Annotated in this window: 135 protein-coding genes, 2 tRNA genes and 1 pseudogene (1 of these 138 running past the window's edge); 79 read left to right on the top strand and 59 right to left on the bottom strand. The window is 66.5% G+C overall.

The annotated features are described in order from the left end of the window. The 3 genes in view from lhpI to PKKP23_RS06255 are tightly spaced (at most 15 nt apart) and all read right to left on the bottom strand, a layout consistent with a single transcriptional unit that may run on beyond the window. On the bottom strand, positions 1–751 hold the 5' portion of the coding sequence (gene lhpI / locus PKKP23_RS06245) for a bifunctional Delta(1)-pyrroline-2-carboxylate/Delta(1)-piperideine-2-carboxylate reductase (protein ID WP_126876230.1). Its footprint begins 164 nt before the window's first position; only the first 751 of its 915 coding nucleotides appear in the window; it begins with the start codon at positions 749–751; the stop codon falls past the left edge of the window. A gap of 15 nt (positions 752–766) precedes the next feature. Next, positions 767–2,176 carry an NAD(P)/FAD-dependent oxidoreductase gene (locus PKKP23_RS06250; protein ID WP_240658777.1) on the bottom strand — a complete coding sequence of 470 codons (1,410 nt, stop codon included), beginning with the start codon at positions 2,174–2,176 and terminating at the stop codon, positions 767–769. Beyond that, complete coding sequence (locus tag PKKP23_RS06255; protein ID WP_126876231.1) at positions 2,127–3,044, bottom strand: LysR substrate-binding domain-containing protein; 918 nt, start codon at positions 3,042–3,044, stop codon at positions 2,127–2,129. Before PKKP23_RS06255 ends, PKKP23_RS06250 begins: the two co-directional genes overlap by 50 nt. Before the next feature lie 156 nt (positions 3,045–3,200). On the opposite strand from PKKP23_RS06255, the gene PKKP23_RS06260 reads away from it, so the two are divergent. The 9 genes from PKKP23_RS06260 (at position 3,201) to PKKP23_RS06300 (ending at position 15,931) form a co-directional block, all read left to right on the top strand. Continuing rightward, the gene (locus PKKP23_RS06260; protein ID WP_126876232.1) at positions 3,201–4,229 is read left to right on the top strand and encodes a DUF1338 domain-containing protein; all 1,029 of its coding nucleotides are present in this window, start codon (positions 3,201–3,203) and stop codon (positions 4,227–4,229) included. 10 nt (positions 4,230–4,239) lie between these two features. Next, entirely contained in the window at positions 4,240–7,218 is a 2,979-nt protein-coding gene (locus PKKP23_RS06265; RefSeq protein ID WP_126876233.1) for an FAD-binding and (Fe-S)-binding domain-containing protein, read from the top strand. Between the two features lie 334 nt (positions 7,219–7,552). Next, positions 7,553–8,704 carry a branched-chain amino acid ABC transporter substrate-binding protein gene (locus PKKP23_RS06270; RefSeq protein ID WP_017776509.1) on the top strand — a complete coding sequence of 384 codons (1,152 nt, stop codon included), beginning with the start codon at positions 7,553–7,555 and terminating at the stop codon, positions 8,702–8,704. Positions 8,705–8,824: 120 nt separating this feature from the next. After that, complete coding sequence (amaB, locus tag PKKP23_RS06275) at positions 8,825–10,324, top strand: L-piperidine-6-carboxylate dehydrogenase (RefSeq protein ID WP_126876234.1); 1,500 nt, start codon at positions 8,825–8,827, stop codon at positions 10,322–10,324. Between the two features lie 105 nt (positions 10,325–10,429). Continuing rightward, positions 10,430–11,602, top strand: coding sequence for an NAD(P)/FAD-dependent oxidoreductase (locus PKKP23_RS06280; RefSeq protein WP_126876235.1), 1,173 nt, complete (start codon positions 10,430–10,432; stop codon positions 11,600–11,602). Positions 11,603–11,647: 45 nt separating this feature from the next. Next, on the top strand, positions 11,648–12,865 hold the full coding sequence (locus PKKP23_RS06285) for an aminotransferase-like domain-containing protein (protein ID WP_126876236.1): 1,218 nt from the start codon (positions 11,648–11,650) through the stop codon (positions 12,863–12,865). A gap of 21 nt (positions 12,866–12,886) precedes the next feature. After that, a complete protein-coding gene (locus tag PKKP23_RS06290; protein WP_126876237.1) occupies positions 12,887–13,636 on the top strand; it encodes an electron transfer flavoprotein subunit beta/FixA family protein in 750 nt (249 codons plus the stop codon). Positions 13,637–13,645: 9 nt separating this feature from the next. Then, a complete protein-coding gene (locus PKKP23_RS06295; RefSeq protein ID WP_126876238.1) occupies positions 13,646–14,587 on the top strand; it encodes an electron transfer flavoprotein subunit alpha/FixB family protein in 942 nt (313 codons plus the stop codon). 198 nt (positions 14,588–14,785) lie between these two features. Further along, entirely contained in the window at positions 14,786–15,931 is a 1,146-nt protein-coding gene (locus PKKP23_RS06300) for a porin (protein ID WP_017776515.1), read from the top strand. Positions 15,932–16,019: 88 nt separating this feature from the next. Here the strand turns inward: PKKP23_RS06300 and crcB are convergent, their stop codons facing one another. Next, entirely contained in the window at positions 16,020–16,406 is a 387-nt protein-coding gene (gene crcB / locus PKKP23_RS06305; protein ID WP_017776516.1) for a fluoride efflux transporter CrcB, read from the bottom strand. Between the two features lie 239 nt (positions 16,407–16,645). On the opposite strand from crcB, the gene PKKP23_RS06310 reads away from it, so the two are divergent. Beyond that, entirely contained in the window at positions 16,646–16,984 is a 339-nt protein-coding gene (locus PKKP23_RS06310; protein ID WP_126876239.1) for a DUF190 domain-containing protein, read from the top strand. A 96-nt stretch (positions 16,985–17,080) separates the two neighbouring features. Here the strand turns inward: PKKP23_RS06310 and PKKP23_RS06315 are convergent, their stop codons facing one another. Continuing rightward, positions 17,081–18,283, bottom strand: a complete 1,203-nt coding sequence (locus PKKP23_RS06315; protein WP_017776518.1) for an ammonium transporter — start codon at positions 18,281–18,283, stop codon at positions 17,081–17,083. 463 nt (positions 18,284–18,746) lie between these two features. Here PKKP23_RS06315 and PKKP23_RS06320 point away from each other — a divergent pair, with 463 nt between their 5' ends. Next, positions 18,747–20,381, top strand: a complete 1,635-nt coding sequence (locus PKKP23_RS06320; RefSeq protein ID WP_126876240.1) for a sensor histidine kinase — start codon at positions 18,747–18,749, stop codon at positions 20,379–20,381. Between the two features lie 183 nt (positions 20,382–20,564). On the opposite strand, the gene PKKP23_RS06325 is transcribed toward PKKP23_RS06320, so the two are convergent. Continuing rightward, complete coding sequence (locus tag PKKP23_RS06325; protein ID WP_126876241.1) at positions 20,565–21,146, bottom strand: DJ-1/PfpI family protein; 582 nt, start codon at positions 21,144–21,146, stop codon at positions 20,565–20,567. A gap of 84 nt (positions 21,147–21,230) precedes the next feature. Between PKKP23_RS06325 and PKKP23_RS06330 the strand changes: the two genes are divergently transcribed. From PKKP23_RS06330 to PKKP23_RS06350, 5 genes are all read left to right on the top strand, one after another. After that, positions 21,231–21,746, top strand: coding sequence for a GNAT family N-acetyltransferase (locus tag PKKP23_RS06330; protein ID WP_126876242.1), 516 nt, complete (start codon positions 21,231–21,233; stop codon positions 21,744–21,746). Next, positions 21,743–22,318 (top strand): BCAL1086 family glycoprotein, encoded by a 576-nt coding sequence (locus PKKP23_RS06335; RefSeq protein WP_126876243.1) that lies wholly within the window; start codon positions 21,743–21,745, stop codon positions 22,316–22,318. Before PKKP23_RS06330 ends, PKKP23_RS06335 begins: the two co-directional genes overlap by 4 nt. A 72-nt stretch (positions 22,319–22,390) precedes the next feature. After that, the gene (locus PKKP23_RS06340) at positions 22,391–22,849 is read left to right on the top strand and encodes an Rrf2 family transcriptional regulator (protein WP_017776523.1); all 459 of its coding nucleotides are present in this window, start codon (positions 22,391–22,393) and stop codon (positions 22,847–22,849) included. Positions 22,850–23,003: 154 nt separating this feature from the next. Beyond that, a complete protein-coding gene (locus PKKP23_RS06345; protein WP_126876244.1) occupies positions 23,004–23,651 on the top strand; it encodes an NAD(P)-dependent oxidoreductase in 648 nt (215 codons plus the stop codon). A 143-nt stretch (positions 23,652–23,794) separates the two neighbouring features. After that, a complete protein-coding gene (locus tag PKKP23_RS06350) occupies positions 23,795–26,470 on the top strand; it encodes a mechanosensitive ion channel family protein (protein ID WP_240658779.1) in 2,676 nt (891 codons plus the stop codon). On the opposite strand, the gene PKKP23_RS06355 is transcribed toward PKKP23_RS06350, so the two are convergent. Then, entirely contained in the window at positions 26,467–27,168 is a 702-nt protein-coding gene (locus tag PKKP23_RS06355) for a cysteine dioxygenase family protein (protein ID WP_126876245.1), read from the bottom strand. The two genes, PKKP23_RS06350 and PKKP23_RS06355, sit on opposite strands and share 4 nt — an antisense overlap. A gap of 135 nt (positions 27,169–27,303) precedes the next feature. On the opposite strand from PKKP23_RS06355, the gene PKKP23_RS06360 reads away from it, so the two are divergent. After that, entirely contained in the window at positions 27,304–27,780 is a 477-nt protein-coding gene (locus PKKP23_RS06360) for an Lrp/AsnC family transcriptional regulator (protein WP_017776527.1), read from the top strand. Between the two features lie 132 nt (positions 27,781–27,912). Continuing rightward, positions 27,913–28,140: a hypothetical protein gene (locus PKKP23_RS06365; RefSeq protein WP_126876246.1), complete on the top strand. Its 228-nt coding sequence runs from the start codon at positions 27,913–27,915 to the stop codon at positions 28,138–28,140. Between the two features lie 200 nt (positions 28,141–28,340). On the opposite strand, the gene PKKP23_RS06370 is transcribed toward PKKP23_RS06365, so the two are convergent. Continuing rightward, the gene (locus PKKP23_RS06370; RefSeq protein WP_126876247.1) at positions 28,341–30,764 is read right to left on the bottom strand and encodes an FUSC family protein; all 2,424 of its coding nucleotides are present in this window, start codon (positions 30,762–30,764) and stop codon (positions 28,341–28,343) included. Positions 30,765–31,034: 270 nt separating this feature from the next. Here PKKP23_RS06370 and recC point away from each other — a divergent pair, with 270 nt between their 5' ends. Genes recC through arfB form a run of 4 tightly spaced genes read left to right on the top strand, consistent with a single transcriptional unit; the run spans position 31,035 to position 40,769 of the window. Continuing rightward, positions 31,035–34,472 carry an exodeoxyribonuclease V subunit gamma gene (gene recC, locus PKKP23_RS06375; RefSeq protein ID WP_126876248.1) on the top strand — a complete coding sequence of 1,146 codons (3,438 nt, stop codon included), beginning with the start codon at positions 31,035–31,037 and terminating at the stop codon, positions 34,470–34,472. Further along, the gene (gene recB, locus PKKP23_RS06380) at positions 34,469–38,227 is read left to right on the top strand and encodes an exodeoxyribonuclease V subunit beta (protein ID WP_126876249.1); all 3,759 of its coding nucleotides are present in this window, start codon (positions 34,469–34,471) and stop codon (positions 38,225–38,227) included. The genes recC and recB overlap by 4 nt, the downstream gene beginning before the upstream one ends. Before the next feature lie 41 nt (positions 38,228–38,268). Continuing rightward, positions 38,269–40,365, top strand: coding sequence for an AAA family ATPase (locus tag PKKP23_RS06385; protein ID WP_126876342.1), 2,097 nt, complete (start codon positions 38,269–38,271; stop codon positions 40,363–40,365). After that, positions 40,362–40,769, top strand: coding sequence for an alternative ribosome rescue aminoacyl-tRNA hydrolase ArfB (arfB, locus tag PKKP23_RS06390; protein ID WP_017776532.1), 408 nt, complete (start codon positions 40,362–40,364; stop codon positions 40,767–40,769). The genes PKKP23_RS06385 and arfB overlap by 4 nt, the downstream gene beginning before the upstream one ends. Before the next feature lie 18 nt (positions 40,770–40,787). On the opposite strand, the gene PKKP23_RS06395 is transcribed toward arfB, so the two are convergent. The 4 genes from PKKP23_RS06395 to PKKP23_RS06410 form a co-directional block, all read right to left on the bottom strand. Then, complete coding sequence (locus PKKP23_RS06395; protein ID WP_126876250.1) at positions 40,788–42,059, bottom strand: EAL domain-containing protein; 1,272 nt, start codon at positions 42,057–42,059, stop codon at positions 40,788–40,790. A gap of 542 nt (positions 42,060–42,601) precedes the next feature. Further along, positions 42,602–42,859 carry a hypothetical protein gene (locus tag PKKP23_RS06400; protein ID WP_017776534.1) on the bottom strand — a complete coding sequence of 86 codons (258 nt, stop codon included), beginning with the start codon at positions 42,857–42,859 and terminating at the stop codon, positions 42,602–42,604. 323 nt (positions 42,860–43,182) lie between these two features. Then, positions 43,183–43,434 (bottom strand): hypothetical protein, encoded by a 252-nt coding sequence (locus tag PKKP23_RS06405; RefSeq protein ID WP_126876251.1) that lies wholly within the window; start codon positions 43,432–43,434, stop codon positions 43,183–43,185. A 289-nt stretch (positions 43,435–43,723) separates the two neighbouring features. Next, a complete protein-coding gene (locus PKKP23_RS06410) occupies positions 43,724–44,428 on the bottom strand; it encodes a YdcF family protein (protein WP_126876343.1) in 705 nt (234 codons plus the stop codon). 357 nt (positions 44,429–44,785) lie between these two features. On the opposite strand from PKKP23_RS06410, the gene PKKP23_RS06415 reads away from it, so the two are divergent. Further along, positions 44,786–45,100 carry a hypothetical protein gene (locus PKKP23_RS06415; RefSeq protein ID WP_126876252.1) on the top strand — a complete coding sequence of 105 codons (315 nt, stop codon included), beginning with the start codon at positions 44,786–44,788 and terminating at the stop codon, positions 45,098–45,100. A gap of 197 nt (positions 45,101–45,297) precedes the next feature. On the opposite strand, the gene PKKP23_RS06420 is transcribed toward PKKP23_RS06415, so the two are convergent. Beyond that, entirely contained in the window at positions 45,298–45,570 is a 273-nt protein-coding gene (locus PKKP23_RS06420; RefSeq protein ID WP_017776538.1) for a hypothetical protein, read from the bottom strand. 353 nt (positions 45,571–45,923) lie between these two features. Then, a pseudogene (locus PKKP23_RS06425) lies at positions 45,924–46,319 on the bottom strand (transposase); the annotation flags it as partial. 450 nt (positions 46,320–46,769) lie between these two features. Between PKKP23_RS06425 and PKKP23_RS06430 the strand changes: the two are divergent. From PKKP23_RS06430 to truB, 9 genes are all read left to right on the top strand, one after another. After that, positions 46,770–47,672, top strand: a complete 903-nt coding sequence (locus PKKP23_RS06430; RefSeq protein ID WP_042299166.1) for a LysR family transcriptional regulator — start codon at positions 46,770–46,772, stop codon at positions 47,670–47,672. 174 nt (positions 47,673–47,846) lie between these two features. Beyond that, positions 47,847–49,097, top strand: coding sequence for a pyridoxal phosphate-dependent aminotransferase (locus PKKP23_RS06435; RefSeq protein WP_240658781.1), 1,251 nt, complete (start codon positions 47,847–47,849; stop codon positions 49,095–49,097). A 423-nt stretch (positions 49,098–49,520) separates the two neighbouring features. Continuing rightward, a complete protein-coding gene (scpB, locus tag PKKP23_RS06440) occupies positions 49,521–50,690 on the top strand; it encodes an SMC-Scp complex subunit ScpB (RefSeq protein ID WP_126876254.1) in 1,170 nt (389 codons plus the stop codon). Between the two features lie 63 nt (positions 50,691–50,753). Further along, positions 50,754–52,547: a 23S rRNA pseudouridine(2605) synthase RluB gene (gene rluB / locus PKKP23_RS06445; RefSeq protein ID WP_126876255.1), complete on the top strand. Its 1,794-nt coding sequence runs from the start codon at positions 50,754–50,756 to the stop codon at positions 52,545–52,547. Between the two features lie 326 nt (positions 52,548–52,873). After that, positions 52,874–53,329: a ribosome maturation factor RimP gene (rimP, locus tag PKKP23_RS06450; RefSeq protein WP_026121806.1), complete on the top strand. Its 456-nt coding sequence runs from the start codon at positions 52,874–52,876 to the stop codon at positions 53,327–53,329. Continuing rightward, the gene (gene nusA, locus PKKP23_RS06455) at positions 53,329–54,804 is read left to right on the top strand and encodes a transcription termination factor NusA (protein WP_017776545.1); all 1,476 of its coding nucleotides are present in this window, start codon (positions 53,329–53,331) and stop codon (positions 54,802–54,804) included. Before rimP ends, nusA begins: the two co-directional genes overlap by 1 nt. Positions 54,805–54,927: 123 nt before the next feature. Next, a complete protein-coding gene (gene infB / locus PKKP23_RS06460; RefSeq protein ID WP_017776546.1) occupies positions 54,928–57,822 on the top strand; it encodes a translation initiation factor IF-2 in 2,895 nt (964 codons plus the stop codon). Between the two features lie 129 nt (positions 57,823–57,951). Beyond that, positions 57,952–58,320, top strand: coding sequence for a 30S ribosome-binding factor RbfA (gene rbfA / locus PKKP23_RS06465; protein ID WP_017776547.1), 369 nt, complete (start codon positions 57,952–57,954; stop codon positions 58,318–58,320). Positions 58,321–58,331: 11 nt separating this feature from the next. Next, positions 58,332–59,285 (top strand): tRNA pseudouridine(55) synthase TruB, encoded by a 954-nt coding sequence (gene truB / locus PKKP23_RS06470; protein ID WP_126876256.1) that lies wholly within the window; start codon positions 58,332–58,334, stop codon positions 59,283–59,285. Between the two features lie 104 nt (positions 59,286–59,389). On the opposite strand, the gene PKKP23_RS06475 is transcribed toward truB, so the two are convergent. The 4 genes from PKKP23_RS06475 to PKKP23_RS06490 form a co-directional block, all read right to left on the bottom strand. Next, positions 59,390–60,949, bottom strand: coding sequence for a DHA2 family efflux MFS transporter permease subunit (locus tag PKKP23_RS06475; RefSeq protein ID WP_126876257.1), 1,560 nt, complete (start codon positions 60,947–60,949; stop codon positions 59,390–59,392). A 75-nt stretch (positions 60,950–61,024) separates the two neighbouring features. After that, on the bottom strand, positions 61,025–62,260 hold the full coding sequence (locus PKKP23_RS06480) for an EmrA/EmrK family multidrug efflux transporter periplasmic adaptor subunit (RefSeq protein WP_017776550.1): 1,236 nt from the start codon (positions 62,258–62,260) through the stop codon (positions 61,025–61,027). Positions 62,261–62,317: 57 nt separating this feature from the next. Beyond that, entirely contained in the window at positions 62,318–63,970 is a 1,653-nt protein-coding gene (locus PKKP23_RS06485) for an efflux transporter outer membrane subunit (RefSeq protein ID WP_126876258.1), read from the bottom strand. A gap of 98 nt (positions 63,971–64,068) precedes the next feature. Further along, positions 64,069–64,581, bottom strand: coding sequence for a MarR family winged helix-turn-helix transcriptional regulator (locus PKKP23_RS06490; RefSeq protein WP_017776552.1), 513 nt, complete (start codon positions 64,579–64,581; stop codon positions 64,069–64,071). Between the two features lie 408 nt (positions 64,582–64,989). On the opposite strand from PKKP23_RS06490, the gene typA reads away from it, so the two are divergent. The 5 genes from typA to zapE all read left to right on the top strand — a co-directional run bounded on the left by typA (position 64,990) and on the right by zapE (position 74,245). Further along, positions 64,990–66,816 carry a translational GTPase TypA gene (typA, locus tag PKKP23_RS06495; RefSeq protein WP_126876259.1) on the top strand — a complete coding sequence of 609 codons (1,827 nt, stop codon included), beginning with the start codon at positions 64,990–64,992 and terminating at the stop codon, positions 66,814–66,816. Positions 66,817–67,204: 388 nt separating this feature from the next. Then, positions 67,205–70,060 (top strand): 2-oxoglutarate dehydrogenase E1 component, encoded by a 2,856-nt coding sequence (locus PKKP23_RS06500; RefSeq protein WP_017776554.1) that lies wholly within the window; start codon positions 67,205–67,207, stop codon positions 70,058–70,060. A 117-nt stretch (positions 70,061–70,177) separates the two neighbouring features. Then, positions 70,178–71,461, top strand: coding sequence for a 2-oxoglutarate dehydrogenase complex dihydrolipoyllysine-residue succinyltransferase (gene odhB, locus PKKP23_RS06505; RefSeq protein ID WP_126876260.1), 1,284 nt, complete (start codon positions 70,178–70,180; stop codon positions 71,459–71,461). A 124-nt stretch (positions 71,462–71,585) separates the two neighbouring features. After that, a complete protein-coding gene (lpdA, locus tag PKKP23_RS06510; protein WP_017776556.1) occupies positions 71,586–73,016 on the top strand; it encodes a dihydrolipoyl dehydrogenase in 1,431 nt (476 codons plus the stop codon). Positions 73,017–73,147: 131 nt separating this feature from the next. Further along, positions 73,148–74,245, top strand: a complete 1,098-nt coding sequence (gene zapE, locus PKKP23_RS06515; RefSeq protein ID WP_126876261.1) for a cell division protein ZapE — start codon at positions 73,148–73,150, stop codon at positions 74,243–74,245. Positions 74,246–74,346: 101 nt separating this feature from the next. Here zapE and PKKP23_RS06520 read toward each other — a convergent pair whose 3' ends face one another. From PKKP23_RS06520 to PKKP23_RS06535, 4 genes are all read right to left on the bottom strand, one after another. Next, on the bottom strand, positions 74,347–74,832 hold the full coding sequence (locus tag PKKP23_RS06520; RefSeq protein ID WP_126876262.1) for a DUF2147 domain-containing protein: 486 nt from the start codon (positions 74,830–74,832) through the stop codon (positions 74,347–74,349). Positions 74,833–75,063: 231 nt separating this feature from the next. Then, positions 75,064–76,779 carry a ShlB/FhaC/HecB family hemolysin secretion/activation protein gene (locus PKKP23_RS06525; protein WP_240658783.1) on the bottom strand — a complete coding sequence of 572 codons (1,716 nt, stop codon included), beginning with the start codon at positions 76,777–76,779 and terminating at the stop codon, positions 75,064–75,066. A gap of 270 nt (positions 76,780–77,049) precedes the next feature. Next, the gene (locus PKKP23_RS06530; protein WP_126876263.1) at positions 77,050–78,444 is read right to left on the bottom strand and encodes a collagen-like triple helix repeat-containing protein; all 1,395 of its coding nucleotides are present in this window, start codon (positions 78,442–78,444) and stop codon (positions 77,050–77,052) included. Positions 78,445–78,610: 166 nt separating this feature from the next. Next, positions 78,611–80,179, bottom strand: a complete 1,569-nt coding sequence (locus PKKP23_RS06535; protein ID WP_126876264.1) for a collagen-like triple helix repeat-containing protein — start codon at positions 80,177–80,179, stop codon at positions 78,611–78,613. 804 nt (positions 80,180–80,983) lie between these two features. On the opposite strand from PKKP23_RS06535, the gene PKKP23_RS06540 reads away from it, so the two are divergent. From PKKP23_RS06540 to PKKP23_RS06605, 14 genes are all read left to right on the top strand, one after another. Then, on the top strand, positions 80,984–81,163 hold the full coding sequence (locus PKKP23_RS06540) for a Flp family type IVb pilin (RefSeq protein ID WP_126876265.1): 180 nt from the start codon (positions 80,984–80,986) through the stop codon (positions 81,161–81,163). Positions 81,164–81,258: 95 nt separating this feature from the next. Beyond that, positions 81,259–81,804 (top strand): A24 family peptidase, encoded by a 546-nt coding sequence (locus tag PKKP23_RS06545; protein WP_126876266.1) that lies wholly within the window; start codon positions 81,259–81,261, stop codon positions 81,802–81,804. Then, positions 81,801–82,376 carry a TadE/TadG family type IV pilus assembly protein gene (locus tag PKKP23_RS06550; protein ID WP_126876267.1) on the top strand — a complete coding sequence of 192 codons (576 nt, stop codon included), beginning with the start codon at positions 81,801–81,803 and terminating at the stop codon, positions 82,374–82,376. Before PKKP23_RS06545 ends, PKKP23_RS06550 begins: the two co-directional genes overlap by 4 nt. Positions 82,377–82,422: 46 nt before the next feature. Next, positions 82,423–83,379 (top strand): Flp pilus assembly protein CpaB, encoded by a 957-nt coding sequence (cpaB, locus tag PKKP23_RS06555; RefSeq protein WP_126876268.1) that lies wholly within the window; start codon positions 82,423–82,425, stop codon positions 83,377–83,379. Positions 83,380–83,500: 121 nt separating this feature from the next. Next, positions 83,501–84,862, top strand: a complete 1,362-nt coding sequence (locus PKKP23_RS06560) for a type II and III secretion system protein family protein (RefSeq protein WP_126876269.1) — start codon at positions 83,501–83,503, stop codon at positions 84,860–84,862. Positions 84,863–84,970: 108 nt separating this feature from the next. Continuing rightward, positions 84,971–86,233, top strand: a complete 1,263-nt coding sequence (locus tag PKKP23_RS06565; protein ID WP_126876270.1) for a fimbrial protein — start codon at positions 84,971–84,973, stop codon at positions 86,231–86,233. 3 nt (positions 86,234–86,236) lie between these two features. Continuing rightward, positions 86,237–87,664: a TadA family conjugal transfer-associated ATPase gene (locus PKKP23_RS06570; RefSeq protein ID WP_126876271.1), complete on the top strand. Its 1,428-nt coding sequence runs from the start codon at positions 86,237–86,239 to the stop codon at positions 87,662–87,664. Then, positions 87,609–88,751 carry a type II secretion system F family protein gene (locus PKKP23_RS06575; protein ID WP_126876272.1) on the top strand — a complete coding sequence of 381 codons (1,143 nt, stop codon included), beginning with the start codon at positions 87,609–87,611 and terminating at the stop codon, positions 88,749–88,751. Before PKKP23_RS06570 ends, PKKP23_RS06575 begins: the two co-directional genes overlap by 56 nt. A gap of 10 nt (positions 88,752–88,761) precedes the next feature. Continuing rightward, a complete protein-coding gene (locus PKKP23_RS06580; RefSeq protein WP_126876273.1) occupies positions 88,762–89,940 on the top strand; it encodes a type II secretion system F family protein in 1,179 nt (392 codons plus the stop codon). An 80-nt stretch (positions 89,941–90,020) separates the two neighbouring features. Beyond that, positions 90,021–90,923 carry a tetratricopeptide repeat protein gene (locus PKKP23_RS06585; protein ID WP_126876274.1) on the top strand — a complete coding sequence of 301 codons (903 nt, stop codon included), beginning with the start codon at positions 90,021–90,023 and terminating at the stop codon, positions 90,921–90,923. Between the two features lie 43 nt (positions 90,924–90,966). Beyond that, on the top strand, positions 90,967–91,368 hold the full coding sequence (locus PKKP23_RS06590; RefSeq protein ID WP_126876275.1) for a DUF3613 domain-containing protein: 402 nt from the start codon (positions 90,967–90,969) through the stop codon (positions 91,366–91,368). 1 nt (position 91,369) lies between these two features. After that, complete coding sequence (locus tag PKKP23_RS06595) at positions 91,370–93,187, top strand: TadG family pilus assembly protein (RefSeq protein WP_275094559.1); 1,818 nt, start codon at positions 91,370–91,372, stop codon at positions 93,185–93,187. A gap of 9 nt (positions 93,188–93,196) precedes the next feature. Continuing rightward, positions 93,197–94,588, top strand: coding sequence for a sigma 54-interacting transcriptional regulator (locus tag PKKP23_RS06600; RefSeq protein WP_126876277.1), 1,392 nt, complete (start codon positions 93,197–93,199; stop codon positions 94,586–94,588). A 48-nt stretch (positions 94,589–94,636) separates the two neighbouring features. Next, the gene (locus PKKP23_RS06605; protein ID WP_126876278.1) at positions 94,637–95,371 is read left to right on the top strand and encodes a DUF2968 domain-containing protein; all 735 of its coding nucleotides are present in this window, start codon (positions 94,637–94,639) and stop codon (positions 95,369–95,371) included. A 167-nt stretch (positions 95,372–95,538) separates the two neighbouring features. Here PKKP23_RS06605 and PKKP23_RS34020 read toward each other — a convergent pair whose 3' ends face one another. Continuing rightward, a complete protein-coding gene (locus PKKP23_RS34020) occupies positions 95,539–95,715 on the bottom strand; it encodes a hypothetical protein (protein ID WP_168724533.1) in 177 nt (58 codons plus the stop codon). 428 nt (positions 95,716–96,143) lie between these two features. Between PKKP23_RS34020 and PKKP23_RS06610 the strand changes: the two genes are divergently transcribed. Further along, positions 96,144–96,371: a hypothetical protein gene (locus tag PKKP23_RS06610; protein WP_168724534.1), complete on the top strand. Its 228-nt coding sequence runs from the start codon at positions 96,144–96,146 to the stop codon at positions 96,369–96,371. Between the two features lie 241 nt (positions 96,372–96,612). Here the strand turns inward: PKKP23_RS06610 and hfq are convergent, their stop codons facing one another. After that, complete coding sequence (gene hfq / locus PKKP23_RS06615) at positions 96,613–97,101, bottom strand: RNA chaperone Hfq (protein WP_017776577.1); 489 nt, start codon at positions 97,099–97,101, stop codon at positions 96,613–96,615. A gap of 450 nt (positions 97,102–97,551) precedes the next feature. On the opposite strand from hfq, the gene PKKP23_RS34025 reads away from it, so the two are divergent. The 6 genes from PKKP23_RS34025 to PKKP23_RS06640 all read left to right on the top strand — a co-directional run bounded on the left by PKKP23_RS34025 (position 97,552) and on the right by PKKP23_RS06640 (position 102,158). After that, positions 97,552–97,692, top strand: coding sequence for a hypothetical protein (locus tag PKKP23_RS34025; RefSeq protein ID WP_168724535.1), 141 nt, complete (start codon positions 97,552–97,554; stop codon positions 97,690–97,692). Between the two features lie 11 nt (positions 97,693–97,703). After that, a complete protein-coding gene (locus PKKP23_RS06620) occupies positions 97,704–98,243 on the top strand; it encodes an RNA polymerase sigma factor (RefSeq protein ID WP_126876279.1) in 540 nt (179 codons plus the stop codon). Further along, on the top strand, positions 98,240–99,094 hold the full coding sequence (locus PKKP23_RS06625) for an anti-sigma factor family protein (protein ID WP_240658787.1): 855 nt from the start codon (positions 98,240–98,242) through the stop codon (positions 99,092–99,094). Before PKKP23_RS06620 ends, PKKP23_RS06625 begins: the two co-directional genes overlap by 4 nt. A gap of 304 nt (positions 99,095–99,398) precedes the next feature. After that, positions 99,399–99,899 carry a hypothetical protein gene (locus PKKP23_RS06630; protein WP_126876280.1) on the top strand — a complete coding sequence of 167 codons (501 nt, stop codon included), beginning with the start codon at positions 99,399–99,401 and terminating at the stop codon, positions 99,897–99,899. 163 nt (positions 99,900–100,062) lie between these two features. After that, positions 100,063–101,643: an FAD-binding oxidoreductase gene (locus tag PKKP23_RS06635; RefSeq protein ID WP_126876281.1), complete on the top strand. Its 1,581-nt coding sequence runs from the start codon at positions 100,063–100,065 to the stop codon at positions 101,641–101,643. A 44-nt stretch (positions 101,644–101,687) separates the two neighbouring features. Next, positions 101,688–102,158, top strand: a complete 471-nt coding sequence (locus PKKP23_RS06640; RefSeq protein ID WP_126876282.1) for a hypothetical protein — start codon at positions 101,688–101,690, stop codon at positions 102,156–102,158. An 84-nt stretch (positions 102,159–102,242) separates the two neighbouring features. Here PKKP23_RS06640 and PKKP23_RS06645 read toward each other — a convergent pair whose 3' ends face one another. The 8 genes from PKKP23_RS06645 to PKKP23_RS06680 form a co-directional block, all read right to left on the bottom strand. Continuing rightward, positions 102,243–103,244 carry a DUF1571 domain-containing protein gene (locus tag PKKP23_RS06645; protein ID WP_240658789.1) on the bottom strand — a complete coding sequence of 334 codons (1,002 nt, stop codon included), beginning with the start codon at positions 103,242–103,244 and terminating at the stop codon, positions 102,243–102,245. Between the two features lie 289 nt (positions 103,245–103,533). Further along, complete coding sequence (locus PKKP23_RS06650) at positions 103,534–105,252, bottom strand: AMP-binding protein (protein WP_208458731.1); 1,719 nt, start codon at positions 105,250–105,252, stop codon at positions 103,534–103,536. 137 nt (positions 105,253–105,389) lie between these two features. Next, positions 105,390–106,691, bottom strand: a complete 1,302-nt coding sequence (locus tag PKKP23_RS06655; RefSeq protein ID WP_126876284.1) for an acetyl-CoA C-acetyltransferase — start codon at positions 106,689–106,691, stop codon at positions 105,390–105,392. A gap of 64 nt (positions 106,692–106,755) precedes the next feature. Then, entirely contained in the window at positions 106,756–107,709 is a 954-nt protein-coding gene (locus PKKP23_RS06660) for a MaoC/PaaZ C-terminal domain-containing protein (protein WP_240658790.1), read from the bottom strand. 2 nt (positions 107,710–107,711) lie between these two features. Then, positions 107,712–109,127, bottom strand: coding sequence for a 3-oxoacyl-ACP reductase (locus tag PKKP23_RS06665; protein ID WP_126876285.1), 1,416 nt, complete (start codon positions 109,125–109,127; stop codon positions 107,712–107,714). A 150-nt stretch (positions 109,128–109,277) separates the two neighbouring features. Next, positions 109,278–111,788, bottom strand: coding sequence for an acyl-CoA dehydrogenase (locus PKKP23_RS06670; RefSeq protein WP_126876286.1), 2,511 nt, complete (start codon positions 111,786–111,788; stop codon positions 109,278–109,280). Positions 111,789–112,133: 345 nt separating this feature from the next. Continuing rightward, complete coding sequence (locus PKKP23_RS06675; protein WP_126876287.1) at positions 112,134–113,060, bottom strand: TetR/AcrR family transcriptional regulator; 927 nt, start codon at positions 113,058–113,060, stop codon at positions 112,134–112,136. 395 nt (positions 113,061–113,455) lie between these two features. Beyond that, positions 113,456–114,676, bottom strand: a complete 1,221-nt coding sequence (locus tag PKKP23_RS06680; RefSeq protein ID WP_017776591.1) for an MFS transporter — start codon at positions 114,674–114,676, stop codon at positions 113,456–113,458. Positions 114,677–115,156: 480 nt separating this feature from the next. Here PKKP23_RS06680 and PKKP23_RS06685 point away from each other — a divergent pair, with 480 nt between their 5' ends. Beyond that, positions 115,157–115,588, top strand: a complete 432-nt coding sequence (locus PKKP23_RS06685; RefSeq protein ID WP_126876288.1) for a carboxypeptidase regulatory-like domain-containing protein — start codon at positions 115,157–115,159, stop codon at positions 115,586–115,588. Between the two features lie 155 nt (positions 115,589–115,743). On the opposite strand, the gene PKKP23_RS06690 is transcribed toward PKKP23_RS06685, so the two are convergent. The 12 genes from PKKP23_RS06690 to PKKP23_RS06745 form a co-directional block, all read right to left on the bottom strand. Beyond that, complete coding sequence (locus PKKP23_RS06690) at positions 115,744–116,076, bottom strand: hypothetical protein (protein WP_126876289.1); 333 nt, start codon at positions 116,074–116,076, stop codon at positions 115,744–115,746. A 388-nt stretch (positions 116,077–116,464) separates the two neighbouring features. Beyond that, the gene (gene opgC, locus PKKP23_RS06695) at positions 116,465–117,571 is read right to left on the bottom strand and encodes an OpgC domain-containing protein (protein ID WP_017776594.1); all 1,107 of its coding nucleotides are present in this window, start codon (positions 117,569–117,571) and stop codon (positions 116,465–116,467) included. A gap of 366 nt (positions 117,572–117,937) precedes the next feature. Continuing rightward, positions 117,938–118,022, bottom strand: a tRNA-Leu gene (locus PKKP23_RS06700). A 100-nt stretch (positions 118,023–118,122) separates the two neighbouring features. Then, a complete protein-coding gene (locus tag PKKP23_RS06705) occupies positions 118,123–118,821 on the bottom strand; it encodes an SDR family NAD(P)-dependent oxidoreductase (RefSeq protein WP_126876290.1) in 699 nt (232 codons plus the stop codon). Positions 118,822–118,867: 46 nt separating this feature from the next. Continuing rightward, entirely contained in the window at positions 118,868–119,650 is a 783-nt protein-coding gene (locus PKKP23_RS06710; protein ID WP_126876291.1) for a DeoR/GlpR family DNA-binding transcription regulator, read from the bottom strand. A gap of 165 nt (positions 119,651–119,815) precedes the next feature. Further along, positions 119,816–121,021 (bottom strand): sialidase family protein, encoded by a 1,206-nt coding sequence (locus tag PKKP23_RS06715; RefSeq protein ID WP_126876292.1) that lies wholly within the window; start codon positions 121,019–121,021, stop codon positions 119,816–119,818. A 62-nt stretch (positions 121,022–121,083) separates the two neighbouring features. Further along, a complete protein-coding gene (locus tag PKKP23_RS06720) occupies positions 121,084–122,505 on the bottom strand; it encodes a sodium:solute symporter family protein (RefSeq protein WP_126876293.1) in 1,422 nt (473 codons plus the stop codon). A gap of 93 nt (positions 122,506–122,598) precedes the next feature. Further along, complete coding sequence (pdxA, locus tag PKKP23_RS06725) at positions 122,599–125,025, bottom strand: 4-hydroxythreonine-4-phosphate dehydrogenase PdxA (protein ID WP_126876294.1); 2,427 nt, start codon at positions 125,023–125,025, stop codon at positions 122,599–122,601. Beyond that, entirely contained in the window at positions 125,022–126,191 is a 1,170-nt protein-coding gene (locus tag PKKP23_RS06730; protein WP_126876295.1) for an iron-containing alcohol dehydrogenase, read from the bottom strand. The genes pdxA and PKKP23_RS06730 overlap by 4 nt, the downstream gene beginning before the upstream one ends. Positions 126,192–126,298: 107 nt before the next feature. Continuing rightward, positions 126,299–127,186, bottom strand: coding sequence for a 4-hydroxy-tetrahydrodipicolinate synthase (dapA, locus tag PKKP23_RS06735; RefSeq protein ID WP_126876296.1), 888 nt, complete (start codon positions 127,184–127,186; stop codon positions 126,299–126,301). Between the two features lie 42 nt (positions 127,187–127,228). Continuing rightward, entirely contained in the window at positions 127,229–128,377 is a 1,149-nt protein-coding gene (locus PKKP23_RS06740) for a porin (RefSeq protein ID WP_026121817.1), read from the bottom strand. Between the two features lie 475 nt (positions 128,378–128,852). Then, positions 128,853–128,937 (bottom strand) — tRNA-Leu (locus PKKP23_RS06745). Between the two features lie 274 nt (positions 128,938–129,211). On the opposite strand from PKKP23_RS06745, the gene rnr reads away from it, so the two are divergent. The 3 genes from rnr (at position 129,212) to rpiA (ending at position 133,361) form a co-directional block, all read left to right on the top strand. Continuing rightward, the gene (gene rnr / locus PKKP23_RS06750; RefSeq protein WP_420873195.1) at positions 129,212–131,704 is read left to right on the top strand and encodes a ribonuclease R; all 2,493 of its coding nucleotides are present in this window, start codon (positions 129,212–129,214) and stop codon (positions 131,702–131,704) included. A 34-nt stretch (positions 131,705–131,738) separates the two neighbouring features. After that, positions 131,739–132,488, top strand: a complete 750-nt coding sequence (rlmB, locus tag PKKP23_RS06755) for a 23S rRNA (guanosine(2251)-2'-O)-methyltransferase RlmB (RefSeq protein WP_017776605.1) — start codon at positions 131,739–131,741, stop codon at positions 132,486–132,488. 177 nt (positions 132,489–132,665) lie between these two features. Next, positions 132,666–133,361 carry a ribose-5-phosphate isomerase RpiA gene (gene rpiA / locus PKKP23_RS06760; RefSeq protein WP_017776606.1) on the top strand — a complete coding sequence of 232 codons (696 nt, stop codon included), beginning with the start codon at positions 132,666–132,668 and terminating at the stop codon, positions 133,359–133,361. 69 nt (positions 133,362–133,430) lie between these two features. On the opposite strand, the gene PKKP23_RS06765 is transcribed toward rpiA, so the two are convergent. Further along, a complete protein-coding gene (locus PKKP23_RS06765; protein WP_051062064.1) occupies positions 133,431–134,711 on the bottom strand; it encodes a glycosyltransferase family 4 protein in 1,281 nt (426 codons plus the stop codon). Between the two features lie 163 nt (positions 134,712–134,874). Here PKKP23_RS06765 and PKKP23_RS06770 point away from each other — a divergent pair, with 163 nt between their 5' ends. Together PKKP23_RS06770 and PKKP23_RS06775 are read left to right on the top strand one after the other, a co-directional pair. Continuing rightward, positions 134,875–136,239: a glycosyltransferase family 4 protein gene (locus PKKP23_RS06770; protein ID WP_126876298.1), complete on the top strand. Its 1,365-nt coding sequence runs from the start codon at positions 134,875–134,877 to the stop codon at positions 136,237–136,239. Between the two features lie 73 nt (positions 136,240–136,312). Further along, entirely contained in the window at positions 136,313–136,735 is a 423-nt protein-coding gene (locus PKKP23_RS06775; protein ID WP_026121818.1) for a helix-turn-helix domain-containing protein, read from the top strand. Between the two features lie 246 nt (positions 136,736–136,981). On the opposite strand, the gene PKKP23_RS06780 is transcribed toward PKKP23_RS06775, so the two are convergent. The 10 genes from PKKP23_RS06780 to PKKP23_RS06825 all read right to left on the bottom strand — a co-directional run bounded on the left by PKKP23_RS06780 (position 136,982) and on the right by PKKP23_RS06825 (position 151,108). Beyond that, complete coding sequence (locus PKKP23_RS06780; protein WP_126876299.1) at positions 136,982–139,408, bottom strand: polysaccharide biosynthesis tyrosine autokinase; 2,427 nt, start codon at positions 139,406–139,408, stop codon at positions 136,982–136,984. Between the two features lie 20 nt (positions 139,409–139,428). After that, positions 139,429–140,709, bottom strand: coding sequence for a polysaccharide biosynthesis/export family protein (locus PKKP23_RS06785; RefSeq protein ID WP_126876300.1), 1,281 nt, complete (start codon positions 140,707–140,709; stop codon positions 139,429–139,431). 38 nt (positions 140,710–140,747) lie between these two features. Then, on the bottom strand, positions 140,748–141,680 hold the full coding sequence (locus PKKP23_RS06790) for a glycosyltransferase family 2 protein (RefSeq protein WP_126876301.1): 933 nt from the start codon (positions 141,678–141,680) through the stop codon (positions 140,748–140,750). 133 nt (positions 141,681–141,813) lie between these two features. Continuing rightward, on the bottom strand, positions 141,814–143,223 hold the full coding sequence (locus PKKP23_RS06795; protein WP_126876349.1) for an undecaprenyl-phosphate glucose phosphotransferase: 1,410 nt from the start codon (positions 143,221–143,223) through the stop codon (positions 141,814–141,816). A gap of 64 nt (positions 143,224–143,287) precedes the next feature. After that, positions 143,288–144,031 (bottom strand): Crp/Fnr family transcriptional regulator, encoded by a 744-nt coding sequence (locus PKKP23_RS06800; protein ID WP_026121820.1) that lies wholly within the window; start codon positions 144,029–144,031, stop codon positions 143,288–143,290. A gap of 635 nt (positions 144,032–144,666) precedes the next feature. Beyond that, positions 144,667–147,357 (bottom strand): glycosyl hydrolase 2 galactose-binding domain-containing protein, encoded by a 2,691-nt coding sequence (locus PKKP23_RS06805; protein WP_420873196.1) that lies wholly within the window; start codon positions 147,355–147,357, stop codon positions 144,667–144,669. Positions 147,358–147,446: 89 nt separating this feature from the next. After that, positions 147,447–148,487 (bottom strand): DUF1839 family protein, encoded by a 1,041-nt coding sequence (locus PKKP23_RS06810; RefSeq protein WP_420873197.1) that lies wholly within the window; start codon positions 148,485–148,487, stop codon positions 147,447–147,449. Further along, positions 148,484–149,545, bottom strand: coding sequence for an amino acid--[acyl-carrier-protein] ligase (locus PKKP23_RS06815; RefSeq protein ID WP_126876303.1), 1,062 nt, complete (start codon positions 149,543–149,545; stop codon positions 148,484–148,486). Before PKKP23_RS06815 ends, PKKP23_RS06810 begins: the two co-directional genes overlap by 4 nt. A gap of 1 nt (position 149,546) precedes the next feature. Next, positions 149,547–150,860 carry an acyl-CoA dehydrogenase family protein gene (locus PKKP23_RS06820; protein WP_126876304.1) on the bottom strand — a complete coding sequence of 438 codons (1,314 nt, stop codon included), beginning with the start codon at positions 150,858–150,860 and terminating at the stop codon, positions 149,547–149,549. Then, positions 150,857–151,108 (bottom strand): acyl carrier protein, encoded by a 252-nt coding sequence (locus PKKP23_RS06825; RefSeq protein ID WP_017776617.1) that lies wholly within the window; start codon positions 151,106–151,108, stop codon positions 150,857–150,859. Before PKKP23_RS06825 ends, PKKP23_RS06820 begins: the two co-directional genes overlap by 4 nt. A gap of 333 nt (positions 151,109–151,441) precedes the next feature. Between PKKP23_RS06825 and PKKP23_RS06830 the strand changes: the two genes are divergently transcribed. The 15 genes from PKKP23_RS06830 (at position 151,442) to PKKP23_RS06900 (ending at position 171,226) form a co-directional block, all read left to right on the top strand. Beyond that, entirely contained in the window at positions 151,442–151,972 is a 531-nt protein-coding gene (locus tag PKKP23_RS06830; protein WP_017776618.1) for a GNAT family N-acetyltransferase, read from the top strand. After that, positions 151,969–153,747: a hypothetical protein gene (locus PKKP23_RS06835; RefSeq protein ID WP_126876305.1), complete on the top strand. Its 1,779-nt coding sequence runs from the start codon at positions 151,969–151,971 to the stop codon at positions 153,745–153,747. Before PKKP23_RS06830 ends, PKKP23_RS06835 begins: the two co-directional genes overlap by 4 nt. Positions 153,748–153,758: 11 nt before the next feature. Beyond that, positions 153,759–155,033 carry a glycosyltransferase family 4 protein gene (locus PKKP23_RS06840; RefSeq protein ID WP_126876351.1) on the top strand — a complete coding sequence of 425 codons (1,275 nt, stop codon included), beginning with the start codon at positions 153,759–153,761 and terminating at the stop codon, positions 155,031–155,033. Next, positions 155,030–156,184: a glycosyltransferase family 4 protein gene (locus PKKP23_RS06845; RefSeq protein WP_126876306.1), complete on the top strand. Its 1,155-nt coding sequence runs from the start codon at positions 155,030–155,032 to the stop codon at positions 156,182–156,184. Before PKKP23_RS06840 ends, PKKP23_RS06845 begins: the two co-directional genes overlap by 4 nt. Before the next feature lie 12 nt (positions 156,185–156,196). Beyond that, positions 156,197–158,644 carry an NHL repeat-containing protein gene (locus PKKP23_RS06850; RefSeq protein WP_126876307.1) on the top strand — a complete coding sequence of 816 codons (2,448 nt, stop codon included), beginning with the start codon at positions 156,197–156,199 and terminating at the stop codon, positions 158,642–158,644. Next, positions 158,641–159,861, top strand: coding sequence for a glycosyltransferase family 4 protein (locus PKKP23_RS06855; protein ID WP_126876308.1), 1,221 nt, complete (start codon positions 158,641–158,643; stop codon positions 159,859–159,861). The genes PKKP23_RS06850 and PKKP23_RS06855 overlap by 4 nt, the downstream gene beginning before the upstream one ends. Further along, a complete protein-coding gene (locus tag PKKP23_RS06860; RefSeq protein ID WP_126876309.1) occupies positions 159,858–161,036 on the top strand; it encodes a glycosyltransferase family 2 protein in 1,179 nt (392 codons plus the stop codon). Before PKKP23_RS06855 ends, PKKP23_RS06860 begins: the two co-directional genes overlap by 4 nt. Positions 161,037–161,202: 166 nt before the next feature. After that, on the top strand, positions 161,203–162,393 hold the full coding sequence (locus tag PKKP23_RS06865; protein WP_126876310.1) for a glycosyltransferase family 4 protein: 1,191 nt from the start codon (positions 161,203–161,205) through the stop codon (positions 162,391–162,393). Positions 162,394–162,706: 313 nt separating this feature from the next. Continuing rightward, positions 162,707–164,197, top strand: a complete 1,491-nt coding sequence (locus tag PKKP23_RS06870) for a flippase (RefSeq protein ID WP_126876311.1) — start codon at positions 162,707–162,709, stop codon at positions 164,195–164,197. Beyond that, entirely contained in the window at positions 164,194–165,303 is a 1,110-nt protein-coding gene (locus PKKP23_RS06875) for a glycosyltransferase (RefSeq protein WP_161978079.1), read from the top strand. The genes PKKP23_RS06870 and PKKP23_RS06875 overlap by 4 nt, the downstream gene beginning before the upstream one ends. A 258-nt stretch (positions 165,304–165,561) precedes the next feature. Continuing rightward, a complete protein-coding gene (locus PKKP23_RS06880; protein WP_161978080.1) occupies positions 165,562–167,397 on the top strand; it encodes an alpha/beta hydrolase in 1,836 nt (611 codons plus the stop codon). Beyond that, on the top strand, positions 167,394–168,209 hold the full coding sequence (locus PKKP23_RS06885; RefSeq protein WP_126876314.1) for a class I SAM-dependent methyltransferase: 816 nt from the start codon (positions 167,394–167,396) through the stop codon (positions 168,207–168,209). Before PKKP23_RS06880 ends, PKKP23_RS06885 begins: the two co-directional genes overlap by 4 nt. Positions 168,210–168,440: 231 nt before the next feature. Next, positions 168,441–168,956 (top strand): flavin reductase family protein, encoded by a 516-nt coding sequence (locus tag PKKP23_RS06890; RefSeq protein ID WP_240658796.1) that lies wholly within the window; start codon positions 168,441–168,443, stop codon positions 168,954–168,956. Positions 168,957–169,374: 418 nt separating this feature from the next. Continuing rightward, a complete protein-coding gene (locus PKKP23_RS06895; RefSeq protein ID WP_017776634.1) occupies positions 169,375–170,094 on the top strand; it encodes a FadR/GntR family transcriptional regulator in 720 nt (239 codons plus the stop codon). A 154-nt stretch (positions 170,095–170,248) separates the two neighbouring features. Next, positions 170,249–171,226 (top strand): Gfo/Idh/MocA family protein, encoded by a 978-nt coding sequence (locus PKKP23_RS06900; RefSeq protein ID WP_126876315.1) that lies wholly within the window; start codon positions 170,249–170,251, stop codon positions 171,224–171,226. 162 nt (positions 171,227–171,388) lie between these two features. Here PKKP23_RS06900 and PKKP23_RS06905 read toward each other — a convergent pair whose 3' ends face one another. The 4 genes from PKKP23_RS06905 to PKKP23_RS06920 form a co-directional block, all read right to left on the bottom strand. After that, the gene (locus tag PKKP23_RS06905; protein WP_126876316.1) at positions 171,389–172,414 is read right to left on the bottom strand and encodes a quinone-dependent dihydroorotate dehydrogenase; all 1,026 of its coding nucleotides are present in this window, start codon (positions 172,412–172,414) and stop codon (positions 171,389–171,391) included. Positions 172,415–172,576: 162 nt separating this feature from the next. Continuing rightward, positions 172,577–173,389 carry an arginyltransferase gene (locus PKKP23_RS06910; RefSeq protein WP_126876317.1) on the bottom strand — a complete coding sequence of 271 codons (813 nt, stop codon included), beginning with the start codon at positions 173,387–173,389 and terminating at the stop codon, positions 172,577–172,579. A gap of 169 nt (positions 173,390–173,558) precedes the next feature. Beyond that, complete coding sequence (gene aat / locus PKKP23_RS06915) at positions 173,559–174,296, bottom strand: leucyl/phenylalanyl-tRNA--protein transferase (protein WP_161978081.1); 738 nt, start codon at positions 174,294–174,296, stop codon at positions 173,559–173,561. An 11-nt stretch (positions 174,297–174,307) separates the two neighbouring features. Continuing rightward, positions 174,308–174,853 (bottom strand): NUDIX hydrolase, encoded by a 546-nt coding sequence (locus tag PKKP23_RS06920; protein WP_017776639.1) that lies wholly within the window; start codon positions 174,851–174,853, stop codon positions 174,308–174,310. Between the last annotated feature and the right edge of the window lie 140 nt (positions 174,854–174,993).

A 174,993-nucleotide genomic window follows, 5' to 3' on the forward strand; every position in this document is an offset into this window, starting at 1 on the left:
CGCCGGCTTCCTCGCGCGTGGCGTTGAGGTCATCGACAAAGACGGTGCTTGCTTTGACGGTCTGCGGTGCGATCTCGGCAGCGTCGGGCGTGAATGCGCCCACGCCGATGACGAGCCGGCCCGCATTCGCTGCTTCGGTATAAACGGGGGTTTTGCTTGTGGTGACAGTGATCACCGTGTCGATATCATCCGGCTTTCCTTCGCACGCAGACATGACGGCCACACCTGACTGGTTCATCGTCGCGCAGAAGTCGCGCTCCGCTTCCATGTGCAGTCCGCGAACGTACAGGGATGCGTCGGGGTACAACTGGCCGATTGCGGCGGCATGGAACCGGGCCTGCTGACCGGTGCCGATTAGCAGGAACGACGAGGGCGTGTGGGGGTGAAGCAGACGAACGCCCAACATGGAGAGCGCGGCGGTTCTCCGCCCTGTGACCGTTGGGCCGTCCAGGATGAACTCGGGCTGTCCCGTCGCTCCGTCGCAAACTGTCACCGTGCCGAAGATGGTCGGCAGATTCTTCGCGACGTTTGCAGGGCTCACGCTGACGAGCTTATGGATGGCAATCTCCGCGGCGCTCGCAGGCATCGAGAGAAACACGCCGCCGTCCTCGAGCGGCACGCTCATCCGGACTGGTGCGTGGATGAGTCCTGCCGCATGCTCAAGCGTAGCTTGCTTCAACGCTTCCACCAGAGCGCTGAAGTCGAGAAGTCGTGCCGTCGCCCTGGCGTCGAAAACCTCGATTGTTTCCATACTTTCTTCTCCTTATTAAATGCGCCGATGCGAACGGTCTTTTCCTCGGGAGAAACGGTCTACGCGGAATGGAAGCAGATCGACTTCGGGCGTAGTGCGAGCCATCAACTGCGAGACGAGTTCACCCGTCAGGGGTCCGAGCGTCAGACCCAGGTGCTGATGTCCCGTTGCAACGAAGACATTTCGTGCGTGGGGCAACTCGCCGATCATGGGCAGATAGTCGGGAAGGGTAGGGCGGTCACCGTGCCATCGCGACGCGACTTCGGGTATTGCACCCTCCGGAAACAGTTCGCGAAAGTGAGCCGCGAGAATGTCGGCGCGTTTCCAGTCGGGTTCGCTGCCTGCGCCAAGCTCTACCGTGCCGGCAAGACGAATGCCATCCGCCATGGGATTGCAGGTGAAGCCTCGTTCCATGAAGCTCACCGGCACCTTCAGCAAGTCGGTCTTCGGTTGAGAAAGCTCGACGTGGTATCCCCGTTCCGGCGTGAGCGGAACGTTGCTGCCCAGCGCTTCCAGGAATTGGCGACTTCGCGCGCCTGCGGCAATCAGAACCTTATCGGCAAGGGTCCGTTCGCCGTTGATGAGCAACTCGATCTTGCCGCCCGACGAAGGCTTGATGCCATCGACGGATGCCAGTCTGAAGCGCGCGCCGGCGTTCAGCGCCGCATCGAACAGACCTTGCACGACCTGATGCGGATTCGCGACTGAAGCCATGCCCGGAAAGTAGCGCGCATGGCTGATATGCGGCGTCAACGTCGGGAGAAATTCGCGGCGAACTTCGTGTGCCGTCAGATTCCGATACTGCACGCCGTAGTGGTCCAGCAAGGAAAGCGCCCGGTGCTCCGCGTTGCGAGCAACCGGTTTCTCGAATACGTAGAGCGAACCGATATCCCGGAAGAGGTCGCGCGCAATGTGCTGGTCGAGCAGGCGATGCCATGCCGCCGCTGCACGCGTGATGATGCTGGCGAGTGCCGCCGTATTGCGTTCGAAATTCCGTTGCCGTGACTGACGTAGAAATTCGACCATCCACGGCGTCATGCGCGGCACGCTGCATGGGTGAAGGCGCAGCGGACTATCGGAGCGCAGGAGCACGCGCGGAACGCCCGACAGCGTGTCGGGACTGGCAAGCGGGGCGACGTGATCGATAGCTATCAGTCCGGCGTTGCCGAACGAGCAGCCCATTCCGGGCGGCGCGGAGTCGACAAGCGTCATTCGGAATCCTGACTTCGCCAGATTGAATGCCGCGGCGGTTCCCACTACGCCGGCGCCGATGACAACGACGTCCTCCACATGAGTCTCCTGCCGAATGGATCGTTCGGCAGATACTACCCTATCAATTTCTGATGTGAAATAAATTTCGTATCGGAAACCGGCGCTACCGGGCTGCCTGGCCCTTTGTCGCGCTGTACGAGCCGGCTTCTTCAAGGAGCCACGCGCGAAACATCTCCAGCGGTTTGCCGTGCGACAGCTCAGTGGGATACACGAGGTAATAGCCGGAATCGCCCTCTGTCGAGGCGTTGAACGGAACGATCAGACCGAGTTGCTCGAGACGGTCTTCAACGAAGAACTTCGGCACCAGCGCGATGCCGAGGCCGGTCGCCGCTGCCGCAATCAGCATGGTGTGCAGTTCGTAGCGCACGCCGTGCATGGTCGAATTGTCTTCGACACCCAGGTCCGAGAACCAGCGCGTCCATGCGTCGGGGCGCGTGGTGGAGTGCAGCAACGGATACCCCAGCAGCTCATGCGGTTTCTTCACCGCCCGGGCGAGCAGGCGAGGGGAGCAGACGGGAACGGTTTCTTCGCCGAACAGGTAGTCGGCGGCGGTGCCGGGCCACGTTGGTTTGCCGTAATGGATGGCCGCTTCGAAATGGGATTCCTCGAACGAGAACATGTCGGTGCGCACGCCCATGTTGACTCTCACGTCCGGCGCGCGGTCGTAGAAAGCCTTGATGCGCGGAATCAGCCACTGCGACGCGAACGTTGGCAGTACTGCGAGTTCCAGATATCCGCCGCCGCCGCCGTGGGCGATGATCGAAAGAGTGTCCCGGTCAAGATTTTCCAGCGCGCGGCGCACCTGTGTGCCGTACAGACGTCCCGCCCGGGTCAGCACGACGCGCTGTTTCGCGCGGACAAAGAGCCGTACGCCCAGTTGCGATTCGAGCGTCGCAATCTGACGGGAGACGGCGCTCTCCGTGAGGAACAGTTCTTTCGCGGCGTGCGTGAAGCTCTCGTGCCGCGCAGCCGCTTCGAACGCCGTCAGCGCGCCCATGTTTGGAATTTTGAATTTGCGCATCTTAATTCCGAAAACTCATCACGTGGCAATTTTATCTCGCTTTACGCAAGGCACAACGATTTCAATAATGCGCAGCATGCAGAGTTGGTGTGCGCGCAGTACGCCAACGCGAGCTTCCCCGCCGCGCTTGCGCGGACATGCCTGAGAGAACCAATCATGCGTAATTCGAACGTCGAACGTTTGCTGGAAAAACTGCTCGGACCGGAAAAGACCGGCCGGCTCTTTGCCACCCTCAATTTCCCCACCGTGCTCACGGACTGGGAGGACGGCAATGTGACCCGTGCCGAACTGGCGCAGGCCATGAACATGGCGCTGTTCGACGATCTTCTCGAGCGCTCGCCAAACGGGCGCGCCTACACCGAGGACGCGATCGCGAACGGTGGCTCCGTCTATTTCGACCACGGCGCGTTGCGCACGGTGCGTTGGGCAGACAATGGCGCGCTGCCGCCGGGAGAGGCCGCGTTCACGCGCATCCTTCGTCCGTTGGGTTTCAGGCTCAATGGCCGTTATCCGCTCGACAAGCTGGGCATGACGGGCCGCGCATACGTGCACGCCGACGCGCCGGACGAGATCGCGCAGTTCTTCGTCAGTGAACTGCACCCTGAGCGTTTTTCGAGCGAGTTCCAGCAGGCCGTCTCCAACGTGCTGCGTTCGTCGAAAGACCCGCTCACGCCGCTCGCGGTCTCCCAGCTTTCCGAGCTGGAGCGCGACGGCCACCTGCCGATCGAGGCGGCACATGAACTGCTGCCCGTCATCGTGAGTGCATTCGCGCGTCAGCACGACATGCCGCATCTCAAGGACTACGAGGCCATTCTTCTGGAGTCCGCAGAAATGGCGTGGATTTCGACGGAGGGCAACGCATTCAATCACGCGACGGATCGCGTGGCGAACGTGTTCCAGCTCTCGGACGACGAAAAGGCGAAGGGACGCCCCATCAAGCCCGATGTCGAGCGGTCGCGCTCCGGCCGCGTGTTTCAGACCGCTTATCGCGCGGACGTCGTGAAGCGCGAGTTTCGTAGCGCTGACGGCAGCATCGTGACGCGCGAAGTACCCGGCTCGTTCTATGAATTCATTACCCGCAAGCGCGAGTTCGACGAAGCCGCGCGCAACTGGAAGACGGACCTGCGTTTCGACGCCGGCAACGCGACGGGCATCTTCAAGATGACGGCCAACGCGGCAAGGTAGGGTAGAAGCCGTGAAAGCAGCCACGCCGTTTCAGGCAAGCAGGAGCCTGCTTCAGCAGGTGGAAAGCGAACTGCGTCGCGCCACGCGCGGCGAAGTTCGGTTCGACGCGGGCTCGAAAGCTTTGTATGCTTCCGACGCTTCGAACTACCGGCAGATTCCGCTCGGCGTGGTGTTGCCCGCAGACGTGGACGACCTCGTGGCGGCCCTCGACACGTGCCGCCGCATGGACGTGCCGTTCCTCACGCGAGGCGGCGGCACGTCGCAGAACGGGCAATGCGTCAATGTCGCGGTGGTGGCCGATACAAGCAAGTACGTCAATCGCGTGGTGAGCGTCGACCCGGTCGGCCGAACCGCGATCGTCGAACCGGGCGTGGTCTGCGACACGCTGCGCGAAGCGGCCGAGCGGCACGGCCTGACCTTCGCACCCGATCCGGCCACGCACAGCCGTTGCACGCTGGGCGGCATGATCGCGAACAACTCGTGCGGCGCGCATTCGGTGATGGCGGGCAAGACCGTCGAGAATATCGAAGCGCTCGAGATCGCCACTTACGACGGCGCACGCTTCTGGGTCGGTCCGACCGACGACGCCGAACTCGAAAGCATCATTGCCGGAGGCGGCCGCAAAGGCGAGATATACGCGAAGCTGCGCGATCTGCGCGACCGGTACGCAGAACAGATTCGCGCCGAATTTCCGCAAATCAAACGACGTGTGTCGGGATTCAACCTCGACCAGTTGCTGCCTGAAAACGGCTTCAACGTTGCCCGCGCGCTGGTGGGCACCGAAGGCACCTGTGCCGTCACGCTGCAGGCCAGGGTTCGCCTTGTCCACAGTCCTTCCTGCCGTGTGCTGCTCCTGCTCGGCTTCAAGGACATCTACACCGCGGCCGACGCAGTGCCGCACTTCAACCGCTTCTCGCCCATTGCCATCGAGGGCCTGGACCGCGCCATCATTCGCGGCCTTCAGGCGCGTGGGCTGAAGAAGGACGAAATCGCGCTGCTGCCGGACGGCGACGCATGGGTCGTGCTCGAATTCGGCGCCGACACGCATGCCGAAGCGGTGCAACAGGCGCAGGAGGCTCATGCGTATTTCAGGTCCGGCCAGGGTGGCGCCGACGTAACGGGCTTTGTGGTGGAAGCGAAGACGCAGCAGCAGAAGGTATGGTCGATCCGAGAAACGGGCGCATCGGCGGTGGCGCTTTCGGTTGACCCTTCAGCCCCGGATCCGATGGTGGGCTGGGAAGATGCTGCAGTGGACCCGATGCGGCTGGGTGACTATCTGCGCCAGTTCCAGGCACTGGTCGACCGCTACGGCTACGAGACGTGTCTCTACGGCCACTTCGGCGATGGTTGCGTCCACGCGCGCATTACCTTCGACGTCCGAACAGTAGAAGGCGTACAGAAATGGCGCGGGTTTCTGCGCGAGGCCGCGCAACTCGTGGTCGACTTCGGTGGCTCGCTTTCGGGCGAACATGGCGACGGCCAGGCGAAGGCCGAGTTTCTGCCCATCATGTACGGGCCCGAAATCATGCGCGCCATGGAGGAATTCAAGGCGATCTGGGACCCGGCCAATCGATTGAATCCGGGCAAGGTCGTGCACGCTTATCGTGCTGACGAGAACCTGCGCATGGGCCCGGCGTACAAGACCGTTACGCTGAATACGAAGCTGACGTTTGCGAGTCCGGAAGGCAACGGCATGCAGCGCGCGATCGAGCGCTGCATCGGGATGGGCAAATGCCGTTCGCTCGACGGCGGCACGATGTGTCCCAGCTATCGTGCGACTCGCGAAGAGCAGTTCTCGACGCGGGGGCGTGCCCACCTGTTCTGGGAAATGCTGCAGGGGGAGGTGATTGCGGACGGCTGGGACAGCGAACCCCTGAAAGACGCGCTGGATGCCTGTCTGGCCTGCAAGGGTTGCAAATCGGATTGCCCGACCCACACGGATATGGCGTCGTACAAGGCCGAGTTTCTGTCGCACTACTACGAGAAACATCGTCGGCCGCGGCAGGCGATGTTCATGGGGAGAATCGGGCAATGGGCACCGCTGGCGAGCCGCTTTCCGTGGCTTACGAATTTTATGACTTCCTCCCGTCCCTTGGCTCGTATCAGCAAGTGGGTGGCAGGCGTGGCACCGCAGCGCAATCTTCCCGTGTTCGCACCGAAGACGTACCGCGCATTGGCGCGTCGTCGCCAGCAAGCGAACGATGCGGCGAGGGCGGCCAGGTCCGGCAAGGTGATTCTCTGGGTTGACACCTTCAACGAGCACTTCTCGCCCGAGGTCGCGATGGCTGCAACCAACGTGCTGGCGCATCTGGGCTACGAAGTCGTTTTGCCGCGCAAGCGACTGTGCTGCGGCCGGCCACTTTACGACTATGGCCTGCTCGACGAGGCGCGTGCGCTGCTGCGACATGCAGTCGACGAGCTACGCGAAGACATCCGCGCTGGCGTACCGGTGGTCGGGCTTGAACCAGGCTGTCTTTCCGTATTCAAGGACGAATTGCTGAAGCAGTTGCCGGACGACGCCATGGCTAAAAGGCTCGCGGAGCAGACGTTTCTCTTCTCGGACTTTGTGGCGCGCGCGGACTTTCAGTGGCCACAACTCGACGCCGATGTAGTCGTGCACGGGCACTGTCATCAAAAGGCGGTGTTTGGAATGAAGGGCGAGGCCGCGCTGCTCGACAAGCTGGGTGTCCGCTGGTCGTTGCTCGATACCGGCTGCTGCGGCATGGCGGGTTCGTTCGGATTCAATGCGCAACATTACGACCTCTCGCTGAAAATCGGCGAAGACAAGTTGCTGCCGCTAGTGCGCGACGCAGCGCCCGAAACGATCGTCGTGACGAATGGCTTCAGTTGTCGCGAACAGATTCAACAGGGCGCCGGCAGGCACACCCTGCATATCGCTCAGCTTGCGCAAAGAGCAATCAAGCTGGCGCACCTTCCTCAAACCGGTCTGCCTCTTGAAGCGGTGAGCGAAGTCGTGTCGGTATCCTGAATAGATTGATTGGTTCTTGATGAGCAAGGGGACGCGCAGCGTCCCCTTTTTGCTATCGAATCGAAGCAATGAGGGAATGCCCTGTGCGCCTGCAACGGAATTCCGGCTGCGTCGAACACCTCGGAACTTTCGGGGTTGATGATCAGAACGCATCACGTCGTGCATAGATATCGTTTGATGCAGGTCTATTGGCTACTGACAATCGCTCCACATCATCACCGGACGTGTGTTAGCCGCCAGTGGTTGGCCGGGAGATGAGTGTGTTGCGCGCGGTCGTCGAGGCAATCGTGCCGTGCGCAGTGTGTCGATTACAAATATCAAAGGAACTCTCCCCATGCTCTCCCGTATTTGCGTGTCCCGTCGCCCTCTCGTTGTCGCTCTTTCCCTTTGCTTCGTCTCCGCGGCAGCTTGCGCCCAGGAAGCGGAAGTCAAGATCGGCATCGCCGGTCCGCTCACGGGCGGCGGCGCGGCCTACGGCAAAGACATCGAGAACGGTGTGCGAATGGCCATCGAAGAAGCCAATGCGAGTCATCCCACTATCGGCGGCAAGCCGGTCAAGTTCGTCATCGATTCGCAGGACGATCAGAGCGACCCGCGCGTGAGCGTGCAGGTCGCTCAACGGCTCGTGGACGACCAGGTGTCGGTGGTCATTGGCCATTTCAACTCGGGCACCACGCTGCCGTCGTCGAAGATCTACGCGAAGGCGGGCATTCCGATGATCACGCCCGCGGCAACGAATCCGACCATTACGCAAGCAGGGCTCTCCACCATTTACCGCGTTATAGCAACCGATGCGCAGAACGCAGGCAACGCGGGCACTTATGCGGCCACGGTGACGAAAGCGAAGCGTATTGCCATCATCGACGACAGAACGGCATTCGGGCAGGGCGAAGCAGACGAATTCGAGAAGGCCGTGAAGGCGAGCGGCGGCACCATCGTCGACCGACAGTTCACCAACGACAAGGCAGTGGATTTTTCCGCCCAACTGACGGCCATCAAGAGCACCAATCCCGACCTCGTGTTCTTCGGCGGACTTGATACCCAGGCAGCCATGATCGTCAAGCGGATGCGCCAGCTCGGCATGAAGGCGCAGTTTCTTGCCGGCGGTGGCGTGATGGACGCGAACTTCATCAAGATTGCGGGGGACGCCGCCAACGGTTCGTCCGTGTGGGAATACGGCCAGCCGCTGTCGACGCTGCCCAAGGGCAAGGATTTCGAGGCGAAGTTCAAGCAGAAGTACGGCGCCGACATGCTCGCCTATGCGCCGTTCGCGTACGACGCAACGTGGGTCGCCATCAAGGCGATGCAAAAGGCCAATTCCGTGAAGCCCGCGGACTTCAACACAGCGATGAAAGGCACCGACTATCAGGGCGTTACGGGCCGTATCGCATTCACGCAAACGGGCGATCTGAAGAATCCCAGTTCGACCATGTATCAAGTCAAGAACGTGGCCTGGACGCCGATCACGACGAAGACCGCCGACTAGGCATCTAAGCGTGCAGCGAAGGATGCGTGAGGCACTCGTCAGAGATCCCACGCATCTTTCGCACGCCGACGCGCGGCTTCGGCCCGGCACCTGGATTGGAAACACTGAAGAGGCTCTACTGTGAAAGCATCAACCATTCTCTCCGAACTCGGCATTTCGCACCTTGCAGAAGCGGGCGATATCGCGGTTCATTCGCCCATCAACGGCGAGCTTATTGGCCGCGTGGCGAGCCGGTCTGTGGCCGACGTGGATGCGGCGCTCGCGAAAGCTCACGAGGCATTCAAGAGCTGGCGCAACGTGCCGGCACCGCGCCGCGGGGAACTGGTTCGCCTGCTGGGCAACAAACTGCGCGAAAAGAAGCACGCACTCGGCAGCATCATCACGCTCGAAACCGGCAAGATTCTCCAGGAAGGTTTGGGCGAAGTGCAGGAGATGATCGACATCTGCGACTTCGCCGTGGGGCTCTCGCGTCAGCTGTATGGGCTGACGATCGCATCGGAGCGGCCGGGCCATCGGATGGCCGAGACGTGGCATCCGATGGGTGTTTGCGCGGTGATCTCGGCGTTCAATTTTCCGGCGGCCGTGTGGTCGTGGAACGCTGCGCTCGCACTCGTCTGCGGCAATGCCGTGCTCTGGAAACCGTCGGAGAAGACGCCGCTCACCGCGTTGGCCGTAAACAAGATTCTTCAGGATGCCTTGACGGAATTCGGCTCGGCACCTGAAGGCCTGACTGCGCTCGTCAATGGCGGCCGCGATGTAGGAGCGAAGCTCGTCGCCGATCCGCGCTCGAATATCGTGAGCGCCACGGGCAGCACCGAGATGGGCCGCGCGGTCGGCGTGGAAGTGGCGCGTCGATTCGGCCGGGCGATTCTCGAACTGGGCGGCAACAATGCCGGCATCGTGTCGGGTACGGCGGACATGGAACTCGCGTTGCGCGGCATCCTGTTTTCCGCGGTCGGCACGGCGGGGCAGCGTTGTACGTCACTGCGCCGCCTGTTCGTACATGAAAGCGTGTATGACAAGACCGTGGAGCGGTTGAAGACGCTCTATAGCAAGGTCACGATCGGCAACCCGCTGGAGCAAGGCACGCTCATGGGGCCGCTCATCGACGAGCCGTCGTTCAATCGTATGCAGGCGGCGCTCGAACAGGCGAAGCGTGAAGGCGGCAAGGTGTTCGGCGGCGAACGTCAGGGCATCGCGGGTAACGAGAAGGGCTTCTACGTTCGTCCTGCCATCGTGGAAATGCCGACGCAAACCGACGTCGTGCTCACGGAGACCTTCGCGCCAATTCTCTATGTGCTCAAGTATTCGCGCTTCGACGATGCGATCGAAGCCAACAACGCGGCGCATCACGGTCTGTCGTCGTGCGTGTTCACCACGGACATGCGCGAAAGCGAGCGTTTCCTGTCGGCGTCCGGCAGCGACTGCGGCATCGCGAACGTGAACATCGGACCAAGCGGCGCGGAGATCGGCGGGGCATTCGGCGGCGAGAAGGAGACCGGTGGCGGCCGCGAATCGGGTTCGGACGCGTGGAAGGGGTACATGCGTCGCGCAACCAACACCGTCAACTTCTCTTCAGCGCTGCCGCTCGCACAGGGCGTCGATTTCAACATCGAATAGCAACGCGCATGGGGCGTGGGAGACGTTTCGCGCGCAATGGAGCGGGCGATAAGGTGGACGAGATCTCACGCCGTGCATCGAACCATCTGCAATCTGGAGCATGTCGTGAGTTCTAAAGTCGTTATCGTTGGCGGCGGCGTCATCGGTAGTTCTATCGCTTACTTTCTGCGCGCTTCCGACCCGACGATTTCGGTGACGGTCATCGAACGCGATCCGAGCTATGCGAGGTCGTCGTCTGCGCTGTCGGCCGCCTCTATCCGGCAGCAGTTTTCTACGCCGTTGTCCATCCAGATGTCGTTGTACGGCATCGAATTTCTGCGCGATATCGGCGAACGTCTCGAAGTGGAGGGCCACCGGCCATCCATCGACCTGCACGAAGGCGGTTATCTCTTTCTGGCGACGGAAGCCGGGGAAGCCACGCTGCGTGAAAACCACGCCCTGCAAACGAGCCTGGGCGCCGATATCGCGCTGCTGTCTCCCGACGAACTGGCGCAGAAGTTCCCGTGGCTCAACGTCGACGACATCGTGGCCGGCGCATACGGTCTTTCGGGTGAAGGCTGGTTCGACGGCTACGGTCTCGTGCAGGCGCTGCGAAAGAAGGCTCAGTCGCTTGGCGCACGCTACGTGGCTGCGGATGTGACTGGCCTTGAGCGCGACGGACGCAAAGTGACCCACGTTCTGACCGGCGACGGCGAACGTTATGCATGCGACACGCTGGTGAATGCCGCTGGTGCGTGGGCGCGGCGCATTTCGGAACTGATGGGCGTGGATATTCCGGTCTACGCGCGCCGCCGCAGCATCTTCAACGTGTCGTCGCCAGCGCAACTTGCGAACAGCCCGCTGCTGATCGACCCCACTGGCGTGTACTTCAGACCGGAAGGCAAGACGTACATCACGGGTACGTCGCCGGGCGAAGACAACGATCCGAACGACCTGCCGCTCGACGAGGTGGATCACGACCTCTTCGACGAGGTGATCTGGCCGACGCTCGCCAATCGCGTGCCCGGCTTCGAAGCATTGCGTGTGGAGAACTGCTGGTCCGGCTATTACGAATACAACGTGTTCGACCACAACGCGATCATCGGCTATCACCCGGATGTCGAGAACTGCGTGTTCGCGAACGGCTACAGCGGCCACGGCCTGCAGCAGGGCCCGGCGACAGGACGCGGTGTGAGCGAACTCATCATCAATGGCCGGTACACGACGCTGGATCTGTCGTCGCTCAGTTGGGAACGCGTTCTGGAGAACCGGCCCATCGTCGAAAAGAACGTCGTATAGCGGGCCACTTCGTTTTTCATCGGCCGGCTTATCGCAAACGAAGACATGTACGAATTCACTGCACCTTTTCAGCAACCTGCCGGCTCGCCAATACGAGAGTTGTTCAAGTACCTCGGAGAGCCAGGCATGATTTCGTTCGCGGGTGGCTATCCCGCGAGCGACCTTTTCGACGTCGAAGGGCTCAATGCGGCTGCAACGCGTGCGTATCAGGCGCCTGCGCAATGCCTGCAATATGGGCCGACCGACGGGCTGCCGGCGCTCAAGGCACAACTCGTTCAATTGATGGGGAGGCGCGGCGTATTGTGCGCGACGGACGAGCTCGTCGTCACCACGGGCTCGCAGCAGGGCCTTGACCTGCTTCTGCGTGTGCTCGTCAGCCCCGGCGACGTCGTTCTCACGGAACAACCCGCGTATCCCGCCACGCTTCAGGCGTTGCGTTTGCAGCAAGCGCAGGTCGTCACGATTCCGGTGGATCGCGATGGCCTCGATGTAGAACACCTTGCGAAGCGGCTCGCATCGGGAGCGGTATCCCGGCCACGGCTCTTGTATACCGTTCCGACGTTCGCCAATCCGACTGGTGCAACGCTGACGCGCGAACGCCGTATTGCGCTGCTCAAACTCGCGGTGCAGTACCGGTTCCTGATCGTCGAAGACGATCCCTACGGCGACCTTCGATTCTCGGGCGAGCCTATCCCTTCGATGCTCGCGCTGACGAGCGAAGTGGAAGGCTCGCGCGACTGGGTCGTGCATTTCTCCAGTCTCTCGAAAATCGTGGCGCCGGGGTTGCGGGTGGGCTGGACCATTGCGCCCGCGGCAATCGCACGGCGCTGCGTCATTGCCAAGCAGACCGTCGACCTGTGCAGCGCGCCGTGGACGCAGGCCATCTCCGCGGAGTACCTCGCAGAGGGGGCGCTGGAGCGGCACGTGCCCAGGATCGTCGCGGCATATCGCGACAAGAATCACGCGCTGTGCCACGCGCTTCGCGTCGAGCTGGGTGATCGGATCGAATTTCACGCGCCTTTGGGCGGCATGTTCGTATGGGCGCGCATTCCAGGCCTCGACGCGGCAGCATTGCTTGCCCGCGCCATCGAGCACAAGGTGATCTTCGTGCCGGGCAACGCGTTTTTCGCGGATCACGCCGACACCTCCAGCTTGCGCCTTTCCTTCGCTGCGCCCGATATCGCCGCGATTGAGGAGGGCGTGCGCCGGCTCAAACGTGCATACGAAGCAGCGACCGGTACGTCGGTTCGGATGACGAAATGAACAATGAATAGAGGTCGATGAATGAAGATTGTAGTTGCCGTAAAACGCGTGGCGGATTTCAACGTGAAGATTCGCGTCAAGGCGGATCAGTCCGGCGTTGAACTCGCCAACGTGAAGATGTCGATGAATCCGTTCGACGAAATCGCTGTGGAGGCGGCCGTCCGGTTGAAAGAAAGCGGGCAGGCGAGCGAAGTGATCGTGGTGTCGGCCGGGCCGGTGCAGAGCCAGGAGACGCTGCGCACGGCGCTGGCCATGGGCGCAGACCGCGGCATCCATGTGAAGGTGGAGAGCGAACTGCAGCAACTCGGCGTGGCACGCATTCTCCGCGCGGTGGTGGAGCGTGAGCAGCCGGGCCTCGTGATGCTCGGCAAACAGGCCATTGACGACGACGCCAATCAAACCGGTCAGATGCTCGCCGCACTGGCAGGGTTGCCGCAAGCCACTTTCGCGTCCCATCTGCAAGTGGAGGACGGCGCAGCCAGCGTGACGCGCGAAATCGATGGTGGCTCGGAAACGGTGAATGTCCGTTTGCCGGCCGTGGTGACGACGGACTTGCGACTCAACGAGCCGCGTTACGTCACGTTGCCCAACATCATGAAGGCGAAGAAAAAACCGATCGATGTGATCGACGTGGCCGAACTCGGCCTCGACATCCAGCCACGCATCAGGACGCTGAAAGTCAGCGAGCCCCCGAAACGGGCTGCGGGCGAATGCGTGGCCGATGTCGACGCGCTTGTCCAGAAACTGAAGAACGATATGAAAGTGATGTGAGGTCAAGCCATGACGATTCTGGTGATTGCGGAACACGACGACACAACCCTGAAGGCTTCGACGTTGAATGCGCTCGCCGCGGCGAGGCAACTCGGTGCGGCGGTGCACGTGCTCGTGGCGGGGCACAACGTTCACGCGCTGGCGGCTGAAGCCGCCACATTCGAAGGCGTGCAGAAAGTGCTGCACGCCGATGCGAGTCATCTCGCGGGCGGTCTCGCGGAAAACATCGAACCGACCATCGTTGCCGTGGGCGATCGGTACACGCACATCGTGTTTCCGGCCACGGCATACGGCAAGAACATTGCGCCGCGTGTGGCGGCGAAGCTCGCAGTGGGACAGATCTCCGACGTGACCGCGGTACTCAGCGCGGACACCTTCGAGCGCCCCGTCTACGCGGGCAATGCGATCGCGACCGTTCAGTCGCTCGATCCGGTGAAGGTCATCACGGTGCGCCTCTCGGCGTTCGCGCCTGTCAGTGCGCGTGTGGCCGACCCTGCTCCGATCGAAACGCTCGAGCCCGCGCCGGATTCAGGGCTCGCGACGCTCGTCAGCCGCGAACTGACGAAGCTCGAGCGCCCCGAATTGACCGCTGCGAAGATCGTCGTGTCGGGCGGGCGGGGGCTGGGGTCGGCGCAACAATACAAGGCGGTTCTCGAGCCGCTCGCCGACAAACTGCAGGCGGCGTTGGGCGCTTCGCGCGCAGCCGTCGATGCCGGCTACGTGTCCAACGACTTCCAGGTCGGGCAGACCGGAAAGATCGTGGCGCCGGACGTTTACTTCGCGGTCGGCATTTCCGGTGCAATTCAGCATCTGGCCGGCATGAAGGACTCGAAGACCATCATCGCCATCAACAAGGACGCAGAGGCACCCATCTTCGGCGTTGCCGATCTCGGCCTGGTAGCGGACCTTTTTCAGGCCGTGCCGGAACTGACCGGCAAACTCGGTGCGTAATCTCGTGCGTGATCTGGTGCGTAATCTGGTGCGTCAGCCGTAACAGTACGGGCCGGCGCAGGCAGTTTGGTATTTCCGTGCGGGACGGGGTCACCCGCGAGGTGTTGAGTTGGTACGTCGTGCCCATTGCAGTTGCAGTAACGAGCAAGAAGTGAATTATTAACGGCCGTCCTGCGGCCCATAAAGTTTGGAGAACTTGTGAAAAAGACCATCATTGGCGCAGCGCTCGCTGCCGCCGCCTTGCCTGCCTTCGCGCAGAACACCGTGACGCTCTACGGTCTCATCGACGAGGGTTTCGATTTCACGAACAACGTGAACGGTTCGAAGGTGTACGAGTTGCAGAGCGGCTATGCGCAGGGCAGCCGCTGGGGCCTGAAGGGCACGGAAGACCTGGGCGGGGGCCTCAAAGCCGTTTTCCAGCTGGAAAACGGCTTCAACGTGAACAACGGGAAGTTGGGGCAGGGCGGCTTGATGTTCGGTCGCCAGGCGTACGTCGGCCTCGTCAGCGACCAGTACGGCAGCGTCACGTTCGGGCGCCAGTATGACTCGCTCGTGGACTTCCTCGCGCAAACCACCGCCAACGGCAACTGGGGCGGCTATCTGTTTTCGCACCCGTACGACAACGACAACACCGACAACTCGTTCCGCGTGAACAACACGGTGAAGTACACAAGCCCGACCTTTGCAGGGCTCCAGTTCGGCGGCACCTACAGCTTCAGCAACGACACGAATTTCGCGAACAATCGCCAGTACAGCGTCGGCATGCAGTACGCGACCGGTGGGCTGCTGCTCGCAGCGGCCTATCTCCAGGCGAACAATCCTTCGGCATCGGCGGGCGGCGCCATCAACAACGGCGGCGACGAGAACTTCGTCGCAAGCCGCCTGCGCGTGTTCGGCGCGGGTATCAACTACACGTTCGGCAGTGCAACGCTCGGGTTCGCGTACACGAATACCCTTGTTCAGCAGCCTTTGAGTTCGGGCTACGTGGGCGCCATCACGCCGACCGGCGGCGCAACGTTGTCGTCGCTCAGGTTCAATAACTTCGAGGTGAACGCGAAGTATCAGGTGACGCCGGCCTTCTTCGTCGGCGCGGCGTACACGTACACGCGCACGAGCTTCAATGCGACGAGTGGTCAGCTTCATCCGCAATACCACAGCGTGGGGTTGATGGCGGACTACAACCTGTCGAAGCGAACGGACGTCTACGTGCAGGGCGGCTACCAGCATGCGGGTGGCGACAAGACCGGTACGGTGCTCGATGTCGCCTATGTGCCGGGCGCGGATGCGGTCTCGTCCACGTCGAGCCAGTTCGTGCTTCGCGCAGCCATTCGCCACAAGTTCTGATGACGTAGCAAGGCATGACACGGTGAGGCCATACGCGTGTCCTCACCGTGCTCGTGCTGCTGTTGCGCGTCTTTCGCGGAACGTGCCGTTATGCCGGCCGCGCGAGCAGCGTGACCGTGAGGAGTCCGAGCACGGTCATCGCGAGCGAGATGCCCACGTGAATGGCGATCTCGCCCACCGCCCAGCCGAGCCGGCCTTCCTGAAGGTGCGAGACGACTTCCGCGGAAAAGGTCGAGAAGGTGGAGAGGCCGCCCATCAGGCCCGTGATGACGAAGAGCCGCCATTCGGGCGCGAGGCCCGGATAGCGCGCGAATACGCCGACCGCCACGCCGATGATGTAACCCGCCATCGTATTGGCCGCGAGCGTGCCGAGCGGCAGGGCCGGGAAGAGGCCGTTGAGCCGGATGCCGAGCAGCCAGCGCAGCAGCGAACCGAGCGCACCACCCATGGCGACGGCAAGAATCGACAGATACATAGCGGGAAAGAAATCTGTAGAGGAAAAGAAACCTGCGCCTGGCTACGGGCAAAGGTGGCTCGGATCGCGGCCGAAAGGTGGCCGAAAGATGGTCGAAGCGGGACCATTGCGCCTGCCGTTTTCAGCGCGAGAGTCTAGCATCGGGCGAATTTCGGTGCGCTTACGCCGCGCTGCCGTGGTCCATGCCGTGGCCTAAAATCGCAAGAGCGGCGGTTGCTGCGACTTCACGGGGACACGACATGAAAGGCTATCAACTCACGTTCTACACGGAGCAGAGCCGGCGCCACGAGCACCAGCCGGTTGTCGACTGGCTCATGGCCCGCGCAAAGCAGATGGGCGTGCAAGGCGCGACGGTCATTGCGGCGGCCGAAGGCATCGGCCATGCCGGGGCACGCCACGCCGCGCGGTTCTTCGAACTGGCGGACCAGCCGATGCAGGTCATCTTCGCCGTCACGGAGACGGAGTCCGAACTGCTGCTCGATGCCGTACGCCGCGCCAATGTGCACGTGTTCTACACGCGCTGTCCCATCGAGTTCGGCGTGCTGGGCCTGCCCGGCGGCGATCAGGTCGCACCGTGATCGCAGCGCAGGCGTGAGCCACGCCACGCCTGCGTTTCGCGGACGGCTTGGCTTCGCAGCGGCCGTCGCGCAAGCACGGCCGCACCCGCGCCGCGTTCAGCTCGCGGTTTCCCGCTCCGGCGTTGCGGAAATGCGGTGAATCGAGAGGTCCGCGCCGTTGTACTCCGCTTCCTGTTCGATGCGCAGCCCCACGGTGGCACGCAGCGCGCCGTACACCAGCGCACCCCCCAGCGTCGCAATGACGATGCCGCCAAGCGTGCCCACGATCTGCGCGCCGAGCGACACGCCGCCCAGTCCGCCCAGCGCCCGCAGGCCGAAGATGCCCGCCGCGATGCCGCCCCAGGCCCCGCAGATGCCGTGCAGCGGCCACACGCCGAGTACGTCGTCGATGCGCCAGCGGTTCTGCACCAGCGTGAACAGGTGCACGAACAGCACGCCGGCCACCGCGCCGGTGACGAGCGCGCCAAGCGGATGCATGACGTCCGAGCCCGCGCAGACCGCCACGAGCCCCGCGAGCGGACCGTTGTAGGTGAAGCCGGGGTCGTTGCGGCCCGCGAGCCACGCCGTGAGCGTGCCGCCCACCATCGCCATCAGCGAGTTCACGGCCACGAGGCCGCTGATCTTGTCGACGGTCTGCGCGCTCATCACGTTGAAGCCGAACCAGCCTACGGCCAGCACCCAGGCGCCGAGCGCGAGGAACGGAATGTTCGACGGCGGATGCGCGGCCACGCGTCCGTCGCGCTGGTAGCGTCCGTGGCGGGCGCCGAGCAGCAGCACGGCCGGCAGCGCGACCCAGCCGCCAAACGCGTGCACTACCACGGAACCCGCGAAGTCGTGGAACTGCGCGCCGAAGAACTGCTCGAGCGCGGCCTGCACGCCGAAGCGGCCGTTCCACACGATGCCCTCGAAGAACGGATAGACGAAGCCGACGATCACGAACGTCGCGAACAGCTGCGGGTTGAACTTCGAGCGTTCGGCGATGCCGCCCGAGACGATGGCCGGAATCGCGGCGGCGAAGGTAAGCAGGAAGAAAAAGCGCACGAGGCCGTAGCCGTTGTGGGCGGCGAGCACGTCGGCGGGATCGAAGAACTGCACGCCGTAGGCGATCGTATAGCCGATGAAGAAGTACGCGAGGGTCGATACCGAGAAGTCGACCAGGATCTTCACGAGCGCGTTGACCTGGTTCTTTTTCCGCACGGTGCCGAGTTCCAGAAACGCGAAGCCCGCGTGCATGGCCAGCACCATGGCGGCACCGAGCAACAGAAAGAGCGTGTCGGTGCCGGTTTTGAGGTTTTCCATCTGTCCGTCCTGCTATGCGCAAAAAACGGGCAGAGAAAGCAAGATGCGGGCCAAAATGGATCAAGATGGCCTCATGAAGGTGCAACGACGCACCGCCGTGGGCGGAGCGGGCGAATCGCTTCACAGGTTGGCGCCGAGATATCAGCAGCGCGCGTGCACTGCATTCAGGCAAATAGCACCGAATGTGTGCGTACGATCCGAGAGAGGGCCGTCGCACGCCAATTTGAGGCATTTTCTTAAAACTGCCTTACGTCCTCGCCGTCGCCATGCCGCGCGCATGGCGATGCGCGTGGTTGTCGGTGCCGGCTTTACGCGCCATGCCCCGCCCGGCAAGGCCCTCGCGCCGTCGCACCGCGGCCCGGGCGCGTGCGCCTTTGTCCCCGGGCTCAAAGGCGACATAATGAGACCCCCGCCATGAGTCTGACGTATGCCGCCCGGCGGACTCACGAACCTTCCTGCGCGCATGAGACTGACGACCAAAGGGCTGCTGCTGATCGCCATTCCGGCCGTGTTCGAGCTGACGCTTCTCTCGGGAATCGTCAAGGCACAGGCCGATGCGCTCGAAGCCGAGCGTGCCGCGCAGCACAGCCAGGACGTGCTTACCCAGACGTCGCGCATTCTCGAACCTGTCCTGCTCGAATCGGCGCGCCTGCGCGGCGCCGTAGCCGCGACCGACACGACCTACGCGACGCCCGTTTCGCTCTGGATGGACATCGACCGCCGCATCGACGGACTCGTCGAACTCGTGGCCGACAATCCCGGGCAGGTCGAGCGCGCCGCGCAGGTCCGCCAGGCGGTGCAGGCCTACCGCCAATGGTCGGACCGGGTGCAGGACCTGCTGCGCTCGGGCCGCCGCGCCGACGTGCTTGCGCGTTTTCGCGACCTCGGCGTGACCGATGTGCTGGACCGCGTGCGCGTGCAGGTGATCTCGTTCCAGGCGGAGGAAAAGCGTCTCGACGTGCTGCGCGCCACGGCGGCCGAAGCGGCGCGTGCGCGGCAGCAGACGCTCGTCGTCACGGCGGTGGTGGCGTCCATCGTATTTGTCGCGCTTGCGGTGTATCTGTTCACGCGCGGTCTGCGCGGGCGCCTCGCGCTGCTTTCGGACAACGCCGGGCGTCTGGCGGGCAACGAGCCGCTCGCCCCGCTCACGGGCGGCGACGACGAGATCTCGCGGCTCGACCTGGTGCTCCACGAGACGAGCCGGCGCCTGATCGAAGCCGAGCGTCTGCAGGTGCGCTTCCAGTCGGATCTCGGCCGCCGCGCCGCGGAACTCGCGAACATCAACGAAAGCCTGCGGCAGCAGACCCAGGAAAACGAGATGTTCATCTATAGCGTCTCGCACGATCTGCGCGCGCCGCTCGTCAACCTGCAAGGCTTTTCGAAAGAGCTCACGCACGCGTGCGAGGACCTGCGCCGCGTGGTGGCGCAGTCGTCGCTCTCGCCCGAGCAGCGCGCGCACATCGAGCAGCTCATCAACGACGACATCGCGGTCGCGCTGCGGTACCTGCAGTCGGCGGTCTTGCGCGCCTCGCACATCATCGACGCGTTGCTGCGGCTCTCGCGGGTAGGCCGCGTCGAGTACCGCCGTCAACCCGTGGACGTGGAGGACATCGTGCAACGCGTGATCGACGCCATGCGCGTCTCGATCCGCGCGCGGCACGCCGAAACCGTGGTGCATGAGTTGCCCGCGGTGTGGGGCGACCCGACCGCGCTCGAACAGGTGTTCGCCAACCTCATCGGCAATGCGGTCAACTATTTGAGCCCCGCACGCGAAGGCCGCATCGAAATCGGCACGACGGCCGCGCCGCCCGGCGTGCAGACGTTGCGCATTTTCTACGTGAAGGACAACGGCCTCGGTATTCCCGAGGTCGCGCTGCCGCGGCTCTTCAATGCGTTCCAGCGCATGCACGGCAACGTCGCCGCAGGCGAGGGCATCGGGCTTGCGCTCGTGCGGCGCGTGGTGGAGCGGCACGGCGGCCGCATCTGGGTGGAATCCACCGAAGGCGTGGGCACGACGTTCTATTTCTCGCTGCCTGAGGCGGCGGCGAAGGCGCAGTTGACGGCCGAGGCGGTGGGGTCGTCGGAGACGCAGGGGTAAGGGGGCGTTGCGGGCTCTCGCGTGCCGTTGTGCGGCCGCCCGATGTGGGCGCGCCGTGCCACGGGTCTTTGTGGCACGGCGCGGGTTTGAGAGGGTGAGGGCGGCTCTCTCGTCGCCCTGCGCGTTAGTGTGTCAGCACGTTGCGAGCACGCGAGACGGATGCGGCACGACGGCGGCCCACGCTCAAAGCTCGATGCGCGTGCCGAGCAGGATGAGGAACTGGCGCAGCCATTCGGGATGCGCGGGCCATGCGGGTGCCGTGACGAACGGTGCATCGGTGATGGCGGCGTCGACCGGGATATCGGCATAGTCACCGCCCGCCAGCCGCACTTCGGGCGCGCAGGCCGGGTAGGCGGAGATTCGCTTGCCGCGGATCACGTCGGCGGCGGCGAGCAACTGGGCCGCGTGGCAGATCGCCGCGATCGGCTTCTGGGCCGAGGCGAAGTGGCGCACGAGGTCGATCACGCGCTTGTCGAGCCGCAGATATTCGGGCGCGCGGCCGCCCGCAATGGCGATGGCGTCGTAGCGAGCCGGGTCGATATCGTCGAACGACGCATTGAGCGTGAACTGGTGCCCCGGTTTTTCCGTGTACGTCTGGTCGCCCTCGAAGTCGTGGATGGCGGTCTTCACGCGCTCGCCGGCCTTCTTGCCCGGGCACACGGCGTCCACCGTATGGCCCACGGCCTGTAGCGCCTGGAACGGCACCATCGTTTCGTAGTCTTCGGCGAAGTCGCCGGTGAGAAACAGAATCTTCTTCGCTGCCATCGTAAGTCTCCGGTTGAGGAACGGAACACTGCGGACGTCGGTGGAGTCTACTCCAGCATCGTTGATGAATCGGTGACGCAGTCGATGGATGCTTTCCGATGGCGGCGCTACGCGCGCCGCGACGCCCCGGCGCTGGCCGCGCTGTTTCGCGAGGCGGTGTTGGCGGCGACGCATTACGACGTGCGCGCCCGCACCGCGTGGGCGCAAGGCGCCGACGACCTCGATGCATTCCGGCGCACGCTCGCGCACGGCCTGACACTCGTCGCCGTAGCCCAGCCCCGCGACGATGAAGCCGCGCATGGCGGAGAAGCGCTGGCAGCGTTTGCCCAGCTGCATCCCGCCGACCACGTCGAGATGCTTTACACGGCGCCACGCTGGGCCGGGCGGGGGCTCGCGTCAAGCCTGCTCGCGCGGCTCGAAGGCGCGGCTCGCGAGGCGGGCGCGGTGGTGCTCACGGCCGACGCGAGTGCCGCGGCCAGACGCGTGTTCGAGCGGGCGGGCTTCGGTTGTGCCGGGGACGAGGTGGTCTGGCGCGAGGGCGTATCATTGCGCCGTTTTCGTATGTGCAAGCCGCTCAACGCGACACAGGATTTCCGATGACCTTCCGTAACAGTGCTCACGCTTCCCGTCGTACCGGCCACTCCGGGTGTTCTGGCGGGGCTTCTCGTCGTCGCTTCACGATCGCCTCGCGCACCGCGCTCGCGTGGATGTTCGCGCCGCTCGTGCTGCTCGCGGGCTGCGAAAAGCAGACTTCGCCGTCGGACGCCGACGCAAAGCTCAACGACGCCGCGAAGCAGGCCGGCCAGAAGCTCGACCAGGCGGCGAGCTTCGTCGGTCAGCAGCTCGACGCGGCACGCGCCGCGGCGCAGAAGCATATCGACAAGGCGGCGTCTGCCGCGTCTGCGGCCGTGGGGGCATCCGCGCCGACGTTGTCGATCGACCCGGGCGCGCTTGCCTCGATGGCGCAAGGCCATCTGCAGGGCGCCGCAAGCGCAGTGGCCGGCGCGGCTGCCGCGGCAGCGGGCAACAGTCTCGAACAGGCGGGCCGCAAGCTCCAGCAATGGGCGAGCACGGTGGCGGGGGCTTCGTCCGTGGCAGGGGGGACGACGACTCAAGGGTCAGCATCTGGCGCCGCAGGCGCGAGCGGGGCGCCGGCGCGTACCAGCCCGTAAAGCCCGATCCCGGATTGACTGCTTCGATAAATGTAACTACCATGCGTACACTTTTTGTCGTGCAGGTGCGTGATGAACACGAGTAGCCGCTTCGCGTTTGCGGTGCACGTGCTTGCGCTGCTGGCGCAGCAGGAGGGCGTGCCGCTGTCGTCGGAGATCATCGCCGGCAGCGTGAACACGAATCCGGCGTTGATTCGCCGGCTGCTGACCATGCTGGCGCAGGCGGGGCTGACCACCTCGCAACTGGGTGCGGGCGGCGGGGCGCTGCTGGCCCGTGCGCCCGAAGACATCACGCTGCTCGAGGTCTACTGCGCGGTGGAAGACCCGCAGCTGTTCGGCCTGCATCGCGAGGAGCCGAACCCGGCGTGCATGGTGGGCCGCAACATCCAGCAGGTGCTGCGCGGCATCATGGACGACGCGCAGCGCGCCATGGAGGCATCGCTTGCGGCACGCACGGTTGCCGATACGTTCTCAGACGTGGTGCGCCGCGAACGGCTTCGCAAGCGGCGCACGGCGCGCAGCGAGGGTTGATGCGGCGTGAGAGCGGGTGGGCGGAGTGGTTGCCGGCCAGGGGATGCGTAGTTAGGGAACCGGTAATCAGGAACGGGGCATTGCCCCGGTTTTTTTCGCTGTATATGTAATCGAGTTAGTTACATTTTTTGATCTTCACAAAGGGAGTATCGACATGAGCAAGACGTTGAAAATCGCGCTGTTTGGCGCAACCGGCATGATCGGTTCACGCATTGCCGCCGAAGCCGCGCGCCGCGGGCACCAGGTCACCGCGCTCGTACGCAACCCGCAGCGCGTGCCGGAAGACACCGCGAACATCCATGCGTCGCAGGCCGATCTGCTCGATGCGGCGAGCGTGGCGGCGGCCGTGCGCGGCCATGACGTGGTCGCGAGCGCCTATGCTCCCGCCCTCGACAACACGGCGACGCTCGACACCGCCACCCGCGCGCTGGTGGCCGGTGTGCGCGAAGCGGGGCTCAAGCGTCTCGTGGTGGTGGGTGGCGCGGGTTCGCTCGAAGTTGCGCCGGGCAAGCAGCTCGTCGATGCCGAAGGGTTTCCGGCCGCCTACAAGGCCGTTGCGCTCGCGCACCGCGAGGCGCTCCACTACTACCGCACGGTCTCCGACCTCGACTGGACGTTCTTCGCCCCCGCTGCGATGATCGCGCCCGGCGAACGTACGGGCCAGTTCCGCACAGGCGCCGGCACGCTGATTGCCGACGCCGCGGGCACGAGTCGCATTTCCGCCGAAGACTACGCGATTGCATTCGTCGACGAGCTGGAGCAAGCACGCTTCGTGCGTCAGATCGCGACGGTCGCGTACTAAGACGTAGTAAGGCGGTAAGGGCAGATCGGACAGGCGCGCGCAAGCGTGCTGACAATCTGTTACGCACGCTCACGCAGCTTCACGCGTCCGGTGCCGGAGGACAGCTAAACTTGTGCGTCCTTTTCGTACCCGTCCCGCTCGCCATGAAGTCAAGCCTGGAGCAGCGTGATGCAGGCACGCCGGCCCTTGCGCCGGCGCGCCGGACCGCCGCTCGTTCTCCTCGTCGTTCCGGTCGTCGCTGCGGGTCTTCCCGCACCGGCCGGCCGTTCTGCGCGCGCCTCGCGGCGCCGTTCCTTTCCCTCTGGCTCGTCGCGTTCGCGATACTCGCGAGCTTTGCCTGCGTGCCCGGCGTCGCCCGTGCGGCAGGTGCGTCCGGTGCGCCGGGCCTGCCCAGCGCGCCGGCGCCCGGCGCGGCCACGCCCGTGCTGACGGCGCTCCAGAGCCTCATCAGCAGCGCGACGGCGTCGGCGGCGGTATCCGCCTCGGCGCCCGATGCCGCTTCGGCGGCGTCGCCCGCCAGCGAGGCGGAGTTCGCGCGTTCGCTCGACAGCGTGATTTCGACGCTCGACAACGACCGCCAGCGTCGGGCCCTCGTGATCCAGTTGAAGAAGCTGCGCGACGTTTCGCAGCATGCGGCGCCGCCTGCCGCGGCGTCTGCCGCGCAGGGCGCGGCGGGGTTGCTCGGCGCCATCGCTTCGGGCCTCGCGTCGGTTGCGGCGGACGTGCACCAGGGCCGCACACCGGCGCGCTACTGGAGCGGGCGCATCAACGCCGCCGCCAACGAGTTGTACGCCATCGTCGCGAGCCAGGGTTCCGAGCATTTCGGCAAGGTCGTGCTCGACATGCTGGCGATGCTCGCCGGCTGGGGCGCCTGCGCGGGCAGCCTGATCTGGCTGCAACGCCGTTTGCATGCGCGCTTCGGCATCGTGGAGGGGCTGAAGCCGAACCCGGCGACGCGCGAGTTGCTGATCTTCGCCTTGCGCCGTGTCGGACCCTGGGTCGTCGCCTTCGTCGCGGCGCTCGCCTTTGTGCGCGCGATGCCCGAGGCGCTGGGCCGCACGCTCGGCATGGTGATCGCTTACGCGATCGTGGCGGGCGCGGTGTTTTCGGCAATCTGTCTCATCATGTTTTCGCTGTTCGGCTCCGGGCACCGGCGCGCGGCCGTGCACGTGCTGCTGCGCGACGCGCGCCGGCTGCTGTTCGCGATCGGCGTGTGCGGTGCACTGGGCGATGCCGCCGTCAACTACGACGTCGCGCATCAGCTCGGCCCCAATCTGGCGGGGCTCGTCTCGACGGTGGCCAACATGACGGCCGCGGTGCTCACGGCGTATTTCGCGCTGGCGTTCCGGCAGCCCGTTGCGCATCTGATCCGCAACCGGTCCTACGAGCAGCGGCACGATCACCGCGCGGCGACCGAGGGCTTCGAGGTGCTCGCCTCGCTCTGGCATCTGCCGATGCTGCTGCTCGCGGGGGCGTCGATCGTCGCGACGCTGGGCGGGCTTGATTCCAGCGAGGACGTTCTGCAGATTTCGGTGGTCACGGCGCTGCTGCTCGTGATCGCGTTCTTCCTTTCGGCCATCGTGCTGCGCCTGACGCGCCCGCGTCTCAACGACACGCATCGCCGCCGGCGCCACCGTTCGCCGTATCTCTGGCGGCTGCTGCGCTTCGCCGGCACGCTCGTGATGCTGTTCGTCTGGCTCGCGTTTCTCGAGTTCTCGTCGCGGCTATGGGGCGTGTCGCTCGCGGGCATGATCGAGGACAGCGTGACCGCGCGCGGCATCGCCCATGCGGTCACGGCCATCCTCACCACCGTCTTCGTCGCGTGGCTGATCTGGATTCTCGTGGATACCGCGATCCAGGAGGCGCTCAATCCGGGCGGTCCGCGCAGCAAGTCGCGCAACCCCGGCACCCGCGCGCGCACCATGCTGCCGCTCGTGCGCAACGCGCTCGCGGTCACCATCCTCACCATCGCGGCCATCGTGACGGCGGCCAATCTCGGCATCAACGTGACGCCGCTGCTGGCGGGCGCGGGCGTGATCGGGCTCGCGGTGGGCTTCGGCGCGCAGTCGCTCGTGACTGACCTCATCACGGGCCTCTTCATCATTCTCGAGGACACGATTTCGGTAGGCGACTGGATCGAGATAGACGGCGGCCATGCGGGCACGGTCGAGCATCTGACCATACGCACCGTGCGGCTGCGCGACGGGCAGGGCGCCATTCACGCCATTCCGTTCTCGCAGATCAAGATCGTGAAGAACCTCTCGCGCGACTTCGCTTATGCGGTGTTCGAGGTGCGCGTGCCGTTCTCGGCCGACGTGGACATGATTACGGCGCTGATTCGCGAGGTGGGCGCCGACCTTGCCGCCGACTTCCGCTATCGGAACGAAATGCTGGGGCCCGTGGAAGTGTGGGGACTGGACCGTTTCGATCCGAACTGGATGGTGGTGAAAGGGCAGATCAAGACGCGGCCGCTGCAGCAATGGAGCGTGGCGCGCGCGTTCAACGTGCGTCTGAAGCGGCGCATGGACGAGGCGGGCATCGAGATTCCGGTGCCGCAGATGCAGGTGTACACGTCGGCGAGAACGCACGGGCGGCAGGCGGATGGGGCAGAGGAAAGCTCGACCGCGACGCGGCACGAGGTAGGAGCCGCTCACGAGCAACCGGCGGCGGGCGTTACGGCGGCAAGGTCGTCTGTCGACGTGCCGCAGGCGCAGGCACGCGACGTCTCGCACGAACCGCGACCGGCGCCGGCGCCGACCGGCGGCTCGATGGCCGCGCCGCCGCAGATCCCCGTGGCCGGCGACGCGCCGAAAGGCTAGGTGAGCGCGGCCTCGCGCACGGGCGTTTGCGCGACGACGTCTGGCGCAACGGTTTGCCCGTCGCGGTTCAAGCCGCTCGATATCGCGCCGATGCTGCTTTCGACGCCGCTTTCGGCCACGCGAACCAGATCGTTCACGTGCGTCGCGATCTGCGCGCCCGCCACGCCGTAGACGTGTAACGACACGGCGCGCCGGCCACTCTCGTTGGCAAGCCGATGGATGGCCGCATGTCCTGCGCGCGTGACCGACACTGCCCCGGCCGCGCGCGGCTGCGTGCGACACGCAGTGGCGCAGGCGCCAGCCTCGTCCCAGCGATACAGCGATTCCGTGAGTTTGCCTTCGACCACCGCATAGCCGCACCACGTGTGATGCGCATGTACCGGGCTGGCCTGGCCCGGCATCCAGACGAGCGCGGCGATGGCGTAGCGGCCGTGCGCGTCGGCGGCGAGCAGGTGGCGGCGGTACCCGTGGGCGTCGCCCTTGCAGGCAGACTCGTCGAGCAGTCCCGGGTCGGCAATGGCCTCGGCCAGCGCCGAGCGGACGCGCTGCGCGAACGCGGCATCGCTTGAGCGAAGCGGCGAGTCGCCGGCTGGCGCGGTGCTCTCGAATGCCTCGTTCAAGTGATCGCACAGGCGCTGGATGGCGGCGCGCGCGGACGAACACGGCTGGAAGAGCGGGGCAGCGGCGGTCGATTTCATGGCGGTCGTCGGGACGGCACCGGTTGTGGTTCGATACTGCGATTTATACCGGCTTGCGCAGAGAAACGGTTTCCATATAATTTCCCGCTTAGGCTGAAAAGTAGAATAAATTTCTATTCAAAGGGGTGTGTGGGAATGGACATCATCGACCGGAAGCTGCTGGAGCTGCTCCAGCAGGACGCCACGATGCCGGTGGCGGAACTGGCGCAGCGGGTGAATCTGTCGCAGACGCCGTGCTGGAAACGGGTGCAGCGTCTCAAGGAAACCGGCGTGATACGCGGCCAGGTGGCGCTATGCGATCCGAAGAAGCTGGGCGTGGGCACGACGGTCTTCGTCGCGGTGCGCACCAACGAGCACACCGAAGCGTGGGCGCAACAGTTCACGCGCGCCGTGCAGGACATTCCCGAGGTGGTCGAGGTCTATCGCATGAGCGGCGAAACGGACTACCTGCTGCGCGTGGTGGTGTCCGACATCGAGGACTACGACCGCGTCTACAAGCAGCTGATTCGCGCGGTGCCGCTGTTCGACGTGAGTTCGAGCTTCGCAATGGAGCAGATCAAATATTCCACGGCGTTGCCGGTGCGGCCGGCGGCATTGCTGGACGGGCGCTGACAGGCGTTGCGTGGGGTGCAAACCGCAAGGCGGACGCAAGGTGCGGCGGCGTAGAATGCCGGGTCTGCCGAAGTTAGCCAGACCCGGCAGCCCAACCTGTCGGCCACACCCATCGGATTCCGAGTCTCTCCCATGAACGACCAGCGAAAGAAGAACCCCACCCTTGGCGTTGCCGTTTTCATCGTGGTGGCGGTGCTGCTCGTGATCGGCACGCTGCTCTTCAATGCGATTCGCGGCAAGCGCGAATACGACGAAACGAACGAGGCGCCGTCCGCTGCGGCTTCCGCTGCATCGGCCGCAATGGAGCTCACGGCGCCGGCGAGCGCACCGGCTGTCGCGGCAAGCGCGGCTTCGCAGTGAGCTGTGCAACTGGCTATGCGGTGAGGCGTGCAGCGACGCCTGTGGCAGCGACCCGTGCGGCAACGATGCCCATTGGCGGCGTCATGTCGGGCGGCGTCACGTCGCGCTCTGCCGCTCGTCGGGCGGCCCGTCGATAACGCGCTTCGCTTCGTGTTCCCTGCTTCGTATCGCGCGTCATATTCCGTGGCCTATCCCGCTTTCTAACCCTCTTCGGGCAGCCGGATCACGCTCGCGTCCTTGCGGATCAGCCACGAGGCCGCCAGCATCTGCTTGCACTGGTGCGCGAGCAGCTTCAACTCGTGCACCGCATCGGCCGGGCAATCCGGCGACTTTTCTGCTTCCACCACCATCGCGTCGAGTTCGCGGGAGACCCGCTTCGTGATCTCGGCGTGATCGGCGGGCGGCGCGATGCCGTCGTCGGCGGCCGAGAGGTTTTCGCGCACGATGAGAAGGACGCGCTGCAGCGGCTGGAGAGACGTATGTTCCTGCAGCGGCGCGGTGGTCTTGAGGAGCGGCGCGGCGGCCGTGATCTGGGAAGCGAGCGCGTGGCTGCGGACCAGCAGGTCGTTGAGTTCTGCCACGAACATTTGCGCCGTTTTCGGCTCCAGCATCATGCGCTGGAATGCCTGGCCGAGATTGGCGAACGCGATGTGCACGTTCTTGCGCGCGAGGCGATAGCGGAAGTCGCGGTCGAGCGCGTTCGCCGCCGCCGACGCGCCCGCCGTAGCCGACGCCGTAGCAGCTGCGGCCCGGCTACCCACGGCCGCTACTATCGGCTGGGCCGGACTTGCAGCCGCTGCTGGGACGCCGCTGGCCGCGGGCTGCGCGGCAGCCGCCATCGCGATGGCCGGCACGCGTGCCGCTGTTTCGGTCGCGAGCTCCGCGCTGGTCGCCATGGCGGCCGCGGGCCGTGCGATCCACGACCAGGTGGCGTCCAGATACTGGCGCATGGCGGCGATCATGTCGGTGACGAGCTTGCCCATGAGCCGGTATTCCCAGTAGGGGAACAGGTGGCTCGCGGCAATCGCGATGGCGCAGCCCACCACCGTGTCGATGACGCGCTCGCCGATGATCCGCATGCTGCCCGGCGCGAGCAGGTGGAACAGCAGCAGCACGTACGACGACGTGAACACGACGCTTGCCGCGTAATTGAAGAGCAGCAGGCTGTAGCTCATCACCATCGAGGCGAACATCACCACGATCAGCACGTGCGGTTCCTTCACGAAGAGGATCAGCGCGATGCTGGCGGCACAGCCGATCAGCGTGCCGATAATCCGCTGCGTGTTGCGTTGCCTTGTGAGCGAATAGCCCGGCTTCAGGATGATGACCGTGGTCATCACGATCCAGTAGGCGTTCGTGAGCGGCAGCAGGCGGCCCAGCCAGAAGCCGACCGCGACGGCGATCGTCACGCGCAGCGCATGCCGGAAGCTGGGCGACGCCATGGTGAGGTTCGAGAAGATCTGGCGGAACGGCACGCGGCGGTTGGACACGAAGCGCGAGAGCGCTTCGTCGATGCGCAGCTCGGTTTGCGTGGTCGGCGTTTCGCTCGTGAGGCTCTTGCGCATGCGGTCGATGAGCCGCGTGGCGCTCCAGATGCGCCGGAACGTGGCAGCCACGGCCGCGTAGGCTTCCGGGTTCTTCGTGGGCAGCTCGTTTTCGCGCATGAGTTCGATTTCGTACTCGATGGCGCGCAATTCCGCCTTGACGTTGATGCGCCCGCGCGGCGCCTGGTTCTGCAGTACGGCGAGGCCGATGTCTTCCATGTCTGCCGCGGCCTTGTCGATCAGGTCGCGGTAGAACACGAGCAGGTCGGAGCCGCCGAACGTGGTGCGCACGAGCGGGTAGTCGGTGTGCGCACCCACGAACAGCTCATGCAGATCGACCGTGTTGATGAACAGATTGAAGTGCATTGCGCGGCGCGGATCGAGTTTGCCGCTGCGCAGCCGCGGCAGGTTGCGCAGCACGATGTCGCGTGCGGCGTCCTGGCGCTCCACCGCGCCGATCTGCCTCGCCACGAGGTTGCGATAGCACTCGTCGAGGTCGTTGGCGAGGTCGTAGAACTGGCCCCGCGCGCGCAGATAGTCGGCACATGCGAACACGCTTTCGGCAATGGCCTGCTGCTCGATGCGGTCCATGAGCAGACGGCTCACGAGCGTGGCCCAGTACGTGTACCAGAGGCCGCCCGCCAGAATCCACGCGGCGTTGACGAGGGCCTCGTGCGGCGTGAAGTGCTCCTCGAGCGTCATGATCATCATGAATAGCGTGGCGAAGCTGATCTGCGGCCAGCGGTTGCCGTAGACCACGATCAGCGAGAGCACAAACGTGAGCGGCACCACCGTGCACCACAACGCCACCGAATTGACGGTGGCGAGACCGGTGGCCAGCGCGGAAAGGAAGCCGATCACGCTGCACGCCAGCATCTCGTTGTGCTTGTACTTGAGCGGCCCCGGCATGTCCACGACGCAGGCGCCGAGGGCGCCCGTGGCGATGGTGAAACCCACCTCGCTGTTGTGGAACACGATCAGGCTCAGCACCGCGGGCAGGGACACCCCGAACGCGATGCGCAGACCGCCGTAGAAGTACTGGCTGTAGAGGAATTTCTTGATCTCGATGGAATAGCGCATCGACTGCCGGTGTCTCGAAAACGGGCGAGGCAAAAAGGGAAAGGCCGAACGTCAAACGGAACGCCATGAAGCGTGTGCGATGGCGAGACTGCACGCAAGCCCGCGTGGCGCCTCGCTCGACAGACTGCGGGTGAGTCTAACTGATTTAGCCTCCCCTCAGACCTCGTCCGTTCGGCCGGGTTCAGCCCGAAAGTCCTCTTTGTTATGCTGTCGCCTCATCCGTGATCCATGCCGCTTTGGCCGGGTTCGCCGTCTCTTTCGCAAAGGCCCATGCTGCAGCTTTTCTATTCCAACCGGTACGAGACGCTCGCGAGTGCGCTGCTCGAAGACCTGCGGCACGCGCCGGAAGACCCGTGGAGCGCGCAGCCGGTCATCGTGCCGAACGCCGCCGTGCGGCGTCAGCTGGAACTCGACATCGCGAGGCGATATGGCGTGTGCGCGAACATCGCGTTCGGTTACCTCGCGAGCTGGCTGTGGGCGCAGATCGGCCGCGTGATTCCGGTGCCCGAGCATTCGCCGTTCGCGCCGGACAGGCTCGTGTGGCGTTGCTACCGGCTGCTCGATCCGGCGCCCGGCGCGGAAGTGTCGCCCTGGCTCGCCTCGCCGCGGCTCGGAACCTATCTGCGTGCCGCCGACGAAACGATGCGCTACGAACTGGCCCGGCGCATCGCCATGGTCTTCGATCACTACCTGACGTATCGGCCCGAATGGCTACTGCAATGGCAGGCTGGCCATTCGATTCTGGCCGCGGGCGCAAGTGATGGCGACAAAGTCCCGCTGGCGAGCGGGCCGCGTCTGCAACTGCCTGGTGCGAGCGACGCCCAGCACGAAGACGAGCGTTGGCAGGCGGCGTTGTGGCGCACGCTGCTGCAGGAGGTGGCGGGCGAGGGGCGCCCGCTCGCTGAGGCGACACCGCCCGCTTACCGCTTTCTCGATGTCGTGCGCACGCTCGACCTCGATGCCGTGGCGCGGGCGCGCTGGCCCGAGGCCGTGAGCGTGTTCGCGCTGCCCACCATGCCGCCGCTGCACGTAGCGCTGTTGCGCGAACTTTCGCGCTGGATGGACGTGCGTCTCTACATGCTCAATCCGTGCCGCGAATTCTGGTTCGACATCGTGACCGAGGCGCGGCTCGAAGCGCTGGATGCGGCCGGCGAGCGCGACTATCACGAAGTGGGGCATCCGCTGCTGGCGGAATGGGGGCGGCAGACGCAGGCGCAGTTGCACATGGTCCATGAACTCACGGAGAGCGCGGCATCGGGCGAGGCGTCGGCGTACGAGGAAAACCCGCAGTCCACCTGGCTCGCGTGTATTCAGAACGCGATGCTCAATCTCGAGCCCGAAACGCAGGGGGCGGCGGCGCTAGCGGAGCGAGGCATCGAAGTGCACGTTTGCCATAGCCTCTCGCGTCAGCTCGAAGTGCTGCACGACCGGCTGCTCGGCTGGTTCGACGAGATCGAAGACCTGCAGCCGTCCGACGTGCTCGTCGCGGTGCCCGATCTGGGCGCCGCGGGCCCGCTGATCGACGCGGTATTCGGCACGGCCGCGCCTGGCGATACGCGCCGCATTCCCTATCGCATCACCGGTCTGCCGCCGTCGCAGGCGAACCCTGTGGCGCGCGTGCTGCTCGACTGGCTCGCGTTGCCGGAGCGCAGCGTCGGCGCGCCGGAGTTGATCGAGTGGTTGCGCGTCGATGCGATCGCGGCGCATTACGGCATCGACGCCGCGGCGCTCGAAGCGGCCCAGACCTGGCTTGCTGCCGCGGGCGCGCGGCGTGGGCTCGTGCCCGGCGAGCCCGCGGGCGAGGACGTGCCGGTTGCACGCCATACGTTTTCCGACGCACTCACGCGGCTCTTTCTGGGCTACGCGCTGCCCGAGGGCAGCGAACCGGTCGACGCCTGGCTGCCAGTGCCGGGCGCGGACGGTTCCGAGGCCGAACTGCTCGGCCGGCTCGCGCGTTTCGTCGACGACATCGACGCGTTCGCGCGCCGCTGCGCCGAAGGCAATACGCCGTCCGGCTGGAGCACGGTCCTGCTCGATACACTCGCGCAATGCTTCGACACCGGCGTGGCCTTTGCGCCGATGCTCGCGGGCGCACGCGACGCGATCGACGCGATGGTGCGTGCCATGGCCGACGGCATGGGAAACGGTGTCGATGGCGTCGACGGTGCCGATGGCGCCGACATCGCCGTGATTCCCGCAGCGGTGGTGCGCACCGCATTCGCCGAGGCGCTGGACGATCCCGCGCGCGGCGGCGTGCCGTGGGGCAGCGTCACGTTCTCGTCGTTGACGAGCCTGCGCGGCCTGCCGTACCGCGTGGTGTGCCTGCTCGGCATGGACGACGGCGTGTTGCCGAGTCTCGCGCGTGCCGACGAGTTCGACCTCATGGCGTCGTTCAGCAAGCCCGGCGACCGTCAACGGCGCGACGACGAGCGCAATCTGTTCCTCGATCTGCTGCTCGCCGCGCACGACCGGCTGCTGATCGCCTACACGGGGCGCAGCATTCGCGACAACGCGCCGGTGCCGCCCGCCGCGCTGGTGGACGAACTGCTCGATCATCTGGCCACGGTGTCGGCCGGCCAAGGCGCCGGTCCTGACGAGGTGGAGGCCGCGCGGCGAGCCTTTATCGTGGACCATCCGCTTCAGCCGTTTTCCGCCGACTATTTCGCCGCACGGCCGGCACTGTTCACCTACGACCCCGACCGCGCCGAACTGGCCGAACTGCTCGCATCGCGGCACGTCGAAGCGCGTGTGCCGTTCTTCTCGCAACCGTTGCCGGCCAATACCGCGCCGCTCGTCGCCTTCGACGACTTTCAGCGTTTCTGGCGCCATCCCGCGCGTGCATTGCTGCGCGACCGCCTGGGCATCGTGCTCGCCGATGCCCAGGCGGAACTGCTCGACACCGAGCCGTTCGAACTCGACTACGCGGGCAGCGACGCGCTTGCGGCACGCCTCATGCCCATGCTGCTCGATGTACAAGCGCGCACCGATGCACTGGAACGCGCGCGGCGCGTGGCCGTGGCGAGTCCGGAATTGCCGGGCGGGGCGACAGGCGCCGTGTGGCGGGAGCGCGAACTCAACGCATTGCGGCTGCTTGCCGAGAGGGTGCAGAGCGAAATGGCAGGCGGCGTTGAACGGCTGCCTTTTGCGCTCACTATCGATCCGCGCTGGCCGGATACAGCGGACGTTTCGCTCTTCGGTACGCACGAGCGCGTGTTGCGCGAAGCGGCGCAGGCCACGCCGCTCGAACTGCACGGTTCGCTGAATTTGCTTACCGGGAACGGCCAGGTGATTTTCCGTTATGCCCGTCCCAGCGCGCGCGACTATCTGGCCGCCTGGCTTGCGCATCTCGTCTATTGCGCGGCGCAGCCGGCCGGCCCTCGCCGCACGGTGTGGCACGGCAACGGCGAAACGTTCGAATTTGCGCCCGTCGATGCGCCGCAGGATAAGCTCGCGCCGCTTGCCGCGCTCTATCGCGCCGGGCAGATGTTGCCGCTGCGCTTTTTTCCGAGAAGCGCGTGGAAGAGGTTCACCGAGAGTGAATCCGCAGCCCAGGGGGCGTGGATCAATGACCGCACAGGCGGCGAATCCGACGACCCGGCCTGGCGCATCGCGCTGCGCGGCACGCCGCTCACGCTGGACGAGCCGTTCGGCACGCTGAGCTCGCTCGTATTCGAGCCGCTCGTCGCCCATCTGCGGAGCACGTCATGACCGCAGTCACCACGCAGCGCCACGACGTGCCTACCGAACTCGACGTGTTCGCGTGCCCGCTCGACGGCGTCAACCAGATCGAAGCGTCGGCCGGCACCGGCAAGACCTGGAACATCTGCGCGCTCTACGTGCGCCTGTTGCTGGAAAAGGACTGCAAGGCCGACGAGATACTCGTCGTCACCTTCACGAAGGCGGCCACAGCCGAACTGCACGAGCGCATCCGCGGGCGTCTTGCGCAGCTTCATCGCGAGATCGAACGGGCTATTGCAGAAGGAGAGGGCGAGGCAGAGCAGGGCGACCTCGATCCGTTTGTGGCACGCCTCTTCGAGACCACGCTTGCGCCGGAGCGCGGCATCGATCTGGACACCGCCGCGAAACGCGTGCGGCGCGCGCTGCGCATGTTCGACCAGGCGGCCATCCACACCATCCACGCGTTCTGTCAGCGCGCACTGCAGGAAGCGCCGTTCGCTGCGGCCATGCCGTTCGCGTTTGAGATGGAGGCGGACGACGCCCCACTGCGCTTCGAACTGGCCGCGGACTTCTGGCGCGAGCAGGTCGAACCCGTCGCGGCCGCGCATCCCGCGTTTGCTGCGTGGCTCGTGGCGAACCGGGCGGGTCCCGCATCGCTCGATGCGCAGCTGGCGCGCCGGCTCAAGAAGCCGCTCGCCGTGCTGCGTTGGGATGGCGTGGCCGACGCAGCCGCAAGCGGTGAAGACGCGCAGGCGCGCTTCGACGCCGCACGCGAGCTTTGGTGCGCGGAGCGGGACGCCATCGTGAGCCTGCTCGCCGACGCGAGCGAGCGGCTCAGCAAAACGTCGCACAAGCCCGAGGCCGTGAGCGCGGCCATTGCCGCCTGGAGCGACTGGTTTGCCGAAGGCGATTGCCATGCGCCGCCGCCGCGGGCAGCGCTGAAGCTCACCGCGTCGGCGCTCAAGAAGGCGACGAAAACGAAATTCACGCCGCCCGAGCACGCATTCTTCGCGATGGCCGACACACTCGCGGCCGCCGCCGAGGCAGCCGAGGCCGCGCAGCGCGCGCGCTGGCTCGGGCTCGTCGAGGCGTGGCTCGCGTTCGCGCCCGGGGAACTGGCTGCGCGCAAGCGCGCGCGTCGCGTCGTGTCGTTCGACGACCTGCTCTCGAACCTCTACCGCGCGCTCAGCGAACATCCGTGGCTTGCCCAGACGCTGAGGGCACGCTATCCGGCCGCGCTCATCGACGAATTCCAGGACACCGATCCGCTGCAGTTCGCCATTTTCAGCCGCATCTTCGCGCCGCGCGGTCCGCTCTTTCTCGTCGGCGATCCGAAGCAGGCGATCTACAGCTTCCGCGCCGCGGACCTGCATACCTATCTGGCCGCGCGCGACGCCGCCTCTCACTGCTACACGCTCGCGGTCAATCAGCGCTCCACGCGGCCTATCGTCGACGCCTGCAACCGTCTCTTCGAGGCCAATCCGCGCGCGTTCGTGCTCGATCGGCTCGACTATCAGCCGGTTCGGGCCGGCTCGCGCGAGCGACCGCCGCTGCACGACGACGCGGCGCCGGGCGCGGATTTCCGTGTCTGGATGCTGCCGGACGGCGCGAAGGCCGAGGCGGGAGCACAGAGCGAAGAGGCAATGCTCAGCAAGAGCGCCGCGCAACGCGCAGCCAGCGAGGCGTGCGCGCAGGAAATCGTGCGGCTGCTACGCGGTGCGCGCGAGGGACACGTCACGATCGGTGCGGTGCCGCTCACGCCCGGCAACATCGCGGTGCTCGTGCAGACGCATCGGCAGGGTAGCCTCGTCAAACGTGTGCTGGCGGCGTGGGGCGTAGGCAGCGTGGAACTGGCTCAGGCATCGGTATTCGAGACGCTCGACGCCGAGCAGATCGAGCGCGTGCTGGCCGCCATCGATACGCCCGGCGATCTGCGCCGCCTGCGCGCGGCGCTCGCCACAGACTGGCTTGGCCTCGACGCGGCCGCGCTCTGGCGGCTCGAACAGCTTGCCGATGCGCCGGCTGGGCAGGACGATCCCGCTCACGCCGCCGACGCCATGAGCTGGGTTGAACGCTTTTCGCGTTACCGCACGCTATGGCACGAACGCGGCTTCGCCGTGATGTGGCGCACGCTGATGCGCGAGCTGCGCGTCGCGCAACGCATCGTCAGCGGGCCGGAGGGCGAGCGCCGGCTCACGGACGTGAACCATCTCGCCGAGCTCGTGCAGGCACGCGCGGCGCTCACGCCGGGCATTGCGCCCACACTGCGCTGGCTTGCCGCGCAGCGCGCCCAGGGCGGCGGCGAAGAGGCGCAGTTGCGCCTCGAGTCCGACCGCAATCTCGTGCAGATCGTGACCGTGCACAAGTCCAAGGGGCTTGAATACGCGGTGGTGTTCTGCCCGTTCCTCAACGACGGCGGGCTGCGCGACGCGCCGTCGTCAGGCCTGCCCGATGCGCGCGAGTACCACGACGAAGCGGGTCATGCCGTGCTCCATTACGGCTGTGGCGAAGACGAAGCACGCGAGGCCGACCGCTACGCGCAGCGCGAGCAGGCGGCGGAGCGCGCGCGGCTCGTCTATGTGGCGCTGACACGCGCGGTTTATCGCTGCTATCTGGTCGCGGGCCCGTATCTCGCTTCGCGCTCCACCAAGGAATCGCAGCGCAGCGTGCTCAACTGGCTCGTGGCCGGCGCGGGTCGTGAATTCGAAACCTGGCTTGCCGATCTGCCCGATGTGCCCGTGCTCGTCGAACAGTGGCACGCACTCGCGGGTGGCCCGATATCGGTCGAACCGTTGCCGAAGGTGGCGGGACGTCTGCCGCTTCAGGCCGATGTCGCGGCCGGCGCGCATATGCAGGCGCGTGCGAGCCGGCGCATCTTGCGCGACCCGTGGCGCCTCGCGAGCTTCAGCTCGCTCGTGGCGGCCGGCGCGAGCCGCGGCGAGGCGGCGTCTGTCAGCGAGGAAGCGCGGCCCGACCACGACGAGCTGGCCGACGCAGCGGGTGAGGCCCCGCCTTGGGTCCCGGCTCGCCCGGCGCTCGCTCTGCCCGCGGACGACATCCTCGCGTTTCCGCGCGGCGCCGCGGCAGGCGAATGCCTGCACCGCATGTTCGAACTGGCCGACTTCTCCGACCCGAACACCTGGCCCGAAGCCGCCCGGCGCGCGCTCGTGGAACGTCCCGCACCCGCGGCGCCCGAACTCGTCCCACGTTTGCCGGCGATGATGCACAAGCTGCTCGCGGACGTGGTTGCCGTCGAACTGGTGCCGGGCATGAAGCTCGCGTCGCTCGATCCCGCGCGCCGTCTCAACGAGTTCGAGTTCGTGTTTCCCGCCGATGCGCTGGATCTCGCCGCGTTGCGCACGGTGCTCCTTGCGCACGGGTATCCCGACGTCGCGCTGGAACCCGGCACGTTACGCGGCTTCGTGAAGGGCTTCATCGACATGATCGTGGAACACGACGGGCGTTACTGGATCGTCGACTGGAAGTCGAATCATCTCGGCGACGCGCCCGAAGACTACGATGCAGCCTCGCTCGACGAGGCGATGTCGGCTCATGCATATCCCCTTCAGGCCTTGCTCTACACGGTCGCCCTGCATCGCTATTTGCGGACGCGGTTGCGCGATTACGCGTACGACACGCATATCGGCGGCTATCTGTACCTGTTCGTGCGCGGCGTGCGGGTGGCTTGGCGCGCGGGTGGCAAGGCGGGTGGCGTGCACGTGGGCCGGCCGTCGGCCGCCCTCATCGAGGCGCTCGATGCGCTGATGGCGGGGGGCGAGGCGTGAGTACGACAGAACGACTAACGAGCGCACCGACCGGCGCCGCCATGCCGGCGTCTGCGGACTTCAGTCTCGCGCTCGCGGAGGGCTTCGCGGCGAGGATCGGCATGCTGGCAAGGCGGCTCGGCGCCAACGCGAATAGCGTGCGCTGGGCGCAACGCGCCGCATTTGCGGTCAGCCGCGCGACCTCGGAGGGGCACGTATGCGTGCCCCTATCGGCGCTCGCGACCCGTGGCGGCGACGACGTCCCACTGATCCGCGCGGCGCTTCTCGCGAGCGGCGTGGCGTGCGACGGAACGCAGAAGGTCGAGGCCCTGCGGCCACTCGTGATCGACGCCGCAGACCGGCTCTATCTCGCGCGTTACTACGACTACGAGCAACGACTGGCCCGATTGCTGGTGACGCATGCGCGCGGCGCGGATGAGCTGGGCGTGCCAGCGGCTTGCGCGGCTTACGCGAACGAACTGAAGGAAAAACTCGAACGCTTTTTCGGACCCGCGCCGCACGACGAGGTGGACTGGCAGCGCGTGGCGGCAGTGACGGCCTTGTCCGGCGGACTCACCATCGTGAGCGGCGGTCCCGGTACGGGCAAGACGACCACCGTGGCGGGCCTCCTTGCGTGTCTGCTCGACATCCAACCGGACTTGCGCATCGCGCTCGCCGCGCCCACGGGCAAGGCAGCACAGCGTATGCAGGAAGCGCTGCTCACGCGTGCGGCCACGCTTCCCGCCGAACTCGCCGCGCGGTTGCCGGCGACGTCCTGGACGCTTCATCGGCTGCTCGGGCAGTCGCCGGGGGGGCGGTTCCGTTATCACCGCGATAACCCGTTGCCGTACGACGTCGTGGTGGTAGACGAGGCATCGATGATCGACGTTGCGATGGCGACGCATCTGCTCGATGCGCTTGCACCCCGTACGCGGCTCGTCATGCTTGGCGACAAGGACCAACTGGCAGCCGTGGAGGCCGGCGCCGTGTTCGCGGAATTGAGCGCACGCCCCGCGTTCAGCCGACGCGGCGTCGAGCGCATCGCAGCGGCACTGGGAATCGGGGCGGAGCAGTTCGAGACGGCATTGCCCGATACGCACGTGAGGAAAGAGGATTCCCCGCATGAGACGGGGCACGTGGGCGATGCGACCGCGGCAAACCAGACGACTCATCGCAGCGGTGCGAACGATGCCGCCCATGGCGACCTGTTCGATCGGCTGCCGGTCGAAGAAGAACCGAAGCCCGTAGCGGCATCCGGCCCGACTGTCGGCGCGCCCGGCGTACTCACCGACTGCGTCGTCTGGCTGGAACGCAACTACCGTTTCGGGCTCGACTCGGTGATCGGCCGGCTCTCGCTTGCCATTCGCCGTGGAGATGCGCAGGCCGCGCTGGATGCGCTTGCACCGGTCGCACCGGTTGCACCTGTTACCGCAACCGGGAGCCACGCGGCGCCCGCTACTCCGGCTGTCTTTTATGAAGACGACAGCGCGGCACTTTCGGAGCGAACCGTGGCCCGCCTGGCCAGCGCCTTCGCTCCGTATGTGCACGCCCTTCGTCGCGCGCTCGCCGCTCACGCACCCGACCCTGTACCGCTATTCGACGCGCTCAATCAGTTCCGCGTGCTGTGCGCGACGCGCCTCGGACCACGCGGCGTCGATGCCCTCAACACGTTGATCGCGGCCCGGGTGCGCCGCGCCGCCAACGTGGTCGTCGGGGTGGGCGCGAACTGGTACGCCGGTCGGCCTGTCATGGTGACGCGCAACGACTACGCACTCGGTCTCTTCAACGGCGACATCGGGATCGCGTTGCCGGGCGCGGACGGCGTGCTGCGCGTTCACTTTCGCACTAGCGATGGCGGCGTACGAACGGTGTCGCCCGCTGCTTTGCCACCCCACGACACGGCGTTTGTCCTGACGGTCCACAAGTCGCAGGGCTCGGAGTTCGACCATGTGGCGTTCGTGCTTCCGGCCGGTGCCAGCCGGGTGCTGTCGCGTGAACTCGTGTACACGGCCGTCACGCGCGCGCGGGCGCGCGTCGAGGTGGTAGGCTCACGCGCGGTGTTCGCCGAAGCCGTCGCGACGCCGACGCAACGTGACTCCGGTCTTTCGGCACGAATCGCCGAAGCGTTGCGCAATGCGAACCAGGAGGCCAAAGCATGAATCCTCGATACGCGATACCGCCCAACGAAATCGAGCTGACCGCCGTCCGTGCGCAGGGCGCCGGCGGCCAGAACGTCAACAAGGTATCGAGCGCGATTCACCTGCGCTTCGATGTACGGGCGTCGTCGCTGCCCGAGGTCATCAAGATGCGCCTGCTCGCGCTGCACGACCGTCGCGTGACACGCGAAGGCGTCGTGATCATCAAGGCGCAGGAGTATCGGACTCAGGAGATGAACCGTGCGGCGGCGCTGGCGCGCCTCGACGAACTGATCGAAAGCGTGAGCGTGACGCGTAAGTCCAGGGTGGCGACGCGGCCTACGCGCGCGTCGCAGACACGTCGCCTCGACAGCAAGACGAAGCACAGTGCGGTGAAGGCAGGGCGCGGACGCGTCGGCTTCGACTGACGAAACCTGGGTGACGGACTACTGCTGCGACGTGCGCGGCGGTTCGCCCAGGAAGTCGACGCAGAGCACGTGGAGCTTGCCCGCATGCATGACCGCGACGGCCGCCGTGTAGCAATCCGCGCCTTCGGTGAGCGAGCAGTGCGGCCCCATGATCGCCACCCGGCCCGGCGCGGCGATGGCGCGACGGAAATAGTCGCGCCGCGACCAGTTGGCGTGCGTATCCGGAAAGAGCGGTGCGAGTCGCGCGGGCGGAGGCGGCAGATGCGCTGCGGCAATGGAGGGCAGCTCCTGCTCGCCGGACTCGTTCGTGACGAAGACGCGACAGGCCTCGCCCACGCGAAACGCGACATGGGCGGCCTGCTCGAGATCGCCCGTCGTCGCGAACGCGCTGCCGGCGTCCGCGACCGCGCGGGTGAAATCGTCGAAGGAAGGACGCTGCCGGCGCGCATGCCGACGTTCGTAGGCCGCGTAGCGTTTCCACATCGAGCGTAGCTGCGCGGGCGCGGCGGCGCCGGCTGCGCGGATCGATGCATTCGGCTGGCCGAACCAGAAGCCCTGCACGAAATCGATGTCGGCGCGCATCAGCACCATCAGCTCTTCCTCGGTTTCCACGCCCTCGGCGAGCACCAGCGTGCCCGCCTGATGAAGCATCGTGACGAGGTGACCGATGAACGACGCATCTCCGCTGTGCAGCGCGGCGCGCGTCACGAGCGAGCGGTCCAGCTTCACGATGTTGGGCCGGTAGCGCCAGACGCGATCGAAGTTCGAGAAGCCGGTGCCGAAGTCGTCGATGGCAATCAGGAAGTCGCGCGGTTGGGAAGCCGCCATCGCGGCGACGGCGGCTTCGTCGTCGGCACGATGTTCGAGCACTTCGATCACCACGCGTTCGTGAGGCAGCCCGAAGTACTCGCACAACTGCTCGATGAACGCGCGATGCGGCCAGCCCGTTTCAAAGGCTTGCGGCAGGGCGTTGAGAAAGAGCCAACCCGTCTCGATGCGCTGCTCGACGAAGTTCGCCACGTGCAGGCAGCGTGTAAGCGGATCGAGCTGCACCGGGTCGCTGGCGGATTTGGGCTGCGCAAAAAGCGTTTCGGGCGCAACGGACTGGCCGGTGGAGTCGGTTGCGCGCGTCAGCGCTTCATAGCCCACCACGCGCTGATGAGTGATCGACAGCACCGGCTGAAACACGCTCGACAGCGCGTAGTCACGCCACGTCGCGGTCCAGCCGGACTCGTTGCGCGCGAGATGCGGCAGCAGGGCGGTAATCGTCCGGTCTTCGACTATGGACATGGCAAAACGCCGAAGTGTGATGTCTGGAATAGCGATGGCGATTGCGTCCCGCGCGCTATGCCCTGGCGCGCCTGGGACGCGGATCGTAACCGCCGGTATGGCCAGTGTGAAACGCAATGCGCGATTGCAGTGCCGGATTGCAGTGCCTGTCTGCTGCCGTGATCCCGACTCAATGGCATAAGTCGAGGCGAGTCTAACAGTTTGGGCGTTCGGCGAATGTACGGGTAATCACAGTGCTCGTGTCGTGGTCGACGGGACCGTCAGGAGCGACAGGCGCCGCCGCGCTGCGAGGGGGGCCGTGCGCTATGGGGCGAGGCCGTAAGGTGGCCGGTATCGAGTATCGACACATGGTAAGCCGTCATGCTGCACGGCGGACATGGCCTGGATGTGCGTATGTGCGGCCATTCCCCACTGTTGCGCGCTTGCTATGTCGACAATCCGGAGAGCGCACCCTGACGCCCGCGTGGGCGCTTCACGGCAGCGCACTGCGGGCACGACCCGCCGGATCGGCATCGCGTCGGACGGCTGCGCCCTCGGCGACCTCAATGCGCAGCTTGCGGCACGTCGAGGATCAGGATGATCGTCCAGTCGGCGTCGCCATCGTGATGATATTGACGCTCAGCGACGATAAACGGCTGCTGCTTGCCTTGCGGCCCGAGGAACAGTACGTCGCCCTCCATGGGCAGGCATTCGACCGGCGGCAGCGCGAGGAAAGCTTCCTTGTCGCCGCGCGGCATCAGCTTCTCGATTTTGCGCGATGCCGCTTCGGTCCATTCGATGTCCAGCTGGATATTGCTCATTGAGTCCTCCGCACCGGTAGGCGCATGCTTGCTCGCGTGCCGGGCCTTGGCTACAGAGCCGGCCCGGGATAAGGGAAAAGTGCGCGACTTTAGCATACCGGTGCCGCGCCTCCGCGGGCAGTAAGACCGTTACGCCATTGAGCCTGCGCACTACGAGAGACCGCCATCTACAGCCGCGCATCGCCGCGTGATCTCGCCGCCCGTCGCGTCGCGCCATTGCAGTAAATGCGCCGGTGAAAAGCAAAACAGGCCGGTGCCGGGTGATCCGGCATCGACCTGTCTTGTTGGGTGACGCGCGCCGCTGTGCGACGGCGTGTCCGGCATTACATGCTTGCGCCCGAAGCAGCGGCTGCCTTGCCCGCCTTCTTGTGATGACGGACCGGACCGTGACGGCGCATGGGCTTTGCCGGCGCTGCTTCGGCCGGCTGCGCCGACTGCAGTGCCTGGGCGCGTTGCTCGATGTCGGCGGCCTTGGCCGGATCGGTGCTCATCGTGATGCCCGTGTCGGACTGCGCGTAGGCGGCGCCGGTCAGTGCGGAAAGGGAAACCAGAATGGCGAGGGACACTTTCTTCATCGTTACCTCCGTAGGAGCGGTTTATGGACCCAGCTGGTGCCTGTCCAGTCCAAGATGACGTTTGGAAAGACAATTCATTCTAACGAGCAATATCGGATCCAGATGACGGCGAGTTACACAACTGACGCATAGTTACATCCCGTTACATCTTTGTGCCGGGTGTGAGGGACTGGCCTGCACGCGGCTCGCCGCCGCAGGTCGTTTGCTCGACGGACGTTTTTTCCTCCGCCCGGTACGGACTATGCGTGATGGGTAATCCGCGTCGGCGCGGCCGCTCGAAACGTCCTGATCAGAACCATCCGATCCGGCGGTAAACGTGGAACTGGGCGATGCCGACAAGCTCGTGCAACGCTGTCTCGGCCGCCACGAGATTCGACAGCCTCGGCAGCCAGCCGCATTTTGCGTGCCGCACGTTTGACACGACCGGCTGGGGAGCGTAGCCGAACCGGTGAAAGTCGAGCATCGCACGCGGCATCTGGTACGCCGATGTCACGAGCATCAACGAATCGTAACGTTGCTGCTGCAGAATGGCCGCGACGTTCCGAGCGTTCTGGTAAGTGGTGAGACTCGTGTTCTCGAGAACGATGTCCTTGCGCGCTACCCCGAGCGTCAACAGGTAGGGCAGGTAGGTGTCGGCCTCCGATGCCGGGTGCCGTTGCGGATTGCCGCCGCTCACGATCACGCGGCAGTTCGCCCCATCGTCATGACACCTGCGGTAGAGCTTCGACACGGTCGCGATGCGCGCCATGGCGTCGCGCTTGGGGACGAGTACGCGATCGTCGCTGAATTCCGTGCCGCTGCCGAGCATGACGATGACCGTACCCGCGCCCGCCGAAGTGAACGTCGCGTGGGTTGCCGTCGAGTCATAAGGAGTCCGATAGATTGAGGGTTGTGCCCAGTCAAGTAGAGCCTGTGTGAGCCAGCCAGCTGCGAGCAACCAGAAGACCATCGCTGCGGCAACGGCGATACCTCTGCGCGCGCTGCGCCACAACATGAAAGCGGTCACGAACAGCGCGAATAAAGTCGATAAAAGCAATTTATTTGCGGTAATGTATGGATTTTCCGGTGAACGTGCGTGTAGCCATCGCGCCATCAAGGTTGCATCGTCCGCGCGCGCAAGGAACGGTAGCACGACGTTCGTACGGGGACCGGAATAAACGCGGCCGCCGCGCAAGGTCAGCCATGTCTGATTGCTGATCGCCCATGCCGGAGCGGCCGCGATGTCCGCCGCGCGCGTGAGCGCGCACAGGCGCCGGTGCTGCGGGCCATACCGTGGTCTGCCGCGCCTGCGGGCCGGCACGGCGACGTCGGATCGGGTTGTGTCATGGCTGCACTTTGAGAAAGAAGCGAGATGACGACGTATTCCAACGAAGCGGTACTCGAAGCATTGCGGCGCGCGCAGTATCGTCAGGTCCCTTGGGCCCGGCGTCCCGAGGTGTTCGAATATCTTCGCGCCCTGGGGCTGATGGAGACGGTGCGGCAGCGTACGGTGGCACCCGCGCCGGGTTTTCATGCGCCCGTCGACATTGCGGTGCTCACGGATCGCGGCCGCGCGGAGTTTGCCCGCCTGGCTCGCGACGAACGGTCGCTGCAATGGGAAGCCAGCCGCATGAGCGACTACGTGGCCCGCCAGTCGCACGAAGCCGACCTCGAGGCACGCCATTGATCGACGTCATGAGTAATGCCGTTTAACACGGTAACACGGCCATCCTGACGGCGCCCCTACCTCCGCTGCCGCAAGGCACAAAAAAAACCCGTATCGCGAGATACGGGCTTACCGGATTACTGCTGCCACGCTGTGCTTGATGGCACTTCATAGACCTCGTCGGCGGCAAGGGGTTCCCGCTGCAGGTGTAGGCAACCTCATTTGCGTGGCAATGCGCGGCGCGCATTCGGCATGGGCGGGTCCGGCCGCTCGCGGACATTGCTCGCGATGTCGCCACGCAGATCGCCGCGCGGTGCAGGCGGCGTGAAACCGCGGCCACGCATGCCGTCTTCCCGCCAGGTCTGAATCGTTGCGGGTCGGTCGGGACGCCAGTTCCAGCCCTGTGGCCGCTGTTGCGCGTGAACTGCGACCGCCAGCCACGAAACCAGCGCGACCAGCAGGCCGCTCGTAAGCCGTGGTGCCAATTTCATGGCGCTTTCCTGTCAAGCCAGTCGTGCTGGACCTGTTTGCATGCTCCTACCGTATGCTGGGAGCCGAAAGCGGGCTGTAAATAATAGTAAAGAGATGTTTCGCTGAACGCTGAAGACCTAAGCGGGCGCAGGCACGCATTGCAGCGAGGCGAGCTGATGGCGGTACTTGAGGGTGGCGGCCTGGGAGGGAGGCGAGACTACGTCGTAACCGGCTCTACCGCGCGCCACGGCAAAAAGCGCGAGGCCCGGTTGCGGCAGGCGGGGACGGCGGAAGACGGAAGACGGAAAAAGAAGATCGAAAGCACACCGGGCGCCTGAGAGCGCCCGGTGTCAAAGGAAGAGGTTCGTGCTCAGGCCATCTTGACCGGTGCGCGCCAGGACTCGGGATTGGTCCAGAACGCGCCGCGCAGGCGGTCACGGCTGGGCGGCGCCGGCGGCTTGGCGGCCGTCGCGCCAATGCGTCCGCGCAGCGAAATCTGCCGGCCGCTCGAACCGAGGCGCTTCACAATTTCGGCGAGCGTGCCGTCGGCCTGCCATTCGTCGAAACGGCGGCGGCATGTCGGCGGCGACGGATAGCGACCCGGCAGCTTCGACCAGCCTTCGCCGGTCGACAGGACCCATAGCACCGCGTTGACAACTGCACGCGCTTCGACACGAGGCCTGCCGCGCCGCTCGCTCCGTGCGGGCTCCGCACAGAACAACGCCTCGACCAGCGCCCACTCGTTATCTCTCAAATCGTCGAACAGCATCATGTTTCACCTCAGCGAAGCTAACTCCGGTGCGCTGCCCCGCGCCGCGCACTCTTCACGCACCCCGTGGAGTGCCAGGAGGGACCGGGCTTGCCGCGACCGAAAGGTGCATCGTCGCGGGTGTTGCCGGCCCTGTGCGCATTCCTTTGCATGAAGCGTGCCATGTACGCAGCGTTCACCTGTAAGCCGCGCAGCATCAAGCTCACGCGGGCGCTAGCCAGGGGCGTATAAGAATCCAAAACGCACATCCCGCAAATCGGGACAATCACCAATCTTGTGCAGTCAGGCTCGTCCAGCGTGCGTTTGCGCTCTATTGCTGCATTGCCGCGAATAGTTGCGCACCATTTGCCTGTTTTTCGATACAGGCGGGGTAGGCGTCCCGGGCGCCGCCGAGCGACGCGGCGGCAGTCTAAAATGCGCATTAATAACTTTGACTAATGAGATTACGAAATGAATGTGACGCTGCGGCAGCTGAGGGTATTCATCGAAGTCGCACAACGGCAAAGCTTCAGCCGCGCCGGCGACGAGATCGGACTCACCCAGTCCGCCGTGAGTCGCTGTGTGCGCGAACTTGAGACCGAAATCGGCCTGAAGCTGATCGACCGCACGACGCGCGACGTCCAGCTCACGGACGTCGGCGCCAATCTGGTGGCGAGCGTGTCGCGCCTGCTGGCTGATCTCGACGATACGTTGCGAGAAATTCGCGAGATCGGCGAGCAGCGGCGTGGGCGCGTGGTCGTCGCGGCGAGCCCGACGGTCGCGTGCCGCTTGATGCCGCGCGTCATCGCCGCATGCGGCCGACAGTTTCCGTACGTCGCGCTCGGGCTGCGCGACGACGTGCAGAGCGACGTGGTGCGCAAGGTGCGCTCGGGCGAGGTGGACTTCGGGGTGGTCATCGGACCGTTCGCAGCCGACGACATGACGAGCGAGACGGTCATGACCGATTCATTCTGCGTGGTCATGCGCGACGACCACGCACTGGCGGGGCGTCGCGAGGTGGCATGGAAGGATCTCGATGGCGAGCGGCTGGTGATGCTCGATCAGGCATCCGGCAGCCGGCCGATCATCGACGCCGTGATGAGCGAGCAGGGCGTGCATGTCACGGTGGTGCAGGAGCTGGGGCATTCGGCGACGGTGTATGGTCTCGTCGAGGCAGGCATCGGCGTGAGCGTGCTGCCGTGGCTCGCGTTGCCGCTGCCGGCGGGTGCGTCGCTGGTGGCGCGCCCGCTCGTGCCGCGCGCCGAACGCACCGTCGCGCTCGTGCGTCGGCGCGACCGTTCGCTTTCCCCGGCCGCCGAAGCGGTATGGACGCTGATCGGACAGATGCCTAAGCGCGCCGAAGACCTGGGGTGAGTCCGCGCGCTGCAGCGTCGGCGCTGCCCCTCGTCGCGAATCCTGATGCCCGCCGCGAAACCGGAGCGCTTATGCCGGCTCGCACGCGAGCCCGCCGGAAGGCGCGCTACACTGGCGGCCTTTGACCGAAACCGACGGGCGCGTCGCCCAATGAGAGCCTGAATGAGTGCGTCGATGAACGAGCTCGATCCGCCGCTGCGGACTTCCACTGCGCCGGATGCGTCCACCCCTTTCCCGGCTTTCGCGCCGGAGTCCCTTCGTGCCCGTGACGCCGTGCGCGACCTGCGGCCCTCGCAGATCCGCGAGGTGGCGAATGCCGGGTTCGGTCTCGAGGACGTGCTGCCGTTCTGGTTCGGGGAGTCGGACCGGGTGACGCCGGCGTTCATCCGCGACGCGGCGAGTGCATCTCTTGCGGCCGGCGCGACGTTCTACACGCACAACCTGGGCATCGCGCCGCTGCGCGCGTCTATTGCCCGCTACGTCACGAGCCTGCACGGCGAGACGTCGTCGGACCACGTGGCTGTGACGAGCGCCGGCGTCAATGCGCTGATGCTCGCGGCGCAACTCGTTGCCGGTTCGGGCGACCGCGTCGTGACCGTGACGCCGCTGTGGCCGAACATCGTCGAGATTCCCAAGATTCTCGGCGCGCACGTGCAGACCGTGGCGCTGGACTACGGCCCGTCCGGCTGGACGCTCGACCTCGACCGGCTGCTTGCGGCCCTTACGCCGGATACGAAACTGCTGATGATCAACTCGCCCAACAACCCGACTGGTTGGGTGATGAGCCGTGAGGACCAGCGCGCGGTGCTCGATCACTGCCGGCGGCACGGCATCTGGATCGTCGCGGACGAAGTCTACGAGCGTCTCTACTACGGCGAGCCGGGCGCGCTGACGGCCCCTTCGTTCCTCGACCTCGCGGGGCGCGACGAGCGCGTCATCTGCGTCAACTCGTTTTCGAAAGCATGGCTGATGACGGGTTGGCGGCTCGGCTGGATCGTCGCGCCGCGCGCGTTGATGGACGACCTCGGCAAGCTGGTGGAGTACAACACGTCGTGCGCGCCCGAATTCGTGCAGCGTGCCGGGATCGCGGCGATCGAGCAGGGCGCGGACTTCACGCTCGACCTCGTCGCCAGCCTGCGTGCCTCGCGCGATCACCTGGCGCGCCTGCTTCGCGAGCGTGCCGGTATCGAGGTGAAAGTGCCGGCTGGTGCCATGTACCTGTTCTTTCCGTTACCGGGCGGCCAGAACAGTCTCGATCTGTGCAAGGCGCTGGTGCGCGAGGCTCATCTCGGGCTCGCGCCGGGCAGTGCGTTCGGCCCTGAGGGCGAGGGGTTCGTGCGGTGGTGCTATGCGTGCGATCCGGCGCGGCTCGATGTCGGCGTCGAGCGACTGGCGCGGTTTCTCGCGGAACACGGTCTGCGCTGAACGCGGCGCGACGCGCGGATCAGCCGCGCGATAGCGCTGCGGGCCGTGGCGCGTGTACCGGGTCCGGCGCCTGAAATGGCTTGCCCGCATGGCCTGCATGCTGCGCGCATAGGTCTCGACTCATCCGTGCCGATGCGGCCGCGGCGCCTTTCTGAACGCGGCTGAACACCATTGCGGTGCGCCAGGGATTTCGTCTTTACGCACCAGAGGTTTTTGCGTAATATGGCGCTCAGTCACGCGATTCCTGCCTAAGGAATTTCGCTGCTCCGTCCGGCTGGGTCTGGCTACAATGCCCGCTTCATGGCCCCCCGGCGCGTGCTCCCATCAATATGACCGATCAGAAATCGGGCGAGCGCGTCTCCAGTTCCATTTCGTCTGTCTGATCCGGTTTCCTGAACCTGACATAAGGTCTGACCTGGCTGCATGAATACCCAAGAGGCGAAGATCGTCCTCGAGACTGCTTTGATTTGCGCGCAGGAGCCGCTCAAGCTCGGTGATTTGCGCAAGCTGTTTGCCGACGGCGTTTCTGCCGACGCGGTACGCACATTGCTCGAAGATCTCAGGAGTGACTGGTCGGGACGCGGCGTCGAACTGGTCGGGCTCGCTTCGGGCTGGCGCTTTCAGAGCAAGCCGGCGATGCGCACGTATCTCGATCGGCTGCATCCGGAGAAGCCGCCCAAATACTCGCGTGCCGTGCTGGAAACGCTCGCGATCATTGCTTACCGGCAGCCGGTCACGCGGGGCGATATCGAGGAAATTCGCGGCGTCACGGTCAATACGCAGGTCGTGAAGCAACTCGAAGACCGTGGCTGGATCGAGGTGATCGGGCATCGCGACGTGCCGGGCCGTCCGGCGTTGTACGCCACGACGCGCCAATTTCTCGACGACCTCGGATTGAAGTCGCTCGACGAATTGCCGCCGCTCGACGACCCGTCCGCGCAGCTCAATGTCGAGATGCTCGGCCAGAGTGCGATCGACTTTGCCGATGAGGCGGAAGCGGCGGCTCAGTCTGGCGGCGAGCACGAAGCGCAGAACGATAGCGGCGTTGAGACCGCGCACGAGACGAACGAGGAGCCGCAGGTTCTGTCCGCAGCCCACAACGGCTTCGACAACGCGGTCGCTGAGCATCAAGCGGACGACGGAAGTCGGGCAGTGTCCGGAAACGAAGACGAAGCGCCGGCGGCGAGTGGGTCCGGATACGAAAGCAGCGCAAGAGACGAAAGCGTCGTAGCTGGGGGCGCGAGCCAACTGGCGCAAGCCGACGAGATTCCGTCCGCAGATGCGGCTAGCACGCCGCTGCAAGCGCCGCAGGCCGGGAACGGCAGCAGTACCGAAACACAAGAATCGATCGCCGGCAGCGCGTCTGCCGGGGATGAACCGCCTCTGGCCGGCAACGGGCTGGCGGACGGCGAGAACGTTGACGCTGCGCAGGGCGAACCCGCCAAGCGCGAGGCCAACGGCGAACACGGCGAGGCGACTGTGTCCGGACACCGTCCGGAGCAGAACGCCGACGAAGCGCCGGAAGACGGCCGCGACGCGGAGCAGGACCGGGACATGCCGGCCAGCCCCGAGGCCGCGTCCCGTAACGCCTGACCTGAACAAACACCTGTGCCGCGCCCGCAAGGGGCGCGCGCGACCTGACATTTCGAGGTTGTTTTGACACATACCCATGACACCGATTCGACCGGGGCGTCCGAGTCCGGGCATGCCGCACAACCGGCGCAGGCCGGTGAGCCGAACGTGACGACCGGCGCCGCCGACGGCGCGCAGCCGGGCGCTCAAGGCCAGGGCGGGCAGGCAGAGGATCGTCCCCGCCGGGGACTGCGCCGCGGTCCGCGCAGTCTGATTGCTCGCCGCCGCGCGGGTTCGAAGACAAAGAACGCCGAAGGCTCGACCGAGCAGGCCGCGCCTGCGCCCGCCGTGACGGAAGCGCCGCCCGACGGCGTGGTGGTCGCGCAGGTACGCACCCCGCGCAAGGAGAAGGGGCCGAAGCCCGAAGGCGGGCGTCGCAATGCGGCGGGCGGCAAGCGCCAGAAAGGTCAGGGAGGTCAGGGCCGCAGCCCGGGTGACGCCCCGCAAGGCCGGCAGGGCCAGGCAGGCGCGAGCACGGAGGGTGCAGCCCAGGACGACCTGTTCCTTTACGTGACCTCCCCGGCCTTCGACGCCGACAACAGCGCTCCGGGCTCGGGCGTGCGCGCGCCGATGTTGCGCCGCGGCCGTCCTCAGGCGCCCAAGCGCGTGCTTTCGCCGGACGACGACGCACCCAAGCTCCATAAGGTTCTCGCCGAGGCCGGCATGGGCTCGCGCCGCGAGATGGAAGAACTGATCGTCGCCGGTCGCGTGTCTGTGAACGGCGAGCCCGCACACATCGGTCAGCGCATCCTGCCCACCGATCAGGTTCGCATCAACGGCAAGCCCGTCAAGCGCAAGCTGCAGAGCAAGCCGCCGCGCGTGCTGCTCTATCACAAGCCCACGGGCGAGATCGTGAGTCATGCCGATCCCGAGGGGCGTCCGTCCGTGTTCGACAAGCTGCCGCCCATGAAGACGGCCAAATGGCTCGCGGTGGGCCGCCTCGACTTCAACACCGAAGGCCTGTTGATGCTGACGACGTCCGGCGACCTCGCCAACCGGTTCATGCATCCGCGCTATAGCGTGGAGCGCGAGTACGCGGTGCGGGTAGTGGGAGAGCTGACCGAAGGCTCGCGCCAGAAGCTGCTGCGCGGCGTCGAACTCGACGACGGTCCCGCGAACTTCCTGCGCATTCGCGACGGCGGCGGCGAAGGCACGAATCACTGGTATCACGTTGCGCTTGCCGAAGGCCGTAACCGCGAGGTGCGGCGCATGTTCGAGGCGGTCGGCCTGATGGTGAGCCGCCTCATCCGCACGCGGCACGGTCCGATCTCGTTGCCGCGCGGCCTGAAGCGCGGCCGCTGGGAAGAACTCGAGGACAACCAGGTGCGCAGCTTGATGTCGTCGGTCGGCCTCAAGGCGCCTGTCGAGGAGAAGGGCGGTCGCAACGGTGCACCGGAGCGCCGCCAGCCGGACCCGATGGAGACATCGATGGGCTTCATCCACAAGGAGCCCGTATTGACCGCGCACGGCAACTTCAACCAGCCGCGTCAAGGCCGTCGAGGCGGCGCGGGCGGGATGGGTGGCGGTACGGGCGGCTTCGGCAATAACGCCGGCTCGGGTTATGGCGGCCGCGGTGGCCAGGCGGGCGGTCACACGGGTGGCCGGGGCGGCGTGGGCGGTCAGGGTGGCCGCGGCGGACGCGACGTCGACGGCAACCGGGCGCCGGCTCCTGCCAAGCGTGGCTCGGGCAAGGCCAATCCCAATCCGAACGCCAATGCCAACGGCAATGGCAACCGCCGTTCGGGCAACAACAACGGTACGGGCGGGCAGCGCGGTGGCCAGCGCGGGCCGCAGCGCAACCGCTCCCGCGGTCACTGAAGCCCGAGGGCGGCGCGAAACCCGAGGTGAAAAGCCTTGAGAATCAAGGCGCGCCGCCCCATATGACAAAGCATCGGGAAGCCTTGCCGGTTTGCGTTCATATCGGAAAAAGGCTACAATTGCGAAGTCGCTGGGCGCGCGGTTTCACAATGTGCGGCTCAGATGCGACCACCGGTTAGAAGAAGATGGGCGTTCAGCCCATTTTTTTTTGGTCGAAACGGTTGCGCATCTCGGGTCGGGCGGGAACGGAACGGGCACGCCCACCTGGTGCGCAGCCCGCGCGAGATGTTCGCAGGCTTGTCGCGCGAACATCTGGAGTGGGCATTGTGCAACTGACGGAACTGATAGAAACCACGGTCTCGGGCCTCGGCTACGAACTGGTCGATCTCGAACGCACCGGGCGCGGCATGTTGACCGTGTATATCGACCAGCCCCAGGGCATTGCGATCGAAGATTGCGAAAAGGTCACGCGTCAGTTGCAGCACGTCCTGACGGTCGAGAACATCGACTACGAACGGCTCGAGGTGTCGTCGCCGGGCCTCGATCGCCCGCTCAAGAAGCTGGCGGACTTCGAACGCTTCGCGGGAAGCGAAGTGGTGATCACGCTGAAAAAGCCATTGGACGGACGGAAATCGTACCGGGGCATCCTGCATGCTCCCGAGGGCGAAACGATCGGTCTGGAATTCGAAGGGAAACAAGGCGCAGCAATGCTCGATTTCACGCTCGCGGACATCGATCGCGCGCGCCTTGTGCCCAAAGTTGACTTTAGGAGCCGCAAATAATGAGTCGCGAAGTGTTGATGCTGGTGGATGCGCTGGCACGCGAGAAGAATGTCGACAAGGACGTGGTCTTTGCCGCCCTTGAAGCGGCGCTTGCATCGGCATCGAAGAAACTCTTCGACGAAAACGCGGACATCCGCGTCCATATCGACCGGGAAAGCGGCGAGCACGAAACGTATCGCCGCTGGCGCGTCGTGCCGGACGAGGCGGGCCTCCAGGAGCCGGATCAGGAAATCCTGCTGTTCGAAGCGCGCGAGCAGAAGCCCGATGCGCAGGTGGACGACTACATCGAGGAACCGGTGCCGTCCATCGAGTTCGGCCGCATCGGCGCGCAGGCCGCCAAGCAGGTGATCTTGCAGAAGGTGCGCGACGCGGAGCGCGAGCAGATTCTGAACGACTTCCTCGAGCGCGGCGAAAGCATCATGACGGGATCCGTCAAGCGTCTCGACAAGGGCAACTTCATCGTCGAATCGGGTCGTGTGGAAGCGCTGCTGCGCCGCGATCAGCTGATTCCGAAGGAGAACCTGCGCGTGGGCGACCGCGTGCGCGCGTGGATCGCGAAGGTCGACCGCACGGCGCGTGGTCCGCAGATCGAGCTTTCGCGCACCGCGCCCGAATTCCTCGTGAAGCTCTTCGAAATGGAAGTGCCGGAAATCGAACAGGGCCTGCTGGAAATCAAGGCTGCCGCACGCGATCCGGGCGTTCGCGCGAAAATCGGCGTGGTGGCGTACGACAAGCGTATCGATCCGATCGGCACCTGCGTCGGCATTCGCGGCTCGCGCGTGCAGGCCGTGCGCAATGAGCTCGGTGGCGAAAACGTCGACATCGTGCTATGGTCGGAAGATCCCGCCCAGTTCGTTATCGGCGCGCTCGCGCCGGCTGCTGTCCAGTCGATCGTCGTCGACGAGGAAAAGCATTCGATGGACGTCGTCGTCGACGAAAGCGAACTGGCTGTCGCGATTGGCCGCAGCGGCCAGAACGTGCGGCTTGCCAGCGAGCTCACCGGCTGGCAGATCAACATCATGACGCCGGACGAATCTGCGCAGAAGCAGAACCAGGAACGTACGGTCCTGCGCGATCTGTTCATGGCGCGGCTCGATGTGGACGAGGAAGTCGCCGACATCCTGATCGACGAAGGCTTTACGAGCCTCGAAGAGATCGCCTACGTGCCGCTCAACGAGATGCTCGAAATCGAGGCGTTCGACGAGGACACGGTGCACGAGCTGCGCAACCGCGCACGCGACGCGCTGCTCACGATGGCGATCGCCAACGAGGAGAAGGTGGAGAGCGCCGTGCTCGACCTGAAGAGCCTTGACGGCATGGACGCGGACCTTCTCGCGAAGCTTGCCGAGCAACAGATCCATACGCGCGACGATCTCGCGGAGCTGGCAGTCGACGAACTGGTCGAGATGACAGGAATGGAAGAGGACGCCGCCAAGGCGTTGATCATGAAAGCACGTGAACACTGGTTCCAGTGAAAGATGACCAGGACCTGAACGGGACCCGACCATGAAGCACTGAACCTGACGCGGCCGGATGTCGAAGGGCCGCACGATCCGATGTCAACCGCAAGGAATGGATCCTTGCATCAAGAGGAATGAATGGCGAGTAACAACGTAGCCCAATTTGCCGCGGAACTGAAAATGCCTGCTGGCGTGCTGCTCGAGCAGTTGCAGGCGGCAGGCGTCCAGAAAGCGAGCGAAGACGATGCCCTGTCCGAGACGGACAAGGCGCGCCTGCTCGACCACTTGCGCAAGTCCCACGGTTCCACCGACGGCGACAAGCGCAAGATCACGCTGACGCGCCGGCATACGTCGGAGATCAAGCAGTCCGACGCGACGGGTAAGGCTCGCACCATTCAGGTCGAAGTGCGCAAGAAGCGCACGTTCGTTCGCCGCGACGAGTCGGCCGAACAGGCCGAGGCATCGAATCATGCGACCGCCGACGACGAGCTCGAGCTTCAGCGCCGCGAGGAGCAGGCACGCCGTGAGGCGGAACTGCTCGAGAAGCAGGCGCAGGAGCTGAGGGAACGCCAGGAACGGCTCGAACGCGAAGAAGCGGAGCGCCGCGCGCGGGAAGAAGCGGCTGAAGCCGAGCGCCGCCGTGCCGAAGAGGACGCGGCGAAGAAGCGCGCGGCGGCCGAAGCCGCGGCACGCGAGCTGGCTGCCCAGACGGTCGAGGCCGAACGTACGGCCACAACCGAGCAGGACGAAGCACGCGCAGCAGCCGAGCGCGCGGCTCAGCGTGAAGCGGCGAAGAAAGCCGAAGACGCCGCCCGCGAAGCATCCGAAAAGGCGCGCGCCGAGCAGGAAGAGATCGCTCGCCGCCGCGCTGCTGCGGAAGCCGAAGCACGCGCCATCCGCGAAATGATGAACACGCCGCGCAAGGCCCAGGTGAAGGCGCCCGAACCAGCGAAGCCGGTCGAGGCACCGAAGGCCGCCGAGGCGAAGGGTACGCTGCACAAGCCCGCGCGTCCGGCCGGCGAAGTCGCTCGCCCGGCAGTCAAGAAGGCCGGCGCGCCGGCACCGGCCGCAACGCCCGCTTCGCCGGCGGCGCCGGCAGGCGATCGCGCCAAGAAGCCCGGCGGCAAGGGTGGCTGGCAGGACGACGCCGCCAAGCGTCGCGGCATCAAGACGCGCGGCGACACGAGCGGCGGTGTGGATCGCGGCTGGCGCGGCGGCCCGAAGGGCCGGGGCAAGCATCAGGATGCGGGCTCCGCGTTCCAGGCGCCCACCGAGCCGATCGTGCGCGAAGTGCACGTGCCGGAAACCATCACGGTGGCCGACTTGGCTCACAAGATGTCGGTGAAGGCATCCGAGGTCATCAAGGTCATGATGAAGCTCGGCCAGATGGTCACGATCAACCAGATGCTCGACCAGGAAACGGCGATGATCGTCGTCGAAGAACTGGGCCACCGTGCGGTTGCGGCCAAGCTCGACGACCCGGAAGCGTTGCTCGTGGAAGGCGAGGCCTCCGACGCGGAAATGCTGCCGCGTCCGCCGGTCGTCACGGTGATGGGCCACGTGGACCACGGCAAGACCTCGCTGCTCGATTACATCCGCCGCGCGAAGGTGGCGGCGGGCGAAGCGGGCGGCATTACGCAGCACATCGGCGCTTACCACGTCGAAACGCCGCGCGGCGTGATCACGTTCCTCGACACGCCGGGTCACGAGGCCTTCACGGCCATGCGTGCCCGCGGCGCGAAGGCGACGGACATCGTGATTCTCGTGGTGGCGGCCGACGACGGCGTGATGCCGCAGACGAAGGAAGCCATCGCGCACGCGAAGGCAGCGGGCGTGCCGCTCGTCGTGGCGATCAACAAGATCGACAAGCCGGACGCGAATCCCGAGCGTGTGAAGCAGGAGCTCGTCGCCGAAGGCGTCGTGCCGGAAGAATACGGTGGCGATTCGCCGTTCGTGCCAGTGTCCGCGAAGACGGGTGCCGGCATCGACGACCTGCTCGAAAACGTGTTGCTGCAGGCCGAAGTGCTGGAACTCACGGCACCGGTCGATGCGCCGGCCAAGGGCCTCGTGATCGAAGCGAAGCTCGACAAGGGCAAGGGTCCGGTTGCAACTGTGCTCGTGCAGTCGGGCACGCTGAGCCGCGGCGACGTTGTGCTCGCAGGCAGCGCCTACGGCCGCGTGCGCGCGATGCTCGACGAAACCGGCAAGCCGGCGAAGGAAGCCGGCCCGTCCATTCCGGTCGAAATTCAGGGTCTTTCGGAAGTGCCGGCTGCGGGCGAGGAAGTCATCGTGCTGCCGGACGAGCGCAAGGCCCGCGAAATTGCCCTGTTCCGTCAAGGCAAGTTCCGCGACGTGAAGCTGGCGAAGCAGCAGGCCGCGAAGCTCGAAAGCATGCTGGAGCAGATGGGCGAAGGCGAAGTGCAGAACCTGCCGCTCATCGTCAAGGCGGACGTGCAGGGCTCGCAGGAAGCGCTGGTGCACGCGCTGCTCAAGCTCTCCACCGACGAGGTGCGCGTGCAGATCGTGCACGGCGCAGTGGGTGGCATCACCGAAAGCGACGTCAACCTGGCCACGGCTTCGAAGGCGGTCATCATCGGCTTCAACACGCGCGCGGATGCTCAGGCGCGCAAGCTGGCCGAAACCAACGGCGTGGATATCCGCTACTACAACATCATCTACGACGCTGTGGATGAGGTGAAGGCGGCGATGTCCGGCATGTTGGCACCGGAGAAGCGCGAGATCGTCACCGGCATGGTCGAAGTCCGTCAGGTCTTCAAGGTGCCGAAGGTCGGCACGGTGGCGGGCTGTATGGTCACGGACGGCGTGGTCAAGCGTACGTCGTCGGTGCGCGTGCTGCGCAACAACGTGGTCATCCACACCGGCGAGCTCGATTCGCTCAAGCGCTTCAAGGACGACGTCAAGGAAGTGAAGCAGGGCTTCGAGTGCGGTATGTCGATCAAGAACTTCAACGACATCGTCGAAGGCGACCAGTTCGAAGTCTTCGAGATCACCGAAGTGGCGCGTACGCTGTAATAGCCGGCGCTACGCATCCGGGCGGGGCGGGCGCAAGCCGGCTCCGCCCTTTGTTTTTGGGCGCCGCGCGCCGTGTCTCAGCGGCATGGCGCGCCGCCCCTCAGCCGATGAACGGCTTACGGATTCACCATGGCGAAGAAACGCACTTCCCCCAATCGCAACGTGCAGATTGCTGACCAGATTCAGCGCGACCTTTCCGAACTCGTGAGTCGCGAGGTCAAGGACCCGCGCGTCGGTCTCGTCACGATCCAGAGCGTGGAGCTCACGCCCGATTATGCGCACGCGAAGGTCTATTTCACGACGCTCACGGGCGACCCCGAGCAAACGCGGCAGGCGCTCAACCACGCGGCCGGTCACCTGCACAACCTGCTTTTCAAGCGCCTGCACATCCATACCGTGCCCACGCTGCACTTCTTCTACGACAAGACGATCGAACAGGCCGTCGAAATGTCGCGTCTCATCGACGAGGCGAATGCCACGCGCGCGAAGGACGACTGAGCCGCGCACGCATGACTGCATCTTCCGGAACTCCGCGGCCGAAGCTGCCGCGCCGCGCGCTCGATGGCGTGTTGCTGCTCGACAAGCCCGTGGGTCTGTCCAGCAACGACGCGCTGATTCGCGCCAAACGTCTTTTCCTCGCGAAGAAGGCGGGGCACACGGGCACGCTGGATCCGCTCGCATCGGGCCTGCTGCCGCTGTGTTTCGGCGAGGCCACCAAGTTTTCGCAAGACCTGCTCGATGCGGACAAGACCTATGAGGCCACGATGCGCCTCGGCATTCGCACGGCGACGGGCGATGCCGAAGGCGAGGTCATCGCCACGCGCGAAGTCCATTGCGACGAGGCCGCCGTGCGGCGCGCGCTCGACGGCTTTCGTGGCGAGATCGTCCAGGTGCCGCCCATGTATTCGGCGCTCAAGCGCGACGGCAAGCCACTCTACGAATACGCGCGGGCAGGGCAGGTCGTGGAGCGCGAAGGCCGGCGCGTGACGATTCATGCGCTCGACCTGATCGCCTGCGCGCTGCCCGACGTCACGTTTCGCGTGACATGCAGCAAGGGCACCTACGTGCGCACGCTGGCCGAGGATATCGGCGAAGCGCTGGGTTGCGGGGCACATCTGGTCGCGCTGCGCCGCACGGGTGTCGGCGCGTTGACGCTCGAGCATGCGATCACCCTGGACGCGCTCTCCGATGCACCCGAAGCGACGCGCGACGCCTGGCTGCAGCCCGTGGACGCGCTGCTCAGCACGTTCCCGGCAGTGCATCTCGATGCCGTGGCAACGAAGCGCTTTCTGCATGGCCAGCGTTTGCGCCTGGACGAACTGACGATCGACGCTGCGCTTACCGAAGCTCCCGAGACCCCGCGCGTGCGCGTATATGGCGACGACGGCCGGCTGTTGGGTGTCGCGAAGGCGCGCGAGGGTGTGCTGGCGCCGGAGCGCCTCGTCGTGACGGCGGCTTCATAGGAATCGACAAAGCGAGGCGCGCAGAGGAGGAGCAAAACAAAAGGCGTTGCTGCCCACCTACCAAGGGGCAGCAACGCCTTTTTTGTTTGCCTGCGCCGCGGCGCTCAATGCGCTGCCGAAGCCGCCGCACCCGCATCGCCGCCGCCCGCGCGTTCGGGCCGCGTGATCCAGATCAGCGCGATTAGCGCTACGAAAATGCCCGCCGACACGTAAAACAGATCGTTGACGCCGAGCTGCGCGGCCTGCTGCGTCACCATGTTATTGAAGAGGCCGTGCGCTTGCGGCTCGGTGAAGCCCGCGCCCTGCATTTGCCGCATCGACTGGTCGAAGACGGGATTGAACGCGTTGGCCTGCTCGGTGAGCTGGGCGTGGTGAAGGATCGTGCGATGGTCCCACGCCGTCTGGAAGATCGATGTGCCGATGCCGCCGCACATGATCCGCACGAAGTTGGAGAGACCCGACGCCGCCGGAATGCGGTGGCCCGGCAGCCCCGACAACGTGATCGAGACGAGCGGAATGAAGAAGCCGGCCATGCCGATGCCCTGGATCAGCGTCGGCAGCGTGAGCGACCACGTGTCCACACCGGTCGTGTAGAGCGAGCGCATCCAGAAGATCAACGCGAAGATCAGGAACGACGCGGTCGCAATGTAACGCGGGTCCGTGCGCGGCAGGATCTTGCCTGTTACCGGCGAGAGCAGGATCGCGAACAGCCCCACGGGCGCCATCACGAGGCCGGCGTCCGTCGCGGTGTAGCCGATGTCCGTTTGCAGCCACAGCGGCAGCAGCACGAGGTTGCCGAAGTAGAGCCCGTAGCCCACCGAGAGCGCCACCGTGCCGCCCGTGAAATTGCGCAGGCTGAAGAGCGAGAGGTCCACCACGGGGTGATCGGCGGTCAGTTCCCACACCACGAAGAACGCGAACGCGATCACGGCGACGAGCGCAAGCACGACGATGGTCGCCGACGAAAACCAGTCGAGGTCCTTGCCCTTGTCCAGCATGACTTGCAGCGAACCCACCCACGTGACGAGGAGCGCAAGACCCACCATGTCGATGGGCGCTTTCTTCACGATCGAATCGCGGTTGCGGAAGATCGCCCATGTGGCGAGCGCCGCCACCGTGCCCACGGGAATATTCACGTAGAAGATCCACGGCCACGAGATGTTGTCGGAGATCCAGCCGCCGAGAATCGGACCGGCCACGGGCGCGATCAGCGTCGTCATGGCCCACATCGAGAGCGCCATCGGTGCTTTCGCGCGCGGGTAGCTGGCGAGCAGGAGCGTTTGCGAGAGCGGGATCATCGGACCGGCCACGGCGCCCTGGAGCACGCGCGAAGCGAGCAGGAACGGCAGCGTGGGCGCGAGGCCGCACATCCACGACGAGATCACGAACAGCACGATCGACGCCATGAAAAGGCGCACCTGGCCGATGCGGTCCGTGAGCCAGCCCGTGAGCGGCACTGAAATGGCGTTCGCCACGGCGAAGGAGGTGATGACCCACGTGCCCTGGTCGGAGGACACGCCGAGGTCGCCGGAAATAGACGGAATCGAGACGTTCGCGATCGACGTGTCGAGCACGTTCATGAACACCGCGAGCGAGACCGCGATCGTACCGATCACGAGTTGCGCGCCGGAGAGCGGCGGGTGAGCAGCTTGTGGCTGGGACATGAGAGCATGAAGGGGCGCTTGCGCGCCCCTTTCCGATGTATGCGGGTAGGAAGTTGCCGTGCGGGCGGCTTGCCCTTACATCAGCTTCGCGGTGCGCGAGGCCATCGCCTTTTGCGCCGTGCTGGCCGTCTTGCTGTTCGCGTTCGAGCCGGCGTTTTCGGCGATGATCCGTGCGATCTCGGCATCGGCATCCGCACCGTAGTGATCGAACACGTTGGTCTGGTAGACCGTGTTCTGCGCGTTGCCGAGCTGGCCGCCGCTCTCGTCCTTGACCGTCACGTCGACCTGCATCGAGAGACCGATACGCAGCGGATGCTTCGCGAGGTCGGCCGGATCGATTTCCACGCGCACCGGCAGGCGTTGAACCACCTTGATCCAGTTGCCCGTGGCGTTCTGCGCCGGCAGCAGCGAGAAGGCCGAGCCGGTGCCGGCCGAGAACCCCACCACCTTGCCGTGATACACCACCGACGAACCGTAGACGTCAGCCGTCATTTCCACGGGCTGGCCGATGCGCATGTGGTTCAGCTGCACTTCCTTGAAGTTCGCATCGACCCACACTGCGTTCAGCGGCACCACGGACATCAGCGGCGTGCCCGGCGACACGCGCTGGCCCACCTGCACCGAGCGCTTCGCGACGTAGCCGTCCACCGGCGCGGGCAGTACGTTGCGCGCATTGGCGAGATACGCGTCGCGGACCTTCGCGGCTGCGGACATCACGTTCGGATGCGTCGAGATCGTGGTGTTCGCAGTGAGCGCGCGGTTCGCGGCGAGCTGCTGCTCGGCTGCGTTCAGCGCGGCCTGGGCGCTCGCGACGGCATCGCGTGCGTGCGAGATTTCTTCCTGCGAGACAGCGCCCGTCTGCGCCACCTGCATGCGGCGGTGCAGGTCGTCCTGGGCGCGCTTCAGGTCCGATTCACGCTGCGCCACCTGGGCTTCGTACTGGCTGTCGTCGGCGAAGAGGCCGCGCACCTGGCGCACGGTCTGCGCGAGATTGGCTTCGGCCTGTTCCAGCGCGACGCGCGCATCGGCGGGGTCGAGCACGACGAGCGGGTCGCCGGCCTTCACGGTCTGCGTGTCGTCGGCCTTCACCGCGACTACGGTACCGGTCACCTGCGGCGTGATCTGCACGACGTTGCCGTTCACGTAGGCGTCGTCGGTGCTTTCGTGAAAGCGCGCGTCGAGGAAGTAGTAAAGACCGTAGGCAACTGCCGCGATCAGAATCACGACGACGAGCAGCGCCATCAGGCGCTTGCGTTTGCCGTTGGCATTGGCGGGCTGCGGGTTGGCCGCCGGTTGTTGCGGGGTGCTCATGACAGGGCTCTCCAGTGCTTTCGTGCTGTTCGTTCGATTGTTCTTTGTGGCTGTTCTTTAATTCGAGGCGGTCGCGGTTGCGCTCGCGGTGACCTTCGCTGCTGATGTTGCTGCGGGGCTTGCTGCCGATGTTGCCGGCGTTGCCGTCGCGCCTTGCTGGCCCGCCGCGGGCTGCGCAGCGGGTGTGACGGGTGGCGCGGGCTCGGGGCTCCACGGTGCGCCGTTCGTGTTCACCGCGACGGGCGGTACGAGCCCGGCGTCCTTCGCATCGAAGCCGCCGCCCAGCGCCGTAATGAGCGCCATCTGCATGTCGCGGCGGCGCATGTTGAGGTTCGTCACCGTTTGCTCCGCGGCGAGGCGGTTCTGGTCGGCGCTCAGCACCTGCAACTGCGGCGACAACCCGGCGCGGTAGCGCACGACCGCAAGCTGCCACGCCTTCGTCGAGGCATCCAGCGCGTGCTGCGCATCGACGAGCTGCTGGTCGGCCGAACGGATCGACGCGACCTGCGTGGCGACGTCGTTGAGCGCGTTGATGAGCGTCTGATCGTAGTTGGCGACGTCCAGATCGAAGTCGGCGTAGCGGCCTTTCAGCTGGGCACGCAGGGCGCCCGCGTCGAAGATCGGCAGATGGATCGCCGGGCCCGCCTGGATCTGGCGGCTCGAAGCGTGCAGAAAGCGGCCCCAGCCGAACGCATCGAAGCCGAAGCCCGCGGCGAGGTTGATGTCCGGGAAGAACTCGGCCTTCGCTTCCTTCACGTCGTGCGTGGCGGCTTCCACTTGCCAGCGCGCGGCGACGATGTCGGGCCGGCGCGCGATCAGATCGGCGGGCAGGTTGTCGGGCAGCGTGATGTTGGCGAGCGGATTCAGCGTGGGCTGCGCGATCTGCAGGCCGCGGTCCGGCCCCTTGCCGAGCAGGGCGCCCAACTGGTAGCGCACGGCCTGGATCTGGCCGTCGAGGTCGCTCAGGTTGGACTGGCTCGTCGCGATGTTGCCGTTCGCCGTCTCGCGCTCCACGTTGGTGTCGAGCCCGGCTGTCACGCGCTGGTTCGTGATCGTCCCGATGGTCTTGCGGTTGTCGATCTCGCGTGCCGCGATGTCGCGCAACGCGTAGAGCTGGGCAAGCTGGTTGTAGGTGCGCGCGACGGAGGAGGCGAGCGTGATGCGCGTCTGCTGCATATCGGCTTCGGCCGCCTTTTCCTGCGAGACGGCCTGCCCGAGCCGCTGGCGGTTCTTGCCCCACACGTCGAGTTCCCACGAGGCGCTGGCGAGCACGTTATTCTCGCTATACCAGTTGCCGCCGTACGGAGGCGGGTAGAGCCCGTTGCCGGAAAGCAGCTCGCGCGTCCACGAATAGCTGCCTTCCACCTTGGGGTAGAGATTCGACTTCGAGCTTTCGATGTACGACTGCGCCTTCGCGAGCCGCGCCTGCGCCTGCGCGATGGTGGGGTTGCCCGCCAGCGCTTCGTCGATCAGCGCAGACAGTTGCGGGTCGCCGAACTGCCTCGCCCAGTCGAGCGTGGGCCATTGCCCGCCCTGAGCCGGGATGCTTTGCGAGGACTCGTACTGCGTGGAATCGGCGATCGCCTTGTCGCTCTTGATGCCGAAGTAGTTCGCGCAGCCGGAGAAGGCGAGCGCCGTCGCCGCGGCCGCCACGGCAAGGGCGATGCGCCGGTACGACGGCGTGGGCGCAGACAGGGATGAGGGTTTCATTGCGCGTCTCGTTGCCTGAAAGGTGTCGGTGTGTGTGTCCGTAATGCTGGACGGTGCAGCTAATTTGATCAGCTGTTCTTCTTCAACTGCTTGCCAGGTCACGCATTGTCGGCGGCGTTGCAACTGCAGGCATTGCCGAGAATGCGCCGCAACATGCTCTTCAGAAAACCGATTTCCTCCGGCGAGAGGCCGGCGGTGAGCCGGTCGATCACACCCGAGAAGATGGCCGGCATGCGCCGCGCGAGCGCGAGACCTTCCGGCGTGAGCGCGAGCCGCACGGCACGCCGGTCTTCGGAACTGCGCACCCGCTCGAGCAGGCCGCGCTTCTCCAGCCGGTCCACGAGGCGCGTGACCGCGCTCGCGTCGATGCCGTACTCGCGTGCGAGTTCAGCCGCCAGCACGCACTTGCCACTTGCCACCATGAAGAGCACGCTGGCCTGCTGGCTCGTGATGCCCAGCTCCGCCATGGTGCGCTGATTGACCAGGTTCGACATGCTCGATTTCACCCGCGCGAGCAGATAGCCGACGCTCTCGCCGAACTGGTAGTTGAGCAGGTCCGATGAAGCGGCGGCGGCCTGCGGCGGCTGTGAAGCTGGAGTGGGATCGGCCATGATTCTCGTGCGACTGCAATGGTTGACCAGGCAGGCATTATAGGGGTGATTAATTGACGCGGCAAGTGTTTTCTCAGCTTAGGCAGGGAATCGATGGATTGCTAGCGGATTACTCCCTGCGGGCTTGCCGTGTCGTCCGTCCGTAGCCGTTGAATTGCCCGTGGAATTGCGGCTTGCGCATCGTTCGAGGCGTTCTCCTTATGACCCTTATCAATTTGTTCACGTGAACGTGCTAGAATTTTGGGTTCCCAAGAGTGCGCTCTGTGCCGGTTCGGATTCGCCGAGCCGGTTTTGCCTCGCCCGTCGCCCCGCGGCCTTCCCGGTCCCGGCTTTTTGCGACAGCAGGCGTCGGTAGTCGGCATTGCCGCAAGGAATCGTCTGGCGCACTCCAACTGTTCCCAGGTTTCTATGTCCCGCGCCCTTCGCAATATCGCCATCATCGCCCACGTCGACCACGGCAAGACCACGCTCGTCGACCAGCTGCTCCGCCAGTCCGGCACGTTCCGCGAAAACCAGCAGATCGCCGAACGCGTGATGGACTCCAATGACATCGAGCGGGAGCGCGGCATCACGATTCTCGCCAAGAACTGCGCCGTCGAATACGAAGGCACGCACATCAACATCGTCGACACGCCGGGCCACGCGGACTTCGGCGGCGAAGTGGAGCGCGTGCTCTCGATGGTGGATTCGGTGCTGCTGCTCGTGGACGCCGTGGAAGGCCCCATGCCGCAGACGCGCTTCGTCACGAAGAAGGCACTCGCGCTGGGCCTCAAGCCCATCGTCGTGGTGAACAAGATCGACCGGCCGGGCGCGCGCATCGACTGGGTGATCAACCAGACTTTCGAGCTCTTCGACAAGCTCGGCGCCACCGAAGAGCAGCTCGACTTCCCGGTGGTCTACGCATCGGGCCTGAACGGCTATGCCGGGCTCGATCCGAGCGTGCGCGAAGGCGACATGCGGCCGCTCTTCGACGCCATTCTCGAACACGTGCCGGTGCGCCCGGCCGACCCGGATGCGCCGCTGCAACTCCAGATCACGTCGCTCGACTACTCGACCTACGTCGGCCGTATCGGCGTGGGCCGTATCAGCCGCGGTCGCATCAAGCCGGGCCAGCAGGTCGCGCTGCGCTTCGGCCCGGAAGGCGAGGTACTTACGCGCAAGATCAACCAGGTGCTATCGTTCAGCGGCCTCGAGCGCGTGCAGGTGGAGTCGGCCGAAGCCGGCGACATCGTGCTCATCAACGGTATTGAAGACATCGGCATCGGCGCCACGATCTGCGCGCTCGATACGCCCGAAGCGCTGCCCATGATCACCGTGGACGAGCCGACGCTCACCATGAACTTCCTCGTCAATTCCTCGCCGCTCGCGGGCAAGGAAGGCAAGTTCGTGACGAGCCGCCAGATTCGCGATCGTCTGATGAAGGAGCTGAACCACAATGTGGCGCTGCGCGTGAAGGACACCGGCGACGAAACCGTGTTCGAAGTCTCCGGCCGCGGCGAGCTGCACCTCACGATCCTGATCGAAAACATGCGCCGCGAAGGCTACGAGCTGGCCGTTTCGCGCCCGCGCGTGGTGCTGCACGAAGTGGACGGCGTGAAGCACGAGCCGTACGAGCTCCTCACGGTGGACGTGGAAGATTCGCATCAGGGCGGCGTGATGGAAGAGCTGGGCCGCCGCAAGGGTGAAATGCTCGACATGGCGTCGGACGGCCGCGGCCGCACGCGTCTGGAGTACCGCATTCCGGCGCGGGGCCTGATCGGCTTCCAGGGCGAATTCATGACGCTCACGCGCGGCACGGGCCTGATGAGCCACGTGTTCGACGAGTACGCCCCCGTGAAGGAAGGCTCGCTCGGCGAGCGCCGCAACGGCGTGCTGATCTCGCAGGACGACGGCGCGGCCGTCGCCTATGCGCTGTGGAAGCTCCAGGATCGCGGCCGCATGTTCGTGAAGCCCGGCGACGCGCTCTACGAGGGCATGATCATCGGCATCCATAGCCGCGACAACGATCTCGTCGTGAACCCGATCAAGGGCAAGCAGCTCACGAACGTGCGCGCCTCGGGCACGGACGAAGCGGTGCGCCTCGTGCCGCCCATCCAGATGTCGCTCGAGTACGCGGTCGAATTCATCGACGACGATGAACTCGTGGAAGTGACGCCGCAGTCCATCCGCCTGCGCAAGCGCCACCTGAAGGAGCACGAGCGCCGCCGCGCGAGCCGCGAAGCCGCGGTCGACTGAAGCGCCGCGTCGCGTTCAGCAGTTCGCTGGCAACAAACGGAAAAGCCGCCTTCGGGCGGCTTTTTTTCATGGTTCAGAAAGCGTCGGCCGATGCCGTTAATTGGACGTCGACGAGATGTCGATGGGATGTTGAGGAACATTGCTTTGCATTGCACCACGCGCTGCAAAGCAATGTTGCGAATACCGAAAAGTGCTGACGCGACAGGCGTTTGCGGCGTATCTCGCGGCTATTGGACGCATCCGATCTGTGCTATGCTCCGCGGATGCCAGTTTTAGGTCCTTCCAAGCAAGACTTGATTCGCGCAATCCGCTAAACGGTCAGGCCGTGTCGCGGAAGGTTGAGTAACCCGCTATTTCTCGAGAAACTCGAAGAAAGGTGAGCGTAAAAATGATGAAGCAATTCCAGCTGAACTCGTATCTGTTCGGCGGCAATGCTCCGTACGTCGAAGAATTGTACGAAGCATATCTCGATAATCCGGCGTCAGTGCCCGAGAACTGGCGTGAATACTTCGATGCGCTACAGAACGTTCCCGCATCGGATGGCACATCGGCAAGCGACGTCGCCCACGGTCCCATCGTCGAGTCGTTTGCGCAGCGCGCGAAGGCCAATGCCTTCATCCCGCGCGAAGGCGGCGAAAACCTCGCCACGGCCCGCAAGCAGGTCCACGTCCAGACCCTCATCAGCGCCTATCGCTTCCTCGGCTCGCAATGGGCCAATCTCGATCCCCTGAAGCGTCGCGAGCGTCCCTCCATTCCCGAGCTCGAACCCGCGTTCTACGACTTCACCGAAGCGGACCTCGATCAGACCTACAGCGCAAGCAATCTGTACTTCGGCTTCGAGCAGGCGTCGCTGCGCGAGATCGTCAAGGGTCTGCGCGACACGTACTGCGGCACGATCGGCGCCGAGTTCATGTACATCAGCGACCCGGAACAGAAGCGCTGGTGGCAGGAGCGCCTCGAATCGATCCGCGCTACGCCGAATTTCACCGCCGACAAGAAGAAGCACATCCTGCAGCGCCTGACGGCCGGCGAAGGCCTCGAGCGTTATCTGCACACCAAGTACGTCGGCCAGAAGCGCTTCTCGCTGGAAGGCGGCGAGAGCTTCATCGCCTCCATGGACGAAGTGGTGCGCCACGGGGGCGCCAAGGGCGTGCAGGAAATCGTGATCGGCATGGCCCACCGCGGCCGTCTGAACGTGCTCGTGAACACGCTCGGCAAGATGCCGGCTGACCTCTTCGCCGAATTCGAAGGCAAGCACGTCGACGACCTGCCGGCAGGCGACGTCAAGTACCACAAGGGCTTCTCGTCGGACGTCGCCACCGAAGGCGGCCCGGTCCACCTGTCGCTCGCATTCAACCCGTCGCACCTCGAAATCGTCAACCCGGTGGTGGAAGGCTCGGCCAAGGCCCGCATGGACCGCCGCGGCGACGACGCCGGCCTCCAGGTGCTGCCGGTGCAGATCCACGGCGACGCGGCCTTCGCAGGCCAGGGCGTCGTGATGGAAACGCTGAACCTCGCGCAAACGCGCGGCTACGGCACGCATGGCACGCTGCACATCGTCATCAACAACCAGATCGGCTTCACGACTTCCGACCCGCGCGATGCGCGCTCCACGCTGTATTGCACGGACGTGGTGAAGATGATCGAGGCGCCGGTGCTCCACGTGAACGGCGACGACCCGGAAGCGGTCGTGCTCGCCACGCAGATCGCCATCGACTACCGCATGCAGTTCCACAAGGATGTCGTGATCGACATCGTGTGCTTCCGCAAGCTGGGTCACAACGAGCAGGACACGCCGGCCGTCACGCAGCCGCTGATGTACAAGAAGATCGCGCAGCACCCGGGCACCCGTGCGCTGTACGCCGAGAAGCTCGTGCAGCAGGGCGTGATTGGCGCCGACGACGCGGACGCCTACGTGAAGGCCTACCGCAAGGCCATGGACGACGGCCACCACACGGTCGACCCCGTGCTCTCGAACTACAAGAGCAAGTACGCGGTGGACTGGGTGCCGTTCCTGAACCGCAAGTGGACCGACGCGGCCGACACCGCTGTGCCGCTCGCCGAACTGAAGCGCCTCGGCGAACGCATCACGACGATTCCGGAGAACTTCAAGGTTCACCCGCTCGTCGAGCGCGTGATCAACGACCGTCGCGCCATGGGCCGCGGCGAAGCAGCGCTCGACTGGGGCATGGGCGAACACCTCGCATACGCGTCGCTTGTCGCTTCCGGCTACGCCGTGCGCCTCACGGGCCAGGACTCGGGCCGCGGCACGTTCACGCACCGCCATGCCGTGCTGCATGACCAGAACCGCGAACGCTGGAACGACGGCACGTACATCCCGCTGCAGAATATCGCCGAAGGCCAGGCGAAGTTCACGGTGATCGACTCGGTGCTTTCCGAAGAAGCGGTGCTCGGCTTCGAGTACGGCTATTCGACTGCCGAGCCGAACACGCTCGTGGCATGGGAAGGCCAGTTCGGCGACTTCGCCAACGGCGCGCAGGTCGTGATCGACCAGTTCATCTCGTCGGGCGAAGTGAAGTGGGGCCGCGTGTCGGGTCTCACGATGCTGCTGCCGCACGGCTATGAAGGCCAGGGTCCGGAGCACTCGTCGGCGCGTATCGAGCGCTATCTGCAGCTGTGCGCCGAGCACAACATGCAGGTCGTGCAGCCCACCACGCCGGCGCAGATCTTCCACCTGCTGCGCCGCCAGATGATCCGCCTCTTCCGCAAGCCGCTCATCGTCTTCACGCCGAAGTCGCTGCTGCGCCACAAGGAAGCCGTGTCGGACCTGTCGGAACTCGCGAAGGGCACGTTCCAGCCCGTGATCGGCGAAACCGATGCCTCCATCGACGCGAAGAAGGTCAAGCGCGTCGTGGTCTGCTCGGGCCGCGTGTACTACGACCTCGTCGCGCATCGCCGCGAAGCGAAGGCGGGTGACGTCGCGATCGTCCGTATCGAGCAGCTCTATCCGTTCGCGCACAAGCAGTTCGAAGCGGAAATCAAGAAGTATGACAACGCGACGGAAGTGGTGTGGGTGCAGGACGAGCCGCAGAATCAGGGCCCGTGGTTCTACATCGAGCACCACCTCAAGGAAGGCATGAGGGACGGCATGAAGCTCGCGTACAGCGGCCGTCCGGCTTCGGCTTCGCCGGCTGTGGGCTACTACGCGAAGCACTACGAACAGCAGAAGGCGCTCATCGAAGGCGCCTTCGGCCGGCTCAAGAGCGCGTCCATCGCGAAATAAAGATTGAGCGGACCGGGAAAGCGTGCAGGCGCTTTCCCGCGCTTTGTTGCGCGCTTCATCCCGCGCATTGCCCGCCCGGTCCGCCGTACACGACATACACGTATTCAGGAAAATCACATGGCTATTGTTGAAGTCAAGGTTCCCCAGCTTTCCGAGTCGGTTTCGGAAGCCACCATGCTGCAGTGGAAGAAGAAGCCGGGCGAAGCTGTTGCCCAGGACGAAATCCTCATCGAGCTCGAAACCGACAAGGTCGTGCTCGAAGTGCCGGCGCCCGCTGCCGGCGTGCTCGCGCAGATCGTCAAGAACGACGGCGACACCGTGGTGGCCGATGAAGTCATCGCGAAGATCGATACCGAAGGCAAGGCAGGCGCCGCAGCGGTGGAAGCCGAAGTGAAGCCGGCACCGGCCGCTACGGCTGCCGCTCCGGCCGCCGCGCAACCCGCGGCGGCTGCCACGGCATCTTCGAGCGCCGTTGCCTCGCCCGCTGCGGCGAAGTTGATGGCCGAGAAGAGCCTCGCCGCAGGTGACGTGGCCGGTACCGGCCGCGACGGCCGCATCACGAAGGGCGACGTGCTTGGCGCGGGCGCGCCGGCCGCCAAGGCGGCACCGGCTGCCGCACCCGCTGCGCCCGCAGCGCGTCAGGCGAAGCCCTCGCTGCCCGACGTCAAGTCGCCGGCATCGGCCGAAACGTGGCTCAACAACCGTCCGGAGCAGCGCGTGCCGATGTCGCGCCTGCGCGCACGTATCGCGGAGCGTCTGCTCGAGTCGCAGCAGACCAACGCCATCCTGACCACGTTCAACGAGGTCAACATGGCGCCGGTCATGGACCTGCGCAACAAGTACAAGGACAAGTTCGAGAAGGAACACGGCGTGAAGCTCGGCTTCATGTCGTTCTTCGTGAAGGCGGCTGTGCACGCGCTCAAGAAGTTCCCGCTCGTGAACGCGTCGATCGACGGTAACGACATCGTCTATCACGGCTACTTCGACATCGGTATCGCCGTGGGCTCGCCGCGCGGTCTCGTGGTGCCCATCCTGCGCAACGCCGACCAGATGAGCCTTGCCGACATCGAGAAGAAGATTGCCGAGTTCGGCCAGAAGGCGAAGGACGGCAAGCTTTCCATCGAGGAAATGACGGGCGGTACGTTCTCGATCTCGAACGGCGGCGTGTTCGGTTCGATGCTCTCCACCCCGATCATCAACCCGCCGCAGTCCGCGATTCTCGGCGTGCACGCCACCAAGGAACGCGCGGTGGTGGAGAACGGCCAGATCGTGATCCGCCCGATGAACTATCTGGCGCTCTCGTACGACCACCGGATCATCGACGGCCGCGAAGCGGTGCTCTCGCTCGTCGCCATGAAGGACGCGCTGGAAGATCCGGCTCGCCTGCTGCTCGACCTGTAATCGCCTGCATTGACTGCATCGAAGCGCCCGGTGCGCCGCAAGGCGCCGCGGGCGCGTCCATGACGCACCGAACGGACGTGATGGGCGCGCCCCGCGCAAGGCGCTTCATATCGAAAGGATTCTTATGTCCAAGGAATTTGACGTCGTCGTGATCGGTGCCGGTCCCGGCGGCTATATCGCCGCGATTCGCGCCGCCCAGCTCGGCAAGACGGTTGCGTGCATCGAGAAGTGGAAGAACCCCGCCGGCGCGTTGAAGCTCGGCGGTACGTGCCTGAACGTGGGCTGCATTCCGTCGAAGGCGCTGCTTGCGTCGTCGGAAGAATTCGAGAACGCCCAGCATCACCTTGTCGACCACGGCATCAGCGTGTCGGACGTCAAGATCGACGTCACGAAGATGATGGCCCGCAAGGAAGGCATCGTCGAAAAGATGACGAAGGGCATCGAGTTCCTGTTCCGCAAGAACAAGATCACGTGGCTCAAGGGCCACGGCAAGTTCACGGGCCGCACCGACGCCGGCGTGCAGATCGAAGTGAGCGGCGAAGGCGAAACCGAAGTGGTCACGGCGAAGAACGTGATCATCGCCACGGGTTCGAAGGCGCGCCACCTGCCGAACGTGCCGGTGGACAACAAGATCGTGGCCGACAACGAAGGCGCGCTCTCGTTCGACGCCGTGCCGAAGAAGCTCGCCGTGATCGGCGCGGGCGTGATCGGCCTCGAGCTGGGTTCGGTGTGGCGGCGTCTGGGCGCGGAAGTGACTGTGCTCGAAGCGCTGCCCGAATTCCTCGCGGCTGCCGACCAGGCGCTCGCCAAGGAAGCGGCCAAGCAGTTCAAGAAGCAGGGTCTCGACATTCATCTCAGCGTGAAGATCGGCGAAGTGAAGGCGACGGCCAAGGGCGTCACCATCGCCTACGCGGACAAGGACGGCAACGCGCAGACGCTCGAAGCCGACCGTCTGATCGTCTCGATCGGCCGCGTGCCGAACACGGACAACCTCGGCCTCGAAGCCATCGGCCTCAAGACGAACGAGCGCGGCTTCATCGACGTGGATGCGCACTGCGCGACGTCCGTGCCGAACGTGTACGCGATCGGCGACGTGGTGCGCGGCCCGATGCTCGCGCACAAGGCCGAAGACGAAGGCGTGCTGGTGGCCGAAGTGATCGACGGCCAGAAGCCGCACATCGACTACAACTGCATTCCGTGGGTGATCTACACCGAGCCGGAAATCGCGTGGGTCGGCAAGACGGAGCAGCAGCTGAAGGCCGAAGGCCGCGAGATCAAGACGGGCCAGTTCCCGTTCCTCGCCAACGGCCGCGCGCTCGGCATCAACAAGGCGGACGGTTTCGTCAAGATGATCGCCGACGCGAAGACCGACGAACTGCTCGGCGTGCACATCATCTCGGCCAACGCGTCGGACCTGATCGCCGAAGCCGTGGTCGCGATGGAGTTCAAGGCGGCGTCCGAAGACATCGGTCGCATCTGCCATCCGCACCCGTCGCTTTCCGAAGTGATGCGCGAAGCGGCGCTCGCCGTCGACAAGCGCGCGCTGAACATGTAATGACGCCGGCTGCTTCAAACCGGCTTCAAGCCGGCCGCTTGAAGTCGGCTGCATGAAGCCGGTCTCATAAAGCAGGCTACGAAGGCGGGCAGGGTGCGAATCCCTCCCGCCTTCTTTCTTACCGTTGCACGATGAACGTCACCGAGTACTACGAAAACGAACTGCGGACGCGCGGTTACCAGTCGGACGCCGCCCAGCGTGCCGCCGTGGACCGTCTGCAGCGGTGCTATGAAGAGTGGGTCGCCTACAAGGCGCGCCGCTCGAACGCTTTCAAGAAGCTCATCATCCATCCGGACTTGCCGCGCGGCGTGTACATGTGGGGCGGCGTGGGGCGCGGCAAGAGCTTTCTCATGGACAGCTTCTATGCCGTGGTGCCCGTGCAGCGCAAGACGCGTCTGCATTTCCACGAGTTCATGCGCGAAGTGCACCGCGAACTCGAAGAACTGAAGGGCCAGGCCGATCCGCTCGATGAACTCGCGCGGCGTATCGCGAGGCGCTACCGCCTCATCTGTTTCGACGAATTTCACGTCTCCGACATCGCGGACGCGATGATCCTGTACCGTCTGCTCGACCGGCTCTTCACGAACGGCGTGCAGTTCGTGATGACCTCCAACTACGCGCCCGATACGCTGTACCCCGACGGATTGCATCGCGACCGCATGCTGCCCGCCATCGAGCTCATCAAGGCGAAGCTCGACGTGATCAACGTGGATGCGGGCGTGGACTACCGGCAGCGCACGCTCGCCCAGGTGCAGGTCTACCACACACCGCTCGGTGCGGCGGCAGACCGCGCGTTGCGCCACGCTTACGGCGAACTCGCTGCGGTGCCTGACGAAAGCCCGATCCTGCACATCGAAAAGCGCGAGATCAAGGCGCTGCGCCGCGCGGACGGCGTCGTATGGTTCGACTTCGCGACGCTATGCGGCGGCCCGCGCTCGCAGAACGACTACCTCGAACTGGCGAGCCGCTTTCATGCGGTGATTCTTTCCGACGTGCCGCAGATGACGCCGCGCATGGCCTCCGAAGCACGCCGCTTCACGTGGCTCATCGACGTGTTCTACGACCACAAGGTGAAGCTCTTGATGTCGGCCGCCGTGAGGGCCGAGGAACTCTACATCGAAGGCCCGATGGCCAACGAATTTACGCGCACCGTGTCGCGTATCGTGGAGATGCAATCGAAGGAATATCTCGACACGCCGCGCCGGCTTGTCGATACGTCGCTCACCTGAACGCGTGAAATCGCGAGTTCACGCTGAGCGCAGTCAGGCATTACGCGAAGAAGGTTGCGGGCCTTGCACCCGCAACCTTGCGTGACGCGATCCCTTCCAGCTTATTGCTGCCGGACCCACGTCTGCGAGCGCCCGAGCAGCGACACGCCGATATAGCCGCGCACCACGAGCTTCTGCCCGCCGTCCTCGAGGTGCATCTTGCACTTGTAGACCTTGCCGTTCTCGGGGTCCAGGATGCGGCCGCCGTCCCACTTGTCACCGTCCTTCTTCAGGTCGTTGAGGATCGTCATGCCGAGAATCAGCTGGTTCTTGCGCGAGTCCGTGCATTCGGTGCAGCGGCGGTCTGGCGAATCGGCCGGGTTGAGGCCCTTGATCACCTTGCCCGACAGCGTGCCGTCGCCGTCCTGCGTAATCTGCACGAGCGCCTTGGGCTGGCCCGTGTGATCGTCGATGGTTTGCCAGACGCCGACGGGGGTGTCGGTCTGCGCCATGGCGCTCATGGCGCCGGTGAGCAGGACACCTGCAAGCGCAGCCTGTCGGATGGTGTTGAGCGCGACGGAGCGCGCACGTTGGGTCATGCGGATCATTGTCTTCCTCCTGAGTAAGAGTCGTCGCGAATGCCCGCCATGAGAGGTGTTTGAGGGTGCTTCGGGCGGCGGGTTTTCGCGCGGCGTCGTATGCATCGACAGGCGACGCCTTGCCTGTTTCCAGCGACCGGTTATCGATCGTTCGATCGCGAACCGAAAGGGCAGGATACGTGAAAGCACGCCGCGCGTTTGCGAGTAAAACCTCTAGTCGCAGGCACTCGCGGCGCGCATTCAGTTGAGCTGATAAGAGAACGTCGCGTTGATGCGCGGGCTGCGCGAAGCGCTTTCCACGGGCGCGTCGCCAACGGCTTTCGCGACCGAAAGATCGAGGCTGTAGTACTTCGCGTCGGAGATCCGAAAGCCGAATGCAACCGAGGCAAGCCGCGACGGCTGCGGCGTGCCCGCATGCAGGTAGACGCGCGCCGTGTCGAACGACACGTACGGCGTGATCGTGCGCAGATACGTGAAGCCTGGCGTGAACGCGCGATTGATCTCGAACGAAACGGCCCAGCCCGAATCGCCCGATGCCTCGCCCGGTTCATAGCCCTGCGCGAAACGCTGCGCGCCGAACGAGATCTGCTCGGAGGTGGGCAACGTGTCGGGGCTGTACTGTCCCGTTGCGGAAATCGCAGTGCCGATCTTGAACGGCCACTCGTTGGTCTGCGAAAAACTCGCACCGGTGCGCACGAACTGCAGCGACACGGGGTTCTGCTGCACGAAGCCCGGCAGGTTCGTATCGACGGATTTCGACGCGCCCAATATGTCGAACGCCTTCGCCACGTTGATGCTCGCCTTGCGCACCTGGCCCGTTTGCACGCCCGTGTAGTCGGCCTGGAGTTGCAGCACGCGCACCTGCGAGCGCAGCCCGTACTGCGCGTCGTTAAGGGTGTTGTGATAACGGTCTTCGTCGTGCGAGGCGTAGGCGCTTACGGTGCCCACCACGCTGCGCGTATTGCTCAGCAGCAGCGGATACGCAAGCGAGCCGCCCAGCTTTTCGTTGATCACCGTGCGCTCCACATACGACGGCAGCCCCGGATTGTCGACGGGATTGCCGCGATAGTGCGAGGCATCGATCTTCGCGATGAGTCCGTCGCTGCCCACCGGCACCGCACCGTGCGCGGCGATGTAGGTCTGGTGATCGCGGCCCTTGGGCAGCAGCGCGGACACGCTCAACTGCTCGCCGAGCGAAGTGAGCCCGTTCTCCGTGGCCGTGACGAGGCCTTGCACGCCGGGATGATTGAAGTCGATGCCCGTGCTCAGATCGACAGGCTTGCGGTCCACCTTCAATTCGAGCGCCGTGGCGCCATCGGTGTTCTGCGGCGGCGGCACGTTGGCCGCCACCTTCACGCCGGGCAACAGACCTAGCACGTTGATGTAGCGTTCGAAGGTCGCAAGGCGCAGCGGCCGGTCGGCGCGGATGTGCTCCGCGATTGCGCGGATCTTGCCTTCCACGTTACCGGGCTTGCCCGTGACCTTCACCTCGGACACATAGCCTTCCACGACGGTCACACGCACCACGCCGTTCTCGAACGTCTGCGCGGGCACGAACGCGAACGAGAGCGCATAGCCGCGTTCCTGATAGAGCTTCGTGACGCCGTTGGCTACCTCGATCAACTCGCCGATCGTGATGTCGTGATTCACGAGCGGTGTGAAGCGCTTCGCCACATCGTCGAATGGAATCGACTTCACGCCTTCCACCTGGAAGCGTGTGGGCGTGAGATGCCGCGCGAGCAGCTGCTGCAATTGCGGCGCCTGCTGTTGAACCTGCACGGTGACGTTGGGCGCCTTCTGTGGTGCATTGATCTGCGGCAGGGCGTCGAGCGGATTGCCGCCGGCAGCGGCGGGGCGGCTCTGCGCGTGGGCGACACTGGTGGCAAGCGCCGTCAGCGCGATCGTCCAGGTCGCGTACCGGTTGCAGGGGTTGCAGCGGTTGTATCCGTTGTTCATCGGATTGTCCTCGTAGGCCATTGTTGTTGTGCGCGCGTTGTGTGCAACGCTGCTGTTCGATGTGTGCTGCTTGCTGCGTGATCTGTGAAGCGCTGAAGCATTGCGGCGTGCGATGTTGCCGGGCAGCGCGATCGCGAGGACCATCGCTCGCCTTGATCGCGTGCCGTGCTGGTCCTCGGTCTAGTCGCTCTGGTCGGTCTAGTCGGTCCGCGCGGCGACATAGGCGTCGACGGACGCCGCATTCACGCGGCGCCGTCACGCACGTTCAGCTCATTGCTTGTGCAGAATGCCGCCGAGCGCCGAGAGGCCGCCCGTCGTGGAGCCCGTGCCCGCACTCGAGCCCGCCGCTGTCCCGAGCGTGCCCGTCACCTGACTCACGATTGCCGTGAGCGGCGCGAGCAACTGAGCGCTGCCGCCCGTGCCGCCTGCGCTACCCACGCCACCCAGGGCGCCCGTGACCGCGGAAAGCGGGTTCGATGCGCCGCTCGTCCCGCTGCCGAGCGCCGACGTGAGCCCCGCGAGCGGACTGGCTGCGCCGCTGCCCGTGAGCGACGAGGTCAACGTGGAAAGCGGATTCGATCCCGCCACGGAACCGAGCGGCGCGAGCGGCGTGCCGGTGAGTAGCGACGTCGCCGAGCCGAGCGGGTTCGTGCCGAGCCCGAGGCTTGCGAGCAGGTTCGAGAGCGGCGTGAGCGGGTTGTAGCCGCCAGCGGGCGGACCATTTGCGACCCCCACGTTGGAGCTGCCCACGAGGCTCGTGATGAGGCCCGGAATGGGCGCGGCGCCGTTCGGTCCGTTCGGGTTCACGAGACCGCCCGCATTGGTCACCGTGTTGCCGAGCGAGCCCACGAGGCTGCCCACGTCCGCGCCGAGCGGATTCTGGGTCGTGCCGCCCACCGTCGAGCCCGCTTGCTTCAACGCGCCGCCCACCTGCGCGAGCGCGCCCGAGAGCGGCACACCGAGGCCCGTCGTCACGCCAGCCGTCTGCGTTACATCGCTTACCGTCTGCAAGAGCGGCGTGATCGCCGTGCTCACGGGCTGCGTGATCTGCTGGACCGGCGCCGAGCCCAGGGCATTGCCGAGCGTCGCGCCTCCCGCGTTGACCGCGTTCGCCGTGTTGGCGAGCAGGCCCGCGACGGGCGTCGTGACCGGCGAGAGCGGGGCGAGGTTGCCCGTGCCCACGCCACCCACGGCCGTGGAAAGCCCCTGCACGACGCCGCTCGTTGCGCTGACAACCGAGCCGAGTCCCGCGACCGTGGTGCCCACCGGATTGGCCGTCGACCCCGTCTGGCCGATGCCGTTGCTCACCGCATCGGAGAGCGCACCCACCACGCCGCCCGTGCTCGATACCGCATTGCCCAGACCCTGCGTGACCTGCGGGCTCACGCCCGGAATCGTGGTGGAAGCGATCGTGCTGCCCAGGTCGCCCGCCGTCTTCGCGACGGTGGTCAGCGCGCCGGATGTGCCGGTTGACGCCGCCGTCGTCTGACTACCGCTGCCGGACCCGCTGGTGCCGCCGCTCGAAGCCGCGGCCGGCGGCGCGTTGACGCTGCTGCCGCCGCAGGCCGCCACGAGGCAGGCCACGGCGAGCGCGATGGCAGGCACGCGCAGCGATGCGATGACCGCCCGTGCGTGGCCCGACGTGAAGGTTGAGTGGTGGGTCATGGTTGCTCCTCAGTCTCTCTCAGTTTCTTTGGGATGCGGGTGGTCTGCCTCGCGTGATGCCCGTGCCCTCACGCGTCTTTTCTTGCCGTCATTCATCGACGTCGTTTCGCGTCGTCGTTTCACGTCGTCGCTTCACGTCGTCGCTTCACGTCATCATTTCGCGCCGTCATTTCTTCGCGATGCCGCCGAGCAGTCCGCCCACGAGCGACGTCACGCCCGAAAGCGGGTTCGACGCGCTGTTGGTGCCGCCGCTCGACGAGGTCAGTGAAATGCCCGGCGTGCCGGACGTGGTCGACGTGGCCGCCGGTGCTGCGCCCGACGTTGCGCTCGTTGCCGCGCCGGCAAGCGTCGAAACGATGCCGGTGACCGGGGCGAGCGGATTGCCGCTGCCTGTGCCGCCCGCCGCACCCGTCAACGCGCCGGTGAGCGTGCCGAGCAGTCCCGTGACGGGAGCGAGCGGGTTGCCGCTGCCCGTGCCGCCGGCCGCGCCGCTGAGCGTCCCGGTGACCGTGCTCACGAGGCCGGTCACAGGTGCGAGCGGACTGCTCGCGCCACCGGCCGCGCCGCTGAGCGTCCCGGTGACCGTGCTCACGAGGCCGGTCACAGGTGCGAGCGGACTGCTCGCGCCACCGGCCGCGCCGCTGAGCGCGCCCGTCACCGACGAGAGCACGCCCGTGAGCGGCGCGAGTGGTCCGCTGCCGGTGCCGCCCGTCAATCCACCTGTGGCGCCGCTGAGCCCACCCAGGCCGCCAAGTGCCGTGGTGAGCGGCGCAAGCGGATTGCCACCCGTTCCGCCGGTCACGAGACCGCCCACCGACGCCACGGTCTTGCCGGTGTCGGAGACGACGTTGCCGAGGCTCGCTGCCACCGGATTGCCGCCCGCCGACGACGCGACGAGCGCGCCGCCTTTCTCCAGTCCGCCGCCGAGCGTGCCGAGCAGACCGGCCACGGGCGCCCCGAGGCCCGTCGTCGTGCCAACGGTCTGCGTGGTCGCGGCCACCATCGACGTGATTGGCGTGATGGCGGTGCTGACCTGTTGCGTGATCTGCTGCACGGGGCCTGTGGAGAGGGCGTTGGTGAGCGTGGCGCCGCCGTTCGTCACGGCGCCGCCGAGCGTGTCGATTGCGCCGCCGAGCGGCGACGTCACGGCGCCGAGTGGCGCCAGCGGTCCGCTGCCGAGGCTCGTGACGAGGTTGCCGGCGCTCGTTACCGCGCCGCCCACGTTGCTCACGGCGCCGCCGACGCTCGCGAGCGTGGTGCCCACGGAATTGCCGCCCGTGCCGAGCTGGCCGAGTCCCTGCGTGACGCCGTTGCCGAGCGTGGAAACCGCCGCGCCCACGTTCTGCACGATGCCGCCTGCGGCCTGGGTGGTCTGCGTGCTGACGCCGGGCAGCGTTTGCGAGCCGATCACGCTGCCGATGCTCGATACCGTCGACCCCACGTCGCTCACGACGTTGCCGGCATTGCCCACCACCTGGCCCGCTGCATTGGCGGTGGGCGTGGTGCCGTTGTTATTGTTGTTGTTATTGTTGTTATCGCCGCCCCCCGGCTTTTGCGTTCCCCCCGAGCCCGTGCCTCCCGTAGAAATCGCTCCGTTGCTGCCGCTCCCCGCGCCACCCCCGGTGCCCGAACTCAACGTTCCCGAGCCGCCGCAAGCAGCCAGAGAAAGAACGACGACTACAGTGGCCGCAATCGTCGTTGTACGCAGCCCGGTCTCTATTGTTTGAATCTGCATTTCGCCCTCGCATGAGCATGTTGTTGGAAGTCTTGCGCGAAGACTCTCTGCAACAGCTATGCCATTTCAGTCGCGAACGCGGCGCCTGATTCGCCACGCAAGACGCAGAGCGAGAACCCGCGCGGCTTTGCGGCTATTGGCGTGATGTCGTGTATCGATCCGATGGGGGTGAAGAAGCGGCGAATTAATGCGTTTTCAATGGCCGCGTAACGTAACGAGCCCGATCCCCCGTTACGCGTGCATGCGTAACGGGGGTTACACGACGCTTGAAACGTGCGTTCAACGGTGAATTAGTGAAACGCGTCTAACGTATGGTTAGCCCTACCTGTTTCGCATCTGATCTGCCGCTACGCTTCTCTGGCGCTTGAACCGCCGCCTCGACGGTGGGCCAGAAAAAAGAAGTCGCAGGGAAGGGCGAGGCAACAAGCAGACAAATAACCAGACCACGGCCAGACCACGGCCAGACAAGACCGCAGCAAAGCGGCACGAAAGCCTTACCCCAAACATTAGGGAAAGGTCGCTGGGAAAAACCGAAAAAAGTCGGAAAAAATTCGGTGGGAAATTGCTTCTTGCCGATTGATCGGTTATAACGCCTGGGAATACGGAGTTTGACGAGGGAGGTGCATTATCGGACCGGATATCCTATCCTCTGTGCGCGGCTGATTTCAGCTGCTAATGTAGCGACGCGCTCCTAGAAGAATCGGCAAACCCGGCTGCAAAGAACAGCCGTGAATGGCCGTCATATGCGCGCGCGTACGAATTTCAATTCGCATACAAAGTTCAAACGCAGTTTCGAGGGCTAAAATGAAAAAGTTCGCCGGGCGTTTCCTGAGAGATAACAGGGGTGTAACCGCACTTGAATACGGGCTGATTGCGGGGTTGATTGCATTGCTGATCGTGGGCGGGGTCACGACGATCGGCACAAACCTTAAAACGGTTTTCGATAACATCGCGTCGTCGATCAATACGGCGAAGGGCACCTGACGCGTAGCCGTCAACGATCCTGATTGAACGCAGCAGCGCAATTCGCGCGGGCCGTCTATTGGCGCGCGTGAAGGGTGCTGTCTGCCGGATCCGACATGAACCCGCTCGTCAGCAGCCTCGTGTTCGCCGCGTGGGCCGCGGCCGTCGCCGTGTGCGACTACCGCAGCCGGCGTGTGCCGAATGCCCTCGTCGCAGTCGGCCTGATCGCCGCGCTAACGTTCGCGCTCGTCCACGGTAGTCCCTTCGGCATGACGCCTGCGCGCGCGCTGGCAGGCGCCGCGGTGGGGCTGGTGGCGCTGATGCCGTTCTTTGCGCTCGGCGTGATGGGCGCCGCCGACGTCAAGGTCTTCGCCGTGCTGGGCGCCTGGTGCGGGGTCGATGCGCTGCTGGGCCTGTGGGTGGCGGCGAGTCTCGCGGCCGGCGTGCATGCCGTCGTGCTGCTCTTTACGATGCGAGTCGCGATGCGCGGACGCACGGCTTCATCGGGGTCACACGCGGGGCCACACGCGGGGCAGCAAGCATCGTCGGACTTTGTTCCGCGCACGCCGCGCGGAACGCCTTACGCCGCGTGTCTCACGGTGCCTGCCATCGCATGGCTTGCGCTGCGCGCGTTGCACCTGTCGGCGGGAGTGGCTGGATGAACGCGCTGCGGCGTACGGGCTCTATCAAACTGCGCTCGACGCGGACCGCCCATTTTCCTGTTCGCTCCACCGAGGCGAGTTCAGACAGCAGCACGCCGCGTCGCGCGCCCCTCGGCACGCGCACACACACGCGTCTGCGCGAGCGAGGCAGCACCGCCGTTGAATTCGCGCTGCTGTTTCCCGTGTTCTTCGCCATCGCGTATGCGGTTGTCTCGTACAGCCTCGTGTTCGTCGCGCAGCAGAGCCTCACGCTTGCGTCCGAGGAAGGCGCGCGCGCCGCGCTGCGCTACCAGAAGGCCACCGATATGACCGCGGCGCTCGCGGCCCGCACGAGCGCCGCTTGTCTTGCCGCCACCAACGCCGCGAGCTGGCTCGGCAGCAGTGCCTTGACCTGTTCCCCGCAGGCGCAGAACTGCAGCTACGACAGCACCATGACCTGCGTTCAGGTTCAGCTCTCGTACGACTACAAGAACCATCCGCTCGTCCCCAGCCTGCCGCTCGTCGATTTCAAAATACCGGACGCCATCGTCACGCAGTCCACCGTGCAGCTCAATCCGGAGAACATCCTGTGAGGAACGCCATGCCTGCCATGAACGACCGCTCCCAGAGGAGGCGCGCATGGCCAACCTGACCCGCATCACCGCAGGCGTGCTGCTCGTGCTCGCGCTGCTGCTCGCCGGGTTCGCCTGGATGCTGGCGCGTCGTCCCGCTACGCCGCCGCAGACGGCGGCTGTGGCGCATGCGACGTTCCCGGTCGTGGTCGCCACGCAGACGCTCGTCGCCGGCAAGCCGGTTTCCGCCGAGGCGCTGCGCGTGCAGATGCTGCCCATTCATCCGGGCGGCGCGTTCAGCGACCCCACGCTCGTCGCCGGCCGCGTGCCCACCGCGGACATCGCCCCGGATGCCCCGGTGCTCGAAACGCAGCTCTCTTCGGGCATGGCCGACAGCATCGCGCCCGGCCAGCGCGCGGTGGCCGTGCGCGTGGACGAATCGAATGCGGTGGGTAACCGGGTGCGCGCCGGCAACGTGGTGGACGTGTTCTTCACGTTGAAGCGCGACGGCGGCATGGGCGCGGGCGGCGAGATCGGCCGTACCCAGGCGCGCCTCCTGATGTCGAAGGTTCGCGTGCTCGCGTTCGGCAGCCCGGCGCAGAACGCGGCGGTCAGTAACACCAGCTTCGGCGCGGACCCGAATGGCGTTGCACGCACCGCGGTGCTCGCGGTGCCCGTGGCCGACGTCGACAAGCTCACGCTCGCCGAAAGCGCGGGCCGGCTCGTGCTCGCGCTGCGTAATCCGAAGGACGACGAGGTGGCGGACCCGTCCGCGTTCGCGCCTTATGCGGGCGTGGTGAAGACGGTATCGCGCGAGCCGTTGCAAGGCTCCACACAGGCCGCCGCGGGCGTCGCGCTCGACGAACTCGCGGGCGGCGCCGGTTCCGGCAGCCGCGCGCCTGCCGTGCCGCGCGCGGCGCCGGTGCTGACAGCCGCCACACGCGGCGCGGCGGCTACGGGCAGCGGGCGCGGCGGCAGCATCGAAGTCGTTCGGGGAGGGCACGCCGAAACGGTGGCGTGGTAGCAGCGGCATCAGGCAGGGGAGGCAGACAGAAGCCCCGTGGGACGCCTTCGAAGATGAAAAGGGCGCCGGTTGAGCAACAGGGAGCGGATGCGGACGCGCACGTCCACACATCCACGACAACATGACAAAACGCATCGTTAAAGTTGCAATGGCACTCTGCCTCGCGGGCATGGCGCTCGCCACGCAGGCGAACGACGCGCGCGCGGCGCCGGCTTCGGGCCTCGCCGCCGCGGGCACGCAGCACCCGACCCTCGATCTCACCGTGGGCGCGCAACAGACGCTCGCAGCCGGTCACGCGCTCACGCGCGTGGCGGTGGGCGATCCATCGGTGGCCGACGTGCTGATCGTGAAGGGTGCGGGCGGCGGCGTGCTGCTCGTCGGCAAGGCTGCGGGCACGACGAGCGTGATGCTCTGGGAGCGCAACCGCGAGGCGCCCGTCACCTACACCGTGAACGTCACGACGAACGCGGCGCGCGCGCTGCTTTCGGACGACACGCCGAGCGTCAAGGTGCTGGGCGGCACGGCGCTCATCGGCGGCTCGACACCCACGCTCGAGAAGCACCAGCGCGCCGTGGTGGCGGCCAACGGCTCCATCGGCAAAGACGGCACAGTGTTCGACACGTCGACCATCGCCACGCGCGCCGTCGTGCAGGTGGACGTGCGCGTGGTCGAGTTCAGCCGCCAGGTGTTGAAGCAGGTGGGCTTCAACTTCTTCCGCCAGAACAACGGCTTCTCGTTCGGCACGTTTTCTCCGACTTCTTCGACAGCCGTTTCCAACAACCAGCTCTCTGTATTGCAGACGCCGATTTCGTCCGCGTTCAACCTCGTGTTCCAGTCGGCCTCGCACGGCATCTTCTCGGACCTGAGCCTCATGGAGAGCAACAACCTCGCGCGCATTCTCGCCGAGCCCACGCTCGTCGCGCTCTCGGGCCAGAGCGCGAACTTCCTCGCGGGCGGCGAGATTCCGGTGCCGGTGCCGCAGGCGCTCGGCACCACGTCGATCGAATACAAGCCCTATGGCGTGGGGCTCACGCTCACGCCGACGGTGCTCTCGCCGCAGCGCATCGCGCTCAAGGTCGCGCCTGAAGCGAGCCAGCTCGATTTCGTGCACGCCGTCACGATCAACGGCATCGCGGTGCCGGCCATCACGACGCGGCGCGCCGACACCACCGTGGAACTGGGCGACGGCGAGAGCTTCGTGATTGGCGGGCTGATCGATCGCGAGACCGCGTCGAACGTGGACAAGGTGCCGGTGCTCGGCGACCTGCCCGTGATCGGCGCGTTCTTCAAGCAGCTCAACTATCAGCAGAACGACAAGGAACTGGTGATCATCGTGACGCCGCATCTCGTTTCGCCGCTCGCAAAAGGCGCGGCCTTGCCCGCGACGCCGGGCGAGCAGGCCGAACAGCGCGATGGTTCCGTGTGGCGCTCGTTCATTGGCGGCGCGTTGTCGCGCGATGCCGCGCCGGGGTTCTCGCGATGAACGCCCCGGCACGACGACGGCTCACGACTCAATGGTCATGGTCGACACCATGGCCCCAGCAACCAATCACGCCGCGCACGACAACCCGGTCGCAGGGAGAAGTCCAACATGAACGCGAGAACGCAGGCTTTGACTGAGCGCGCCGTCGCCGACTATTTCGTGTTCGCGTCGCTGGCCGGCGCGCACGTGGAATGGCTGGCCGACACGCTCGTGGCAGTAGGCGCCGTGGACGCGGTCACGCTCGACCCGACGCTCCTCACGCAGCGCATCGCGGCGCTCAACCCGTCGCTCGTGTTCGTCGATTTTTCGGGCGGCCACGTGGCTGCGGCCAGTGCCGCCGTCGCGGCCGCGCGCGCTGCGTATCCCGGCTTGCAGATCGTCGCGGTGGGCTCGCTTGCCGAACCCGAAAGCGCGCTCGCCGCGCTGCGCGCCGGCGTGCGCGATTTCGTCGATCTGGCGGCGCCGGCCGACGACGCGCGTCGCATCGCACGCCAGGTGCTCGACAACCTCGTGGAGCCCGTGAGTCGCCACGGCCGGCTCGCGGTGCTGCTCGGCGCGCGCATCGGTATGGGCGTGAGCACGCTCGCCGCGAACCTCGCCGTCACGCTGGCACGACGTGACGCGGCGCTCGGCCGCCAGGCGGCGCTGCTCGATCTCGGCCTGCCCGCGGGCGACGGCACCTTGCTGCTCAATACGCGCAGCGAATTCCATTTCGTCGAGGCCGTGCGCAACGTGCGCCGCTTCGATCAGACCTTCGTGCACACGGCGCTGTCGCGCCACACGAGCGGCCTTGCGCTCACCACGCTGCCGCCGAACCTCGCGGAGATGCGCGAGGTCTCGTACGCGTCGTCGCTCGCGTTGCTCGCGCGGCTGCGCGCGTTTTTCGACCAGCAGATCGTAGATCTGGGCGGCTTCACCAACAGCGAGTTCATCGCGCAGGTCGTGCAGGCCGCCGACGAGACCTGGCTCGTATGCGACCAGGGCGTGGCGTCGATCGTCTCGGCGGTGGGCGTGCTCGATGCGCTGCGCGCCGAGGACGTGGATACGAGCGGCGTGCGGCTCGTCGTGAACCGCTTCGAGCCGCAACTCGATCTCACCGCCGCGCAGATCGCAGAGCGTCTCGACGTGGAGCTGCTTGCCGTGCTGCCCGAGCGGCGCGTGGCGCTCGGGCAGGCGGCGAACCGCGGCCAGCTGCTGGCCGACGCTTCGCCGCGCGACCCGTACGTGCGCGCGCTCGAACCGCTGATCGAACGGCTGGGCGGGCCTGCGGCGAGCGCGGGGCTGCCGGCCCGCGCCACGCGCGCATACCCGGCGCTCGCGGCTCTCGCGGCGCTGCGGCGTCTTCTTCCAACCTCAACGAAGCGGTCATAGACGATGGCAAAAGACATCGAGTTCGCCGACGACACGCCGATGTTCGCGCAGAGCCAGCAGTTCCAGGACATCAAGAACGCGGCGCACGAGCATCTTCTTACGCGCATCGAAGAGCTGGGCGCGGAGTTCGGCCGCTGGTCGCGCAACGCGATCGGTCAGTTCGTGGATCTGGAGATGGACAGCTTCGTGAGGCTGCGCCGCATCCCGATCAACGAGGCCGAGGTGCGCCAGATTGCCGAGGCGCTCACCAAGGAGCTGGCGGGCTTCGGGCCGATCGAAGACCTGCTCAACGATCCGGCCGTGGAAGACATCCTCGTGAACGGCTACAGCGACGTGTACGTGTCGCGCCACGGCATGCTCACGAAGATCCCCGTGCGCTTCGCCGACAACGCGCATCTCTTGCGCATCGTGCGGCGCATTCTCGCGCCCATCGGGCGGCGTCTCGACGAATCGAACCCGATGGTGGATGCGCGCCTGCCCGACGGCGGGCGCATCAACGTGGTGATCGAACCGCTTTCCATCGACGGCCCCGTCGTCTCCATCCGCAAGTTCCGCAAAGATCCGCTGCGCCCCGACGACCTGCTCGGCAACGGCACCTACAACGCGGAGATCGGCGCGCTGCTCGAAGCGGCGGTGGCCGCGCGCTGCAACGTGCTCGTGTCAGGCGGCACGAGTTCGGGCAAGACGTCGCTGCTCAACGCGCTCGCGTTCCACATTCCTGAGCCGGAGCGTGTGGTGACGATCGAAGATACGGCCGAACTGTCGCTCAACCATCCGCACGTGGTGCGGCTGGAGAGCCGGCCCGGCGGCTTCGACGGCACGGGTGTGGTCTCGATTCGCGACCTGCTGCGCAACACGCTGCGCATGCGGCCGGACCGCATCATCGTGGGCGAAGTGCGCGGCGGCGAAGTGCTGGAGATGCTCCAGGCCATGAACACGGGCCACGACGGATCGATGGGCACCGTGCACGCCAGTTCGCCGCGCGAGTGCCTGTACCGCCTCGAAATGCTGGCGGGCTTCGCGGGCTTCCAGGGCACCGAGTCGAGCCTGCGCCGCCAGATCGCGAATGCCATCGACTTCATCGTGCAGATCGGGCGGCTTTCCAACGGGCGTCGCCGCATTCTGTCGGTGACAGAGGTCACCGGGCTCGCGGACAACATCATCGCGACGCAGGAGCTTTATCGCTACGAGCCGCTCACGACGCCCGAGGGCGAAGAGGTGGACCAGTGGACGTCGCTCGGCATCCATCCGCATTCGCCGAAGCTCGCGCGCTTCCGCCAGACGCTGGGGGCGGGTGGTGGGTACGGTGGCAGCTATGGTGGCAACTACGGCGGTGAGCCTGGCGGCTTCGGTAGCGACTTCGGCGGCGGGGCGGGTGGCGGCTTTGGCGGAGGGTTCGGCGGAGGACGCGGCGGAGGCTCGCGTGGCTAGCGCCGTCGCGCTATTGATCGCGGCCTTCGCGTTGCTCTGCGCGGCGGCGGCGCTGTTGCTCTGGCGCAGCGGCGCGCAGCGCAGCGACCGCGCGGCGGCCGCGCGTTTCGTGGAGAGCCGTGTGGCGTCGGCGGCGCAGGGGGCGGCGCTTGCCGGGCAGGGGCTGCACGCCGCACAGGCTGGGCTCGCTGCACAGGCGGCTCCCTACTCGGCCCATGCCGCCCACGCAAGCCAGGCGGCCCGCCCGGCGCCGAGATTTACGGCGGCAGCCCAGACGCTCATGAGCGCAACCCCTGGCCGCGGCGCGCCGCTCGTCGCGCACGTCCAGTACTGGAAGGCGCGTGTCATCACCGCGATCGACAACACGTTGCGCCGCGCCGGCATCGGCAATGCGCGCATGCCGTTGCTCTGCGTGTCACTCGGCACGCTGGCGCTCGCGATATGGGCGTTTGCGCGCGGCGGCGTGTGGGGCGTGCTGGCCACGCTCGCATTCGTTTCGGCCGGGCTCGGCTTCGTCGTGTCGCGGCGGGCGTACCGGCGGCGCGAAAAAATCGTGCGGCAGCTGCCGTCGTTTCTGGATGGCATCGTGCGGCTCATCGTGCTCGGCAACAGCGTGCCGGCCGCGTTCCAGGCAGCGCTGCAAACCACCGAGGCACCGCTGCGCGAGTGCCTCGACCACGTCTCGCGCCTCTTGCGCAGCGGCGTGGAGATAGACCGCGCGCTCTATCACGTGGCCGGCGTGTACGGCACGCGCGAACTGGAACTGGTGGGCGCCGTGCTGCGCCTCTCGGTCAAATACGGCGGACGCGCGGACGTCATGCTCGATCGCATGGCGACCTTCATGCGCGACCTCGAACAGGCGGGCCGCGAGCTTGCCGCGATGTCGGCGGAGACGCGGCTTTCGGCCTGCGTGCTGGCGTTGCTGCCGCTGGCCATCGGCGGCTTTCTCGTGCTCACGAACCCGAAGTACTTCGGCACGATGTGGTACGACGAGGCGGGGCGGCGGCTCGTGTTCGTCGCGTTCGGGCTGCAGGCCTTCGGCGCGTGGATGCTGTACCGGCTCACGCGCCTGCGGAGCGGCACATGAGGAGCGGCACATGAACGCCGGGTCGCTGTTCACCGCCGCGCTGGTGCTGGGCGCGCTTGGCTGCGCGCTGCTCGCGGCGCATGCGCTGGTGCGGCTCGCGGGCACAAGGCGCAGCGCGCGCACGCTCGCAATGGCGCTCGAGGCGCGGGCCGCGGCTGCGGCGATGGCGTCTTCTTCTGTTGCTGCCCAGGCGGCGGCGCGCATGCGTCCGGCTGGCGCGGTGGGTACCGCGGCGAGTTCGGCTGCAGGTGCCAGTCCGGGCGCAGCGGCGCGCGCAAGCGCCGCTGCAGCCGCGGGCGTGAACGGCATGGCGGGCATGACAGGTTCTGCCGCGCAGGCCGCAAGTCGAACGGCGGGCGGCGCCGGCAAACGCCCACAGCCGCGCGGCCTCGCCGCATGGGTGGACCGCATGGCCGACGCGGGCGTGCGCTGGCTCGATACGCCGTTCGGCCGCCAGGCCGTGGCCGACGAAGAGCGGCGTCTGCTCGAACAATGCGGCTTCGTGGACGCCCGCTCGCGCGGGCTTTTCCTGATGGCGCGCCTGGCGTCGGCGATTGCAGTTGCGACGTTCGCCGTCTGGTTCATGCACGGCGGCGTGGCCGCGTTCGACTGGATGGGCAGCGGCGTGATGCGGCTCTTCGTGCCGGCGGCGGGGCTCGTGCTCGGCTTCATGGTGCCGAAGGTCTACGTGCAGCGGCGTGCAGCCGGGCGCCGGCGCGCCGTGGTGGACGAGCTACCCATGCTGGTCGATCTGCTGCGCCTGCTGCAGGGCGTGGGCCTTTCACTCGACCAGAGCCTCCAGGTGCTCGTCAACGAATTTCGCGGCGTGCTGCCGGTGCTCGCGGGCGAACTCGAAATCGCGCAGCGTCAGTTCACGGCGGGCCGCACGCGCGAGCAGTCGCTGCAGCGGCTCGCATCGAGCTACGACAACGAGGACCTGCGCGCCGTCGTGCGGCTTCTGATCCAGGTGGACCGGCACGGCGGCGCCGTGCAGGAACCGCTTCGGCAGTTCGGCGACCGCCTGCGCGAAGTGCGGCGCGCGATGCTGCGCGAGCGCATCGGCCGGCTCACCGTGAAGATGACCGCGGTGATGATCCTCACGCTGCTGCCCGCGCTGCTGATCGTCACCGCAGGGCCGGGTGTGCTCTCCGTTACGCACTCGCTGGCGTCAGTGCACCCGCACCGGTAGCACTGCGCACGAGGGCACGGGGATCGCACATGGAAATGAACGGGAAGGAACAAGGGGAACCGCGCCATGAAGGAAGCGTCATGAACCACGTCAGCGAGACGCTGCGCCGTACGCTCGCGCTGGCCGCCGTTGCACTGCTGGGCGCCTGCGCGTTCAAGGAGCAGGGCTACGGCGTGGGCGCGCAGGCCGAACGGGAGGCGAAGCTGCAGCAGGCGAGCCAGGCCGCGTCCGATAAGCCCGACACGCCCGGCATGTACCTGGGCCTCATCGACCGGATGCAGGCGCAGGGGCTCTATTACGCGTCGCTCGCACACATCGACGCCTACGAGAAGCAGTACGGCGCGTCGCCCGAGTCGATCCTGCTGCGCGCCGATGCGTTGCGTGCCACGGGTCAGCCGGCGGCAAGCGCGGACGCCTACCGGCAACTGCTCGCCACGCCGCTTGCGGCGCGCGGGCATCGCGGACTGGGTTTGCTGGCGGGCGGGGCGGGCGACTTCACGCGTGCGGCCACGGAGCTTCAGGAGGCGGTGCGCCTTGCGCCCACGGATGCGTCCACGCTTTCCGATCTCGGCTATGCGCTGCTGCGCAGCGGCGACGTAACGGGCGCGCGCGTGCCGTTGATGAAGGCCGCGGAACTCGATCAGCACAATCCGAAGATTGTGAGCAACGTGGTGCTGTTTCTCGTCGCGGATGGACAGAACGCCGAAGCGCAGGCCGTGATGAAGCAGCAGAACATCGCGCCCGAGGTGCGCGCGGCGATCCGCAGCGACGCCGCGAAGGTCGCGCAGGCGAGCCGGCTGCGCCAGCGCGCCGCGGCACGTGCGCATCTGTCGGAGACGGGCAGTGCAGGCCGTGCGGACACGGGCAGTATCGAACGACCGGCTGTTGGCGAGACCATGCCGATGGCGAGCATGCAGATGGGCCAGTCGGGCCAGTCGGGCATCGAGGTATCGCCGCGGCTCTTGCAGCGCTTCTCGCAATAGCGAAGGCATGCGGCGGGGAAAGAACGAAGGCAGGGAGGAAAACATGAAGACCACTGATCGGCGCGCGCATGGGGCGGCTGGTGTGCCGCGCTCCTGGGCGTCGGCGCTTTTTGCGTCTGCGTTCGCTTTTGCGTTCGCGCCGTGGCTCGTCGTCGGTACGGCTCAGGCCCAGGAGAGCCCCCGTGTTGCCGAGGCGCAGGCGCCGGCCGCCATCAAGGCCAGCGAAATCGGCCACGCCGCCGCGGCCTGGCTCGCACTCCAGCGCAGCAACGCCGCGGCCGCGCCCGCGCAACCCACGCTCGGCGCCGAAGCGACGCTGGCTTACCAGCGCTATCTCGAATCGTTCAAGTCGAAGATACCGGAACGCTTCGACTCGTCGATGGGCCAGGGCGGCAACGGCGCAGGCGTGCTCGTGGGGTACGGCGGCACGCCGCCGTCGAACTGACATGCTCACTGGCTGCATTCGTCGTCGTGTCCCTTCCGGCGTCCGTCGTCGGGCCGCTCTGCGCGCGCCTCGCCGCGGGCCGCGGAAACAACGACAACGCGGCTCGGTCGCGATCCTCGGCCTTGCGTGGATGCTCGTGGCGGTAGCGGCGCTCGGCGCCATCGACGTGGGCAACGTCTACTTCGCCCGACGCACGTTGCAGCGCGTCGCGGACATGGCCGCCATCGCGGGCGCGCAGACGATGTCGGGCGCAACGGGATGCGCGGGCGCCACGGCTTCGGCGCAAGCGAACGCCACCCAGGTGAACGGCCTGCCGTCCACGGGCACCATCACGGTGACCTGCGGGCGCTGGGATCCGTCGTCGAACACGTTGCAGCCGTACTTCGGCACCATGGGCGCACCGCTCAACGCCGTGCAGGTGACGGTGGCGCGCCAGGTGCCGTACTTCTTCGTCGGGCCTGCGCGCGAGGTGCAGGCCACTGCCATCGCGCAATCCACCAACATCGGCACGTTCTCGCTCACCACTACGCTCGCGACGCTCCAGGGCGGCCTGCTGAACAGCTTGCTGGGCGCCTTGCTCGGCACGAGCCTCAATCTCGACGTTGCCTCGTACCAGGCGCTCGCCTCCGCGCAGATCAAGCTGGGCGATCTCGCAGCCGCCGTGGGCGCCGCTTCGGTGAGCGAGCTGCTCGCCACGCAGATCCAGGTGCGCGATCTCGCCCGCGCCATGGTGACTGCGCTCGCGGCCAGCAACGTGGCGAGCGCCAGTGCCACGAGCGCGCTTGGCTCGCTCGCTGCGTCGATTCCTTCGGGACCGTCGATCAACATCGGCAGCAGCGCGGGCGCGGGCAATCCGCTGCTGGCCGTGGGGCTCGCGGATGCGCAGTCCGCCGCGTCGGCCACCGTCAATCCGCTCGACATGCTGCTCGTGGCCGCCGAGATCGCCAACGGCCAATCCACCATCAATCTGGGCGCGGCACTGAACCTTGGGCCGCTCGCCAACGTCACGGCGCAGGCCCGCATCCTGGAGCCGCCCGTGATCGCGGTGGGCGAGGCGGGACAGGACGCCGCCGGCAACTGGCGCACCACGGCGCATTCGGCCGAGGTGCGGCTCTATCTCGACGTGAGCCTGCTCAACATCGATCTCGGGCTCGTCAATCTGACGGCGCTGAATTTGCCCGTCTACCTCGAAACGGGCGGCACCGGCAACGCGCGGCTGGAAAGCACGCGCTGCACGGCGTCGCGGGCCACGAGCCAGAGCACGATCGGCGTGCAGCCCGGCGTGCTGGGCGTGTGCGTGGGCGGCAACGCCGCCGCGAACTTCACGAACTACAGCCAGCCGTCCAGCTGCACGCAGCCTGCCGCCGTGACGACGCTGACGGTGGGCATCCCGCCCGCGGCTCTGAGCGTGACCGTCAACGTCGGCGACCCGACCAACAAGACGGGGCTGCAGCTTCAGCTTGCCCCATCGACCACGGGTTACACCTCGCTCAACTTCAACGGCGTGGTCGGCGACAGCGACGACTACCAGTCCGTCAATTCGAACGCACTGGGCAGCGCGGCGGGCGGCCTGCTGACGCAACTGGCCACGCAACTGCCGAATTCGATCTACGCGACGCTCAACGGCGTGAACGTCACGTCCGTGGTCGGCGTCGTGCTCGCGCCGCTGCTCGACCTGCTTGTCAAGGCGCTCGCGCCTGTTCTGGATTCGCTCGACGTGCTGCTCGTGCCGCTGCTGCAACTGCTCGGCGTGCAGCTCGGCGTCGCCACCGTGCACGACAGCGGTCTGTCGTGCGGCGAGGCTCAACTGGTTTATTGACACCCACCCATGAGAACCCCCACCAAAATCGAGGAACTCGACGTCTACGTCTGGGAAGGCAAGGCGGACATCGTCGACCGGGTTGCCCGCTGCATGGCCAGCTTCGACGTCGAAGTGATCCGCGCCGACGACATCGCCATCTCGCCGGAGCGCTCGGCGCTGCGTCCGTCGCTTGCCATCATCAGCGTGAGCGTGATCGACTCGGGCGCGCTCGTGCTGCGCGACTGGCAGGCGGCGCACGGCATGCCCGTGGTGTGGGTCGGCCAGGCGCCGCGCGACCACGATCCCGCCATGTACCCGGCCGAGTATTCGCACATCCTGCCGCTCGATTTCACCTGCGCCGAACTGCGCGGCATGATCTCGAAGCTCGCGCTGCAGCTGCGCGCGCATTCGGCGCAAACGGCCGCATCGGACGCGCTCGTGGCCAGCTCCGAATGCATGCAGGCGCTGCTGCACGAAGTGGACACCTTCGCGGATTGCGAAACGAGCGTGCTCGTGCACGGCGAAACCGGCGTGGGCAAGGAGCGCATCGCGCAGTTGTTGCACGAGAAGCACACGCGCTACGGCAAGGGGCCGTTCATCGCCGTGAACTGCGGGGCCATTCCCGACGGCCTCTTCGAGTCGCTGTTCTTCGGCCACGCAAAAGGCTCGTTCACGGGCGCGGTGGTGGCACACAAGGGCTATTTCGAACAGGCCGACGGCGGCACGCTTTTTCTCGACGAGATCGGCGACCTGCCGCTCTACCAGCAGGTGAAGCTGCTGCGCGTGCTCGAGGACGGCGCGGTGACGCGCATCGGCTCTCCGGCGGCGGTCAAGGTGGACTTCCGGCTGGTCGCGGCGACCAACAAGAACCTGCCGCAACTCGTGAAAGACGGGGCCTTCCGCGCCGATCTTTACTACCGGCTCGCCGTGATCGAACTCAAGGTGCCCTCGCTGGAGGAGCGCGGCGCGGTGGACAAGATCGCGCTCTTCAAGGCGTTCATCGCGACGGTGGTGGGCGCCGAGCGGCTCGCGGCGCTGCCCGACCTGCCTTACTGGCTCGCGGACGCCGTCGCGGACATGTACTTCCCCGGCAACGTGCGGGAGTTGCGCAACCTGGCCGAACGGATCGGCGTGACGGTGCGCCAGGTCGGCTCATGGGACGCGGCGCGCCTGCAGCGGCTGCTCGCGCTCGTGCGTAGCACCCAGCCCGTGCCCGCCGAAAGCGTCGCCGAGGTGCTGGTGGACCGCAGCAAGTGGGACATGGCCGAACGCAACCGGGTGCTCGCGGCCCTTGACGCGAACGGCTGGCGCCGCCAGGACACGGCGCAGCATCTCGGCATCAGCCGCAAGGTGTTGTGGGAAAAGATGCGGAAGTACCAAATTTTCGAGGAGGAACCCGAAAGCCGGGAAACTGAGTAATAATGACCCCCGAATTGTTAAAACTAAAACTGTTCGAGCAGGGGTTACATGGACCAGAAGTCAAAACTTCGACAGATCGCGCTCGTCGCGATGTTGACAATCGGGGGAGTGCAAGCCGGCTGCGCGCAAACCGCACCGGCTGAGAGCGGGGCAACGGGGAGTGCGGGGACGGCAGGGGCAGTAGAGTCCCAGCCGGCAGTACCGGCGCCCTTGCCGGTGGTCACGCCGGCCGCCGCGTCTTCCACTGCGGCTGCCAGCGCAAACGATTCCGCGACGGACGGCGGCAATGTGGCGGAACTGCAACGTATGATCCACGGCCCTGACCTGGCCGAACTGCGCACCACCTACAACGGCAGCTACGGCGCGAGCCTCCTGTTCTACGCCAAAGAGATGACGTACTACGTCGCGCTGTTCCAGCAGAAGACCTTCTGGCGCGTCATCAAGACCACCGACGAAACCCGTGCAGAAGCCATCTACCGCGATTTCGCGCGGCAGACGGTACAGCTGTCGGACGTCGAGATTCGCCGCACGCGGCTCGAAGCGCAGAAGGCGTTCACCGAGCGCCTGATTGCCTTGCAGCAGGTGCGCGCAAACCGCCTCGAGGCCGACCTTTCGGTGGCGCGCCAGCAGCAGGCTGCTGTGGCGACCCAGCAGAAGGAAACCCGCCAGCAGGCGAGTGCGCTGCAGAACCAGAAGGCCGCGGCGCAGGACCAGCTGCGTGCGACCCAGCACCAGGTGCGCGAGCTCCAGCGTCAGCTGGAAAGCGGCTTGCCGACGCACTGATTCGCGGCGTTTGCGACGAGCATGACGGCTGCGGCGGTGCGCCGCAGCCAGCTTCAGTATGTGCCGGCTTCCGGCGCGCCGTTCGGTGCGCCTTTTGTGCCTGCTTCAGGCGCGTGTGGGCGAGCGTGCTCGCAGTGTCGTTGCGCGATTCGCGCCGTGCCGCTTGCCTACGTCTTGTTCTTCCCCTTGTCCTCCGGTTCCGTGGGGTCGACCGCAATCGGGTCGCTGGCAGGGAAGGTTTCTTCGAGCGCCTCGTCGAGCCGCTCGTCCGCCGGCTCGACGGGATGTGCCGCGTCGGGTTGCGGCCTGCCAGGCTGCGGCGTGGAGGGAGCGGGCTTCGTCATGGCGTTCTCCGGGGCATCGGCTGATCCTGAGAAGGATAGTTCAACCGTGCGCGGGTGCGAGGCGCTTCGGCCAGGCTCGTCACGCTAAAGCCCGGCATCTATCGACGCAGCCTCGACGCAGCCTCGACGCAGCCTCGACGTGCCCTCGGCTCGCCCTGCATTGAACCGTCCGATGAAAGCCAAACGCAAATGTCACGCTGCACGTTTATCGTGGGCAGCGAGTGGCACTTGCGATCTCTTTTCGCAATTTGTCCAGACGCAAAAGTGGCCGCCAGTTCTTACGTTAAGGTTACGACTGTACTAGCCTTGTAGAGGCTGCCACAGGTCGCCACATTTCTACAATTTCCCGCTACGACATTCGTCTTCGGAGTGTCGCGGATGCGGCACGCATCGTGCTCTTTCTCCGCACACAAACAAGGTGCACGTACATGGAAACAGCCCGAAGGGAAAGGATGCGGCGCATCCACGCCTCGCATCTGGTCGAGGCCGAGCTGGAACATCTGGAATGGGCCACGCGCCAGCCTATGCGCCGGCCGCTGAGCGCCGGCTACTGGCGCCGCCGGGTGCTGGCCGTCAAGACCGACTTCGAACTCACGCAGCAACAGGACAGACGGCTCGAAATGCTGCTCGCGCGGCTCGACAACGTGCCCGCTTAGCGCCGCGGGCGCCGCGCCGTGCCCAGCGCGCGTCGGGGTCGGTGGCGGTGGTGTACAAAACAATCCGCGCCGCCGGCCGCATTGGGCCCGCTGTAGAACCATCATCGTTTGGAGAGCGCAGGGCGTCGCGCCCATGTGTGCAAAGGGCGCCGCATTCGGGCGCCCTTGGGCGATGTACGTCGTGCCGCGCAACACGACACGACAGCTCACAACGAAGCGTCGGGCGCTCAGCCGGTCTTGATTACTCGTGGCCGCCGGAGTTGCCGCCACCGTCCCCGTGGCCGCCGTTGCCCGTATCGCCATGACCGCCGTTGCCGGCGTTGCCGTAGAGCCGCCGGCGGCGCGTCACGACCACCGGTCCTTCGGACGACGACGTGCGCTCGCCGCCGGGCGAGGGCGTGCCGCCCGTGCCTTGCGCGTCGCGTGGTTCGCGCGATTCACGCGGACCATGCATGCCGTGCGGGCCACGGGTGCTGCCATGCTCGCCGTGCGACGGGCGGCCCGTGCGCGGCCCGGGGCGCGTGCCCGTATCGAGCTGGATGGTGGAAATGGCGCGCTTGTAAATGCCTTGCAGGCCGACGGGCGTGCGCAGCATCACCAGGTACTGATCGAACGACTCGATGCAACCCGTCAGGCGAATGCCGTTGACGAGGTAAATCTCCACGCGCTTGCGTTCCTTGCGCGCGGCGTTCATGAAGTCGTTTTGCGGATGCGATTCTGCGGAAGGCATGGATGTTCGAGGCGGGCGGCGCAACGCCGCAGTAATGGGAAAACGATTGCTCGCCGCGATTCTACCCTGTGTAGGGCGAGCGCGCGCTGACTGGACAAAACACGCCCACTATAGACGCTTGCGCCGGCCTGCGCACTACGAGAGCGTCATGTTACGTCTCGTTACGAACCGAGCGCCTCTGGACCGCCTGCCGACCGGCGCGAGTGGCGTGTCTTGTCGCTTGCGCTTGCCTGTGTCCGCGGCATCGGTTTAGGTCGTGCCCGCGATGAGCGTCCGCGCATGCCATCCGGCCGTGCGCCGCCGGAAGAAAAACGGCTTGCCTGGAATAAATGTGTTTGCCCGCGCGTTCAGGTGACAGGTAGCGCATCTGCGGCTGCCTCCCTTGCCCACCGCCATCGTGGCGTGCGGCTTTGCCGCCGCCTGCCGCGAGACGTCTTTCGGAGACGACACATGAAATCGCCACGCCTTTTCTCTCTTCTCGTGATGCTCTGCGCGCTCGCGCTGTCCTCGCTTGCCACGGCGTGCTCGACCGGCAGCGACATGAACTCCAGCAGCAGCGGCCAGTCGAGCGGCAGCAGCGGCGGTTATTGACGAGCCGCGATGTGCTTCGCCGTCCGCCGCAGGATTTCGAATCTGAAGTCGTCAGCTGGTTGCCGCAGGTGCGCCGTTACGCACGTGCCCTGACGGGCGATCCGGCATGGGCCGACGACCTCGTGCAGGACACCGCCGAGCGAGCGCTTTCGCGCTGGTCCGCGTTTCGTCCGCATAGCAATCTGCGCGCGTGGCTGTTCACGATTCTGCGCAACCTCTATGTGGATCAGCTGCGCGGCCGCCGCGAGTTCGCCGTCGATGACGAAAGCGCGCCCTGGCGCAACCTGGAAGCGCCGCGCAGCGAGGTGGATGGACTCGTGCTGCGCGATGTGGAGCGCGCGCTGTACTGCCTGACCGTCGAGCAGCGCGAGGTGTTGCTGCTCGTCGGCGTGGAGGAACTCAGCTATAGCGAGGCGGCCGCCGTGCTCGGCGTGCCGGCCGGCACGGTGATGTCGCGGCTCTCTCGCGCACGCGAGCATCTGCGCATGCTGCTCGCCGCCGGGCCCGCGGCGCGGCCCTGTACGTTGACCGTAGTGAGCAATTCGCGATGAACAACGACGACCACAGCCAGGGCCGGGGCCACACCAACCACGCCGATCCGCCCGCCGACGCGCTCGATGCCCGCACCTTGCAGGCGTTGTCCGCGTTCGTCGATGCGGAACTGCCAGAGCGCGCGCGCACGGAGATCGAGACGCGACTGGCCGCCGATCCCGCAGCCGTGAGCCGCGTAGCCGCGTACCGCGCGCAGAGAAACGCGTTGCGCGCGCTGTGTGCGGCGCAGTCGGGTGAAGCGGCATACGAATCGGGCAGTGAAACGGCCTATGTAGTGCTGCGCGCACGCGCGCCGTGGTGGCAGCGCGCGGGGCTGGCGGCGTGCTGGCTCGTCGCGGGCGCGGGACTTGCCATGACGCTCGCCGCGCTCGTTCCGCCGCTCTTCGAACATCACGACGGCTACGGCAAGCCCGCCGCGTTCGCGCAGCGCGCCGACGTGGCCTACGCAGTCTATTCGCCGGAGCGCCGCCACCCCGTGGAAGTGGGGGCGGACGATCAGGCACAGCTCGTCGCCTGGCTTTCGAAGCGGCTCGACCGGCCGCTCTCCGTCCCGTCGCTCGGCGATTACGGCTACACGCTCGTGGGTGGCCGTCTGCTGCCGGGCGACACCGGCCCGGCTGCGCAGTTCATGTACGAGAACGCCGCCGGCACGCGTCTCACGCTTTACGTCACGGGCGCCGCGAACCAGGCGGCCGCGCTGCGCACGTTGCGCGAAGGCGAGCGGCGCACCATCTACTGGATTACCGACCGCACCGGCTATGCGCTCTCCGGCCAGCTTCCCGAAGGCCGCCTGCATGCCATCGCCGTGGACGTCTGCACCGCGCTCGGCGGCAAGCCCGAACAGTGGTGAGCCGCGAAACATCGCGTAATAGGGCCCGCAACGGCCGCGCTGCGCTGCCGGAATAGCGTGACCCCGGCGAGGCGTTTACAACGTGCAGACCCCGCCTCACGGCGCACGACCGTCCCGACGCGAAGGTGCCTTCGCGACGTTGCTTCAGGCAGGCAGCGCAGCCGAAGCCACGCCGAAGCCAAGCTCGCCAGCCGTGCGCCGACGACAGGCGCGGGCCGTTGCAAGACTCAACCGTCGACGGCGTTGCATGGCCTGCGCATGCAGACGCGTGCCCGTTGGCGGTCCTGTTTGCAGGACGAACGTCATGCCGAATACCTTTGCTCGTACTCTGGGATTCGCTCTCGCCGCGACGCTGTACGGCTGCGCCGTGCCGCCGCCGAGCGAGACCCTGCCACCCGTGGCAGCCGTGCCGCTAAACGACACGCTGTGCCGCACCATCACGACGACAGCCGAGATAGACGGCCAGCCGCACACCGTGCGCGGCACCGCCTGCCGCCAGCCGGACGGCACGTGGCGCACGGACGCCAGTCCGCAAGCCACGGTCGTCTATCCGGGCCCCTATGCGGACTACGCCGACTACTATGATGACGGGTGGTACGGCGCCGCGCCTGTCACGGTGGTGGGCGGCGGATTCGTATTCTTCGACGGCTTTCATCACCACCCTCACGGGTTCCATGGCGGCGGTTTTCACGACCACGGTTTTCACGACCATGGCGGCTTTCATGGCGGTGGATTCCACAGCGGCGGCATGCATGCCTGGGCCGGCGGCGGCATGCATGGCGGCATGGGCGGCGGGAGGCGTTGAAATACGCCGAGGCGCGCCGATGGGGGCGCCGATGGGGGTGCCGATGAAGGCGCCGCCGATGCGCCCCGCACTCAGGACCCCATACCCAGTCGGCCCGAGCGTGAATGACGAAACCAGACGAGATCCGACGAAACCCGACGAGACCCAACCGCTGCCGCGCAACATGACGCCCACCTTGCCACCCCATGTTTCCGCCGCGCGCTTTGCGCAGGCCCTTGCCGCGTTCGGCGCCATCGTCGGTGCGAACCAGGTGTCGACCACGGCCGCCGAACTCGCGCGCTACGCCGACCCGTTCGCGCCGGGCGACGGCGAGCGCGCGTTCACCGCGTCGGCCGTGCTCACGCCGGCGTCCGTCGATGAAGTGCGCGCCGTTCTGCGCGTCGCCAACGAATATGGCGTGCCGCTGTGGACCGTCTCGACGGGCCGCAACTACGGCTACGGCGGCGCAGCGCCGCGTCTGGCGGGCTCCGTGGTGCTCGATCTGCAGCGGATGAACCGTATTCTCGAAGTCAACGAGCCGCTCGGCTATGCGCTCGTGGAGCCGGGCGTCAGCTACTTCGACCTGTACCAGCATCTGCGCACGCACGGCTACCGGCTCTGGACCGACCCGCCCGCCGCGGGTTGGGGCAGCGTGATGGGCAACACGCTCGAACGCGGCTTCGGCTACACGCCCTACGGCGATCACGCGGCCACGCAGTGCGGCATGGAAGTGGTGCTCGCGAACGGCGACGTGGTGCGCACCGGCATGGGCGGCATCGATACCGGCACGGCCTGGCAGCTCTATCGATACGGCTACGGTCCGCAGTTCGATCCGCTCTTCATGCAGTCGAACTACGGCATCGTGACGAAGCTCGGCGTGTGGCTGATGCCGGCGCCGCCCGCGTACTGGATCGTCGAAGTGCAGTTTCCGCGCGAGGACGATCTCGCGCCGCTCGTCGAGACGCTGCGGCCGTTGCAACTCGCGGGCACGATCGGCCAGCATGCCGTGATAGAAGGTGCGATTCGCCGCGCCGCGGGCCTCTCGCCGCGCGAGCACTGGTACGACGGGCCCGGCGCCATGCCGGAGAGCGTCGTGGCGTCGATGACGAAGCAACTCGGCGTGGGCCGCTGGAACCTGCATTTCGGGCTCTACGGCGAACCGGAAGTGATGGCCGCGCAGTACCGCATCGTCGAGCGCGCGTTCGCGTCCGTGCGCGACGCGCGGTTCATCGTGACGAAGTACAGCGGCGACGAACAGCCCACGGCGGGCGGCGCCCGCAACCGCGCGGGCATTCCTGCGATGAGCGCCTTTCGCATGCTCGACTGGCGCGGCGGCACGGGTGCGCACGTGGATTTTTCGCCGCTCTGTCCCGCAACAGGCGGCGACGCCATGCGCCAGTACACGCTCGTCAAGACGCGCGCCGCCGAATACGGCTTCGACTACTACGGCGGCTTCACCGCGGGCGGGCGGCACCTGCATCACATTTTCTCGGGGATCTTCCCGTCCGGCGACGCGCTCCTCACGCAACAGGCAAGCGACCTCATGCGCGCGTTGATGAGCGACGCGCGCGCCGCGGGCTACGGCGTGTATCGCTCGCATCTCGCGTGGATGGACTTCGCCGCCGCGCAGTACAGCTTCAACGACGGGGCGCTGCTGCGCCTTGCCGAAACGATCAAGGACGCACTCGATCCGCAAGGCGTGCTGTCGCCGGGCAAGCAGGGCGTGTGGCCGCGCGCGTGGCGCGGCGCACGCGGCTATACATGAACGGGCAGAGAGCAGGCAAACGCAGGGACAAAAGAAGGGGCGACGTGGACAGACGCAGGTTCGTGATGACAGGAGGAGGGCTTGCTGCCGGCCTGTGCCTGCCGCCGTGGACGGTGCGGGCGGCGGGCAAGGCCCGTGCCATGGTCCTGTTCGACGAGGCGCTGGTGGCGAAACACGGGTTCGCGCGCTATGTGCGCGACGCGGGGTCGACGGGTTACGCCGCGCTGGACCGGCTGTCTTGCGTGCCGGTCGGCGAGGACATCGCCGAGGCGTGGTACGGCGTGTTGCTGCCCGACTTGATGCCCGACTTGATGCGCGCGCAGAGCCTGCCGCGCGAGCCGTGGACGTTGGTCGGCTTCACGCGGCCTGCGGATTTCTTCGTGCTCTCGCGGCTCGCGCACATGCAGCGCAGCTTCAGATGGCATGTGCACAGCGAGACCCTGGGCGGCGTACGACGCGACGATCTGCGCAGTGGGCTCGATGAACACGTGTGGTTCACGATCGTGGCTTCATAAGCGTTATTAAGCGTTATTGCGCGCGCAGCGAGCCGCGTGGCCGTGGTGTCTTCTGTCACGACACGTCGGTACTGTTGCCTTCACTCAAAACCGGTACTCCGGATTTTTCGGGTCGAACGTGAGGTCGTCGAAGGTCTTCGGCGAAATGTGTTCGAACACGATGCGCTCGAAAATCCTGCCGTCGTTGTCGTAGGACTCGATGGTGCGAAACCACGGATGCCGCAGGTCGAGCCCGAGCACTTCCTTCTTGGCGTAGAACGCGGGCCGGCCCGTCGGCGTCTCCCACGTGAACGCGACCACGCGCACGCCGTTCATCGTCTTCACTTCGATCTGGCTCGGGTGCGTGATGCCCGCCTCGGCGAACTTCCTGCCTTCTGTGAGGTACTGATGAACGATGAACGCCGTGCCCAGATCGGTCACGCGATGGTTCGACTGCGCACGCGCGAGCACGCCATCAAGCGAGGCCCATAGCGGCATCACGTTGAGCAGGCCGCCCAGGTGGCCGTACATTTCGTCGCGGCGCTTCGACGCGTCGTAAAGCACCTCCTGGCCTGCGTGTGCGCCGTCGGGCAGCCACTTCGCGTAGATGCGCAGCGGCTCGTGCGTGAGGCGCACCAGCATGTGATCGGGCTTGCCCGGCCAGATGCCGCGCACGCGTTCGCTGCGCCACATCGTGAATTCGCAGGAGGAGTAGCCGCCCGAACCGGTGGCGAGATAGCGCGGCAGCGTGAGCGGATCGAGCGATTCGAACAGCGAGACGAGCTGGCCGTCGTCGAGCTTTTCGAGCAGACCGCTCTTCGCGGCGTGCACGAGCCAGGCGACCTGCGCGTCGGGCGCGAGCTTGCCGGCCTCGCCGGGCGGCACGTTGGCGATACGGGGCGAGGTGGGGGAGGTAGGCGGCAGTGCCGTTGCGGCCACTTCGGCGGTGGCGTTCGCCGGGGCATCGGCGGAAGCGTTCGCGCTGCCTGCGTCTGCTTCTGCGTTTGAGTCCGCGTCGCTTGCGGTTTGAGCAGCGACTGCATGCTCGCCGGCCGACTCGGCAGCCAGGGCTGCGGGCACCGGCGCCAACGCGGCGGGCACTGCCATGGTCACCGCCAACGCCACCGCGGTAGCGAACGCGGCGACACGCGCGCCGATATGCCGGGTCAGTGCAGCAACGCCACTGCGCGACGAACCCCTGGCTGCTTCAGCGGCAACCCCGTCAACTCCGGCAGCGGCCCCAACATCACCACGCCCCCACAACCCCTGCAAGACAAACGCAAGCAAGGCGTGGCCACGCCCTGCCGCCAGTGGATGCTTCATCGTTCACTCTCCATGTTGGGCGAGAGGAGCCGCCACAGGCTCCTCGGCGCCGGCAAATGGAAGAGTAAACGGTTCAGCCGCGCGTTTGCTTCCGCAATTCCTCGTCGCGCAATTCGCGGCGCAGGATCTTGCCCACGTTGGTCTGCGGCAGCGACTCGCGGAACTCCACTTCCTTCGGCACCTTGTAGCCTGTCAGGTGCTTGCGGCTGAACTGGATCACCGCCTCGGCCGTGAGCGACGGGTCGCGCCGCACCACGAACACCTTCACGTGTTCGCCGTGCGCGGGATCGGGCACGCCGATGGCCGCCACTTCGCGCACGTCGGGATGCATCGCGATCACGTCTTCCACTTCGTTCGGATACACGTTGAAGCCGGAGACGAGAATCATGTCCTTCTTGCGGTCGATGAGCCGGATGAAGCCGCGCGCATCCATCACGCCGATGTCGCCCGTTGCGAGCCAGCCGTCTTCGTCGAACACCTTCGCCGTTTCGTCGGGGCGGTTCCAGTAGCCCTTCATGACCTGCGGACCCTTCACGCACAACTCGCCCGGCTCGCCGATGTTGGCCCAACTGCCGTCGTCCTTCCTGAAACGCACCTGGGTGGAGGGCGCCGGCACGCCGATCGAGCCTTCGAAGTCGTGCAGGTTCGACAGATCCACGGGGTTCATCGCGACGATGGGCGAGCATTCCGTGAGCCCGTAGCCTTCGATGATCGGCTTGCCCGTCACGGCCTTGAAGCGCTCGGCCACGGCCTTCTGCGTGGCCATGCCGCCCGCCATGGCGAGCTTGAGGCCGGAGAAGTCGCGCTTGCGGAATTCCTCGTTGTCGAGGAACGCGTTGTAGAGCGTATTGACCGCGGTGATGCCCGTGAACTTCTCGTGGCGGATGATCTTCATCACGCGCGCTGTGTCGCGTGGATTCGCAATCAGGATGTTGCGGCCGCCGAGTCCCATGAAGATGAGTGCGTTCACCGTGAGCGAGTAGATGTGATAGAGCGGCAGCGGCGTGAGCACCGTTTCCACTTCGCCCGTGAGCTGACCCGCGGACCACGCCTTCGCCTGCAGCAGATTGGCGATGATGTTGCGATGCGTGAGCATCGCACCCTTCGCCACGCCCGTGGTGCCGCCCGTGTATTGCAGGAACGCGATGTCGTCGTGGCCTGCCTGCACGGGCGTGTGCGGGCGGCTGTAGCCGAGCGCGAGCGCATCGAGCAGCCGCACCGCGCCGGGCAGCCGGTACTCGGGCACCATCTTTTTCACGCGCTTTAACACGAAGTTGATGAGCCGGCCCTTCAGGTTGAGCCCGTCCGCGAGCAGGTCGCCCAGCGCCGTCACGATCACGTTGCGCACCTGCGTGCCGGGCAGGGCGTCCTGCACGGTCTTCGCGAAATTCTCGAACACGATGATGGTCTGCGCGCCGCTGTCCTTCAGTTGATGCGCAAGCTCGCGCACCGTGTAGAGCGGATTCACGTTGACGACGATGCCGCCCGCCTTGAGCACGCCGAAGAGCGACACGGGGTACTGAAACGTGTTGGGCAGCATGATGGCCACGCGGTCGCCGGGCTTCACGCCGATGGACTGCAGATACGCCGCGAGCGCCGTCGCCTTGCGCGCAAGTTCGCCGTAGGTCATGTCCTCGCCCACGCTCACGTAGGCCACGCGCTCGCGAAACTGCTCGATGCATTCGTCGAAGAACTGGACGATGGACGCGTACTGGTTGACGTCGATCTCGTGCGGCACGTCGGACGGATACGAGGCATACCAGATGCCGTCGGTGTTGGGCGCGGGCCTCATCGAGCCGGCGCCCGCAGCGGGCACGGTGGGCGCTGTCGGCACGGTAGGTGCCGTTGGGATAGGTTGGTTCATCGCTTCGTCTCCTGACTATTCTTGTAGGGAAATCGTGTGCACGCACGCTTGCCTGAACGGCGAGCCTAGCGCTCCAGTATCGCGACCACGCCCTGGCCTCCCGCCGCGCAGATCGAGATCAGGCCGCGCGCCGTGCCTTCGGGTTTGCCGAGCTGGGTGAGCATCTTGGCGAGGCTCGCCACGAGCCGGCCGCCCGTGGCCGCGAACGGATGCCCCGTCGCGAGCGACCCGCCGTTCACGTTGAGCTTCGCCGCATCGATGGGGCCGAGCGGCGCGTCCAGTTGCAACTGCGTGAGGCAGTACTCCTCGTCCTGCCAGGCGGCAAGCGTGCAGAGCACCTGCGCCGCGAAGGCCTCGTGGATCTCGTAGAGGTCGAAGTCCTGCAGCATGAGGCCGACGCGTGCGAGCATGCGCGGCACGGCGTAGGCGGGTGCCATCAGCAGGCCTTCCTTCTTCTCGAAGAAATCCACCGCAGCGGTCTCGTAGGCCGTCAGATAAGCGAGTACCGGCAACCCGCGCGCCGCGGCCCAGGCTTCGCTTGCGAGCAGCACGGCCGAGGCGCCATCGGTGAGCGGCGTCGAGTTGCCGGCTGTCATCGTGCCGGCGTCGCGGTCGAACGCGGGTGTGAGCGAGGCGAGCTTTTCGGCGCTCAGGTCGGGACGCAGATTGTTGTCGCGCGTGAGGCCGCGGTAGGGCGTCATGAGGTCGTTGAAGAAACCGCGTTCGTAAGCGGCGGCGAGCTTGCGATGGCTGTCCAGCGCGAGCGCGTCTTGCGCCTCGCGCGCGATGTTCCAGCGCTTGGCCGTCAGTTCGCAATGCTCGCCCATCGAAAGCCCCGTGCGCGGCTCGACGTTGCGCGGCAGCTGCGGCTTCACGAGCATGCCGGGCCGCAGCTTCGCGAGGGCGCCCACGCGTGCGGCGGTGCTTCTGCCGCGATTCGCTTCGAGCAGGATCTTGCGCATCTTCTCGTTCACGCCGATGGGCACATCCGAGGTCGTATCCACGCCGCCCGCGATACCGGCCTCGATCTGCCCGAGCGCGATCTTGCCGGCCACGAGCAGCGCGGCTTCGAGGCCCGTGCCGCAGGCCTGCTGCACGTCGTAGGCGGGCGTTTCCTTCGCGAGCGTGGTGGAGAGCACGGACTCGCGCGTGAGGTTGAAGTCGCGCGAATGCTTGATGACCGCGCCCGCGGCCACCTCGCCCAGGCGCTCGCCATGCAGGTTGAAGCGATCGACAAGCCCTTGCAGCGCGAACGTGAGCATGTCCTGATTCGACGCGGTGGCGTAGGCGGTGTTCGAACGGGCAAACGGAATGCGATTGCCGCCGACAATCGCGACACGGCGCACGGCGGGAAGCGGCAGAGTCATGCGGGGCTCCTGGTCGTGGTTTTACAGCCAATCGTTGTACGGGCTTTGCGGCGGCGCGCGGCATTCATCGCAGCACCCATTGGAACCGGCCGCGCAGGTGCGGCTTCTCGCCTGCGGCGTCGCGCACCTCGAACTCGCGTTCCACGAGCGAAGTGCCCGCGCTCCAGAGCGATGCTTCGCCCGGCAGCGCGAGCGGCAGCTTGAATTCGGCGCTGGCACTCGCGCTGGCGAGCGGCTTCGGCGGCTGCAGCGCGGCGCACGCGCGCCCGAGCGTCCACATGCCGTGCGCGATGGCACGCGGGAAACCGAATACTTTCGCGGAGAGCGCGGTGAGGTGGATCGGGTTGTAGTCGCCGGAGACGCTCGCATAGTCGCGGCCCAGTTGACGCGGCAATTGCCAGCGCGCCAGCCGCGCGAGCGCGTCGCGCTCGAACGCCATGCTGTCGAGCGGGTCGCCCGTTGCGGCGATGCCGCGCTTCAGGTACACGCTCTCGCCGTCCCAGACCGCTTCGCCGCGCCGGTACACGCGCGAATTGAGCACGAATGCCTGGCCTTTTTCGTGGCGCAGCAGCGCGCCGAACTCGGCCTCCACACGCAGCACGTCGCCTTCGGCAAGCGGTTTGCGCAGGTGCACGTGATTGGCGAGATGCACGATGCCGGGCGCGGACCACGGAAACGCCGGGTCGGTGAGCAACATGAGATGCAGCGGGAATGCGAGCACGTGAATGAACGTGAGCGGCACGCCGTGCTCGGGAATGAAGCCGCACACGCGCGCGTAGCGCTCCATCGCGAGCGGGTCGAGCGTGACGGCAGGGCGTACCAGCCGCAGCGCCGGCAACACGTTCACGCGATGCCGTCGCATGAGCCCCGCGAGTGCGCGCGCGTAGAGCACCGCAGGCGCGGGGACGCGCTCAACGACGACGGTCTTCGGACGCCGCGTTGCGGAGGGCTCGCCATGTTGCGATCCGTTTCCGCCTGCGTGTCCTGGTCCGCTGCCGAATGGCTGCCCGCTGCTCACGGCTATGCTCCAATCAGGCTCTGACCGCATACGCGCACCACCTGGCCCGTCACGCCCGCGCTGCCTGGATGCGCGAGCCATGCGATGGTCTGCGCCACGTCCACGGGCTGGCCGCCCTGACTCATCGCGTTCATGCGCCGGCCGGCTTCGCGGATTGCGAGCGGCATCTTCGCGGTCATCTGCGTTTCGATGAAGCCGGGCGCCACCGCGTTGATCGTGATGCCGCGCGCACGCAGCGGCGCGGCCATGCTTTCCACGCGACCGATCACGCCGGCCTTCGAGGCCGCGTAGTTGGTCTGGCCCACGTTGCCCGCAATGCCGCCAATCGACGACACGCAGACGATGCGTCCGCCGTCGCGCAGCGTGCCGGCGTCGAGCAGCGCGTCGTCGATGCGCTCCTGCGCGCTCAGGTTGATGTCGATCACGCTACGCCATGCCTCGACGCTCATCTTCGCCACGGTCTTGTCTTTGGTGATGCCCGCGTTGTGCACGACGATGTCGATGCCGTTTTCGTCCAGCGCCGCGGCGATGTCGGCGGGCGCCTCGGGCGCGGTGATGTCGAAGGCGAGGGCGGTGCCGGCGATCTGGCGCATCGTCGAGTCGAGCGCGTCGCGCGCCGCGGGAATGTCGACGCCCATCACGTGCGCGCCCTGGGCGGCGAGTTCGTGCGCAATCGCCGCGCCGATGCCGCGCGCGGCACCCGTCACCATCGCGCGGCGGCCGGCAAGCGGGCGCTGCCAGTCGAATGTGTCGGGCAGTTCCGGCATAACGGGTGCATGTTCGATGCGCACGACCTGGCCCGACACATACGCCGAGCGCGGCGAGAGCAGAAAACGCAGTGTCGATTCGATGCCGTGCGCGGCGTTGGGCGCCACGTAGACGAGATTCGCGGTGATGCCGCGCCGCGCTTCTTTGCCGAGCGAACGCACGAAGCCTTCGAGCGCGCGCTGTGCGGTCCACTGCCGCGCGCTCGCGCAGCGCTGCGGCGTGCAGCCCAGCACGACGAGACGCCCGCAGCGCGCCACCGAGCGCAGCGCGTCGTGAAAGAACGTGTAGAGCGGTTCGAGATGCCGGCTGTGGTCGATGCCCGATGCGTCGAAGATCAGCGCGCTCACGCGCGCGGGCGAGCCCGCGTCCACGGGCTCGAAGCGACCCGTCATGAGACCGTGCCGTGCCGCGAGCGGCATCCACAGCGCAGCGCTCTCGTGCGCGACGCTCGTCATGCCGAGCCGCGCGATCATGCCGGCGAGCGCATCGAGCCATTGCGGCTCGCGGCCCGCGCCGATCGCGACGAGCCCGTCGAACTCGGGCTGGTCCGCGCGATAGCGGCGCAGCACTTCCGGCTTCGGCAGCCCGAGCGAGCGCACGAGCTTGCCGCCGAGCGGCGAGTTCACGAAGTTCAGGTAAGCGTCGTTCATCTTCGTGGTGGTCCTCGTAAGGGGCGCGCGTTGCGTTGGATTCTCGTTGGATGTCGTGGTGGCGGTGACGCTAGCGGGCGTTCGTAGTCTCGTGTCTTCACGCGCGTGCCTGCGCGCTTGTCCTCGTGCCCGTCCGCGTGTTGTGCCCGCTCATGCGGCCAGATCCATCGCCTTTTCCAGTGCCTCGCGGCGTTTTTGCAGGCCCGTGAGCATATCGAAGTCCGGCGCGAAATCGTCCACCTTGACGGCCTCGGCCGCGTAGCGCGCGTAGTCGTCGAGCGTCTGCCGTTCGTCTGCATCGATCAAGCCTTGTTGCTGCGCGCTCGCCGTCCAGGCGGCGAGCGCGGCCATGCTTTGCGGCATCGGCGCGAGCCTGCCCGCGTGCACGGCGTCGCGCAGCCTGCGCTCGATGGCGGCCACGCGCGGACTCAGCGCAAAGACCAGTTCGCCGTAGCCGATCGCGTCCACCTCGACAGGCGGCACGTACGAATCCGCGACGAGGCGCTCGCGTGCGGCACCGGGCGTCTGCATCAGCTCGGCAATCTGCGTGCCGAGCGCATCGGACGGCGCGCGATGCGGCAGGCCGAACGGGAACGCGAGCACGCGCACGAGCCACGCGACGGCGCGGTTCGGGTAATTCGCGAGCACGCCGTCAATGGCCTGCTGCGCCGTGAAGAGCGCATCTTCCACGCCCCAGCGCACGAGCGGCAGGTCGTCCTGCTGGCGGCCTTCGTCCTCGTAGCGCTTGAGCGTCGCCGAGATCAGGTAGAGCTGGGCGAGCACGTCGCCGAGTCGCCCCGAGATGCGCTCGCGCCGCTTGAGGTCGCCGCCCAGCACGAACATCGAAACGTCCGCGAGTAGCGCGAACACGACGGATAAGCGTGTGGCCGCGCGATAAAACGGCGCGAGCGTGGCGTCGGCGCGCTGGGGCGCGCGAATGAAGCGGCCGCCTGTCAGTCCGTAGACGAGGCTGCGCACGGCGTTCGAGAGCGTGAAGTTGAGGTGCCCGAAGAACGCCGCATCGAACTCGCGCAGCGCGCGTGGATAGTCCGCTTCGCTATGGCTCTCGCGCGTTGCGGTCATTTCCTTGAGCACGTAGGGATGGCAGCGTATCGCCCCCTGGCCGAAGATGATGAGGCAGCGCGTGAGGATATTCGCGCCTTCCACGGTGATCGCGATGGGCACCTGCTGATAGGCGCGCGCGAGGAAGTTCGACGGTCCCATGCAGATGCCTTTGCCGGCAACGACGTCCATGCCGTCGTTGATTACTTTGCGGGCGCGCTCGGTGATGTGATATTTCGCGATCGCCGAGATCACCGACGGCTTCTCGCCCAGATCCACGGCCTGCGCGGAGAGCCGGCGCGCCGCGTCCATCACGTAGAGATGACCACCCATGCGACCGAGTGCTTCCTGCACGCCCTCGAAGCGGCCAATCGCCGTGCGGAACTGGCGGCGCACGGCGGCGTAGGCGCCGGTGCCGCGCACCGCGAGCTTCGCCATGCCGACGTTCGACGAAGGCAGCGAGATGGCGCGTCCCGCGGCGAGGCACTCCATCAGCATGCGCCAGCCGTTGCCCACCTGAGCACGGCCGCCGATCACCCAGTCGAGCGGAATGAAGACGTCCTTGCCCCAGTTCGGGCCGTTCTGGAACACGGCGTTGAGCGGCCAATGGCGCCGGCCGATCTGCACGCCGGGGTGCGTCGTGGGAATCAGCGCGCAGGTGATGCCGGGTTCGTCGTCGGCGCCGAGCAGATGATCGGGATCGAGCGCGCGAAACGCGAGGCCGAGTACGGTGGCGATCGGGCCGAGCGTGATGTAGCGCTTCTCCCAGGTCACGCGAAAGCCGAGCGTCTCGCGGCCTTCGAACAGGCCCTTGCAGACAATGCCGACATCGGGAATGGCAGCCGCGTCGGACCCGGCATAGGGGCTCGTGAGCGCGAAGCACGGAATTTCTTCGCCGCGTGCGAGACGCGGCAAGTAGTGATTCTTCTGCTCTTCGGTGCCGTAGTGCATGAGCAGTTCGGCGGGGCCGAGCGAATTGGGCACCATCACCGAAACAGCCGCCGCCGAACAGCGCGTGGCGAGCTTCATGATGACCTGCGAATGTGCGTACGCGGAGAATTCCTTACCGCCGTAGCGCTTCGGAATGATCATGCCGAGAAAGCCCTGCTCCTTGATGTAGCGCCACGCTTGCGGCGAGAGGTCTTGCCAGACAGCCGTGGTGTCCCAGTCGTTCGCGAGATGGCACAGTTCCTCGCATTCGTGATCGAGGAACGCCTGCTCTTCGGCGGTGAGCGTGGCGGGGCCGTGTGCGAGCAGGGCGTCCCAATGCGGGCGTCCGGCGAAGAGTTCGGCATCCCACCACACGGTGCCGGCTTCGATGGCATCGCGCTCCGTGGGCGACATCTCCGGCAGGATGCGGCGGAACGTATCGAGCACGGGCCTTGTGAGCCATGTGCGGCGCAGCGGCTTGAGCGCGAGCACCAGCGCGGGCAGCACGATCAGAACAGCGAGCAACGCGGTGCCGGGCGTGCCTGCAACGCCCGCAAGGTGTGCGGCGCCTACCCACGCGACCGATGCGGCGAGCCACCACCCCGCATGGGCCTCGACGTAAAGCAGCGCGGCCGCGCCGATGACGAACGCAACGATGAACCACGACATGGCGTTTTCCTCCCTGATTAGCCTGTCTGCGACCTGTTCACGTCGATGCCGGCGGGCGAGTGCAAGCCCGTGACTGGCGTGAAGCGGTTTTGTTGTTGTCGGTGTGGGCCGGTCAGCCGGTCTTATAGCCGTCTTGTTAGCGGACCGTGTTTGTCCCTTGTGTTTGTCGATTGTGTTTCGGCGGTCATGTTGCCGGTGCGGGAGGCATGGCCACATCCGCGCCTCGCACACCGACGCCCGCTTGTCCTCCCACTCAGGTGCCTTTCCAGGTGATGCCGCGGGTGACCTCGCGGGTGCGGTGCAGGTGCAAAGCAGTCCCCTGCTAAGCGCCTGCTTTGCCCGCGATCACATCGCGCCGCTTGCGGCCCGATGCAGTGTCGATCCCGAGGCCACGCCGCCGCCCGGACGCTCCGCTTCACGCGCCGCCGAACCCGGCGGCGCCGCGGACGAGGTGGTCGATGCGTCGCCGGACGGCGCAGGTGGTGTGCTGCCCTCCGCCTTCAGCGCCGGCGCCGACGTCGTGGCTGTGGCTGCGGCTGCCGTGCTGCACGCCATCGCCTCCACACCATCGCCCGCATCGCCCAGCACGGCCGCGAACATCGCGAGCTGTGCCGAGTCGGGCAGCGGGGCTTTCAGCGCGGACACCATCAGTGAGGCGAGCCGCGCAATCAGTTGCAGGTCGTTCATCGACTTGCCCTGCGAGAACTCGGAGATGAGGCGGTCCGTATCCGCGCCCGCGAGCACGCCGGAGAGCGCGCCGATGGCGAAGTGCAGGCGCCAGCCCAGTTCCTCGCGCGGCAGGTGGGGCAGCGCACGCTGAAACGCGGCGAAGAACCGCTCTGCAACCGACGCGTAATGCGCATTCAGAAAGTCGCGAATGAACGACGACGGGTCCGTATAGGCGCGGCCCAGGAGCCGCAGAAACGCACGCCCGCCCACGAGCGGGTCGCGCGAAAGACGCAGCGCGGGAATGAACATCGCGCCCAGCACGTGCTCGCAGGTGAGCCGCTCGCCGAGCAGCGCGTCGAAGCGGTCGAGCAGTTGAAGCCGTGCTTCGTTGAGACGGTCGAGCCGGCGCGAGAGCATTGCGTGGATCAGCGCTTCCTTGCTGCCGAAGTGATAGTTGACCGCGGCCAGATTGACCTCGGCGCGCGACGTGATCTGCCGCAGCGACATCGCTTCGTAGCCGAACTCGACGAACAGGGTCTCGGCGGCATCGAGGATGCGGGTTTTCGTGTCGCCGGTGGCCCGGCTCGTGTTGCGGACTGCCATGTTGCGCCTCCATTGCCGGTGGCCCGGCACGCAAACAAGCGATTCAAATTTTTAATTGAAACAGGCGTTTTACCGAGAATACGAGACAGCGTGGTCGAGCGTGAAGAGGTGAGCGTGGACGGACTCCTCTAAAAAGGCGGCCCTATGACGTGCCGCAATGCAGGTGCACTGCACAATGTGCTACGCGAAACGCGCTCCGATACTCGACGAGCGCGCCGCGGCACAACCGAAAAATCGACGAAAAACAAACGAAAAAAGCCGTCCCGATTCGTCATCGGGACGGCCTCGTAAGAACTGCTGTGGCCGGCGGACCAGTGGTCCGCCTGATTGAATGCTTGTGGTGTTGCTGCGTTGAAACGGGCGTACGCCGCGTTGTTGTCCGAACGATGGACCCGCTAGTCGATCGACAGCACCTGTTTCGCGGATTGTGTCATATCTATGCCGCGCCGTTCACGGCTGAAAAGAATCAGCGCGGCGATAACCACGGCCACGGTGCCGGCGACGGCCGCGAGCGCAAACGAGTAGTCGTTGCCCCGGCTCACGGCAATGGATGCCTGCATCGTGGCATTGACCGAAGCCAGCAGGTTGCCCAGCTGATAGACGAGCCCTGGGAACGTCGCGCGAATTTCGTCGGGCGAAATTTCGTTCAGATGCACGGGAATCACGCCCCATGCGCCTTGCACGGAGATCTGCATCAGGAAGGCGCCAGCCGCGAGCGCGACTGCACCGCTCGAAAACGCCCACAGCGGCAGCACGGGCAGTGCGATCAGGGCCGCGATGAAGATAGCCCAGCGACGGCCGATCTTTTCGGAGAGCGAGCCGAAGAACAGGCCGCCCACAATCGCCCCGACGTTCAGCACGATCGCGATGAGCGAAACCGTATGCGCGTCGAAGTGATGCTGTTCACGCAGGAAGGTCGGGTACAGGTCCTGGCTGCCGTGCGAGAAGAAGTTGAAGCAGGTCATCAGCACGATGGCGTAGAGCGAGAGGCCCCAGTTGCGCTTGAGCGTCTCGACGAGACCGGGCCGATGCTTCTTTTCCATGGCCTTCCACGCCGGCGATTCGGGCACGCTTGCACGAATGTAGAGCACGAGCAGCGCGGGCGCCACGCCCACGAAGAACATGCCGCGCCAGCCGATGTACTGATAGAGCACGCCGAACACCACACTCGCCAGCAGATAGCCGCTCGGGTAGCCCGCTTGCAGGAGACCCGAGACGAAGCCGCGCGCGTGCGCGGGCACGGTCTCCATGGTGAGTGCCGAGCCCACGCCCCATTCGCCGCCCATCGCGATGCCGAAGAGCGAGCGCATGACGAGCAGCGTGGTGAGATTGGGCGAGAAGCCCGAGAGCAGTTCGAGCAGCGAGTAGCACGCGATGTTGACCATCAGCGTGGGACGACGTCCGAATTTGTCCGCAAGCCGCCCGAAGATCAGGGCGCCGATCGGCCGCATGGCAAGCGTAAGGGTGATGGCAAAGGCAACGGCGGGAATTTTCGTATTGAATTCCGCAGCGATATCTTTCAATACGAAAACCATGAGAAAGAAATCGAATGCGTCGAGCGTCCAGCCCAGATAGGCGGCGATCGTTACGTTTCTCTGTTCTCGCGTCCAGCTCATTTGATTTTTCTCCTGTGTCTGCGGTGCTCCGCGCAGTTGGGCGAAAGCAGCGAGGCGCCCGGCACGCCCCGTGGTGCGGGCTTGCGGCGAGTGTACGCCGACGTTTAAACGTCTGCATGAAACTCGCTGCCAAATCGGTACTAATCCCTGGTTAATTCGAGCCGGAATGAAAGCTTGATGTATTTAATGTATTGATAATGTAAATATTGGGGACTCGTATCAGGCATTTCCCGTGCATATTGCAATGCAATAGATTCGGCAAAAAATTGCGGCGGCCGCTGCGAATGAACGCGCGTATGAACGTGCATATGAACGCCCCACGAACGCTTGCATGAACCCGGAAGCCGTGCCATCCGTGCGCGTGGCGCTTCCTTGCGCCGATTAAGCGCGCTTTAAGCCTCGCCCCCTACCTTCAAGCGCGACGCGTGGGATGTTTGCGTCCTATGCGCCTCCATCGACGTGACCAGCAAGGAGGTCGATATGAACAAGCGTGCCATTCTGTGGTTGCCCGCGGGCGTGCTCGCGGCGGTGTGCGGTTTGCAGTTCGCGTATGGCGCCGAACCGGGCTTGCCGCCCATGCAGCGCGCGGGCGCGATCAGCTATCTGTCGGGTGGTGTCGGGAGCGACCAGTCCAGCGCGATCAAGAGCGTCATGCACCGTTATCCGCTCGTGCTCGAGTTCGTCGGCAAGACCGGCGCCGACAACGAATATCTGGCGGACGTGCCGGTGCATATCGCGGACGCGCACGGCAACAGCTTGCTGACCACGAAGGCCAACGGGCCTTTCATGTTGCTCTCGCTACCGCACGGGCGCTACGTGGTCAGCGCGAACTACAACGGCAAGACTGAGCGGCGCGAGGTCGATATCGAAGCCGCCACGCGCGCACATGAAATGTTCGTGTGGCAGATGTAGCGGGTGGCGCGCCGCGTGCAGGCGAAGCGGCGTGCCGCCCTGCGAGCGTGCCGATGCGCGGATTGCCCGGGACGTATCGCGCAAAAAGCCGCGCGCCCGGCTGCTTCGCATGAGCAGGCGGGCGCGCGGATGAAACGGCGGAAAGGGTGGCGCGATCAGTAGCGCGGAGGCGGACGGTGGTCGTCGCGATGATCGTCGTGCATGCGGTGCGGCGGACCCGGATCACGCGGATGGTGACGCATCCACTCGTCGTGCGCCCAGTAGCGGCGGCCGTCCCAGTAACGGTCGCCATGCCAGCCTATCGAGACGTGCAGGTCGACCGGCATCAGATGGGCCGCGGGAGCCTCGGCCGCCATGTAGCCCGGGGCATAGCCGGGTGCATAGCCAGGTACATAGCCAGGTGCGTGCTGAGCCATGGCCGCGCCTGCGGCAAACAGCGTGCAGCCGCTGGCGAGTGCGGCGACGAAAGGCTTGAGTTTTGATCGCATGAGCGTGTTCTCCGTTGAAATGGCGGCATGGCGATTGAGCCGCCCTTGCCGCGTCGCGTGGTTTTACTGGTTGCAGTGCGTCCCATGGTACGGATGCGTGCTTGCGCAAACGTAATGGGTTGTAAATGAGTGTTCCGCAATATTCGGGGCGTGGGATGCCGCCGCTGCGTGAGCGATCACGGGCTCGCTGCAGCGTGCGGCGAAACACGCGTGCTTCGCCGCGGGGCAAGCGGTTTCGAGCGCGCAGCGTTCACGACGGCTGGACAATCTGCCGTTACAACGCTCACAGCGCGGAAATCGTGAGTGCTTCGTGCGTGCGGGCCGTCCGTCGTGCCACGGCCCAACTTCGATGCAGACGTCTGCGATTGGAGAGCGCGCCGGCACCGCGCTATACGGTTTGCCGCGTCGCGATTGCGCGGCGCATGGCGCGCTCGGGCTGACCATTGTTGCCGTAGCGTCCGACGAGACACAGCGTGCCGATCACGAACGCGTCGCACACAAGGCCCGCGAGCCAGGGAAAGGGTTGCGCGATGGCCGCGTGCGTGGCCGTGTCCACTGCCACGGAAAGCACGCTGCCCAACACGAAGCACACGAGCCCGCGGCGGCCTACCGAGACGATCCACGGCGCCCGGACGGCGAGCTGCCTGACCCAGCCCGCGTGCGTCGCGCGCGCGGCGAGCCATGCGATGGCCACGAAGTTGCCCACGCGCACGAAGGCGAGGTTCTGCTTGAGTTCGCCCGCAAGCGGATGCGCTTCGTGCAGGTGGGCCGCTGCAAGAGCGAGCACGAGCGCAAGCGCCGCCACACTGCAGAGCGCCGCAAGCGGCGAGGCATGGATGCGCGTGTCGATGGGCTGTGCGCGCGCGAGCATGCCGAGCACGAACATCAACTGCCACGCAAACGGATTGAACGACCAGGTATCCGACGCGGTGGCCGGCAACAGCGTGAGCGCCTCCGGCGCCAGCCACCATAACGCGATGCTGCTGGCCAGCAGCATCGCGGGGCGGCGTGCCGCGGCCGGCACGGCGAGCGGTACAGCGAGGGCGAACAGCACGTACATCGGCAGCACCGCGGAGAGATACGGCTGACGCCGGAACGATGCGACCTCCAGCAAGAGGCCTGCGGGCCGCGCGAGGAAGTCTGTCCAGTCTGTGTAGCGCACGAGCGGCGAGTCGAGGTGCAGGCCGAGCAGCAAGGCGCCGCTCGCGAGCATCAGCGCCGCCGTGAGCAGATACGCGCCGTAGATCTGGCCGCTGCGTTTCACGAACCGCTTGCGGGCGGCCGATTCGCCGCGCCGCATGCAGACCGCGGCCCATGCCGCCGCCGATGCGTAGCCGCCGAGAAAGACGAACACCTCCGACGAGTCGCAGTACGCGAAGTTGTGCAGCGTGAACTTCGCAAGGACGCTGCCGGAGTTGTGGTCCACGGCAATGACGAGGAGGACGAGACCCCGGAAGAAGTCCACTTCGAGCGACCGCCGTACGTCCGTCTGCATCGTCTGTTGCTCGCAAGGAAGCCGGCCTCGGCATGCGTGGGCACGCGTCCACGCCATGACGGCGCCACGCGCCGCGGGAGGCGCGGCGCGCATGCGTGCCCGGCGTCAGCCGGCGTTTCAGAGTGAGCGTTCAGGATACGGGGGCGAAGATGGCGCCAGGCTGACAGCGTCCCGGCAGGGCTGACACGTCTGACACGTCGCGGTGGCGAATGACGGCATTGCGGACGGCGCCACGCTCGCGAAGGGACGGACGATAACGAAGGGAACGGGACAGAGCAGGCCGACTTAGTACGCAGCCGAGGAAGAGATGAACCAAAGAAAAACGTGGGCCAAAGAAAAAGGCCAGCATGCGCTGGCCTTTGAATCTGGTGCCCAGGAGAGGACTCGAACCTCCACGGAGTTACCCGCTAGTACCTGAAACTAGTGCGTCTACCAATTCCGCCACCTGGGCAGGTGCTCTGCTTTCGCTTGATTCCGTCGCTGGTTCAGCGAGGTGCCGCGAAGCAAAGACCGGCATTATAGCCGAGCGTTTCAGCTTGTCAATCGCGACGCTAGTTCAACGAACTCCCGCCGCAGACCATGATCTGCTGTCCCGTGACAGCGCCCGCGTCTTCGCCCAACAGCCAGGCGACGAGCGACGCCACTTCTTCCACCTTCACGTACCGGCCAATGGGCGGCAGCACCGGCGCGCTGGAGGTGCGTTGCGGATCGTTCAGCATCGGCGTTTCCGTTGCGGCGGGCGACACCACGTTGACCGTAATGCCGCGTGGTGCCAGTTCGATCGCCCATGAGCGCGCCATGCCCACCATCGCGGCTTTGGCCGCTGCGTACTGGCTGCGGCCCGCCGCGCCGCCCGACACGCGGCTGCCGATCAGCACGATGCGCCCGCCGTCGCGCATCGAAGGGGCGAGTGCATCGGCAAGCGCCGCTGCCGCGCCGACATGCAGGCGCCACATCGCCTCGCCACCGGGCAGATCGAGGCCGCCGAGTCTCGCCGTCTTCATGAAGCCCGCAGCGTGAACCAGGCCGTCCACCGCGCCTAGCTCGCGGGCCAGCGGCGCAATGGCGTCGATGTCGCCGAGGTCCACGGGCACGTATTGGAAACGCCGAAAGCGCGGGAAGTGCGCCTCGCCGAAATCGGGCCGGCCGCGGCTCATGCCGATCACCTCGCAGCCGTCTTTTAGCAGCCGCGCCGCAACCGCGTGGCCGATGCCCGAACTCGCGCCAGTCACTACGATGCGTCTTGTCATGTGTTGTCCTGCATGCGGGCTCGATTCATTTCGATTCATTCGTGCTTCAGTGCCCGCCCGCGCGAGGCGCGCTCACCGATTCGATCGTGATGCCCGCTACGTTCTCGAACGCGTGCAGGCCGGCGTGCGGCGCCGTGGCATCCGTAATGAGCGTCCACGGTTTTTCGATGGGCGCCCAGTGTTGCTGGCTGTCGCGATTGAGCTTGTCCGAGGTCGCGAGCACGAAGATGCTGGCCGCCTGACGCATGAGGCATTCCTTCAGATACGCCTGATCCGCGGTGGCTTCGCACAGGCCGCGCCCGGGCACGACGCCGTCCGCCCCCAGGAAGGCTTTGTCGACGGTGATGCGCGTCAATGCGAGCTGCGCGATGGCGCCAAGCGTGCACATGCTGGACTCGCGCACTTCGCCGCCTATCAGCGTCAGGTGGACCTTGCTTGCCGCGAGTATCTGCACGACGAGCAGGTTGTTGGTGACCACCTGGATGTTCTCGCGGCCGGCGAGTGCGCGCGCAAGCGCCGCTGTCGTCGTGCCGCTGTCGAGAAAGACGGTGTCGCCCTCGGCCACATGGGCGGCGGCGGCTTGGCCGATGGCGTCCTTCTCCGCCCGGAAGGTTTGCCGCCGCTGTTCGAGGGACTCTTCGCGCGCATGCATGCTGACCGACGCCGCGCCGCCGTAAGTGCGCAGAATGAGCCTTTCGTCGGCCAGCGCCCGCAGGTCGCGGCGCACAGTGGCTTCAGACATGCCGAAGTGTTCGCACAGTTCGGCCACTTCCGTCATGCCTGACAGGACAGCCTTGAGCATCGCCTCGCGGCGGCGGGCAACTTTCATATTTCGGTCGGTGACGGGTTCGATGCGCCGCCTGCGGACATGGCGGGCGGCGGGGCGCACGGTTCGGCGCGACGGTAGTTTATCCATTTCCCGTTTTCCGTGTCTCTTTCAGCCTGTCTTTGCGCCGCCTTGCGGCACCGGTCGAGCGTGCCCGTGCTCCTTGCTTTATGCCTGCGCAGGGCCTGCCGACGCGACCCAGTCTTCCGTCACGCACACGTATTTGATGCGCTGGCGAAAGTAGGTGTAAGCGATGTGCAGGCGTCCGTCGGCGGACTGCACGATGGACGGATACGAAAATTCGCGGTTCAGCTTGTCGGTCGAATTGTTCGTCATGCAGTAGCCGTCGCCCGTTTCGAGGTTGCGCGCGATAGGCCAGGTGCGGCCGCCGTCCGTCGACACGGCGAGCGTCATCGGCGCGCGTGGCGCACCCCAGAACGCGGTGCCGCGCGCCGACGCGGCTTGCATCACCAGCGTGCCGCTGTCTTCGGCGTCTTCGATGTCGTCATAGAGCGACGCGCGGCGTTGCGTGCTTTGCGCGGCGCTGCTGTGGTTGAACACGAGACCCAGATGGCCGTTGGCGAGCACCACGAACTGGAGCGACGAGTTGTTGTTGGGCAGATCGAGCGGCTGCGGCTCGCTCCACGTGCGGCCGTTAGCGGAGCGGCTGAGATAGATGTGGTCGGCCCAGCGGCTGCGAAAGAGAGCGACGAGCGATCCGTCGTGCAGCACCTGGATGTTCATATGCACGCACCCGATGCTGCCCGGTACGTCGTGCTCGCTCCAGCTCGTGCCGTTGTCGGTTGAGCGCATCACGACGCTGATGTCGTCGTTGCCCGACCATCGTTCGCCCGCTTTGACGCGGCACAGGAACACGGGGCACAGCCATGCGCCGTCGGGCGCGACGACGATGGGTTGCCGCACGAAGGTGCCGGGTTTGTCGAACAGCGTGTCGATCGGCCCCCAGGTGTGGCCGTTGTCGGCGGAAATGCGCCGGCGCACGATCGACGTGTTCTGATGCCCCGACAACTGCGCCGTGTAGATGAGCCACAGTTTGCCGTCGGGCGCGGCGAACAGCACCGGGTTCTGTTCGGAGCGCGTCGGGTCTTCGGAAAGGCGCACGGGTTCGGTCCATGTCGAACTGCCTTGGGGCAGTCTCGAGAGATAGATCGAGATGTCGGGCACGCCTTCCTGGGTGCCGCCGAACCACGCGCAAAGCAGGTCGCCGTTGTCGAGCGCGAGCAGATTCGCGGCGTGATTCTGCACCGTTGCGGCAGGCAGATAGGCATCGACGCGTGCATCGTCGCCAGGCGCGGGATGCAATTGGCCCGGCATCGCGGTGGCCTGCGCGGGCAGAGTGGAGTGGCTCGTCATGATCGAATCCTGAAACGGTAGAGCGTGTGTTGCGTACGAAGTGTCGCGGTGGGCGCGAGTCCTCACGAATCCGTGCGCGCAATGCGGCCTTGTTCGACTGGCGCGCCGTGGTTAGACGAACGGAACAGCAGCCTTTCGATGACCATCACGACGGCCGGCGTGAGAAGCGCGACATACATGTTGTCGACGCCGAACGGATTGCCCAGCAGGAACCAGGCAGTGGTGGCAACGGTGGCGAGCGCGAGCGCCCAGATCGCGCCGCGGTTGCTGTTGAAGAAGGGCAGATAGATGCCCATCAAGGCGACCACGGTCACGGTGAGCCGCAAGGCGCGGGTGAAGAACGACAGCGCGAGAATCTGCGGCACGAACAGCACGAAGATGAGCGGCAGAAAGCCCACCACGAGCGAGATGAGGCGCGTGGTGCGCAGTTCGCGTTCCGGCGAAGGGCGGTAACGCGGCACGTAAAAGTCCTTGACGATCAGCGAGGCGATGGCGAGCGCCACCGTGCTGACGCTCACGAAGATCGACGCCACGAGCGAGACCGTCACGATGCCCGAGAGCAGCGGATGCATGTGCTGCAGAAAGATGGGCAGCGCATAGAGGCTCTTGATGCCGGGGAACAGGAACTTCGCGGCCACGCCGAGAAAGCCGAGCGCAATTGCAATGGGCACGCAGAGCACGCCGGCCATCAGCGTCGCGTTACGCGCTTCGTTTGCGGACTTCGCGCCGGAAATGGCCTGAATGATGAACTGCGTGGAGAAGATGGCGCCCGCCGTGCCGATGATCCATGCGCCAATCGTGCCGCCGCCCAGCATGCCGTTCCACGTGAAGTATTGAGCCGGCATGCTCTGCATCATGGGCGCAACGCCGCCCGTCATCGAGAGCGCTACCCACACGAGAATCGCGATGCCGAACAGCTTCACGGCGCTGTGCAGGATCGTCACGTAGGCCACGCTTTTCAGGCCGCCCCACGCGAAGTAGATCGTGCTCACGACCGCGGTGATGAACGCCGCTGTCGGCAGATTGACGCGCATGACCGTGGATATCGCAGCCGCGCCGCTCACATAGTTGCCCACGTTCACGATGAAGAGCGCGTAGATCATGATGGCCGACACGACGAGCCTGGCCGACTTGCCGTACTTCTGCGCAATGAAGCCCGAGATGGTGAATTCGCCGGACCGGTAGAGCCGCCGCGCCATGAAAAGCCCGAAGAACACGAAGCCGATGGAGGCGGAGATCACCGACCACGATGCCGCGATGCCCACGTTGAAGGCTTCCTGCGAGGTGCCGATGGTCGACTTGGCGCCGATGTACTCCGACATGAGCAGAATGGCGATCACGATGGCGGGCGTGGAGCGCCCCGCCACCATGAACTGCTCGGTGGTCTTGCTGCGCAGCCGGATGCTGATCCACGCCGTGATGACGATGTACACGACGACCATCGCGATGATGACGGCCGTGTCCCATGCGGTGAAGTGATTCATTGCTGTCTCCGATTGTTGTTGGCTGCGGGCGCGCCTCGCTGCGGCGCCCGTCTGGGTCATGCACGGCGCGAGCCGCGCATGACTGCAATAGCGTTACGCGGGTTGCACCGCGCGGCGCGTCGCCAGGTCTCGTGCCTGCTTGAGCGCTTCCAGCATGCTGCGTTCGTCGGCAATGCCCTTGCCGGCAATGTCGAATGCAGTGCCGTGATCCACCGACGTACGAATCACGGGCAAGCCGACCGTGACGTTGACGCCTGCTTCCAGACCCATCACCTTCACCGGGCCGTGTCCCTGATCGTGGTACATCGCCACGACCACGTCGAAGTCGCCGCGCCCCGCGCGGAAGAACAGCGTGTCGGCGGGCAGCGGGCCTTCGACATCCCAGCCGCGTTCGCGCAGCACGTTGACGGCGGGGATGATCTTCTCCTCTTCCTCGCCGTAACCGAACAGGCCGTTTTCGCCCGCGTGCGGGTTGATGCCGCACACGCCGATGCGCGGCGCTTCGATGCCCGCGCGCACGAGCGTGTCGTGAGCGCGTTCGATCGTGCGCTGCACGAGCCCCGGCTCGATGCGGCGAATCGCATCGAGCAGGCCGATGTGCGTGGTGACGTGAATGACGCGCAGCTTCGGCGCGACCAGCATCATCGAGACTTCGGGAATGCCCGTGAGATGCGCGAGCATTTCGGTATGCCCAGGAAAGATGTGGCCGCCCGCGTGCAGGGCTTCCTTGTTCAGCGGCGCGGTGCAGATCGCATCCAGTTCGCCCGCCGAGGTGAGTTCCACGGTGCGCGCGATGTATTGATAGGCCGCATCGCCCGCGACGGGGGAGAGCTTGCCGTAGGGCAGGTCGGCGGGAATCAGGCCCAGGTCGATGCAATCGACTTCGCCGTAAGTGAAATGCGCCTGCGCGGGCGTGGCAATGGAGCGGACCGTCAGCGTCACGCCGGCACGGCGCGCCGCATCGACTAACCGCCGCGAGTCGCCGATCACGAGCGGACGGCAACTGTCGTAGACCGACGCGTGCGCGAGGCTCTTCATGATGATTTCCGGTCCCACGCCGGCGGCATCGCCCATCGTGATGCCGATTACAGGACGATATGTCATAGCTTCCTCTTTGCTGGATGCACTGGATGCACTGGATGCGCTCGATGCGCTGGATGGATGCGGCGCCTGCCCGTGCGCCTGTTGTGCGACGGTGAGCCGCCGCCACGCGCGATACAGAGTGTCGGGCCGGCCGAAGCCGCCCGCCTTGGTGACCACCGGCAACGTTCTGCCGGCATGCGCGGCGACGAGCAACGGCACGCCGCTTTCGATTTCTTCGGCCACGTGCAACGTCGCCACGCCCATCTGCGAGAGCAGCGCACGCGCGGTTTCGCCGCCCGTGGCGATGAGCGCCGCGGCGTGTTCGGCGGCGGGCGCGAGCCGCGCGGCGAGCTGCCGCGCGAGCAGCACACCGTCGGCCACGTCAAGGCGGCCGCGCTGACTCAGTGCGACGACGACATGACGGCCCTGCGTCAATGCCTCTGCGACCTGCGGGGTCAACGCGAGCGTGGCGGTATCGCCGGGGTCGAGCAGCGCCTGCGCGTCGACTTCGACGAGGTCGATGGCTTCGCCTGCGTCTCTCACCGTGGCGCACAACGTTGCGGCTTGCCCATGCGACACGCTGGACATGCTGCCCACTACGGTCAGCACGCCACGCAAGCGCGAATTGCCCGCCACGAATGCGCCTGTACGTGCCTCTTTGCTCACACCGCTTGCGCCGCTCACACCGCTCACACTGCCCGCACGCATCGACGCCGCATGCATGTCGACCACCGGAGCGGCGAGCCCGGCGGACCCGACCCAGAACACGTCGTCGAGCGTGATGGACGCGTTCGCGATCGCGGCAAGGTCTTCTTCGGTCTCGCTGTCGCAGACCACGGCCTGCCGTCGCTCATGCTGGCAGACGGCAAGCCGCGCATGCAGCGACGCAGTGCCCTGGCGTACCTCGTCGAGCCCGATGTGGGCCACGCGCAAGCCCGCATCGCGCAGCATTTCGCACAGATCGGCCGTGCCGGCGAGGTGCTCGTTGCGCCAGACCTCGGACGCTTCCACGGGTTCGCCGAACAGGTACTGCCGGCCGTTGTGCGTCGTCCTGCCCGCAGCCGGAAAGGCCGGCGCGACGATGGCCATGCCCGCGAGCGGAACGAGGGCCGCGATTTCGGCGGCCACGTTGCCGCGCAGCGTCGAGTCGATCTTCTTGTACACACGGCGACCGTGCGCATGGGCTCGCCATGCCTCTACGTTCGCGCGCGCCGCGTCTGCGGCGGCGTGGCGGCGCGTATCGGTGTCGATGGCGAGCACATCGGCGTCGCGGGCTTCGCTGGTCTCGCCGATGTCGAGGCTCACGATCGCGTTCAACCCCGCGTTTAGCCCCCCGTTTAGGCCATAACGTGCGCATGCCGCGACGCAGTCGGCGGTACCCGACAGGTCGTCGCCGATGAACAGCAAGCGTGCAGGGCTAATGGATGGCGCGTTCATGGCAGCAGCCGACGATAGATCGCCTTGATGTCGTCAAGGCTCAACGGCTTCGGATTGTTGCCGAGCAGGCGCTTGACCTTCGAGGCGGCCACCGCGAGCGCATCGAGATGGTCTTCGCTGACGCCGAAGCGGCGCAGGTCCTGCGGAATGGCCAGCGCTGCGGTCCATTCGCGAATGCGCGCGAGCAGCTTTTCCGCCGCTTGCGCGTCGCTGTCGTCGTGATGCGCGATAGCGAGCGCGTGCGCCACGTTCGCGAGACGCGCTTCGATCGCGTCGAGATTGAATTGCATGACGTGCGGCAGCAGCATCGAGTTCGCCACGCCGTGCGTGACGTTGAACATGCCGCCGAGCGGGTAGGCGAGCGCATGCACGGCGGCCGTGCCGGCCGCGGTCAACGCGAGGCCGCCGTACATGGAACCGAGCAGCATGGCTTCGCGCGCCTTCAGCGACTGCCCGTTGTCGTACGCTTCGAGCAGGTTGGCGCCGATCAGGCGCATCGACTCCATCGCGTACATGTCGCTGACGGGATTGGCCTTTGTCGAGATATACGATTCGAGCGCGTGAATGAAGGCGTCCATGCCCGTTGCCGCGGTGATCGGCTTCGGCAGATCGAGCGTGAGCGTGGCATCGAGTATCACCAGTTGCGGCAACAGATGGCGGCTCACGATGCCGACCTTCAGCGCTTCGTCGGGCAGCGTGACGATGGCGTTCGGCGTGACTTCGGAGCCCGTTCCCGAGGTGGTGGGCACCAGAATCAGCGGCACGCCGGGCGAGGCGATCAGGTCGATGCCGAGCCACTCGCGCAGCGGCTGCGCATTCGTGAGCCGCACGGCGAACAGTTTGGCGGCGTCCAGCACGCTGCCGCCGCCGATCGAAAGCACCGCGTCGGGCGCAAACGGCGCGATCTGCTCGCGGTAGACGGACTCGACGTTTTCGATGCTCGGCTCGGGCTCGACGTCGCGCACGATCAGCACCTGAATGTCCTTCTGTTCGAGCGCGGCGACAACGCGACCCGCCACGCCGTTGGCTTCCATGACGGGCTGCGTGATGAACGCCAGGCGGCGCACCGGCCGGTCGAGCAGCGCGAGCCGCTCGGGCAGCTGCGCGAGGCTGTTGGGGCCGTGCACGATGTGCGGGACGGTCTGGAAGTGATAGACGGCGGTCATGTCGAAAATCTCTGGGGCTGGCGATCGTGGGAGCGTGGCAAAAAAGGCTGCGGCAAAAGGCTGTGGCAAATACGCTGGGCGAATGCGAGTGGCAAAAAGTCCCGCGTTCAACCCACGCGCGGGTAATGCGCGAGCGCTTTGGCAAGACGCTCGCGCGCGGCGGCATCGAGCGGCTGCGCGGGCGAGCGTGCCGGGCCGGCGGGCATGCCGAGCATGGCTGCCGCAGTCTTCAGCACGACGGGCATCGTGCCGAGCGCGAACGCATCGCGCAGGGCACGCAGCGATTCCTGCGCGCGCCGCGCCGTGTCGATGTCGCCGGACTGGAAGCTGTTCCAGATCGACATGACGACACTGGGCACGGCGTTCGTGGTGGCGGCAACCGCGCCGTCGCCGCCCGCGATGAGCGTCCACAGGATCATCGAATCCGTACCAGTGAACACGGCGAAATCGTCGCGGCGCAGGTTGATGAGTTGCAGCAGGCGATCGAAATCGCCACCGCTGTCTTTGATGCCGCGAATGTTGGGAATCTCGGCGAGGCGCCGCACGGTGTCCACGTTCAGCGTGACGCCGGCCTTGGCCGGAATCGTATAGAGCATCACGGGCAGCGACGTGCCGCGCGCAATGCGCTCGTAGTGCGTGAAGAGTTCCTGCTGTGTTGCGCCGTTGAAGTACGGCGTGATGACCGAAACGGCATCGACGCCGACGTCCTCCATCTTGCGGTTCAGCTCGATCACGTCGCGGGTCGCATACGCGCCCGTGCCCGCAATGACGGGCACGCGCGAGCGGGCCTGATCGACGGCGATGCGCGCCACGCGCAGTTTCTCCGCCTCCGAAAGCGCGATGAACTCGCCGTTCGTGCCGAGCACGAAGAGGCCGTGCACGCCGGCGTCGATCAGACGATCGACAAGCATGCGCAAACCGGCTTCGTCCACTTCCTCGTTTTCGCTCATCGGTGTGATGAGGGCAGGGACGATGCCCTTGAACGTGATTGACATGCTGTTCTCCACAATGCCTGCTGTCTGCTTGCTGCGTGGGCCTCAGAACTTGTGGCGCAAGCCCAGTGCCGCGGCGATCTGATGCGAATTGCTCGATGCCGCGACCGGCCACAATGCCGCGACGGCCGCCTTGCCGGTCGAGTCGATGCCGCTTGCGCGCTGCCAGGCGGTGGTCAGATAGACGTCGGTGCGCTTCGAGAGGAAGTAATCCGCGCCGAGGTTCACCTGGTTGTAGTGCGCGTCGCCCGCGCCGTGGGTGCGCGTGTACTCATACGCTACGCCCATCAGGAGCGTCGGCGTGAACTGATAGTTGAAGTTGATTTCGGCGTTGTCGAACACGGCCGTTGCGCCCTTGTAGCGTGCAATCGGCGCGGACGCGGCGCCGGAGCCGAGATCCTCGAAGCGCGAGTTCGAATAGACGAGGCCGAGCCTGGCGGCGCCGAACGTGTAGTTGCCCGCCACCGACGTGACACGCTGCGTGCGTGCCGACGTGTAGCCCGAGAAGATGGGCGTGTTGTTCGGCGAGATGGCGGCGGCGCCCGCTGTGCCGTCCCACAACGCGGTGTTGGGTCGCGACGTGTCGATGTACGAAACGCCCAGCGCGAGCGGGCCGCGGTTGTAGCCCGCCGCGAGGCTCCAGATGCGGTTGTTGCTGAAGTTGCCGGCGGTGCCGCCGAAGCTGAACAGGGCGCCTGCGCGCAAGCCGCCGTAGTCCTGCGAGAGGAACTTCACGCTGTTGCTGATGCGGGAATTGACATACAGGTTGTCGGTGTCGCCGGGGTGCGCGCCGATGCCGCCCGCCCACTGGTTCGCGGCAACGAGCGGCCCGACGAAATCGGCCGACGGTTCGTTCTGGCGGCCCAGCGTCACGGTGCCGTACGGCGTGCCGAGGCCCACCCATGCCGCGCGCCCGAACATGCGGCCGTTCTGCCCCAGCGTACCGGTCGTGCCGCTGAAGCCGTTTTCCAGCGTGAAGATCGCCTTCAGGCCGCCGCCCAGGTCTTCCGATCCCTTGAGGCCCCAGCGGCTGCCCGACTCGACGCCGCTCGACATCTGATAGTTCGTGCCGCCTTTCTGATTGTTCGTGTACATCAACGACGTGTCGATCAGACCATAAAGCGTGACGCTGCTTTGCGCCTGCGCCGACATCGCGACGCCCAGCATGCCGAACAGTGCGAGGGACCTTCTCATTGGTTTCGTCTCCATAGTGTCAGTCAGTTTTTTTGATTGAATCGATCGTTTCTGCCGGGGCGTCTGACCGAAATATTGGCATCCGATACCGCGTGATTGATCGACTCGGTCAGTTTATGTGATCGATTTGGTCGAATCAACTGCAGGTAAACCCGGTTTGTGATTGAAACGAGCATTTTGAGCGCGCGGATGCGGATCGAGCGCAAAACCGGCGTGGCGGCCAGAGGAGGGCGACGAAGGCGCGAGCGCGGAAGGCAGCGTCTTGTGTGCCGACGGATGGGGGACGAGGGACCGGTGGGTAGTCGTGCGGAGTCCGGCGGCGGAAGAAAAAGCGCCCCGCGAATCGGACAATTCGCGAGGCGTTCTGAGCCGGCCGTGTGGCGGGGCTATGCGCTGCTCGGCGTTGGAGGGCTATGCGTGTTACTGCGGACGCCGCCGGAAAAGAAAAAGGCCAGCGTGTGCTGGCCTTTGAATCTGGTGCCCAGGAGAGGACTCGAACCTCCACGGAGTTACCCGCTAGTACCTGAAACTAGTGCGTCTACCAATTCCGCCACCTGGGCAGGTGCTCTGCTTTCGCTTGATCCCGTCGCTGATTCAGCGAGGTGCCGCGAAGCAAAGATCGCCATTATAACGGCTCGTCGAACGCTGTCAAGCAATTCGAGCGGTCGGTCAGTACGGCGCGCGCACGGCATCGGAGTGCCCGTTTCACCGTGCCGCAAGGCGGACGGCGCGTCATGCACGGGTGTTAGAATGGCCCGCAGCAGGCCGCCCGGCGCGCTTGCCGCGTCTCATCGACCGACGTCCCACGCAACGAGAAAAACCATCGACAAGCCCTTGAGCAAATATCCGTACCCGATTCCGAGCCGTGAAGAAATCCTCGGCGTGCTGCGCACGAGCGATTCTCCGCTCACGGCGAACGACATCGCCGAAGCGCTCGCCATCAAGCGCCAGGAGCGCGAAGGTTTCTTCCGGCGGATCGCCGCCATGGAGCGCGACGGCCAGATCCGGCTCGATGCGCGCGGGCACTACCAGCTGACTCATCCATCCAGTTTCGTGGCGGGCCGCGTGCAGGGGCACCGCGACGGCTACGGCTTTCTGGTGCGCGACGACGGCCAGGACGATCTGTTCCTGCCGCAGCCCGAGATGCAGAAGGTCATGCACAACGACCGCGTGCTTGCGCGCATCGTGGGCTTCGACCGCCGCGGGCGTCCTGAGGGGCACATCGTCGAGGTCACGGACCGCGCGAACCGCCGCGTGATCGGGCGCCTGCTCAACGAGAACGGCGCGCTGATCGTGGCCCCCGAAGACAAGCGCATCGGCCACGACATTCTCGTCACGCAGAACGCCAAGAAGGCCAAGGTGGGCCAGGTCGTGGTGGTCGAGTTGACCGACTTCCCGAGCCGCCATTCGCAGCCGCTCGGCCGCGTGGTGGAAGTGCTGGGCGACATCGACGACCCCGGCATGGAAATCGAAATCGCGGTGCGCAAGTACGGCGTGCCGCATGCATTCAGCGACGCCGCGCTCGAAGAAGCCGCAAAGCTGCCCGACGAGGTGCGTCCTGTCGACGTGCGCCATCGCGTGGACCTGCGCGACGTGCCGCTCGTCACGATCGACGGCGAAGACGCGCGCGACTTCGACGACGCCGTCTACTGCGAGCCCGTCAAGGTAGGCCGCGGCGACGGCTTTCGCCTGATCGTCGCGATCGCGGACGTTTCGCACTACGTGCGCCCCGCGAGCGATCTCGACGTGGACGCGCTCGAGCGCAGCACCTCGGTGTACTTCCCGCGCCGCGTGATTCCCATGCTGCCCGAGAAGCTCTCGAACGGGCTCTGCTCGCTCAATCCGCACGTGGACCGCTGCGTGCTGGTGTGCGACATGGTCATCACGACGCGCGGCGAGATCAAGGCGTACCAGTTCTATCCGGGCGTCATGCATTCGGCCGCACGGCTCACGTACACCGAAGTGGCCGCGGTGCTGAAGAACACCAAGGGGCCGGAAGCCGCGCGGCGCGCGGGCCTTCTCGATCATCTGCAGAACCTGTACGGCGTCTACAAGTCGCTGTTCGCGGCGCGCCAGAAGCGCGGCGCGATCGACTTCGACACCACCGAGACCTACATCGTCTGCAATGCGCAGGGCAAGATCGAGCAGATCGTGCCGCGCCAGCGTAACGACGCGCACAAGCTCATCGAAGAATGCATGCTGGCCGCGAACGTCTGCGCGGCCGACTTCATGAAGCGCAACCGGCATTCGGGCCTGTACCGCGTGCACGCCGGTCCCACGGCCGAGAAGCTCGAAAACCTGCGCACGTTCCTGCGCGGCATGGGCCTCTCGCTCGGCGGCGGCGAGACGCCTCACGCGAGCGACTACGCGGCGCTGATGGCGCACATCCGCGACCGGCCCGACGCGCAGATGCTGCAGACCATGCTGCTGCGCTCCATGCAGCAGGCGGTCTACAGCCCCGACAACATCGGCCACTTCGGCCTTGCCTACGAGGCGTACGCACACTTCACGAGCCCGATTCGCCGCTATCCCGACCTGCTCACGCACCGCGCCATCTACGCAGTCCTGCAGGGCAAGAAGTACCAGCCCGAAACGCCCGCAGGCGTCGCGCTCAACACGGCGCTGTCGCCGCGCGCCCGCGCGATGCAACAGGAAGACGAGGAAAAGCACGGCCGGCGCGGCCGTCCGAACACGGCGATCTGGGAAGAGCTGGGCCTGCACTGCTCGGCCAACGAGCGGCGTGCGGACGAAGCCTCGCGCGACGTTGAAGCATGGCTCAAGTGCTACTTCATGCGCGACAAGCTGGGCGAGGAGTACGGCGGCATGGTGAGCGGCGTGACGTCGTTCGGCATCTTCGTGCAGCTGGATGCGCTTTTCATCGAAGGCCTCGTGCACGTCACGGAACTCGGCTCCGACTACTTCCAGTACGACGAGATCAAGAACGAACTGCGCGGCGAGCGCACGGGCATTCGCTACCGTCTTTCGGACCGGGTGCGCGTGCAGGTGAGCCGCGTGGACCTCGACGCACGCAAGATCGACTTCCGCCTTGTGCGCGACACGCTCAAGAAGCCGCTGGCGGGTCGCGGCGCGCCGGCCGAGAAGGCAACGGCCGAATCGGCCGGGCCGCGCGTGCGGGCGCTGTCGCCGCGAGACGTGCGCGAGGCGCGCGAAGGCCAGGACTGCCCGCGCGGCAAGAAGGCCGCGCCCGCTCCGAATGCCGCCGTGAAGGCGGCCCGCGCCGCGCGCGGGGCGACCAAGACGGCGAAGAAGCACGCCGCACCCAAGGCCGCCGCGAAGGGCAAGGGCACGTCGCGCAAGAAGCGCTAATACCGCCAAAAGTATTCAAAGGTTTGTCTCATCCATGTCACGTCTCAAGGTTCTATACGGGTTCCACGCGGTTACCGCGCGGCTGCGCCACGATGCATCGACGGTCGAAGATGTCTATTACGACGCCACGCGGCGCGACCGCCGCATGCAGGACTTCCTGCATTTCGCCAAGGAGGCGGGCGTCCGGCTGATTGCCGCCGACGAAACACGCCTCTGGGGCCTTGCGCGCACCGAGCGCCATCAAGGCGTGGTGGCGCGCGCGGGCGACCTGCCGCTCGCGCAGAACCTGGCCGAGCTGCTCGACGGCATTCAGGGCACGGCGCTCCTGCTCGTGCTGGACGGCGTCACCGACCCGCACAATCTGGGCGCCTGCCTGCGCGTGGCCGACGCGGCCGGCGCGCACGCCATCATCGCGCCGCGCGACCGTTCGGCGGGCCTCAATGCGACAGCCGCCAAGGTCGCAAGCGGCGCCGCGGATACCGTGCCGTACATCACCGTCACGAACCTCGCGCGCGCCCTGCGCGAACTGAAGGAAGCCGGCGTCTGGGTGATAGGCACCGCAGGCGATGCGCAGGCAAGTCTCTACGACACGAAGCTGGACGGCCCCGTGGCGATCGTGATGGGCGCCGAAGGCGAAGGCATGCGCCGCCTCACGCGCGACACCTGCGACGAAGTCATGCAGATTCCGATGGCGGGCACGGTGGAAAGCCTCAACGTGTCCGTGGCTTCCGGCGTGTGTCTCTTCGAGGCCGTCCGGCAACGGCACGCGAAGGCAGGCGCCTGAGCGGACGCCTGAGCTGCCGGTTGAGCAGACGCCTTAGCGCGGCAGAGAGCAGAGAGCGGCGAGGACAGGGAGCGCGGACCATCCAGGGCGCTTCAGTCCGACTCCGGTAAACTTGCGTGTTTTCCGCGCCTCACGCGGGCTGGTTTCTCCGCTTCCTCCTTAAAGCCGCCTCATCCCATGACTCAAGACGAACTCAAGCAACTGGTCGGCCAGGCCGCCGCCGACTACGTGAACGCCAACGTGCCGGAAGGCACCGTGATCGGCGTGGGCACCGGCTCCACCGCGAACTGCTTCATCGACGCGCTCGCCGCCACGAAGCACCGCTATCGCGGCGCGGTGTCCAGCTCGGTGGCCACCACCGCGCGGCTGCAGCAGCACGGCATCCAGGTGTTCGATCTCAACGAGATCGAGTCGCTGCCCGTGTACGTGGACGGCGCCGACGAAATCGATCACCGCGGCGCCATGATCAAGGGCGGCGGCGGGGCGCTCACGCGCGAGAAGATCGTGGCGTCCGTGGCCGACGTGTTCGTCTGCATCGCGGACGCCTCCAAGCGCGTGGACGTGCTGGGCCAGTTCCCGCTGCCCATCGAGGTCATGCCGATGGCGCGCACCGCAATCGGTCGCCGTGTTGCGGCGATCGGCGGCGTACCCGTGCTGCGCGTCGCGAAAGACGGCACGCCGTTCATCACCGACAACGGCAAGGAAATTCTCGACGTGAAGGGCCTCGCCATCAGCGACCCGTGCGGCCTTGAAGCCGTCATCAATGCATGGCCCGGCGTCGTTACCGTGGGCCTGTTCGCGCAGCGCGGCGCGGACCTGTGCCTGCTCGGCACCGAAACCGGTGTCGAAACCATCACCTACGCGAAGCGCTGAGCGCGTTACGGCATCACGCGAGGCCTCGCTCTTCGAAGGACGAGGCCTCGCCCATCAAGGCCTCATGTCTCAAGGACTGACACAGCCGATCGCACGGGTCATCTGCTCGACATAGACGTCGAGCGAGAAATAGCGCTGCGTGTCGATGAGCGCCTGTTCGGCGAGGCGCTGCGCGAGTTCGGGCGCCGCGCGCAGCGTCTCGATCGCATCCACCAGCGAGTTCAGGTCGCCAGGCGCCACGAGCCAGCCGTTGCGGCGATGCCGCACGATCTCCTTCACGCCGCCCGCACCCGCCGCAATCACGGGCCTGCCCGCCGCCATTCCTTCGATGATCACGCGCCCGAACGGCTCGGGTTCCGTCGAGGTATGCAGGATCACGTCCATCGCCTTCATCCACGCCGCCATGTCGTCGCGAAAGCCTGCGAAGTGCACACGGTCGGCTACGCCGAGCCGTAGCGCCTGGCGGCGTAGCCGCTGCGCGTAATCGTCCTCGCCGAAGAGCGCCGCGCCCACCAGCACGAGGTGCACGTCGGGCAGCCGCGGTAGCGCCGCGATGGCGATGTGCTGGCCTTTCCACGGCGCAAGCCGTCCGAAGAGGCCCGCGAGCCACGCGCGCTCGGGCAGGCCGAGGCGGCGGCGCAGCGCGGCGAGATCGGCGCCGTCCACATTCGCGAACGCGTGCGTATCGATCCCGTTGTGCACGACCGGAATCGCCGCGAGCGGAATGCCCGTGAGCGACGCGAGCGATTGCGCGGAGGCCCGCGAATTGGCCACCACGTGATCGACGAGATGACGTGCGATGAACTTCACCGCGAGCAGTTGCATGGACCCGAAGTGATCGGCCGACATGATGTCGTGCAGATGCCAGATGACAGGCCGCCTGTGCAGCGGCTTGCCGAGCGCACCGAGCACGAGCGCCTTCTGCGTGTTGAGGAACAGCACGTCGTAGCGCTTCGCGGCCTCGGCGATGGCGCGCACCTGGCGCACGATGGCCGGCAGCGCGAAGAGCCAGCGAAAGCGCAGCGCTTCCTTGCTGATGCCCGACACGCGCGCCTCGCTCGCTACGCTCACGTTCACGCCGAGCGACGCCAGCCGCTCGCGAAACGGCCCGTCCGAGAGCAGCAGCACGGCGCCGCGCGCGGCGAACGCCTGGGCGAGCGGCAGCAGCGAGAATTCGGCGCCGCCCAGTTGCCCGCTCTGATCGACGAAGAGCACGGTGGATTTCGCCTTGAGGCCGGACACAAGCGCGCCATTGGGCGAGCCGGCCACGGCGCCCACTGCAGACCCCACCGCCGACGGCTGCGCCTGCGACAAGCCATGAGCCGCGCCACGGAGTTCGGATGCATTCATCGGCGCTTACCTCGCGAAGGCGTGAAGAGAGTGGCGAGAGGTCTCGCATCTGGCCGCCATTATTCTCGTTACGTTCCCTGAATTGTGTGGTCGCGCGCACGCACGGCAACGCATAAGCCGTCTTACACTCGTTCGCGAGATACGAGACCAGGGGGCGGGGAAGATGAAAGTCGCGATCGTGCACGACTGGCTCGTGCAGCCAGGCGGCGCGGAGAAAGTGCTGGAGCAGATCATCCGGTGTTTTCCCGACGCGGACCTGTTCAGCCTCGTCGACTTTCTCGAGGACCGCACGCCCGTGTGCGGCAAGCCGGTCACCACGTCTTTCATCCAGCATCTGCCGTTCGCGCAGCGCCGCTATCGCGGGTATCTGCCGCTCATGCCACTCGCCGTCGAGCAGTTCGATCTCTCGCCGTACGACCTCGTCATCACGAGTTCCTATGCGGTGGCCAAGGGCGTGCTGGTGGGCCCGGACCAGACCCACGTGAGCTACGTGCATTCGCCCATGCGCTACGCGTGGGACCTGCAGCACGCGTATCTGCGCGAGGCTCATCTCGAACACGGCCCGAAGTCGTGGGCGGCGCGCGCGTTGCTGCATTACCTGCGCGGCTGGGATGCGCGTTCGGCCAATGGCGTGGACCGCCTGATCGCGAATTCGCATTTCGTGGCCCGCCGCGTGATGAAGACGTACCGGCGCGAGGCCGCGGTCATCGCACCGCCCGTGGACGTCGATCGCTTCGAGCCGTGCAGCGCAAAGGAAGACTTCTATCTGACCGCCTCGCGCATGGTGCCGTACAAGCGCATCGACCTCATCGTCGAAGCGTTTTCGCTCGTGCCCGAACGCCGGCTCGTCGTGATCGGCGACGGCCCGGGCTTTGCCGCGATACGCGAGAAGGCCGGACCCAACGTGACGGTGCTCGGCTACCAGCCGTTCGAGGTGCTCAAGGACCACATGCAGCGCGCGAAGGCGTTCGTGTTCGCCGCCGAAGAGGACTTCGGCATCGTGGCCGTGGAGGCTCAGGCGTGCGGCACGCCCGTGATCGCCTATGGCAAGGGCGGCGCGCTGGAAACGGTCGTCCCGCTCGGCGAGCCGCAACCCACGGGCGTGCATTTCGGCACGCAGAGCGTGGCGTCGCTGCTCGAGGCCGTGGACCGCTTCGAGCGCGAGCAGTCGAAGATCAGCGCCGCGGCGTGCCGCGAAAATGCCGAGCGGTTCAGCGCAGCGGCCTTCAGGCGCGCTTTCATGGTGGAAGTGACGCGCACCATCGCGGCCGCGAGAACCGGGCTGCACGGCAGCCATGCGAACCATGAACGCTACGAGCGTGTGCCGGCTTACGAGCGTTACGAGGGCCATGAGGGCCATGAGGGCCATGAGGGCCATGAGGGCCATGAGGGCTACAAGGGCTACGCGGATCACGAGGCCCGCGAACCCGCTACGGATTCCGAATTGAGTTTCGACGTGAGGCAGGCGCCGGCCATGCCTCGCGATGCAGTGGGCGGCAGCATGGCAGGTCGCATGTGGGGCCGCTGAAAGACCCGCTTCAAGAGAAGACAGATCGATGCCTCCGTAGCGGGGCACACACCACAGAAGGGGCCATACGACAATGAACGCAGAACCTTTTAACGGGGGCTTCCCCGACATCGCGAGTGCGTGGATGCTGCTGCAACGGCAGATCCTGCTCAAGCCGATCCGCAGCGAAGCCGACTATCAGCGCATGCTGCGGCTCGCCAGCCAGCTCACCGCGCAGATCAACGGCAACGCCGACAGTCCGCTCGCGGACCTCGTCGGCGTGGTGAAGGACCTGATCCAGGTATGGGAGACCCATCGCGTCTCGCTGCCCAAGGCTGCGCCGCGCGAAGTGCTGCGTGAACTGCTGCGCACGCATGGGCTCAAGCAGAAGGACCTCGCCGACATCGCGTCGCCCACGGTGATCAGCGACATCCTCGCGGGACGCCGCGCCATCAGCAAGAACGTCGCGAAGGCGCTTGCCGAGCGCTTTCATACGGACGTCGGGATCTTTATCTGATTCCGGCCGGGGTGGCAGCGCGGTGATGCGTTGCCGCCCGTCGCCACCATCGCCGCTTATCGCCGCCGCGGCCACGCTTTCCCACCGCATCAAACCGAGAAGCATCAAACCCAGGCATCACAAACAAAACGCGGTGGCGTTCCTTCATCGCGAAGGAACGCCACCGCCGTGATCGCTTCTTGTCATTCCCTCTGAAGTCTCACACCGGATCGGAGCCCACCCGCGCTCCGATCCGTCCTGCCTCACTCAATGCGTCTTCCCGTCCATCGGGCCGCCCGCCGTATAGGTGTACGCATACGCGTAATCGTAGGTGCCGTAGCGGCCGCCGTGCTTGAGCGGCATCGCGTTCATCACGCCGCCGATCACGCGCGCGTGGGCGCGCCGCAGCTTCTTGAGCGACTCCGCGATGTTGCGTTCCGTGTGCGCGCCGGCCCGCATCACGAGCACCGTCGATCCCGCGATGTTCGCCACGATCGCCGCATCGGCCACGGCGAGGAGCGGCGGGGTATCCACGATCACGAGGTCGAACTGCTGCTCGAAGCGCGAGAGGATGTCGACGAAGCGCGCCGAGGTCAGGATCTCCGACGGGTTCGGCGGATAGGCGCCCGCCGCGATGAAGTGCAGCCCGTCCACGCCTGTGGCGCGCGCCGCTTCTTCGAGGTCCATCTGGCCCGTGAGCAGTTCCGTGAGGCCGCCGTTGGGCGAGCGGCCCAGGTACTGCGCGAGTCGCCCGCGCCGCAGGTCCGCGTCGATCAACAGCACGCGTTTGCCGGATTCCGCGAGCAGCGCCGCGAGGTTCGCGCAGAGGAAGCTCTTGCCGTCCGAGGGCGCCGGGCTCGTCACCGCGACGACGCGGTTCGGCGCATCGATGAGACCGAACTGGAGCGTCGCGCGCAGCCCGCGCAGGCCTTCCACCGAGGTATCGAACGGATGGGTCTTCACGAGCAGGGGACGCAGCGCGGGCCGCGCCGCCGGCATCACCGTTTGCGTGCCGGTGGGCAGCGACACCTGCACGGGCGCAGTCGCGGCTCCCGCGGCGCCGGCCATGTGCGGCGGGCGAATCAGCCGCGCGAGGCCGGCCGGCAGCGCCGGCAGACCGTGCCGCGGCGTCGCGCCCCGAGGCTGTGCCGCACTTTTAGGCAACGCCGCCCGGCTCGAGCTCAGGGCGATGCGGTCGCTGCGCGCCTGTTCGAGCGACAGCGGAATCGCGCCGAAGATGGGCAGCTGATAGCGCCGCTCCACGAACTCGGGGTCGCTCACGCCCGTGAAGAAGGTGCGGCGGCAGTACGCGAACACGATGCCCGCAATCACGCCCAGCACGGTGCCCGCCGAGATGATGAGCGCCGCCTTCGGCCGCACGGGCGAGGAGGGCAGCAGCGCTTCATCGACGATATGCACGTTGCCGATCGTGCCCGCGCGCGAGATGGAAAGCTCCTGGATCTTGTTGAGCAGCGCCACGTAGATCTCTTCGGCCACCTTCGCGTCGCGTTGCAGCGACATGGCTTCACGCTCGGAGCCCGGCAGCGTCTTGAAGTGGTCTTCGAAGCGGGCCTTTTCGCGCGAGAGTGCTTCGAGTTGCGCATCGAGCGTGCGCACTTCCGGGCTGTCGTTCGTGAAGCGTTGCAGCAGCTGGGCCCGTGCAATGCGCAGCTCGGCGATGTGTTTCTCGTATTCGAGCCCGCCGGACAGATACATGCCCGCTTCCTGGGTCGGCTGGAACGAGCCTACGCGCTGCTGGTATCCCGAGAGCGCCGTTTCCGCGCGATGCACTTCGTCGCGTACGCGCGGCAGTTCGCTGTTGAGGAACGCGAGCATGCGGCTCGCTTCTTCCTGCGCGCGTTCGGTGCGCTCCTTCAGGTACGACGCGGCCACGGCGTTGGTGATCGCCGTGATGGCGTGCGGGTCGGTACCCATGTACGAAAGCTGCACCACGCCGGTTTCGCGGCCTTTTTCCATCACCTGGAGCCCCGAGGCGAGCCCGGCCACGGCATCGAGCTGGTTCGCGCGCGTCACGTAGAACTCCGTGCCGGGGCGCGCCACGAGCGTGCTCACGAGAATGGAGATGCCGTTTTCCGTCGCGCGTTCGCCGGCTACGCCCGCAAGCAGCGCCTTTCCGTAGGGGTCGACCAACGTGTAGCGTCCGTCGCCGAGCGCGCGCAGCGTGAGTCGCACGCCTTCCAGCGACTTCGGCACCGTGATCGAATCCACGGCGAACTGCTCGCCGCCCCATGCGTAGGAATCCATGCCGAACCATGCCGGCAGGGGCTCGCCGGGATGTGCGAAGAACGCCGTGAGCTTGCCGAGGAATGGCATCGTCTTCGGCGCCGCGCTGAAGTTGAGCTTGAACTGCTCGACCACGGGCTCCACCACCGCGCGGCTCTTGATGATCTCGATCTCGGCGTCCGTGCGCATCGCGCCCGCGGACGGCACGAGCGAGGCGAGCGCCTGCGAGGTGCTGTTCGCGTTGTTGGCGGCGGGCTCCACCTGGATCAGCGCGTCGGCCGAATAGATGCGCGTGGCGAGATGCGCGTAGATCACGGCCGCGAGAATCACGCAGCCCGCAATGCCGATCACCCAGCCGATCTGTTCGCCGATGATGCGCAGGAGGTCGCGCATCACGGCATCTTCGTCGCTTCCCGCCGGGGCGTGCTCCAGTGTTTCGTAAGTGCTCATGTTGATGGCTCCGTTGGGTCTTAGCGCGTGAGCTGGCGGGTGAAGAACAGCGTTTCGAGCGTCGGCGTGATCTGCTGGAGCGCACGGTTGAAGCGCGCCGAGTTCGCCACCTGCACGTACACCACGTCCTTCGGCTGCAAGTCGAACTTCGTCATCAGCAGCAGCGCGTCCACCTGGGTCATGTCGAGCCGGAATACCGTGGGCGTGAGCGTGCGCGAGTTGATGACCGTGTCGCGCGTCACCGGGTTCAGCAGTTTGTCCGCGCCGCGAATCACGTAGATGAAGTGCGGGTCGCCCGTCTTCACGTCGAGGCTGCCGGCGCCTGTGAGCGCGTCGGCGAGCGTGAGCTTGCCGCGGTTCATCGGCAGCGAAGTGGGCTTGGCCACTTCGCCCAGCACGAATACGCGGCTGTTCGCGCGGTCGGGCACGTCGACGATGTCGCCGTCTTTCAACAGCACGTTCTGTTGCGGGTCGCCCGTGTCGAGCAGCGCCGCGACGTCGATGGTGTAGCGCTTGCCGTTGCGCGTCACGCCCACGTTCTGCAGATCCGCATCGGCCTGGGCGCCGCCTGCGCGGTTGATCGCGTCGATCACCGACAGCGGCAGGTCCGTGATCGACTCGGCCACTGGCGCCCGCACGCTGCCCGTCACCTGCACGATCTGGCTGTTGAAGCCCGACACGCGCACGTCGATCTGCGGGTCGCGAATGGTCTTCGCGAGGCCCTTCGTGAGGTCGTGCTGAATCTCCGCGGCAGTCTTGCCGCGCGCCTGCACGCGGCCTACGCGCGGGAAAAAGAACGTACCGTCTGCGGCAATGCGTACCGTGAGCCCGGCCTCGCCGCCACCGCCGCCCACGGTGGGCGCCGTGCCGTTGGCGATGGCGCTGCCCGCGCCTTCGCCGCCTGCGGCCGCCGCCGGGCCGCCCGCGCCGTAACCGGCATAGCCCTGCGGCAGCGGCGGCGAGCCCGCCGCGCTGCCGAAGCCTGCGCCCGTGAGTTCGGGGTGATCCCAGACGATGATGGTGAGCTGGTCGTTGATGCCCACGCGGTACTGATACTGGCCACGCGTGGCAGGCGTCACGCAGCTGAGCGGACACGTCGATTCGTTGACCGCCGCCGTCTCCTTCTTCGCGAGGTCGCGGAACCACGCGACGTCGATGGGCTGCACCGGGAAGCGGTCGGCTTCCTGCTGCGCCTGCGCACTTTCGTCGAGCCGTTTGCTGTCCAGATACGGTCCGGGCGCGAGTGAGCAGGCACAAAGCGCTATGGCCGCGCTGCCCGCGGCGAGTGTTTTGATCTTCATGTGGATGGTCCCTCTTTTTTGCAACCCCGAGCTTCTTTTCAGCTTCTTGTGTGTACGGCCTCATGCCACGCAACGCGCATGGCACACAGGCCGACCCACCACTTGCGCAAGGCGAGCGCAACCCCGTCGCGCCCCAACGCAAGTGACAACGCGCGCGCAAGCCCCGGATCCGCGCGGTTGCCTATTAGTGACGAGTAAGCGACGAACGCCCAGCGGCCAGGCGGCGACAGGTGTTCGCACATGATGAGTCTGAGATTGAAGGACGCGTTGTAGAACGCCGCGTCGCTGAACGTGAAACGCTGGTCTTCGTCGCTGCGCGGCGCCGGGTAGTGTTCCACCACGAGCGCCGGGTCGTAGACGAGCTTCGCGCCGCGCCGGCGCACGTCGAGACTGAACGCCATCTCGCAGTGCACCTGTGCGCCGCTGCCGCGCAGGCGCGGATCGAAGCGCAACGCGCCGATCGCCACCCGCCGGAACGCCATGTTCACGCCCTTCAACACATGCACTTCGCGCGGCTCGCCATGCCCCAGATGGTGGTTGCCGATCGCGCGCCCATACCAGCGCACGAGGCCCACCGCCGCTTTATGTCCCTGCAGCACGCCGCCGCGCTCGTGCACGACGTCGCGTCCGCCCAGACCGCCCAACGCCGCATCCGCCGCAAACGCGGCTTCGATGCGTGCGAGCCAGTCGTCATGTGGGGCGGCGTCGTCGTCGGTGAAACACAACACGTCGCCCGTTGCCGTGTCGAGCCCGCGGTTGTACGCGGCCACGACGCCCGGCTCCCGAACCCACACCACACGCAACGGTAAGGTGGTCTCCTGCGCGCGCAAGAAGGCATGCGTGTCGTGATCGTCCGGGCGTGCCACTACCAGCACTTCGTCGGCGGTGCGGCGCTGCGCGGCGAGTGCGGCGAGGCAGCGCGCCAGATCGGCGGTGCGGCGCCACGTCGGTACGATCACGGACAGTTTCACGGCTTTTCCCCGGTGTGCTCTATGCGATGCTGTCTGCTGCCTATGCGTGGTAATGCATTGCTGCCGCGTGCCACTGCGTGGTGTAGCCCTGCGGCGACTGCTGCTGCGTGGTCTCTCTCTCTGCTGCGTTCTTTCAGTACGCGTTGCGGCCCGTGAAGCCCTTGAGAATCGTGACCAGCACGATCTTCATGTCGAACCAGAACGACCAGTTGTGGATATAGAAGAGGTCGAACTTCACGCGCGTTTCCATCTTCTCGACCTTGCGCGTCGCGCCGCGGTAGCCGTTCACCTGGGCCCAGCCCGTGATGCCCGGCTTGATGCGGTAGCGATGCATGTAGCCGTAGACGAGATCCTTGTAGAGGTCGTCGTGCTCGAGCGCGTGCGGGCGCGGGCCTACCACCGACATTTGTCCGAGCAGCACGTTGAAGAACTGCGGCAGCTCGTCGAGGCTCGTGCGGCGCAGGAACGCGCCGATGCGCGTCACGCGCGCGTCGCCGCGCGTGGCCTGGGTGATCTGGCCGGGCGTCTCGCGGTGCACGCTCATGGAGCGGAACTTGTAGATGCTGAACGGCTGACCGTCCACGCCCTTGCGCGTCTGTTTGAAGATCACGGGGCCGGGCGAGGTGAGCTTGATCGCGACAGCAATCGCGGCGAGCAGCGGCGAAAGCGCGACGAGCGCCGCGAGCGCGAAGAGCCGGTCGAACACCATCTTCGGCCACAGCTGCGGCGGCGACACCGCAGGCGCCGTGAGATTGATGGTGGGCAGGCCCACGATGTCCACCACGCCGTGATCGAAGAGCGATATCGAGCGCACGTCCGGGATGAAGCGCAGGTTCACGAAGTCGTCGCGAAACGCGCGCATGAAGCGATAGAGCGTGTGCTCTTCGGACAGCGGCAGCGCGAGCCAGACTTCGTCGACGTGTTCGCGGCGCACCTTCGCCGCAAACGCGTCGGCATCCGTGAGCACGGGCAGCTTGCCGATGCGCTCCGCGCCGCGCTCTTCCAGCGCGTACGGGTCGGGCACGGCGCCGGCGGTGGTTGCGTCGAACACGCACACGGGCCTGAAGCCCCCTTGCGGCATGCCTTGCAGGTGCGCGACGAGCGAGCGTGCAAAACCGGGCGCGCCGACAATCGCCACCGTGCGGCAGTTGATGCCGCGGCTGCGCGCACGGCGCAGCGCGAGGTGCGCAACGAGCTTGATCGCCACGATGAGCGCGCCGGAGATCAGCGTGGAATAGCCGAACCACAGCCGCGACACCGCGTTCATCTGATGCAGCGTGAAGACCAGCATGAGGCCCGCCACCACCACGATGAGCCACGCGCACACCACGCGCATGAGCATGGCGACGAGCGGCTTGCCGCGCCACGTCTCGTACACGCCGAACGCGGGAAAGAGCAGCATGGCGAGCGTGCAGTTGAAGGCGATGAGCAGGGACTGCGTATCGGTGAGCGCGATCGGCGCGGGGTAGCGCAGCAGGTACGCGAGGAGCGCGCCTGCAATGACGGCGAGCGCATCGAGACACCGGGCGACGTTGGCGAACATCATGGCGCGTTCCTCGTCCTGTTCCTGTCGTGGAGTCTCGTTCCCGTTTCCGTTCGCGCGGCCGTCAACTGACGGTTTCCGCGTGGCTGGCTTCATGCAGGCGCGGCAGCAGCCGGTCGAACTCGCGCTTCACGAGCCCGTAGCATTCGCAGGCGCGCGCTTCGAGACCCTTGCGGTCCAGCACCTTGATGTGGCCGCGGCTATGGTGAATCAGCCCCTGGTCATGCAGCCGGCCCGCGGCTTCGGTGATGCCTTCGCGGCGCACGCCGAGCATGTCGGCGATGAGCTGCTGCGTGACGGTGAGTTCGTCGGAGGCCACGCGGTCCACTTCGATCAGGAGCCACCGGCACAGCTGCTTGCTGAGCGAGTGATGCCGGTTGCAGGCCGCCGTCTGCGCGACCTGCGTGAGGAGGGCGTGCATGTAGAGCAGCATCAGGCGGCGCAGGAAGTCGGAGCGCGCGAACTGCTGGCGCAGCGCCTGCGCGCTCATGCGATAGGCGAAGCCCGAGCATTGCACCTGCACGCGGTTCGGCATGGTTTCGCCGCCCGTGAGCACGGGCACGCCCGTCATGCCTTCGCGTCCCACCGCGGCAATTTCCACGGAGCTGCCGTCTTCCATCGTCGAGAGCATCGAGATGATGGCGGTGGTCGGGAAATACACGTGGTGAATGCGCTGGCCGGAATCGCACAGCAGCTGTTCGGTGCGCAGGTGAACCAGTTCGAGATGCGGTGCCAGTGCCTGCCATTCGTGTGACGGCAGTGCGCCCAGCAGATGGTTACCGTGCAGGTCGGATTGAAGGGTCAACATGATCGGTCCTCGTATGAAGCCGCGCAGCGTGCAGCTTCGCTTCTTCTTGATCCGGCGCGACTTGCACGTGTCGTGTTGCCTGCCGTCGATCGACAGGCTTTCCGTGTTCATATCGCGCCGGCCCCGTTTGGCCTCCTGTGCATGCGCCGTGGGCCCTCGGTTGCCCGGCGTATGCACCGTGTTGCGGACCACATTTAGCGAAGACCGTGCCAGACACGTCAGACCATGGCTTGATGCGGCGCAGCGACATAGGGCGACCCACCCTGCGAGGCGGACTGCGGCAAAGCGTGCGTTTTTGTTTCAAATCTGCACAACGCCGCAGGGCTGGAAACTCTTAAGTAGCTGGTTTATTCGGCGCACATCAACCCGTTGATAAATAGGCGTTTTTTGTCTTGTATCAAAGATGGCGGCGCGCCCCTGGCACGCCGCAAACACGTGCTGGATGCGTGTCGCCCGTGCACGGTTCGCGCGAACCGAAATGATTCAGTTGTGTTCTATGGGTTGCGTGGGCTCCCGCACGGAACGGCTTTTTGACAGTTCCATGTCATTAGCCTGACGCAGACGCGCGCGATGCAAGCCTCGCGTATCGCAAGGCTTCATGCGCTTCTTGAGAGGGTTGGGCGTGGCCGGCAGGCTCAGCCGTAGAAAACAGGCGCGGGCGCGTTGATGGCGCGCACCTCGCCCGCGGGCGCCGTGGCTGTATCTTTCGTGCACAACGGCGTGGGTGAGGTGGGATCGATGCTCGCGCAAGCGCTGAGAGCAACCAGGTCGACCACGCGCCGGCTGCCCGGGGCCAGGTGGAACCAGTCGCACGCGGCGCGGTAGTGTGCGTCCGTCACGTGGACGAAGCGTGCGAAGCGCTGCGTTTCGATCACGAGCTGCCAGCCGTCGGGACTCTGCACGGGCGTGACCGTAAGGCCCGGGTCGTAGCGCGGCACGGGCGAGCGGTCGGGCAGATGGAACGCTTCGGCCAGCACCTCGCCGCTTGCGGCATCGGTGAGCGTGGCGATGGTGACGTCGTGCGAAGGCGGCCCGAAGCGGTAGGCGTGGGTGAAATCGAAGAACTGGCCGAGGCACGCCGCGGCTTCCACGCGCACCGTGCCGCGCGCAGGGACCTCGAGCATCTGCTCGCCTGCGGCGACGCGCACGCTGCCGTCGCGCAGGCAGACGAGCGCGAGCCGCGCGTGCAGCGGCCGCTCCGTTTCGTTGACGACGTGCAGGTCCAGACCGTTGAGGCCTTCGTCCGTGATGGCGATCTGCACCGGCCGCAGGGCTGCCGCGAGTGCGTGCCACGCGCTCTTGGGGCGGCCCGTCGAATCGATCACGCCCCAGCCCGCGCCCGGCTGCAGGTCCTGGAACTGCCACACCAGCGCGCCGCCGCAGGGCGAGCCGTGACGGCGCCACTCGGCGAACACGTCCGTCATGAGTTCCGCCACCACGGCGCGCGAGAGTTCGAGATAGCGCGCGGCGTCCTCGTAGCGCAGCCGTGCGGGATCGACGCCATAGAGCGTGCGCAGGTAGTGCTCGCGCACGTCGTCGAAGTCCCAGCCCGCGCCTGCATCGCGCGGCACCGCGGCCTTCCAGCGCGCGTCATAGGGCTGCATGCCGCCCGCTGCGTGAAGCGTGGCGTCGTCGGGCACGTTGGCGAAGGCGAGGCATTCGGCGGCGAAGCGCACGTGTGCGCGCCGCACGTCGTCGAGCGGGCGCTGATACGCGCCCACGCCGTAGTAATGGGTGATGCCCGTGCGCGTCGAGAACGGCCAGGTGCCGCCCGTCGGCGAATTGGGCACGTAGGGCACGTCCGGCCGCAGCGCGGCCGCGAGCGCAGGCAGATGCTCCGTGAACAGAGCCTGTTCGCGCATCGCAGGCGGCAGGCCGAACATCACGGCCTGCTGGTCCACTTCGCTGCCGCCGCACAGCACGGCAAGCGACGCGAAGCGCTGCGTGCGCTCGAGGAACTGCGTGGCTTCGCGCTGCACGGAAGCGAGAAAGGCGTCGTCGCGCGGGTAATCGAAGTTGGCGAATGCGAAGTCTTGCCAGATCAGGATGCCGTGCTCGTCGGCAAGGCGATAGAACGCGTCGGATTCGTAGACCATCGTGCCGCCCACGCGCAGCATGTTCATGCCGGCGTCGCGTGCTAGAGCGACCGCGTGCGCGAGTTGCGCCAGCGTGCCCGCGAGCGTGGCGAGGTCGGCGCTCGTCCAGCACGCGCCGCGGCAGAACACCGGCGTGCCGTTCACGCGCAAGGCGAAGCCTTCGCCGTCGGCGCCGCGGTCCACCTCGATGGCGCGAAAGCCCACATGGCCCAGCGCGACAGGCGTGCCGTCCAGATGCAGCGTGACCTCGTGAAGCGCGGGCTTGCCGTGTGTATGCGGCCACCAGCGTTCGACGCCCGGCATGCGCAGCGTGCCCTCCAGTGTGTGCGGGTCGCGCCAGGCGAGCGCGGCCTGTGCACCGGCGCAGGCGAGCGTCGCCTCGCTCGAGGCGGGCTGCGGCTTCACGAAGGTCAGCGTGAGCGCAAGCACGCCGTCGTCGCTTTCGAGGCGCGGCGCGAGTTGCACGGTATCGAAGGCGCGCGGCGTGGCCGCGAGACGTTCAATGGGCCGCCACGGGCCGACTGCCTGCACGCTCGGACACCAGCCGGGCATATGGCCCAGCAGCGTGGTGCGTACGTTGCGCAAGGTGGCGGGCGAGACGAGCCGCGGTCGCCAGCGCGCGCGTGTACGGCGTGCTTCGAGCAGCGGCGTCAAGGCGCGAAAGCAGAGTGCGAGCGTGGCGTGGCCGTCGAGCGTCACGTCGAGATCGTGGCGCTCGAACATCGAATCGGAGGTGAGCAGGAGCGCGCCGTCGAGCCAGACCTCGGTGAGCGTGGCCAGGCCGTGCAGGCGCAGGCGTTCCGTGCCGTGGCCGGTGAGCGTGAGGCGATACCAGTGGTCGTCGAAGGCGAAGGGAGGCGGTGTGGGGCTGTGATGCGGGCCGCGAAGAGCGCTATCGATCTGGCCATGAAGAGCGCTATCGATCTGGCTATGAAGCGCGGCGACGCCGAAGACGGCACCCAGGTTTGCATCGAGCCGGCCCGCCGCGCGCCAGGCGCTTGCCACGGTGCCGGGCACGGGCGCGTCGAGCCAGCCGTCGTGCGGCAGGTCGGCAGGCGTGGCGCAGGCGCCCGCCGGCGTGCTCACGCATTGCCAGCCTTCGCTGAGCGGGACAGGCCAGACGCAGAGGTCCGGTGCTTCGGGCGTCACTCGATGGGCCGCGGCCACAGCGCCCGCGCGAGGCGTTTCGCCTGCTTCAGCCGCTGTCCGCGCGCTTGCATCAATCGCCACATCAACCGCATGCGCCGCGGCCTCGTCGCCGCATCCTGCGGCCTCAGGCGAAGACGGCCTGGACGGCAATGCGGGCCGCACCGTCGTCCTCACAGCACATGCGCGGCGAGCGTCGTGACGGCCTTCTCGTACGCGCTTTCCAGCACGTCGAAGCAGTCGTCGCACAGGTCGCGGCGCCCGCGCGTGATGGCGCGCACGAGGCGGAACTGCATCACCATCGCTTCGGACGCGATGCTCTGCGCCGACACTGCGATCTCGGGCGGCAGGTCCACGCCCTGGGCGCCCAGCCATTGCAGGTACTTCGAGAGGAATTCGAAGTTCGCGCCCAGCTGCCGCATCAGGTTGAACGAGTACGGATGGAAGAACGCTTCGCCGCGCGCGAGCAGCAGGTCCATGTGCTGCGGGAACACGGCGCGCCATGCGGTGACCGGGTTCGAGAGCGGGCGCCGCTCCAGGTGCGCGCACAGCAGCTCCGCGGAGGCATCCACGAGTTCCGCGCCCTGCAGCGCGGGCCGCACCTGTTTTGCGAACTCCACGTAGGGAAACAGCACGTCGGGCTGATTTTCGAAACGCGGCAGCTTGCGGAAGATGCCGTCGTAGTCCTCGCCGTCCAGGTGGTGGTAGCCCGTGTTGTGGAAGTAGCCGAGCCGCTGTTCCGCGGGCGAGATGAAGTCGACGCCGATGGTCGTCTTCGGATGCTCGCGCCGGTACGAGGTGGCGCGCGTGTTGGGCAGGTAATAGCCGTCCACTTCGACGAGCACCGTGTGGCCGCGCTGCGTCTGCGCGAACACGCGGTCTTCGAGCGAGTCGTAGATGGCCAATTCCTGTACCTGCGTGCCGTAGAGCAGGTCGAGGTCTTCCAGCGGAAACTTGAAGAACGTGAACTGGTCGCCTTCGAAGTCCTGCGTCACCGTGAAGGCGAGCGCCGCGCGCGGGTCGAGCCCGTAGCCGTGCAGCAGCTCGATCCACAGATCCACGTAGCAGTTCGTCTCCTGCCACACGCGCTCGCCCTGGTGCAGCGCGTGCGCCGTATGCACGCGCGGCGGCCTTGCCTGGGCCGGCCACATGGCGGGTGTTTCGCCGGCTGCCAGGTGGACGGTTTTCCTCACGGTGGTCAGTGGCGGATTCATGCCGTGCCTCCCCGGTTCGCGTCGAGTGCGTCTTCCACCACGCGTTGCGTGTCGCCCCACAGCAGCGCGCGCACGTCCGCGGGCCAGGCCTTCACGTCGAGGCCGTGATGGCGGAACAGGGCGAGCGTGATGCGTTCCATGCCGAAGCCCACGCAGCCCGTGTGGGCTACGGACCCGTCGGCGCATTGCAGTTTCCAGATCACGCCGAAGTGGTCCATGTGGTAGTTGAACGAGAGGCACGCGGTCTTGCTCTCGGGGTTCGCCACCGGAATCAGCAGTTCGAACTTGAGCGCCTGCTGGCGCTGGCTATCCGCGATGATCTTGCCGCCGCGGCCGAAGAACGGGTCGTTGGCAAGATCCACATCCACCGGCAGCGCGAGCAGCGAAACGAGCAGCGAGCCGCGCTCGATCCACATCTGCCGGAACGCCATCACTTCGTCGGGGGAGCCCAGCCGCACGTACTCGCGCTGGCGGAACATCTGCATGCGCGCGGGGTCGAGCGAGGGCTCGTGGCGAAAGCAGTACGAGAGCACGTCGATGGTCGCGCCGCCCTGCGGCAACGGGCCGCGCCGCGAGATCACGGGGTACACCGGGTAGCACGCGGCTGGCGTCATCACCACGCGCGTGGGCTGCTGCTGCTCCATCCAGGCGGGGTCGCGGTCGTCGTCGCGCTCGGCCATCGCGTCGTCGAGGCAGCGCAAGAGGCGCTGGTGGCCCGCGTCGCCGCCGCAGAACGAGTGGATGGTGCCCGCGAGGTTCGGGAAGCTCTTCAGGTACTCGCTGTCTTCGAAGTCCGTGCGGCGCATGGCGGGTGGAAAGCGCAGCACTTCAGGGTTCTGGTCCGCGCCCAGATGCGTGATGGCGACGTTGAGGCGGTCCACCACGTCTTCGAACACCTGGCTGCGGCCGTAGAGCCCGTTTTCGCCCGTGTCGATCAGGATGCCCTTTGCCAGCAGTTCGTCGCGGAAGGTGGGTGCCGCGCCGGCGTCGGTCTTTGCCGCAGCAGGTTCGGTTGAATCCACGGCAGCCAGTTGGGCCGCTTCAGTCATCGTGTTCATCTCAGGCCCTCCCGGGCGCGGCCGGCCGCTGCGCGAGCAGCAGATTGGCCGTGTTCTGGGCGATACGGTCGTTGTTGATCATCAGCGGCGCGGAATGCAGGTCGCGCAGATGACGGCCCACGCTGTACTCCGTGCCGTTCTTGTAGCCGGCAAGGCCGCAGATCATGAGCACTTCCTGTACCACCTGGAGCGCCGTGGCCGAGATGCTGGTCTTGAGCGTGTTCATGTCGGAGGCGAAACCGAGCATGGCCGCGAGCGGTGCGTCGAACTGGCATTGGTCGCCCGCGCGCTGGCGTGCCGCATGCGCGGCGCGGTCGGCGTCGAGCGCCACCGCAAGGCGCGCCTGCATCATCTGCAACAGACCCACGGCCTGCGCCAGACGCAGCCCCGCGGGCGGCACCGAGCCCGGCTTCGCGCGCGCCTGCGCGCGGAAGAAGGCCTTCGCGCGGTTCACGGCATCGGTGGCCACACCCGTCCATACCGACGACCACAGCATGTGCGAGATGGGCAGCATGGTCTGGTCGGAGATGTCGGCGAACGGCGTGGGCAGGATCTGCGCCGCGGTGCCGTGCGAGACGATGCGAAACGGCTCCGTGCAGGTGCCGCGCATGCCGAGCGAGTCCCACGTGCCGCGCTTTTCGAGCGTCGTGTTGGACGGCAGCGTGACGATCAGCACCTGGTCCGACGCAGCCGCTTCGGCGTTGCGGCGTGCCGTCATGAGGACGCTGTCGGCGTAAGCGCCGTACGAGACCGCGGTGGCGAGCTTTTCGATGCGCAGGGCCGCGCCGGCGTCGTCGCCGTCCAGTTCCACGGCACAGGCGCTCGTGCGTGTGTTGCCGCCGATGGTCTCTTCGGACGTGGCCGAGGCGAGCAGCCACTGCTTGTCGGCCAGTTGCGCAAGGAAGTCGCGATGCCAGGCGGAGCCGTGCCGATGCTCGTCGATGCAGGCCACCTGGATCTGGTGCATGGCGTAGATCATGCCGGTGGACGCGCAGGCTTCGGCGAGGATGCCGCAGATGGTCGCGATGTCGGCCACAGGCAGGCCCATGCCGCCCAGCTCCGGCGAGAGCATGGCCGACAGCAGCCGTTCGCGGCGCAGCGCGTCGAAGGCTTCGTGCGGAAAGCGCGCGTCGCGGTCCACCGCGTCGGCATGTTGCGCCGCAACCTGGGCCGCGCGGCGCGCGGCGGCGCGCCAGCCCGGTTCCGTTTCCACGGCGGCGAGCGGGGCGGCCGATGCGCCGGCCGCGTCCTGTGCGTCTTGCGCCGCTTCGTTCGCGCCGGGCGCGGCGGGGGTATGGAGGAGCGAGGCGTTCATGCTGCCGCCTTTGCCTGTTGCAGCTCGGTCACGGCCGCGGCAAGCGAATCGATGCTGGAGAACAGGCGCCGCGTGAGCATCCGGTCCGGAATCTCGATGCCGAACTCGTCTTCGATGGCAAGCATCAGGTGCACGGTCGCAAGCGAGGAAAGGCCGGCTGCGTACAGATCGGCGTCGTCGGCGAGCGTATCCGGTGAAACAGACAGGCGAGCCGACTCGGAAAGAATTCGTCGCAGTACGTTTTTCATGTAAGAGGCCCTCACGTTTTGGTCATGTCGATCGTCGCAGCCTGTGTGCCTGCGGCGCACGCGTTTGGTATGCATGTCCGGCGAGAGAGCCGGCAGTGCGTATTTAACGGACCGCGATCAGGGGCGGTCGGTGCGATTCCGCACGGAAACCGCATAGCTACGTCACGTAACGTGTCCCCATACAACGAAGCGGGCCGTACAGAAGGCGCGGGACTTCGAGAAACGCGGCGTGAATGGGGCGACAACGCGGCGAAAAGCCGCTACGCACACCGCGACGAAGCGTGCGCAAAGCACGCGGCCCGGGACGAAAACGAATAGCCGAGGAAAGACCAGATGAACTGGAAGACGCTTGAGTTCGAGCAACTCACGGCGCGCGAGATGTATTTGATCCTGCGCGCGAGGAGTGCGGTGTTCGTCGTCGAACAGTCGCACGTATGCCTCGATCCCGATGGACACGACGAAGCGGCGCTGCACGTGTTCGGCGCCGAGGACATCACGCGGCCCATGCCGATCGTCGCCTATGCGCGGGTGAAACCGGGCGACGCGGAAGACCCCGATATCGTGATCGACAAGGTGCTCACGAGCCCGTCGCGGCGCGGCGACGGCACTGCCGAGCAGTTGATCGAACGCGTGCTGAACGCCATTGCGCAGCGCTGGCCGGGCCGCGTGGTGCGCGTGAGCGCGCCGCTCGGACTGCGGCAGTTTTACGAACAGTTCGGGTTCCGAAAAACCGAAGGGCCGTTTCTCGAATACGGCGTGCCGTTCATCGGTCTCACGCGCAGCTCGCGCGCGGCGCAGGCGGTCGTGAACGGGACGCGCCGAGAGCGCAGCGGTTTCACGCTCGGCAGCATCTTCGAGCTGTGAGTACCGCCATGGCGCCCATGCCGGGTCCGGGCCCCGGCTTGCGGCCGGTATTGCAGCCCGCCGGGGGGGCGCTTTCCGGCTTGTCCGCAGGCGCGCGCGCGGGCGAGCCGGAGGGCGCCCGACCGCAGGCGAGCGCCACGGGCCCGGCCGGCGCAGCCCGCGCTGTATCACACACCGCGCGCACCGCGCGCGAGCGGCATCCGCTGCGCCTGCCGCTCGCGCTATTCGGCATCACGCTGCTGCTCATCGTGCTGCACCAGGGGCGGCTCGTCGAACTCGTCTATCCGGTTGGCGCGTTCGCCATCGCGTTGCGCTTCTACCGGCGCTCGCCGGCCCACTACCTGGGCTTCGTGTGCTGGCTGTTCTTCCTCTCGCCCGAAGTGCGGCGCCTTGCCGACTTCGTGAACGGCTCGTTCAATCCGAAGAGCCCCGTGATGATTGCGCCGATGCTGGCCGTCGCGCTCTCGGGCTTCTCGCTGCTCTCGAACCTGCGCGTGCTCGGCGAGCGCCGCGCCATGCCGCTCGTGCTCGTGGTGCTCGGGCTCTTCTACGCCTACATCGTGGGTGTGGTGAGGGCCGGACCCGCCGCGGCCACCTTCACGGTGGTCAACTGGGCGTTCCCGGTGCTCGTTGCGTTTCGTCTGCTCGTGACGTGGCGCGACTATCCGCTCTATCGCGACGTGCTGCTCAAGACCTTCACGTGGGGCGGCTTTGCCATTGGCCTCTACGGCGTGATCCAGTTCATCTCGCCGCCGCCGTGGGACGCGTTCTGGCTGCTCGCCTCGCAGATGGAGTCCGAAGGGCACCCCGTGCCGTTCGGCATGCGCGTGTCGAGCACGATGAATTCGTCGGGGCCCTACGCGCAGACCATCATGTCGATCCTGCTGATGTCGCTCGCCGCGCGCGGCCGGCTGAAGGTGGCCACGGCGCTCGTGGGCGTGCCGTCGCTGATGTTCACGGCGGTGCGCAGCGCGTGGGGCGGCTTTGCGCTCGGGCTCGTCTATCCGCTTGCGATGCTCGACGGCAAAAGCCGGCTGCGTCTCGTGGGCGCGTTGCTCGGCTTCGCGCTGCTCGGCGCGCCCGCGTTGATGATCGACGAAATCTCGGCGCCGATCATGCAGCGTTTCGACTCCATGCAGAACCTCGGCGAAGACAACAGCTACCGCATTCGCGCGGAGTTCTACCGCAGCTTTCTTTCCGTCGCGCTCACCGACATTTCGGGGCAAGGGCTCGGCACCACGGGTCTCGGCACCAAGCTGGCCGCCGACGACAACGACGGCACTCAGGCCAACGTAGTGTTCGACAGCGGCCTCATGGAAGTGCCCTACGTGATGGGCTGGCCCGGCACGCTGCTCTATGTGACGGGCGTGGTGATGCTGCTGTGGCGCGCATTCTGGGCGAGTCTTGCGCGCGGGCGCGACCGCTTCGCGATTTCGGCGGTGGGCGTGGCGCTCGCGATGCTCGGCATGATGGTGTTCGTCAACACGCTCACGGGCTTGCCGGGGTTGTTCTTCTTCGTCGGCGTGCTGCTGCCCGCCATTGCACAGCGCCATGCGCGCGAAATGCAGTGGCTGCGGCGACGCCGCGCGCTGGCCGCTGCGTGCAGTGGCGCAGGGACGGCGCCGCCGGAGGCTCGCGCGGGCACCGCCGTTGCCGTGCCCACGAGCGCGGCGCGCCCGGGCGCAACGGGAGCCTTGCGTGCCGATGCGAGCGGCGGCCGGCCCGGCGTTTTCCGTGGCGGCCCCGGACCGCTCAACCCGAGGGGGCAACCATGAGCGGGCCGCCGATGCGCATTCTCATCGTCACGCATGTGGTCACGAAAAACGACGGCCAGGGGCGCGTCAACTACGAGATCGCGCGCGCCGCGCTGGAAGCGGGCCACGAGGTCACGCTGCTGGCTTCCGCAGCGGACAGCGTGCTCGCGGCGCATCCGCGTGCGTGCTTCGTGAAGATCGCGCCCTCGAAGCTGCCCTCGCGCCTCGTGCAATACCAGCTCTTCGCATGGCGCACGGCGATGTGGATCGCCGCGCATCGCGACGCGTTCGACGTGATCCACGTGAACGGCTTCATCACGTGGGCGCGTGCGCACGTGAACGCCGTGCACTTCGTTCACGACGGCTGGTACCGCTGCGGCTTCTATCCGTTTCGTGCCACGCGCGGCGCCTATCACGCGTATCAGGTGCTCTATACGCGGCTCAACGCCTGGTGCGAACGCTGGGCGTTCCGGCGTGCCGAGGCCATCGTGCCGGTCTCCGCGAAAGTCGCGCAGGAGGTGGCCGCGCTCGGCATTGCCGACGCGCGGCTGCACGTGATCCACAACGGCGTGGACTTCGACGAATTCGCGCCAGGCGAAAGCGAGCGCGAACGGTTCGGCTTGCCGCGCGAGCCGTTCATGGCACTTTTCGCGGGCGACCTGCGCATGTCGCGCAAGAACCTGGATACGGTGCTGCGCGCGCTGCGGGAGACGCCGCCGCACGTGCATCTGGCGGTGGCCGGCATTCTGCGCAACAGCCCGTATCCGGCGCTTGCGCGCTCGCTCGGCGTGGCCGACCGCGTGCATTTTCTCGATCTGGTGAAAGACATGCCGGCGCTCATGCGTTCCGTCGATGCCTTCGTGTTTCCCTCGCGCTACGAGCCCCTCGGGCTCGTGCTGCTCGAAGCAATGGCCGCGGCGCTGCCCGTCGTGACCGCGCGCACCGCGGGCGGCGCGGAGATGATCGAAGCTGGCGCGCCGGGTAACGCGAAAGACGAAGAGAAGGACGAAGGGAAGGACGGCGGGATGGACAACGCATGCCGCATGGAAGGCGCGCCGTACGCCGAGCCCGCCGCCGGCATCGTGCTCGACGATCCCGACGACGCCGCCGCACTCGCCGCCGCGCTCGCGCGGCTTGCGTCGGACCGCGGGGCCGCGCGGCACATGGGCGAGGCCGCCCGGCAGCGTGCTGCCTCGCTCGGCTGGCCGCGCATGGCCGAACGTTACCTCGCGCTCTACGAAGAGGTGCGCGCGCACGCGCCCCACGCGGCGCGCGCGCAGCATGCCATCGCGGCGGCGCGGCCATGACGGCGCCCATCGATTCGTTGCAGATCGGCATGCACTGGTTCGGCGAGCGGCCCGGGGGGCTCGACCGCATGTTCATGTCGCTTGTCGAGGCGCTGCCCGGCGAGGGCGTGAACGTGCGCGGGCTCGTGGCGGGCAGCGGCGCGGTGCGCGAAGCGTCGGCGGGGCGGGTGGAAGCGTTCGCCGACGCCCACGCGCCGCTCGGCGTGCGGCTCTGGCGCGCGCGCAGGCACTCGCGGCGGCTCGTGGGCACGAAGCGGCCCGACGTGGTGGCCACCCATTTCGCGCTCTACGCGGCGCCGCTGGCGGGCGTGTTCGGCGGCGTGCCGCGCGTCGTGCATTTTCACGGACCGTGGGCCGACGAGTCGTTTCCCGAAGGCGGGGGCGGGCTGTCGATCGCGGCGCGCCGGGCGCTGGAGCGCTTCGTCTATCGCAGCGGCACGCGGCACATCGTGCTTTCGCGCGCGTTCGGCGACATTCTCGAGCGCACCTATGGCGTGCGGGACGAGTCCATTCGCGTGGTGCCGGGCTGCGTGGACGTGGATCGTTTCGATATCGCCACCACGAAGGCCGAGGCGCGTGAGCGGCTCGGCGTGGCCAACGACCGTCCGCTCGTGTTCTGCGTGCGGCGGCTCGTGACGCGCATGGGGCTGGAAAACCTGATCGACGCCATGTTCTTCGTGCGCCAGGCCGTGCCCGACGTGCTGCTCGTGATCGCGGGCAAAGGGCCGCTCGCCGAGCAACTGCAGGGGCGTATCGAGGCGCGCGGTCTCGCGTCCGCCGTGCATCTCGCGGGTTTCGTCGAGGACGCCGCACTGCCGCTCTGGTATCGCGCCGCGGACCTTTCGGTGGTGCCCACGGTGTCGCTCGAAGGCTTCGGACTCACGACGATCGAATCGCTCGCCGCCGGCACGCCCGTGCTCGTCACGCCCGTGGGCGGATTGCCCGAGGCCGTGGCGCCGCTCTCGCCGGACCTCGTGCTGCCCGCGGGCGGCTTTCACGCGATTGCCTCCGGCGTGGCCGACGCGCTGCGCGGCCGCCTCGCGCTGCCCGACGCCGACGTGTGCCTTGCCTACGCCCGGGGCCGCTTCGATCTGCCCGTGGTCGCGCGCGGCGTGGCGCGCGTCTATCGCGAAGCAATCGAGGCGCACTGAAGCGCGCGGGCGATGAAACGCGTCGCTTTCTGCGCGCTGCTCCCGGCCGTGCTTCGCGCGGCCGCCCTTGCTGCGACCTTCGCTGCTGCCTTTGCTGCCGCCTTTGCCGTCTTCGCTGGTACCTCTGTCGCCGCCTCTGCCGCCGCCCCTGCTGCCGCTGTTTCCACCGCTTTTTCCGCTGAGCCGCCGCTCTCGTACCGCACCTCGTGGGTGGGCAACACGTGGGGCTTCGGCGATGGCCGCTGGGTGCAGTCCGACGTGCAGGCGCTCGCCGTCGCGCCGAATGGCGATCTCTTCACCAACGCGCCCTGGGACGAGGGCGGCGGCGAGATCGGCCATTACCGCGACGGCGCGCTGCTGGGCTACGGCGGCGGCTCGCACGGCTGGGGCATGCTGGGCGGCGACGCCATCGCGGTGAACGACGACTACGTGTTCGCCGCGCAGATCGTGGTGAGCATCGGCAACGCGATGGCGGCCGAAAAACATCTGCCGCGCGAAGGCGTGCGCTGGTTCGGCGTCTCGCGGCGCAGCCGCGCGGACGTGCGCCGCGGCGTGCCGTTCGCCGGCGAAGCGGACTGGCCCGGCAGCGGACTCGCGTTTCGCGTGGTCTCGCAAGCGCCGGAGCCGAAAGACGACGCCATCCGCGGGCTTGCCGCCGACAACACGCGCCTCTTCGTTTCGAATCTGCACGACAACCGCATCGACATCTTCGATGCGCAGACCATGCAGCCTGTCGGCGGTTTTCCCGTGCCCGAGCCTGGCCGCCTTGCGCTCGCGAAGGACGGGACTTTGTGGGTGATCGAGCGCAGCCGCACAGACAGCGCAAAACGCGTCGTCCACCATGCACGCGAGGGCACCGTGCTCGGCACGCTCGCGCTGCCGAGCGGCACGGTGCCGGTGGACCTCGCCGTGGATGCGCGCGGGCGGCTCCTTGTCGCGGACAACGGTGTGCGCCAGCAGGTGCTGATCTTCGCGCCAGCCGCAAGCGGCGGCGCGCCCACGCACAAGAACAACGCGGCGGCCGCGGATGGCCGCATCACGAATCAAGAGGCTTCCATGCAACTGTCGGGGACGTTGGGCGTCGCGGGCGGCATCTATGCCGGCAGGGCGGGCACGCCCGGGCCGCAGCGTTTCAACGGCCTCACGGCAGTGGCCGCGGACGCGGCGGGCAACGTCTACGTGGCGATGAACGGCACGGGCCCGCGCGGTTTCGCAGGCGGCCCGGGCGACACCGAAGGCGCGGTGATAGAAGGCTACGCACCCGACGGCACGCGCCGCTTCAGCGTGCAGGGGCTGCTTTTCGTGGACGGCGCGCAGTTTGTCGAGGGCACGCCGCCCTCGGTCTATACGGGCAGCAAGCGCTTTGCGCTCGACCTCTCGCGTGGAAGCGGCGCGGAGTGGTCGTATGCGGGCTTCACGGCGGACCGCTTCCGCTATCCCTACGACCCGTTTCTGCATCTCGGCCAGGGCATGCGCGGGCTGCCGCTCGTGCGCGACGTGCGCGGGCACCGGTTGCTCTATACGACGGACATGACCTCGTCGTTCCTGCGCGTCTACCGCTTCGAAGCGGGCAGCGAGACCGCGATTCCGTCGGGACTCTTTTCGCCTTCGCATATCGACAAGCCGTGGCCGCCGAACCAGCCCGCAAGCGGCGAATGGATCTGGCGCGACACCGCAGGCAAGGGGCGTTTCGCCGTGACGGACTTCGATCAGCCGCAGTGGGGCCAGGGCGCGCCGCGCGTTACGGCCTGGTGGGTGGACGACGCGGGGAACGTCTGGCAAGGGCTGGGCGCAGCGGGTATCCGGCGCTTTGCGCTCGTCGGCTTCGATGCCGTTGGCAATCCTGTCTATCGCTACAGTGCGGTCAGCGTGTGGCCGCTGCCGGCGCCGTTCACGCGCATTGCGCGCGTCGCGTATTTCCCCGCCGACGACACGCTCTATCTCTCGGGCTCCACGCCCTCGCATCCGTTCCTCGAATACAACTGGAACGGCACGGGCTCGCGGCTCGCGCGCTACGACCACTGGCTGCGCGGCAAGCCGGTGCTGCGCTATGCCATCGATCTGCCCGACCGCGGGCCGCCCGACCCGGCTTCGATGAACGGCTGGACCGTGGCGGGCGATTACCTCTTCACCGTGGAGACGCACGCGGGCGTGGTGCACGTGCGCGAGCGCGACACCGGGCGCGAAGTGGGGCGCCTCGCTCCGGGGCCTGAAGTGGGCGAGCGAAGCGGAATCGTCGACGTGCCGATGCCCGTTACGGCGCACCGCATCGAGTCGGGACCGTATGCCGGCGAGTATCTCGTGTTCGTCGAAGAAGACAGCCACGGCAAGGTGCTCATGTATCGCTTCAGGCCGCCGGGGTCGTCGTCGCGCTTGCCCGATGACGCGTCGCGCCAGGGTGCCGTTTCGTCAGATTCTGCCCGCGCGGCGCGTGCCGCGCTTCATCCGGGGTCGCCATGAAAATCGTCCATCTCGCCAATCATGCGCAGAACGTGGGCAACGGCATCGTCAACATGATGGTGGACCTTGCGTGCATGCAGGCGCGCGCGGGCCACGAGGTGACGGTGGCCACCTCGGGCGGCGGCTTCGAGCCGCTCTTCGCGCGCTATGGCGTGCGTCACGTCGAGCTTCGGCAATCGAAGACACCCTGGCGCGTGCCGGCCATGCTCGCGGGCATGCGGCGGCTCGTGGCGCAGACGCAGCCCGACGTCGTGCATGCGCACATGATGACGGGCGCGCTGATGGCGCGGCTTTGCACGGCGCGGCGCCGCTTTGCGCTCGTGACCACGGTGCACAACGAGTTTCAGAAGAGCGCGACGGTGATGGGCGTGGGCGACTGCGTGGTGGCCGTGAGCGACGCGGTGGCCGCATCGATGGCGGCGCGCGGCATACCGGCCGCGAAGCTCGCGGTGGTGCGTAACGGGACGATCGGCACGCCGCGGTTTGCCGTTGATAGCGGTGGCCGACCGGATGTGGCCGAAGGCGATTCGAGCGCAGAGGCACAGCCCGCTAGCGTGCTGCCGGCGGTCATGCGGCCGAGCATCGTCACCGTAGCGGGCATGTACGAGCGCAAAGGTATTGCCGATCTGCTGCGTGCGTTCGCGATGCTGTGCGGGCAGACGCATCGGGCGGTGCAGCCCACGTTGTATCTCGTCGGCGACGGTCCCGATCGCGCTCGCATGGAAGCGCTGGCGCAAGCGCTGGGCGTGGCGGACCGCGCGCACTTCACGGGCTTCATGGCGAACCCGCGCGCGTGGCTCGCGCAGGCCGACGTGTTCGTGCTCGCCTCGCATCGCGAGCCCGGTGGCCTCGTGCTCTCCGAGGCGCGCGAAGCGGGCTGCGCCATCGTCGCGACGAACGTGGACGGCAACCCCGAAATGCTGGACCGCGGCGAAGCGGGGCGGCTCGTGCCGGCGTCTGACCCAGCGGCGCTGGCCGTTGCGATTGGCGGCCTCATCGACGATACGGCTGCGCGACATGCCCTGGCTGCGCGGGCGCGCGAACACCTCGACGTGTTCAGCGTGACGCGCGTGTGCACCGATTACCTCGCGCTCTACGAACGCACGCTCGAAGCGCGCCGCGCCGGCCGCGCCCGCGGTGCGGGGGCGCGAGCGACGGCGGCAGCGTCGGACGGCGCCGCGCGAGGCACGGCGTCGGCGCGTGGAGTGGTGCGATGAACGCGCGGAATCTGTCGAGCGAGTCGAATGCGCCGAGTGCGCCGAGTGCGCCGAACCCCTCGTGGCCCGAGACCGGCCCGTATGCCGCGCAGAGCGGATCGGATGCGACAGACGCTGTGTCCGATGGCGCCGGTGCGGTCTCCGTCCCGGGCACCGAGCGCAACGAGTGCACCGAGAGCACCGGCAGCAACACCGGAAGCCGCGGCCCTTTCGCGGCTCGCAACGTGTTCTCCGAGATCCGCTTCGCCGTCTGCATCACGACGATGAACCGCACGGCGACGCTCGACGCGTGTCTTGCGAACCTCGCGCGCTGCGTGCCGCCGCCCGCGTGGGTGGTGGTCAGCGACGACTCGCCGGCGCCCGACACGCGCGCGGCGAACGCTGCCGTGGTGGCGCGCTATCCGGGCGTGACGTGGCTCGCCGGCCCGCGCCGCGGCGTATGCGCGAATCGCAACAACGCGGTCATGCAGTGCCTCGCGCAGGCGCCGCAATGCACGCACGTTTCGTTCATCGACGACGACGTGCAGCCTGCGCCCGACTTCTTCGCCGTGGCGAAGACATGGCTCACGGCGCTGCCTGCTGCACGGCGCACGCAGACGGTGCTCACGGGTGGACCGTCGGCCACGTCGGCGGATTTCGCCGAGGCGTGCGCCGGCCACGCGACTTCATGTTCCGCCGTGCGCCTTTCGTTCGCCGGTTATTTCACGGCATCGGAGCGGCCCGAGTGCGTGAACATCCACGCCGCCGTGTTTCCGCTCGCGCTCTTTCGCACCGAACGCTGGGACGAAAACATCTACTTCGGCAGCGAAGACGCCGAACTCTCGCTCAGGGCCGTGAAGCGCGGCTATCCGATCGAACTCGTGCCCGCGCTGCGTTCGCGCGACACCCAGGCCGGCAAGGGCGTGCTCGCCACGCCCGCGGACGATGCGCCCCGCGCGCTCTCGCGCTACGAACTCTGCTGCGAGGCGGCGCGGCTCTACATCGGCGTGAAGCGCTACCGCAGCATCGAGCCCGATGCGCTCAAGCTCGCCGCCTTCGCGTCGTACTGGCTCGCGCATATGACGGTGTATCTCGCGCGGCGTGGCGCGTTGCGCTCGCTGCCGGAGATCGTGCGGCGCTCCAACGTGTGGCGCGCGTGGCGGCGGTCGGTGCCCGCCTGTGCGCGTTGCGGCTAGCGGGGCGCGACAGGCGCACGGGGCGAACAGGACGAACGGCGGGCATAACGCACACGGCAAACCAAAACGCAGCAAACCAATACGCAGAAAACCTACGCACTGCAAAAAGCGAACATCAAACAAGCGCACGAGCGCGCGATCCGATTCACTCCACCACTGCGAACCCATGAACATCCTGTTCACGATCCACCACACCCTGAGCCGCAGCGCCGGCGCGCCCGGCGTCACCGTGAAGCTTGCCGAGGCGCTGCGTCAGCGCGGCCATAACGTGCGCATCTTTTCGCACGACGACGTGAAAGGGGTGACAGGCATGTTGCGAACGATGCTCTTCCCCTGGTTCGTGCTCGCGCACGTGCTGATGCACCCGGAGTACGACGTGCTCGATATGTCGTCCGGCGACGGCTGGCTCATCAACTTCGCGCGCCATGCGTTCGGCTGGCGTCCCAAACAGTTGTCCGTCACGCGCAGTCACGGCATGGAGCCGGTCGTGCACGAACTCTTTCTGGAACGCTGCCGCAACGGCGAGGAAGACCGCTCGTGGCGCTATCCCCTTTATCACGGCGGCTTGCGGCTCTGGGAGTGCACGAAGTCGTTCGCCTGGGCCGATGTCGCGATGCTGCTCAACGATACGGAATGCGAATTTGCCGTAACGAAGCTCGGCTTTCCGGGCGACCACGTGGTGCAGATCGACAACGGCATCGACGAGACCTTTGCCTCGGTGGCGCGCGCAGCGCTGAGCGCCCAGAGCGAGCCGGCGCACGCGCAGGAACACAGCGTCGAGCCGATGCCCGCTGCGCCCACGAAGCTCGCCTTCATGGGCCGCGCGAACTACTGGAAGGGGATCGAGACGATGACGAAGGCGGTGCCCGCGCTCTTTGCGCGCAATCCGCAGCTCACGCTCACGCTGTTCGGCACGGGCGAGGGCGCCGAGGCGACGCTCGCGCGCTTTCCCGAGTCGATTCGCGAACGCATCACCGCAGTGCCCGCATTCGACAATGCGCAGTTGCCTGCGCTGCTCGCGTCGCATCACATCCTGATGTTTCCCTCGATGTACGAAGGCTTTCCGCTTTCGCCGCTCGAAGCCATGGCGTGCGGACTCGTGCCGGTGGGCTCGAACATCGGCGGATTGCGTGCGTTCCTGCGCCACGGCGACAACGGCCTCATCGTGCCGCCCGGTCATGCGGAGGCGCTGGCGAGCGCGGTGCAGTCGCTCGTCGACGATCCCGCGTACTGGGCGCGTCTGCAACGCTGTGCACGGGAAACGTCGCTCGACTACGCGTGGGAGAAGGTCGCGCATCGCTTCGAGCGGCTCTATGCGGCGCGCCGGCAGCGGCGGCTGGATACGGTGGCCGCGTGAAGGGTGGAGCTTCGCGGGGCTTCGTTGGGCCGAGCCGGGGGCTTCGCGGGGCCGCTTCGTTGGACTGTTTCGTTGGACTGTTTCGTCGGCGCACGAAGCGCTGGAAATGTGCGCTCGGGCCTGTTGCTGCGCGACGTGCCGTAAGCCTTCTCGAAGCCGCCTGAAAGCATACGGGGTCGCCTGAAACCGCAGCAAGTCCGAGGTGCCCGCCAGCGTGGCGCAGACCACAGACTCGAAGCGTTTGTGCCGTGCAGTATCGGCTCTGACATTCGGCTCTGGCACGCGGTTCTGGCACTTCTCATCGGCATCGGTCATGAAAGACGCCCCCAAGGCTCCGGGCTTCGCCCGCAACGCGCTGTTCAATCTGCTCGGCAGCGTGCTGCCGCTCGCGGTGGCGCTCGTCACGGTGCCCATCTATCTGCACCGTATCGGCGACGCGCGTTACGGCGTGCTCGTCACCGTGTGGATGTTGCAGGGCTATTTCGGTTTCTTCGATCTGGGGCTTACGCGCGCCACGTCGAACCAGGTTGCGCGCATGGGCGGCGCGCCGCACGCGGAGCGCGAGTCGCTGCTGTGGACCGCGGTCGTGCTCAACGCGGCGTTCGGCGTGCTGGGCGGACTCGTGCTCTACGGCGTAGCGGGGCTTGCGCTCGGCCACGTGTTTCACATGGACGCATCGATTCGCGCCGAAGTCATTCCCGCGCTGCCGTTCATCGCCTGCGCGGTGCCGATGGCCACGCTCACCGGCGTGTTCTCGGGCGCGCTCGAAGGCATCGAACGGTTCGGGCCGCTCAACGCGGTGCAGTTCGTCGGCATGCTGCTCTACCAGACGCTGCCGCTCGCCGCGGCGCTGCTGTTCGGCCCGCAACTGGAGCACCTGATTCTGGCCGCGATGGTGGGCAGCACGCTCACGCTGCTGCTGCTCGCCGCGACCGTTGCGCGCGTGTTTCCGCTGCGCGGCGCGGGCGGTCCCGCGCGCCGCCACGTGCGGCCGCTCTTCGGCTTCGGCATGTGGGTGACGCTCACGAATCTCGTGAGCCCGCTGCTGGAAGCCGCGGACCGCTTTCTGATCGGCAGCGTCATCAGTGCCAACGCGGTGGCGTACTACACGGTGCCGTTCAATCTCGCCACGCGGCTGCGGCTCATTCCGGCCGTGCTGTGCCGCACGCTGTTTCCGCGCCTCTCCGCGCTCGCCACGGAACATTCGAGCGCGCTTGCCGAACGCGCGATCACGGGGCTCGCCGCGCTCATCACGCCCGTCGTGGTCGTGGGCATGCTCGCGATGCAGCCGTTCCTGCGGCTCTGGGTGGGCGCGGCGTTCGCCGCGCATGCGTCGCTCGTGGGCGAAGTGCTGCTCGCGGGCGTGTGGATCAACAGCCTCGCGCACGTCGCGTTCGACAAGCTCCAGGCACAGGGACGCCCCGACGTGGTCGCGCGCCTGCACGTGGTGGAACTGGTGCCGTTCATCGCGCTGCTGTGGGGCGCGATGCACGCCTTCGGTCTGGTGGGCGCGGCGTTCGCGTGGAGCGTGCGATGCGCGGTCGATGGCGTCGTGCTGATGTGGCTGGCGGGCTATCGCGGCGCGTTCTGGCGCCGGCTCGTGGCGCCGGTGCTTACGCTCGTTGCCACTTTCGCGCTGATCGCCGCGGGCGGCTGGCCCACGTGGACCGCGACACCGGCGGCGTTGCTGCTCGTGGCGGTGGCCTGCGTCTGGGCATGGCGCACGGAACCGCTCATCGCGGACGGCGTGCGGCGCTTCGCGACGCGCCTCTCGAGGCGCACGGCGCTCAGGAGGACCTCATGACGCGAGACACGAAAACAGCAGGCCGGGCTCGCAGGCTGCCCGCCATTTCGATTGCGCTCGCCACCTGCAACGGCGCGCGTTATCTGCCGGAACAACTGGCGAGCCTCGTGTCGCAGCGCTGGCTGCCGTACGAACTCGTGGTCACCGACGACGGCTCCACAGACGGTACACCCGAACTCGTCGAGATCTTCGCGCAGCACGCGCCGTTTCCCGTGCGGCTGTATCGCAATGCGGCGCGGCTCGGTTATGCCGAGAACTTTCTGCTGGCGGCCTCGCATTGCCGCGGCGACTGGATCGCCTTCTGCGACCAGGACGACGTGTGGCGTGCAGACAAGCTCGAACGCGTGGCCGCCGCGGCGGCGGAACCGGGCGTGACGCTCGTGGCGCACCGCGTATGCACGGTCGACCAGAACCTGCAGCCGCTCGCGGGCGACACGCTGCACACGTGGGTGCGCAAGCGCGGATCGGGGCCGGGAAGGGTGGCGCCGTTCGGCTTCTTCGCGGGCATGAAGATCTGCTTCGACGCGGCGCTGCTGCCGCTGCTGCTCGAACGTCCGCGGCTGCCGAATTTTCCGGGCGAGCACACCGAGGTGGCGCACGACGAGTGGGCGTCGCTGCTCGGTGACGTGACGGGCACGGTGCGCGTGGTGGAGGCGCCGCTCGTCGCGTATCGACAGCATGGCAAGAACGCGTGCGGCGCGCCGCAGGCGGGGCTGCGTCACGCGCGTGCGCGTGTGGCTGCGAGCGGGGCAGCGGCGTACCGCGAACGCGCGGCGATTGCCGCGCAGTATCGCGACGGCCTCGCGCACCTGGCGCAGCGCACACCGACGCGCTTCGCGCCGCAACTGCTCGATGCGTCGCGGCGTTACGAAGCGGTGGGCGAGTATCTGCTCGCGCGCGCGGCGCTCTACGAATCGCGCAGCGCGTGGCGGCTCACGGCGCAGTTCGTTTCGATGTGCGTGCATTGGCGGTATCGGTACAACCCGTTGCGGCCGGGCGTGCAGGCGTGCGTGAAAGACCTCGTGCGGGTGGCGCGCGCGTGGCTGCGCAGGCGGCCGGCGCCCACGGTGCCCGTGGCCGGCACCGCGGATGGACCGCGCGGATGAGGCGTGCGGATGAGGTGTGCGGATGAGGTGAAACGGGGCTGCGTGTGGTTTCGGGGGCCTTGTGCGGGTCGTGGGGCAAGCCGTTGTGCGGGGTCTCTTAGCCGTCGCCAGGCAAGGCCCCTCAGCGAGCCTTTATGTGGTTTTTGCAGGCGCACAACGCCCTAGGGGTGTGTGCGCACCCGAACAGAATGTGCGAGAAGCACGTTGCTTAAATGAGCGTCGACCGGTAAGCCGGGCCGGCGCAAAGGGATGGATCCCATGAGACCTGTCGTGTTCGATGGCTGCTTCGGCTGGCTCCATGAGGCGGATGGGGAACGCGGCGTCGTACTCTGCAACCCGTTCGGCTACGACGCGCTGTGCACCCATCGCGGCTGGCGCGCGCTCGCGGAGCGCATCGCGGCGGCGGGCATGCCGGTGCTGCGCTTCGATTACCCCGGCGCGGGCGATTCGGACGGCGCAGAGGACGACCCCGAGCGCCTCGCCGCCTGGCTGGGCAGTATCGAAGCGGCCATGGCGCGGCTGCGCGAATGGACCAGCGTGAAGCAGGTGTCGCTCGTCGGCTTGCGGCTGGGTGCGACGCTCGCCGCGCTCGCCGCACAACGCAATGTCGGTAGCGTCGATTCGCTGGTGCTGCTCGCGCCCGCGGTGCTCGGGCGCAACTACGTGCGCGAACTGCGCGCTCACCGGCAGAGCTGGCTCAGCACGCCGGCCGGCATGAACGCGGACCCCATCGCGAACCCCGACGCCTATGTGGAGGCGTTCGGCTTCGGCATTCACGGCGAGGATATTGCGCGCCTTGCAGCCGTCGACCTGTGCAAGGACACCCACGCGCCGGCCGCGCGCGTCCTGCTGCTCGATTCGAGCAACCGCACGCGCACGGAAGCGCTGGCCGCCCATTACGCCGCGCATGGCGTGGAGGTGCAGCACGGCCCGCTCGACGAACTCGACCGCTTTCTCGTGGAAGCGCTGTACAGCGAAGCACCCGCGAGCGCGTTCGAATGCGTGACGACGTGGCTCGCGGCAGGCGCGTATGAGCGTTCCACCGCTGCGCCGGCGGGTGGGCAAAGCGTGGCTGCATCGGACGACGAAGCTCCGGCGCTGCGCCTGGCCGGCACGCGCGCCACGGAGCGCCCGGTCGTGTTCGGCGCGTACTTCGGCATCTACTGCGAGCCCGACGTGCCGCGCGCAGGCGCGCCCGCCATGCTGTTTCTCAACACCGGCGCGAGTCACCACATCGGCGACGGCCGCATCTTCGTGCTGTTCGCGCGGCGGCTCGCGGCGCTCGGCATCGCGTCGCTGCGCATGGATCTGGGTGGCATCGGCGATGCCACGCCCGTCGCGTCCGAGGTCACGCTCGACACCATCTACTCCGACGACGCCTGCCGCGACGCCGCGGCAGGCGCCGACTGGCTCGTCGCGCACGGGCACCGTCGCGTGGCCGTATTCGGCGTGTGCGGCGGCGCCTTTGCCGGTCTGCACGCGAGTGCACGGCATGCCGCCGTGGAGGGCGCGTTCTGCGTGAACCTGCAGAAGTTCATCTGGGACGGCGACGCGCGCGCGCCCGGGGCGCATCAGTTCGCGTCCTCGAAGGTGTACTGGCGCGCCGCGCTCAACCCCGAGAAGTGGGCACGCGCCCTGCGTGGGCAGAGCCATCCGCTGCGGATCGCCCGCGTGGTGGCCGCGCGGCTCGCGCGGCGCGGCTGGCTTACGGCGGCGGGCTGGATCGAGCGCTGCACCGGCTGGGCGCTCGCGGCCAACGAGGCGCGCGACCTCGTGCGCTCGATTCATCGCAAGGGCGTGCGCCTGCGGCTCGTATACGGCGATTACGACGTGGGGCTCGACGAAGCGCGCATCCAGTTCGGCACGCGGCTCGCCGCGCTGCACTGTCACGAAGGCGTGCGCGCGGCGACGCTGCCGAAGCTCGACCATGCGTTGTTTACACGGCCCGCGCGCGAGGCCGTGATGGCCGATGCCGAGCGCTGGCTGTTTACGGAGCTGATTCAGGCTGCGCCCCACACGGGCGGCCAGTCAGCGCGACCTGCGGCGGCGCGCGCGAGCGCCACGCCGCCGTACCTCGATGGAGCCAGGCTGTGAACCCGACTTCCGACCTCGACCGCATCAACCAGAGCGCGTGGAATTCCCACGATGCCGAGCGCGAGTTCACGCTCGAAAAGACATGGACCGACGCCGGCGAAGCGGCCGCGTTCGCGTGGATCACGCCGCGCTGCGCGGGCACGCCGCTGCTCGACATTGGCGTGGGCGCGGGCCGCACGATCCCGCTCATGCGCGCCATCTCCACGGACTACACGGGCATCGACTACACGGAGAAGCTGCTCGAACTCGCGCGCGGCCGCCATCCCGGCGTGGACCTGCGCCACATGGACGCGCGCGACATGCACACGCTGCCCTCGGATCACTACGGGCTCGTGGAATTCAGCTGGAACGGCATCGACTGCGTGGACTACGAAGACCGCATGCGCATTCTGCGCGAGATGTTTCGCGTGACGCGTCCCGGCGGCTACGTGCTGGTCTCGTCGCACAACCGCGATGGCCCGGGCTACGGCGAGACGCCGCTCAAGCTGCTGCCGCGCTTCACGCCGAACCCGGTGCGACTCGGCTGGCGCGTGCTGCGTTCGCTCGTCAGGCTGCCGGTCGCGACCGCCAACTACCTGCGGCACATGAACCTGAACCGCGACTATCCGGGCTATTCAGTCCGCGCGGCGGCGGCGCACTACTTCGGCATTGTGATCATCTACACGACGGTGGCGGAGCAGCGGCGGCAACTGACGGAAACGGGCTTCGTGGACGACGCAGCGTTCGGCAGCGATCAGGGCGACCGCATTGCCGACGACGCGGGCACGAGCAACGCCTGGTGGGTGCATTACGTGGCGCATAAGCCCGCATGAACGGACATGAGCGGACATGAGCGGCTCATAGGCCGTTGGCGAAATGAAGCATCGCTAAAGATCGCAATGAAGACTTGAGCAATCGACTGACGGCCCGGCGCCTCGTCCGCAGCGGACGAGGCGCCGGGCGCAGCGATTGGGGGAGCAACGACAATGAACCGGATCGCCGAACCTTGCGTCTCCATGCGTGAGACCTCGCTTGCATCGGTGCCTGCGCCTGCGGCTCCAACGATGGAGCCCGACGTGCAGCGTGTGGCCGAGCTGCCTGTCGATGCGGGCGAGCGCTTGTTGCGGCGCGCGTTCGGCCGCTTCGCGACCGGCGTCGTGGTGGTTTCCACCGGCTGCGGCGAGACGCTTCACGCCATGACGGCCAACGCGTTCATGTCGGGCTCGCTCAGGCCGCCGCTCATCGTGGTCTCCGTGGGGCAGCGCGCGCGCATGCACGATCGGCTCATGACGCATGAATTCTTCGCCGTGAGCGTGCTCACCGACGAGCAGGAAGCGCACAGCCGGCACTACGCGGGCGAACATCAAACATGGCTCGCGCCGCATTTCAGCGAGGCGCAGGGCGTGCCGGGTATCGCGTGGCTCGACCGGGCCGTGGCGCGGTTCGCAGCACGCGTAGTGGACCGGCATCCGTGCGGCGACCACACGCTCTTCATCGGCGAGGTACAGGCCTTCTCGCTCGAAGACCACGCACCGCTGCTGTTCTTCGGCGGTCACTATGCGAACGTCAGGCATCGTTGAGTTCGGGACCGTGTGGACGTTCTATCCGTGCAACACGTGAGCAGTATGTGACCAATCCATGTGCAACACGTGTGCTACATGGAAGCCGCACCTGACGATACCTGGCAGTCTGGAATAATTCCGCGCTCGTTTGATAACGAGGCTTGACGGGCATGGCTGACGAGGCTACGAACCCCTTCGATCATTGCAAGCTTTGCCGGTTTTTTGCACGTTACGCGAGGCCTGCCGGCGCCCATTGCTAACCGCGTTGCAGAGTTGAAACAATTCTTCAGAGGGATAACCCTGTCAGGACGTTTCCCACTGGCGCAGTGCCCACGAAGCAAGCAATTTATTGTTAGATGAGAAGAAGAACACAGACGCGAGGGCGCTTCTTCATCAGTCTTCATAGACAGGCGAAAGCCATATCGGGGAGAGTGCCATGGAAACGGCCAACAAGGATCGTTCGCTCGTCAGCAAGGTGATGGATGGCCTGGTGTCGGGCATCGTCGAGGAAAAGTACGGAGCCATCCTGCCGCCGCAGGATGTGCTCTCGAAGGAGTTCAACGTCAGCCGCACGGTGATGCGCGAGGCGCTGTCGATGCTGCTCGCGCGACACATGCTCGACGTGCGGCCCAAGATCGGCACGCGCATACGACCCATGCGCGACTGGCGCATGCTGGACGAGGACGTGGTGAGCTGGCGTTTTCGAGCCAAGCCTGATTCGCAGTTCCTGCGCGACGTGATCGAGTTTCGCGTGCTGATCGAGCCGAGGGCATCGGCGCTCGCGGCCATGCGCGCCACGCCTGCCGAGGTCGCCGGCATTCGGGAAGCGTTCGACGCGTTCCGCTCCATCGCTCCCAACGACCCCGCTTATCAGGACGCCGACGAGTTGTTGCATACGCGCATCGTGGCCGCGAGCGGCAACCAGTTCTTCCAGCAGATGGCGGCTATCGTGCGCGGTGCACTGTCCGCGGTGAATCCGATCATCATGCGCAAGGAAAGCGCTTGGGAGACGGTTGTGCGTACGCACGGACGCGTGGTTGAAGCGATCGAGCGGCACGATCCGAAGGAGGCCGAAGCAGCTTCGCTCGCGCTGATCGACTTCACCTCCGACGAAGTGGAGCAGGCATTCGCGGTCTCGCATGCGGAGCGCGTCTGAGCCATTGAGCGAGGAGGCGCGGCAGGGCGTCTGGCTGGCGATTGCTTGATCGCCGGTTGCGCCGGTTGTGCGGGTTGTGCCGATGCCCGGCTGCGGGTGCTCGCTGTTGCTGCGACAATGGCGGCTCCCTCACCACAGCCGCACTCCCGAATCGATGAGAGACGACGCCGTCATCCGCTGGGGCATCGTTGGCGCGGGCCGCATTGCGCGCCGCTTTGCCGAGAGCCTGAGACACGTACCGCACACCCAGCTTGCCGCCGTCTGGTCACGGCGTGCCGAGACCACGACTGCGTTTGCGCGCGACACCGATTGCGCCGCTGCCTCGAACCTTGATGCCCTCTTGTCCGCGGGCATCGATGCCATCTATATCGCCACGCTGCAAGATACTCACGCGCAGTACGCCATCGCGGCGCTCGACGCCGGACTCCATGTGTTGTGCGAGAAGCCGGCCACCATCAACGGCGCGCAGCTGGCGCGCGTGATCGATGCCTCGCATCGCGCCGGACGGCTTTTCATGGAGGCCATGAAGCCCCCGTTCTATCCGCTCTACCGGAAGTTGCGCGCGCATCTGACGGTGGACCCCATCGGCGAAATCGGCCTCGTGCGCGCGGGTTGCGCGGTGTCCACCGTGCCTGCCGACCATCCGTCCTTCTCGTTCGAGCATGCGGGTGGTGCGCTGCTCGACATCGGGATCTACGAGATGTTTCTCGCCGTCGACTGGTTGGGTGCGCCGCTCGAGATTCAAACCACGGGGCGGCTCGGCCCCACCGGCGTGGACACCTTCGCCGCGCTGAACTGCCGCCACGAGCGCGGTATCGCACAGCTCTTCTGCGGGCTGGACCTGTACGGCAAAGGCGACGCCTTGCTGGCGGGGCCTGCAGGCCACGTCACAATTCAGGAGAACTGGTGGAACCCGGTGCGCGCCACCGTGCGTTATGCCGACGGACGCAGCGTGGAGCTGGAGGCGCCGTTCGAAGGCGGCGGTCTCAACTACGAAACCGCGCATTTCTGCGAGCTGATTCGGGCGGGCCGGCTGGAAAGCCCCGTGATGACGCACGACACGTCGCGCCACATGATTGCGATGGCCGACGCGGCGCGCGCGGCGCTTGGCTTGCGCTTCGCGGGCGAATGAATGGGCGGATGAGTGGGCGGATGAATGGACAAATGAGGGCGCCAAGCGCGAATCGATCGATGGCCGATCGATCTGTCGCGCGTGGCCCCGTGTCCGCCGATTGCAGGCAACGGGGCAGGCCGTGAGTCGCTGAGCGGCTCGGGCAGGCGCCTCGATCGGTCTCTACGACGCCAATGCCCGCACGCACTCGCCGACGAGCGCCGGGCCGCGATAGATGAAGCCGGTATAGAGCTGCACGAGCGAGGCGCCCGCAGCCAGCTTTGCGCGTGCGTCTTCGCCCGAGAAGATGCCGCCCACGCCGATGATCGGCACGGTGTCGCCCACTTCGGCGCGCAGCTTGCGGATCACCTGGTTGGAGAGCTCGAAGACCGGCTTGCCCGAGAGGCCGCCGGCTTCGTCCGCGTGCGGCAGACCCGCGACAGCGGTGCGCGAGAGCGTGGTGTTGGTCGCGATCACGCCTTCGATGCCATGGCGCAGCAGCGTGCCCGCAATCGCCTTGACCTGCTCGTCGTCGAGATCGGGCGCGATCTTGAGCACGAGCGGCACGAGCTTGCCGTGCAGGTCGGCGAGCCGCTGCTGTTTGTCCTTGAGCGCGGCGAGCAGCGCGTCGAGTTCGCCCGCGCCCTGCAACTGGCGCAGATTCTTCGTGTTAGGCGACGAAATGTTGATCGTCACGTAGCTCGCGAACGGATAGACGCGCTCGAGGCAATAGAGATAGTCGTCGGCGGCGCGCTCGATGGGCGTGTCCGCGTTCTTGCCGATGTTGAGGCCGAGCACGCCGCGATAGCGCGCGGCCTGCACGTTCTTCACGAACTGGTCGACGCCTGCGTTGTTGAAGCCCATCCGGTTGATGATGGCGCCGGCCTCGGGCAGCCGGAACATGCGTGGCCGCGGATTGCCCGGCTGCGCACGCGGCGTGACCGTGCCGACCTCGATGAAGCCGAAGCCGAGCGAGGCGAGACCGTCGATGGCCGCGCCGTCCTTGTCGAGCCCGGCCGCGAGCCCCACCGGATTGCGGAACGTGAGGCCCATCACCGTGCGCGGCGCATCGGCCACGTGCGGTGCGACGAGGCCCGCGATGCCGGTACGGCCGGCTGCGCCGATCGCGCGCAGGGTGAGATGGTGGGCGTTTTCCGCGTCTATGCGGAAGAGCTGGGCGCGCAAGAGCGGGTAGAGGGAACTGAACACAGCGGACGGGCCGTGGCGGCCGGAAAATGGGAACCCGGTATTTTACCGGCAATCGGAGCGGTTCCCGGTTCCCGGTTCCCGGTTCCCGGCGCGTCCGTTCGTTCGAGCGGCGCTCGGCGAGGCTCAGCGAGGTTCAGCGAGATTCAGTGGGCTCAACCAGATTCAGCCGCCGCGCGTATCCTTCATCGCCGCGTCCACCGGCGGCAAGCCGACGTGATGCGGATTGATGACTTTCCAGGCGCCATCGAAGAGCCCTTCGAGCGGCCGGAAGTTCGACTTGTACGCCATCTTCGGGCTTTCGCGAATCCAGTAGCCAAGGTAGACGTACGGCAGTTGCAGACTGCGCGCCTGCTCGATCTGCCAGAGGATGTTGTAGGTGCCGTAGCTCGCGTGGGGCGCGTCGGGCTCGAAGAACGTGTAGACCGACGAAAGCCCGTCGCCGAGGATGTCGATCATGCTCACCATGCGCAGCACGCCCGGCGCGTTCGGATGGTGCGGGTCGGGCTCGCGGAACTCCACGAGGCGCGAGTTGATCCGGCTTTGCAGCAGGAACTGCTCGTACTGGTCGCGGCTGTCGCGATCCATGCCGCCGCCCGCGTGCCGCGCGGACTGGTAGCGCATGTAGAGCGCGTAGTGTTCCTCGTCGTAGTGAAGCGGCGAGACGGTGGCGACGAGATCGCTGTGCCGCTTCCACGCACGGCGCTGCGTGCGGCTCGGCGTGAATCGCGCGGCTGGCACACGCACCGGCACACAGGCGCGGCAGCCGTCGCAGTACGGGCGATAGGTGAATACACCCGAGCGGCGAAAGCCGGCCTTTACGAGATCGGTGTAGACGTCGGAGTTGATGAGATGGCTGGGCGTAGCCACCTGGGAGCGCGCGATGCGTCCCTCCAGATAACTGCAGGGGTAGGGCGCTGTGGCATAAAACTGCAGCGCGGAAAGCGGTGAAAGCGGCAGCTCGTTAGGATGAGTCACTTGGCAGCTCTCGATGCGTTCTGTGGGGCGGAACCCGCCGCGCCAGCCCCGCCACCCCCGCCACCCCCATTTGGCGCCCCCTTTGACGACCGCTTTGCAACCGCCGCGACGAAGCCGCGAATGTGCGGCAGACCGCGGCGTGCGCTATCGAGCCATCGGGGCCGTCAGGTTATGCGGACCGTGCGATCAGATCGGCGAGGACGCTCTTGTCGAACCGCCAGGGAATGGATGCGGCGTCGACGGACACGCGCACATGCTGCACGAACGCTTTGCGTGCGATTTCGCGGCCGCCGAGCGACGCCAGATGGGACGTGTTTTGCTGGCAGTCTATCATTTCTACTTCGTGACAGCGCAAGTGCGCGACAAGCGCGGCGAGGGCGATTTTCGAAGCGTCGGTGACCTCGGCGAACATCGATTCGCCGAAGAACATGCGGCCGAACGAGACGCCGTAGAGGCCGCCCACACGCCTGCCGTCGAGCCAGGTCTCCACGCTGTGCGCGTCGCCCCGGCGGTGCAGCGACGTATAGGCATCGATCACGTCGGCCGTGATCCATGTGCCGCGCTGGCCGTGCCGCGGCACGGTTGCGCAGGCGCGCATGACGGCGGGGAAATCGGCGTCGACGCGTACTTCCCACGCGTCGTCGCGCAGCACTTTCTTGAGCGTCTTCCTGAACGACGGCGACACCTTGAACTCGCGCGGACGCAGGATCATGCGCGGGTCCGGGCTCCACCAGAGCACGGGCTGGCCGTCCGAGTACCACGGGAAAATGCCATGACGATAGGCGTCGATGAGGCGCGAGGGGAGCAGGTCGGCACTTGCCGCGAGCAGCCCGGGCGCGCCGCTCGACGCGCCGAGCGCGCGTTCCACGGGCGGGAACGGATCGTCGGGTCCGAGCCAGGGCACCATGCTCGTGGGGCTCAGCCTTCCCGCAGCGAGCGGAGGATATCGCCCGTGTGCAGCCCGTAGCTGCCCGAGGCGCGGTCGGCGAAGAAGAAGCGCAGCGTCTGTCCCACGGTGGGGAAGGCGATGTCGTCCCAGGGAATCTCATGCTCGTCGAAGAGGCGCACTTCGAGGCTTTCCTCGCCCGCTTCCACGTCGATATCGAGCAGACGCGCCATGTAGAAGAGATGCACCTGGTGCACGTGCGGAACGTTGAGCAGCGAGAACAGGCTCTGCACTTCCACGCGCGCGCCGGCTTCCTCGAGCGTTTCGCGCGCGGCCGCTTCCGACGTGGTTTCCCCCATCTCCATGAAGCCGGCCGGCAGGGTCCAGTAGCCGTAGCGCGGCTCGATGGCGCGGCGGCACAGCAATACCTTGTCGTCCCACACGGGAATCGTACCGACCACGTTGCGTGGATTCTGATAATGCACGGTGCCGCAATGCGCGCAGACGTGGCGCTCGCGGTTGTCGCCGGGCGGAATGCGCAGGCTGACGGCGTGGCCGCAGATCGAGCAGAATTTCATGGGATGGGGACGGGGCGGATTCAACCGGTCGTCGCAACACTAGATTGTTGAACAGATTTTAGATACTCGTCCAGGAATTCTGCTGGGGTCTTCCAGCCAAGCGATTTTCTGGGCCGGCAATTGAGCGTATGGGCAACGGC

It is taken from the genome of Paraburkholderia kururiensis JCM 10599 = LMG 19447 (assembly GCF_003986935.1).
GTDB lineage: Bacteria > Pseudomonadota > Gammaproteobacteria > Burkholderiales > Burkholderiaceae > Paraburkholderia > Paraburkholderia kururiensis.

What these genes read in the sequence shown, in the direction of transcription:
- PKKP23_RS06890 (WP_240658796.1), top strand. Translation starts at nt 168,441, where the DNA reads ATGGAGCCCGACGTGCAGCGTGTGGCCGAGCTGCCTGTCGATGCGGGC.
- PKKP23_RS06685 (WP_126876288.1), top strand. Translation starts at nt 115,157, where the DNA reads ATGAACAAGCGTGCCATTCTGTGGTTGCCCGCGGGCGTGCTCGCGGCG.
- PKKP23_RS06345 (WP_126876244.1), top strand. Translation starts at nt 23,004, where the DNA reads ATGAGCAAGACGTTGAAAATCGCGCTGTTTGGCGCAACCGGCATGATC.
- cpaB (WP_126876268.1), top strand. Translation starts at nt 82,423, where the DNA reads ATGGCCAACCTGACCCGCATCACCGCAGGCGTGCTGCTCGTGCTCGCG.
- PKKP23_RS06400 (WP_017776534.1), bottom strand. Translation starts at nt 42,859, where the DNA reads ATGAGCAATATCCAGCTGGACATCGAATGGACCGAAGCGGCATCGCGC.
- PKKP23_RS06625 (WP_240658787.1), top strand. Translation starts at nt 98,240, where the DNA reads ATGAACAACGACGACCACAGCCAGGGCCGGGGCCACACCAACCACGCC.
- PKKP23_RS06320 (WP_126876240.1), top strand. Translation starts at nt 18,747, where the DNA reads ATGAGACTGACGACCAAAGGGCTGCTGCTGATCGCCATTCCGGCCGTG.
- PKKP23_RS06365 (WP_126876246.1), top strand. Translation starts at nt 27,913, where the DNA reads ATGAACGACCAGCGAAAGAAGAACCCCACCCTTGGCGTTGCCGTTTTC.
- PKKP23_RS06810 (WP_420873197.1), bottom strand. Translation starts at nt 148,487, where the DNA reads ATGAATCCGCCACTGACCACCGTGAGGAAAACCGTCCACCTGGCAGCC.
- PKKP23_RS06500 (WP_017776554.1), top strand. Translation starts at nt 67,205, where the DNA reads ATGATGAAGCAATTCCAGCTGAACTCGTATCTGTTCGGCGGCAATGCT.
- PKKP23_RS06485 (WP_126876258.1), bottom strand. Translation starts at nt 63,970, where the DNA reads ATGAAACCCTCATCCCTGTCTGCGCCCACGCCGTCGTACCGGCGCATC.
- dapA (WP_126876296.1), bottom strand. Translation starts at nt 127,186, where the DNA reads ATGTCAATCACGTTCAAGGGCATCGTCCCTGCCCTCATCACACCGATG.
- PKKP23_RS06600 (WP_126876277.1), top strand. Translation starts at nt 93,197, where the DNA reads ATGAGAACCCCCACCAAAATCGAGGAACTCGACGTCTACGTCTGGGAA.
- rpiA (WP_017776606.1), top strand. Translation starts at nt 132,666, where the DNA reads ATGACTCAAGACGAACTCAAGCAACTGGTCGGCCAGGCCGCCGCCGAC.
- nusA (WP_017776545.1), top strand. Translation starts at nt 53,329, where the DNA reads ATGAGTCGCGAAGTGTTGATGCTGGTGGATGCGCTGGCACGCGAGAAG.
- PKKP23_RS06650 (WP_208458731.1), bottom strand. Translation starts at nt 105,252, where the DNA reads ATGAGGCCCGCGCCCAACACCGACGGCATCTGGTATGCCTCGTATCCG.
- lpdA (WP_017776556.1), top strand. Translation starts at nt 71,586, where the DNA reads ATGTCCAAGGAATTTGACGTCGTCGTGATCGGTGCCGGTCCCGGCGGC.
- PKKP23_RS06590 (WP_126876275.1), top strand. Translation starts at nt 90,967, where the DNA reads ATGAAGACCACTGATCGGCGCGCGCATGGGGCGGCTGGTGTGCCGCGC.
- PKKP23_RS06720 (WP_126876293.1), bottom strand. Translation starts at nt 122,505, where the DNA reads ATGAATCACTTCACCGCATGGGACACGGCCGTCATCATCGCGATGGTC.
- PKKP23_RS06850 (WP_126876307.1), top strand. Translation starts at nt 156,197, where the DNA reads ATGAAACGCGTCGCTTTCTGCGCGCTGCTCCCGGCCGTGCTTCGCGCG.
- PKKP23_RS06655 (WP_126876284.1), bottom strand. Translation starts at nt 106,691, where the DNA reads ATGACTCTGCCGCTTCCCGCCGTGCGCCGTGTCGCGATTGTCGGCGGC.
- PKKP23_RS06840 (WP_126876351.1), top strand. Translation starts at nt 153,759, where the DNA reads ATGCGCATTCTCATCGTCACGCATGTGGTCACGAAAAACGACGGCCAG.
- PKKP23_RS34020 (WP_168724533.1), bottom strand. Translation starts at nt 95,715, where the DNA reads ATGACGAAGCCCGCTCCCTCCACGCCGCAGCCTGGCAGGCCGCAACCC.
- PKKP23_RS06785 (WP_126876300.1), bottom strand. Translation starts at nt 140,709, where the DNA reads ATGAAGATCAAAACACTCGCCGCGGGCAGCGCGGCCATAGCGCTTTGT.
- PKKP23_RS06540 (WP_126876265.1), top strand. Translation starts at nt 80,984, where the DNA reads ATGAAAAAGTTCGCCGGGCGTTTCCTGAGAGATAACAGGGGTGTAACC.
- typA (WP_126876259.1), top strand. Translation starts at nt 64,990, where the DNA reads ATGTCCCGCGCCCTTCGCAATATCGCCATCATCGCCCACGTCGACCAC.
- PKKP23_RS06690 (WP_126876289.1), bottom strand. Translation starts at nt 116,076, where the DNA reads ATGCGATCAAAACTCAAGCCTTTCGTCGCCGCACTCGCCAGCGGCTGC.
- PKKP23_RS06820 (WP_126876304.1), bottom strand. Translation starts at nt 150,860, where the DNA reads ATGAACGCCTCGCTCCTCCATACCCCCGCCGCGCCCGGCGCGAACGAA.
- PKKP23_RS06895 (WP_017776634.1), top strand. Translation starts at nt 169,375, where the DNA reads ATGGAAACGGCCAACAAGGATCGTTCGCTCGTCAGCAAGGTGATGGAT.
- PKKP23_RS34025 (WP_168724535.1), top strand. Translation starts at nt 97,552, where the DNA reads ATGAAATCGCCACGCCTTTTCTCTCTTCTCGTGATGCTCTGCGCGCTC.
- PKKP23_RS06285 (WP_126876236.1), top strand. Translation starts at nt 11,648, where the DNA reads ATGTACGAATTCACTGCACCTTTTCAGCAACCTGCCGGCTCGCCAATA.
- PKKP23_RS06355 (WP_126876245.1), bottom strand. Translation starts at nt 27,168, where the DNA reads ATGAAATCGACCGCCGCTGCCCCGCTCTTCCAGCCGTGTTCGTCCGCG.
- PKKP23_RS06605 (WP_126876278.1), top strand. Translation starts at nt 94,637, where the DNA reads ATGGACCAGAAGTCAAAACTTCGACAGATCGCGCTCGTCGCGATGTTG.
- PKKP23_RS06565 (WP_126876270.1), top strand. Translation starts at nt 84,971, where the DNA reads ATGAACGCGAGAACGCAGGCTTTGACTGAGCGCGCCGTCGCCGACTAT.
- PKKP23_RS06645 (WP_240658789.1), bottom strand. Translation starts at nt 103,244, where the DNA reads ATGGCAGTGCCCGCCGCGTTGGCGCCGGTGCCCGCAGCCCTGGCTGCC.
- PKKP23_RS06550 (WP_126876267.1), top strand. Translation starts at nt 81,801, where the DNA reads ATGAACGCGCTGCGGCGTACGGGCTCTATCAAACTGCGCTCGACGCGG.
- PKKP23_RS06260 (WP_126876232.1), top strand. Translation starts at nt 3,201, where the DNA reads ATGCGTAATTCGAACGTCGAACGTTTGCTGGAAAAACTGCTCGGACCG.
- PKKP23_RS06255 (WP_126876231.1), bottom strand. Translation starts at nt 3,044, where the DNA reads ATGCGCAAATTCAAAATTCCAAACATGGGCGCGCTGACGGCGTTCGAA.
- PKKP23_RS06800 (WP_026121820.1), bottom strand. Translation starts at nt 144,031, where the DNA reads ATGTTGACCCTTCAATCCGACCTGCACGGTAACCATCTGCTGGGCGCA.
- PKKP23_RS06410 (WP_126876343.1), bottom strand. Translation starts at nt 44,428, where the DNA reads ATGTTGTGGCGCAGCGCGCGCAGAGGTATCGCCGTTGCCGCAGCGATG.
- PKKP23_RS06350 (WP_240658779.1), top strand. Translation starts at nt 23,795, where the DNA reads ATGAAGTCAAGCCTGGAGCAGCGTGATGCAGGCACGCCGGCCCTTGCG.
- rbfA (WP_017776547.1), top strand. Translation starts at nt 57,952, where the DNA reads ATGGCGAAGAAACGCACTTCCCCCAATCGCAACGTGCAGATTGCTGAC.
- PKKP23_RS06770 (WP_126876298.1), top strand. Translation starts at nt 134,875, where the DNA reads ATGAAAGTCGCGATCGTGCACGACTGGCTCGTGCAGCCAGGCGGCGCG.
- PKKP23_RS06920 (WP_017776639.1), bottom strand. Translation starts at nt 174,853, where the DNA reads ATGAAATTCTGCTCGATCTGCGGCCACGCCGTCAGCCTGCGCATTCCG.
- PKKP23_RS06490 (WP_017776552.1), bottom strand. Translation starts at nt 64,581, where the DNA reads ATGGCCGATCCCACTCCAGCTTCACAGCCGCCGCAGGCCGCCGCCGCT.
- PKKP23_RS06815 (WP_126876303.1), bottom strand. Translation starts at nt 149,545, where the DNA reads ATGAACACGATGACTGAAGCGGCCCAACTGGCTGCCGTGGATTCAACC.
- PKKP23_RS06795 (WP_126876349.1), bottom strand. Translation starts at nt 143,223, where the DNA reads ATGTTCGCCAACGTCGCCCGGTGTCTCGATGCGCTCGCCGTCATTGCA.
- PKKP23_RS06420 (WP_017776538.1), bottom strand. Translation starts at nt 45,570, where the DNA reads ATGAAATTGGCACCACGGCTTACGAGCGGCCTGCTGGTCGCGCTGGTT.
- PKKP23_RS06340 (WP_017776523.1), top strand. Translation starts at nt 22,391, where the DNA reads ATGAACACGAGTAGCCGCTTCGCGTTTGCGGTGCACGTGCTTGCGCTG.
- PKKP23_RS06595 (WP_275094559.1), top strand. Translation starts at nt 91,370, where the DNA reads ATGCTCACTGGCTGCATTCGTCGTCGTGTCCCTTCCGGCGTCCGTCGT.
- PKKP23_RS06780 (WP_126876299.1), bottom strand. Translation starts at nt 139,408, where the DNA reads ATGAGCACTTACGAAACACTGGAGCACGCCCCGGCGGGAAGCGACGAA.
- PKKP23_RS06405 (WP_126876251.1), bottom strand. Translation starts at nt 43,434, where the DNA reads ATGAAGAAAGTGTCCCTCGCCATTCTGGTTTCCCTTTCCGCACTGACC.
- pdxA (WP_126876294.1), bottom strand. Translation starts at nt 125,025, where the DNA reads ATGAACGCGCCATCCATTAGCCCTGCACGCTTGCTGTTCATCGGCGAC.
- PKKP23_RS06520 (WP_126876262.1), bottom strand. Translation starts at nt 74,832, where the DNA reads ATGATCCGCATGACCCAACGTGCGCGCTCCGTCGCGCTCAACACCATC.
- PKKP23_RS06870 (WP_126876311.1), top strand. Translation starts at nt 162,707, where the DNA reads ATGAAAGACGCCCCCAAGGCTCCGGGCTTCGCCCGCAACGCGCTGTTC.
- PKKP23_RS06570 (WP_126876271.1), top strand. Translation starts at nt 86,237, where the DNA reads ATGGCAAAAGACATCGAGTTCGCCGACGACACGCCGATGTTCGCGCAG.
- truB (WP_126876256.1), top strand. Translation starts at nt 58,332, where the DNA reads ATGACTGCATCTTCCGGAACTCCGCGGCCGAAGCTGCCGCGCCGCGCG.
- PKKP23_RS06525 (WP_240658783.1), bottom strand. Translation starts at nt 76,779, where the DNA reads ATGAACAACGGATACAACCGCTGCAACCCCTGCAACCGGTACGCGACC.
- crcB (WP_017776516.1), bottom strand. Translation starts at nt 16,406, where the DNA reads ATGTATCTGTCGATTCTTGCCGTCGCCATGGGTGGTGCGCTCGGTTCG.
- PKKP23_RS06370 (WP_126876247.1), bottom strand. Translation starts at nt 30,764, where the DNA reads ATGCGCTATTCCATCGAGATCAAGAAATTCCTCTACAGCCAGTACTTC.
- PKKP23_RS06270 (WP_017776509.1), top strand. Translation starts at nt 7,553, where the DNA reads ATGCTCTCCCGTATTTGCGTGTCCCGTCGCCCTCTCGTTGTCGCTCTT.
- scpB (WP_126876254.1), top strand. Translation starts at nt 49,521, where the DNA reads ATGAATACCCAAGAGGCGAAGATCGTCCTCGAGACTGCTTTGATTTGC.
- recC (WP_126876248.1), top strand. Translation starts at nt 31,035, where the DNA reads ATGCTGCAGCTTTTCTATTCCAACCGGTACGAGACGCTCGCGAGTGCG.
- PKKP23_RS06860 (WP_126876309.1), top strand. Translation starts at nt 159,858, where the DNA reads ATGAACGCGCGGAATCTGTCGAGCGAGTCGAATGCGCCGAGTGCGCCG.
- PKKP23_RS06335 (WP_126876243.1), top strand. Translation starts at nt 21,743, where the DNA reads ATGACCTTCCGTAACAGTGCTCACGCTTCCCGTCGTACCGGCCACTCC.
- PKKP23_RS06775 (WP_026121818.1), top strand. Translation starts at nt 136,313, where the DNA reads ATGAACGCAGAACCTTTTAACGGGGGCTTCCCCGACATCGCGAGTGCG.
- rlmB (WP_017776605.1), top strand. Translation starts at nt 131,739, where the DNA reads ATGTCACGTCTCAAGGTTCTATACGGGTTCCACGCGGTTACCGCGCGG.
- PKKP23_RS06635 (WP_126876281.1), top strand. Translation starts at nt 100,063, where the DNA reads ATGACGCCCACCTTGCCACCCCATGTTTCCGCCGCGCGCTTTGCGCAG.
- PKKP23_RS06710 (WP_126876291.1), bottom strand. Translation starts at nt 119,650, where the DNA reads ATGAAAGTTGCCCGCCGCCGCGAGGCGATGCTCAAGGCTGTCCTGTCA.
- PKKP23_RS06830 (WP_017776618.1), top strand. Translation starts at nt 151,442, where the DNA reads ATGAACTGGAAGACGCTTGAGTTCGAGCAACTCACGGCGCGCGAGATG.
- PKKP23_RS06715 (WP_126876292.1), bottom strand. Translation starts at nt 121,021, where the DNA reads ATGACGAGCCACTCCACTCTGCCCGCGCAGGCCACCGCGATGCCGGGC.
- PKKP23_RS06325 (WP_126876241.1), bottom strand. Translation starts at nt 21,146, where the DNA reads ATGGCAGCGAAGAAGATTCTGTTTCTCACCGGCGACTTCGCCGAAGAC.
- PKKP23_RS06740 (WP_026121817.1), bottom strand. Translation starts at nt 128,377, where the DNA reads ATGAGAAGGTCCCTCGCACTGTTCGGCATGCTGGGCGTCGCGATGTCG.
- PKKP23_RS06385 (WP_126876342.1), top strand. Translation starts at nt 38,269, where the DNA reads ATGCCGGCGTCTGCGGACTTCAGTCTCGCGCTCGCGGAGGGCTTCGCG.
- PKKP23_RS06585 (WP_126876274.1), top strand. Translation starts at nt 90,021, where the DNA reads ATGAACCACGTCAGCGAGACGCTGCGCCGTACGCTCGCGCTGGCCGCC.
- PKKP23_RS06675 (WP_126876287.1), bottom strand. Translation starts at nt 113,060, where the DNA reads ATGGCAGTCCGCAACACGAGCCGGGCCACCGGCGACACGAAAACCCGC.
- aat (WP_161978081.1), bottom strand. Translation starts at nt 174,296, where the DNA reads ATGGTGCCCTGGCTCGGACCCGACGATCCGTTCCCGCCCGTGGAACGC.
- PKKP23_RS06480 (WP_017776550.1), bottom strand. Translation starts at nt 62,260, where the DNA reads ATGAGCACCCCGCAACAACCGGCGGCCAACCCGCAGCCCGCCAATGCC.
- odhB (WP_126876260.1), top strand. Translation starts at nt 70,178, where the DNA reads ATGGCTATTGTTGAAGTCAAGGTTCCCCAGCTTTCCGAGTCGGTTTCG.
- PKKP23_RS06680 (WP_017776591.1), bottom strand. Translation starts at nt 114,676, where the DNA reads ATGAGCTGGACGCGAGAACAGAGAAACGTAACGATCGCCGCCTATCTG.
- recB (WP_126876249.1), top strand. Translation starts at nt 34,469, where the DNA reads ATGACCGCAGTCACCACGCAGCGCCACGACGTGCCTACCGAACTCGAC.
- PKKP23_RS06875 (WP_161978079.1), top strand. Translation starts at nt 164,194, where the DNA reads ATGACGCGAGACACGAAAACAGCAGGCCGGGCTCGCAGGCTGCCCGCC.
- PKKP23_RS06705 (WP_126876290.1), bottom strand. Translation starts at nt 118,821, where the DNA reads ATGACAAGACGCATCGTAGTGACTGGCGCGAGTTCGGGCATCGGCCAC.
- PKKP23_RS06435 (WP_240658781.1), top strand. Translation starts at nt 47,847, where the DNA reads ATGAACGAGCTCGATCCGCCGCTGCGGACTTCCACTGCGCCGGATGCG.
- PKKP23_RS06880 (WP_161978080.1), top strand. Translation starts at nt 165,562, where the DNA reads ATGAGACCTGTCGTGTTCGATGGCTGCTTCGGCTGGCTCCATGAGGCG.
- PKKP23_RS06580 (WP_126876273.1), top strand. Translation starts at nt 88,762, where the DNA reads ATGAACGCCGGGTCGCTGTTCACCGCCGCGCTGGTGCTGGGCGCGCTT.
- opgC (WP_017776594.1), bottom strand. Translation starts at nt 117,571, where the DNA reads ATGCAGACGGACGTACGGCGGTCGCTCGAAGTGGACTTCTTCCGGGGT.
- PKKP23_RS06475 (WP_126876257.1), bottom strand. Translation starts at nt 60,949, where the DNA reads ATGTCCCAGCCACAAGCTGCTCACCCGCCGCTCTCCGGCGCGCAACTC.
- PKKP23_RS06535 (WP_126876264.1), bottom strand. Translation starts at nt 80,179, where the DNA reads ATGCAGATTCAAACAATAGAGACCGGGCTGCGTACAACGACGATTGCG.
- arfB (WP_017776532.1), top strand. Translation starts at nt 40,362, where the DNA reads ATGAATCCTCGATACGCGATACCGCCCAACGAAATCGAGCTGACCGCC.
- PKKP23_RS06560 (WP_126876269.1), top strand. Translation starts at nt 83,501, where the DNA reads ATGACAAAACGCATCGTTAAAGTTGCAATGGCACTCTGCCTCGCGGGC.
- PKKP23_RS06310 (WP_126876239.1), top strand. Translation starts at nt 16,646, where the DNA reads ATGAAAGGCTATCAACTCACGTTCTACACGGAGCAGAGCCGGCGCCAC.
- PKKP23_RS06530 (WP_126876263.1), bottom strand. Translation starts at nt 78,444, where the DNA reads ATGACCCACCACTCAACCTTCACGTCGGGCCACGCACGGGCGGTCATC.
- PKKP23_RS06665 (WP_126876285.1), bottom strand. Translation starts at nt 109,127, where the DNA reads ATGAACGACGCTTACCTGAACTTCGTGAACTCGCCGCTCGGCGGCAAG.
- PKKP23_RS06765 (WP_051062064.1), bottom strand. Translation starts at nt 134,711, where the DNA reads ATGAATGCATCCGAACTCCGTGGCGCGGCTCATGGCTTGTCGCAGGCG.
- PKKP23_RS06900 (WP_126876315.1), top strand. Translation starts at nt 170,249, where the DNA reads ATGAGAGACGACGCCGTCATCCGCTGGGGCATCGTTGGCGCGGGCCGC.
- PKKP23_RS06730 (WP_126876295.1), bottom strand. Translation starts at nt 126,191, where the DNA reads ATGACCGCCGTCTATCACTTCCAGACCGTCCCGCACATCGTGCACGGC.
- hfq (WP_017776577.1), bottom strand. Translation starts at nt 97,101, where the DNA reads ATGCCTTCCGCAGAATCGCATCCGCAAAACGACTTCATGAACGCCGCG.
- PKKP23_RS06290 (WP_126876237.1), top strand. Translation starts at nt 12,887, where the DNA reads ATGAAGATTGTAGTTGCCGTAAAACGCGTGGCGGATTTCAACGTGAAG.
- PKKP23_RS06360 (WP_017776527.1), top strand. Translation starts at nt 27,304, where the DNA reads ATGGACATCATCGACCGGAAGCTGCTGGAGCTGCTCCAGCAGGACGCC.
- PKKP23_RS06670 (WP_126876286.1), bottom strand. Translation starts at nt 111,788, where the DNA reads ATGTCGTGGTTCATCGTTGCGTTCGTCATCGGCGCGGCCGCGCTGCTT.
- zapE (WP_126876261.1), top strand. Translation starts at nt 73,148, where the DNA reads ATGAACGTCACCGAGTACTACGAAAACGAACTGCGGACGCGCGGTTAC.
- PKKP23_RS06630 (WP_126876280.1), top strand. Translation starts at nt 99,399, where the DNA reads ATGCCGAATACCTTTGCTCGTACTCTGGGATTCGCTCTCGCCGCGACG.
- PKKP23_RS06855 (WP_126876308.1), top strand. Translation starts at nt 158,641, where the DNA reads ATGAAAATCGTCCATCTCGCCAATCATGCGCAGAACGTGGGCAACGGC.
- PKKP23_RS06395 (WP_126876250.1), bottom strand. Translation starts at nt 42,059, where the DNA reads ATGTCCATAGTCGAAGACCGGACGATTACCGCCCTGCTGCCGCATCTC.
- PKKP23_RS06315 (WP_017776518.1), bottom strand. Translation starts at nt 18,283, where the DNA reads ATGGAAAACCTCAAAACCGGCACCGACACGCTCTTTCTGTTGCTCGGT.
- PKKP23_RS06295 (WP_126876238.1), top strand. Translation starts at nt 13,646, where the DNA reads ATGACGATTCTGGTGATTGCGGAACACGACGACACAACCCTGAAGGCT.
- PKKP23_RS06610 (WP_168724534.1), top strand. Translation starts at nt 96,144, where the DNA reads ATGGAAACAGCCCGAAGGGAAAGGATGCGGCGCATCCACGCCTCGCAT.
- PKKP23_RS06845 (WP_126876306.1), top strand. Translation starts at nt 155,030, where the DNA reads ATGACGGCGCCCATCGATTCGTTGCAGATCGGCATGCACTGGTTCGGC.
- infB (WP_017776546.1), top strand. Translation starts at nt 54,928, where the DNA reads ATGGCGAGTAACAACGTAGCCCAATTTGCCGCGGAACTGAAAATGCCT.
- PKKP23_RS06415 (WP_126876252.1), top strand. Translation starts at nt 44,786, where the DNA reads ATGACGACGTATTCCAACGAAGCGGTACTCGAAGCATTGCGGCGCGCG.
- PKKP23_RS06865 (WP_126876310.1), top strand. Translation starts at nt 161,203, where the DNA reads ATGAACATCCTGTTCACGATCCACCACACCCTGAGCCGCAGCGCCGGC.
- PKKP23_RS06430 (WP_042299166.1), top strand. Translation starts at nt 46,770, where the DNA reads ATGAATGTGACGCTGCGGCAGCTGAGGGTATTCATCGAAGTCGCACAA.
- PKKP23_RS06545 (WP_126876266.1), top strand. Translation starts at nt 81,259, where the DNA reads ATGAACCCGCTCGTCAGCAGCCTCGTGTTCGCCGCGTGGGCCGCGGCC.
- PKKP23_RS06330 (WP_126876242.1), top strand. Translation starts at nt 21,231, where the DNA reads ATGGATGCTTTCCGATGGCGGCGCTACGCGCGCCGCGACGCCCCGGCG.
- PKKP23_RS06825 (WP_017776617.1), bottom strand. Translation starts at nt 151,108, where the DNA reads ATGAAAAACGTACTGCGACGAATTCTTTCCGAGTCGGCTCGCCTGTCT.